Origin of the sequence: Pseudomonas sp. ICMP22404 (assembly GCF_006227205.1) — a bacterium.
Lineage (GTDB): Bacteria > Pseudomonadota > Gammaproteobacteria > Pseudomonadales > Pseudomonadaceae > Aquipseudomonas.
On record NZ_VCNG01000008.1, the window covers coordinates 1 to 228,233 of the forward strand.

At 60.7% G+C, this 228,233-nt stretch carries 199 protein-coding genes, 2 tRNA genes and 2 pseudogenes (1 of these 203 running past the window's edge); 99 read left to right on the forward strand and 104 right to left on the reverse strand.

The window, feature by feature from the left end:
* A partial coding sequence (locus FGE05_RS15150; RefSeq protein WP_139646137.1) for a retention module-containing protein occupies positions 1–2,160 on the reverse strand: 2,160 nt, incomplete at its 3' end.
* 358 nt (positions 2,161–2,518) lie between these two features.
* Here FGE05_RS15150 and FGE05_RS15155 point away from each other — a divergent pair.
* The 10 genes from FGE05_RS15155 to FGE05_RS15200 all read left to right on the forward strand — a co-directional run bounded on the left by FGE05_RS15155 (position 2,519) and on the right by FGE05_RS15200 (position 16,085).
* Positions 2,519–3,868, forward strand: coding sequence for a TolC family outer membrane protein (locus FGE05_RS15155; RefSeq protein ID WP_139646139.1), 1,350 nt, complete (start codon positions 2,519–2,521; stop codon positions 3,866–3,868).
* A 37-nt stretch (positions 3,869–3,905) separates the two neighbouring features.
* On the forward strand, positions 3,906–6,062 hold the full coding sequence (locus FGE05_RS15160) for a type I secretion system permease/ATPase (RefSeq protein ID WP_139646142.1): 2,157 nt from the start codon (positions 3,906–3,908) through the stop codon (positions 6,060–6,062).
* The gene (locus tag FGE05_RS15165; RefSeq protein WP_139646144.1) at positions 6,052–7,419 is read left to right on the forward strand and encodes an HlyD family type I secretion periplasmic adaptor subunit; all 1,368 of its coding nucleotides are present in this window, start codon (positions 6,052–6,054) and stop codon (positions 7,417–7,419) included. The genes FGE05_RS15160 and FGE05_RS15165 overlap by 11 nt, the downstream gene beginning before the upstream one ends.
* A gap of 354 nt (positions 7,420–7,773) precedes the next feature.
* Positions 7,774–8,679 (forward strand): TauD/TfdA family dioxygenase, encoded by a 906-nt coding sequence (locus tag FGE05_RS15170; RefSeq protein WP_139646145.1) that lies wholly within the window; start codon positions 7,774–7,776, stop codon positions 8,677–8,679.
* A gap of 36 nt (positions 8,680–8,715) precedes the next feature.
* Entirely contained in the window at positions 8,716–9,741 is a 1,026-nt protein-coding gene (locus tag FGE05_RS15175) for an ABC transporter substrate-binding protein (protein ID WP_139646147.1), read from the forward strand.
* Between the two features lie 5 nt (positions 9,742–9,746).
* Positions 9,747–10,607 (forward strand): ABC transporter ATP-binding protein, encoded by an 861-nt coding sequence (locus FGE05_RS15180; protein ID WP_139646149.1) that lies wholly within the window; start codon positions 9,747–9,749, stop codon positions 10,605–10,607.
* A gap of 12 nt (positions 10,608–10,619) precedes the next feature.
* Positions 10,620–11,486, forward strand: a complete 867-nt coding sequence (locus FGE05_RS15185; protein WP_139646151.1) for an ABC transporter permease — start codon at positions 10,620–10,622, stop codon at positions 11,484–11,486.
* Positions 11,487–11,716: 230 nt separating this feature from the next.
* Complete coding sequence (locus FGE05_RS15190; protein WP_139646153.1) at positions 11,717–12,205, forward strand: cell division protein; 489 nt, start codon at positions 11,717–11,719, stop codon at positions 12,203–12,205.
* A complete protein-coding gene (locus tag FGE05_RS15195; protein ID WP_139646155.1) occupies positions 12,198–13,640 on the forward strand; it encodes a TIGR01777 family oxidoreductase in 1,443 nt (480 codons plus the stop codon). The genes FGE05_RS15190 and FGE05_RS15195 overlap by 8 nt, the downstream gene beginning before the upstream one ends.
* Before the next feature lie 9 nt (positions 13,641–13,649).
* Positions 13,650–16,085, forward strand: a complete 2,436-nt coding sequence (locus FGE05_RS15200) for an alpha/beta fold hydrolase (RefSeq protein WP_139646157.1) — start codon at positions 13,650–13,652, stop codon at positions 16,083–16,085.
* Positions 16,086–16,102: 17 nt separating this feature from the next.
* Here FGE05_RS15200 and FGE05_RS15205 read toward each other — a convergent pair whose 3' ends face one another.
* The gene (locus FGE05_RS15205; protein ID WP_139646159.1) at positions 16,103–16,792 is read right to left on the reverse strand and encodes an NYN domain-containing protein; all 690 of its coding nucleotides are present in this window, start codon (positions 16,790–16,792) and stop codon (positions 16,103–16,105) included.
* Between the two features lie 478 nt (positions 16,793–17,270).
* Here FGE05_RS15205 and FGE05_RS15210 point away from each other — a divergent pair, with 478 nt between their 5' ends.
* From FGE05_RS15210 to FGE05_RS15225, 4 genes are read left to right on the forward strand one after another with little or no spacing between them, the layout of a single operon-like run.
* A complete protein-coding gene (locus FGE05_RS15210) occupies positions 17,271–18,050 on the forward strand; it encodes an efflux RND transporter periplasmic adaptor subunit (RefSeq protein ID WP_139646161.1) in 780 nt (259 codons plus the stop codon).
* Positions 18,047–19,366 (forward strand): efflux RND transporter periplasmic adaptor subunit, encoded by a 1,320-nt coding sequence (locus tag FGE05_RS15215; protein ID WP_139646163.1) that lies wholly within the window; start codon positions 18,047–18,049, stop codon positions 19,364–19,366. The genes FGE05_RS15210 and FGE05_RS15215 overlap by 4 nt, the downstream gene beginning before the upstream one ends.
* A 1-nt stretch (position 19,367) precedes the next feature.
* A complete protein-coding gene (locus tag FGE05_RS15220) occupies positions 19,368–21,464 on the forward strand; it encodes an efflux RND transporter periplasmic adaptor subunit (RefSeq protein WP_139646165.1) in 2,097 nt (698 codons plus the stop codon).
* Positions 21,465–21,473: 9 nt separating this feature from the next.
* Positions 21,474–21,965 carry a GNAT family N-acetyltransferase gene (locus FGE05_RS15225; RefSeq protein ID WP_139646167.1) on the forward strand — a complete coding sequence of 164 codons (492 nt, stop codon included), beginning with the start codon at positions 21,474–21,476 and terminating at the stop codon, positions 21,963–21,965.
* 152 nt (positions 21,966–22,117) lie between these two features.
* Here FGE05_RS15225 and FGE05_RS15230 read toward each other — a convergent pair whose 3' ends face one another.
* The 3 genes from FGE05_RS15230 to FGE05_RS15240 all read right to left on the reverse strand — a co-directional run bounded on the left by FGE05_RS15230 (position 22,118) and on the right by FGE05_RS15240 (position 23,932).
* Positions 22,118–22,705, reverse strand: a complete 588-nt coding sequence (locus FGE05_RS15230; protein WP_139646169.1) for a phage tail protein — start codon at positions 22,703–22,705, stop codon at positions 22,118–22,120.
* A gap of 281 nt (positions 22,706–22,986) precedes the next feature.
* Positions 22,987–23,298 (reverse strand): hypothetical protein, encoded by a 312-nt coding sequence (locus FGE05_RS15235; protein WP_139646170.1) that lies wholly within the window; start codon positions 23,296–23,298, stop codon positions 22,987–22,989.
* 46 nt (positions 23,299–23,344) lie between these two features.
* Positions 23,345–23,932 carry a phage tail protein gene (locus FGE05_RS15240; RefSeq protein WP_139646172.1) on the reverse strand — a complete coding sequence of 196 codons (588 nt, stop codon included), beginning with the start codon at positions 23,930–23,932 and terminating at the stop codon, positions 23,345–23,347.
* 288 nt (positions 23,933–24,220) lie between these two features.
* Between FGE05_RS15240 and FGE05_RS15245 the strand changes: the two genes are divergently transcribed.
* The 5 genes from FGE05_RS15245 to FGE05_RS15265 are packed head-to-tail and all read left to right on the forward strand — an operon-like array spanning position 24,221 to position 34,715.
* Entirely contained in the window at positions 24,221–25,057 is an 837-nt protein-coding gene (locus FGE05_RS15245; protein ID WP_047700034.1) for a sulfotransferase, read from the forward strand.
* A 52-nt stretch (positions 25,058–25,109) separates the two neighbouring features.
* Complete coding sequence (locus FGE05_RS15250; RefSeq protein WP_139646175.1) at positions 25,110–31,430, forward strand: Ig-like domain-containing protein; 6,321 nt, start codon at positions 25,110–25,112, stop codon at positions 31,428–31,430.
* Between the two features lie 46 nt (positions 31,431–31,476).
* The gene (locus FGE05_RS15255; RefSeq protein ID WP_139646177.1) at positions 31,477–32,988 is read left to right on the forward strand and encodes a TolC family protein; all 1,512 of its coding nucleotides are present in this window, start codon (positions 31,477–31,479) and stop codon (positions 32,986–32,988) included.
* A 12-nt stretch (positions 32,989–33,000) separates the two neighbouring features.
* Positions 33,001–33,786, forward strand: coding sequence for an aspartyl/asparaginyl beta-hydroxylase domain-containing protein (locus FGE05_RS15260; protein WP_139646179.1), 786 nt, complete (start codon positions 33,001–33,003; stop codon positions 33,784–33,786).
* The gene (locus tag FGE05_RS15265) at positions 33,774–34,715 is read left to right on the forward strand and encodes a sulfotransferase family protein (protein ID WP_139646181.1); all 942 of its coding nucleotides are present in this window, start codon (positions 33,774–33,776) and stop codon (positions 34,713–34,715) included. Before FGE05_RS15260 ends, FGE05_RS15265 begins: the two co-directional genes overlap by 13 nt.
* 37 nt (positions 34,716–34,752) lie before the next feature.
* On the opposite strand, the gene FGE05_RS15270 is transcribed toward FGE05_RS15265, so the two are convergent.
* Together FGE05_RS15270 and FGE05_RS15275 are read right to left on the reverse strand one after the other, a co-directional pair.
* Entirely contained in the window at positions 34,753–35,514 is a 762-nt protein-coding gene (locus FGE05_RS15270; protein WP_139646183.1) for a slipin family protein, read from the reverse strand.
* Between the two features lies 1 nt (position 35,515).
* A complete protein-coding gene (locus FGE05_RS15275) occupies positions 35,516–36,040 on the reverse strand; it encodes an NfeD family protein (RefSeq protein WP_139646185.1) in 525 nt (174 codons plus the stop codon).
* A gap of 155 nt (positions 36,041–36,195) precedes the next feature.
* Here FGE05_RS15275 and FGE05_RS15280 point away from each other — a divergent pair, with 155 nt between their 5' ends.
* The 4 genes from FGE05_RS15280 to FGE05_RS15295 all read left to right on the forward strand — a co-directional run bounded on the left by FGE05_RS15280 (position 36,196) and on the right by FGE05_RS15295 (position 39,175).
* Positions 36,196–36,441, forward strand: coding sequence for a DUF2789 domain-containing protein (locus FGE05_RS15280; protein WP_139646187.1), 246 nt, complete (start codon positions 36,196–36,198; stop codon positions 36,439–36,441).
* Between the two features lie 208 nt (positions 36,442–36,649).
* Positions 36,650–37,231: an alpha/beta hydrolase gene (locus tag FGE05_RS15285; protein ID WP_139646189.1), complete on the forward strand. Its 582-nt coding sequence runs from the start codon at positions 36,650–36,652 to the stop codon at positions 37,229–37,231.
* Between the two features lie 49 nt (positions 37,232–37,280).
* Entirely contained in the window at positions 37,281–38,213 is a 933-nt protein-coding gene (locus tag FGE05_RS15290) for a sigma 54-interacting transcriptional regulator (RefSeq protein WP_139646191.1), read from the forward strand.
* Between the two features lie 179 nt (positions 38,214–38,392).
* Entirely contained in the window at positions 38,393–39,175 is a 783-nt protein-coding gene (locus tag FGE05_RS15295) for a MetQ/NlpA family ABC transporter substrate-binding protein (RefSeq protein ID WP_055137035.1), read from the forward strand.
* Between the two features lie 294 nt (positions 39,176–39,469).
* Here the strand turns inward: FGE05_RS15295 and FGE05_RS15300 are convergent, their stop codons facing one another.
* Positions 39,470–40,630: an AAA family ATPase gene (locus FGE05_RS15300; RefSeq protein WP_139646193.1), complete on the reverse strand. Its 1,161-nt coding sequence runs from the start codon at positions 40,628–40,630 to the stop codon at positions 39,470–39,472.
* A 105-nt stretch (positions 40,631–40,735) separates the two neighbouring features.
* Here FGE05_RS15300 and FGE05_RS15305 point away from each other — a divergent pair, with 105 nt between their 5' ends.
* From FGE05_RS15305 to FGE05_RS15315, 3 genes are read left to right on the forward strand one after another with little or no spacing between them, the layout of a single operon-like run.
* Positions 40,736–41,839, forward strand: coding sequence for an efflux RND transporter periplasmic adaptor subunit (locus FGE05_RS15305; protein ID WP_139646195.1), 1,104 nt, complete (start codon positions 40,736–40,738; stop codon positions 41,837–41,839).
* Positions 41,836–42,900 carry an efflux RND transporter periplasmic adaptor subunit gene (locus tag FGE05_RS15310; RefSeq protein ID WP_139646197.1) on the forward strand — a complete coding sequence of 355 codons (1,065 nt, stop codon included), beginning with the start codon at positions 41,836–41,838 and terminating at the stop codon, positions 42,898–42,900. Before FGE05_RS15305 ends, FGE05_RS15310 begins: the two co-directional genes overlap by 4 nt.
* Positions 42,897–45,944 (forward strand): efflux RND transporter permease subunit, encoded by a 3,048-nt coding sequence (locus tag FGE05_RS15315; RefSeq protein ID WP_139646199.1) that lies wholly within the window; start codon positions 42,897–42,899, stop codon positions 45,942–45,944. The genes FGE05_RS15310 and FGE05_RS15315 overlap by 4 nt, the downstream gene beginning before the upstream one ends.
* A 107-nt stretch (positions 45,945–46,051) precedes the next feature.
* Here the strand turns inward: FGE05_RS15315 and FGE05_RS15320 are convergent, their stop codons facing one another.
* Positions 46,052–48,265, reverse strand: coding sequence for a heavy metal translocating P-type ATPase (locus FGE05_RS15320; protein WP_139646201.1), 2,214 nt, complete (start codon positions 48,263–48,265; stop codon positions 46,052–46,054).
* A gap of 86 nt (positions 48,266–48,351) precedes the next feature.
* Here FGE05_RS15320 and cadR point away from each other — a divergent pair, with 86 nt between their 5' ends.
* The gene (gene cadR / locus FGE05_RS15325; RefSeq protein ID WP_041021508.1) at positions 48,352–48,798 is read left to right on the forward strand and encodes a Cd(II)/Pb(II)-responsive transcriptional regulator; all 447 of its coding nucleotides are present in this window, start codon (positions 48,352–48,354) and stop codon (positions 48,796–48,798) included.
* Between the two features lie 131 nt (positions 48,799–48,929).
* On the opposite strand, the gene FGE05_RS15330 is transcribed toward cadR, so the two are convergent.
* The 3 genes from FGE05_RS15330 to FGE05_RS15340 all read right to left on the reverse strand — a co-directional run bounded on the left by FGE05_RS15330 (position 48,930) and on the right by FGE05_RS15340 (position 51,613).
* Entirely contained in the window at positions 48,930–49,901 is a 972-nt protein-coding gene (locus FGE05_RS15330) for a thymidylate synthase (RefSeq protein WP_139646203.1), read from the reverse strand.
* A gap of 51 nt (positions 49,902–49,952) precedes the next feature.
* Positions 49,953–50,762: a prolipoprotein diacylglyceryl transferase gene (gene lgt, locus FGE05_RS15335; RefSeq protein ID WP_041021510.1), complete on the reverse strand. Its 810-nt coding sequence runs from the start codon at positions 50,760–50,762 to the stop codon at positions 49,953–49,955.
* Positions 50,763–50,830: 68 nt separating this feature from the next.
* Complete coding sequence (locus FGE05_RS15340) at positions 50,831–51,613, reverse strand: sulfite exporter TauE/SafE family protein (RefSeq protein WP_139646205.1); 783 nt, start codon at positions 51,611–51,613, stop codon at positions 50,831–50,833.
* A 307-nt stretch (positions 51,614–51,920) separates the two neighbouring features.
* On the opposite strand from FGE05_RS15340, the gene FGE05_RS15345 reads away from it, so the two are divergent.
* Complete coding sequence (locus tag FGE05_RS15345; protein ID WP_139646207.1) at positions 51,921–52,667, forward strand: NRDE family protein; 747 nt, start codon at positions 51,921–51,923, stop codon at positions 52,665–52,667.
* A gap of 130 nt (positions 52,668–52,797) precedes the next feature.
* Here FGE05_RS15345 and ptsP read toward each other — a convergent pair whose 3' ends face one another.
* The gene (gene ptsP / locus FGE05_RS15350) at positions 52,798–55,077 is read right to left on the reverse strand and encodes a phosphoenolpyruvate--protein phosphotransferase (protein WP_139646209.1); all 2,280 of its coding nucleotides are present in this window, start codon (positions 55,075–55,077) and stop codon (positions 52,798–52,800) included.
* Between the two features lie 22 nt (positions 55,078–55,099).
* Positions 55,100–55,579, reverse strand: coding sequence for an RNA pyrophosphohydrolase (locus FGE05_RS15355; RefSeq protein ID WP_003186867.1), 480 nt, complete (start codon positions 55,577–55,579; stop codon positions 55,100–55,102).
* Between the two features lie 143 nt (positions 55,580–55,722).
* On the opposite strand from FGE05_RS15355, the gene FGE05_RS15360 reads away from it, so the two are divergent.
* On the forward strand, positions 55,723–56,379 hold the full coding sequence (locus FGE05_RS15360; protein ID WP_139646211.1) for an HAD family phosphatase: 657 nt from the start codon (positions 55,723–55,725) through the stop codon (positions 56,377–56,379).
* A gap of 94 nt (positions 56,380–56,473) precedes the next feature.
* On the opposite strand, the gene FGE05_RS15365 is transcribed toward FGE05_RS15360, so the two are convergent.
* A complete protein-coding gene (locus tag FGE05_RS15365) occupies positions 56,474–56,902 on the reverse strand; it encodes a DUF2269 domain-containing protein (protein ID WP_139646212.1) in 429 nt (142 codons plus the stop codon).
* A gap of 45 nt (positions 56,903–56,947) precedes the next feature.
* Positions 56,948–58,462, reverse strand: coding sequence for a threonine ammonia-lyase, biosynthetic (gene ilvA / locus FGE05_RS15370; protein WP_139646215.1), 1,515 nt, complete (start codon positions 58,460–58,462; stop codon positions 56,948–56,950).
* Positions 58,463–58,599: 137 nt separating this feature from the next.
* Here ilvA and rpiA point away from each other — a divergent pair, with 137 nt between their 5' ends.
* Positions 58,600–59,274 (forward strand): ribose-5-phosphate isomerase RpiA, encoded by a 675-nt coding sequence (gene rpiA / locus FGE05_RS15375; protein WP_053193096.1) that lies wholly within the window; start codon positions 58,600–58,602, stop codon positions 59,272–59,274.
* 150 nt (positions 59,275–59,424) lie between these two features.
* Here the strand turns inward: rpiA and FGE05_RS15380 are convergent, their stop codons facing one another.
* From FGE05_RS15380 to FGE05_RS15395, 4 genes are all read right to left on the reverse strand, one after another.
* Positions 59,425–60,336, reverse strand: coding sequence for an SdiA-regulated domain-containing protein (locus tag FGE05_RS15380; RefSeq protein ID WP_139646217.1), 912 nt, complete (start codon positions 60,334–60,336; stop codon positions 59,425–59,427).
* A gap of 116 nt (positions 60,337–60,452) precedes the next feature.
* Positions 60,453–61,385 (reverse strand): SdiA-regulated domain-containing protein, encoded by a 933-nt coding sequence (locus tag FGE05_RS15385; RefSeq protein ID WP_139646219.1) that lies wholly within the window; start codon positions 61,383–61,385, stop codon positions 60,453–60,455.
* A 231-nt stretch (positions 61,386–61,616) separates the two neighbouring features.
* Complete coding sequence (locus FGE05_RS15390) at positions 61,617–62,282, reverse strand: fumarylacetoacetate hydrolase family protein (protein ID WP_139646221.1); 666 nt, start codon at positions 62,280–62,282, stop codon at positions 61,617–61,619.
* Positions 62,283–62,322: 40 nt separating this feature from the next.
* Entirely contained in the window at positions 62,323–63,717 is a 1,395-nt protein-coding gene (locus FGE05_RS15395) for an FAD-binding oxidoreductase (protein ID WP_139646224.1), read from the reverse strand.
* A gap of 201 nt (positions 63,718–63,918) precedes the next feature.
* Here FGE05_RS15395 and serA point away from each other — a divergent pair, with 201 nt between their 5' ends.
* Positions 63,919–65,148, forward strand: coding sequence for a phosphoglycerate dehydrogenase (serA, locus tag FGE05_RS15405; RefSeq protein ID WP_139646226.1), 1,230 nt, complete (start codon positions 63,919–63,921; stop codon positions 65,146–65,148).
* 146 nt (positions 65,149–65,294) lie between these two features.
* On the opposite strand, the gene FGE05_RS15410 is transcribed toward serA, so the two are convergent.
* Complete coding sequence (locus tag FGE05_RS15410; RefSeq protein ID WP_139646228.1) at positions 65,295–65,717, reverse strand: DUF4399 domain-containing protein; 423 nt, start codon at positions 65,715–65,717, stop codon at positions 65,295–65,297.
* Between the two features lie 133 nt (positions 65,718–65,850).
* Here FGE05_RS15410 and FGE05_RS15415 point away from each other — a divergent pair, with 133 nt between their 5' ends.
* Positions 65,851–66,417 (forward strand): transporter substrate-binding domain-containing protein, encoded by a 567-nt coding sequence (locus FGE05_RS15415; protein ID WP_139646230.1) that lies wholly within the window; start codon positions 65,851–65,853, stop codon positions 66,415–66,417.
* A gap of 177 nt (positions 66,418–66,594) precedes the next feature.
* On the opposite strand, the gene FGE05_RS15420 is transcribed toward FGE05_RS15415, so the two are convergent.
* The 12 genes from FGE05_RS15420 to FGE05_RS15475 form a co-directional block, all read right to left on the reverse strand.
* Positions 66,595–67,221 carry a bifunctional 2-polyprenyl-6-hydroxyphenol methylase/3-demethylubiquinol 3-O-methyltransferase UbiG gene (locus tag FGE05_RS15420; protein WP_139646232.1) on the reverse strand — a complete coding sequence of 209 codons (627 nt, stop codon included), beginning with the start codon at positions 67,219–67,221 and terminating at the stop codon, positions 66,595–66,597.
* 56 nt (positions 67,222–67,277) lie between these two features.
* Positions 67,278–67,922, reverse strand: coding sequence for a methionine ABC transporter permease (locus FGE05_RS15425; RefSeq protein ID WP_041020983.1), 645 nt, complete (start codon positions 67,920–67,922; stop codon positions 67,278–67,280).
* On the reverse strand, positions 67,912–69,030 hold the full coding sequence (locus FGE05_RS15430; RefSeq protein WP_139646234.1) for a methionine ABC transporter ATP-binding protein: 1,119 nt from the start codon (positions 69,028–69,030) through the stop codon (positions 67,912–67,914). The genes FGE05_RS15425 and FGE05_RS15430 overlap by 11 nt, the downstream gene beginning before the upstream one ends.
* Before the next feature lie 2 nt (positions 69,031–69,032).
* Positions 69,033–69,842 carry a MetQ/NlpA family ABC transporter substrate-binding protein gene (locus tag FGE05_RS15435; RefSeq protein WP_139646236.1) on the reverse strand — a complete coding sequence of 270 codons (810 nt, stop codon included), beginning with the start codon at positions 69,840–69,842 and terminating at the stop codon, positions 69,033–69,035.
* A gap of 87 nt (positions 69,843–69,929) precedes the next feature.
* Positions 69,930–71,288: an LLM class flavin-dependent oxidoreductase gene (locus tag FGE05_RS15440; RefSeq protein ID WP_139646238.1), complete on the reverse strand. Its 1,359-nt coding sequence runs from the start codon at positions 71,286–71,288 to the stop codon at positions 69,930–69,932.
* The gene (locus tag FGE05_RS15445) at positions 71,288–72,481 is read right to left on the reverse strand and encodes an SfnB family sulfur acquisition oxidoreductase (protein WP_139646240.1); all 1,194 of its coding nucleotides are present in this window, start codon (positions 72,479–72,481) and stop codon (positions 71,288–71,290) included. The genes FGE05_RS15440 and FGE05_RS15445 overlap by 1 nt, the downstream gene beginning before the upstream one ends.
* A 23-nt stretch (positions 72,482–72,504) precedes the next feature.
* On the reverse strand, positions 72,505–73,746 hold the full coding sequence (locus FGE05_RS15450) for an SfnB family sulfur acquisition oxidoreductase (RefSeq protein ID WP_139646243.1): 1,242 nt from the start codon (positions 73,744–73,746) through the stop codon (positions 72,505–72,507).
* Positions 73,747–74,080: 334 nt separating this feature from the next.
* Positions 74,081–74,851 carry a hypothetical protein gene (locus FGE05_RS15455; RefSeq protein ID WP_139646244.1) on the reverse strand — a complete coding sequence of 257 codons (771 nt, stop codon included), beginning with the start codon at positions 74,849–74,851 and terminating at the stop codon, positions 74,081–74,083.
* A 465-nt stretch (positions 74,852–75,316) separates the two neighbouring features.
* Positions 75,317–76,078 carry an L-cystine ABC transporter ATP-binding protein TcyN gene (gene tcyN / locus FGE05_RS15460; RefSeq protein ID WP_139646246.1) on the reverse strand — a complete coding sequence of 254 codons (762 nt, stop codon included), beginning with the start codon at positions 76,076–76,078 and terminating at the stop codon, positions 75,317–75,319.
* A gap of 3 nt (positions 76,079–76,081) precedes the next feature.
* Entirely contained in the window at positions 76,082–76,747 is a 666-nt protein-coding gene (gene tcyL, locus FGE05_RS15465) for a cystine ABC transporter permease (protein ID WP_139646248.1), read from the reverse strand.
* The gene (tcyJ, locus tag FGE05_RS15470; RefSeq protein WP_139646249.1) at positions 76,747–77,547 is read right to left on the reverse strand and encodes a cystine ABC transporter substrate-binding protein; all 801 of its coding nucleotides are present in this window, start codon (positions 77,545–77,547) and stop codon (positions 76,747–76,749) included. The genes tcyL and tcyJ overlap by 1 nt, the downstream gene beginning before the upstream one ends.
* A 310-nt stretch (positions 77,548–77,857) precedes the next feature.
* The gene (locus FGE05_RS15475) at positions 77,858–78,850 is read right to left on the reverse strand and encodes a D-cysteine desulfhydrase (protein WP_139646251.1); all 993 of its coding nucleotides are present in this window, start codon (positions 78,848–78,850) and stop codon (positions 77,858–77,860) included.
* A 581-nt stretch (positions 78,851–79,431) separates the two neighbouring features.
* Between FGE05_RS15475 and betT the strand changes: the two genes are divergently transcribed.
* Positions 79,432–81,393: a choline transporter BetT gene (betT, locus tag FGE05_RS15480; protein ID WP_175384638.1), complete on the forward strand. Its 1,962-nt coding sequence runs from the start codon at positions 79,432–79,434 to the stop codon at positions 81,391–81,393.
* Between the two features lie 12 nt (positions 81,394–81,405).
* Here betT and FGE05_RS15485 read toward each other — a convergent pair whose 3' ends face one another.
* Entirely contained in the window at positions 81,406–82,146 is a 741-nt protein-coding gene (locus tag FGE05_RS15485) for an SDR family oxidoreductase (protein WP_139646255.1), read from the reverse strand.
* 117 nt (positions 82,147–82,263) lie between these two features.
* Here FGE05_RS15485 and FGE05_RS15490 point away from each other — a divergent pair, with 117 nt between their 5' ends.
* Positions 82,264–83,154, forward strand: a complete 891-nt coding sequence (locus FGE05_RS15490) for a LysR family transcriptional regulator (RefSeq protein WP_139646257.1) — start codon at positions 82,264–82,266, stop codon at positions 83,152–83,154.
* A gap of 237 nt (positions 83,155–83,391) precedes the next feature.
* Positions 83,392–84,429, forward strand: a complete 1,038-nt coding sequence (gene mgrA, locus FGE05_RS15495) for an L-glyceraldehyde 3-phosphate reductase (protein ID WP_139646259.1) — start codon at positions 83,392–83,394, stop codon at positions 84,427–84,429.
* A 33-nt stretch (positions 84,430–84,462) separates the two neighbouring features.
* On the opposite strand, the gene tauD is transcribed toward mgrA, so the two are convergent.
* The 7 genes from tauD to FGE05_RS15530 all read right to left on the reverse strand — a co-directional run bounded on the left by tauD (position 84,463) and on the right by FGE05_RS15530 (position 92,723).
* Positions 84,463–85,305, reverse strand: coding sequence for a taurine dioxygenase (gene tauD, locus FGE05_RS15500; protein ID WP_139646261.1), 843 nt, complete (start codon positions 85,303–85,305; stop codon positions 84,463–84,465).
* A 49-nt stretch (positions 85,306–85,354) separates the two neighbouring features.
* Positions 85,355–86,194 carry a taurine ABC transporter permease TauC gene (gene tauC / locus FGE05_RS15505; protein ID WP_139646263.1) on the reverse strand — a complete coding sequence of 280 codons (840 nt, stop codon included), beginning with the start codon at positions 86,192–86,194 and terminating at the stop codon, positions 85,355–85,357.
* The gene (gene tauB / locus FGE05_RS15510) at positions 86,191–86,985 is read right to left on the reverse strand and encodes a taurine ABC transporter ATP-binding subunit (protein ID WP_139646265.1); all 795 of its coding nucleotides are present in this window, start codon (positions 86,983–86,985) and stop codon (positions 86,191–86,193) included. Before tauB ends, tauC begins: the two co-directional genes overlap by 4 nt.
* A 26-nt stretch (positions 86,986–87,011) precedes the next feature.
* The gene (gene tauA, locus FGE05_RS15515; RefSeq protein ID WP_139646267.1) at positions 87,012–87,989 is read right to left on the reverse strand and encodes a taurine ABC transporter substrate-binding protein; all 978 of its coding nucleotides are present in this window, start codon (positions 87,987–87,989) and stop codon (positions 87,012–87,014) included.
* Positions 87,990–88,162: 173 nt separating this feature from the next.
* Positions 88,163–89,746 (reverse strand): glutamate--cysteine ligase, encoded by a 1,584-nt coding sequence (gene gshA / locus FGE05_RS15520; protein WP_139646270.1) that lies wholly within the window; start codon positions 89,744–89,746, stop codon positions 88,163–88,165.
* Positions 89,747–90,015: 269 nt separating this feature from the next.
* A complete protein-coding gene (locus FGE05_RS15525; protein ID WP_139646272.1) occupies positions 90,016–90,399 on the reverse strand; it encodes a PaaI family thioesterase in 384 nt (127 codons plus the stop codon).
* Positions 90,399–92,723 (reverse strand): Tex family protein, encoded by a 2,325-nt coding sequence (locus FGE05_RS15530; RefSeq protein ID WP_139646273.1) that lies wholly within the window; start codon positions 92,721–92,723, stop codon positions 90,399–90,401. Before FGE05_RS15530 ends, FGE05_RS15525 begins: the two co-directional genes overlap by 1 nt.
* A 357-nt stretch (positions 92,724–93,080) precedes the next feature.
* Here FGE05_RS15530 and ompR point away from each other — a divergent pair, with 357 nt between their 5' ends.
* Complete coding sequence (gene ompR, locus FGE05_RS15535; RefSeq protein WP_025211284.1) at positions 93,081–93,821, forward strand: two-component system response regulator OmpR; 741 nt, start codon at positions 93,081–93,083, stop codon at positions 93,819–93,821.
* A 111-nt stretch (positions 93,822–93,932) separates the two neighbouring features.
* Positions 93,933–95,246 carry an ATP-binding protein gene (locus tag FGE05_RS15540; protein ID WP_139646275.1) on the forward strand — a complete coding sequence of 438 codons (1,314 nt, stop codon included), beginning with the start codon at positions 93,933–93,935 and terminating at the stop codon, positions 95,244–95,246.
* A 135-nt stretch (positions 95,247–95,381) separates the two neighbouring features.
* On the opposite strand, the gene rimK is transcribed toward FGE05_RS15540, so the two are convergent.
* Positions 95,382–96,287: a 30S ribosomal protein S6--L-glutamate ligase gene (gene rimK / locus FGE05_RS15545; protein WP_139646277.1), complete on the reverse strand. Its 906-nt coding sequence runs from the start codon at positions 96,285–96,287 to the stop codon at positions 95,382–95,384.
* Positions 96,284–96,748: an ATP-dependent zinc protease gene (locus tag FGE05_RS15550; RefSeq protein WP_176563016.1), complete on the reverse strand. Its 465-nt coding sequence runs from the start codon at positions 96,746–96,748 to the stop codon at positions 96,284–96,286. The genes rimK and FGE05_RS15550 overlap by 4 nt, the downstream gene beginning before the upstream one ends.
* A gap of 259 nt (positions 96,749–97,007) precedes the next feature.
* Between FGE05_RS15550 and FGE05_RS15555 the strand changes: the two genes are divergently transcribed.
* From FGE05_RS15555 to FGE05_RS15565, 3 genes are all read left to right on the forward strand, one after another.
* Positions 97,008–97,412, forward strand: coding sequence for an RNA-binding S4 domain-containing protein (locus tag FGE05_RS15555; RefSeq protein WP_139646279.1), 405 nt, complete (start codon positions 97,008–97,010; stop codon positions 97,410–97,412).
* Positions 97,413–97,674: 262 nt separating this feature from the next.
* Entirely contained in the window at positions 97,675–98,577 is a 903-nt protein-coding gene (gene hslO, locus FGE05_RS15560; protein ID WP_139646281.1) for an Hsp33 family molecular chaperone HslO, read from the forward strand.
* Positions 98,578–98,755: 178 nt separating this feature from the next.
* Positions 98,756–100,300: a phosphoenolpyruvate carboxykinase gene (locus FGE05_RS15565; protein ID WP_139646283.1), complete on the forward strand. Its 1,545-nt coding sequence runs from the start codon at positions 98,756–98,758 to the stop codon at positions 100,298–100,300.
* Positions 100,301–100,476: 176 nt separating this feature from the next.
* On the opposite strand, the gene FGE05_RS15570 is transcribed toward FGE05_RS15565, so the two are convergent.
* Both FGE05_RS15570 and FGE05_RS15575 read right to left on the reverse strand, forming a co-directional pair.
* Positions 100,477–100,743 carry a hypothetical protein gene (locus FGE05_RS15570; protein WP_041024665.1) on the reverse strand — a complete coding sequence of 89 codons (267 nt, stop codon included), beginning with the start codon at positions 100,741–100,743 and terminating at the stop codon, positions 100,477–100,479.
* 460 nt (positions 100,744–101,203) lie between these two features.
* On the reverse strand, positions 101,204–102,268 hold the full coding sequence (locus FGE05_RS15575; protein WP_139646285.1) for a S8 family peptidase: 1,065 nt from the start codon (positions 102,266–102,268) through the stop codon (positions 101,204–101,206).
* A gap of 296 nt (positions 102,269–102,564) precedes the next feature.
* On the opposite strand from FGE05_RS15575, the gene FGE05_RS15580 reads away from it, so the two are divergent.
* Positions 102,565–103,782: a 3-hydroxyacyl-CoA dehydrogenase gene (locus tag FGE05_RS15580; protein WP_139646287.1), complete on the forward strand. Its 1,218-nt coding sequence runs from the start codon at positions 102,565–102,567 to the stop codon at positions 103,780–103,782.
* Positions 103,783–103,828: 46 nt separating this feature from the next.
* Positions 103,829–104,248 (forward strand): thioesterase family protein, encoded by a 420-nt coding sequence (locus FGE05_RS15585; RefSeq protein WP_139646289.1) that lies wholly within the window; start codon positions 103,829–103,831, stop codon positions 104,246–104,248.
* Between the two features lie 66 nt (positions 104,249–104,314).
* Here the strand turns inward: FGE05_RS15585 and FGE05_RS15590 are convergent, their stop codons facing one another.
* The 4 genes from FGE05_RS15590 to FGE05_RS15605 all read right to left on the reverse strand — a co-directional run bounded on the left by FGE05_RS15590 (position 104,315) and on the right by FGE05_RS15605 (position 109,169).
* Positions 104,315–104,791: a glycine zipper domain-containing protein gene (locus tag FGE05_RS15590; RefSeq protein ID WP_041024668.1), complete on the reverse strand. Its 477-nt coding sequence runs from the start codon at positions 104,789–104,791 to the stop codon at positions 104,315–104,317.
* A gap of 210 nt (positions 104,792–105,001) precedes the next feature.
* Positions 105,002–107,353, reverse strand: a complete 2,352-nt coding sequence (locus FGE05_RS15595; protein WP_139646291.1) for an FdhF/YdeP family oxidoreductase — start codon at positions 107,351–107,353, stop codon at positions 105,002–105,004.
* Positions 107,350–108,189: a formate dehydrogenase accessory sulfurtransferase FdhD gene (gene fdhD, locus FGE05_RS15600; protein ID WP_139646293.1), complete on the reverse strand. Its 840-nt coding sequence runs from the start codon at positions 108,187–108,189 to the stop codon at positions 107,350–107,352. The genes FGE05_RS15595 and fdhD overlap by 4 nt, the downstream gene beginning before the upstream one ends.
* 92 nt (positions 108,190–108,281) lie before the next feature.
* Positions 108,282–109,169, reverse strand: a complete 888-nt coding sequence (locus FGE05_RS15605) for a LysR family transcriptional regulator (protein WP_139646295.1) — start codon at positions 109,167–109,169, stop codon at positions 108,282–108,284.
* 136 nt (positions 109,170–109,305) lie between these two features.
* Between FGE05_RS15605 and lysM the strand changes: the two genes are divergently transcribed.
* A complete protein-coding gene (gene lysM, locus FGE05_RS15610; RefSeq protein WP_139646297.1) occupies positions 109,306–109,755 on the forward strand; it encodes a peptidoglycan-binding protein LysM in 450 nt (149 codons plus the stop codon).
* Positions 109,756–109,867: 112 nt separating this feature from the next.
* Here the strand turns inward: lysM and yrfG are convergent, their stop codons facing one another.
* Positions 109,868–110,530 carry a GMP/IMP nucleotidase gene (gene yrfG / locus FGE05_RS15615; RefSeq protein ID WP_139646299.1) on the reverse strand — a complete coding sequence of 221 codons (663 nt, stop codon included), beginning with the start codon at positions 110,528–110,530 and terminating at the stop codon, positions 109,868–109,870.
* A gap of 88 nt (positions 110,531–110,618) precedes the next feature.
* Between yrfG and nudE the strand changes: the two genes are divergently transcribed.
* Both nudE and cysQ read left to right on the forward strand, forming a co-directional pair.
* A complete protein-coding gene (gene nudE, locus FGE05_RS15620; RefSeq protein WP_139646301.1) occupies positions 110,619–111,185 on the forward strand; it encodes an ADP compounds hydrolase NudE in 567 nt (188 codons plus the stop codon).
* A complete protein-coding gene (gene cysQ / locus FGE05_RS15625) occupies positions 111,182–112,009 on the forward strand; it encodes a 3'(2'),5'-bisphosphate nucleotidase CysQ (protein WP_139646302.1) in 828 nt (275 codons plus the stop codon). Before nudE ends, cysQ begins: the two co-directional genes overlap by 4 nt.
* A 126-nt stretch (positions 112,010–112,135) precedes the next feature.
* Here the strand turns inward: cysQ and FGE05_RS15630 are convergent, their stop codons facing one another.
* From FGE05_RS15630 to rfbB, 7 genes are all read right to left on the reverse strand, one after another.
* A complete protein-coding gene (locus FGE05_RS15630; RefSeq protein WP_041024609.1) occupies positions 112,136–112,591 on the reverse strand; it encodes a YiiD C-terminal domain-containing protein in 456 nt (151 codons plus the stop codon).
* A 37-nt stretch (positions 112,592–112,628) separates the two neighbouring features.
* Positions 112,629–114,020 carry a sigma-54 dependent transcriptional regulator gene (locus FGE05_RS15635; protein WP_139646305.1) on the reverse strand — a complete coding sequence of 464 codons (1,392 nt, stop codon included), beginning with the start codon at positions 114,018–114,020 and terminating at the stop codon, positions 112,629–112,631.
* A complete protein-coding gene (locus FGE05_RS15640) occupies positions 114,017–115,825 on the reverse strand; it encodes an ATP-binding protein (RefSeq protein WP_139646307.1) in 1,809 nt (602 codons plus the stop codon). The genes FGE05_RS15635 and FGE05_RS15640 overlap by 4 nt, the downstream gene beginning before the upstream one ends.
* Before the next feature lie 195 nt (positions 115,826–116,020).
* Positions 116,021–116,902 (reverse strand): dTDP-4-dehydrorhamnose reductase, encoded by an 882-nt coding sequence (gene rfbD, locus FGE05_RS15645; protein WP_139646309.1) that lies wholly within the window; start codon positions 116,900–116,902, stop codon positions 116,021–116,023.
* Positions 116,899–117,444 (reverse strand): dTDP-4-dehydrorhamnose 3,5-epimerase, encoded by a 546-nt coding sequence (gene rfbC / locus FGE05_RS15650; RefSeq protein WP_139646312.1) that lies wholly within the window; start codon positions 117,442–117,444, stop codon positions 116,899–116,901. Before rfbC ends, rfbD begins: the two co-directional genes overlap by 4 nt.
* Positions 117,441–118,316 (reverse strand): glucose-1-phosphate thymidylyltransferase RfbA, encoded by an 876-nt coding sequence (gene rfbA, locus FGE05_RS15655; RefSeq protein WP_139646315.1) that lies wholly within the window; start codon positions 118,314–118,316, stop codon positions 117,441–117,443. The genes rfbC and rfbA overlap by 4 nt, the downstream gene beginning before the upstream one ends.
* Positions 118,313–119,395, reverse strand: coding sequence for a dTDP-glucose 4,6-dehydratase (gene rfbB, locus FGE05_RS15660; RefSeq protein ID WP_139646316.1), 1,083 nt, complete (start codon positions 119,393–119,395; stop codon positions 118,313–118,315). Before rfbB ends, rfbA begins: the two co-directional genes overlap by 4 nt.
* A gap of 257 nt (positions 119,396–119,652) precedes the next feature.
* Between rfbB and FGE05_RS15665 the strand changes: the two genes are divergently transcribed.
* The 10 genes from FGE05_RS15665 (at position 119,653) to FGE05_RS15710 (ending at position 130,186) form a co-directional block, all read left to right on the forward strand.
* On the forward strand, positions 119,653–122,565 hold the full coding sequence (locus FGE05_RS15665; protein ID WP_139646319.1) for an aminotransferase: 2,913 nt from the start codon (positions 119,653–119,655) through the stop codon (positions 122,563–122,565).
* Positions 122,566–122,828: 263 nt separating this feature from the next.
* A complete protein-coding gene (aguB, locus tag FGE05_RS15670; RefSeq protein ID WP_139646321.1) occupies positions 122,829–123,707 on the forward strand; it encodes an N-carbamoylputrescine amidase in 879 nt (292 codons plus the stop codon).
* A gap of 3 nt (positions 123,708–123,710) precedes the next feature.
* Positions 123,711–124,817, forward strand: coding sequence for an agmatine deiminase (aguA, locus tag FGE05_RS15675; protein ID WP_139646323.1), 1,107 nt, complete (start codon positions 123,711–123,713; stop codon positions 124,815–124,817).
* Positions 124,818–125,060: 243 nt separating this feature from the next.
* Positions 125,061–125,261 carry a hypothetical protein gene (locus FGE05_RS15680; protein ID WP_041021061.1) on the forward strand — a complete coding sequence of 67 codons (201 nt, stop codon included), beginning with the start codon at positions 125,061–125,063 and terminating at the stop codon, positions 125,259–125,261.
* 287 nt (positions 125,262–125,548) lie between these two features.
* Positions 125,549–126,223, forward strand: a complete 675-nt coding sequence (locus FGE05_RS15685; protein ID WP_139646326.1) for a DsbA family protein — start codon at positions 125,549–125,551, stop codon at positions 126,221–126,223.
* Between the two features lie 240 nt (positions 126,224–126,463).
* Entirely contained in the window at positions 126,464–127,750 is a 1,287-nt protein-coding gene (locus FGE05_RS15690) for an OprD family porin (RefSeq protein WP_139646328.1), read from the forward strand.
* A 232-nt stretch (positions 127,751–127,982) separates the two neighbouring features.
* A complete protein-coding gene (locus FGE05_RS15695; protein WP_139646329.1) occupies positions 127,983–128,729 on the forward strand; it encodes a 2OG-Fe dioxygenase family protein in 747 nt (248 codons plus the stop codon).
* Between the two features lie 13 nt (positions 128,730–128,742).
* Positions 128,743–129,180, forward strand: a complete 438-nt coding sequence (locus FGE05_RS15700) for a GNAT family N-acetyltransferase (protein ID WP_175362009.1) — start codon at positions 128,743–128,745, stop codon at positions 129,178–129,180.
* Entirely contained in the window at positions 129,177–129,890 is a 714-nt protein-coding gene (locus FGE05_RS15705; RefSeq protein ID WP_139646331.1) for an AzlC family ABC transporter permease, read from the forward strand. Before FGE05_RS15700 ends, FGE05_RS15705 begins: the two co-directional genes overlap by 4 nt.
* A complete protein-coding gene (locus FGE05_RS15710) occupies positions 129,869–130,186 on the forward strand; it encodes an AzlD domain-containing protein (RefSeq protein ID WP_139646333.1) in 318 nt (105 codons plus the stop codon). The genes FGE05_RS15705 and FGE05_RS15710 overlap by 22 nt, the downstream gene beginning before the upstream one ends.
* Here FGE05_RS15710 and FGE05_RS15715 read toward each other — a convergent pair.
* Positions 130,103–131,029 carry a LysR family transcriptional regulator gene (locus tag FGE05_RS15715; RefSeq protein WP_139646335.1) on the reverse strand — a complete coding sequence of 309 codons (927 nt, stop codon included), beginning with the start codon at positions 131,027–131,029 and terminating at the stop codon, positions 130,103–130,105. The genes FGE05_RS15710 and FGE05_RS15715 overlap by 84 nt on opposite strands.
* A gap of 378 nt (positions 131,030–131,407) precedes the next feature.
* Between FGE05_RS15715 and FGE05_RS15720 the strand changes: the two genes are divergently transcribed.
* Complete coding sequence (locus tag FGE05_RS15720; protein ID WP_139646337.1) at positions 131,408–131,818, forward strand: MbcA/ParS/Xre antitoxin family protein; 411 nt, start codon at positions 131,408–131,410, stop codon at positions 131,816–131,818.
* On the forward strand, positions 131,818–132,495 hold the full coding sequence (locus FGE05_RS15725; RefSeq protein ID WP_139646339.1) for an RES family NAD+ phosphorylase: 678 nt from the start codon (positions 131,818–131,820) through the stop codon (positions 132,493–132,495). The genes FGE05_RS15720 and FGE05_RS15725 overlap by 1 nt, the downstream gene beginning before the upstream one ends.
* Before the next feature lie 70 nt (positions 132,496–132,565).
* Here the strand turns inward: FGE05_RS15725 and FGE05_RS15730 are convergent, their stop codons facing one another.
* Positions 132,566–134,173 carry a methyl-accepting chemotaxis protein gene (locus tag FGE05_RS15730; RefSeq protein ID WP_139646341.1) on the reverse strand — a complete coding sequence of 536 codons (1,608 nt, stop codon included), beginning with the start codon at positions 134,171–134,173 and terminating at the stop codon, positions 132,566–132,568.
* 409 nt (positions 134,174–134,582) lie between these two features.
* Between FGE05_RS15730 and FGE05_RS15735 the strand changes: the two genes are divergently transcribed.
* The 4 genes from FGE05_RS15735 (at position 134,583) to FGE05_RS15750 (ending at position 138,079) form a co-directional block, all read left to right on the forward strand.
* Positions 134,583–135,518 (forward strand): alpha/beta fold hydrolase, encoded by a 936-nt coding sequence (locus FGE05_RS15735; RefSeq protein WP_139646343.1) that lies wholly within the window; start codon positions 134,583–134,585, stop codon positions 135,516–135,518.
* A gap of 571 nt (positions 135,519–136,089) precedes the next feature.
* Positions 136,090–136,461: a helix-turn-helix domain-containing protein gene (locus FGE05_RS15740; RefSeq protein ID WP_052026225.1), complete on the forward strand. Its 372-nt coding sequence runs from the start codon at positions 136,090–136,092 to the stop codon at positions 136,459–136,461.
* A complete protein-coding gene (locus FGE05_RS15745; protein ID WP_139646345.1) occupies positions 136,461–137,018 on the forward strand; it encodes an ImmA/IrrE family metallo-endopeptidase in 558 nt (185 codons plus the stop codon). Before FGE05_RS15740 ends, FGE05_RS15745 begins: the two co-directional genes overlap by 1 nt.
* 476 nt (positions 137,019–137,494) lie before the next feature.
* On the forward strand, positions 137,495–138,079 hold the full coding sequence (locus FGE05_RS15750; protein ID WP_139646347.1) for a hypothetical protein: 585 nt from the start codon (positions 137,495–137,497) through the stop codon (positions 138,077–138,079).
* Between the two features lie 100 nt (positions 138,080–138,179).
* On the opposite strand, the gene FGE05_RS15755 is transcribed toward FGE05_RS15750, so the two are convergent.
* From FGE05_RS15755 to vapB, 15 genes and pseudogenes are all read right to left on the reverse strand, one after another.
* The gene (locus FGE05_RS15755; RefSeq protein WP_139646349.1) at positions 138,180–138,758 is read right to left on the reverse strand and encodes an AAA family ATPase; all 579 of its coding nucleotides are present in this window, start codon (positions 138,756–138,758) and stop codon (positions 138,180–138,182) included.
* 11 nt (positions 138,759–138,769) lie between these two features.
* A complete protein-coding gene (locus FGE05_RS15760) occupies positions 138,770–139,423 on the reverse strand; it encodes a hypothetical protein (RefSeq protein ID WP_007952580.1) in 654 nt (217 codons plus the stop codon).
* A gap of 18 nt (positions 139,424–139,441) precedes the next feature.
* On the reverse strand, positions 139,442–140,824 hold the full coding sequence (locus tag FGE05_RS15765; protein WP_218938876.1) for an adenylosuccinate synthetase: 1,383 nt from the start codon (positions 140,822–140,824) through the stop codon (positions 139,442–139,444).
* A 258-nt stretch (positions 140,825–141,082) separates the two neighbouring features.
* Positions 141,083–142,390: an ImmA/IrrE family metallo-endopeptidase gene (locus FGE05_RS15770; RefSeq protein ID WP_139646352.1), complete on the reverse strand. Its 1,308-nt coding sequence runs from the start codon at positions 142,388–142,390 to the stop codon at positions 141,083–141,085.
* 453 nt (positions 142,391–142,843) lie between these two features.
* Positions 142,844–143,116 (reverse strand): hypothetical protein, encoded by a 273-nt coding sequence (locus FGE05_RS15775; protein WP_139646354.1) that lies wholly within the window; start codon positions 143,114–143,116, stop codon positions 142,844–142,846.
* Positions 143,113–144,093: pseudogene (locus FGE05_RS15780) on the reverse strand (integrase domain-containing protein). Before FGE05_RS15780 ends, FGE05_RS15775 begins: the two are co-directional and overlap by 4 nt.
* A gap of 909 nt (positions 144,094–145,002) precedes the next feature.
* Positions 145,003–146,325, reverse strand: coding sequence for an integrase arm-type DNA-binding domain-containing protein (locus tag FGE05_RS15790; RefSeq protein WP_139646358.1), 1,323 nt, complete (start codon positions 146,323–146,325; stop codon positions 145,003–145,005).
* 172 nt (positions 146,326–146,497) lie between these two features.
* Positions 146,498–146,573: transfer RNA gene (locus FGE05_RS15795), tRNA-Thr, on the reverse strand.
* Positions 146,574–146,989: 416 nt separating this feature from the next.
* On the reverse strand, positions 146,990–148,243 hold the full coding sequence (locus FGE05_RS15800; RefSeq protein ID WP_139646360.1) for a methyltransferase: 1,254 nt from the start codon (positions 148,241–148,243) through the stop codon (positions 146,990–146,992).
* Positions 148,224–148,913, reverse strand: a complete 690-nt coding sequence (locus FGE05_RS15805) for an ABC transporter permease (RefSeq protein WP_041023462.1) — start codon at positions 148,911–148,913, stop codon at positions 148,224–148,226. Before FGE05_RS15805 ends, FGE05_RS15800 begins: the two co-directional genes overlap by 20 nt.
* Positions 148,910–149,605, reverse strand: a complete 696-nt coding sequence (locus FGE05_RS15810) for an ABC transporter permease (RefSeq protein ID WP_139646362.1) — start codon at positions 149,603–149,605, stop codon at positions 148,910–148,912. The genes FGE05_RS15805 and FGE05_RS15810 overlap by 4 nt, the downstream gene beginning before the upstream one ends.
* Before the next feature lie 78 nt (positions 149,606–149,683).
* Positions 149,684–150,439 carry an ABC transporter substrate-binding protein gene (locus tag FGE05_RS15815; protein WP_139646364.1) on the reverse strand — a complete coding sequence of 252 codons (756 nt, stop codon included), beginning with the start codon at positions 150,437–150,439 and terminating at the stop codon, positions 149,684–149,686.
* A 13-nt stretch (positions 150,440–150,452) separates the two neighbouring features.
* Positions 150,453–151,226: an ABC transporter ATP-binding protein gene (locus tag FGE05_RS15820; RefSeq protein ID WP_024778039.1), complete on the reverse strand. Its 774-nt coding sequence runs from the start codon at positions 151,224–151,226 to the stop codon at positions 150,453–150,455.
* Positions 151,227–151,503: 277 nt separating this feature from the next.
* Positions 151,504–151,920 carry a tRNA(fMet)-specific endonuclease VapC gene (gene vapC / locus FGE05_RS15825; RefSeq protein WP_139646366.1) on the reverse strand — a complete coding sequence of 139 codons (417 nt, stop codon included), beginning with the start codon at positions 151,918–151,920 and terminating at the stop codon, positions 151,504–151,506.
* A complete protein-coding gene (vapB, locus tag FGE05_RS15830; RefSeq protein WP_139646368.1) occupies positions 151,921–152,151 on the reverse strand; it encodes a type II toxin-antitoxin system VapB family antitoxin in 231 nt (76 codons plus the stop codon).
* A gap of 174 nt (positions 152,152–152,325) precedes the next feature.
* Between vapB and FGE05_RS15835 the strand changes: the two genes are divergently transcribed.
* Positions 152,326–152,775 (forward strand): carboxypeptidase regulatory-like domain-containing protein, encoded by a 450-nt coding sequence (locus FGE05_RS15835; protein WP_139646370.1) that lies wholly within the window; start codon positions 152,326–152,328, stop codon positions 152,773–152,775.
* 9 nt (positions 152,776–152,784) lie between these two features.
* Here the strand turns inward: FGE05_RS15835 and FGE05_RS15840 are convergent, their stop codons facing one another.
* From FGE05_RS15840 to panM, 9 genes are all read right to left on the reverse strand, one after another.
* Complete coding sequence (locus FGE05_RS15840) at positions 152,785–153,231, reverse strand: hypothetical protein (protein WP_139646372.1); 447 nt, start codon at positions 153,229–153,231, stop codon at positions 152,785–152,787.
* Positions 153,232–153,372: 141 nt separating this feature from the next.
* Positions 153,373–154,431, reverse strand: a complete 1,059-nt coding sequence (locus tag FGE05_RS15845; RefSeq protein WP_139646374.1) for a YhcG family protein — start codon at positions 154,429–154,431, stop codon at positions 153,373–153,375.
* Positions 154,432–154,670: 239 nt separating this feature from the next.
* A complete protein-coding gene (locus FGE05_RS15850; RefSeq protein WP_055136767.1) occupies positions 154,671–155,078 on the reverse strand; it encodes a hypothetical protein in 408 nt (135 codons plus the stop codon).
* 65 nt (positions 155,079–155,143) lie between these two features.
* On the reverse strand, positions 155,144–155,473 hold the full coding sequence (locus FGE05_RS15855) for a DHCW motif cupin fold protein (RefSeq protein WP_055136766.1): 330 nt from the start codon (positions 155,471–155,473) through the stop codon (positions 155,144–155,146).
* Between the two features lie 123 nt (positions 155,474–155,596).
* Positions 155,597–155,672 (reverse strand) — tRNA-Phe (locus tag FGE05_RS15860).
* A 102-nt stretch (positions 155,673–155,774) separates the two neighbouring features.
* Positions 155,775–156,047: an oxidative damage protection protein gene (locus FGE05_RS15865; protein ID WP_024778047.1), complete on the reverse strand. Its 273-nt coding sequence runs from the start codon at positions 156,045–156,047 to the stop codon at positions 155,775–155,777.
* Complete coding sequence (gene mutY, locus FGE05_RS15870) at positions 156,044–157,111, reverse strand: A/G-specific adenine glycosylase (RefSeq protein WP_139646376.1); 1,068 nt, start codon at positions 157,109–157,111, stop codon at positions 156,044–156,046. Before mutY ends, FGE05_RS15865 begins: the two co-directional genes overlap by 4 nt.
* Positions 157,108–159,333: an AsmA family protein gene (locus FGE05_RS15875; protein ID WP_139646378.1), complete on the reverse strand. Its 2,226-nt coding sequence runs from the start codon at positions 159,331–159,333 to the stop codon at positions 157,108–157,110. The genes mutY and FGE05_RS15875 overlap by 4 nt, the downstream gene beginning before the upstream one ends.
* Before the next feature lie 92 nt (positions 159,334–159,425).
* Positions 159,426–159,824 (reverse strand): aspartate 1-decarboxylase autocleavage activator PanM, encoded by a 399-nt coding sequence (gene panM / locus FGE05_RS15880; RefSeq protein ID WP_139646380.1) that lies wholly within the window; start codon positions 159,822–159,824, stop codon positions 159,426–159,428.
* A 261-nt stretch (positions 159,825–160,085) separates the two neighbouring features.
* Between panM and FGE05_RS15885 the strand changes: the two genes are divergently transcribed.
* The 7 genes from FGE05_RS15885 to FGE05_RS15915 all read left to right on the forward strand — a co-directional run bounded on the left by FGE05_RS15885 (position 160,086) and on the right by FGE05_RS15915 (position 165,904).
* A complete protein-coding gene (locus FGE05_RS15885) occupies positions 160,086–161,747 on the forward strand; it encodes an OFA family MFS transporter (RefSeq protein WP_139646382.1) in 1,662 nt (553 codons plus the stop codon).
* Positions 161,748–162,048: 301 nt separating this feature from the next.
* Positions 162,049–162,642 carry an imidazoleglycerol-phosphate dehydratase HisB gene (gene hisB, locus FGE05_RS15890; protein WP_024778052.1) on the forward strand — a complete coding sequence of 198 codons (594 nt, stop codon included), beginning with the start codon at positions 162,049–162,051 and terminating at the stop codon, positions 162,640–162,642.
* Positions 162,642–163,280: an imidazole glycerol phosphate synthase subunit HisH gene (hisH, locus tag FGE05_RS15895; RefSeq protein ID WP_139646384.1), complete on the forward strand. Its 639-nt coding sequence runs from the start codon at positions 162,642–162,644 to the stop codon at positions 163,278–163,280. Before hisB ends, hisH begins: the two co-directional genes overlap by 1 nt.
* Positions 163,280–163,534 carry a DUF2164 domain-containing protein gene (locus FGE05_RS15900; protein WP_033034336.1) on the forward strand — a complete coding sequence of 85 codons (255 nt, stop codon included), beginning with the start codon at positions 163,280–163,282 and terminating at the stop codon, positions 163,532–163,534. The genes hisH and FGE05_RS15900 overlap by 1 nt, the downstream gene beginning before the upstream one ends.
* 42 nt (positions 163,535–163,576) lie before the next feature.
* Entirely contained in the window at positions 163,577–164,314 is a 738-nt protein-coding gene (gene hisA, locus FGE05_RS15905; RefSeq protein WP_139646386.1) for a 1-(5-phosphoribosyl)-5-[(5-phosphoribosylamino)methylideneamino]imidazole-4-carboxamide isomerase, read from the forward strand.
* Between the two features lie 9 nt (positions 164,315–164,323).
* Positions 164,324–165,094 (forward strand): imidazole glycerol phosphate synthase subunit HisF, encoded by a 771-nt coding sequence (gene hisF / locus FGE05_RS15910; protein WP_041024709.1) that lies wholly within the window; start codon positions 164,324–164,326, stop codon positions 165,092–165,094.
* 63 nt (positions 165,095–165,157) lie between these two features.
* Entirely contained in the window at positions 165,158–165,904 is a 747-nt protein-coding gene (locus tag FGE05_RS15915; protein ID WP_139646388.1) for an ABC transporter substrate-binding protein, read from the forward strand.
* Between the two features lie 130 nt (positions 165,905–166,034).
* On the opposite strand, the gene FGE05_RS15920 is transcribed toward FGE05_RS15915, so the two are convergent.
* The 4 genes from FGE05_RS15920 to gpmI form a co-directional block, all read right to left on the reverse strand.
* Complete coding sequence (locus FGE05_RS15920; RefSeq protein ID WP_139646390.1) at positions 166,035–166,817, reverse strand: divergent polysaccharide deacetylase family protein; 783 nt, start codon at positions 166,815–166,817, stop codon at positions 166,035–166,037.
* 1 nt (position 166,818) lies between these two features.
* The gene (locus FGE05_RS15925) at positions 166,819–168,135 is read right to left on the reverse strand and encodes a S41 family peptidase (RefSeq protein ID WP_139646393.1); all 1,317 of its coding nucleotides are present in this window, start codon (positions 168,133–168,135) and stop codon (positions 166,819–166,821) included.
* Positions 168,136–168,167: 32 nt separating this feature from the next.
* Positions 168,168–169,460 carry a murein hydrolase activator EnvC gene (locus FGE05_RS15930; protein WP_139646395.1) on the reverse strand — a complete coding sequence of 431 codons (1,293 nt, stop codon included), beginning with the start codon at positions 169,458–169,460 and terminating at the stop codon, positions 168,168–168,170.
* Positions 169,461–169,690: 230 nt separating this feature from the next.
* Positions 169,691–171,220, reverse strand: a complete 1,530-nt coding sequence (gpmI, locus tag FGE05_RS15935; protein WP_139646397.1) for a 2,3-bisphosphoglycerate-independent phosphoglycerate mutase — start codon at positions 171,218–171,220, stop codon at positions 169,691–169,693.
* A gap of 152 nt (positions 171,221–171,372) precedes the next feature.
* On the opposite strand from gpmI, the gene FGE05_RS15940 reads away from it, so the two are divergent.
* The 3 genes from FGE05_RS15940 to secB are packed head-to-tail and all read left to right on the forward strand — an operon-like array spanning position 171,373 to position 172,560.
* A complete protein-coding gene (locus FGE05_RS15940) occupies positions 171,373–171,786 on the forward strand; it encodes a rhodanese-like domain-containing protein (protein WP_041024715.1) in 414 nt (137 codons plus the stop codon).
* Position 171,787: 1 nt separating this feature from the next.
* Positions 171,788–172,042, forward strand: coding sequence for a glutaredoxin 3 (gene grxC / locus FGE05_RS15945; RefSeq protein WP_053148644.1), 255 nt, complete (start codon positions 171,788–171,790; stop codon positions 172,040–172,042).
* A 35-nt stretch (positions 172,043–172,077) separates the two neighbouring features.
* Positions 172,078–172,560 (forward strand): protein-export chaperone SecB, encoded by a 483-nt coding sequence (gene secB / locus FGE05_RS15950; protein ID WP_139646399.1) that lies wholly within the window; start codon positions 172,078–172,080, stop codon positions 172,558–172,560.
* 199 nt (positions 172,561–172,759) lie between these two features.
* On the opposite strand, the gene trmL is transcribed toward secB, so the two are convergent.
* Entirely contained in the window at positions 172,760–173,215 is a 456-nt protein-coding gene (trmL, locus tag FGE05_RS15955; protein ID WP_024778065.1) for a tRNA (uridine(34)/cytosine(34)/5-carboxymethylaminomethyluridine(34)-2'-O)-methyltransferase TrmL, read from the reverse strand.
* Between trmL and FGE05_RS15960 the strand changes: the two genes are divergently transcribed.
* Positions 173,214–173,651 (forward strand): hypothetical protein, encoded by a 438-nt coding sequence (locus FGE05_RS15960; RefSeq protein WP_139646401.1) that lies wholly within the window; start codon positions 173,214–173,216, stop codon positions 173,649–173,651. The genes trmL and FGE05_RS15960 overlap by 2 nt on opposite strands.
* A gap of 508 nt (positions 173,652–174,159) precedes the next feature.
* Here FGE05_RS15960 and ntrC read toward each other — a convergent pair.
* From ntrC to glnA, 6 genes are all read right to left on the reverse strand, one after another.
* The gene (gene ntrC, locus FGE05_RS15965) at positions 174,160–175,596 is read right to left on the reverse strand and encodes a nitrogen regulation protein NR(I) (RefSeq protein WP_139646403.1); all 1,437 of its coding nucleotides are present in this window, start codon (positions 175,594–175,596) and stop codon (positions 174,160–174,162) included.
* A complete protein-coding gene (gene glnL, locus FGE05_RS15970) occupies positions 175,593–176,678 on the reverse strand; it encodes a nitrogen regulation protein NR(II) (protein ID WP_047699809.1) in 1,086 nt (361 codons plus the stop codon). The genes ntrC and glnL overlap by 4 nt, the downstream gene beginning before the upstream one ends.
* A 252-nt stretch (positions 176,679–176,930) precedes the next feature.
* Positions 176,931–177,551, reverse strand: coding sequence for a DUF4124 domain-containing protein (locus FGE05_RS15975; RefSeq protein WP_139646405.1), 621 nt, complete (start codon positions 177,549–177,551; stop codon positions 176,931–176,933).
* Positions 177,548–178,063: a DUF4124 domain-containing protein gene (locus tag FGE05_RS15980; RefSeq protein WP_139646407.1), complete on the reverse strand. Its 516-nt coding sequence runs from the start codon at positions 178,061–178,063 to the stop codon at positions 177,548–177,550. The genes FGE05_RS15975 and FGE05_RS15980 overlap by 4 nt, the downstream gene beginning before the upstream one ends.
* A 197-nt stretch (positions 178,064–178,260) precedes the next feature.
* Complete coding sequence (locus FGE05_RS15985) at positions 178,261–178,815, reverse strand: chorismate mutase (RefSeq protein ID WP_139646409.1); 555 nt, start codon at positions 178,813–178,815, stop codon at positions 178,261–178,263.
* A gap of 118 nt (positions 178,816–178,933) precedes the next feature.
* On the reverse strand, positions 178,934–180,340 hold the full coding sequence (glnA, locus tag FGE05_RS15990; protein ID WP_139646411.1) for a type I glutamate--ammonia ligase: 1,407 nt from the start codon (positions 180,338–180,340) through the stop codon (positions 178,934–178,936).
* A 330-nt stretch (positions 180,341–180,670) separates the two neighbouring features.
* On the opposite strand from glnA, the gene thiI reads away from it, so the two are divergent.
* The gene (gene thiI, locus FGE05_RS16000) at positions 180,671–182,125 is read left to right on the forward strand and encodes a tRNA uracil 4-sulfurtransferase ThiI (RefSeq protein WP_041024723.1); all 1,455 of its coding nucleotides are present in this window, start codon (positions 180,671–180,673) and stop codon (positions 182,123–182,125) included.
* Positions 182,126–182,263: 138 nt separating this feature from the next.
* Positions 182,264–184,084: a translational GTPase TypA gene (gene typA, locus FGE05_RS16005; RefSeq protein WP_139646412.1), complete on the forward strand. Its 1,821-nt coding sequence runs from the start codon at positions 182,264–182,266 to the stop codon at positions 184,082–184,084.
* A gap of 169 nt (positions 184,085–184,253) precedes the next feature.
* Here the strand turns inward: typA and FGE05_RS16010 are convergent, their stop codons facing one another.
* Positions 184,254–184,691 carry a YkgJ family cysteine cluster protein gene (locus FGE05_RS16010; RefSeq protein WP_024778075.1) on the reverse strand — a complete coding sequence of 146 codons (438 nt, stop codon included), beginning with the start codon at positions 184,689–184,691 and terminating at the stop codon, positions 184,254–184,256.
* Between the two features lie 254 nt (positions 184,692–184,945).
* Between FGE05_RS16010 and FGE05_RS16015 the strand changes: the two genes are divergently transcribed.
* From FGE05_RS16015 to FGE05_RS16035, 5 genes are all read left to right on the forward strand, one after another.
* A complete protein-coding gene (locus FGE05_RS16015) occupies positions 184,946–187,396 on the forward strand; it encodes a glycogen/starch/alpha-glucan phosphorylase (RefSeq protein ID WP_139646414.1) in 2,451 nt (816 codons plus the stop codon).
* Between the two features lie 319 nt (positions 187,397–187,715).
* Entirely contained in the window at positions 187,716–191,339 is a 3,624-nt protein-coding gene (locus FGE05_RS16020; protein WP_139646416.1) for a DUF2339 domain-containing protein, read from the forward strand.
* The gene (locus FGE05_RS16025; RefSeq protein WP_139646418.1) at positions 191,336–192,706 is read left to right on the forward strand and encodes a DUF3999 domain-containing protein; all 1,371 of its coding nucleotides are present in this window, start codon (positions 191,336–191,338) and stop codon (positions 192,704–192,706) included. The genes FGE05_RS16020 and FGE05_RS16025 overlap by 4 nt, the downstream gene beginning before the upstream one ends.
* Before the next feature lie 213 nt (positions 192,707–192,919).
* Positions 192,920–193,930, forward strand: coding sequence for a class 1 fructose-bisphosphatase (locus tag FGE05_RS16030; protein WP_139646420.1), 1,011 nt, complete (start codon positions 192,920–192,922; stop codon positions 193,928–193,930).
* Positions 193,931–193,933: 3 nt separating this feature from the next.
* Positions 193,934–194,530, forward strand: coding sequence for a DUF924 family protein (locus FGE05_RS16035; protein ID WP_139646422.1), 597 nt, complete (start codon positions 193,934–193,936; stop codon positions 194,528–194,530).
* A 123-nt stretch (positions 194,531–194,653) separates the two neighbouring features.
* Here FGE05_RS16035 and FGE05_RS16040 read toward each other — a convergent pair whose 3' ends face one another.
* Entirely contained in the window at positions 194,654–196,546 is a 1,893-nt protein-coding gene (locus FGE05_RS16040) for a methyl-accepting chemotaxis protein (RefSeq protein WP_217510006.1), read from the reverse strand.
* 283 nt (positions 196,547–196,829) lie between these two features.
* Between FGE05_RS16040 and bamE the strand changes: the two genes are divergently transcribed.
* Both bamE and FGE05_RS16050 read left to right on the forward strand, forming a co-directional pair.
* On the forward strand, positions 196,830–197,084 hold the full coding sequence (gene bamE, locus FGE05_RS16045) for an outer membrane protein assembly factor BamE (RefSeq protein WP_024778082.1): 255 nt from the start codon (positions 196,830–196,832) through the stop codon (positions 197,082–197,084).
* Positions 197,085–197,115: 31 nt separating this feature from the next.
* Positions 197,116–197,685, forward strand: coding sequence for a lipocalin family protein (locus FGE05_RS16050; RefSeq protein WP_139646426.1), 570 nt, complete (start codon positions 197,116–197,118; stop codon positions 197,683–197,685).
* 121 nt (positions 197,686–197,806) lie between these two features.
* Here the strand turns inward: FGE05_RS16050 and FGE05_RS16055 are convergent, their stop codons facing one another.
* A complete protein-coding gene (locus FGE05_RS16055) occupies positions 197,807–199,171 on the reverse strand; it encodes a formimidoylglutamate deiminase (protein ID WP_139646428.1) in 1,365 nt (454 codons plus the stop codon).
* Positions 199,172–199,276: 105 nt separating this feature from the next.
* On the opposite strand from FGE05_RS16055, the gene hutC reads away from it, so the two are divergent.
* The 17 genes from hutC (at position 199,277) to mdoH (ending at position 221,090) form a co-directional block, all read left to right on the forward strand.
* Positions 199,277–200,026 carry a histidine utilization repressor gene (gene hutC, locus FGE05_RS16060; RefSeq protein ID WP_024778085.1) on the forward strand — a complete coding sequence of 250 codons (750 nt, stop codon included), beginning with the start codon at positions 199,277–199,279 and terminating at the stop codon, positions 200,024–200,026.
* Entirely contained in the window at positions 200,023–200,592 is a 570-nt protein-coding gene (locus FGE05_RS16065) for a HutD family protein (protein WP_139646430.1), read from the forward strand. The genes hutC and FGE05_RS16065 overlap by 4 nt, the downstream gene beginning before the upstream one ends.
* A gap of 474 nt (positions 200,593–201,066) precedes the next feature.
* Entirely contained in the window at positions 201,067–202,755 is a 1,689-nt protein-coding gene (gene hutU / locus FGE05_RS16070) for a urocanate hydratase (RefSeq protein WP_139646432.1), read from the forward strand.
* Between the two features lie 164 nt (positions 202,756–202,919).
* Complete coding sequence (locus tag FGE05_RS16075; protein ID WP_139646434.1) at positions 202,920–204,386, forward strand: cytosine permease; 1,467 nt, start codon at positions 202,920–202,922, stop codon at positions 204,384–204,386.
* Positions 204,387–204,455: 69 nt separating this feature from the next.
* Positions 204,456–205,424 carry an ABC transporter substrate-binding protein gene (locus FGE05_RS16080; protein ID WP_139646436.1) on the forward strand — a complete coding sequence of 323 codons (969 nt, stop codon included), beginning with the start codon at positions 204,456–204,458 and terminating at the stop codon, positions 205,422–205,424.
* A gap of 71 nt (positions 205,425–205,495) precedes the next feature.
* Positions 205,496–206,347: a proline/glycine betaine ABC transporter permease gene (locus tag FGE05_RS16085; protein ID WP_041024738.1), complete on the forward strand. Its 852-nt coding sequence runs from the start codon at positions 205,496–205,498 to the stop codon at positions 206,345–206,347.
* Complete coding sequence (locus FGE05_RS16090) at positions 206,344–207,174, forward strand: glycine betaine/L-proline ABC transporter ATP-binding protein (RefSeq protein ID WP_139646438.1); 831 nt, start codon at positions 206,344–206,346, stop codon at positions 207,172–207,174. Before FGE05_RS16085 ends, FGE05_RS16090 begins: the two co-directional genes overlap by 4 nt.
* Before the next feature lie 164 nt (positions 207,175–207,338).
* Entirely contained in the window at positions 207,339–208,862 is a 1,524-nt protein-coding gene (hutH, locus tag FGE05_RS16095) for a histidine ammonia-lyase (RefSeq protein ID WP_139646440.1), read from the forward strand.
* Between the two features lie 131 nt (positions 208,863–208,993).
* Positions 208,994–210,532: a histidine ammonia-lyase gene (hutH, locus tag FGE05_RS16100; protein WP_139646442.1), complete on the forward strand. Its 1,539-nt coding sequence runs from the start codon at positions 208,994–208,996 to the stop codon at positions 210,530–210,532.
* Between the two features lie 130 nt (positions 210,533–210,662).
* Entirely contained in the window at positions 210,663–211,865 is a 1,203-nt protein-coding gene (gene hutI / locus FGE05_RS16105) for an imidazolonepropionase (protein ID WP_139646444.1), read from the forward strand.
* Between the two features lie 11 nt (positions 211,866–211,876).
* Positions 211,877–212,680: an N-formylglutamate deformylase gene (gene hutG / locus FGE05_RS16110; RefSeq protein WP_139646446.1), complete on the forward strand. Its 804-nt coding sequence runs from the start codon at positions 211,877–211,879 to the stop codon at positions 212,678–212,680.
* 276 nt (positions 212,681–212,956) lie between these two features.
* The gene (locus FGE05_RS16115; RefSeq protein WP_139646448.1) at positions 212,957–213,904 is read left to right on the forward strand and encodes a choline ABC transporter substrate-binding protein; all 948 of its coding nucleotides are present in this window, start codon (positions 212,957–212,959) and stop codon (positions 213,902–213,904) included.
* 100 nt (positions 213,905–214,004) lie between these two features.
* Positions 214,005–214,919, forward strand: coding sequence for an alpha/beta hydrolase (locus FGE05_RS16120; RefSeq protein ID WP_139646452.1), 915 nt, complete (start codon positions 214,005–214,007; stop codon positions 214,917–214,919).
* 103 nt (positions 214,920–215,022) lie between these two features.
* Positions 215,023–215,994, forward strand: coding sequence for a prolyl aminopeptidase (gene pip / locus FGE05_RS16125; protein ID WP_139646454.1), 972 nt, complete (start codon positions 215,023–215,025; stop codon positions 215,992–215,994).
* On the forward strand, positions 215,991–216,428 hold the full coding sequence (gene dtd, locus FGE05_RS16130) for a D-aminoacyl-tRNA deacylase (RefSeq protein WP_139646457.1): 438 nt from the start codon (positions 215,991–215,993) through the stop codon (positions 216,426–216,428). The genes pip and dtd overlap by 4 nt, the downstream gene beginning before the upstream one ends.
* 350 nt (positions 216,429–216,778) lie before the next feature.
* Entirely contained in the window at positions 216,779–218,521 is a 1,743-nt protein-coding gene (locus FGE05_RS16135) for a glucan biosynthesis protein G (RefSeq protein ID WP_175384591.1), read from the forward strand.
* On the forward strand, positions 218,514–221,090 hold the full coding sequence (gene mdoH / locus FGE05_RS16140; RefSeq protein ID WP_139646461.1) for a glucans biosynthesis glucosyltransferase MdoH: 2,577 nt from the start codon (positions 218,514–218,516) through the stop codon (positions 221,088–221,090). Before FGE05_RS16135 ends, mdoH begins: the two co-directional genes overlap by 8 nt.
* 73 nt (positions 221,091–221,163) lie before the next feature.
* Here the strand turns inward: mdoH and FGE05_RS16145 are convergent, their stop codons facing one another.
* The 7 genes and pseudogenes from FGE05_RS16145 to tatB form a co-directional block, all read right to left on the reverse strand.
* Positions 221,164–221,526 carry a DUF6124 family protein gene (locus FGE05_RS16145; protein WP_139646463.1) on the reverse strand — a complete coding sequence of 121 codons (363 nt, stop codon included), beginning with the start codon at positions 221,524–221,526 and terminating at the stop codon, positions 221,164–221,166.
* Between the two features lie 718 nt (positions 221,527–222,244).
* Positions 222,245–223,108, reverse strand: a complete 864-nt coding sequence (locus FGE05_RS30435) for a methyl-accepting chemotaxis protein (protein ID WP_373682495.1) — start codon at positions 223,106–223,108, stop codon at positions 222,245–222,247.
* Positions 223,100–224,161: pseudogene (locus FGE05_RS30440) on the reverse strand (methyl-accepting chemotaxis protein); the annotation flags it as partial. The pseudogene FGE05_RS30440 and the gene FGE05_RS30435, both read right to left, overlap by 9 nt.
* A 301-nt stretch (positions 224,162–224,462) precedes the next feature.
* Positions 224,463–226,379 carry a methyl-accepting chemotaxis protein gene (locus FGE05_RS16155; RefSeq protein WP_139646467.1) on the reverse strand — a complete coding sequence of 639 codons (1,917 nt, stop codon included), beginning with the start codon at positions 226,377–226,379 and terminating at the stop codon, positions 224,463–224,465.
* Between the two features lie 100 nt (positions 226,380–226,479).
* Positions 226,480–227,187 carry a 16S rRNA (uracil(1498)-N(3))-methyltransferase gene (locus FGE05_RS16160; protein WP_139646469.1) on the reverse strand — a complete coding sequence of 236 codons (708 nt, stop codon included), beginning with the start codon at positions 227,185–227,187 and terminating at the stop codon, positions 226,480–226,482.
* Positions 227,184–227,978, reverse strand: a complete 795-nt coding sequence (gene tatC, locus FGE05_RS16165; protein WP_139646471.1) for a twin-arginine translocase subunit TatC — start codon at positions 227,976–227,978, stop codon at positions 227,184–227,186. The genes FGE05_RS16160 and tatC overlap by 4 nt, the downstream gene beginning before the upstream one ends.
* Positions 227,975–228,233: the 3' portion of a Sec-independent protein translocase protein TatB gene (gene tatB / locus FGE05_RS16170; protein ID WP_139646473.1), read on the reverse strand. Its footprint extends 158 nt past the window's final position; 259 of the gene's 417 nt are visible here — the last part of the coding sequence; its start codon lies beyond the right edge, outside the window — the gene reads right to left on this strand; the stop codon is at positions 227,975–227,977. The genes tatC and tatB overlap by 4 nt, the downstream gene beginning before the upstream one ends.

Genomic DNA, 228,233 nt, shown 5'->3' on the forward strand with positions numbered 1-228,233 from the left:
GATGTTAATCACCGAGCCATTGCTCAGCGTCACGGTCACTGGCGTTTGCGCCGCGTTGGTCAGCGTCGCGGTATAGGTGATCTGGCCGCCTTCGGTGATGGTTTCGCTGGCGCTCAGAGTCAGGCCAGTGTTATCCACCGAATCAGTGATCGTGGTAACCGCAGGCGTCGTGTCCGGAACCAGGTTTTCGAAGTTGCCGCCGGTGGCACCGGTGATGGTAGTGCTGACGGTACTGCCGTTGTTGTAGACGTCGTTGGCTAGTGTCTCGACATTGACGCTGCCGGTGGTTTCACCCGCTGCGATGGTGATGACCGAGCCGTTGCTCAAGGTGACGGTGACTGGCGTCTGCGCGGCATTGGTCAGCGTTGCGGTGTAAACAATCGAACCACCTTCGGTGATGCCTTCGCTGGCGCTCAGGGTCAAACCAGTGGTGTCCACCGAGTCAGTAATGGTGGTAACCGCAGGCGTGGTGCTCGGCACCAGATTCTCGAAGTTGCCACCAGTCGCACCGGTAATGGTGGTGCTGATGGTGCTGCCGTTGTTGTAGACGTCGTTAGCTAGTGTCTCGACATTGACGCTGCCTGTGGTTTCGCCCGCTGCGATGGTGATGACCGAGCCGTTGCTCAAGGTCACGGTCACTGGCGTCTGCGCGGCATTGGTCAGAGTCGCGGTGTAAACAATCGAACCGCCTTCAGTGATGTTCTCGCTGGCACTCAAGGTCAGGCCAGTGGTGTCCACCGAGTCGGTAATGGTAGTGACGGCTGGCGTGGTGCTTGGCACCAGGTTTTCGAAGTTGCCGCCGGTTGCGCCGGTGATGGTGGTGCTGACGGTGCCGCCATTGTTGTAGACGTCGTTGGCTGGCGTCTCGACATTGACGGTACCCGTAGTTTGACCGGCAGCGATGGTGATCACCGAGCCATTGCTCAAGGTTACAGTGACTGGGGTCTGGGCCGGATTGGTCAGCGTGGCGGTATAGGTGATCTGGCCGCCTTCGGTGATGTTGTTGGTGGCGCTCAGGGTCAGGCCTGTGGTGTCTACCGAATCAGTGATCGTGGTGACCGCAGGCGCGGTGCTCGGCACCAGGTTTTCGAAGTTGCCACCGGTCGCACCGGTGATGGTGGTGCTGACGGTACTGCCGTTGTTGTAGACGTCGTTGGTCGGAGTGTCGACGGCAACGGTGCCGGTGGTCTGGCCCGCAGCGATGGTAATGACCGAGCCATTGCTCAAGGTCACGGTCACTGGGGTCTGTGCCGGGTTGGTCAATGTCGCGGTGTAGGTGATCTGCCCCCCTTCGGTCACCGTCTCGCCTGCGGTCAGGGTGACATTGGTGGTGTCGATGGTGTCGGTGATCTGGGTCACGGCTGGCGTGGTGGGCAGGGTCACGGCGATACCGCTGCCACCGGTGGTGCCGGTCACGGTCACGCTGATCTGGCTTGGGTCGTTGTAGACGGTGTCGTTCGGTGCCAGTGGGACGTTGACGCTGCCGGTGGTTTGTCCGGCGGAAATCACGATCACCGAGCCATTGGACAGGGTTACCGTCAGGTCGGTCAGGGGCGCCTGAGTAACGGTCGCGGTATAGACCAGCACGCCACCGGCCTCGGTCAGGGTCGGGGTGGCGCTCAGCGTCAGCGTTGAATTGATCAGGGTGTTGGCAGTGGTATTGGCGTTGGCATTGGTGGCCAGGCCGGTGATGTTGTTATTCGCGGCGTTGGTCGCGCCCAGGCCTTCAGTTGGGAAACCGACAGTCGGGTCGACGCTGCCAGCCGTGGCATCCAGCACGACAACGCTGTGGCCGCCACCGGCGGAACCACCGGTACTCGTTTCGCCCGCTCCGGCGGCGGTGGCTTCGAGGGCTGTAGTCGGGTCGACACCGGCTGCGATGGCCTGCTGCAGTTCTTCCACCGACGGCGCGGCCTGGGCAGTGGCCTGTTCGAGATCAGTGGATGAGTCTGGAGTGTTGGCGCTCCATTGGGTGTCTCGGCCCAGATCGAGGGTGCGGCCATCGGCCAGGTCCAACGTGACGGAGCCGGCAGGACCGGTGTCCAACTGATCGCCTGTAAACAGACGATCACCTTCAATGAGCACGCGCCGGATACCCTCCGGGGACACGGCGAAAACCTGACCGACAATGCTTTTGACGACGGCAATAACGCTGCTCATTGATGACTCTCCGGATGCCACGTTCAGTAAACTTCCATGGGCCCGCAAGCTGTGGATAGCGGCGGTCTGGACGTTTTGGCTTTACTTGATAAGGTTATTTGACGCTTTGATATGTCAACAATTTGGCTTAAATTCTTGGGATTTTTGTTTTCGCCAAACTATTGACCTTCCTCTGGGCATCCTAAACAATTGTATCGGTCATGTCACATTGATATTTAAGTGGCGGCTTGTTCTTTCGCTGCAAGATTCAGTACCTGCTTCGAACTTTCCGACATACGGTAATTCCGGTTGCCATCATACGATGCAGCGCCTCGTTTCGCTGTGATCCAAGACAAGCGTTTCAGGAAGAAAAAACACCATGCGTTCGCATTTGTTAATGGCTTTACCCTTCGCTCTCGCTGCCAGTTTCGTGCAGGCACAAACCTTGCCGCAGGCTATGCAACAGGCCCTGGACGTACATCCTGAAATCCAGGCTGGAGTGAACAGCCGCCTGGCAGCGGACTATCAACTCAAGGCGGCCAAGGGCGGTTACCTGCCCCGGGTAGACGTGGCGGCGGGGTATGGTCGCGAAGGCACCGACAGTGTCACGACCCGGTCGGGCAGTAACAATCATTGGGAAACCCTGAATCGCGGCGAGTCGAGCCTGCGTGTGACACAAATGGTTTTTGACGGTTTTGCGACGTCCAGTGAAGTGGGGCGTCAACAAGCCACCGTTAATGCCCGCGCCTATTCGCTGCTCGATACCTCCGAGCGCACCGGCCTGACCGTGGCCCAGGTTTATCTGGATGTGCTGACCCGGCGCGAGTTCGTACGCCTGGCCGAGGAGAACCTCAAGAGCCACGAGCGCATCTTCGATCAGATCAAACTGCGTACCGAGCGCGGCGTGGGCAACCGTGCCGACCACGATCAGGCCGAAGCACGCGTGGCCCAGGCCCGCAACAACCTGATCACCGAGCAGACCAATCTGGCCGACGCCGAGACCAACTACCTCAGTGCCGTGGGCCAGTTGCCTGACCAACTGGAACGCCCCGCCGATTTTATGGCGCTGCTGCCGGCCAACCTGACGGAAGCTCGTGCCCAGATGCTGGAAAACAGCCCGGTACTGCGTTCGGCCGAGGCGGACATCGTCGCTACCGAGAAACAGTACGAAGCTGCCAAGTCGAGCTTCTACCCACGCTTCGACGCCGAACTGGGTCGCACCGCTGACAACGACCTGGACGGCCAGGACGGTCACAACAACGAATGGCAGGCCATGCTGCGCATGCGTTTCAACCTGTATGCCGGCGGCAGCAACAAGGCGGATCTGGAGTCCAAGTCCTACCTGTCCAACCAGGCCCTGGACATCCGTAACAACGCCTTGCGTCAACTGACCGAAGAACTGGGCCTGGCCTGGAACGCTCTCAACAATGCCAATGCCCAAGTACCGATTGCCCAGCAATACGTGGACCGCAGCGCCAGCGTGCGTAACGCCTACCAGAAGCAGTTCAGCCTCGGCGAGCGGACCCTGCTCGACTTGCTCGACAGCGAAAACGAGCTGTTCAGTGCCTCCCGGCGGTTGGCGGAAATCAAGAACGTGCAGTTGTTCACCCAGTATCGGATCAAGGCAACCATGGGCGAGCTGCTCAAAAGTCAGGGGGTAGTCGCGCCGTTGGCATCCGTTGTGCAGAATGACGTGAAACCCAAGGTCCAGTTGCCTGGGATGAATTGAATCATCCATCCAGTTTGATCAGTAAAGAGTGCAGAGCGTGGAATCAGAAGTCAGTCGAGTCGAACTAGTCCATGACCCGCGCACGCTGCATGACGACCCGTTGCTGGACGGGTTGCTGGCGCTCTGCATGCTGCATCAGAAACCGGCCAGCGCGGCGATGCTCACCACCGGGCTGCCGCTGCCCAAGCAACGGCTGAGCGTCGAATTATTGTCGCGCGCTGCCGCCCGGGCCGGCTTGCAAGGCCGGGTGCTGCAACGCCGGCTCGAGCAGATCCCGACCATTGCCATGCCGGCCTTGTTGCTGCTCAAGGACGGTCGCAGTGCGGTGTTGCTGGGCTGGGTCGGTGACGATCAGGCGCGGCTGCTGCTCAGCGAAAGCGACGGCGGAGAAGTGACGGTCAGTCGTGAACTGCTGGCCGACGACTACAGCGGCAAGGTCTTCTTCGCCCAGCCCCAGCACAAATTCGATGTGAACCACGGCACGCTCATTCCCCGGGCGCGCTCGTGGTTTCGCGATACCCTCAAGCGTTCCCGTTGGCTGTACGCCGATGCGATTGCCGCGAGCCTGCTGATCAACATCATCGCCATGGCTGCGCCGCTGTTCGTGATGAACGTCTACGACCGAGTCGTGCCAAACCAGGCCGAGTCGACCTTGTGGGTATTGGCCATCGGCATCACCGGTGCCTATCTGTTCGACCTGATCCTGAAAATGTTGCGCAGCCTGTGCCTGGACCTGGCGGGCAAGAAGACCGACCTGATCATTTCCGCCACGCTGTTCGAGCGTATCGTCGGCATGGCGATGAAGTACCGTCCGGCGCGGGTCGGCAGCTTTGCCCAGAACATCCATGAATTCCAGAGCCTGCGAGACTTCCTCGCCTCGCTGACCCTTACCAGCCTGATCGACCTGCCGTTTACCTTGTTGATCTTCATGGTCATCGCGATTATTGGCGGACACCTGGTGTGGATTCCGGTGCTGGCGTTCCCGATCGCCCTGCTGATCGGCTACGCATTGCAGAAGCCCCTGGTGGCGACCATGGAGCGAACCATGGCCTTGGGCGCCGAGCGCCAGTCCAGCCTGATCGAGACCCTGGCCGGCCTGGATGCGGTGAAGGTCAATAACGCCGAGAGCGAGCGTCAATACCAGTGGGAGCAGACTATCGGCACCCTCAGCCGTCTCGAGCTGCGGGTAAAAATGCTGTCCGGGCTGGCGATGAACATCACCTTGCTGATCCAGCAACTGGCGGGCGTGATCATGATCGTCTTCGGTGTCTACCTGATCATCGCCGGTAACTTGAGTATGGGTGGGCTGGTTGCCTGCTACATGCTCAGTGGCCGTGCCCTCAGCCCGCTGGCGTCGCTGTCGGGCCTGCTGACCCGTTACCAGCAGGCGCGGGTGACCATGACCTCCGTCGATCAGATGATGGAGCTGCCCCAGGAGCGCAATTTCGAAGAGCGTCCGTTGAGCCGCAAGGTCCTGCAGGGTGCCATCGAATGCCGGCAATTGAATTTCACCTACCCGAACCAACAGAACCCCGCGCTGAAGAACATCAACCTGGTCATCAAGCCTGGTGAGAAAATCGGCATCATCGGCCGTAGTGGTTCGGGCAAGAGCTCCCTGGCGAAGTTGTTGGTGGGCCTTTACCAGCCGGACGATGGTGCCTTGTTGGTGGATGGCGTGGACATTCGTCAGATCGATGTCAGCGAGTTGCGCTACAACGTCGGTTACGTCCCCCAGGACATCCAACTGCTGGCCGGCACCCTGCGGGACAACCTGACCTCAGGCGCCCGTTATGTCGAAGACGAGTTGGTGCTCCAGGCCGCCGAACTGGCGGGTGTGCATGAGTTCGCGCGCCTGCATCCCCAGGGCTATGAATTGCAAGTCGGCGAGCGCGGGCAAAACTTGTCCGGCGGTCAGCGCCAGAACGTTGCCCTGGCCCGTGCGCTGCTGCTCAACCCACCGATCCTGCTGCTGGACGAACCCACCAGCGCCATGGACAACACCGGTGAGGAACGCCTCAAGCAGCGCCTTGCCTCCGTGGTGGAAAACAAGACCGTGCTGCTGGTGACGCACCGGGCATCCTTGCTGTCGCTGGTGGATCGCCTGCTGGTGATCGACCGTGGACAGATCCTGGCCGACGGCCCGAAAGCTGCCGTGATGGAAGCGTTGAAGAAGGGGCAGATCAGTGTTGCTTAAGTCGGGTATCAAGGATTCCGTGGGCCGTTATTTCAAAGGCTCCGCTTCGCTTAGTGGGCAACCCCTGCCGGAGGTCAACAAGGCCCTGATCGAAGACGCACCACGAGTGGTGCGCCTGACGATCTGGGGCATCATCGCGTTCTTTGTGTTCCTGGTGCTGTGGGCCAACTTCGCTGTGGTCGACGAAGTGACCAAGGGCGACGGCAAGGCGATTCCGTCGTCCAAGATCCAGAAGATCCAGAATCTGGAGGGCGGCATCGTCGCCGAGTTGTTCATCAAGGAAGGGCAGATTGTCGAGGCCGGTGCGCCGTTGATTCGTCTGGACGACACACGGTTCGTCTCAAATGTGGGGGAAACCGAGGCGGATCGCCTGTCCATGCTGTTGCGGGTCGAACGATTGAGTGCCGAGGTCGACGACCGGCCGCTGAACTTCCCGGCCGACGTGCTCAAGGCTGTGCCGGGCCAGGCCGCCAGTGAAGAGTCGCTGTACATCAGCCGTCGCCAGCAATTGCACGATGAAATCGGTGGGTTGCAGGAGCAACTGGTGCAGCGCCAGCAGGAGTTGCGCGAGTTCATTTCGAAGCAGGCGCAGTACCGTTCCGGCCTGGCGTTGCAACGCCAGGAAATCAACATGTCTGAACCATTGGTGGCTCAGGGCGCGGTATCACCGGTGGAAGTGCTGCGGCTCAAGCGTGCTGAAGTCGAGACCCGCGGGCAACTGGATGCCACGACGCTGGCGATTCCTCGCGCCGAATCGGCGATCAAGGAAGTGCAACGCAAGATCGACGAGACCCGCGGCAAGTTCCGCAGCGAAGCGCTGACCCAGCTCAACGAGGCGCGTACCGACCTGAACAAGGCCCAGGCGACTGGCAAGGCCTTGGAAGACCGCGTAAGCCGCACGCTGGTAACGTCGCCCGTGCGGGGTATCGTCAACAAAATGCTGGTGAACACCATCGGTGGCGTGATCCAGCCTGGCAGTGACCTGGTGGAGATCGTGCCGCTGGACGATACCATCCTGGTGGAAGCGAAAATCCGTCCCCAGGACATCGCCTTCCTGCACCCTGGCCAGGACGCCACGGTGAAATTCACCGCGTATGACTACACCATCTACGGTGGGCTGAAGGCCAAGCTGGAACAGATCGGCGCCGACACCATCACCGACGAAGACAAGAAAACCACCTACTACATCATCAAGCTGCGCACCGAGCGCAGCCACCTGGGCACCGATGACAAACCGCTGCTGATCATCCCGGGCATGGTGGCCTCGGTGGACATCATCACCGGCAAGAAAACCGTGCTCAGCTACCTGCTCAAGCCCATCATCAAGGCCCGGGCCGAGGCGTTGCACGAGCGGTAGAGACGAGCAATCGAGGCCGCCCCGTCCCCTGTGGCGAGGGGATTTATCCCCGCTGGGCTGCGCAGCAGCCCTGAAGCCATGCACCCTGGCGTATCAGGCAGATTGAGTTGCTTGGTTTGGGGCCGCTTCGCAGCCCAGCGGGGATAAATCCCCTCGCCACAGGGACAGATGAAAACTCCAAGCCATATAGTTATTCACTAACGGTATTTAAATTTAGATTCTTATACCGATAAAGTCATACCCCTGCGTACCTGCCGACCAATCGGCGCGCCGCACGACACGAACCCATACGGCCATGCCGTGAGTTTTTGATCGAGGCGCGCCCATGAAGCGCGCTGTGCGTAGGAGTGATGTATGCCAGCCGTTTCTTATTCCCCGGATTTTCCAAGCGTCGAGAATATCGCGCCGCAAAGCTTCGAAATCCGCCCGTTCAACGGCGCCGTTGGCGCCGAGATCATTGGCCTGGACCTGTCCCGACCGCTCAATGACCAGGATTTCGCCCGTATCCATCGGGCGCACTTGGACCATCACGTCGTGGTGTTCCGTGATCAACGCATTACCCCTGAACAGCACATCGCCTTCAGCCGCCGTTTTGGCGTGCTGCAGATTCATGTGCTTAAGCAGTTCCTGTTGGCCGGGCATCCCGAAATTCTCATCGTTTCCAACATCATCGAGAACGGCCAGTCCATCGGTCTGGGCGACGCCGGGAAGTTCTGGCATTCCGACCTTTCCTATAAACAACTGCCCAGCCTGGGGTCGATGCTCCACGCGCAGGAGTTGCCGAGCGAAGGTGGCGATACGCTGTTCGCTGACATGCACAAGGCCTGGGATGGCTTGCCCGGGGCGTTGCGCAAAGCCGTGGAAGGCCGTTCGGCGGCGCACTCCTATACCGCGCGCTACAGCGAAAGCAAATTCGAAGGCAACTGGCGACCGAAGCTGACACCGGAGCAACTGGCCCAGGTCGCCGAGGTGGTTCACCCGATCGTGCGCACCCATCCGGAAACCGGGCGCAAGGCGTTGTTCGTCAGTGAAGGCTTCACCACCCGCATCGTCGGTTTGCCGGAGGACGAAAGCAAAGCGCTGCTGGCCGAGTTGTACGCACACAGCGTGTTGCCCCGGAATATCTATCGCCATCAATGGCAGCCCCACGACCTGGTGTTCTGGGACAACCGCTCGCTGATCCATCTGGCCGCCGGTTGCCCGAGTCATCTGCGTCGCAAGCTGTACCGCACCACCATCCAGGGCGACGCCCCTTTCTGATTGGCTGCCCACGCGCATAGCGCCCGGAGAATCAACATGTCCAAACGCATTGCTTTTGCGCCGCTGGCCGCTGCCGTCGGCCTGGGATTCAGCCTGTTGGCCGGTAGCCTGGTGGCACCCTCCAGCGCCCGCGCCGAGGGTGAGATTCGTATCGCGGAGCAGTTCGGCATCGTGTACCTGCTGCTGAACGTGGTCCGTGACCAGCAGTTGATCGAGAAACACGGCAAGCAGGAAGGCATCGACATCAAGGTCGACTGGACCCAGTTGTCTGGCGGCGCGGCGGTCAACGATGCGTTACTGTCGGGCTCCATCGACATTGCTGGCGCCGGGGTCGGCCCATTGCTGACCATCTGGGACCGCACCCGCGGCAAGCAGAACGTCAAGGCGGTGGCTTCTCTGGGTAACTTTCCTTATTACCTGTTGAGCAACAACCCCAAGGTCAAGACTATCGCCGACTTCACCGAGCAGGATCGTATCGCGGTGCCGGCGGTAGGTGTTTCGGTGCAGTCACGTTTCCTGCAGTACGCCGCCGCGAAGCAGTGGGGCGACAAGGAATTCAATCGCCTGGACAAGTACACCCTGGCCGTTCCACACCCGGACGCGACGGCGGCTTTGATCGCCGGTGGCACGGAGTTGACCGGACATTTCTCTAACCCGCCGTTCCAGGACCAGGCGCTGCAAACCCCGGGCGTTCATGTGGTGCTCAATTCCTATGATGTGTTGGGGCCGAACTCCCCCACAGTGTTGTTCGCCACCGAGAAATTTCGCGATGAGAACCCGAAAACCTACAAGGCGTTCGTCGAGGCGCTGACCGAAGCGGCCGAGTTTGCCCAGAAGGACAAAGGCGCGGCGGCGGATACCTACCTGCGGGTGACCCAGGCCAAGATCGATCGGGCGACGCTGCTGAAGATCATCGATAACCCGCAGATCGAATTCACGGTCACGCCGAAGAACACCTACCCGCTGGCCGAATTCCTGTACCGCGTTGGCGCGATCAAGAACAAGCCGGCCTCCTGGGAGGATTATTTCTTCCAGGATGCCAAGCCATTGCAGGGGAGTTGATCGCCATGACCGCGCTATTGCAAGGCCACGCGGCCAGCAACCCCGCTCGCATCGATACCCCGTTGTTGTCAGTGGATAACGTCAGCCTGGAGTACCGCACCTCCCAACGCGTGGTGCGGGCCACCCATCGAGTCAGCTTCGACGTCGATCCGGCGGACCGCTTCGTGCTGCTCGGCCCGTCGGGTTGTGGCAAGTCCACATTGCTCAAGGCCATCGGCGGTTTCATCGCATCGCAGGAAGGCGAGATCCGCCTGCAACGAGAAGCCGTCAACGCACCAGGGCCCGACCGGGTCGTGGTGTTCCAGGAATTCGATCAGTTGCCGCCCTGGAAAACCGTCAAGCAGAACGTAATGTTCGCACTCCTGGCCTCGCGCACCCTCAAGCGTGCCGAGGCCGAAGAGCGGGCGTTGCATTACCTGGACAAGGTCGGGTTGGGGGCCTTTGTCGATGCCTATCCGCACACGTTGTCGGGTGGCATGAAGGCCCGTGTCGCCATCGCCCGGGCACTCGCGATGCAACCGAAAATCCTCTTGATGGACGAGCCCTTCGCCGCCCTCGATGCCCTGACCCGACGCAAGATGCAGGAGGAACTGCTGCTGCTCTGGGAAGAGGTGCGCTTCACACTGCTGTTCGTCACTCACTCCATCGAAGAAGCGTTGGTGGTGGGCAATCGTATCCTGCTGCTCTCACCGCATCCGGGGCGGGTAAGGGCGGAGATCCACAGCCATCAATTCGACCTGCATAGCCTGGGTGGCGTGGCATTCCAGCAGACGGCCCGGCGGATTCATCGGTTGCTGTTCGAGCAAGGCCCAGGGCCCGACACCGAACGGGAACTGGATTTTGCCGACATTCGTATCGCGTATTGAGAGGGGCGACCCATGAGCCGTTTATCGCCTGTGCGCGAAGAATATGAAGTTGACCTGCAACCCCTGACCCAACTGCCGCTGGAACGGGAGTTACCCCTGGGCCAGCGTCTCTGGCAGCAGGGTTGGCTGCGCAAGAGCTTGATCCTCGTGCTGCTGGCGCTGTTATGGGAGGGGCTGGCCCGCTACCAGAACAATGACTTGTTGCTGCCGGGTTTCCTGCAAACCGCCAGTGCTTTGTACGAAGGGCTGCGCAGTGGCGAACTGTTGGGCAAGGTCTGGATTTCCCTGGCGGTGCTGCTCAAGGGATATCTGCTGGGCATCGCCCTGGCGTTTGGCCTGACGACCCTGGCGGTGTCGACGCGGTTGGGGCGGGACCTGCTCAGCACCCTCACGTCGATGTTCAATCCATTGCCAGCCATCGCCTTGCTGCCGCTGGCATTGTTGTGGTTCGGCCTGGGGCAGAACAGCCTGATCTTCGTGTTGGTGCATTCGGTGCTGTGGGCGTTGGCGCTGAATATGTACGCGGGCTTTCTCGGCGTGTCCGAAACCTTGCGCATGGCGGGGCGCAATTATGGGCTCAAGGGTCTGCGCTTCGTGCTGTTCATCCTGATCCCCGCAGCGCTGCCGTCGATCCTCGCGGGGTTGAAAATCGGCTGGGCCTTTGCCTGGCGTACGTTGATCGCCGCTGAACTGGTGTTCGGCGCCACCAGCGGTAAGGGCGGCCTGGGTTGGTACATCTTCCAGAACCGTAACGAGCTATACACCGACAAGGTCTTTGCCGGGTTGGCGGTGGTGATCCTGATCGGCTTGATGGTGGAGAACCTGGTGTTCGACAACCTGGAGCGGGTGACGGTGAAGCGTTGGGGGATGCAGCGTTGATGGAAGGGCTGTCATGATGTTCAGGTAAGCGGTTGTCTGGGCGGACGCCATCGCGAGCAGGCTTGCTCCCACACAGGGTCTGTGCTGGTTGTGACATTCGCGCTCGCGCCCATTTCCTGTGGGAGCGAGCCTGCTCGCGATGGCGGACTTCAACTCAGCCCAATTAGCCAGGTAAAGCCACTTTCTTTTCCTTTAGACTTGCGGCTCTCAAGCAAGTCTCAGGACACGGAATGCCAGCCCCTCCCAGCTCCCTTCGCAAAGCCCTGGTCGCTTGGCTATACGCCGCTGCCCTCATGCATCTGCTGGTCAGCCTCGTGCTGACCTGGGCAGGGCATGCGGGATTGCTCGACGGCTATCTGCAAACCATCGAACAGGCTTTCTGGTCCGGCGCCGCAGTGCCTTCGGCTGCCCGGGCGCAGCAGGTCTGGTGGCTGGCGCTGTTCGGCGCCACGTTGCAAAGTTATTCGCTGTACATGCTGGCCCTGGTCCATCTCGGTAATCGACTGAGAAGCGCGATGCCTTGGGGGTGGTTGATCGCCGGCATCCTGCTCTGGGCGCCCCAGGACATGCTGCTTTCGGCCCAGGCGCAGGTCTGGTCGCATTTGTGGTTCGACAGCCTTGCCCTGTTTGCATTGCTGCCTCCGCTGTTCTGGCTCTACCGTCACGATCGCCGCAGTCCCCTCGTCGACCACCTGCTAAGTGAGTCAAACCATGCCTGATTTTTCTCTCCTCGACTGGGCCATCGCGTTGTTGATCGCCCAGGCTGTCCTGGGCGCGCTGGATACCCTCTATCACCATGAACTGACCGTCGCGCTGCCCTATCGCCACAGCGCCCGGTTGGAGCTGTCGATCCACGCCCTGCGTTCGTGTTTCTACGGGATTCTGTTCCTGGGCATCGCCCACCTGACCTTCCAGGGGACGTGGGCGATTGTCATCGGGTTGCTGTTCGCCCTGGAGATCGGCCTGACGCTCTGGGATTTCGTGGTCGAAGACCGCAGCCGCAAGCTGCCGGCCATTGAGCGCATCATGCACACGGTGCTGGCGGTCAACGGCGGGGCGTTCTTCGCGCTGTACGGGGTGCAACTGGTGCAATGGGCGAGTTTGCCCACTGGCCTGGGCGCGCTCGATCTGGGCTGGCGCGGCTGGTTGCTGACGCTGTTTGCCGTCGGTGTCAGTGCCTCGGGTATCCGTGACGGGCTGGCGGTGCTGCGCATGCAACGCCGGGGAAAATCTGGCAATCCGTTCGCGGGCGGTGTCCATCGGCGCGTGTTGGTGACCGGTGGCACCGGGTTTATCGGGGAGGCACTGGTCAATCAGTTGCTCGATGCCGGACACACCGTCAGCGTGTTGGCCCGGGATCCGTTGAAAGCGGCCTATCTGTTCGACGGCCGTGCCCGTTGCCTGCGCTCGCTGAGCAAGCTGGGCCATGACGAAATCTTCGACGTGGTGATCAATCTGGCGGGGGCGCCGGTGGCCGGTCCACGCTGGAGTCCCCGGCGCCAGGAGCAGCTGATTGCCAGCCGGGTCCATACCACCGAAGCATTGATCAACTGGCTGAAGAACGCCCGGAACAAGCCGACGCTGTGGGTCCAGGCCTCGGCCATCGGCTTTTATGGCGTGCGTGATGCCAGTGAGAGCCTGGATGAGCGTGCCGCCAAGGGCGATGGTTTCATGGCCGAACTCTGTGCCCGCTGGGAAGCGTCGGCGTTGCCCGCCGTCGAATTGGGCCTGCGTCAGGTGGTGATGCGCCTGGGCGTGGTCTTTGGCCCGGGCGGGGCATTGCTGCCTTTGCTGATTCCGTTTCGCCTGGGGTTCGGCGGGCGGATGGGCGATGGTCGGCAGATCATGAGTTGGATACACCGTGACGATGTGATCCAGGTCATCGCCCGGGCCTTCGACGACGAGAGCCTGAACGGCACTTACAACCTGGTAGCGCCGGAGACGGTCAGCCAGGGGGCGTTTGCCGAGCGCGTCGGTAAAGTTCTCAGGCGCCCGGTATGGTTTCACATCCCTGCCGCACCGGTGCGTGCCCTGGCAGGGGAGATGGCCCAGTTGTTTTTCGACGGCCAACGCGTGGTGCCGAGCCGTCTTGCCGAGGCCGGGTACCGGTTCCGTTATCCGACCCTCGACGCTGCCCTGCGCGATCTGGCCTGAGGACCGCTCATGAGCAAGCCTTTGATGTACCTGCTGGCCGGCAACGGCAGCGCCGCCGATTGGTGGGACGATGCATTGCCGCACTTCGAGCGCTACGAAGTGGTGCCACTGGAGCTGCCCGGCTTTGGCAATCATCCTCAAGCGCCGTGCGAAGACCTGGCCGCCTACGCCCAGGCTTTGCTGCAGATGACGGTCAAGGGCAGCGCGATCACGGCGGTAGGGGTGAATGCGTTGTTGGTGCTGCATGCCTTGCAGCGTCAACCAGGGCACTTCTGTCGCAGTGTATTGTTGGCGCCGGTTGGAGCTTTTTTATGGCAGCGCCGTCTGCCGGCGTTGATGTCGCCTCTGCCACTGCGCAAAACCATTCATTGGTTACTGGCAAACCAGCCGACGCTGTTTGCCCGCAAGTTTTCCAACCAGACCTGGACGCCTGCGCAGTACCAGCGCATGGGGGCCGGGTACGCCCGCTGTCGTGCCTTTGTGCCGCACTGGGATCTGGTGCGCGCGGACACCGCGCTGCCACTGCTGGAGTGGATCACCGACCCGGTCGAACTGGTCTGGGGCGACCAGGACAATGTGCTGGGCATCGAGCAGGCCGCGGCGTGGTCAGCGATTCTCGCCCGCGCCGATCTGACCATCAGCCTGAAGCCCGGCTGGGGTCACTATCCCTGGATTGACGCGCCGAGGGAATTCGTCGCGTGGCTGGAGTCAGGCGAGCGAGGGTTCGTCGCCCATACCAAGGGTGGGCGCTTGCGCCTGGCGGCTCTGGCCGGGCAAGCGGTGCCTGCGGCGCTGTCGCTCAACGACTGCCACGATCCGCGCCTGCCGGCGTTCCTCGACAGCCAATCGGACGCTCTCTGGGCGGTGCGCTCCTCCAGTTATGGCGAAGACCAGGCCGATGCGGCGAACGCGGGCCTGAGTACCACCTTCTTGCGAGTATCGACACAGGACGTGCCGGGGCGCGTTGCCGAGTTGAGTGCGACGGGGGTCGAGGAAGTGGTGGTGCAGCGGTTCATCACGCCGCGGCTGTCCGGGATCGCCTTCGTCCGTCACTTGGCCGTCGAACTGGAGTGGGTCGAAGGTCATCTCGAGTCGTTGGCCGACGGCCAGGCGAGCCCCGAGCGCGCGATCATTTCGCGCCTGGGGGAGGCGTGGAACAGCGACACGTTCAAGCCTTCCCACGGCCTGACCGCCGATCAGCTATGGCGCTTCCTGCAAAGCGTGCTGCGGGTTTTCCACTACGTGCCCGGTGACGTTGAGTGGGCTTGGGACGGCAGCCAACTCTGGTTGCTGCAGTATCGGCCGATCAGCGACTACGGCTGGCGTCGACACCTGACTGCCGCCAACATCGCCGAGATCCTGCCGCCGCAACCCAGTGTTCTGGTGGAATACGCCCAGCGCCGTGCTGCGGCGAGCATTCCCGCGATCATGGCGCGCTGGGACTCGCGGATATTGCAGGACAACGAGCCCTTTACCGCGGTGTTTGGCGGTGCTTCATACATCAATAACGACCTGTTTCTCGCGCGCCTGGCGGACTGGGGCATCAGCGCCAGCAACTACGCGGGTGAGGTCGGCGGCGCTACGCCCCATCTGCCTTGGCGACCGCTACGCCTGATCCGTTCGCTGCCGTTGTTCCTGCGCATGCAGCGCATCGCTCGTGGGCATTTGCCAACGTTGGAAAGGGGGTTGCGGCGCTTCGATCGGGAGCTGCTCGAACTGACCGGACAGGGCGTCGACGGGCAGCGATTGGCGGACTGGTTCACCCGTTTCTATGTATTCGTGGTCCAGGGCAACCTGTGCATCGCCACTGCGTTGGCCAGCAGCGGTGGCGACTGGCTGGGACGACCCCCAACCGCCTATGACAACCTGGAGTGCGCCCCGCATCGACTGCCTTGGGAAACCGACCCGGCTACGCCGCGTCCGGCACCGACCGAGTTGCCGTTGCAGGCGTTCCCCCAATGGCCCTTGGCGGTTCGCCTGGCCCATTCGGGCGGTTTGCCAGGGCTGCGCGGCTACTACCTGCAAGTGCGCGAGTGGTACCGCGATAACCTGATGCGGATTTTCTTTCGCCTGCATCACGCCATGCCGGCGTCCGAAAGGGCGCATTGGTTCGCACCGCATCCGGACATCCGCAGCCGCGAGGGTAGCTTCTGGCAGGATGGTCGCGAGGGCACCGAGCAAGCGAGTGGGTTCCTGATCTACCCGGGACAGGTGCAAGGCATCCTGGGCGACGACATTCTGCTTGAAGAGACCTTGGACCCAGGTCGCCATGCACACTATCAGAACGCCCGGGCGGTGATTGCGCGCATGGGCGGACGCTTGTCCCACGGATCGACCTTGTTGCGCGAACTGCGCAAACCCTCGGCGGTGCTGCCGCAGGTGAATGCGGCCTGGCTGGGGCGCGAGGTGCTGTATCGGGATGGGGAGTTGACGTTAGTGGAGTAGAAGGGGGCGGGGTGTGACTACCAGTAATCCGGTTTGATGGCGGGGGCCTTGCGGGTGGGCACCCGGTTGGGGAATTGGTGGGCTTGGAGCTCGTCACAAGTGACAACGCGGCGCATCCAGTGAGCGTGCTCTTTTAGGGAGCCGGGAGCAAGGCGCTTGGAGCCGGTTCGGTAGGGGAGCACTACGCCGATCCTGAGGTGAGGAAAGTCTTCTCGAACGGCTCTCAAAGCTGGAGCCATATCGGTGTCGCCGGAAACGAGCACAAGCTGCTCGATACGTCTTCCCCATGGCAACGCCTCTTGTTTGGAGGCTAAGCGATACATGCTGACTGCAATGTGGACGTCCGTTTCCTTTTCTTCAAGTTTCCAGATGGCAACCGTATCCTGGCGTGAGGCACTGATCTTTTTACTGATAAAACGAGGGGCATTGGCGCGTTCGAGCTGATGGCGTCCATAGTGAACAGTAACTTGGCTGGCCTTCAAGGCTCGCACATAAGAGTCCTGAGCTTCTTTGGAAACTATTCCGCGCGTTGCCAGTTCCGGTTTGACGGAGGACGTGAAGTAATCAACGGAAGCCAGTGAGCTCTGAGGATTCTCGACCCGGGCTATGTGTGTCAAAAGCTGCGTCAGGTTCAACCATTTATAAGGCGTGCCGGCGAGCAATCCATAAAAAACGTTATAGCCATCAACGAAAAAAGCGGTACGCACAAACTCAATCCCCAGAGACGAAAAAACCGGCCGAAGCCGGTGTTTTCACCCCAACTGCCAGAGAACCTAATCTCTGCGTACGAGGTTGAGCAGTGGGCAAATCGTAATCCTGGGATGATCCTGCGTCAACCGTGGATGGATAAGCTCCGGCACCGGCACGATTGAGTGTTGCTCGTCTTTATTGTGTGGAGGCAAGGTGTTTCTGGGCCGATTGGTCAAAAGTGTATTTCAGTGGTTTTCCATAAGTATGACGCCGCTTGGAGGTCTGGATAATCCATCACCTATTGCTGATGAGAGTGAGTGGATCTGCCTAAGCTCTTGTGGGATTTGATACCGACCAACGTAAGCAAAAAACCAAGTGCCTTTTGACCTTCTCCCAACCTTTTTGAAACAAGAGATTTCCCAAACCTGACCGCATCTCCCTTGACGCTCCTCACCGCTGTCGTAGACTCCGACCATCCGTCAGGGAGTAGCGGTCATGCAGCGTTTTCGTAGTTGGGTTATGGGATTGGCCTTTGTAACGTGCGCAGCCCAGGCGCAGACGCCTGTGGCAGACGATCCGTTGCTCGAGAGCAATGTGACGGCCGGGGCGGCAGGGGGTAACGAGGCGCGAGGAATACTTAGGGCGCGGGATCAGGCGGTGTTGGCCAGTGAGTTGGCCGGACGTATCGTCGAATTGCCGTTCAGTGAGGGCGAGTCGTTCAAGAAGGGCGATACCCTCGCACGTTTCGATTGTTCGGCTTATCAGGCCCAGCTCAACGCAGCCCAGGCAGCGAGTCGGGGCGCCAATGAGGAGTTGGCGCATAACCGGCAACTGGAAGCATTGAAATCCGTCGGGCGCTTCGAAGTCTCACGGGCCGAGGCTCGGCTCAGCGAAACCCAGGCGCAATCCCAGGTGTATCAGGTCCAGGTCAAGCGCTGCAGTGTGATCGCACCGTTCGATGGGCAAGTGGTGGCGCGCAAGGTCCAGCGTTATGAAAGCGTGGCGGCCGGTGCGCCGTTGCTGGACGTGGTCGACAACCGCACCCTGGAGATCCATCTGCTGGTGCCGTCGCGCTGGATGAGCAGGCTCAAGCCCGGACAGTCCTTTACGTTCACCCCCGATGAAACCGGCCGGCCGCTGCAAGCGACGGTCAAGCGCCTCGGCGCGCGTATTGATGAAGGCAGCCAGACCTTGCTGCTGGTCGCGAGCCTGCCCGACGCCAGTGGCTTGCTGTCCGGCATGAGCGGTACGGCCCGTTTCGCGGAGTCCAAGTGAACGCGCCGGTCATGGGCAGCGTCGAGCAGGTATTTGCGCGCTTTCTCGATCTGGAGCGTCAGACGCGGGCCGCGCGTAACCCGGCGCAACTGAGCTACAGCCTGGTCAATGATGGTCAGGCCCTGTTCGGGTTTCGCCACGCCGCGCTGCTGATCGCCGGCAAGGTGCAGGCGGTGACTGGCGTCAGTGCCGTGGAGCCGAATGCGCCTTTCGTGGCGTTTGTCGAGCAGGCGGTGGCGCAATTGTTCAAGCAAGGCGTGCTGAACCAGGCCCGGGTGATTGCCGCCGATGGGGTGAGCGAAGCCGTGCAGGCGGACTGGCGAAGCCTGTCGGCCGCGCAGGTATTCTGGCTGCCGTTGATCGATCACAAGGGGCTGGTCTTCGGTGGCCTGTGGCTGGCCCGCGACCAGCCCTGGACGCCGGCCGAGCAAGTGCTGCTGTCGCAACTGGGCGACACCTACAGCCATGCGTGGCTGGCGTTGCAACCACGCAAACCATGGCGCCTGCGCTGGACGCGCAAGCGCCAGGTCGCACTGGTGGCGGTGCTGTTGCTGGGCTTGCTGGTGCCGGTGCGCCAGTCGGTGCTGGCCCCGGCCGAAGTGGTGCCGCTGGGTGGCCAGGTGGTGGCGGCGCCGCTGGACGGCGTGATCGCCGAATTCATGGTCAAGCCCAATCAGGCCGTCAAGAACGGTGACCTGTTGCTGCGCTTCGAAAGCACCAGCCTCAAGGCCCAGGCTGACGTGGCCGAGCGCGCGTTGGATGTGGCCGAGGCGGAGCTCAAGGCCAACTCCCAGCGCTCGTTTGCCGACGCCGAGTCGAGTTCCAAGATCGACCTCCTGGCCGCTCGCGTCGAACAGAAACGTGCCGAGCGCAACTATGCCCTCGAGTTGCTCAAGCGCAGTGAAGTCCGTGCCGAACGGGATGGCATCGCGGTGTTTGCCGATGTCGAGCGCTGGCTCGGCAAGCCGGTGCAGACCGGCGAGCGATTGATGGAAATTGCCGACCCCAGCCAGGCTGAGCTGCGCATCGAACTGGCGGTCGGCGATGCGATAACCCTGGCCCCCGGTGCGCAAGTCGCATTGTTTCTCGACAGCGATCCGTTGCAGCGGCATGTGGCCTGGCTCGAGCGTTCGGCCTATGAGGCGCAACCCACCGCCGCCGGGCAGCTTGCTTATCGATTGGATGCGCGCTTCGACGCCGCGGCACCGCGCATCGGTTTGCGCGGCACGGCGAAAATATTCGGAGATCGTGCGCCGCTGGCGCTGTACCTGTTGCGTCGGCCACTGGCAGGTCTGCGCCAGAGCGTAGGTCTGTAGCATGGTGCTGCCGAGTCTGCGGCCGGACCTGCAGCTGTCCCCAGCGGCGCCGGACCCTGATGGTTCGCCTCAGTGGACCCTGGCCGATCCGGTGCGCGGGCGTTACTTCAAGCTTGGCGCGGCGGCGATGCGCATGCTGCGACATTGGTCCCTGGGCGACCCGGAACGGGTGCTGCAAGCCGCGAACCGTGAACCGGGCCTGCCCCTCAATGGCGAGTCCCTGGAGCAGTTGCTGGGCTTTCTGCGTGGCCACGATCTGATCAGCGCAATGGACCCGCAACAGCGCGACAGCTATCAATTCAAGACGGCCGCCCGGCGCCAGAGCCTGTGGCAGATCCTGTTGCATCAATACTTGTTTTTCCGGATCCCGCTGTGGCGTCCGGACGCCTTTCTCAACCGCGCCTGGCCCTGGCTGGCACGGTTCGGGCCCAAGATCCTGCGCTATGGACTGCCGCTGACCCTGGGTTCGGGGATTTTCCTGGTGTCACGGGATTGGCAGCGGTTCCTGGCGACTTTTCCACACCTGTTCAGCCTGGGCGGTGCGCTTGCGTTCGGGGTGGCGTTGTTTTTCGCCAAGCTGTGCCATGAGTTCGGCCATGCCTTCATGGCCAAGCGCGCCGGTTGCCGGGTGCAAAGCATGGGCGTGGCGTTCATGGTGCTGTTGCCGATGTTTTATACCGATGTCAGCGACGCCTGGCGGATCAATGATCGGCGGGCCCGGTTGCTGATTGGCGCCGGCGGCGTGCTGGCGGAACTGCTATTGGCGTGCATCGCCCTGCTGGCCTGGTCGTTGTTGTCCGATGGGCCCGCCCGCACCGCCGCATTCATGCTGGCCAGCGCCACCTGGATCACCACGCTGATCATCAACCTGAATCCCTTCATGCGCTTTGACGGGTATTTCCTGCTCAGCGATTTCTGGGCAGTGGATAACCTTCAAGGCCGTGCGTTTGCCCTGTGTCGCTGGCGTTTGCGCGAAGCTTTGTTCGGCTATGGCGTGGCAGCGCCGGAGCCCTGGTCGCCGAAAATGCGTCGCCGCTTGCTCATATGGGGATATGGCTCGTGGTTGTGGCGCGCGGCATTGTTCTTTGGCATCGCCCTGGCGGTCTATCACCTGTTCTTCAAGGTGCTGGGCATTTTCCTGATGATGGTGGAATTGGTCTGGTTCATTTTCATGCCTATCGTGAATGAGTGGCGACAATGGTGGCAGCGTCGCGAGCAGGCCCATGGGCCGCGGGTGCTGCTGACTGGATTGGTCTTGCTGGCGCTGATCCTGGCCTTGCTCTTGCCCTGGCGCAGCGCCGTGGAAGTGCCGGCGATGCTTGAGGCCGGACGTGCCAGTGCCTTGTACGCGCCGGTGGCGGCACGGGTCAGACAGGTGAATGTGCACGATGGGCAGGTGGTGGCCCAGGGCGACGTGTTGATTGAATTGGAGTCGCCGGACATGGCGTCACGCCTGAGCATCGTGCGCCGGGAAATCGAGATCCAGCAATTGCAGATGCGCCGCCGGGCCGGCCGTAGCGAAACCGCCGCCGACGCGGGCATCGTCGAGCAGCAACTGGCCGAAGCCGTCGCCGAGTACCGCGGCCTGGTCGCCCAACGTGAGCGCCTGTTGCTGCGTGCGCCCCATGCCGGCCAGGTGCGTGATCTGCTGCCGCAATTGGCGGTGGGCCGCTGGTTGTCACCCACGCAACCGCTGGTGCGGGTGGTGCAGGCCGATTCCCGCTTGCGCGGCTACCTTACCGAGGCCGAGCTTTGGCGGGTCGGGCCCGGTGCCACGGGGCGATTCATCGCCGATGATCCGATGCACCCTTCGATTGCCGTGCAACTGAATGAAGTCGACACCAATGGCGCCGCCTGGGTTGAGCAGCAGGCGTTGACGTCCGATCACCATGGGCCGATTGCCGTGCGCCGCGATTCGCAACAGCGGGCCGAGCCCGTGCAGGCGCAATATGGCGTGCGCCTGAGCGCCATCGATGACGAAGCTGCGCCGCCGCAACCGCTGCGGGGCGTCGTGGTGTTGCAAGGGCAGGGCGAATCGATATTGGGAGCGGCCTGGCGTCGGTTGGCGGCGTTGGGTGTGAGGGAAAGCGGGTTCTAAGGAGAGCACATGGAGTCAGTAGCGGCAGAGGGACTGGTGGTGCGGCCGTCGCGGGTCAGTGACGGTCCATTCTTGCAGAGTCTTTATCAGGCGGCGCGACCGGATCTGCAATGGATCGATGGCGAGCACGAGCAGGTGCAGCAGGTGATCGCCCAGCAGTTTCAGGTGCAGGAGCAGGGGCTGGGGGACAACTTCCCCAATGCCATGCATTACGTCGTGGAAAAACTGGGTACCGCCATCGGCGCCTTGAGCACCGATTTCGGTCCCAATGAAATTCGCGTGCTGTACCTGGCCTTCATTCCCCAGGCCCGTGGACAGGGTTATGGCCGGACGGTGTTGCAAGGCGTGCAGAAAGCCGCGCAGCAGATCCGCTGCCCGGTGGCGACCGTGGTCTGGACCAGCAACCCTCACGCACGTCGGCATTACCTGGCACTGGGCTTCGAAGTCCAGGAGCGCAACCCGGCGGCGGAGCGGTTGGTCTGGTATCCGAAAGGGAACTGACAGCTCAATATTCCTTAGTGTGTGGGAGGCGTTTGTGTGGGAGCAAAGCTTGCTCGCGATAGCGGCAGACCAGTCAATATTGTTGCTGCCTGACTTGTCGCAGTCGCGAGCAAGCTTTGCTCCCACAGGGCCGCCGCCCTGCGATTGAAAAATCAGTTACGGGATGGGAACAGACCGTTCAGGGCAATGCTGAAGTTGATGACCAGGAACGGGTTCATGATTGCCATCGGCAGGCCGTTGCCCGTAGGGGCTACCGTGCCGCTGACCGTGGTGGTCACGCCTTTCAGCGGTACTGGCGACGCACCTAGCTGGTCGGAATAGATATTCGCCGCACCCGGTCCGGTGCCTGAAGTGCCGATGAAGGAGTTGGTGGCCGTTGGCGCGTTCAGTGGATTGCTGGCCGGGTTCGCCAATTGCAGGGTGGTTGCGGCCGTAATACCCGTAAGGGTGTGGGTGTGATTGGGCAGGTTGTTCAATGTCGCCGTAACGTTTTCGGTACCTGAAGTCTCGCCGATGACACGCGGGGTCAGGCCCAGGCCGTTGCCCTGGCCCAAGGTCTGTCGGCCTTGCAGGTTGGGGAGCATGAAGTTGGTCTGGCCATTGCCTCCGTAGTAGGTGCCGATCAGTGAAAACAGCGCCTGGTATTGCGAAATGCCAAGTGTCTGCCCGCTGCACAGCGCCCAGCCGCTGGGTGCGAAATTAAAGGCAAACGACTGGATAGTGCCCATGAATACTTCCATAGATTCCTCGTCCTTCAGGTTATCGTTCTGGTATCGCCAGGGGGAAAATTGCGTTCAGTTCGACTCCGTCCCTGGTCTGGTTACGCACGGCTGAGCTTAGACGCGGTTGCCGTGCTCTGCCGGGTGGGATTCGTGGATCGGCCACTAGGCCTGTGGGCACCACAAATCCCTTTTGGGAGCGAGCCTGCTCGCGAAAGCGGTGGGTCAGTCGCATTCTTGTCGAATGTGCCGCCACCATCGCGAGCGGGCTCGCTCCCACAGGGTCACTCGGATGGCTCACGCTAGTTGAATGCGATGTAGAAATACCCCACCGTCGGATCCCGTCCCATGGGGGGTATCCGCGACACGAATACGTCTTCGAGTCTGCCCAGCTCGGGCACTTCCAATGAGCACAAGCCGTCCACGAAATCAGTGGCCTGCAAACTATTGAATTCGACGCTGAAGGGCATGCGCTCTGCGTTGGGCATTTTCGCCCGAGGCGCTTGTTCGAGGGTTTCGATCCGCACGGGTAAGCAACTGCCGTCGGGCAGGATCAGGCTGCTGGTCAGGCCCAGCAGTGGTTGGAAATGGTGGCTATGAACTTCTTGCAACATGTCGATACTCCAACGGACCGGAGGACCGTAGTCCTCCGGTGGATCATCAGTTACGGGATGGGAAGTAGCCTTGCAGGGCAATGCTGAAGTTGATCGCCAGGAATGGGTTCATGATTGCCATCGGCAGTCCATTGCCGGTAGGGGCGACCGTACCGCTGACCGTCGTGGTCACACCCTGCAGCGGTACCGGCGAAGCACCTAACTGGTCGGAATAGATATTCGCCGCACCCGGCCCTGTGCCCGAGGTGCCGATGAAGGAGTTGGTGGCCGTTGGCGTATTCACCGGGTTGCTGGCCGGGTTCGCCAGTTGCAGGGTGGTTGCGGCGGTTATACCGGTCAGGGCGTGTGTGTGGTTGGGCAGGTTGTTCAGCGTCGCCGTGACGTTTTCGGTGCCGGAGACGGTGCCGATCACCCGAGGGGTCAGCCCCAGGCCGTTGCCCTGGCCCATGGGCATCCGCCCCTGCAAATTGGGGAGCAGAAAAGTGGTCTGGCCGTCGCCGCCGTACGTCACGCCGATCAGGGCAAACAAGGTCTGGTATTGGGCAAGACTGAGCGTTTGCCCGTTGCACAAGGCCCAGTCCCTGGGGGCAAAGTTGAAAGCGAACGGCTGGATAGTACCGATGAATACTTCCATAGAATCCTCATCCTTCAGGTTGTTGGTCTGTGGTATCTGGCGGATACAACGGGAAAGCTGTGATCACCTGGCCTGGTCACGCACGGCTGAGCGTAGACGGGGTTATTTCGTTCTGCCCAAGGACTGAAAATGGCTGACGCTTGGCTTAATCGATTCAGGTTGAGGGAGGACCTATACCGTCCATCTTTTTTACAGGCTCAGATGTATTTGATATCAAAGTAGTACTAGTCGAGGTTTGTTTCCTCGTCTACTCTTCGGACACAAACGGACTACAAACGGTGATAGGGATTGTCAAAGTTTCACTTTATTTCCGGTCTGCCGCGCTCAGGTTCGACCCTGCTTTCTGCAATTCTTTTGCAGAACCCGCGCTTTCACGCCGGCATGACCAGCCCCGTCGGTACGCTGTTCAGCAGCGTGTTGCAGCAATGCAGTGCCGGCAGCGAATTCGGTTCGGTGATCGACACCGACTTGCGCCGTCGCCTGCTGCGCGGGTTGTTCGACTCCTACTATGCCGACAAGGCCGACAAGCCCGTCATCTTCGACACCAACCGCCAGTGGTGCGCACGTTTGCCCGCGCTGCAGGATCTGTTCCCCCAAGCCAAGACCATCGCCTGCGTGCGCAACGTCGCCTGGGTGCTCGACAGTCTTGAGCGGCTCTACCGCGCCAACCCGTTCGAGAACACCAAGCTGTTCAACGATGATGACGAGCGCAACACCGTCTACAGCCGCTGCGAAACCCTGGCCCAGCGCAACCGTCTCGTGGGGTATGCGTGGACAGCGCTCAAGGAAGCCTATTACGGCGAAAACGCCGAGTCATTGCTGATCGTCGACTATGACCTGTTGAGCCAGGCACCCGAGCGGGTGATGCGGCTGATCTACGAGTTCATCGACGAGCCCTGGTTCGAACACGACTTCAATCATTTGACCTACGACGCACCGGCCTTCGATCTGGCCCTGGGCGTTGCCGGCCTGCACAAGGTCAAACCCAGGGTCGCGCCGCAAGCGCGACGGACCCTGCTGCCGCCGGATCTGTTCGAAAAGTATGCCGAGTTGTCGTTCTGGCGCGATGGGTCTGCCAGCGCCGCCAATGTCATTCGTATGAAAACCGACGCCGCGCTCAGTTGAGCGCGGTTTATTTCATTTGCGTGTTCAAGCAGTTCGAGTCCGGGTGAACGTCATGTGGTGGAGCAAAGGTAAATCGCGGGTAATCGAGGGTGCACAGGCCCTGGCATCGCCAATGATCATGTCTCTGGAGCCGCGGATGCTGTTCGACGGCGCTGTCGCCGCGACCGTGGCCGATGCCGCGCAGCCGGACGCCCATCCGACCGCCGACGCGGCCAAGACGCCCACGGCCGATCAGGCCACCGATACCCACGCGGCCCAGGGCCAGACCGATGCCACCGAGGCCGCCGTTCCGGGCAAGTCGGTGGTATTCGTCGATTCCCGGGTCAAGGATGCCGCCAGCCTGCTCGAAGGTGTGGCGCCCGGTACCCAGGTCGTGCAACTGGACGCCACCAAGGACGGCCTGCAACAGATCGCCGATTACCTGGATACCCACCAGGGAGTCAGCTCGGTGCAGATCATCGCCCACGGCAACGCCGGTGATCTGTGGTTGGGCAACGCCTATCTGTCGGCGGAAAACGTCCAGGCCCGCAGCGAGGTGCTGGCGCAGATCGGCAAGGACATGAACGCGGGTGGCGACATCCTGATCTACGGCTGCTACACCGCCCAAGGTGATCGTGGCCTGGAACTGGTCGATTCGCTGGCGCAGTTGACCGGCCGCGATGTGGCCGCGTCCAACGACCGTACCGGCCTGGGGGGCGACTGGGACCTGGAAATCGCCACCGGCAACATCGAAAGCGCCAATGTGCTGTCTGCCAGTGCAATGAGCGACTATCAATGGGGTCTCGCCACCTGGACAGCCACCAATAACGCCAACACCGGCGTCGGCTCATTGCGTGCGGCCCTGGCCTCTGCGCAGAACGGCGACATCGTGACCTTCAGCAGCGGCATGACCGTCGCGCTGACCCAGGTGCTGGTGGTCAACAAGAACGTGACCATCGATGGCGACCTCAATAACGACAACGTCGCCGATGTCACCCTCGATGGGCAATTCCGCACCCAGGTCCTCAACGTGACGTCCGGTACGACGGCGACCCTCGATGGCTTGGTGATCACCCGTGGCATGGTGGCGGGTGACGGCGGCAATGGTGGCGTCGATGCTGCGGTCGCCAAGGCCGGTGGTATCTACAACGCCGGCACCTTGACCCTGAAGAACGTCACGATCACCGCGAACGCCGCATCGGGCGGTGGTGGCGGTGGTGGCGTGACGCCGCAGTATGCCGGCGGCGGTGGTGGTGGCGGCGGCGCGGTCGGCAGCGGTACGGGCGGCCGGGGCGGCGACACGATCAATGCCACGGGCTCCGTCGGTTCGACGGGCCAGGGCGGTGCCGGCGGTGGTTTCTTCAACATGGGCGGGCGGGGTGGTAACTCCACCGGCGGCGCCGGCGGTGCCGCTTACCCGGGCTATAGCACTGGATCGGCCGGCGGCACGGCGGCCAGCGCCGGCTTGTCCATCGGCGGTGGTGGTGGCGGTGACGGCTACAACGCGGTCGGCGGTGCCGGTGGCGGCGCGGTCGGCGGCATCTACAACGACACTGGCGCGACTCTGCGCATCATCGGCAATTCGGTGATTTCCAACAACATCGGCGCCGGTGGCGGCGGTGGCGGCGGCGGTGCTGGCGGTGGCTACACCCACACCGGCGGTGCGGGCGGCGTCGGCGTTGGCGCCATCTGGAACAAGGGGACGATCCTGATCACCGCCGCCAACTTCGCGGCCCTGTCAGGTAACGTCGGCGGCAGCGGTACCGGGGGCGGCAGTGCGGGCACCTCGGGCACGTCGCCGGCCTCTGTCGCCAACGTCTACGGTGACGGCGGGACCATCAACACCAACTATGTGCCGGACTTGACCCCGCCTACCGCGACTGTCGTGGTGGCCAATACCAGTCTGAACTCCGGCGGCACATCCCTGGTGACTGTCACCTTCTCCGAAGCCGTGACGGGGTTTACCTCAGCCGACCTGACGGTGCAGAACGGCACCGTGGGTGCCTTCAGCAGCGCTGATGGCGGTATCACTTGGACCGGCACGCTGACGGCGGCCAGCAACATCGCCGACACCACCAACGTCATCACCCTGGACAACACCGGCGTTGTCGACCTGGCGGGCAACGCTGGCGTGGGCTCCACCGATTCGAACAACTACGTGGTCAACGACACCGTGGCGCCGACGGCGACCATTTTGGTGGCCGATACCGCACTCAAAAGCGGTGAAACCTCGGCCGTCACCATCACGTTCTCCGAAGCGGTGACCGGCTTCACCACCGCCGACCTGACGGTGGCCAACGGTACCCTCACCGGGTTGAGCAGCAGCGACGGCGGCATCACCTGGACCGCTACCCTGACCCCGGATGCCGATGTGACCGACACCACCAACCTGGTGGTTCTGGACAAGACTGGCGTCGCAGACCTGTCCGGCAACGCCGGGGTGGGCACCACCAACTCGAACAACTACGCCATCGATACCCTGCGCCCGACCGCTACCATCGTGGTAGCCGACACCGCGCTGAGCGTTGGCGAAACTTCCCTGGTGACCATCACCTTCAACGAGGCGGTGACCGGCTTCACCACCGCCGACCTGACGGTGGCCAACGGTACCGTCACCGGGCTGAGCAGCAGCGATGGCGGCATCACCTGGACCGGGACGCTCACCCCGACCGCGAGCATCAGTGACACCTCGAACCTGATCACACTGGCCAACAGCGGCGTTGCCGATCTGTCTGGCAACGCCGGCACGGGTACCACCGACTCGAATAACTATGCCATCGACACGCTGCGCCCCACCGCGACGATCGTAGTGGCCGACACCGCGCTGAGCGCGGGTGAAACCTCACTGGTGACCATCACGTTCAGCGAGGCCGTCAGCGGGTTCACCCTGGCCGACCTGACGGTCGCCAACGGCTCCTTGAGCGGGTTGAGCAGTGCGGATGGCGGTATCACCTGGACCGCGACGCTTACCCCAAGCGCCAGTGTCACTGACGCCACCAATCTGATCGTCCTGGCCAATACCGGGGTGAGCGATGCGGCGGGCAACGCCGGCAGCGGCACCACCAGCTCCAACAACTACGCCATCGACACGCAGCGCCCCACCGCCAGCATCGTCGTTGCCGACCCCACGTTGAGTGTTGGCGAAACCTCGTTGGTGACCATTACATTCAACGAGGCGGTCACCGGTTTCACCACCGCCGACCTGACGGTGGCCAACGGTACCGTCACCGGGTTGAGCAGCGGCGACGGCGGCATTACCTGGACCGGAACATTCACTCCGAGTGCCAGCACCACCGACGCGACCAATCTCATTACCCTGGACAACACCGGGGTAAGCGATGCGGCGGGTAACGCCGGCAGTGGCACCACCGACTCCAACAACTACGCCATCGACAATGTACGTCCTACCGCCACCGTGGTGATTGCCGATACGGCACTTGCCGCTGGCGAAACCTCACTGGTGACCATCACCTTCAGTGAGGCGGTGACCGGTTTCACCCTGGCCGACCTGACCGCTGCCAATGGTAGCCTGAGCGGGCTGAGCACCAGCGACAACATTACCTACACCGCCACCTTCACTCCGAGCGTCGGCATCAGCGACACCAGCAATCTGATCACCCTCGACAACACCGGTGTCGTGGACGGTGTGGGCAATGCCGGCACCGGCACCACCGATTCCAACAACTACATTGTCGATACTCAACGTCCGACCGCCACCATCGTCGTGGCCGATAACGCGTTGAGCGTCGGCGAAACCTCGCTGGTGACCATTACGTTCAGCGAGGCGGTCAGCGGCTTCGACAACTCGGACCTGAGCATAGCCAACGGCACGCTGAGCGCCGTCAGCAGTAGCGACGGCGGCATCACCTGGACCGCTACCCTCACGCCGAACCTCGGGATCGTCGACACCACGAACGTCATCACGCTGACCAATACCGGTTTCAGTGATGCGGCGGGCAACACGGGTACCGGCACGACCAGTTCGAACAACTACCAGGTCGACACCAACGTGCCGACAGCCACCATCGTGGTCGCCGATTCGTCGTTGAGTATCGGTGAAACTTCGACGGTGACCATCACCTTCAACGAAGCGGTGAACGGGTTCGACAACAGTGACCTGACCGTCAGCAACGGCACCCTGACCAGCGTCAGCAGCAGCGATGGTGGCGTGACCTGGACGGCCACCTTTACCCCGAGCGTCGGTATTTCCGATACCAGCAACGTGATCACCCTGGACAACACCGGCGTGCGCAACGGTGCGAGCAACGCCGGGGTCGGCACCACCGACTCCAACAATTATGCCGTCGATACCGTGCGCCCCACCGCGACCGTCGTCGTGGCCGATACCGCCATCGGTGCTGGCCAGACCTCGCTGGTGACCATCACCTTCAGCGAGGCGGTGACCGCTTTCACCACGGCCGACCTGACGGTCGCCAACGGTACGGTCACCGGGTTGAGCAGCAGTGACGGAGGTATCACCTGGACCGCGACGTTTACGCCGAGTGCCGGCATCAACGACACCAGCAACGTCATCACCCTCACCAACGGCGGTATCGCCGACCTGGCGGGCAACATCGGCACCGGCACCACCGATTCCAACAACTATGCCATCGACACCCAGCGTCCGACCGCCACCATTGTGCTGAACGATTCAACGCTGCGGCCGGGCGAGACCGCCCAGGTGACCATTACCTTCTCCGAGGCCGTGACCGGCTTCACCAACGCTGACCTGAGTGTTGCCAATGGCAGCCTGAGCGCGGTCAGCAGCAGCGATGGTGGCCTGACCTGGACCGCCACGTTCACGCCGACCGTAGGTGTGAGCGATGCCACCAACCTCATCGTCCTGGACAACACCGGCGTAAGCGATGCGGCCGGCAACGCCGGGACAGGGACCACCAACTCGGCCAATTATGCGGTCGAGACACAGGTGCCGACCGCCACTGTCGTGGTAGCGGACAGCTCACTCACGGTGGGGGAAACCTCGCAGGTGACCATTACCTTCTCGGAAGCGGTCAGCGGCTTCGACAATTCGGACCTGAGCGTGAATAACGGCACGTTGAGCAATGTGTCGTCCTCCGACGGTGGCGTGACCTGGACGGCAACATTCACCCCGAGCACCGGCATTTCCGACACCAGCAACCTGATCAGCCTGGACACCAGCGGCGTGGTCAACGTTTCCGGCAACAGCGGCGTCGGCGTGGTGAACTCCAACAACTATGCCGTCGACACGGTGCGCCCGGGCGCCACCATCGTGGTGGGCGATACCAGCCTGGGCATCGGCCAGACCACCACCGTGACCATCAGCTTCACCGAGGCGGTGACCGGTTTCGACCTGTCGGACCTCAGTGTCGCCAACGGTGTGCTGTCCAACCTGGCCAGCAGTGACGGCGGCCTGACCTGGACGGCGACGCTGACGCCTTCGGCGGGTGTCAACGACGCCACCAACCTGATTCTGCTCGACGCCAGCACCGTGCAGGACATGGCCGGCAACGCCGGCGCGGGTATCGCGATCTCCAGCAACTACGTACTCGATGCTACCCGGCCGACCGCGACTATCGTGGTCGCCGATTCAAACCTGACTGTGGGTGAGACGACCCAGGTGACCATCACCTTCAGCGAAGCCGTGGCCGGTTTCGATCTGTCGGACCTGAGCGTCACCAACGGTGAACTGACCAATCTGACCAGCAGCGATGGTGGCAAGACCTGGACAGCGACCTTCACTCCCACGGTGAATCTCACCGACCCGAGCAACTTCATCGCCCTGGACACCAGTAACGTCAGCGACGTGGCGGGCAACGCCGGGGCAAGCGTGGCGGTGTCCAACAACTATGCAATCGACACGGTGGTGCCCAACGACGTGAAGCCACCGCCGGAGTTCCTGACGTCGGATCCCGTCACGGTCATTCCGCCATCCGATGTGCCGTTGCAACCGATCGTCTTCACGCCACCGACGGGCGACCTGGGTTCGCCATTGGGCTTCCCACCGCTGTTCGAACAGCGTGATGTGGGCGGCGGTCTGCGGCCTATAGGCGATATTTTCATCAACCGTGGCGAGCTGGCGCCAAGCTATATCGCCCAGGTATTCAGTACTGATGCCGCCGGCGATGGCTCGGGTCAAGGGTTCCTCGGTTTTGGGGGCGGCGATGGCGGGGTGTTCGGCAGCAGCACCATTTCGACCTTGTTCAACCATGATTCCGGCACCGATAACGAGTCGATGAATGCCTTCGGCAACGCGTCGATGCAGGGGGGGGATGTTTCCCAAGGTATGCGCGGGATGTTCGGCGCACCGACCTTGGGCCAGCAATTGCAACACATCAAGGACACTGAGCAACGTCAAGTCGACAGTCTGGCCATGGCGCTACAACAGGTAGGCGTCAGCCAGGCACAGGCCTGAAGCATTCAATAAGAAAATTGTGCGGCAACCAGGGGCATTCCAGGGAATGAATAGAAGTCAGAAGTTATTCGGTATGAGTCTGCTGGCCGTGATGGTCAGTGGGTGTGCAGTCACCAGTGAGCCGATCGATCGCAGCGTCAGCGAACAGCGCGCCCAAACCGATCTGCAGAACATGTACAAGGGCCAGGAGCCCCTCAGCGGCCCGTTGACGCTGCACCAGGCCATGGCCCGGGCAGTGAAATACAACCTGGAAGGGCGCCTGAAAATCATGGAAGAGGCCCTGGCCAAGCGGCAGTTGGACCTGGCCAGTTTCGACATGCTGCCACGCATGGCGTTGGATGCCGGTTACGTGGGCCGCAACAACGTCAACGCCTCCAGCAGCCAGAGCGTGGAGACCGGCACCCAGTCCCTCGAACCGTCGACGTCCCAGGACCGTGATCGTGAAGTGGCCGACCTCACCATGGTCTGGAACGTGCTCGATTTCGGCGTGAGCTACATCAGCGCCAAGCAGGCCGGTGACCAGCGGTTGATCGTCCAGGAACGCCGGCGCAAGGTGATCAACACCATCGTCCAGGATGTGCGTTCGGCCTACTGGCGAGCCATGGCTGCCGAACGCCTGCTCAAGCAGATCGACAGCCTGATGGCCCGGGTCGAGGCGGCGCGCAACAACAGCCAGAGCATGAGCGAACAGCGCATCGGTGACCCGGTGCAGGCTCTGGGTTACCAGCGCTCGTTGATCCAGGCCACCCGCCAGCTCGAAGAGCAGCGGCGCGCGTTGTCCCTGGCCAAGACCGAACTGGCCACCCTGATCAACCTGCCCTTGGGCACTGAGTTGACCCTTGCGACCCCGGATGAGTACGAGATCCCGGAACTCAAGGTCGACATGGCCCGTCTCGAGCACGAAGCCCTGGCCAGCCGTCCGGAACTGCGCGAGCAGGATTACCAGACACGCATCACGGCCGCCGAAACCCGCAAGGCCATGCTGCGCCTGCTGCCAGGGCTGGAGTTTTCCGCCGGCGGGCACTACGACAGCAACTCGTTCCTGGTGGAGCAGGGCTGGGCGGACTATGGCGTGAAAGTCACCTGGAATCTGTTCAACGTGATCTCCGCTCCGGCGGCCATCGACGTGGCCAAGGCCGGTGAAGAAGTGGCGGCGGCGCGGCGTCAGGCAATGTCGATTGCCGTGCTGGCGCAGTTGTACGTCGCCAACGCCAACTACCGCGATGCGCTGCGCCAGTTCAAGACCAACCAGCAACTGTCGGACATCGATGGGCAAATCGTCGGCCAGTTGCGCAGCCGTCATCAGGCCGCCGGCATCGGTGAGCTGGACCTGATCCAGGGCGAGCTCAATACCTTGCAGGCTGACCTGCGACGGGATCTGTCCTATGCCGACCTGCGCAATGCCTATGGTCAGATCTTCGCCAGCGCCGGTCTCGACCCGATGCCTGATGAAGTGCAATCGACCCAGGTGCAGTCGATCGCCACGGCACTGGCCAGCCGCGAAGCGGCCTGGGCCCAGGGCGACATCACGGTGCCGAAGGCGGCGGTGAAGCCATAACCGGGCGTGGGCATGACGCGTCCGGCGTTTTCCCGGCTACCGGTGACGGTGGATCTGCCCCTGCTGTTGCAAGCACTGGCGGCCATTGAGGACGATCGCTGGCAGGGGCATTTCAACAGCGCCTATTACCACGGCGACTGGAGCGGCGTGGCGCTGATTTCGGCGGCCGACGCGCTGACCGAATTGTCGCCCGGCCAAGGGCAGCCGTTGCGCCGGCCGCCCTGGTCAAACGATGATCGCTGGCACCAGGCGTTGCGCGACTGGTCCGTGGAGATCGTTTCGGCCCGGCTGCTGCGGCTCGGCCCCGGCGGCCGGATCCACGAACACCGTGACTATGACCTGGGCGGACCGGACGCCGACCTGCGCCTGCACGTGCCACTGCTCAGCCCGCCCGAAGTGGATTTCTGGCTGGAGGGGCAGCGCATCCCGATGAAGGCGGGTGAGTGCTGGTTTCTCGACTTGTCACGGCCCCATCGTGTCGACAATCGGGACCGGTTGCCACGGGTTCATCTGGTGCTCGACTGTCGCCCCGGCCCCTGGCTGGAGCAACAGATTGTCGATGGGCTGCCCACCACCCCAGCTGTCCGCGACGAACTCGGCGACTTCCTGCGCTTTCAAGAGCAGGTGGCAAGCGATCCGCAACTCGCCCGGACCCTGCAGAGCCTGGCAGACCCGGACGCCTTCATCGAATGCGCCCTGACGCTGGCTGCCCGGCAAGGGCTGCAGGTGCGCCGGGAGGAATTGCGGGCGGCCATGCGCAACGGTCGTCGGCAGTGGAGCGACCAATGGAAGGCCTGAACCTGCAAGGCTGGCTGCCGATCCGCGTGTGGCAAGAGGCGGGGCAATGGCGGGTCGATTGGTGCTGGTTCGGCGAGAAGCCCTTGTCGCAACCCTTCTTCGGTGATGCCGTGGAAGACGCTTTGCGCCTGCCCTTCAATCAGGCGTTCCGGCGCCAGACTCCCTTGGACGCGCTCGCCCAGTGGCAGTGCCAGAGCCCTGGCCTTGCGCCCAGTGCATTCATCTTCCATGCCTCGCGCTGTGGCTCGACACTGATCAGCCAGATGCTGGCGCAACTGGACGACCACATCGTCGTATCCGAACCGCCGCCACTGGATCGGCTACTGCGCAGTGATCTTCCCGCCGCCGAACGCTGTGCGGCGCTCAAAGGGTTGCTGTCGGCCTATGGGCAGCCTCGTCGAGGCGTGGAGCGGCGATTGGTGATCAAGCTCGATGCCTGGAACATCGGTGAGCTGTCACGGCTGCGTGAGTGTTTTCCCGATACGCCTTGGCTGTTCGTGTACCGCGACCCGCTGGAAATTGCCGTGTCTCATCTGCGCCGCCCCGGCATGCACATGGTGCCGGGGATGATTGGTCCGAGCATCCTGGACGACGGGCTGCCTTTCGGCGGCCCGGAAGACTTCATTGCGCGTAGGATCGGGCGATTGCTGCAGGCCGGGTTGGAGCAATGCCAGGCATCCGCCGCACAGACGGTTGACTATCGCGAGCTGCCCGACGCCATGGCAGGCAGGCTGGCGGTCTTTTTCCAGCTTGATGAGGTGCAGCGCAGGCAGGCGTTCGCCAGCGTGAAGCGGCACGCCAAGCAGCCGGCGCAGGGTTTTACCGGCGACAGCGAGGAGAAGCGCCGGGAGGCGTCGCCCTTGTTGCGCGAGCGGGTACAGGCGTGGGCGCAAGGGCCGTATGAAGCCCTGAAGTCCCTGCCAAGGTAATCAGTTCTATGGCCTGTTTAGGCTCGGCGGCGCTCCATCAGGGCTTGTTCGGTGACAACTCCGCCATCCCCTTGAGCAAGTCGATCGGCAGGGGGAAGACAATGGTGGAGGACTTGTCCCCGGCAATCGACCCCAACGTCTGCATGTAGCGCAGTTGCATGGCGCCTGGCTGGCGCCCGAGCATCTCGGCGGCTTGCATGAGTTTTTCCGACGCCTGCAGCTCGCCTTCGGCGTGGATCACCTTGGCCCGCCGCTCCCGTTCGGCCTCGGCTTGCCGGGCGATGGCGCGAATCATCGATTCGTTGAGGTCCACATGCTTGATCTCGACGTTCGCCACTTTGATGCCCCAGACGTCGGTCTGGGCGTCCAGCACCTGCTGGATATCGCCATTCAATTGCTCGCGCTCGGCCAGCAGTTGGTCCAGGTCATGTTTACCAAGCACGGCGCGCAAGGTGGTCTGGGCCAGTTGGCTGGTCGCCATGAGGAAATTCTCGACCTGGATGATTGCCTTCTGCGGGTCGAGGACGCGGAAATACAGCACCGCATTGACCTTCACCGAGACGTTGTCGCGGGTGATCACGTCCTGCGGCGGTACATCGAGCACTATGGTGCGCAGGTCGACGCGGATCATTTGCTGCACCACCGGAATCAGCAGGATCAGCCCGGGTCCCTTGACCTGCCAGAACCGGCCGAGCTGGAACACCACCGCACGCTCGTACTCGCGCAGGATCCGGAAGGTCGACGCGGCCAGTGCGATCAACAGCAACAGCAGCATCATAAAACCGATTTGCATACCCATCTCATGCTCCTTGTGAGTCAGCGGGGACCACTTCCAGCATCAGGCCCTTGCGTGCGACGACGCGCACCGCTTGTCCAGCGCGTAGCGACGTCGCGCACGCCACTTGCCAGCGTTCGCCTTCCAACTGCACCCAGCCATGGTGATGATTGCCGACCTGCAGGGTGGTAATCACGGTGACGCTTCCCAATAACGCGGCATCGCCGCTGACGGGGTGGCGCGGCCGGGTTTTCAACGCGCGGAACAACAGAAAAATCAGCAGCAAGGCACTGACCAGGCCCAGCCCGACCATCAAGGGAACAGGCACATCGGCATTGGTCAGGATAATCGCGCCGACGACACACAAAGTGATGCCGCCCAGCCCGGCCACACCATAGTTGGGCAAGGCCACCTCGGCGATCAGTAATGCCACCCCCAGGGCAATCAGCCAGAAACCCAGGGAGTTGGCGACCATCAACGCAGGGCCATCGGCTGCCAGCGTCGGCCCGCTCACGGCCAACAGCGCAAGCATCAAGCAGCGAATATTCACCGGATCCTCCGCAACGCCCGTGCGTGACGTTTATCCACAGTCGTTACTTACAGTCTAGTCGAACCGTGGGTTGATCGAATTTTGAGCAGTCTGGCGATGCTCCAGAGGCTAGACTGCTGGGAGAGAAGCCGCATCCAGCCATGTCAGGAGTTCCCATGGAAACCCCAATCCACAGCCTCCCCGCCCTGTTCAAGCAACTGGGGCTGCCCGACGACGCCATCAGCATCGATCAGTTCATTGCCAGCCATTCACCCCTCAAGCCCGAACTGCACCTGGCTGACGCGTTCTTCTGGAGCAAGAGTCAGCAGCAATTGTTACGCGACGAAATCCTCGAGGATGCCGATTGGGCGGTGGTGGTGGATCAGTTGGACGTGTTGTTGAGGAAAGGGCGCAGTGACTGATGCAAATGCAGAACCTGTGGGAGCAAGCCTGCTCGCGATAGCGGTCTCACATTCAACGCAGAGCTGACGGATATATCACTATCGCGAGCAGGCTCGCTCCCACAAAGTTGATATTCATTTTTATTATTAACAAATAGCTTCTTATTCCTTAAACAATATATCTCTCCTCCCTATACTCGTCCCTGAACAGACACGCAGGAGAGCACCCATGCGCAACGAATCGACTCGCTACCTGATTGTGCCGGGCTGGCAAGGATCGCCGGAAAATCATTGGCAGACCTATTGGCAGAACAGTCTGCCCAACAGCGCCCGGGTCGAGCAGGACGACTGGCTGACGCCCCGGCGTGAAGACTGGGTGGCTGCGCTGGCCGAAGCCATTGCCGCCGACAACACCCCGGTGATTCTCATTGCCCACAGCCTGGGCTGCATCACGGTTGCCCATTGGGCCGCCACCGCGCCGCTGCAACTGTTGCGGCAGGTTCGCGGGGCGTTGCTGGTCGCGCCGGCGGATGTCGAGCGGCCGGCCTGTGTGCCTGCGCTGCGCAATTTCGCACCGATTCCCACCGATCCGTTGCCCTTTCCCAGCCACGTGGTCAGTTCCGACAACGACGCCGCAGTGAGTGCGCCGCGGGCGCTGGAGTTGGCGCGTAGTTGGGGGGCCGAAGCCGGGATTCTGGCCGGGGCGGGGCACATTAACGTGCAGTCCGGCCATCAGCGCTGGGAGCAGGGTTTCGCCTATCTCTATCGTCTGCAAAACCGCATGGAGCATCACGCCCTGCGTCGCGCCTGAATTTTTTGACGCCCTTCCGTTACCCGGCGGTGTGGGGCGGGAGTCTGCCATGAGTTTGCATGAAACCTTCGGTCAGCCGTTGCTGACCTTTCCCGATGCGGAAAAAAGCCCCCTGAGCATCCGCGCCAAGGCACTGGTGTTCGTTGATCCACGTTCGCGCCAGTTGCGCCAGGCTCTGGAGCAACTGGCGCCACGCGCAATCCCGGTGTTGATTCGCGGCGAAACCGGCACGGGCAAGGAATTGCTCGCCCGGCACATCCACCGTGAAAGCGATCGTGGCGGGTTGTTCGTCTCGGTCAATTGCGGCGCCATCAGTCCGACTTACGCCGACGCCGAATTGTTCGGCTATGCGGCCGGCAGCTACAGCGGTTCGGCCAGCAGTCGCGCCGGCTGGTTCGGTTCGGCCAACGGCGGCACGCTGTACCTGGATGAAATCGGTGATCTGCCGCTGCCGATCCAGGTCAAACTGCTGGCGGCCCTGGAAAACCACGAGGTCACCCGCGTTGGCGCTCATCAGCCCAGCCCCGTGGACGTGCGGCTGGTGGCGGCCACCAGCATCGACCTGGCGCAAGCGGTAGCCGCCGGCAAATTTCACCAACGGCTTTACCACTACCTCAGCGAAGGCCGTCTCGAACTACCGGCCCTGCGCGAGCGGGTGGGCGATATCCTGCCCCTGGCCGAATACTTCCTGGGCATCTACACCCAGCGCCTCGGCCTGACCATGCCGCTGATCAGCGAGGCGGCCCAGCAGGCGCTTGAGCGGCATAGTTGGCCGGGCAATACCCGCGAACTGGAGAACGTCATTCATTTCGCGTTGCTGGTGAGCACGGAAGAGGAAATCTTGCCGGAGCATTTGAACCTGCCATCCCTGCCCTCGGTACTCGACGCCATCGAGCAGGCAGCAAAGACCCTAGCAAGCGCAACGGCTGCCGAGCGTGTGGCATTCAAGGCGCTGCTTACCCGTCTGGAGCCGCTCCTCTAAAGCCTTGCCGAGAGCATGCTTTATATATGAGTAAAATGAATATGAACTTGAATAAAAGATATTGTTAAGGAATAAAAAATATCGGTATCGTCCGCTTCACGCGAGCGATAGCACTTCGCTTGCACCTCACCCTTTGGCCGTCGTCCATGACGACCGTGATTTTTCGATAAGGACACTGCATGAAAAAGGTTCTGTTGTTCACCGCATTGGCGGCAGCGTTGGCTTCGGGTCTGGCCCAGGCCGCGGAGAAACTGGTGGTAGCGGCGACTCCGGTTCCCCACGCTGAAATCCTCGAGCTGATCAAGCCGGCCCTGGCAAAAGAAGGTGTGGACCTGCAGATCAAGGTCTTCACCGATTACGTGCAGCCCAACGTACAGGTGGATCAGAAGCGTCTGGACGCCAACTACTTCCAGACCCTGCCGTACCTCAAGAACTTCAACGAGGGCAAAGGCACGAATCTGGTTACTGTGATCGGTGTGCACGTCGAGCCGTTTGGTGGCTACTCGAAGAAAGTCAAAAGCCTGGCCGAGCTGAAAGATGGCGCGACCATCGCCATCCCCAACGAAGGCAGCAACAGCGGTCGCGCCCTGATCCTGTTGCAGAAGGCTGGCCTGATCGAACTCAAGGATCCGAAAAACGCCGTGGCGACGCCGAAAGACATCGCCAAGAACCCGCATAACTTCAAGTTCAAGGAACTGGAATCGGCCATGCTGCCGCGGGTGCTGGATCAGGTCGACCTGGACATGATCAACACCAACTACGCTTTGGAAGCGGGTCTCAACCCGGCCAAGGATGCGCTGGTGATCGAGGGTTCGGATTCGCCTTACGTCAACTTCCTGGTGGCCCGTCCGGACAACAAGGACAGCCCGGCCATCCAGAAACTGGCCAAGGCCCTGACCAGTCCTGAAGTGAAGGCATTCATCGAGAAGAAATACAGCGGCGCGGTATTGCCGGCGTTCTGATCGACCCCGCCCTATAAAAAACTGATGTGGCGAGGGAGCAAGCTCCCTCGCCACAAATGGATTGCGGATCTATGCCGCCCTGTTCTTCAGTGCCCGGCGCAGGGCCACGAGCAGTTTGACCATGTCTTGCGGGTCGAGTTGTTGCGGGGCTTTCACGTCGGCCATGTCAATCCTCCTTGTGCGTATCGCCAGCAAGCCTGGCCTTGAGCTGCGGTTCCTTGGCGGCTGTCATCAGACCCGTCCTGCAGCGCTAGGAAAATAGACCGCCTGCAAGGCTTCTGCAAATACCACGGATCAATCCGGCCAGTTCCACGCCGGCGCATCCAGCATTCTCTGGCCGACAATCCCTGTCTGGCCCAGGTCCTTTTCCAGCACGATGCAATTGCAGTCGCCATCCTTTTGCAAGGCCGTGATCAAGCGTCGGGCGTGGGAAACCACCCAGACCTGACAATGCTCCGAAGCCCGGATGATCAAGCGTGCCAGGGCCGGCAACAAGTCCGGGTGCAGGCTGGTCTCCGGTTCGTTGAGCACCATCAACGAAGGAGGTCGCGGGGTGAGCAGTGCGGCGATCAGCAGCAGGTAGCGCAGAGTCCCGTCTGACAATTCGGCGGCGGACAACGGGCGCAGCAAGCCATGCTGGTGAAGCTCGATGCCGAAACGCCCGCCTGGCAGTTTATCGATGTGCAGCCGGGCGCCGGGGAACGCATCGCTGATGGATGCGTGCAGGGCTTGATCGTCTCCGATTTCAAGAATGGTTTGCAGGGCGGCCGCCAGGTCACGTCCGTCGTGGTGCAGCACTGGTGTGCGGGTACCCAGTTGCGGTTGGCGCGCCGGGGCATCGGCGTCGCTGCGAAAATGGTCGTAGAAGCGCCAGCGCCGAATGAACTCGCGCATCTGCAACACCTCCGGCGAGGTGCGCAGGCTGCCGACCTGGTCGAACAGGCTGTCGAAGGTGGGCGTGTGCTGGGCCAGGACGTCCCACGCGCGGCCATCACGGGCACGGATCATGGGGCCGTTGCGATCCACCAATAGGCTGGCCGGACGGAATGTGGGACCGGCCCAGATGCATTCGCGCTTGATTTGAGGGTCCAGGGAAAACGCGGACGAACTCGGTTCCGGCAGGCCGAGGGAAATCGAATAGCTGAAGTCTTCCGCGGCGAATCCCAGGCGCAGGCGTTTGGTATTTATCCGGACCGTAGCGCCGATGGGCACCTCGCCGCTGCGCATGCGCCGGCTGATCACTTCCGGTCCGGCCCAGAACGTCGAGTCCAATCCACCTTCACGGGCCAGGGCATTGACCACTCCACCCTGTGCCGTCTCCGCCAACAGGCGCAGGGCGCGGTACAGGTTGGATTTGCCACTGCCATTGGGGCCGGTGATCAGGTTCAGCCGCCCCAGGGGGACCACCAATGTGTTGATGGATCGGTAGTTGGCCACCGCGAGGGTTTTGAGCATGAGCGATTTCCTGCTGCCTGGTTAGCGTCTGTGCATCCGTGGAACCCTGTTCTAAGCTCACAGTCGTATCGTCACTGGCACATTCGTGCAATGCAAGGAGTCTGCATGGCTGGTCCCCGAAACAAACTGGTTGTTTGCTTGGGTTTGTGTGCGTTGTTGGCGGGATGCGGTGACGAAAAAGTCGGTGAAAAAGCCCTGCCGCGGGTTTTCGTACAGCAAGCCGTGCCTACCGAGTACGCAGCCTCGGTGACCTTGACCGGGGATGTTCAGGCTCGGGTGCAGACCGATCTGTCGTTTCGTGTGGGTGGCAAGATCATCGAGCGCAAGGTCGATGTCGGTGACCGTGTCTCGGCCCGGCAAGTGCTGGCCCGGCTCGACCCTCGGGACTTGCAGACCAACGCTGATTCCGCCGAGGCCCAGGTGGCCGCCGAACAGGCGCGGGTCAAGCAAAGCGCGGCTGCCTTCCTGCGTCAGCAGAAACTCTTGCCCAAGGGCTACACCAGCCAGAGCGAATACGACGCGGCCCAGGCGCAATTGCGCAGCAGCCAGAGCGCACTGGCGGCCGCCCAGGCCCAGTTGGCCAACGCGCGGGAACAACTGAGCTACACCGCGCTGATCGCCGAGGCGCCAGGCATCATCACGGCGCGCCAGGCCGAGGTCGGCCAAGTGGTGCAGGCCACGGAGCCGATCTTCAGCCTGGCCCGGGACGGCGAGCGCGACGCGGTGTTCAATATCTACGAATCGCTGCTGAGCGAACCACCCTCGGATCCGGCCATTGTCATCAGCCTGCTGGATAACCCGACCATCCAGACCACCGGCAAGGTGCGCGAGATCACTCCGGCGGTGTCCGCCGAGACCGGCACCGTACAGGTCAAGGTGACCCTCGACGATTTGCCCGAAGGCATGCGCCTGGGTTCGGTGGTCAGCGCCACCGCCAAGTCCGCAGGCAAGACCGCTGTGGAGTTGCCCTGGTCGGCACTGACCAAGGACCTCAGCGAGCCCGCCGTGTGGCTGGTAGATGGCGAAGGCCGCGCGCAATTGCGTACCGTCACCGTAGGCCGGTACCTGACTGGGAAAGTCATCATCAGCGACGGGCTCAAGGGCGGCGAGACTGTCGTTACGGCCGGTGGGCAATTGCTGCATCCTGGCGTGCGCGTCGAGATCGCTGAAAACACCCGTGACAAACCGCCGGCAGGAGCTCAGCCATGAAGCGCTTGTGGATGGTCCTGGCGAGCCTGGTCCTGGCTGCCTGCTCGAAGGAAGACGCGCCGCCCGAGCCGGTACGTCCGGTGTTGTCCATTGAGGTCCGCGCGCTTGACCAGCAGGCCCTCGGACGCTTCGCCGGGAATATCCAGGCGCGTTACGAGAGCAATGTGGGTTTCCGGGTACCGGGGCGAATTGCCCGCCGTAATGTCGATGTCGGCGCCGAAGTGAAAAAAGGCGACCTGCTGGCGACCCTTGATCCCACCGATCAACAGAACCGGTTGCGTGCCGCCGAGGGCGACCTTGCGCGGATCGAGGCGCAGTACATCAATGCCCAGGCCAATGCCCGTCGCCAGCAACAGTTATTCGATCGGGGTGTCGGTGCCCAGGCGCAACTGGACGTCGCCCAGACCGACCTGAAAACCACCGGCGCTTCCCTCGAACAGGCCCGGGCGGCGGTGGAGCAGGCCCGTGACCAGCTCAACTACAGCGAGCTGCGCACCGACCATGACGCCGTTGTCACGGCTTGGACAGCAGAGGCCGGGCAGGTGGTTACCGCCGGCCAACAAGTGGTGACCCTGGCCCGCCCGGACATCAAGGAGGCGGTGATCGACCTGCCGGCCGGGCTGGTCGAACGTCTGCCCGAGGGCGTGGTGTTCGAAGTCGCAGCGCAACTGGACCCGAGCATCCGCACCACCGCCACCGTGCGCGAGATCGAGCCCCAGGCCCAGAGTGCCACGCGCACCCGCCGCGCGCGCCTGACCTTGACCGACACCCCGTCCGGCCTGCGCCTGGGCACGGCCATCAGCGTGACGCTGAGCTCGGCCATCGATCCTCGCATCGAGTTGCCGCTCAGTGCGTTGCAGGAGGTCGATGGCAAGGCGCGGATCTGGCTCGTCGACCCGCAGACCCAGACCGTCTCCCCTCGTGAAGTGAAAATACTCGAACGTTCGGCCGACTCGGTGCTGGTGGCCAACGGTATCAAGTCCGGCGATCGCGTGGTCAGCGCCGGCGTCAACAGCCTCCAGCCAGGGCAGAAAGTGAAACTCGACGAGGACGCGCGATGAAAGGGCCTTTCAACCTGTCCGAATGGGCTCTGCGGCATCAGTCGTTTGTCTGGTACCTGATGTTCGTTGCGTTGCTGATGGGGGTATTTTCCTACGTGAACCTGGGTCGCGAAGAAGACCCGTCGTTCACCATCAAGACCATGATCATCCAGACCCGGTGGCCGGGCGCGACCCAGGAGGAGACCCTCAAGCAGGTCACCGACCGTATCGAGAAAAAACTCGAAGAGCTCGATTCCCTCGACTACGTCAAAAGCTACACCCGGCCGGGCGAGTCGACGGTATTCGTGTATCTGCGCGACACCACCAGCGCCAAGGACATCCCCGAGATCTGGTACCAGGTGCGCAAGAAGATCAACGATATTCGTGGCGACTTCCCCGAGGGCTTGCAGGGGCCGGGTTTCAACGACGAGTTCGGCGACGTGTACGGTTCGGTGTATGCCTTTACCGGCGACGGCCTGTCGATGCGCCAGTTGCGTGACTACGTGGAACAGGTACGGGCCGAGATCCGCGACGTGCCCGGCCTGGGCAAGGTGGAAATGCTCGGCGAGCAGAATGAAGTGCTGTACCTGAATTTCTCCACGCGCAAACTCGCTGCATTGGGCATCGACCAGCGCCAGGTGGTGCAGAGTCTGCAATCCCAGAACGCGGTGACGCCTGCCGGGGTGATCGATGCCGGCCCGGAGCGGATTTCCGTGCGCACATCCGGGCAGTTCCAGTCGGAGAAGGATCTGGCCAACGTCAACCTGCGACTCAATGACCGGTTCTATCGACTGGCCGACATTGCCGAGATCAGCCGTGGCTACGTCGATCCGGCTACGCCGCTGTTCCGTTTCAACGGTACGCCGGCCATCGGCCTGGCCATCGCCATGAAAAAGGGCGGCAACATCCAGGAATTCGGCAAGGCGCTGCATGCCCGCATGACCGAACTGACCGCCGACCTGCCGGTGGGCATCGGCGTGCATACGGTGTCGGACCAGGCCGAAGTGGTGCAGGAGGCGGTCGGCGGCTTTACCAGCGCCTTGTTCGAGGCGGTGGTGATCGTGCTGGTGGTCAGCTTCATCAGTCTGGGCATACGCGCCGGGCTGGTGGTGGCCTGCTCGATTCCCCTGGTGCTGGCGATGGTTTTTGTGTTCATGGAATACAGCGGCATCACCATGCAGCGGATCTCCCTCGGCGCCTTGATCATCGCCCTCGGCCTGCTGGTGGATGACGCGATGATCACCGTGGAAATGATGGTTACGCGCCTGGAAAAAGGTGAAACCAAGGAGCAGGCCGCGACCTTCGCCTACACCTCGACCGCGTTCCCGATGCTCACCGGCACCCTCGTCACCGTTGCCGGTTTCGTGCCTATCGGCCTGAACGCCAGTTCCGCCGGCGAGTACACCTTTACCCTGTTCGCGGTGATCGCCGTGGCGATGCTGGTGTCCTGGATCGTCGCGGTGCTGTTCGCCCCGGTGATCGGCGTGCACATCCTCAGCACCAACGTGAAACCCCACGATGCCGAGCCGGGGCGCATCGGCCGGGCGTTCAATGGCGGCCTGCTGTGGGCGATGCGCAATCGCTGGTGGGCCATCGGCATCACCGTGCTGCTGTTCGTGCTGGCGGTGTTCTGCATGCGCTTCGTGCAGAACCAGTTTTTCCCGTCTTCGGACCGGCCGGAGATCCTGGTGGACCTCAACCTGCCACAGAACGCTTCGATGGACGAGACGCGCAAGGCCGTCGACCGTCTGGAGGCGACCCTCAAGGGCGATCCGGACATCGAGCGTTGGAGCACCTACATCGGCGAAGGTGCGATTCGTTTCTACCTGCCGCTGGACCAGCAACTGCAGAACCCCTACTACGCGCAACTGGTGATCGTCAGCAAGGGACTGGAGTCGCGCACGGCTCTCACCGAGCGCCTGCAAAAACGCCTGCGCGAGGACTTCGTCGGCATTGGCAGCTACGTGCAGGCCCTGGAAATGGGGCCGCCGGTAGGACGACCGATCCAGTACCGGGTCAGCGGCAAGGACATCGACCAGGTGCGCAAGCATGCCATCGAACTGGCCACCGAGCTGGACAAGAACGAGCACATTGGCGAAATCATTTACGACTGGAACGAGCCGGGCAAGGTCCTGCGCATCGACATCGCCCAGGACAAGGCGCGGCAACTGGGCTTGTCTTCGGACGATATAGCGCGACTGATGAACAGCATCGTCAGCGGATCGCCGGTCACCCAGGTCGACGATGACATCTACCTGATCAACGTAGTCGGGCGTGCCGTAGACAGTGAACGAGGTTCGCCGGAAACCTTGCAGAACCTGCAGATCGTCACGCCGGGCGGCACGTCGATTCCGTTGCTGGCGTTCGCCACGGTGCGCTATGAACTGGAGCAGCCACTGGTGTGGCGTCGCGACCGCAAGCCCACGATCACCATCAAGGCTGCGGTGCGCGATGCAATCCAGCCCACCGACCTGGTGAAACAGTTGCAGCCGGACATCGACAAGTTCGCCGCCGGCTTGCCCGTGGGCTACAAGGTCGCCACCGGGGGGACGGTGGAGGAGAGCGGCAAGGCCCAGGGGCCGATTGCCAGTGTCGTGCCGCTGATGCTGTTCCTGATGGCGACGTTCCTGATGATCCAGCTGCACAGCGTGCAGAAACTGTTCCTGGTGGCCAGCGTCGCGCCCCTCGGATTGATTGGCGTGGTTCTGGCGCTGGTCCCGACCGGCACGCCCATGGGCTTTGTGGCGATCCTGGGAATCCTTGCGCTGATTGGCATCATTATCCGCAACTCGGTGATTCTGGTTACCCAGATCGATGAGTACGAGCGTGACGGATATGAGCCCTGGGATGCGGTGGTGGAAGCCACCCAACACCGGCGGCGACCGATCCTGCTCACGGCAGCTGCGGCGAGCCTGGGGATGATCCCGATTGCTCGGGAAGTGTTCTGGGGGCCGATGGCCTACGCGATGATCGGCGGGATCATCATCGCCACGCTGCTGACTTTGCTGTTCCTGCCGGCGTTGTATGTGGCTTGGTACAAGATTCGCGAGCCGCGCAAGTCATAGGGCTGCTGTGCAGCCCATCGCGAGCAGGCTCGCTCCCACAGTGACTTGTGATCCACTGTGGGAGCGAGCCTGCTCGCGATGGGGCCTGTCCGATCACCCGGAATTTTTCATTTGCGCAACAACCGCAACCCATTGAACACCACCAGCAAACTCACCCCCATGTCGGCAAACACCGCCATCCACATGGTGGCGAACCCGGCAAAGGTGACGCCGAGGAAGATCGCCTTGATCACCAGCGCCAGGGCGATGTTCTGTTTCAGGATGCTTGAGGTTTGCCGCGAGAGGCGGATGAAGGCCGGGATCTTGCGCAGGTCATCGTCCATCAAGGCGACATCGGCGGTCTCGATGGCCGTATCGGTGCCGGCCGCCGCCATGGCGAAGCCGATTTCCGCTCGGGCCAGGGCGGGGGCGTCGTTGATGCCGTCGCCCACCATGCCGACCCGGTGACCCTGGGCGTACAGGTTTTCGATGGCCTGCAGCTTGTCCCCCGGCAGCAGGTCGCCTCGCGCCTGATCCATGCCGACCTGGCCGGCAATCGCTTCGGCGGTGTGGGCGTTGTCGCCGGTGAGCATCAGGGTCTTGATGCCCAGTTCATGCAACTGCCGGATGGCTTCACGGCTGGAGTCCTTCACGGTGTCGGCCACGGCGAACAGCGCCAGGGGGCCCGAGCCGTCGAGCAGCAGCACCACGGACTTGCCTTGTTTTTCCAGGGCGAAGAGTTTCTCCTCCAGTTCCGGGGAACACAGACCCAGGTCTTCCACCAGGCGATGATTACCCAAGTGGTAGGTCTGGCCATTGATATCGCCGCGAACCCCACGACCCGGGAGGGCTTCGAAGTTATCCACAGGCTGCGGCGTCGATTGCTTATCCACAGCGGCGATGGCTCGGGACACCGGGTGGTCGGAACGGGCGGCGAGGCTGGCGGCCAGGGCCGGGGCGGTGGTTTCCACGGTCGGGCCCAGCGCCATGTAGTCGGTCTGTATCGGTTTGCCGTGGGTGATCGTGCCGGTCTTGTCCAGGGCCAGGTAGTCGAGCTTGTAGCCGCCCTCCAGGTACACGCCGCCCTTGACCAGGATGCCTTTGCGCGCGGCCGCGGCAAGACCGCTGACGATGGTCACCGGGGTGGAGATCACCAGCGCACAGGGGCAGGCCACCACCAACAGCACCAGGGCCCGATAGATCCAGTCGAACCACGCCGCACCCATCAACAGTGGCGGGATGACGGTTACCGCCAGCGCCAGGGCAAACACTGCCGGGGTATAGATTTTCGAGAATCGATCGACGAAGCGTTGGGTCGGCGCGCGGGAGCCCTGGGCCTGCTCCACGGCGTGGATGATCCGTGCCAGGGTGGAGTGGTCGGCCGCCGCGGTCACGCGGTATTCCAGCTCGCCGGCCTGGTTGATGGTGCCGGCGAACACTTTATCGCCCACGGTTTTTTCCACCGGCAGGCTTTCACCGGTGATCGGCGCCTGGTCGATGGTCGAACGACCGGCCACCACTTCACCGTCCAGCCCGACGCGCTCGCCGGGGCGAATCCGTACCCGGGCGCCGAGGACGATGGCCTTGACCTCTTGCACCTGCCACGTGCCATCGGCCTGTTGTACCGTGGCCTGTTCCGGGGCCATCTGCATCAAGCCGCTGATGGCATTGCGCGCCCGGTCGAGGGACTTGGCTTCGATCAGCTCCGCCACGGTGAACAGGAACATCACCATCGCCGCTTCCGGCCATTGGCCGATCAGCACTGCGCCGGTCACGGCGATGCTCATCAATGCATTGATGTTCAGGTTGAGGTTCTTCAGGGCGATCCAGCCCTTCTTGTAGGTGCCCAGGCCGCCACTGAGGATCGACACCAGTGCTACCACGGCGACCACCCAACCTGGCGCGGCATTGGTGAAGTGGATCAGCTCGGCTCCCAGGGCCGTGACGCCGGACAGCGCCAGTGGCCACCAGGGTTTGGTCGGGGCCGGCAAATTGCTGGTCTGTTGCTCCTGGCCCGGTTTCAGCGGTTCGGCCTGCATGCCGAGGGACTGGATTGCACTGATGATCGGCCCATCGTCGGGCAGGTCATGTGTCACACCCAATACGCGATTGATCAGGTTGAATTCCAGCTGCTGCACGCCTTCGAGTTTGCCGAGCTTGTTCTGGATCAGTGTCTGTTCGGTGGGGCAGTCCATCGCTTCAATGCGAAAACTGCTCAGCCGGGCACCGTCCGTCGGCGCTTTACCGAGGTTGACCACGGACGGCGCTGCTTTCGAAGCGCAGCAGGAATGCCCGTGGTCATGGCCGTGAACGGGCTTGTGGATGTGAAGGGAATCGCTCATTGGGTGACGTCCATGAAAAGTGCTTGTTGCACAGTAAAGACCCTGTAGCCACTATAGGGTCAAGCACCTGTTCAGGAGGCAATGCCATGAAAATCGGCGAGCTGGCGAAAATCACTGACTGCCAAGTCGAAACCATCCGTTATTACGAGCGCGAAGGTCTGCTGCCGGAGCCGGCCCGCAGCGACGGCAATTACCGCGTCTACACCCAGGCCCACGCCGAGCGGCTGACGTTTATCCGCAACTGCCGCACCTTGGACATGACCCTGGAAGAAATCCGCAGCTTGCTGGCCCTGCGCGACAGTCCCCAAGACCAGTGCGAGAGCGTCAACGCGCTGGTCGACGAACATATTCTTCACGTCAAGGCTCGCATCGATGGCCTGCTGGCCTTGCAGGCACAACTGATCGACCTGCGCCGTCGTTGCGGCGAAGGGCCGGATCCGGACCAATGCGGGATCTTGCAGCGCCTGGAAGTGAGCGGAGCGGTGGCGCCGGAGGTGGAACATTCACATGTGGGGCGCAGTCACGGGCATTGAGTGCCTAGCCCCGAAATGGCGAACCCTGTGGGAGCGAGCCTGCTCGCGATTGCGGTGGGTCAGCCAACACTTCTGTGTCTGATATACCGCAATCGCGAGCAGGCTCGCTCCCACAGGGATAGTGGTGTGCTTTAGACCGCCATCGGCGCGGTCATCGGCGCATGGTGCTGGTAGCCTTCAAGGGAGAAGTCGCTCGGCTCCACCTGTTCCAGCCACTCGGGCTGGTACACGCCCGTCTTGGCGAACTCCGGTACCCGCTCGGAAATCACCAGCCTTGGCATCGGGAACGGCTCGCGGGTGAGTTGTTCCTTGAGCATGTCCAAGTGGTTTTCGTAGACGTGGGCGTCACCGATGAAATAGGTGAACCAGCGCGGCGTGTAGCCGGTCAGGCGGCCGATCAGGCTCAGCAGGGCGGCGCCTTCGGTGAGGTTGAACGGCGTGCCCAGCCCCAGGTCGTTGGAGCGGATGTAGAGGGTCAGGGAAATTTCCTTCGTCTCGACATTCGGGTGGAACTGATACAGCAGATGGCACGGCGGCAGGGCCATTTCATCGAGCTGGGCGCAGTTCCAGCCGTGGAACAGGATGCGGCGGCTGCCCGGGTCCTTGATGATGGTGTCGACACACTGGCGAACCTGGTCGATAGCCTTGTACAGCACCACGTAGGCCTGGCCGTTTTCCTCGCCTTCGGCAATCTGCCGGTAACCCTGGGCCAGGGTCTGCTCGATGGCCGCCGGATTGCTCACGGGGATCTGCTTGTAGGCCGGCCATTTGCGCCACTGCACGCCGTAGATCTCGCCCAGGTCGTCTTCGCCCTGGCGGAACGGGTTGGCCAGCCACTGGGCGTTTTCGTTGGCGTTCTGGTCCCAGACCTTGCAGCCCAGGGCACGGAATTCGGCAGCGTTGTTGACTCCACGGAGAAAACCGCACATCTCGCCGATAGCCGATTTGAATGCCATCTTGCGGGTGGTGATGGCGGGGAAACCGTCCTTCAAGTCATAGCGCAGCATCGCACCAGGAAAGCTGATGGTGTTCACGCCCGTGCGGTTGGCCTGCTTGGTGCCGTTCTTGATGACATGGGCCACCAGATCGAGATATTGCTTCATGGATTACCTGTGTCCTTGAACCCGAGGCCAGCGCCTCGGGGTCCGAATTTTTTAAGCCTTGGCCGCCGCAGCCGGCGCACGATGATAAGCCAGCCAGATCAGTACCAGGCCACCGACGATCATCGGCAGGCACAGTACCTGGCCCATGGTCAGCCAGTTCCACGCCAGATAGCCAAGCTGGGCGTCCGGTACGCGGACGAACTCGACGATGAAGCGGAAGATCCCGTAGAACAGCGCGAACATGCCTGACACCGCCATGGTCGGCCGTGGCTTGCGCGAGAACAGCCAGAGAATCAGGAACAGGGCTACGCCTTCAAGGGCGAACTGGTACAGCTGCGACGGATGGCGCGGCAACTGCGCGGGGTCGCTGAACGGCGGGAAGATCATTGCCCACGGCACGTCGGTCGGCTTGCCCCACAATTCGGCGTTGATGAAGTTGCCGATGCGTCCGGCGCCCAGGCCGATCGGCACCATTGGCGCGACGAAGTCCATCAGTTCGAAGAACGACTTGTTGTTGCGCTTGCCGAACCACACCGCCGCCAGCATCACACCGATGAAGCCACCGTGGAACGACATGCCGCCCTTCCAGACCTCGAAGATCAGCGTTGGGTTCGCCAGGTAGGCGCTCAGATCATAGAACAGCACATAGCCCAGGCGTCCGCCGACGATCACTCCCATGGAGAGCCAGAACACCAGGTCGGAGAGCTTTTCCTTGTTCCAGGTCGGGTCGAAACGGTTGAGCCGTCGCGACGCCAGCAGCCAGGCACCGCCGATGCCGACCAGGTACATCAGGCCGTACCAGTGGATTTTCAGCGGGCCGATGGCCAGGGCCACCGGATCGATCTGCGGGTAAGGCAGCATTGATATTCCTCGTAAACGTCAAAAATATGCGGGTGACCCTGTCACCCCGGGATTAAGCCAGGATTGCGTCAGAGCAGGAAACTCAGGCCCACGCAGAACAGCAAAGCCGCGAACAGCCGCTTGAGCAAGCGCGGCGACAGGCGATGGGCCAGTCGCGCGCCGAAGCGGGCGAAGACCATGCTCGTCAGGGCAATGCCCAGCAGCGCCGGCAAATACACAAAACCGAGACTATGGGCCGGCAACAGTGGATCGTGCCAGCCCAGAATCATGAAACTTAACGCACTGACCAGGGCGATCGGCAAGCCGCAGGCCGAGGAGGTGGCCACCGCCTGCTGCATGGGCACGCTGCGCCAGGTCAGGAACGGCACGGTCAGCGAGCCGCCACCGATGCCGAAAATCGCCGAGGCCCAGCCGACGGCCGTGCCGGCCAGGGTCAATCCGGCCTTGCCAGGTACCGTGCGGCTGGCCTTGGGTTTGAAATCCAGGGCCAGTTGCGCGGCGACGATCATGGCGAACACGCCGATGATCTTTTGCAGGTGCGGGCCGGAAATCGCTTCGGCGGTGACAGCACCGAAACCGGCCCCGATCAGGATCCCGACGGTCATCCAGGCGAAGATCGGCCAGCGTACCGCGCCTTTGCGCTGGTGTTCGCGCACGGCATTGACCGAGGTGAAGATGATCGAGGCCAGGGACGTACCGACGGCCAGGTGGGTCAATACCTGCGGGTCGAAACCCTGCAAGGTGAAGCTGAACACCAGCACCGGGACGATGATCATCCCGCCACCCACGCCGAACAACCCGGCCAGCACCCCGGCGCAGGCACCGAGCAGCAGATAGATCACGAATTCCACCAGCGTCCCCCACCCATCCCCGAAACAAGAGCGGCATGGTAACGGATCCATGCCCTTGGGCTCTACTGAAGGCGATGGATGCGCGGGCGATGTGTCGGTTAGAGTGGAAGTTGATCCGACACAAACCCTGTGGCGAGGGATTTATCTGTGGCGAGGGGATTTATGCCCGCTGGGGCGCGAAGCGGCCCTAAAATCGGACACCCCGGTGTGCCAGATAAATTGCTTTGGGGCTGCTGTGCAGCCCAGCGGGGATAAATCCCCTCGCCACAGGGATTGTGTTCGGCATTGTTGAGTGGGGGACTACCTGATGTGCCTGATCGTATTTGCCTGGCGACCTGGTCACGCCCAACCGCTGATCGTGGCGGCCAATCGTGACGAGTTCTACGCACGCCCGACCCTGCCCCTGGCCCAGTGGCCCGATGCTTCCCATGTCTACGCCGGTCGCGACCTGGAAGCCGGCGGCACCTGGCTCGGTATCGGCGCCGACGGTCGCTTTGCGGCCCTGACGAATATCCGTGACCCAGGCCAATTGCCGGCGTTCAAGTCTCGGGGCGAACTGGTGGCCCGGTTTCTGACCGGAACTCTGCCGATCACCGACTACTTGAGTGAAATCGTGCCTCGTGCCGGCGAGTATGGCGGGTTCAACCTGTTGCTCGGTGACGGCAGCGAACTGTGGCACTACAACGCCCGCGATGTCCGGCCGCAGCGACTGGCCGAAGGTGTCTACGGGTTGTCGAACGCCGGCTTGAACACGCCTTGGCCCAAGCTGCTCAAGGCCCGGACGGCACTGGTCGAGGTGCTTGCCGATCCGCAGCCCCAGGATTTGCTGGCGCTACTGAACGACCCGCAACCGGCACCCGTGGCGGAACTGCCGGATACCGGCGTGGGGTTGGCGACCGAGATGCTGCTGTCGAGTGTGTTCATCGCCAGCCCGGCGTATGGGACGCGGGCCAGTACGGCGTTGATTGTCCAGGCCGATGGGACGCAACACATGGTCGAGCGCAGCTTCGGGCCCCATGGGGGGCACTTGGGGGAGGTCGAGGTCAGGGTTTAGTGTTGTGGTGACTGCGCTGGCCTCATCGCGAGCAGGCTCGCTCCCACACTGAGTCTCCAGCGAACACCGAGTTTGTGTCCGACCGAGAACCACTGTGGGAGCGAGCCTGCTCGCGATGGGGGGCCAACGGTTAGAGTGTCTTGTTCGAAGCCGGATTGATCATCCGCGCCAGCCCAAGGTTCTTCAGCGCCAGTTGCAACGAGCTATGGATGACCTGCGGATTATCGATGGTCATCACCTCCGCCAGCAGTTCCTGGGCCTTGCTGAGGTTGATCTGGCGCAGCATCCATTTCACTTTCGGCAGGTTGGTGGCGTTCATCGACAAGCTGTCGAAGCCCATCGCCATCAACAGGACCGCCGCTGCCGGATCGCCGGCCATTTCACCGCAGATACTCACCGGCTTGCCTTCGGCATGGGCGTCGCGCACCACGGTCTGCAAGGCTTGCAGCACGGCAGGGTGCAGGTAGTCGTACAGGTCGGCCACCCGTGGGTTGTTGCGGTCCACGGCCAGCAGGTACTGCGTCAGGTCGTTGGAGCCGACCGAGAGGAAGTCCACCTGCCGCGCCAGTTCCTTGGTCTGGTACACCGCTGCCGGGATCTCGATCATGACGCCAACCGGCGGCATCGGCACGTCGGTGCCTTCGTCGCGCACTTCGCCCCAGGCCCGGTGGATCAGGTGCAGGGCTTCTTCCAGCTCATGGGTGCCGGAGATCATCGGCAACAGGATGCGCAGGTTGTTCAGCCCTTCGCTGGCCTTGAGCATGGCTCGGGCCTGGACCAGGAAGATTTCCGGATGGTCGAGCGTCACGCGAATCCCGCGCCAGCCGAGGAAGGGGTTTTCTTCCTTGATCGGGAAATAGGACAAGGCCTTGTCGCCGCCGATGTCCAGGCTGCGCATGGTCACCGGTTGCGGATGGAACGCGGCCAGTTGCTCGCGGTAGATCGCCAGTTGTTCCTTTTCGCTGGGGAAGCGCTGGTTGATCATGAACGGCACTTCGGTGCGGTACAGGCCCACACCCTCGGCGCCGCGCTTCTGCGCCCGGGCCACGTCGGCCAGCAGGCCGGTGTTGACCCACAGCGGCATGCGATGGCCGTCGGGCGTCACGCAGGGCAGATCCCTCAGCGCATCCAGGCCCAGGGACAGTTGTTTCTCTTCCTCCACCACATCGGCGAACTGCTTGCGCAACACGTCGCTGGGGTTGGTATAGACCTCGCCATGGTAGCCGTCGACGATCATCTGGATGCCGTCGACCTTGGAGTACGGCAGGTCCACCAGGCCCATCACCGTGGGAATGCCCATGGCCCGGGCGAGGATCGCGACGTGGGAGTTGCCCGAACCCAGTACCGAGACCAGCCCCGCCAGCTTGCCCTCGGGCACCTCGCCGAGCATGGCCGGGGTCAGCTCCTCGCTGACCAGGATGGTGTTGTCGGGGTAGACCAGGGTCTGCTGGCGCTCCTGCTGCAAGTAGGCCAGCAGGCGACGGCCAAGGTCCTTGACGTCCGAGGCACGCTCGCGCAGGTAAGCGTCATCCATCAGTTCGAAACGGTTGACGTGGTCGGTCACCACCTGGCGCAACGCGCCCTGGGCCCATTGGCCAGTTTTGATGACCGTGGTCACTTCGCTGCCCAGGGAGGCGTCGTCGAGCATCATCAGGTAGACGTCGAACAGCGCGCGTTCTTCGGGGCGCAGCTGCGTCGCCAGTTTGGCCGACAGGGCCCGCATGTCGGCGCGCACCCCTTCGATGGCGGTCTTGAACAGCTTCAGCTCGGCATCGATGTCGCTGATGGCCTTGTCCGGCACCACATCCAGGTCGGCGGGCGGCAACATGACCACCGCCGTGCCCACGGCCGCGCCCGGAGAACCCGGCACGCCGACGAACTTGGCTTCCTGGATGCCCTTGCCCTGGCGGCCCAGGCCGCTGATCGAGCCGGTGGCCTCGGCGTGGGCGATCACCCCGGCCAGTTGCGCGCTCATGGTCACGAGGAAGGCTTCTTCACCCTCGTCGAACTGGCGACGCTCCTTTTGCTGTATGACCAACACGCCGACGACGCGGCGGTGGTGGATGATCGGTGCGCCGAGGAACGAGGCATAGCGCTCCTCGCCGGTTTCGGCGAAGTAGCGGTAGCGCGGGTGGTCCGCGGCGTTTTCGAGGTTCAGGGGCTCTTCGCGCGTGCCGACCAGGCCGACCAGACCTTCATTGGGTGCCATGCTGACCTTGCCGATCGAGCGCTTGTTCAAGCCCTCGGTGGCCATCAGCACGAAACGGTTGGTCTCGGGGTCCAGCAGGTAGACCGAGCAGACCTGGCTGCCCATGGCCTCTTTGACGCGCAACACAATAATCCCCAACGCCGCCTTGAGATCCTTGGCGGCGTTAACTTCCTGGACGATCTTGCGCAGCGTATTGAGCATGGCTCGGGGTCGAACTCCGTCGTCAGTCGCGCGTCAGCAGGCGCGGGGCAAGCTCTTTGAGAGCGCGTCGATACACCTCGCGCTTGAATGTCACCACCTGGCCCAGCGGATACCAATAGCTGACCCAGCGCCAGCCATCGAACTCCGGTTTACCGGTCAAATCCATCCGCACCCGCTGCTCGTTGGAGATCAGGCGCAGGAGAAACCATTTCTGCTTCTGGCCGATGCACAGCGGCTGGCTGTGCGTCCTGACCAGGCGTTGCGGCAAACGATAGCGCAACCAGCCTCGGGTGCAGGCGAGTATTTCAACATCTTCGCGCTCCAGCCCCACTTCTTCGTTCAACTCGCGGTACAAAGCCTCTTCCGGCGTCTCCTGGGGGTTGATCCCGCCTTGAGGAAACTGCCAGGCGTCTTGATTGATACGGCGAGCCCATAGCACCTGACCGGCATCATTCGTAAGAATGATCCCCACATTGGGTCGGAAACCATCGGGATCGATCACGGCAACAACCTCGCAAGCGCATGTCGCCGCATTGTTCCACAAAGGTTGTGAAAGCAGCAACGAGCCCGCCCAGGTTATGTGCACTCTTGTGAAAAGTCCGTATTCTGAGCACCTTTCTTCAGAAATTTCAGCGAGTAACTGCAATGCGGCTGGCCTTATTCGACCTGGACAACACACTGTTGGGTGGCGACAGCGATCACGCCTGGGGCGATTACCTGTGTGAGCGTGGCTTCCTGGACGCCGTCACGTACAAGGCGCGCAACGACGAGTTCTACCAGGATTACCTGGCCGGCAAGCTCGACAATGCCGAATACCTGAACTTTTGCCTGGAAATCCTCGGTCGTACCGAAATGGAAGTGCTGGCCCAATGGCATCTGGACTACATGCGCGATTGCATCGAGCCCATTGTGTTGCCCCAGGCCATCGAACTGTTGAAAAAGCACCGTGACGCCGGCGACAAACTGGTGATCATTACCGCCACCAACCGCTTCGTCACCGCCCCGATTGCCGAGCGCCTGGGGGTCGAAACCCTGATCGCCACCGAGTGCGAGGTGATCGATGGGCGCTACAGTGGGCGCAGCACCGACATTCCCTGCTTCCGCGAAGGCAAGGTGGCTCGCCTGAATCGCTGGCTGGAAGAAACCGGGTATTCCCTCGACGGCAGCTATTTCTACAGCGATTCGATGAACGACTTGCCGTTGCTGGAGGTGGTTTCGCGCCCGGTCGCCGTGGATCCGGACCCGAACCTGCGGGCTGAAGCCGAGAAACGCGGTTGGCCGGTGATCAGCCTGCGCGACTGACATCGCCATCGCGAGCAGGCTCGCTCCCACATTGGAATGCGTTTCCCCTGTGGGAGCGAGCCTGCTCGCGATGAAGCCGACTCGGTTCCGAGCCCTAAACCGGCTTGGCCCCCATCAACCCGGCAATGGCAATCAGGCAGACAAAACTGAACAGCGCCAAGGCCAAGGTAAAGGTGCCGTTGCCCGCCGTCGGCAGCTTGCGCCGCTTGTTCAGTCGCACCAACAGCCAGAACCCGGTCAGCGCCGCCAGGGTGTAGAGGATGCTGGAAGCCAGCAGCCAGGTCTGTCCCAATGGCCAGCCGACCTGGTGAACCATCCACCAGCCCGTGAAAGGCAGGCTCGCCAGGGAAAGCCCCATCACCAGCCAGACGAACACCCGCGGGCGTTGCAATACGCGGGCAGATGCCGTGGCGTCACCGTTGCGGCGTGTTCGCCAAACCCAGATGGCCAGCCCCACGGCGCCCACCAGCAGCAGGGCCGTGGCCAGGACGTGAGCGATCTTCAGCGCAGTCAACGTTTCCATTGTTCGATTTCCTTGAGCCGTGCCCAACAGCCTAGCTTGGCTTTGTTAACCCAGGAACAACTGGTATGCCGGGTTATCGCTTTCATCCCAATACGGGTAGCCGATCTCCTCCAGGGCTGCCGGCACCAGGTGGCGCTCGTCGTGGGGCACCTGCAAGCCGGCGACCACACGGCCGTCCGCCGCGCCATGGTTGCGATAGTGGAACATCGAAATATTCCAGCGTCCGCCCAGCTTGTTGAGAAAGTTGAACAGCGCGCCCGGACGCTCAGGGAATTCGAAGCGAAGCACCACCTCGTCGATGACGTGGGCCGCATGCCCGCCGACCATGTGGCGGATATGCAGCTTGGCCAGTTCGTTGTCAGTCAGGTCCAGTACCGGAAAACCTTGCTCGGTCAGGCTGGCGATCAGCGTGCTGCGTGGGTCGTTCTCCGGGTGCGTCTGCACGCCCACGAAGATGTGCGCCTCGCTGCCGGTGTTGTAGCGGTAGTTGAATTCGGTGATCTGACGCTTGCCCACGGCTTCGCAGAAGGCCTTGAAGCTGCCTGGTTGCTCGGGAATGGTCACCGCGATGATTGCTTCGCGGCCTTCGCCCAGTTCGGCGCGCTCGGCCACGTGGCGCAGGCGGTCGAAGTTGACGTTGGCACCGGAGTCGATGGCGACCAGGGTCTGGCCGCTGATGCCGCGTGACTCGACGTATTTCTTGATCCCGGCTACGCCCAGCGCGCCTGCAGGTTCGGTGATCGAGCGGGTATCGTCGTAGATATCCTTGATTGCCGCGCAGATCTCGTCGGTGCTGACGGTGATGACTTCATCCACGTGATGCTTGCAGATATCAAAGGTGTGCTGGCCGATCTGCGCCACGGCGACGCCGTCGGCAAACAGGCCGACGGTCGGCAACACCACCCGCTCGCCAGCGGCCATGGCGGCCTGCAGGCAGTTGGAGTCGTCGGGTTCGACACCGATGACCTTGATTTCGGGGCGCAGGTATTTCACGTAGGCCGCGATCCCGGCAATCAGCCCGCCACCGCCCACCGGAACGAAAATCGCGTCCAGGCGCCCCGGATGTTGACGCAGGATTTCCATCGCCACCGTGCCCTGCCCGGCAATGGTGTGGGGATCGTCGTAGGGATGGATATAGACGTAACCCTTTTCGTCGACCAGTTTCAGCGAGTAGGCCAGGGCCTCGGGGAACGAGTCGCCGTGCAACACCACTTTGCCGCCACGGGAGCGCACGCCTTCAACCTTGATTTCCGGGGTGGTCTTGGGCATCACGATGGTGGCTTTCACACCCAGGACCTTGGCGGCCAGGGCCAGGCCCTGGGCATGGTTGCCCGCCGACGCCGTGACCACGCCGCGTGAACGCTCTTCATCGCTGAGCTGGGTCAGCTTGTTGTAGGCCCCGCGAATCTTGAACGAGAACACCGGCTGCAAGTCTTCGCGCTTGAGCCAGATGCTGTTGCCCAGTCGCTCGGAAAGCTGGCGAGCGTTCTGCAGCGGGGTTTCTACGGCGACGTCGTAGACGCGCGAGGTGAGGATCTTTTTGACGTACTGTTCAAGCATCGGAAAGCATCACTGGGCGGGTTGGGCAGGGTCAAGGAGTCTAACCCGGCTTTTGGCCGGGCGACCACACGAATCCCGAGGTTTTGTTGGGTTATACTCGCGTCCCTCTTTACTCCCTGCCCGTTTTCGGAGCCCGCATGACCCAGGATCAACTCAAACAGGCCGTGGCCCAGGCCGCCGTCGACCTCATCCTCCCGAAACTGGATGACAAGAGCATCGTCGGGGTCGGCACCGGCTCCACGGCCAACTGCTTCATCGACGCGCTGGCGCAGCACAAGGGCGCCTTCGACGGGGCGGTTGCCAGCTCCGAAGCCACTGCTGCGCGGCTCAAGGGCCATGGGATCCCGGTGTATGAGCTCAACACCGTGAGCGACCTGGAGTTCTACATCGACGGCGCCGACGAAAGCGACGCGCACCTGAACCTGATCAAGGGCGGCGGCGCGGCCCTGACCCGCGAGAAGATCGTCGCGGCGGTGGCCAAGACCTTCATCTGCATCGCCGACGCCAGCAAACTGGTGCCGGTGCTTGGTGCGTTCCCGCTCCCGGTCGAGGTTATTCCGATGGCTCGCAGCCACGTGGCCCGCCAGTTGGTGAAGCTGGGCGGCGATCCGGTGTATCGCGAGGGTGTGCTGACCGATAACGGCAACATCATCCTGGATGTGCATAACCTGCAGATCACCAATCCGGCGGAGCTGGAAAGCCAGATCAACGCCATCGTTGGCGTGGTCACCAATGGTTTGTTCGCTGCCCGTCCGGCGGATGTGCTGCTGCTGGGCACGGCGGAAGGGGTGAAGACCCTGCGGGCCGAGTAAACAGGGAAAAAGCCCGGTCTTCTGATCGAAGCCGGGCCCCTGTGGGAGCGAGCCTGCTCGCGATAGCGGTTTCACATTCAACGCTGATGTGACGGGTGAATCGCTATCGCGAGCAGGCTCGCTCCCACATGGATTCATGGCAGGCCTGGTTCAAGGCTGCGCTTTCTTGAACACGTAGAACAGGTTCGGCTCGCTCACCAGGTACAGAGTGCCGTCATCGTCCATGGCGATGCCTTCGGCCTGGGGGACATTTTTTTGCAATCCCTGACGGCCTTTGCTCAAGGACAGTGTGCTCAGGGGCTTCCCGTCGATACCCAGCTCGATGATCAGTCGCGACTCATCGGACAGCGCCAGTAAATGGCCGCTGCGCTCATCGTATTGCAGGCTCGACAGGTCCCGCACGAACAGTCCGGCATCGCGCTTGGGGTTGTTGATGACGTGGACTGTGTAAGACTTTTCCGAATTGTGATGGGGAAAGCCCTGCACTTCATAAATCAGCATCGGATCGCGTTCCTTTGCTACGAACAGCCGCTTGCCTACTGAGTCGTAGGCCAGCCCTTCGAACCCTTTGTTCTTGCTCATGTGCACGCCGAGGGTCATTTGTTCGGCGTCGGCCGCGTCGAGGAACCGGGTGTCTTCGTCCAGGTGAATCTTGATCAGCCGCTGCTGGCGCTCGTCGCTGATGACGTAGATGTCCTCGCTGATGAACTCCACCGCTTCCGGATCACCGAAACCGATCAAGGCCACGCGGCGCAGGATCTTGCCGTCCAGTGACACTTCGATCAGTTCGGCATTCTTGTTGGTGACGGTGAACAGGCTCTTGCGTACTGGATCGAACGTCAGCGCCGACACGTCGTCGAGACCTTCGATTACCAGGGCCTCCATCGTGACCCGGTACTGGTCCAGGGCGATGGCCTGCTCGTTGGTGGGTTGCCAGAGGGTATTGAGGTTGAACCAGGCCCGTTCGAACAGGCGCAGGTACTGACCCGCCGCGATCAGCACGATCAGAGCGATTGCCAGTAGCATCAGGATCAAGGGTTTGGGGCGGGCAAGTCGACGCATGGGTGGGCTCGGGTAAGAACAGGTGGTTGGAAATACCACGACTGCCTGAACTGAAGCTTAATGGCCGTGTGCCACACCCTACAGCGAAGGAGGAACTGCCTTACAGAGTTGCTCTGTCAGCGTTGTTTCTCGAAACGATAGAACAGGTTCGGCTCGCTGACCATGTACACGTTGCCAGCTTCATCCATGGTGACGCCTTCGGCGCGCGGGATGGTGTTCTTCAGCCCGTTGAAGTCGCCCAGTAAGGTCATGAAACTGACTTGCTGGCCTTTTTCATCAAGCTCCAGCAAAAGATGAGAATCGGCCGAAAGTACCAGCATGTGACCGGTTCGGGGGTCGATCGCCAGGGCCGAGAGGTTGCGCAGGTCCAGTTCATCGCTGGTATGGATCTGTTTGTCACCCTTGAGCACCGGGGTGCCGTCGCTTTTCCAGGTGAACAATGCTGGCGGCCGTTCCTCGCCCAGTACCAGTTGCTGGTTGCGTGGGTCCCAGACAACCGCTTCGAACCCCTTGTTCTGGTTCTTTGAAGGGCCAAGGTCGTAGTGAGGGAAATCGCTCTCTTTCAATTCTCGGGTATCGGCATCGACGTGGACAATCGACAGTGTGTGGCTTCGCTCATCGGTGATGGCCAGGAGACCGTTCTCCATGAAGGAGACGCCTTCAGGGTTACTCCAGCCCACCAAAGGTATCTTGCGAAGCACATCACCCTGTAACGTCAGCTCCACCAGGAGCGGATTCTTTCCCATGACGGCAAACAAGGTCTTGGTCTGTGGGTTGTAGGTCACATCGGACGCTTCATCCTTCTCCATGCCAGGGAGCGGCTTGGCGTCGATCACAGCGGTGTAATCGGGTAGCCAGACGCTTTCCTGACGTTGAGCCGGGCTTTGAAAATGCTCCTTGACCCAAAGCAGACCCCGGTCGTCCCAATGCATCGCAAACGCCAATCCATAAGCGGCAGCCAGCGCCAACAGCGACCAGACATACCAGGGCAGGGCAAAGCGGGAGCGGCGGACGGAGGCGGCGTGGGGCAATGCTGGGGTCTTGGCCATCGATGATTGCGTTCCAGGAATTCGGGCAGGGGAATGGCTGGTTCAGATGCCACATTCGCCGGGATTATCCGGATGGCATGTGAAAAAAACGGTAAATCGTGGGGTGGATGCCTTCAAACCCTTGTGGGAGCGAGCCTGCTCGCGATCGCGGTGTGTCAGGCAACATCAATGTTGCAGGCAGACCGCGATCGCGAGCAGGCTCGCTCCCACAGAAAGGAGATGACGCAGCTGTCAGCAAACGGTGCTTTCGAAACGGCTCGCGCCCGGCAGCTCCAGCACCAGCTCATCCCCCACATTCAGCGGCCCGACGCCCGCCGGGGTGCCGGTGAGGATCACGTCGCCGGCCTGTAGCGAGAAGCAGCCGGCCATGTATTGGATCATCGGCACAATGGGGTTGAGCATCAGGCTGCTGTTGCCGTCCTGGCGCACTTCACCGTTGATGGTCAGGCGAACGGGGATATCGGCCAGATCGGTAAAGGTGGCGTTCGATACGAAGGGCGCAATCACGGCCGCGCCGTCGAATGACTTGGCAATTTCCCATGGCAGGCCCTTGGCCTTGAGCTCGGCCTGCTTGTCCCGAAGGGTCAGGTCCAGGGCCGGGGCGAAGCCGGAAATGGCATCGAGCACTTCTTCGACGCTTGGCCGGGTCGACAGCGGCTTGCCGATCAGTACGGCGATTTCCGCTTCGTAATGCACCGAGCCCCGCTCCACGGGAATACTGAAACTGCCTTCCAGCGGTACCACGCAACTGCCGGGCTTGATGAACAGCAAGGGTTCGGTGGGCACCGGGTTATCCAGTTCCTTTGCATGTTCGGCGTAGTTACGCCCAATGCACACCACTTTTCCGACCGGGAAGTGGATGCGGGTACCGTCGACATACTGGTGCTGATAGCTCATTACCGACTCCTGTTTTCTGAAACTCATCGGGTGTTTTGCATCACACCGCGAAAATTTTGCCTGGGTTCATGATGCCGTTCGGGTCGAATGTGGCCTTGATGGCTTTCATGTATTCGATTTCCACCGGTGAGCGACTATAGGTCAAGTAGTCGCGCTTGGTCATGCCCACGCCGTGTTCCGCCGAAATCGAGCCGTTGTACTTCTCGACGATTTCGAAAACCCATTTGTTCACGGTCGCACATTTAGCGAAGAACTCATCCTTGCCCAGGTTGTCCGGCTTGAGGATATTCAGGTGCAAGTTGCCGTCGCCGATGTGGCCGTACCAGACCACTTCGAAGTCCGGGTAGTGTTTGCCGACGATCGCGTCGATTTCCTTGAGAAACTCCGGGACTTTCGAGACGGTTACCGAGATGTCGTTCTTGTACGGCGTCCAGTGGGAGATGGTTTCGGAGATGTACTCACGCAGTTTCCACAGATTCTGCAGCTGGGTTTCGCTCTGGCTCATCACGCCATCCAATACCCAGCCTTGCTCCACGCAATGCTCGAAGGTTTCCAGGGCCTGATTGGCGACTGCTTCGGTGGTGGCTTCGAATTCCAGCAGGGCGTAGAACGGGCAGTCGGTTTCGAAGGGCGCGGGTACGTCGCCACGGCCCATGATCTTGGCCAAGGCCTTGTCGGAGAAAAACTCGAAGGCCGTCAGGTCGAGTTTTCCCTGGAAGGCGTGGAGCACTGGCATGATCGAATCGAAGTCCGGCGTGCCGAGCACCATCGCCGTGAGATTTTTCGGCGCCCGATCCAGGCGCATGGTGGCCTCGACCACGAAACCGAGGGTGCCTTCGGCGCCGATGAACAGTTGCCGCAGGTCATAGCCGGTGGCGTTCTTGATCAGGTCCTTGTTCAGTTCCAGCAGGTCGCCCTTACCGGTGACGACTTTCATCCCGGCTACCCAGTTACGGGTCATGCCATAGCGAATCACCTTGATCCCGCCGGCATTGGTGCCGATATTGCCGCCAATCTGGCTGGAACCGGCCGAAGCGAAGTCCACCGGGTAGTACAGCCCATGCTCTGCGGCCTTGTTCTGTAGCTGCTCGGTGATCACGCCCGGCTGGCAGACGGCGGTGCGGTCGGTGAGGTTCACCTCGAGAATCCGGTTCATGTAGTCGAATGACACGACCACTTCGCCGTTGGCCGCCACGGCTGCGGCGGAAAGCCCGGTGCGCCCGCCCGATGGCACCAGGGCAACCCTGCGTTCATTGGCCCAGCGCACGATGGCCTGGACCTGTTCGATGGTCTTTGGGAAGACGATGGCGCTCGGCGCCGGGGCGAAGTGTCGCGTCCAATCCCTGCCATAGGCTTGCAGGGAGTCGGCATCGGTCAGGACCTTGCCAGGCTCGACGAGGGTCTTGAGCTCTTCTATCAGGGCAGAATGGGTCATCGACAAAACTCTCGAACAATTCATGGTCACCCTGAGAACGCTTCATGTCGCAGAATGAGTGTTTGCAGGTCGCATATGCTAGCATACCGCCCCCGTAGAACAGTGCCGAAGGTCGTTCTGCGGCGACGGCCATCACGCCGGTCGGGCCAGCATGCGCGGTCCGATTCCCTGCCATTTTTTCCGGGACACAGGTTTACGCAGATGAGCAAGACTTCTCTCGATAAGAGCAAGATCAGGTTCCTTCTCCTCGAAGGCGTCCACCAATCGGCTGTCGACGTCCTCAAGTCGGCGGGCTATACCAGTATCGAGTACATCACCAGTTCTCTGCCGGAAGCCCAGCTCAAGGAAAAGATCGCCGATGCTCATTTCATCGGCATTCGCTCCCGCACTCAATTGACCGAAGAGATCTTTGACCACGCCAAGAAACTGGTGGCGGTCGGCTGTTTCTGCATCGGCACCAACCAGGTTGACCTCGACGCGGCTCGCGAGCGCGGTATCGCGGTGTTCAACGCACCGTACTCCAACACCCGTTCCGTTGCCGAACTGGTGCTGGCCGAAGCCATCCTGCTGTTGCGCGGCATCCCCGAGAAAAACGCTTCCTGCCACCGTGGCGGCTGGATCAAGAGCGCGGCCAACTCCTTCGAAATCCGTGGCAAGAAGCTGGGTATCGTCGGTTATGGCTCGATCGGCACCCAGTTGTCGGTCCTGGCCGAAGGCTTGGGGATGCAGGTGTTCTTCTACGACACCGTGACCAAGCTGCCACTGGGCAACGCCACCCAGGTCAACGATCTGCATGAGTTGCTGGGCATGTCCGACATCGTGACCCTGCACGTGCCGGAAACCGCAGCGACCCAGTGGATGATCGGCGAGAAAGAAATCCGCGCCATCAAGAAGGGCGGGATCCTGATCAACGCCGCCCGCGGTACGGTGGTCAAGCTCGACGCCCTGGCCGACGCGATCAAGGACAAGCACCTGATCGGCGCTGCCATCGACGTGTTCCCGGTGGAGCCGCGCTCCAACGACGATATCTTCGAAAGCCCGCTGCGTGGCCTGGACAACGTGATCCTGACCCCGCACATCGGCGGTTCCACGGCTGAAGCCCAGGCCAACATCGGTCTGGAAGTGGCGGAAAAACTGGTCAAGTACAGCGACAACGGTACTTCGGTATCGTCCGTGAACTTCCCGGAAGTGGCCTTGCCGGCGCACCCTGGCAAACACCGCCTGCTGCACATCCACGAAAACATCCCGGGTGTGATGAGCGAGATCAACAAGGTCTTCGCGGAAAACGGCATCAACATTTCCGGTCAGTTCCTGCAGACCAACGAGAAAGTCGGCTACGTCGTGATCGACGTCGACGCCGAATACTCGGACCTGGCGCAAGAGAAGCTGCAGCACATCAAGGGCACCATCCGGTCCCGCGTGTTGTTCTAAAGAGCAGTGGCGAGCTGTTAGCTTCAAGTGGCATGTAATGAAAAAACGGGAGTCCATAAGGACTCCCGTTTTTTATGGCTGACATAAACCTGTGGGAGCGAGCCTGCTCGCTCCCACAGAGGTTATTTACTGTCAGCCAATCACGTTTATTTCACGTTTACGGTGATCTTTTCGGAGACAATCGGCGGATCGAACGGTACATGGCTGAAGTCGCCCAGCTCCAGCTGCAAGGTGTGCTTGCCGGGCGCCAGCTTGATGGTGGCTTCGGTCTGCGCCTTGCCGAAGTGCATGTGGTTGGCATCGACCGGTATCGCCGTACCGGCGGCAGGCAGTTTGTCGACGTCGATCAGCAGGTGGTGATGTCCGGTGTTTTTTGTCGTATTACCCACCGGCGCCAGCGCAATGCCCTCGACGCCGAACCTGACCTTGAATTCCTGGGAGACGGTGGCGCCATCGGCTGGGGACACGATAAATACTTTTGCGCCTTCAGGCGCAGGCGTTGCTGCCGCCAGCATCGACGTTCCCAGCAACAGGCCTGCTAAAAATACACGTGACATAAAGCTTTTCATTTTTTTCTCCAGTTTTTCCGCGAAATCCTATTGGTCGTGACAACTTCATGACCAATCGTTGTCGAAGCCTGCAACAACCATAGCAAAGCGAGCCTGAAACGAGCGTCGCTTGTACAAATACCAAGGAGTGACCATGCGTTTCCTGCCTGGCCTGATCTGCCTGCTACCCCTCTTGAGCCCTTTGGCCCATGCCGAACTGATCGACGACATCAACGACCGTGGCGAACTGCGCATCGCCCTCGAAGCCAATGCCGCCCCCTTCAACTTCAAGGAAGACGGCAAGCTCACCGGTTTCGAAGTGGAACTGGGCCAGATGCTGGCCAATGAACTCGATGTACGCGCCGACTTTGTGGTCACCGATGCCGCGGATCTGCTGAGCGGCGTGGAAAGCGGCAAGTACGACGTCGCCATCAACCACATAGCAATGACCCCGGAACTGGCGGAACGTTTCGACACCAGTGCCGCTTACAGCCACCCGGATGCGCAATTGTTGGCGAAGAAGGAGGACACACCGCGCCCGCTCATGATGGCGCAGTCTTTCCAACCGGAAGAAAAGAGCGGTCCGGCACCGAGCCTGGTGATTCCGTTCCAGAAGGGCAACCCGGCGTTCAAGGCCAGCGTGGACAACGCCCTGGCGCGTATCAAGGATGATGGGAGGCTGGAGCAGTTGTCGCAGAAGTGGTTGGGTAAGCAGCAGTGACAGGTTATTAAAGAGTCAGGCGCGGTCTTTGTGGCGAGGGGATTTATCCCCGCTGGGGTGCGAAGCGCCCCCCATACTACCGAAACCGATCAACCTGACAGTTCGAGGCATTAGCTTTTAGGGCTGCTTCGCACCCCAGCGGGGATAAATCCCCTCGCCACAGGGGGGCTGTGGGCCTTAAGACTTGCGCCAGACACTCGCCAGCCATGGCTGCTGCTCCCGGGGCAGTCCCGTCGGCCGATAGTAGTGTTCCAGCTCCACAAAACCGGCTGCGATGAGCTGCGTGCGCCAGGCCTCGAGGTCGTGGTAGGCGCCGAAGCGCTGGCCGCTCCAGCCTTCCTGGTTCTCGCCCCGGGGATTGGAGCTGAACAGCACGCCACCAGGCTTGAGGGTGGCATGCAGTTGCTTGAGCACCCGCGGCAATTCCTGGGTCGGGATATGAAACAGCACGGCGTTGGCGAAGATCCCGTCGAAACGCTCGCTTGGCAGGTCCAGTCGCAGGAAATCCTGTTGCCAGACTTCGCAGCCGCTGTCCTGGCGAGCCATCCGGGCGAATTCCTGTGAGCCATCGAGCCCCACCGCAATGTGCCCCATGCGGGTGAAGGTCTGCAGATCCCTTCCCGGGCCGCAACCGAAATCGAGAATGTGAAGCGGTGCCGGGCCGTGGATATGCCGCAACAGCGCATCGATGTTCTGGCTGACGTCGTGATCACGAGTGCCGTCGCGAAAGCTCTCGGCGACCGAGTCGTAATGGCCCAGGGTCGTGGTGGTGATGGCGTTGAGGTCGTCGGAGGAGTGTTTCATGGCGAGGCTTGAGTGGGGAGCGAAGGCCGACTATACCCCATCGTCACAGCATCCACTCAACGCCTGTTCAGCCCTCGCGCCAACCGATCACCGCCCAATTGAATCAGCGCCACCAGTGCTACCAGCAGCACGATCACGGTGAGCATGATCTGGCTGTCGAAGCGCTGGTAACCATAACGATAGGCAATGTCCCCCAGGCCGCCGGCGCCGATGGCTCCGGCCATGGCTGAGGAATTGATCATGGTCACCAACGTGATGGTAAAACCACCCACGATACCCGGCAGCGCTTCTGGCAACAGCACGTGCCAGACGATATGCCAGCGTCGGCAACCCATGGCCTGGGCGGCTTCGATCAAGCCGTGGTCGACTTCTCGCAGGCTGACTTCGGCGATGCGGGCGAAGAACGGTGTGGCGGCGATGGTCAACGGCACCACGGCTGCCCACACGCCGTAGGTGGTACCGACGATCAGTCGCGTGAACGGGATCAGCGCCACCATGAGGATCAGGAACGGTATCGAACGGAACAGATTCACGAACGCGCCAAGGGCGCGGTTCAGCGTGGGCGCTTCGTAGATCCCGCCCTTGCCGCTGGTGACCAGAATCACCGCCAGCGCGATGCCGGTTGGTAACGCGATCAGCGACGACACGCCCACCATCAGCAGTGTGTCGATGAAACCCTGCAGCAACCGATCAAACCACATAGCCCAGTACCTCCACCTGTTGCGCCCAATTGCCGGCGCGCTGTCGCAGTTCCTCGACGCCCCAGGACGAGCCGCTGACCGCCAGCAACAATTGTCCCAGTCCATGACCCTGAATCCGTTCGATGCCTCCATGCAGCAGTCGTACCCGTCCGCCCAAGGCACTGAATAACGCCGCGAGATCCGGCTCCTCCCGCCCCGTACCAGTGAATTGCAAGCGCAGCACCGCGGCTGCATCCGCCGATGGTGGCTGTGTCTGCAAACGGCTTTGCAATTCCTCCGGCAAGGCCTGTTGCAACGGCGCCAACAATGTCCGGCTGACCTCATGCCGCGGATTGCCGAACACCTCCCAGACCGGCCCCTGTTCAACGATCCGCCCTTGTTCGAGCACCACCACGCGGTCGCAGACTTCACGGATCACCGCCATTTCATGGGTGATCAACACGATGGTCAGGCCCAGCCGCTGATTGATCTGGCGCAGCAGGCCGAGAATCGATTGGGTGGTCTCCGGGTCCAGGGCCGAGGTGGCCTCGTCGCACAGCAAGATCTGTGGGTCGTGCACCAGCGCCCGGGCGATCCCGACGCGTTGCTTCTGGCCACCCGAGAGCTGCGCCGGATAAGCCTTGTGCTTGTCTTGCAGGCCGACCAGTTCCAGCAGTTCGCGGACTTTGCGCTGGCGCTGTGCCTTGGGTACGCCGGCGACCTTCAGCGGTAATTCGACGTTTTGCCATACGGTCTTGGCCGACATCAGGTTGAAATGCTGGAAGATCATGCCGATGCGTCGGCGCAATTCCACCAGGCGATCTTCATCGAATCCGCCGATGTCGACCTGATCGATCAGCACCCGTCCGCTGCTGGGTTGTTCCAGGCGGTTGATGGTACGGATCAATGATGACTTGCCGGCGCCGCTGCGGCCGATGATGCCGAACACTTCGCCATGCTGGATCGCCAGGTCGATGCCCTGCAGAGCCGCTACCCGGGCGCCGTTGTAGGTCTTGCCCACGCCGATGAAACGTACGTGGGCGCGGTTGAACTCTGGATGCAGCTCGGTGTGCGTGGCGCTGAGGGGCAAGGTGGCTTCTGGTCTGGGAAGGGCATTGGCGACGCTCATGGTCAGCCCTCCCAACCGGCCTGATAGAGCTTGCCATGGGCCTTGTCCAGGGCTGCCCGCACCGCAGGAGAGTGTTGATAGATGTCGACGAACTTGATCAGCCGCGGGTCATTCTTGCTCTTGGGCTGGATCACGAACTGGATGACGTATTCCTTGTGATCGAGGCCGTCGAACAGCAACGCGGAGGTGGCGTCGAAGGTGTTCGCCAGGCGAATGTAGGCGGGGTATCCCTGCACCAGGTCGGCGTCTTCATAGGCGCGCACCAGTTGCACGGCTTCGACCTGCAGGATCCGGAGCTTCTTCGGGTTGGCGACGATGTCATCCTCGGTGGCCTTGTAGCCCACTCCCGGCTTGAGCGTGATCAACCCGGCCTTGGCCAGCAGTTGCAAGCCGCGCCCGCTGTTGATCGGATCATTGGCAATGGCGACGCTAGCACCCTCGGGCAGTTCGTCGAAGCTTTTGTATTTCTTCGAGTAGAGGCCGACGTTGTTGATGATTCCCGGTGCGAACGGCACCAGGTCGAACCCGGCGGCGGCCTTGGCATTTTCCAGGAACGGGATGTGCTGGAAATAGTTCACGTCGATATCGCCGGAGGCGAGGCTGACGTTCGGTGCGATCCAGTCGCTGAACTCCACCAACTCGACCTTCAGGCCTTGTTTGGACGCTTCGTCCACGGCGGCCTCCAGGGGGATGGCGAATGCGGCGGTGGTACCGATTTTCAGCGGCGCGTCGGCGGCAAACAGTGTCGAGCTGAACAGACTGAGAAGCAGGGCCAGTGTTTTGACTGGCAGGGTCAGGCGTTGCTTTGTCATGTAGGTATTCCAGTCATTGATGAATAGTCGCAGGTCCTTGTGGCGAGGGAGCCGTTCCCTCACCAAGGTTTGCCTTGGTCTGGCAGGTCAGTGTCGGTAGTGCGAGCCGGTGTGTCGTTCGGGCAAATGGGCTCCTGCATGGAACAGCTTTTCCCGCAGGGTGCCGCTGTCGTATTCCGTCTTGTACGACCCGCGTCGCTGCAGTTCGGGGATCACCAGGTCGATGAAGTCCACATAGCTTTGCGGCGTGACGATGCGGGTCAGGTTGAAACCGTCGAGACCGGTTTCGGCCATCCACGATTCCAGCTCGTCGGCCACCTGCTCGGCCGAGCCGACCAGCGTGATGTAGCGGCCGCCCAGGGCGTGTTGTTCCAGTAGCCTGCGCCGGGTCCAGTCGTTGTTCTGCAGAATCCGGGTGGCGGACTGGATGGCATTGTTCTTCACGTACTGGATCGGCTCGTCCAGTGTGTACTCGGAAAAATCGATGCCCGTCGACGCGGAGAAATGTGCGACCCCGGCCTCGGCGCTGGCGTAGCTCAGGTACTCGGCGTGCTTGGTCCAGGCGGCTGCCTCGGTCTCGCCGACAATCACGTTCAAGCCCATGAACACCTTGATGTCCTCGGGCTTGCGTCCGTCCTGGACGGCGCTGGCGCGCACCTTGTCCACCTGATGCCTGGTCGCCGCTTTGTTCTGCCCGCTGATGAACACGCACTCGGCGTGGCTCCCGGCGAACTGCAATCCGCGCTCCGAGCTGCCGGCCTGGAACAGCACCGGTGTACGCTGGGGTGAAGGTTCGCAGAGGTGGTAACCCTCGACCTGATAGAACTCGCCCCGGTGGCGGACCTTGTGGACTTTTTCCGGTCGGGCGTAGATCCGCTGTTCGCGGTCGTTGAGTACCGCGTCATCTTCCCAACTGCCTTCCCACAGCTTGTAGAGCACTTGCAGGTATTCGTCGGCCTGGTCGTAGCGGCGGTCATGTTCGACCTGCGCAGTCAGGCCCATGGCCTTGGCGGCGCTTTCCAGGTAGCCGGTAACGATGTTCCAGCCGACCCGGCCACGGCTCAGATGGTCGAGGGTGCTCATGCGGCGGGCGAACAGGTAGGGCGGCTCGTAGGTCAGGTTGGCGGTGAGGCCGAAGCCCAGGTTTTTCGTAACGGCGGCCATCGCGCTGACCAACAGCAACGGATCGTTGACCGGTAGCTGAATCGACTCCTTCAGCGTGACGTCCACCGATTGTTGATACACGTCGTAGACCCCGACGATATCGGCGATGAACAACCCGTCGAACAGCCCGCGTTCCAGCAGTTGCGCCAGTCCGGTCCAGTATTCGAGGGTGTTGTACTGGGTAGAGGTGTCCTGGGGATGCGTCCACAGTCCGTGATTGATGTGCCCGATGCAGTTCATGTTGAACGCATTGAGCAGGATTTTTTTCTTGCCGGGTGCCATCAGATGGTCCCCCGCAGCGGCGGCTTCTCGTCGTTGAGATAGAAGTTGCCCACCGCGTGGTATTTCCAGCGCACCGGGTCATGCAGCGTATGCACCCGTGCGTTGCGCCAATGGCGGTCCAGGCCATGCTCCGCCAGGGTCGCCTGACTACCGGCCAGCTCGAACAGCGTGCTGCCGGTGGCCAGGGAAATTTCGGTGCTGATGGCGCGGGCTTCGGCCACGGCAATCGACGCGGCTGCGACCGTTTCGGCGTTGGTGTCGGCCTGGGCCCGGTCGAGAAATTCCCCGGCCCTTTCCAGTAGCGCTTCGGCGGCATGCAGGCGGCTGCTCAGTTGGCCAAAACTCTTGAGCGTGTGGGGGTCTTCGGTGGCGACGTCATGGGTGGCGTCGATCCATGGCCGGGTTTTGCTCCGGACAAACTGCAGGGCATCTTCATAGGCTGCGCGGGCAATACCGGTGTCGATGGCGGCATGAAGAATCTGCGCCAGTGGCCCCACCGGCGTCGGCCGCTCGAAGGCGCTCTGCAGGGGCAGGACGTCTTCGGCCGAGACATACACGTTTTCGAACACCACCGAACCGCTGCCGGTGGTGCGCTGTCCGAAGCCGCTCCAATCGTCGATCACCGTCAGACCTTCGCTGTTGCGCGGGACGAAGGCCAGTTGCTGGACACCGTTTTCATCCACCACTGACGTGGGGATGCGCTGGGCATAGAGCGCACCGGTGGCGTAGAACTTGCGACCGTTGATGCGATAGCCGTCGCCGTCGCGGCGCAGTTGGGTGGTGCGGTGATGGGCGGTCTTGGTGCCCAGTTCCGCCAAGGCATTGCCAAACCGCTGGCCGGCCAGGACCTCGCCATACAGGCGTTGCTTCTGTGCATCGCTGCCATTGACCCGCAGCACCTCCAGGGCATGGAAATGATTTTGCGGAATCTGCCCGAGAGAGCCGTCGGCCTCGGCAATCAATGCAATGACTTTGGCCAGCGTGACGTTGGAAACGCCCGCGCCGCCATAGGCCTTGGGCACGCTGATGCCCCACAGGCCGGAGCGGGAAAAGGCTTCTAGCTCCGGGTGCGGCAGGCGACGTTCGAGGTCGCGCAGGGCGCTGTCGCGTTTGAAGTCATCGGCCAGGTCGCTGGCGACAATCAGGGCTTGTTCGTCGCTGGTGATCACCGCGACGTGTTGGGAAAGCGTCATGTGCTGCTCCAGAAGTCGGGTGGTCAGATCCAGGAATGCCGGGCCGGCAAAGTGCCGTTCAAGTAATAGGCGCCCACTGCGTGATACTTCCAGCGCACCGGGTCGTGCAGGGTATGGACGCGTGCATTGCGCCAATGACGGTCGAGGTTGAATTCGGCGAGGGTCGCGCGGCTGCCGGCCAGCTCGAACAGTTTTTCGCTGGCTTGCAGGGCAATTTCGGTGCTCAGCACCTTGGCCTCGGCCACGGCGATCGAAGCCCGGGCGGCGGATTGCGCGGTAATTGGCGCGGCATTGACCTGGTCCAGCACTTGGCCGGCCTTGCGCAACAGTGCTTCGGTGGCGTGCAGGTCGATTTTCAGTCTGCCGATATCGGCGATGACGTACGGGTCATCGCTGGCCCGCTCGACCTTGGCATCGATCCAGGGCCGGGAACGTTCGCGGACGAATGCAATGGCGTCGTCGATAGCGCCACGGGCAATGCCTGCGTCAATGGCGGCCTGGATCAATTGCGAGATAGCGCCTTGCACGTTTGGCGTCTCGTTGATGCGCCAGTTGTCCAGCACCAGTTCGGCGTCGACCCGCACGTTGTTCAGCAGCACGGTGCCACTGGCCGTGGTGCGCTGACCAAAACCCGACCAGTCGTCGACGATGCGCAGGCCCGGTGTGCCGCGTCGCACGAAGGCCAGCACCTGCCGGCCCTCGTCGTCCAGCGCCTTGACCGCAACCCAGTGGGCGAACAGTGCGCCGGTGGAATAGAACTTCTGGCCGTTGATGAGAAAGCCATGGCTGTCGGCGCTGATTCGTGCCTTGAGCTCCAGGGTGTTGCGAGTCCCGCGTTCCGGCCCCGCGTTGCCAATGCGCCAACCTTCGAGCACGCTGTTCAGAAGGATTTCTTTCTGCCGTTCGGTGCCCATGCCAAGAATCAGTTGGAGCACGCCAAACTGGTTCTGCGGAATCTGTCCGAGGGCCGGGTCGGCGGCGGAAATGATCGAGAAGACCTCGGCAAGGGTCACGAACGAGACTTGCGGCCCACCATATTCCCGTGGGACTGCGATACTGCCGAGCCCGCTGCGGGTGAACTGCTCGATTTCCGACCAGGGCAGCTTGCGCTGTTGATCCCGTCGTGCGGCCTGCTGGCGGGCAACCTGTGCCAACTCTCGTGCGGCCTGGATCGCCTCGGCATCGTTGCGCAGCACCTGGGCGGGCAACAACGGGGGGGCGACGTCCTGATCGCTCTGGAGCTTCGCTTGCGCCAGACCAGACATCACAGCCGCTCCATGGCTGTTGGCAGTGCCTGGGCGTTCTGCGCCCGGGTGATTGTGTTGCGTACCATACCCACCTCACATCTCAAGAAAATCAGGAATGTCCGGTGGTCCGGTTTATATACCCTAAACGGATGTAAATTATTTTTGAACTAACGTTTAGGAATATAGATAGAGATCTTTCGCCGGGTGATTTTGTGGCGAGGGGATTTAGCGAAACGTCGCACCGCCCCGCTGGGTTGCGAAGCAACCCTTAAAGTCTTGCGGCGGCTTCGCAGCCCAGCGGGGAAAAATTCCCCTCGCCACAGAAAAATGTCCTCACCCGGAACCTGTTGTATCAAGGCCTTTTACGCCGCGGTTCGGCGGCCTGGAGGGGCTCTTTCGGTTGGGTTTTCAAATAGGACCTGGCACAACCGATCGTCAGTGTTCGGGGCGGCGCCCAGTGGGAGTTGTTGCCCACTCGATCGAGGATGCAGTAGGTCACTTCCAGGCGCAGGTCTTCTCCCGCCTCCAGGATGATCTCCGGTGGCACCCAGACATTGACCGGTTGGCCCACTTCGCTGGATTTGATCCGAGGCAGGTCCATACGCACATCGCCCCAGCGCAAGGTGATCGCATCGTCGACGGCCATGTTCAGGTAGGGCTCGATGGTCAGCGGGACGCCGCGTTTGATCTGGCTCGGGTTCACCCCCTGGCGACGAATGGGCTCCGGAATACGCACCGGTGCCAGCCCCTGGTTTTCATCGCCACTCAGGGCTGACGGCTGGCCGCCGGGGCAATCGAGCTTGACCTGTACCCGATGCGTTGCCGACAGCGCCGGCCCGCGCCCGACCCGCATCACACGATAATGGATGCGCGAAGTCCCGTTGACGATGAAACTCTCCGGTACTCGCAACGTGACACTGGCTTGCGTGTCCGCCTCAGTCAGCAGACGTGAGCCGACGTAGCAGTTGTCCCAGAACAGTTCGATCAGATCGCCCGCGTCCATGCCGGGATAAGGGGCGACGAGCACTTCCAGGCGGGCGGCACCAGTGATGTTGATACCGCTACGGCAGGCATTGGCCAGGGCAGGGGCGGCAAGTTCCGGGATAGTTGACGTACATGTCATGGTGTTCTCCTTGATGCTGACAAACGAAGTCCGTTTCGGAAAGAGCAAAGGCGTTGATATACGCGACTATTTTATTGCGCAGTCTTGAATGCTGTTTCTGTGGTTCTCCGCTGCGTACAACTAAAATAATGTGCGTCGCCTGCTGGTCAACTAGATACGGGGTCGATAGTTTCAGTGTCAATAGAGGCGCTTGCTTAACAATGGACTGTTAAGTTCTTCAGAAATGTCCTACGTGTTGATGTTAAAAATACACAGCGCAAATCGCCTTTTACCTCGATTTGAGAGCCGAGCGGAAGGTTTGTAGGGCATGAACTGGCAGAGAGCTTAGCGCGAAGGGAAGTGTTGCGAGAGGTAGGTATATACCGCACGTCAGATAATTGAAGATGCTTAACGGGTTTCAAGCGGTGAGGTTGTCTTCAAGTCGACAGCTCCTTCCATCCCTGGAAGTAAGCTTGCGTCGATAAGTTACTGTGCGCCGGGACTGGCTGAGAGAAACTTGCTGAGGAACTGCCGGGTGCGTTCTTCCTTGGGCGTTGCGAACATGGCCTTGGCTTCACCTTGTTCGACGATCACGCCCTTGTCGAAAAACACCACGCGGTTCGCCACGTCACGAGCAAAGCTCATTTCGTGGGTCACGATGACCATGGTGCGTTTCTCTTCGGCCAGGCCGCGAATGGTCGCCAGGACTTCTCCGACCAGTTCAGGGTCCAGCGCCGAGGTCGGTTCGTCGAACAGGATCACTTGCGGCTCCATCGCCAACGCCCGGGCAATCGCCACCCGTTGTTGCTGACCGCCGGACAGGCGACGTGGATAGGCGTCCTCCTTGCCGGCCAGGCCCACCTTGGCCAACAGTTTGCGGCCCAGGGTTTCAGCGTCGGCACGTGGGGTCTTCTTCACCACCAGCGGGCCCTCGATGACATTTTCCAGAGCCGTGCGATGGGGAAACAGATTGAAGTTCTGGAACACAAAGCCCACCTGCTGGCGCAGACGACGCACCAGGCCTTGTTGCTGGTTCAACGGGCGGCTGCCATCGATTTCGATGTCACCGACCTTGATCCGGCCGCTGCTGGGTTCTTCGAGGAAGTTCAGGCAGCGCAGGAAGGTGGTCTTGCCCGAGCCGCTGGGGCCGATGATTGCGACGACCTCGCCTTCCTCGACCTGCAGATCGATACCGTTGAGCACCGTCTGACCCTTGAATTGTTTGGTCAGCTTTTCAACCATGATCATGCTTCAAGACTCCTGCTCATGCCGGTTGACCCGCGCTTCCAGACGGTTTTGCACATGTGCCAGGGCGCTGACAAGAATCCAGTAGATCAACGCGGCGGACAGGTACATGGCGAAAATTTCGAAGGTCCGCGCGGAAACCAACTGCGCCTGGCGGAGCAGTTCAGGCACCTGGATGGTGGCTGCCAGCGAGGTGTCCTTGACCAGTGAAGTGAAGCTGTTGCCCAAGGGCGGCAGGGCCGTGCGCATGGCTTGCGGCAGGATAGCCCGACGCAAAGTCTGCACGCGGGTCATGCCGATGCTGGCAGCCGCCTCCCACTGGCCGCGCTCGATGGAACTGATGGCGGCCCGCAGGGTTTCACAGATGTAGGCGGCCATGTTCAACGAGAGGCCGATCAGCGCTGCGGGTATCGGGTCCAGTTCGATGCCCACTTGTGGCAGGCCGTAATACATCATGAACAATTGGACCAGCAACGGCGTGCCGCGGAAGAACGAGACGTAGACCCGGGCGAACCAGTTCACCAGTTTGAAGCGCGACAAGCGCATCAAGGCCAGGCCAAACCCGAGCAGGAAGCCGAAGAACATTCCGCCCAGGCTCAGGATGACCGTGAAGTACACGCCCTGCAGCAAAAAGGGCGTGGAACTGAGGACGAGTTGGAGCTTTGCTTCCATTATTGAGTGACGTCAGCGTTGAAGTATTTCTCGGACAGCTTCTTCAAGGTGCCGTCGGCGCGCAGCTTATCGATGGCCTTGTTCACCGCCGCCAGCAGCTCGGGTTCGCCTTTACGCAGGGTTACACCGGCTTCCTGACGGGAAAAGGCATCGCCAGCAACGGCCGTGTCCGGGGCTTTTTTCGCCAGTTCGAAGGCGGCCAGGCGGTCCACCAGAATGGCGTCGATACGGCCGATACGCAGGTCCTGGTACTTGGTCGGATCATCCTCGTAGGTACGGATGTCCGCCTGGGGCACGTTGTCCTTGAGCCACTGTTCGTAGTTGGTGCCCAGGCCTACACCGACTTTCTTGCCAGCCAGGTCGGCGGCCGCCTTGATGTTGAGTTTTTCTTCGTTCTTCTTCAGTACCAGCGCCTGGATGCCAGAGACGGTGTAGGGCTCGGAGAAGTCGTACTTCTTCTTGCGCTCTTCGGAAATGGTGACCTGGTTGATCACCGCGTCCAGACGCTGGGATTCCAGCGCAGCCAGGATGCCATCCCATTTAGTGGCTTGCAGCTTCACCTTCACGCCCAGTTCCTTGGCCAGGGCCTCGGAAAACTCCACTTCGAAACCGGCCAGTTTGCCGTCGGCATCGACGAAGCTGAACGGTGGATAGGTGCCTTCCAGGCCGACGTTGATCACGCCCGCATCCTTGATTTTTTGCAGCTGCTCACCCGCAACTGCTTGCCCCAGCAGGCCGGCGCTCAATGCCAGGCCCAGCGAACCGATCAACAGGTTGCGACGTAATGCGGAAAAATTCATGACAAGCCCCTGTGTTTTCTTATGAAGACGTAAATTGGATTAGAAGGTGTAGCCGTGATCTGGAAGACTGCCACATCCTGCCTTAAAGCGGCATGTGCGTCGCGTGGCAAATAGGCCAGCGGGCACGACTATAGGATGGCTTTAATAGATTGGAAAATAATATTAAATCATCCAAATATTCCCAAATGGAATTGTTCCTGTGGGAGCGAGCCTGCTCGCGATGGTGGTGTGTCAGTCAGCGGCTATTTGACTGATCCACAGTCATCGCGAGCAGGCTCGCTCTCACAAGAAGGTGCTGCTCTCACTTCTTTCAGAACGCGGCGTTGTAGGCAAACAGCGCCGGTGCCCCGCCGGTGTGCAGGAAGATGATCGGACCCTCGTCGAAACGGTCGCGGCCAATGCCGTCGAGCAGGCCGGCCATGGCCTTGCCGGTGTAGACCGGATCCAGCAGCAGGCCTTCGAGGCTTGCCAGCAGCTTGACCGCTGCCAGCGTACCGGCGTTCGGCTCACCGTAGCGAGGAGCGAAATATTCGTCCCACAGGTTCACCTTGAAGGCCTCTGGAAGCGCTACCTCAAGCAACTGGGCGACACGCTCGGCAAGCCCTTGGACCTTAGGGAACTGGTCTTCCTCGCTGCGCGATACCGTGACGCCAATCACTGGAAGTTGCGGCAGGGTTTCACTCAAGGCCAGGGCCAGGCCGCTGTGGGTACCGGCGCTGCCCGAGGCCAGCACCACGGCGGCGAAGTCCAGGCCGGTGTCCTTGATCTGCTCGGCCAACTCCAGGCCGGCGCGCACGTACCCCAAAGCGCCCAGGGCGTTTGAGCCACCAATCGGCACCAGATATGGCTTCTTGCCGTTGTTGCGCAGCCGGGCAGCCAGGGCTTGCAGTTGCTCGTCGGCGTTATCCAGGTTTTCCACCAGTTCGACCTTGGCATCGAACAGCTCCAACAGCAATCGGTTGCCATTGCCCAGGTAATTGGCATCTTCGGTGCCGATGGGGTTTTCCAGCAGCGCCACGCAACCCAGGCCCAGCCTGGCGGCCAGTGCGGCAGTCTGGCGCACATGGTTGGACTGGATCGCGCCGGCGGTAATCAGGGTGTCGGCTCCCTGGGCCAAGGCGTCGGCGGCGAGGTATTCGAGCTTGCGCAGCTTGTTGCCACCCAGGGCCAGGGGCGTCAGGTCGTCGCGCTTGATGTAAAGATCGCGGCCGAGCCAGGTGGAGAGGCGTTCGAGTTTTTCCAGCGGTGTCGGATGGCCGAGCAATTCGAGACGGTTAAAGCGGGACAGCTGTTGTTTGATCATGAGTCCGTACTGGTTGTAGGCAATGTCTGGACTATAGGCACGCCGATATTCTCGGGCAACCGTCAATCGTATCTGGGGGCTCTCTGGTCTTGTTCGCAATATGAACTGTTGGCTGTGGGAGCAAAGCTTGCTCGCGATAGCGATAGACCGGTCAACATCTTTGCTGACTGGCTTACCGCAATCGCGAGCAAGCTTTGCTCCCACAGGTTTGTGACTCAACTGACTGACACTAGAGCCAGTCTTGCTCCCACAGGTTTGTGACTCAACTGACTGACACTAGGGCCAGTCTTGCTCCCACAGGAAGCGTAGGTGGTTACCGCGAATGAAACAAAAGCGCGCTGAACAACGTCATACCTTTCCTTGGGCTAGTGTGAAGCACGTACCGCCGAGCCCGACGATTAGTCCTTAGCTGCCTATTCATGTTTAAATTGAACGTTCATTCAAGTTAAACCATTGGTTTGCTGCCCGCTCACAACAGGAGGCTTGCCTTTGCCGAGTCCGTTATCGACTGTCACGGTTTCCCACATCGGGGTGCTTCGCTCATGAGTGCCTCGTCCCTTCCATCCAGCGGCCTGGTCCGCATGAACCCGCCGGTATTCTACTTCGCGGCGACTTTTATCCTGTTGTTCGGCCTGGTGGTGATTGCCCTGCCCGAACAAGCCGGCGCCTGGTTGCTGGCGGCGCAGAACTGGGCGGCCAACACAGTCGGCTGGTATTACCTGCTGGCGATGGCCCTGTATCTGGTCTTCGTGGTGGTCACCGCCTTGTCCGGCTACGGCAAGATCAAGCTCGGTGCCGACCACGACGAGCCCGAATTCAGTTACCTGTCCTGGGCCGGTATGTTGTTCGCCGCCGGGATCAGCATCACGCTGTTCTTCTTTTGCGTCTCCGAGCCGCTGACCCATCTGGCGCAGCCGCCCCAAGGCGAGGCCGGCACTGCCGATGCGGCGCGCCAAGCCATGCAGATACTGTTTCTGCATTGGGGCCTGCACGGCTGGGGCGTGTTTGCGTTCGTCGGCATGGCCCTGGCGTACTTTGCCTATCGGCACAACCTGCCGCTGGCGCTGCGTTCGGCGTTGTGTCCGCTGATCGGCAAACGCATCAATGGTCCCATCGGCTATGCCGTCGATGGCTTCGGCATCATCGCGACCGTGTTCGGCCTCGGCGCCGACATGGGGTTTGGGGTCCTGCACCTCAATTCCGGTCTCGATTACCTGCTGGGCATCCCGCATACCCAGTGGATTCAGGTCGGCCTGATCGTGCTGATGATGGGGGCGGCGATCATCGTGGCGGTGGCCGGCGTCGATAAGGGCGTGCGGGTCATGTCCGACATCAACATGCTGCTGGCCTGTGCGCTGCTGCTGTTCGTGCTGTTTGCCGGGCCGACCCAGCATTTGCTCAACACCCTGATCCAGAATGTGGGCGATTACCTCGGCGCCTTGCCGATGAAGAGTTTCGATCTCTATGCCTACAACAAACCCAGCGACTGGCTGGGGGGCTGGACGGTGTTCTATTGGGCCTGGTGGATCGCCTGGTCGCCATTCGTGGGGCTGTTCATCGCGCGGATTTCCCGTGGTCGTACCATCCGTGAATTCGTGTTTGGCGTGTTGCTGATCCCCTTGGGTTTCACTCTCGCGTGGATGTCGATCTTCGGCAACAGTGCCATCGACCAGGTACTCAACCACGGCATGAGCGCCCTGGGCATGTCAGCCCTGGACAATCCGTCGATGAGTCTTTACCTGCTGCTGGAAACCTACCCGTGGAGCAAGACGGTCATCGCGGTCACGGTGTTCATCAGCTTCGTGTTCTTTGTCACCTCGGCCGACTCCGGCACCGTGGTGCTGTCAACGCTCTCGGCCAAGGGCGGCAATGCTGATGAAGACGGGCCGAAATGGCTGCGGGTGTTCTGGGGGGCGATGACCGCCCTGGTGACCAGTGCGCTGCTGTTCTCCGGCAGCATCGATGCGCTGAAATCGGCGGTGGTGCTGACTTCACTGCCGTTCTCGCTGATCCTGTTGTTGATGATGTGGGGCCTGCATAAAGCGTTTCACCTTGAGTCTCAGAAGCAGATCGCGCAATTGCATTCCCTGGCGCCGGTGTCGGGTTCACGTCGAGGTAAGGGCGGCTGGCGCCAGCGCTTGAGCCAGGCGGTGCATTTCCCGTCCCGGGACGAGGTCTATCGCTTCCTCGACACCACGGTGCGTCCGGCCATCGAGGAGGTGAAAGCGGTGTTCGCCGAGAAAGGTCTGGCGGTGATGACTCAGCCCGACCCGGCCAACGACAGCGTCAGCCTGGAAATCGGCCATGGCGAGCAGCACCCGTTCATCTACCAGGTGCAGATGCGCGGCTACTTCACGCCATCCTTCGCCCGGGGCGGCATGGGCTCCAAGCAGATCAACAACCGTCGTTACTACCGCGCCGAGGTGCATTTGAGCGAAGGCAGTCAGGACTACGACCTGATGGGCTATACCAAGGAACAGATCATCAACGACGTCCTCGACCAGTACGAGCGGCACATGCAGTTCCTGCACTTGGTGCGCTGATCGGCTGCTATCTCAGACAAGCCCGCCGTTGGCCCGCAGGACCTGACCATTCACCCACCCGGCGGCCGGGCTCACCAGGAAGGAAACGATGCTGGCAATGTCTTCCGGCTGGCCGAGGCGCTCCAGGGGCGGCATCTTGGCGTGCTGCTGGATCTGTTCTTCGCTCTTGCCGTGCATGAACAGTTCGGTCGCCACCGGGCCGGGAGCGATGGCATTGACCGTGATCTGGCGGCCGCGCAGCTCCTTGGCGAATACCTGGGTCAGCGATTCCACCGCCGCCTTGCTGGCGATGTACACCGAATAACCGGGCAGGTTCAGGCCAACGGTGCTACTGGAGAAGTTCACGATGCGGCCGCCATCATTCAGGCGGGTCGCGGCTTCGCGCAAGGTATTGAACGTGCCACGGGTGTTGATCGCGAAGGTCTGGTCGAACAATTCGTCACTGTGTTGCGCCAGGGGCATCACCTGCAGGATCCCTGCGTTATTGATCAGCACATCGACCTTGCCCAACTGCGCCTCTGTCTCATCGAACATCTGACGAACGTCGGCGGCAGAAGACACGTCGGCCTTGATCGCTATAGCCCGGTGGCCAGCCTGGCGCAACTGCACCACCAGCTTCGAGGCTTCGGTAGCACTGCTGGCGTAGTTGATGGCGACAGCGAAGCCGTCGTGGGCCAATTGCTTGGCGATTTCAGCACCGATGCCGCGAGAGGCTCCGGTGACAATGGCTACTTTGGCGGTTTGAGTCGACATGGCTGTTTCCTTCGTTGGGTGGAGTGAATCCAGATTCACATGTTTACTTACCCCGATAAATACATGAGAGTTGCCTTGACTATTCAATAATCACCAACAATAAGGGCGAGGAAATCCATGGATCAGGTCAAGGCGATGAAGGTGTTCGTGCGCATCTACGAGCGCAGCAGTTTTACCCTGGCCGCCGATGACCTGAACCTGCCCCGTGCCACGCTGACTCATACCCTCAATCAGTTCGAAACCTGGCTGGGGGTGCGCCTGCTGGAGCGCAGCACCCGCAAGGTGCGGCCGACACTGGACGGCGAGGCGTATTACCCACGCTGCGTTCAACTGCTGGCGGAACTCGAAGAAGCCGAACTGGCGTTTCGTAGCGTGGCACCCAAGGGGCGGCTGCGGGTGGACTTGCACGGGACCCTGGCCCGGCATTTCGTGATCCCGGCGCTACCACAATTCATGGCCCGCTACCCCGATATCGAGTTGTCCATCAGCGAGGCCGATCGTTTCGTCGACCTGATCAGCGAAGGGATCGATTGCGTGCTGCGGGCCGGCACGCTGGGGGATTCATCATTGATTGGTCGGCGTGTCGCCACCCTGCGCCAGATCACCTGCGCCAGCCCAGCCTATTTGCGCCAGTACGGCGAACCGAAGAACCTCGACGACCTGAGCCGGCACCGGGCGGTGAACTACGTTTCACGCACCACCGCCAAACAGTATCCGTTCCAGTTCATGGTCGAGGGCGAACTCAAGGAAGTGGCTATCGAGGGGGCGCTCTCGGTGTTCGGTGCCGAAATATACGCCGCCTCGGCCATCGCCGGCCTGGGCCTGATCCAATGCCCGCACTATCGGATGGAAACGCAGATCCAACAGGGCCTGGTCCAGGAAATCCTCACGGCCACCCCACCGCCGCCCATGCCGATATCGGTGCTCTACCCGCACAACCGTCACCTTTCGCCGCGGGTGCGGGTGTTTGTGGATTGGGTGGCGGAGGTGTTTGCCGAGGCACGTTAGCGCTTATTTCGAGCTTGTGATCGCTGCGCCGTCTGTGGGAGCGAGCCTGCTCGCGATGAGGCCTTTTCTGCCGACGTATCATTGCCTGTTCCGCCGCTATCGCGAGCAGGCTCGCTCCCACATTTGATCTCGCTGCAATGCTCTTTCCGGGCGACTACGCGAACTTTCGAGCTGAACGATGCGTCTGTGAAATGTTAGCTTCTGCCATCCACATCGTCCCCGAACAGAGAGCCTTCGATGACCTACATCGCTGCTGAAAATCGCTACGAGTCCATTCCCTATCGCCGCGTTGGTCGCAGCGGGTTGGTGTTGCCGGCGTTGTCGCTGGGGTTGTGGCACAACTTCGGCGACAGCACGCCGATCGACACCCAGCGTGCCTTGTTGCGCACGGCGTTTGACCTGGGCATCAACCACTTCGATCTGGCGAACAACTACGGCCCGCCCTACGGCAGCGCCGAGATCAATTTTGGTCGGTTGTTGCGTGAAGATTTCAAGCACTACCGCGACGAGTTGATCATCTCCAGCAAGGCCGGTTGGGACATGTGGCCCGGACCGTATGGCCAGGGCGGCGGGTCGCGCAAGTACGTGCTGGCCAGCCTCGATCAGAGCCTGCAACGCCTGGGGCTCGACTATGTGGATATCTTTTATTCCCACCGCTTCGATCCGGACACCCCACTGGAAGAAACCGCCAGTGCCCTGGCGACGGCGGTGCAACAAGGCAAGGCGTTGTACGTCGGTATTTCTTCCTATTCCGGGGTAAAAACCCGGGAAATGGCGACGTTGCTCAAGGAGTGGAAAATCCCGTTACTGATCCACCAGCCGGCCTACAACCTGCTCAACCGCTGGGTGGAAAAAGACCTGTTGGACGCCACCGACGAATTGGGTACCGGCGTGATCGCCTTTACCCCGTTGGCCCAGGGCCTGCTCACGGACAAGTACCTCAAGGGCATTCCGTCCGATGCACGGGTCAATCGTCCGGGTGGCGGTTCGTTGCAGGCTTCGCACCTGTCGGAGGAAAACATCGCCCATGTGCGTGCCCTCAACGAGATTGCCCAGCGACGCGGCCAAAGCCTGGCACAAATGGCCCTGGCCTGGACCCTGCGCGATCCTCGGGTCACGTCTGCCCTGATCGGCGCCAGCCGCCCGGAGCAGATCGTCGAGAACGTCGGAGCGCTGAAGAACCTGGAATTCAGTGCCGAGGAACTGGCGGAGATCGATCGATTTGCCCAGGAGGGCGGTATCAATCTCTGGGAGAAGCCTTCGTCGGCGGAGTAATCCCCTCGCCACAAAGGTGACCCAATCTTCTGTTCACTTGAAAAACGGCACATCCCCCAGCACTGTCGCCCGGTGCATCACGCGTCGGGCAGGCCGGTAGTCGTCCACGGCGAAATGCTGGGTCACGCGGTTGTCCCAGAACGCCACGTCATTGACCTGCCAGCGCCAGCGAAGGGTGAACTCCGGGCGGGTGGCATGGGCGAACAGCAGTTTCAGGATGGCTTCGCTTTCGGTTTCGGACAGTTCATTGATGCGGGTGGTAAAGCCTTCGTTGACGAACAGCGACCGGCGACCGCTCACCGGATGGGTGCGAACCACCGGATGGGACAGCGGTGGATTTTTCCGCCGAGTTTCCTCCCAACGAGCCTGGTCCGCGGCGGTATGACCAAAGCGCTCCAGGGGAAAGGAGCGAGTGAAATCGTGGGTGGCCGTCAGGCCTTGAAGCAGGCTTTTCAAAGGCGCCGACAAGGCTTCGTAAGCGGCAATGCCGCTGGCCCATAACGTATCGCCACCGAACGCCGGCAGCAGCTTGGCGCTGAGCACCGCACCCATGGCCGGGGTTGGCAGGAAGGTCACGTCGGTGTGCCAGATGGCGTTGTCGCGAACATCGGTGACGGCTGTGTCGAGCACCAGCACTTCGGGCTGCCCAGGCACATTGGGGTAGATGGGGTGAATATGCAGGTCGCCAAAACAGGCGGCGAAACGTGCCTGCTGGACCGGGTCGATAGGCTGGTCCCGAAAGAACAGCACCTGGTGTTCGAGCAATGCCTGCTCAATGAAATCCCGCTGCTCCATCCCCAGCGGCTGACTGATATCGATCCCGCTGATCTGCGCGCCAAGGGCGATACTCAACGGGGTGACGGTTGGGTGGTTCATCGTTGTTTTCCTGGATTGGGCGCCGAATGGTCGGCGTGGTCATTCGGTCTCAATGGGCCTGGCCATGCCACGGCACCAGTTTGCGTTGCACAGCACGCAAGCTCATTTCCATGGCGAAGGCGATGAGTGCAATGACCAGGATCCCCAGCACCACCACATCGGTGACCAGAAACTGCGCCGCTGACTGCACCATGAACCCCAGGCCGCTGGTGGCGGCGATCAGTTCGGCGGCCACCAGTGTCGACCAGCCCACACCCAGGCCGATGCGAATGCCGGTGAGGATATCGGGCAGGGCGCTGGGCAGGATCACGTGGCGAATCAACTGTGCCGGCGTCGCTCCCAGGGATTGCGCGGCCCGTACCTTGGCCGGGTCGACCGTGCGCACACCGGTGGCGGTGGCGATGGCAATCGGGGCGAAAATCGCCAGGTAGATCAGCAGCACTTTCGACAATTCGCCGATGCCGCACCAGATCACGATCAGCGGCAGGTAGGCCAGCGGCGGAATCGGCCGATAGAACTCGATCAACGGATCGAACACGCCCCGGGCGATACGGCTGGAACCGATGGCAATGCCCACCGGCACCGCCGTCAGCACGGCCAGCAACAGGCCCAGGCCGATCCGTCCGAGGCTCGCGCCCAGGTGCTGCCAGAGCGTGGCGTCCATGTAGCCACTGGTCGCCAGCAGCCAGCCTTTTTGCAGCACGGCGGAAGGAGAGGGCAGGAATAATGGTTCGACCAGCCCGCTTGCCGTCACCGCCCACCACAGGGCCAGCAGCGTGATCAGGGTCAGGCCGCTGATCCATCGCGTACTCAAGGGATGCCGGGGGCGATGGGCTGGGTCCTTGACTGTGGGTTCGCCGACCACTGCCGGGATTTCATAGCTGCTCATCTTGGCTCCTCGCGCCGGGTGGCGCTGCGTTGGGCGAACACTTTGGCAAGCACATGTTCACGGATGTCGATGAAGCGAGGGTCGGACTTGATCGACCGCGCGGACTCCCCCGCCCGGTAGCGCTGGCTGAAGTCCAGGCGCAGCCGTTCGACAATCCGCCCCGGGTTGGGCGCCAGCAGGATCAGTTCGGTGGCGAGGAACACGGCCTCTTCGATGTCATGGGTAATCAGGAACACCGGTTTGGCAGTGCGTTGCCAGACCTGCAGCAACAGCTCCTGCATCTGTTCACGGGTGAAGGCATCCAGGGCGCCGAAGGGTTCGTCCATCAGCAGCACGCGTGGGTCGGCCGCCAGCGCCCGGGCCAGGCCGACGCGTTGCTTCTGGCCACCGGAGAGCTGCCAGACGCGGCGTTGCTCGAAACCGGCCAGGCCCACCAAGGCGAGCATTTCCCGGGCGCGGGCTTCGCGCGGTTCCCTGGCGACCCCGGCCAGCTCCAGGCCGAAGCCGACATTTGCCAGCACATCCTGCCAAGGCAGCAGCGCGTCGTCCTGGAACACCACGCCACGTTCGGCGCCGGGCCCCAGGACCGGCGCGCCGTCCAGAGTGATCTGTCCGGCGCTGGGCTGGACGAATCCGGCGATCAGGTTCAGCAGCGAGGTCTTGCCGCTGCCGGACGGCCCCAGGGCAATCAGCAGTTGCTGCGGCCCCAGGGTCATAGAAATGTCCGTCAACACGGCTTCCGACGCCCCGGGGTACTGTGCGCCGATGCGCTCCAGCTGTAGCAAGGCCATTGCAGTGACTCCCTTTTTCCTGGCGATCAGTGAGTGATGTATTTGGCGCTCACGTAAGGGGCGTAGTCGGGCAGAACCGCTTCCACCTTGCCCTGCTCCTTGAGAAACGCGGCGGTGTTGGTGATGGCCTGGGTGGTCGGCGCGCCGAGGCTCACGACCTGGTCCGCCGCCAGTGGATACACGTTGCCTTGCAGCAACAGCGGGATGTCGCTGGCCTTGGCGCCGGAGAGTTTCACCAGCTTGTCGATGTTGGCCGTGTTCGCCAGCCAGGCTTGCGGATCCTTGCGGTATTGGGCGTAGGCGTCCAAGGTGACTTTGGCGAAGGCGGTGACGATTTCAGGGTGTTTCTGGGCGAAGTCCTTGCGCACGATCCAGGCATCGAAAGTTGGCGCGCCGAATTTGGCCACCTCCGCCGAGGTGATCAGCACCTTGCCGTTCTCCTTGGCCACGCCCAGGGCCGGGTCCCAGACATAGGTGGCATCGATGTCGCCACGCTTCCAGGCGGCGATGATGGCCGGTGGCGCGAGGTTGAGTACGGTGACCTTCGACGGGTCGATGTCCCAGTGCTTCAATGCGGCGAGCAGGCTGTAGTGGCCGGTGGAAACGAACGGTACGGCGATCTTCTTGCCGATCAGGTCCTGCGGGGTCTTGATCCCGGAACCGTCGCGAACTACCAGGGCCTCGGCGGCGCCGATCTGGGTGGCGATGAGGAAGGTTTCCACCGGGACCTTGCGAGTGATGGCGGCGGTCAGCGGGCTGGAACCGAGGTAGCCGATCTGCACGTCGCCCGAGGCGATGGCGGTGATGACGTCGGCGCCATTATCGAATTTGCGCCAGTCGATGCTGGCCTGGGTGGCTTTTTCATAGGCGCCGTCGGCCTGGGCGACTTTGGCCGGGTCGACGGTGGTCTGGTAGGCGACGGTCAGGTCGGCGGCTTGGGCAAACAGACTCGAAGCGGCCAGGGAAGCGGCTGCGAGAAGGCGAAGGGGAAAACTCAAAGTCATGGGAAAAGCTCCTCGACAGGCCGCCGGATGTTCGGCGTTGGAGGAGACTAAATGATCTAAGAATTCAAAAATAAATAACTTTTTCGCATGAGCTTATCAGCGAAAAAGTCTATCGCGAAGGGACGGTTGTGCGGCTTGTGGGGGCGAAGGAGCAAGCTCCCTCGCCCCAGGGCTCAGTTACTGATCGCCAGGATGCTCGCCTGATACGACCCCACGAACACATCGAAATCTCCCACTTCGTTCTGTTCCAGCTCGGCTTGCTGGGCCAGGGACTCGCGAGCGGCTGTTTCGAACGCGGCCTGCTCCTGGGCAGGCAACGGTTCGGCACGGAAGAACTCGGCGTGGGCTTTGCTCTGGCGCAGGGAGAACTGGGCGAAGCTTTCCTGATGTTCCGCCATGGCCGCCAATACCTGCGCGGATGGGGTCAGGGACGGATCCCGCACCTTCGCCAGTTGTGCGTCCAGGGCCTGGCGGTGGGCATCGCTACCCTGGCTCTGGTCGAGCAACGCCGCCAGCGGTGCGATCTGTTCCAGCAGCTCGATGGCCCACGCCTGCATGTCCACCGATTGGCCCTGGCGTTGCAACTGCAGGCCCGGCTTGCGGCCTTCCTTGACCACGGTCAGGAAGTTGTTCGTGGCATTGCTGCATTCGCCGCTTTCGAACAACGGGCTTTCGCTGAGACCGCAATACAACAGGAACGCATCGAGGAAATGCGATTCAGTGATGTCGATGCCCAATGGCAGGAACGGGTTGATGTCCAGGCAGCGTACTTCCACGTACTGAATGCCCCGGGCCATCAAGGCCTGGATCGGACGTTCGCCGGTATAGGTCACGCGTTTGGGGCGGATGTTGGAGTAGTACTCGTTTTCGATCTGCAGGATGTTGGTGTTGAGCTGTACCCACTCACCGTTCCGATGGGTGCCAACTTCGACATACGGCGCATAAGGCGTCGCCACCGCTTTACGCAGGCTGTCGGTGTAGCTGGCCAGGTCGTTGTAGCACGGCGTCAGGCCGGCCTGGGCGTTGCTCTGGTAGCCCAGGTCGCTCATGCGCAGGCTGGTGGCATAGGGCAGGTACAGGGTGTCCGGGTCCAGTTGTTCCAACTGGTGTGGGCGACCACGCAGGAAACCGGCGTCCAGGGCCGGCGAGGCACCGAACAGGTACATCAGCAGCCAGCTGTAGCGACGGAAATTACGGATCAGCGCGATGTAGGCCTGCGACTGGAAATCACGGTCGGTGGTGTCGGCCGCCTCGGCCTGCCGAAGCAGCGGCCAGAGTTTTTCCGGCAGGGAGAAGTTGTAGTGGATCCCGGCGATGCATTGCATGGTCTTGCCGTAGCGCAGGGCCAGGCCCTGGCGATAGACGTACTTGAGTCGACCGATGTTCGAGGTGCCGTAATACGCGATCGGGATCTCTTCTTCCGCCGGCAGCGGACACGGCATCGACGGACTCCACAGGTATTCATCGCCGAGTTTGCTGTAGACAAACCGGTGGATCCTGTCGAGGCTGCTCAGGGTATCGGCCGGGTCCGCCAGGGCGGGGGTGATGAATTCCAGCAGCGACTCGGAGTAGTCGGTGGTGATCTGCTCGTTGGTCAGCGCCGAGCCCAGGGCTTCGGGATGCGGGGTCAACGCCAGGCGCCCACTGTCCGTGACACGCAGGCATTCACGTTCGATACCGTGCAGGCACTGCTCGAGCAGGGAGAGGTTGGCGCGCTCGCCGAGCAGGGCCAGGCGGCGGTTTAAGAGGTCGCTCAAGTTGAATTCCTTCACGCGTCAGTCGCCCCAATATGGGGGTGGGCAAGGCGCTCTACAAGGGTGAAGTTGAAACTGGCGTTATCGCCTGGTTTTGTACGGCCAAGAACGGATCACCGCAGTCTCCTGTGGGAGCGAGCCTGCTCGCGATTGCGGTGAATCAGCTGCGTTGATGCGACTGACACACCGTTATCGCGAGCAGGCTCGCTCCCACAGGGAGTTGCGACGCTGTTTCTGTTGCGCCGAAATTAACTCAAATCGATGACAGGGAGCTATAGGACAGCGAAGGTGCCTTGTGCTTTTGCGACCAGCTTGTCGCCTTGGGTCACCTCGGCCTCGACCACCAGTGTGCGCCGCCCCGGGTGGATGACCCGGGCCGTGCACAGCACCTCGCCGTCGGACACGGCGCGGATGTAGTTGATCTTGCACTCGATGGTTGCGCTCTGCTGATCAAAGCCATGGACACTGGAACAAGCCAGGCCCATGGCGATGTCCACCAGGCTGAACAGTGCGCCGCCGTGCAGCTTGCCGCCGCGATTGCGCAACGGCGGCTCCAGGGCCAGGGCAACTTGCGCCACCCCGTCCCCCAGGCTGTGCAGGCGACAGCCGAGCAGCTTGAAGAAGGCGCTTTCCACCAACCCGGCCGGCGTGTCCATCAGCGTTTCTTCAACTGCTTGGCGTTGGCGAACAGCGAGGCCATGGCATTGTTGGCCGGAGCCGCCGTGGCGGTCTCCTTGCGCGGCGCGGTGTTCTGCGACTGACGCGGCGCGGAGCCTGGACGAGGGCCGCGGGCTCCGTCGACTTTCTCGCCGGGCGTGTCGCTCATGCGCATCGACAGGCCGACGCGCTTGCGCGGAATGTCGACCTCCATGACCTTCACTTTCACCACATCACCGGCCTTCACGGCTTCGCGCGGGTCCTTGATGAATTTCTCCGACAAGGCCGAAATGTGCACCAGACCGTCCTGATGCACGCCGATGTCGACGAACGCCCCGAAATTGGTGACGTTGGTCACCACGCCCTCGAGAATCATGCCGGGTTGCAGGTCCTTGAGGTCTTCGACGCCTTCCTGGAATTCCGCGGTCTTGAACTCGGGACGCGGGTCACGGCCCGGTTTCTCCAGCTCCTGCAGGATGTCGGTGACGGTGGGCAGGCCGAAGGTTTCGTCGGTGAATTTCTTCGGATCCAGGCGTTTGAGGAACGAAGCGTCGCCGATCAGTGAGCGGATGTCGCGATCGGTCTGGGCGGCGATGCGTTGCACCAGCGGGTAGGCTTCAGGGTGGACGGCCGACGAATCCAGCGGGTTGTCGCCGTTCATGACGCGCAGGAAGCCGGCGGCCTGTTCGAAGGTTTTTTCCCCCAGGCGCGGGACTTTCTTCAACGCGGCGCGGGTCTTGAAGGCGCCGTGCTCATCGCGGTGGGTGACGATGTTCTGCGCCAGCGTAGCGTTGAGGCCCGAGATCCGCGCCAGCAGCGCCACCGAAGCGGTATTCACGTCCACGCCCACGGCGTTTACGCAGTCTTCCACCACGGCGTCCAGGCCGCGGGCCAGCTTCAACTGGGACACGTCGTGCTGGTACTGGCCGACACCGATGGATTTCGGGTCGATCTTCACCAGCTCCGCCAGCGGATCCTGCAGGCGGCGGGCAATCGATACCGCGCCACGGATCGACACGTCCAGGTCCGGGAACTCCCTGGACGCCAGTTCCGACGCCGAATAAACAGAAGCGCCAGCCTCGGACACCATGACTTTGGTCATCTTCATGGCCGGGTATTTCTTGATCAGCTCGGCGGCCAGCTTGTCCGTTTCACGGCTGGCGGTGCCGTTGCCGATGGCGATCAGGTCCACCGAGTGCTTGGCGCACAAGGCCGCGAGCACCGCGAGGGTCTGGTCCCATTTGTTGTGCGGGACGTGAGGATAGACCGTCGTGTGGTCCAACAGCTTGCCGGTGGAATCCACCACCGCCACCTTGCAGCCGGTACGCAGGCCCGGGTCCAGGCCCAAGGTGGCGCGTGGGCCGGCCGGTGCCGCCAGCAGCAGGTCGTGCAGGTTGTGGGCGAAGACGTTGATTGCCTCGGTTTCGGCGTTGTCCCGCAATTCGCCCAACAGGTCGGTTTCCAGGTGGGTGTAGAGCTTGACCTTCCAGGTCCAGCGCACCACCTCTGCCAACCATTTGTCGGCGGCGCGGTTCTGGTTCTGGATGCCGAACTGCTGGCCGATCATGCCTTCACAGGGGTGCATGGTGCCGGGCAATTCATCGCCGACTTTCAGCGCGGAGCTGAGGATGCCTTCGTTGCGGCCACGGAAAATCGCCAGGGCGCGGTGGGACGGCACGCTCTTGAGCGGCTCGTCATGTTCGAAGTAGTCACGGAACTTCGCCCCTTCCTCTTCCTTGCCGGCAATCACGCGGGCACTGAGGATGGCTTCCTGTTTCAGGAAGTTGCGCAGCTTTTCCAGCAGATTGGCGTCTTCGGCGAAGCGCTCCATGAGGATGTACTTGGCGCCTTCCAGCGCCGCTTTCACGTCCGCCACGCCCTTTTTGGCATCGACGAAACGCGCGGCTTCGGCTTCGGGCGCCAGGGTCGGGTCGTTGAACAGCCCGTCGGCCAGTTCGCCAAGACCGGCTTCCAGAGCGATCTGACCCTTGGTGCGGCGCTTCTGTTTGTAGGGCAGGTACAAGTCTTCGAGGCGGGTCTTGGTGTCCGCCAGCTTGATGTCGCGCTCGAGCGCCGGAGTCAACTTGCCCTGCTCCTGGATGCTGGCCAGGATGCTTATACGCCGTTCGTCGAGTTCACGCAGGTAGCGCAGGCGCTCCTCCAGATGACGCAATTGGGTGTCATCGAGGCTGCCGGTCACTTCTTTCCGGTAACGGGCGATAAAAGGCACCGTGGAGCCTTCATCGAGTAGCGCGACGGCCGCTTCGACCTGTTGTGGGCGTACGCCGAGTTCTTCGGCGATGCGGCTGTTGATGCTGTCCATAAAACCACCTGACAAATTATGAAATCAGGCCCGCCGGCGCAGGAACAGGGCTCGGCGAGACTGGTTGAGCGACCTGGCGTGGGCCGCTGCCTGGGTCAAAAGAGGCTGCCTGTTGACCCGCGAAATTCAAAAAGTGCTGCCTGGCCAGAGGGGAAAAGTCCCGTCGAGGTAACGATTCGACATCCCCAGGCACAAAAGGCCGCGCATTATAACCAGCGTTCCGCCCTTCGGGGGTGTCATGACCTGTAGGTCCGATACCCGTATTTGTGGAGATGGAGGAAAAATCTGCTAACAATGCACACGGTGCGTATAACGGCAGCTAGGCCATAATGCGCGCCGAGATCAAAGGAGCTTCCTATGAGCAGCACTGCACAAACTGCTGAAGGCGAAAAAATTCTTATCGTTGACGATGACCCAGGGCTGAGCAGCCTGCTGGAGCGTTTTTTCGTCAGCAAGGGCTACCGGGCCCGCACCGTACCCAATACCGAACAGATGGATCGGCTGCTGGCCCGTGAAGTCTTCAACCTGGTGGTTCTCGACCTGATGCTGCCTGGCGAAGACGGCTTGACGGCCTGCCGCCGCCTGCGCGGCGCCAACAACCAGATCCCGATCATCATGCTCACTGCCAAGGGCGACGAGCTGAGCCGTATCAAGGGCCTGGAACTGGGCGCTGACGATTACCTGGCCAAGCCGTTCAACCCCGACGAGCTCATGGCCCGGGTCAAGGCGGTCCTGCGTCGTCAGTCGGCCCCGGTGCCGGGTGCCCCGGGCAGCGAAGACGAAAGCGTGACCTTCGGCGACTACGAGCTGTCCCTGGCCACCCGTGAGCTCAAGCGTGGCGATGAAATTCACATGCTGACCACCGGCGAGTTCGCCGTGCTCAAGGCCCTGGTGATGAACGCCCGTCAACCGCTGACCCGAGACAAACTGATGAACCTGGCCCGTGGTCGCGAGTGGGATGCGCTGGAGCGTTCCATCGACGTACAGATTTCGCGCCTGCGCCGGATGATCGAGCCCGATCCTTCCAAGCCGCGCTATATCCAGACTGTCTGGGGCGTGGGCTATGTGTTCGTGCCGGACGGCGCCGCCAGCAAGTGATCGGCGATTTGTAGGAGCGAGTGGCCTGGCGGGTTGAAATCTTCCTCCAGGCGACTCGCGTCCGTCAGTATGCGAGCATCGCTCGCTCCTGCAAGTGTGTAGCGGTTATCCATGAAAACCCCCGTTTGGTTCCCCCAGAGTTTCTTCTCCCGCACCCTCTGGCTGGTGCTGATCGTCGTGCTCTTTTCCAAGGCGCTGACGTTGGTCTACCTGCTGATGAATGAAGACGTCCTGGTGGACCGCCAGTACAGTCACGGCGTTGCCTTGACCCTGCGGGCCTATTGGGCGGCCGATGAAACCAATCGTGCGAAGATCGCCGAGGCGGCGACGCTGATCCGGGTGGTCGGTGCCGGTGTGCCCGAAGGCGAACAGCACTGGCCCTACAGCGAGATCTATCAGCGGCAGATGCAGGCCGAACTGGGCGCCGATACCGAGGTGCGCCTGCGTATGCATTCGCCCCCGGCGTTGTGGGTGCGTGCCCCAAGCCTGGGGGACGGCTGGCTGAAGGTGCCGTTGTACCCGCACCCCCTGCGTGGCCAGAAAATCTGGAACGTACTTGGCTGGTTCCTGGCTATCGGTCTGCTATCGACTGCGTCGGCGTGGATCTTCGTCAGCCAGCTCAACCAACCGTTGAAACGCCTGGTCTACGCGGCACGACAGTTGGGCCAGGGGCGCAGCGTGCGACTGCCCATCAGTGACACGCCCAGTGAAATGACCGAGGTGTACCGGGCCTTCAACCAGATGGCCGAAGACGTCGAGCAGGCCGGCCGCGAGCGTGAACTGATGCTCGCCGGTGTCTCCCACGACCTGCGCACACCGTTGACCCGGTTGCGGCTGTCCCTGGAACTGATGGGGGAGCGCACCGACCTGACCCGTGAAATGGTCCGTGACATCGAAGACATGGATGCGATTCTCGACCAGTTCCTGGCATTCATTCGCGATGGACGGGATGAGTCGGTGGAGGAAGTGGACCTCAGCGAGTTGGTGCGGGAAGTGGTCGCCCCCTATAACCAGGGAGACGAAAAAGTGCACCTGCAGCTGGAGCCGATCCAGCCGTTCCCGTTGCGCCGGGTGTCGATGAAGCGGTTGCTGAACAACCTGATCGGCAATGCCCTGAACCATGCCGGCGCCGGCGTCGAGGTCGCGGCCTACGTCTCTGGCGACACCAACGCGCCTTATGTGGTGCTGAGCGTCATGGACCGTGGCGCCGGCATCGATCCGTCGGAGCTGGAAGCCATTTTCAATCCCTTCACCCGCGGCGACCGTGCCCGAGGCGGAAAGGGCACGGGGTTGGGCCTGGCGATCGTCAAGCGCATTGCCTCGATGCACGGGGGCAACGTCGAACTGCGCAACCGTGTCGGTGGCGGGCTCGAAGCGCGGGTGCGGTTGCCATTGGGGTTGATGTTGCCCAGGGATGCGGTATAGCAAACTTGCGCAAGCGAGCCCTGTGGGAGTGAGCTTGCTCGCGATGAAGGCGCCGCGGTTTACCTGAAAACCGCGTTATCGTTTATCGCGAGCAAGCTCAGCTCCCACAAAGGCTCGCTCCTACAAGGGGCTGCGTTAACCCTTGCCCTTGGTCCGAGTCATGTTCGGCCCGCCATTCTTTTCCAGGTGCTCGATGATGATCCCCGCCACGTTCTTGCTCGTGGTGGTCTCGATGCCTTCCAGGCCAGGCGAGGAATTGACCTCCATCACCAAAGGGCCGTGATTGGAGCGCAGGATGTCGACGCCCGCCACGGCCAGGCCCATGACTTTTGCGGCGCGCAGGGCGGTCATGCGTTCTTCGGGGGTGATCTTGATCAGGCTGGCGCTGCCACCGCGATGCAGGTTGGAGCGAAACTCACCAGGCCGGGCCTGACGCTTCATCGACGCGATGACCTTGTCGCCGACCACGAAGCAGCGGATGTCCGCGCCGCCAGCTTCCTTGATGTATTCCTGGACCATGATGTTCTGCTTGAGGCCCATGAATGCCTCGATCACCGATTCTGCCGCCGTCGCGGTTTCGCACAGGACCACGCCGATCCCCTGGGTGCCTTCCAGCACCTTGATGACCAGCGGTGCGCCATTGACCATTGCGATCAGGTCGGGAATATCGTCGGGTGAATGGGCAAAACCGGTGACCGGCAGGCCGATGCCGCGCCGCGACAGCAGCTGCAGCGAACGCAGCTTGTCCCGGGCGCGGGCAATCGCCACGGATTCGTTGAGGGGAAACACCCCCATCATTTCGAACTGGCGCAGCACGGCGCAGCCATAGAAGGTCACGGATGCCCCGATGCGCGGGATCACCGCATCGAACCCTTCCAGCGGCTGGCCCCGGTAGTGGATCTGCGGCTTGTGGCTGGCGATGTTCATATAGGCGCGCAGGGTGTCGATCACCACCATTTCATGGCCACGCTCAGTCCCGGCTTCAACCAGGCGACGAGTGGAATACAGACGCGGATTACGCGACAGCACAGCGATCTTCATGCAACACCTGTGGCAGAGGTAGTGGACACCGGGAATGCCGGCTTGTCCTGAACGTATTTGATGCCTGGATTGACCACCAACTGGCCGTCGATCAAGGCTTTGGAGCCCAACAACAGGCGATAGCGCATGGACTTGCGGCAAGCCAGGGTGAACTCGACCCGCCAGATCCGATCCCCGAGCGCCAGCGTGGTGCTGATCACGTAGCGGACCTGGGCATGGCCGTTGGAGCTTTTGATCGTCTTGCGCGCCACCAGCGGGGCTTCGCAGCGGCGATGACGAAGTTGTACCACCGTGCCCAGGTGCGCGGTGAAGCGTACCCACTTCTCACCGTCACGCTCGAATGGTTCGATGTCGGTGGCGTGCAGGCTGGAGGTACTGGCACCGGTGTCTATTTTTGCCCGTAGGCCCGCGACTCCCAGATCCGGGAGCGCCACCCACTCGCGCAGACCGACAACGGTCAAATGGTCAAAAGTCTTCAATAAAAACAACCTGTGATCGGTACTTCGGATCAGGGAGCCTGCGAGTCGCGGTATTTGCACAGAATAATCACAAAATGGCGACAGTTATCCAGTGGCCTGTGCGGCGAATTCGTGCACTCGACTTCAGGCCAGGATTTGCCGGTGAGGCCGGTTCGGTGGGCATTCTATCTGTCGGCGTGGATTCGTGCGCCCGACAAAAACGGTAGTACAGTTCTGGTTATTGGCAGAAAGAGGAATTGCAGTGGCACAAAAACAGGAAGAGGACGACAAGGTCCGTCTCGATAAATGGTTGTGGGCGGCGCGATTCTATAAAACACGCGCGCTCGCCAAGGCCGCCATCGAAAGTGGCAAGGTCCACCATCGGGGCGAACGTTGCAAGCCGGGCAAAGAGCCACGTGTCGGGGACGAGTATGTCATTCGCGCCGGGTTCGACGAGAAGACTGTAGTGGTCGAGGCGTTGTCGATCGTGCGGCGTGGGGCGCCTGAAGCGCAAACCCTGTATCGCGAAACCGAAGCCAGTATCGCCAGGCGCGAAGCCGCCGCTGCCCAGCGCAAGGCCGGCGCCCTGGGCGTCAGTACCGACGGCAAGCCGAGCAAGAAACAGCGTCGGGACCTGTTCAAGTTTCGCGGCAGCAACAGCGAATAAAAATGCTTCCAGAACAATGCGCATTGTCTGGGGGATCTATCTGTGGCGAGGGGATTTATCCCCGCTAGGGCGCGCAGTGGCCCTGTTTTTTGGGGGGGCGCTACGCAGCCCAGCGGGGATAAATCCCCTCGCCACAGATAGATGTTGGATGCAACGAACGGTGTGGCTGTTCCCAGTCCCATTCCCTCCCTTGCTTGGAACCACCCTCGAATGCCCATAAAATGTCCGGCATCCTTTGTCATCACCTCAGATACCCATTCCTATGACTGATTTACCGGATAACGACTGCACTCAACGTTTCATCTTTGATGACATCGACGCCCGTGGCGAGCTGGTGGCGTTGGAGCGTAGCTATGCCGAAGTCCTTGCCAAGCACCCCTATCCGGAGCCGGTGGCGCAACTGCTCGGTGAGTTGATGGCGGCGGCGTCGCTGTTGATCGGCACGTTGAAATTCGATGGCTTGCTGATTCTCCAGGCCCGCTCCGAAGGCCCGGTGCCGATGCTGATGATCGAATGCTCCAGCGAGCGCGAAATTCGAGGCCTGGCCCGCTATCACGCCGATCAGATCGCCCCTGGCGCGACCCTGACCGACCTGATGCCCGACGGTGTGCTGGCCCTGACGGTCGACCCGACCCATGGCAAGCGCTACCAGGGCATTGTCGATCTCGACGGCGCGTCCCTGGCTGAATGCTTCACCAATTACTTCGTCATGTCCCAGCAGACCAATACCAGGTTCTGGCTCTATGCCGACGGGCGGCGCGCCCGTGGCCTGCTGCTGCAACAATTGCCCGTCGACCGCATCCGCGACTCGGAAGAGCGCGAGGCCAGCTGGCAGCACGTCACGGCTCTGGCCAGCACCTTGAGCGCCGACGAATTGCTGAGCCTGGACAACGAAACGGTCTTGCATCGTCTCTATCATGAAGAAGCCGTGCGCCTGTTCGACGAGTTGCCGCTGCGCTTCCAATGCAGTTGCTCTCGTGAACGATCCGGCAATGCGCTGGTCAGTCTGGGTCTGGAAGATGCGCAACAACTGGTCATCGAGCATGGCGGCGCCATTGAAATCGATTGTCAGTTCTGCAACGAGCGCTACCTGTTCGATGGGGCAGACGTTGCACAATTGTTCGCCGGAGCGGGTGTCGATGCACCGTCAGATACTCGTCACTGAATCGGTTCAGTGCAGGTAAATCTCCTGACAAACGCCGGATTTACGCCGTACTGACGGGAGGGCCCTACTCTTTTTGGGCTTTTCTGGCATAATCCGGCCCACTTTTTTCGGGTAGTAGTGCGCGACTTCCTACTACAAAACGTTTGGAGCACTCGGCCAAGGGCCGATGGGGAACCACATGACGCAAGCCAATAACGCCGTGTACACCGATCTGAGTGTTGATGATCTGGTCAAAGAAGCCCTGAATCGCGGTGAAGGCGAGCTTGCCGATACTGGCGCGCTGGTTGTTCGTACCGGTCATCGTACCGGTCGCTCGCCAGCCGACCGTTTCATCGTAGAAGAACCGAGCACCCAGAACGCCATCGCCTGGGGCCCGATCAACCGCAAGTTCCCGGCCGACAAGTTCGATGCCCTGTGGAACCGTGTTGAAGCCTACCTGGGCGAGCGTGAGCGTTTCGTGTCCCACGTGCATGTAGGTTCCGATCCTGCGCACTACCTCCCGGTCAAGATGACCACCGAGACTGCCTGGCACAACCTGTTCGGTCGTTGCCTGTTCATCAACCCCGAGCAGTACAACGCCGGCGGCAAGGATGAATGGCAGATCCTCAACGCGCCGAACTTCGTTTGCGAGCCTGCGCGTGACGGCACCAACTCCGACGGTACCGTGATCATCAACTTCGCGGCCAAGAAAGTTCTCATCGCTGGCATGCGCTACGCCGGTGAAATGAAGAAGGCCCTGTTCTCCGTACAGAACTTCTTGCTGCCGGCTGTTGACGTACTGCCTATGCACTGCGCCGCGAACATGGGCGAAGAGGGTGATGTGACCCTGTTCTTCGGTCTGTCGGGCACCGGCAAGACCACCCTGTCCGCCGACGAAAGCCGCTACCTGATCGGCGACGACGAGCACGGCTGGGGCGTGGGTGTGGTCTTCAACATCGAAGGCGGTTGCTATGCCAAGTGCATCGACCTGTCCGAGAAGAACGAGCCGGTGATCTGGAAAGCCATTCAGCACGGCGCCGTACTGGAAAACGTCGTCCTGGACCCGGTCACGAAGAAAGCCGACTACGCCGACGACAGCCTGACCCAGAACAGCCGCGCCGCCTACCCGCGCGAACTGATTGAAAAGCGCGCACCGAAAAACCTCGGTGGCGAGCCTAACGCCGTGATCTTCCTGACCTGCGACCTGACCGGCGTACTGCCACCGGTGTCGATCCTCAGCGAAGAACAAGCTGCTTACCACTTCCTGTCGGGTTACACCGCATTGGTAGGCTCGACCGAAATGGGTTCGGGCAGCGGCATCAAGTCGACCTTCTCCACCTGCTTCGGCGCTCCGTTCTTCCCGCGCCCGGCCGGTGAGTACGCGGAATTGCTGATCAAGCGTATCCGTGGCTTCGGCTCCAAGGTCTACCTGGTCAACACCGGCTGGACCGGCGGTGGCTACGGTGTCGGCAAGCGCTTCAACATCCCGACCACCCGTGCGGTGATCGCTGCGATCCAGAGCGGTGCGCTGATTGGTGCTGAAACCGAACACCTGGACATCATCAATCTGGACGTGCCGTTGGCCGTTCCAGGCGTCGAGACCGGCCTGTTGAATCCACGCAACACCTGGGCCGACAAGGCTGCCTATGATGAAGCCGCCAAGGCTTTGGCTGGCCTGTTCACCGAAAACTTCAAGAAGTTCGAAGTGAGCGACGCGATCAAGGCTGCTGGTCCGCAGTTGTAAGGTTTGGTCCGCGAATAGAAAGCCGCCCTTCGGGGCGGTTTTTTTTGGGCGGTTATTCGTGTCCATCCCTCGCGCACGTCCGCTTTGGCTGAGGGCTGGAATTTTTCCGCCTGATTGAGAAGGAACAGCCAGAATATTGCTACTTGGCCGTCTAACGACCCTACAAGCTCTGATGACTAGCGCAATCGCTGCCGTACAACCTCCAGCAGTTCGCTGCCGTCCTGAACCAATAGATAAAGCGCATGGACAATGCTGGGAATGTCCTTTACATCGGCATGCTCGAAACAAAGGCAATGCAGGGTTTCGAGCAGGTTGCTGGAGGCTTGGATTCGTTGGGCGGCGGCGTCGCAGAGGTGCTGGAGATCGGCCTCGGTGTCGATGACCAGCACAGGTGTGCTGTTGAGCCGCTGGTATTGCTCGACAGGCGGGTTGGGTATTTGCATTTGAGCCTCTTCGGTACGGCTTTTGAATCGCGCCGTGGACTATAGAGAGCTCTATTCGAGGACCGCAATATGGCCGGGAGGGACAGGTTGCGTAGGACGTTTACCAGCGTCTGACGCTCGGATGAGCGTCTTATTCCTGATGCTTGCTGGCTTCCCGGTTTTCCGCGTCATTCTCCGTGAGGTCCTACACATGCGCTGTAGGCACTGCTCAAGAGGCGGTAGGCTGCTTCTGATAAGGCCGTCATTGATCACAGCCTTATCAGGTATTCACTGAGCGAAACGTGTCGCTGTGCTGGGTCAGCCCATCAATGAAGAAGTCGCAGGCGTTAGGGGTGGGGTTTTACAGGCGGCAAGCAATGGCGGTATTTCGGGGACTCTCATGCATCCGCCCAGCAGCAGGGTTGCGGTGATGAGGAGGAGGGTCAGTTTGTGCGACATGGTTTTTTCCCTTTGAAGTTTATCAATCAACCATTGATTCAGGTACGCGTAGAGAAGCCGCTTCAAGGTCCATCAACCCTCGACCATAGGCCTCGCTGTTGGCGTAGATACCCGTGCGATTGCTCGTCGCCAGCAGGTGCTCGCGTACCTGCTGCGGATTGAGTTGTGGATAACGGCTTTGCAGCGCAGCCAATGCGCCCGTGACTAACGCTGCAGCCGGGGATGTACCGGCGGTGTGTACGTAACGTCCATCCTTGGCGACGGTGAGCAGGCCTGCCTGAGCACCTGCGTCCCCACCGGGAACGGCGATGCACCAGGCTGCCGCGACCCCGCAATAATTGGATTTGCCATTGATGGCGCTGCCGTCGCTCTTCAGTGCGACGACCGCGATCCAACCCTTTTCCAACTCAGGTAATGCCGCTGGCAAGCCTGGTTCGGCCAAGGGTTCGCGCTTGAGTTCATTACCGGTCGGAAAGACAAACACGGCGCCTTCCGATACCAGCTTTCGAGCAACGCCCAATGAGTCAGGCATTACCTGTTTGTAACGTGATTCGGTGATTTCGGTGGCGGGGATGGCGTTGGCCCACGAGTTGTTGAACAGGCGGGCGCCCTTGTCGAAGCCACTTTGCCAGGATCGGGCAATTTCGCTGTCGAAGAAAAACGGCTCGTTGTCGTCGCCAAAGCGGAAGGGGATCAGCCGGGCGTTGAAGGCGATCCCGTGCATACCCTGATTGTCCTTGTTGGCGGCGAGGATGCCCGCCATCTGGGTACCGTGGCCAACGCGATCAACCGTACCAGGACGGTCTTCGACATAGTCGTATCCGGGGTCATTCAACCTGCCCTCGAACTCTTGCAAATGGGCGTTGAGTCCCGAGTCGATCAGCGCCACGGTCACGTCCTGGCCGGTGCCGCCACGTGCATACAGAGCCGAAGCCTTTACGACGGACAGGCCTTGTTGCGCAAGATACTCGGGGGTTTCGAACACGGCCGGTTCCACACCGGATTGTTCAGGAATGGTCAGACAGCCGACCAGCAATGACGCTGACATGATCGCCAGGACGCGTAGCGCGGAAAACGGGTGTGGCATGGTTCGGTCCTTGAACGGAGCGCTTGAGCAGCGGGCCTCCTGGCCCGATGTCGCGGGTGAATTGACGGTGCACCTTAACCTGCGAGCGGTGCCGGAACGAGGCATCAAAGTGCCCGGATTTGTATCACCTCATGGCAAAGGAAAGGGCAGCCGTGGCTGTATCAAGGGCAACATCCGCAAGAGACACCTGTGATCTGCATCCATCCGCTGAATGCCGCTTATCACACGAATAAATTTCAAAAACGGCCAGTGGCTGACTAAGGTGAAGGCTGTCTATCGCCGACGAGAGAACAGACATGAGCCAGACGATTGAGCACGCCGCCGTGATCGGTGCAGGCACCATGGGACGGGGCATCGTGATGTGCCTGGCCAATGCCGGAGTGATGGTGCGGTGGGTCGACAACAACCCGCAGATGCTGGAACAGGCGCTGGCGGCCGTGGCCGAGACCTATGCCCATGGCGTGCGCCAGGGCCGTATCGACCAGGGTGAAGCCGATGCGCGGATTGCCAGGGTGACCAGGGCAGGCGACTACGCGGCGATCCGGGACGTGGACCTGGTGATCGAGGCGGTGTACGAGAACCTTGAACTCAAGCAGCAGATCTTCAGGGAGCTGGATGGCCTGCTCAAACCCGAGGCCATTCTGGCGAGCAACACGTCGGCCCTGGACATCGATGCCATTGCCGCCGCCACGCGCCGGCCAAGCCAGGTCCTGGGCCTGCATTTCTTCAGTCCGGCGCACATCATGAAACTGCTGGAAATCGTTCGCGGCGCGCAGACCTCCAGGGCGGTGCTGGACGCAGCCCTGACACTGGGCAGGCGCATGGGCAAGGTCAGTGTGGTGTCGGGCAATTGCCATGGATTCATCGGCAACCGGATGCTTCACCCCTATGTGCTGGAGGCCCGCAAGATGTTGCTGGAGGGCGCGTTTCCCCATCAGATCGATGCGGCGTTGCAGGGTTTCGGCTTCGCCATGGGGCCATTCCGTATGTACGACGTGGTCGGGATCGACCTGGAGTGGCGTGCACGGGAACTGGCGGGCAAAGGCCAGGATGCCCCCGAAGTGCAGGTGGACAACCGCTTGTGCGAGCTCGGGCGGTTCGGCCAGAAAAGCGGCAACGGGTATTATCATTACGAACCCGGCAGCCGACAGGCCGAGCATGACGTAGAGGTCGATGCGTTGGTGCTGAAAGTCAGTGAGGAACTGGGTTTTCAGCGTCGGGAGATCGACAGCGGGGAAATTCTCGAGCGTTGCCTGCTGGCATTGGTCAACGAGGGTGCGAAGATCCTGCAGGAAGGCATTGCCGGGTCGGCCCACGACATCGACCTGGTGTACCTCAACGGCTATGGTTTTCCGGCGGACAAAGGTGGTCCGATGGCCTGGGCCGACCAGCAAGGACTTGAAGATATCCACGCGCGACTGCTGGCGCTCGAAACGAAGCAGGGAGACCAGTGGCGACCTGCGCGTCTGATCGGGGAGCTGGCGGCCCAAGGCAAGGGATTCGCGCAGCTGTAGCCGCGTCCTGCGAAGTTCACTGGCCCCCCACCCTCAAGGACAATCGATGCCCCTACGTACCGAATACCCATACCTGCAAGCCATCACCACGCGTTGGCATGACAACGACCTGTACGGTCACGTCAACAATGTCACCTACTACAGCTTCTTCGATACGGCGGTGAACACCTACCTGATCGAGGTCGGCGGCCTGGATATCCAGGGTGGGGAGGTCGTGGCGTTTGTGGTGAGTTCGGCCTGTGACTACTTTGCGTCCATCGCATTCCCCGAGCGCATTGAAGTGGGCCTGCGGGTCGGAAAGTTAGGCAGCAGTTCGGTGCAATATGAACTGGCTGTGTTCAAGGCGGGCGAGGAAGAGGCCTGCGCAGCGGGACGCTTTGTCCACGTGTTCGTGGATCGGGCGTCGAATCGGCCGGTGGCGATTCCGGATCGGTTGCGTGCGGCCCTGGAGCGGTTGGCGGTTTGAAACGAAAAATCGCAGCCTCCGGCGAGCGGTAGGCTGCGATTTTCAACGGCTGGTATCAGTCAGCTATCAGTCGCGGTAGTAGCGGTGATGCTTGCGATGCCCGTAGGCATGGCCGCGACCCGGATGGCCGTCACGGTAGTAGCGGCGGTCTCCACGGCGACCTTCATAGCGACGATCATCATCATCGTCCTTGCCCATGTAGTTCCCCAGTGCGCCGCCGGCGCCACCGCCTGCTGCTGCACCGATCAGGCTGCCGGTGCTGCCACCCACGCTACGTCCGACCACGTTACCGCCGGCTGCACCCAGCGCGCCGCCGATCGCTGCTTCGCCACGGCTGTGCTTGTCTGCGCCGACGGCACTACCGCCCGCGCCGCCCAGGGCCGCACCGATGGTCGAACCGGTATTGCCGCCCAGGGACTGGCCGACGACCGAACCCAAAACCCCGCCCAATGCGCCGCCGACGCCTGCTTCGGCGGTGCCGCCGGCAGACGCGACGCCACTGATCAGGCCAAGGGACAACAAGAGAATGGAGGAGAACTTCATAGAGGAGCCTCAAAGGGATGACGGCGCGATCCTGAGGCTGGCTTCGCTTGGTGACAATCGAAATCCGACGAGTAACACGACTTGTGCACAATTCTCTAAGTTATTGTTTTTCCGTCGGAACTTAATGTATTTGCACCGGTCTGTAACTACTTCAGACAGGCCGTTTTCTATGGAAAACGGCCTTTTTTGTGGGCGGATGAAAAGAAGGGGTCAGGCCGACTTGGCCAGGATCAATCCATTCTCGCTTGCCGCTTCCAGGCGGATCGCCACGAACTTCGAGGTTGGCGTGTCGCTGTCGTCGCCAGTGCTTTCCAGCGGTACCAATGGATTCACCTCAGGGTAGTAGGCGGCCGCTTGCCCGGCAGGGATGTCGAATGCCAGCAAGGTAAAACCCTTGACCCGCCGCTCACGACCGTCATCCCAGAGCGAGACGATATCGGCCTTCTGTCCTGGCTTGAAGCCCAGGCGAATGATGTCGGCTTCATTGACGAACAGCACGTCACGCTGGCCTTTCACGCCACGATAACGGTCATTGAGGCCGTAGATGGTGGTGTTGTACTGGTCGTGGGAGCGCATGGACTGCAGGATCAGGTCCGGCACCTGACCGGTTGCACGGGTGCGCTCATGCACCAGATCCGCCGGCAATCGGTTGGGCTTGAAGTTGGCGCGGCCCGACGGGGTATTCCAGCGACGTGCGCTGGCGCTGTTGCCCAGGTAGAAGCCGCCGGGGTTGTGCAGCTTCTCGTTGAAATCCCGGAAGCCTGGAATGGTGTCGGCGATCAGGTCGCGGATGCGGCTGTAGTCGGCCACCAGCCAGCTCCAGTCCACCGGGTGGCCACCACCCAGGGTGGCGGCGGCCATGCCGGCAATGATCCAGGGCTCGGAACGCATCTGGTTCGACAGGGGTTCCAATTGCCCGTTGGAGGCGTGGACCATGCTGAAAGAGTCTTCCACGGTAACCGCTTGCGAGCCGGCGGCTTGCCGGTCGATGTCGGTGCGACCCAGGCACGGCAGGATCAAGGCTTCCTTCCCGTGGGCCAGGTGGCTGCGGTTGAGCTTGGTGCTGATCTGTACGGTCAGGTCGCAGTTGCTCAAGGCCTGGAAAGTCCGGTGACTGTCCGGGGTGGCCTGGGCGAAGTTGCCGCCCAGACCGATGAACACTTTCGCCCGGCCGTCGGCCATGGCGTGGATTGCCTCGACCACGTTGTGACCATCCTCCCGTGGCACCTTGAACTGGAAGCGTCGCTCCAAGGCGTCGAGGAACGCTGCCGGTGGGCGCTCATTGATACCCATGGTCCGGTCGCCCTGCACGTTGCTGTGGCCCCGAACCGGGCACAGGCCAGCGCCCGGCCGGCCGATGTTGCCGCGCAGCATCATCAGGTTGGCAATTTCCTGGATGGTTGCCACCGAGTGGCGATGTTGGGTGATGCCCATCGCCCAGCACATGATCACGTTCTTGCTGTTGGCGTACATGCGCGCCGCCTGCTCGATCTCCACCAGGGCCAGGCCCGACTGTTCGACGATCTGCTCCCACGAGGTATCGTCGACCACCGCCAGATAGTCCAGTACGTTGATGCTGTGCTCGTTGAGGAATGCGTGGTCGAACACGGCGGGAGCGCCGGTGTTTTGCGCTTCGCGTTCCCATTGCAGCAGGAATTTCGCCATGCCGCGCAAGATGGCCATGTCGCCGCCCAGGGCTGGTCGGAAAAACGCGGTGTTGGTGGGCTTGTTGCCGTTGGTGAGCATCTCGAACGGGTTCTGCGGATGCTGGAAACGCTCCAGGCCACGCTCCTTGAGTGGGTTGATGCACACCACCTGGGCACCGCGCTTCACTGCTTCGCGCAGCGGTTCGAGCATCCTGGGGTGGTTGGTCCCCGGGTTCTGACCCCAGACGAAAATCGCATCGGAGTGCTCGAAGTCGTCGAAGGTCACCGTGCCTTTGCCCACGCCGACGCTCTGGGACAGCGCCACACCGCTGGCTTCGTGGCACATGTTCGAGCAGTCAGGGAAGTTGTTGGTGCCGAAAGCGCGCACGAACAATTGGTACAGGTACGCCGCTTCATTGCTGGCCCGGCCGGAGGTGTAGAACTCGGCCTGGTTCGGGCTGGACAGCCCCTGCAAGTGCTTGGCGATGAGGGCAAACGCCGCTTCCCAGCTGATGGGCTTGTAGCGATCGGTTTCGGCGTCGTAGCTCATCGGCTCCGTCAGGCGGCCCTGGTATTCGAGCCAGTAGTCGCTCTGCTCCAGCAGTGAAGTAACGCTGTGCCGGGCGAAAAATGCCTCATCGACACGGCGTTTGGTGGCTTCCCAGTTCACGGCCTTGGCGCCGTTCTCGCAGAACTTGACCATGCCGCTTTCCGGCGAGTCGCCCCAGGCACAGCCCGGGCAGTCGAAGCCGCCGTTCTGGTTGGTCTTGAGCATCATGCGGATGTTTTTCAGCGCGTTATCGCTGGTCAGCCAGGCCTGGGTAACGCTGATCAGCGCGCCCCAACCACCGGCCGGGCCTTTGTAGGGCTTATAGCGCGGTACGGGTTTCTGGTCGGCTTGTTGATGCTTGCTCACGCGTGTTTCTCCATCGCAGGGCTGTAGACCCGCGGCGCACTTTTTTGCGGCAGGTGGATGAGATTGAGGTTGTGTTTACGGGCCCACTGCACGGCAAGCCCGGTGGGCGACGACAGGCTTACCAGCGTCTGGATGCCGGCCCGCAACACCTTCTGGATCAGTTCGAGGCTGCAGCGACTGGTGACGATCGCCACGCCATCGACCACCGGAATCTGTTGCCGGACCAAGGCGCCGATCAGTTTGTCGAGAGCGTTGTGGCGGCCGATGTCTTCGCGGCCCAGTAGCAATTCGCCTTGGCCATTCATGAACAGCGCGGCATGGACGGCGCCGCAGTGCTGGCCCAGGGGCTGGAATTGGCCAATGCGCTGGCGCAGGCCATCGAGCCATTGCGCGGGTGGCAGCGGTGCGCCGGGCAATACTTTCAGGTCCGGCAACGCTTGCTCCACGGCTTCCACGCCGCAGAGGCCGCAACCACTGGTACCGGCCAGTTGCCGACGTTGTTGCTTGAGGTTCCAGAAGGCGCGGTTGGCGATGGTGACCTGGGCATATTGTGCCGAGCCGGTGCCGCTCAGTTGCAGGTCATAGATGTCCGACGGGTTCTCGATGATGCCGCTGCCCAGGCTGAAACCGATGATGAAATCCTCAAGATCGGTTGGGGTGACCAGCATGACGGCCTGACTGATGCCGTTATAGGCGATCGCCAGCGCCACTTCCTCGGCCAGCGCTGTGCTGTCCGTTTGGGAGTGATCCAGACTGCAGTAGTGATAGCTCTGGCTGGCGCTGGGCGCGGGCGTTTGCGCGGCGGGCACCGGACAGGCCGGAGGCTTGGCTTTCATGGCATCACCGACGATTCGAATAGTGATAAGACTAAATGCGGCAATCTGCCACGTCTAATCGCTATTACCGATCTATCGATAGATGACGTCGATCAAGATGTAACTGTTGATTTCTGATAGAGCGCGAAGCAGGCTTCCGCCAGCGCCGAGCGCGGGGCGCCGCGGCGCATGATGAGCCCCAGCGGAACCAGGGTTTGCGCATCGACGATGGGTTGCATGCGCAGGTCTTCGGTCAGCACGTCCAGGCCGCTGTTCAGCGGCATCACCGCGCAACACAGCCCTCCGTGTACGGCTTGCAGGAGCTGGTGCACCGCGTCGGTTTGCAACACCGGACGGGGTGCGAGGCCGCGGATGTGGAAGTTGTGATCGATGGACTGGCGAAAATGCATGCCGCTGGTGAGCATGCCCAAGGGCAACTCGATCAGTGCTTGCCAGGTGAGTGGTTGTTCACCGAAAAAGAAATAGCGCTGGTCGTAGAGCAGGCCCATGCGGGTAGGACTGAACGACAGGGATTCGAAGCGTTCATTGTCCAGGCGTTCGAGATAGGAAACGCCCAGGTCGATGCGGTTGTTTGCCAGTTGTTCGAGGATCTGTTCGGAGCTCAGGGACGATAGTTCGAAATGCAGATCCGGGTGCTCGGCGTGCAGGCGTTGCATCATCGACAATGGGTCGAAGTCGGACAGCGGTACCACGCCCAGGCGCAAGGTGCCGACCAGATTGCCACGGCAGGCTGCCGCTTCGGCCTGCAAGCCGTCATAAGCCGCCAGAACCGTGCGCGCCCAGGCCAGCACCCGTTCCCCTGGCGCGGTGAAGCCCTCGAAGCGTTGGCCGCGATTGACCAGCGGCAGGTCAAGTTCCTCTTCGAGGCTGCGCAGGCGCATCGACAAGGTGGGTTGGGTGATGTGACAGCGTGCGGCGGCTTGGCCGAAGTGGCGGGTTTCGTCCAGCGCGATGAGAAATTTCAGCTGCTTGATGTCCATCTTCGCTCCAGGGCGCGGGGAGATTCGAATTCTAGCGCTTGCGCGTGGCATGGTCATTGGTCGGCCGGAAACGAGGTTCGTCTCGTTCGGGTCTAGGCTGTTACGTCTGGACATTCAAACCCAGGGAGAGAATACGATGAGCCTTTTCAGTTTTTTCAAAGATGCCGGTGAAAAAATTCTCGATGCGTTGACGCCCGACAAGGCCCAGGCCAATGGTGAGGCGCTGACCCGGCACGTGCAGGACGCGCTGACAGGCATTGATACTTCGAAGATCCAGGTGAAGGTCGAGGGCGAAAAAGTCGTAGCCACGGGTGAAGCCGCGAGTCAGGAAGAGAAGGAAAAGATCCTGTTGGCGTTGGGTAATGTGGCCGGTATCAGCGGTGTCGATGACCAGATCACGGTAACCGGTCCGGTCGCGAAGGAGGCCAGATTCGTGATGGTCGAAAAAGGCGACACCTTGAGTGCGATTGCCAAGCGTGTCTATGGCGATGCGAACAAGTACATGAAAATCTTCGAGGCCAACAAACCGATGCTCAAGAACCCGGACAGGATCTATCCGGGGCAGTCGTTGCGCATTCCTGAGTAGATCCAGGACCGTATAGCCCCCTATCGCGAGCAGGCTCGCTCTCACCACGGGGATCGCTGGAAACCGAGGATCCATTGTGGGAGCGAGCCTGCTCGCGATGGCGGCAGCGGATTCAAAGCCCGGCAGTGAGATCCCGATAGTCCCTCAGCGCCTCGAACTCCCCCGTATCCTTCGGTCCCTTGCGGCTGTCCGGTTCGCTGACAGCCAGCAGGTGTGCCACACCGAAATCCCGGGCACTGCGCAATACCGGCAAGGTGTCGTCGATGAACAGGCTGCGAGCCGGATCGAAGTCCAGGTCGGCTTTCAGTGCGTCCCAGAATTGCGGGTTTTCCTTGGGGAAGCCGTAGTCGTGGGAGCTGATCAAGCGCTCGAAATAAGGGGCAAGCTCGATGCGTTCCAGCTTCAGTGACAACGAGTCGCGGTGGGCATTGGTGATCATTACCACGCGCTTGCCAGCTCGCTGGATCGCCGCCAGGAAGGTATCGGCATCCGGGCGCAAGGCGATCAGGTGCGCGGTTTCCAGTTTCAGTTCGCGCACCGGTAGCTTCAGCTCTGTGCTCCAGAAATCCAGGCAGTACCATTGCAACTGGCCGGCGTTGCGTTCGAACAGCGGTTGCAGTTCCATCTCGGCCATGGCCCGGCTCACGCCATGCAGTTCGGCGTAGCGCTGGGGCAGGTGTTCCATCCAGAAATGGTTGTCGTAATGCAGGTCCAGCAAGGTGCCGTCCATGTCCAGCAGCACCGTGTCGATCTCGTGCCAGGGCAGCAAGGCCATAAAACTTCTCCAGCGGTAATCGGATATCCGCCATAAACAATCAGAATAGGCCGGGTATAGTAGCCTGCTATCGCCCAGGGAGCCGTTTATGCGCCAGAAACCCACCATACTTGATCGACGGATCGTCGCCACCAGCCGCCTGTTTTGCGTGGAGGAGTTGAAGCTGCGTTTTTCCAATGGCGTGGAGCGCACCTACGAGCGTCTGGCGGGCAAGGGCCCGGGTTATGGCGCGGTGATGATCGTGGCGATGCTCGATGCCGATCACGCGGTGTTGGTGGAAGAGTATTGCGGCGGTACCGACGCTTACGAGCTGTCGCTGCCCAAGGGCCTGGTCGAGCCGGGCGAGGACGTGCTGGCGGCGGCCGAGCGGGAGCTCAAGGAAGAGGCCGGTTTTGGCGCGCGTCAATTGGAGCTCCTGACCGAGCTGTCGTTGTCTCCCGGCTACATGAGCCAGAAAATCCAGGTGGTGCTGGCGACGGATCTGTACGAGGAACGACTGGAAGGTGACGAGCCTGAGCCGATGCGCGTGGACAAGGTCAACCTGCGCGAACTGTCATCCCTGGCGCAAAACCCCCAATTTACCGAGGGCCGGGCCTTGGCGGCGTTGTACCTGGCCCGTGACCTGCTGACCCTGCGCGGAGCGTTCCTGGCATGAATTACCCCCATCCCCTGATGGCCCCGGTGGTCGAACTGGCGCTCAAGGCTGGCGAGGCAATCCTGCCTTTCTGGCGAGCCAACGTGCAAGTTGTCCACAAGGCTGACGAGTCGCCTGTCACCGCCGCGGACATGGCCGCTCACGATGTCATCGTGGCCGGGCTGGCGGCCCTGGCCCCGGAGATCCCGATCCTTTCCGAAGAGGACGCCAATATCCCCCAGGCTGTGCGCGCCGGTTGGCAACGCTGGTGGTTGGTGGATCCGCTGGATGGGACCAAGGAGTTCATTTCCGGTAGCGAGGAGTTCACCGTCAACATTGCGTTGATCGAACGGGGACATGTGGTGTTTGGCGTGGTATCGATGCCCACCAACGATCGCTTCTACGTCGGCGGCGCGGGTTTGGGTGCCTGGCGTGGCGACAAGGGTGTCGAGCCTGTGCCGGTCGAGGTGCGTAACGTGCCGGGGCCGGGCGAAGCGTTCACCGTGGTCGCCAGTCGCCGTCATACCAGCCCGGAACAGGAGCGTCTCCTGAGCGGTTTGAGCCAGAGCCTGGGGGAGTTGCAGCTCACCAGCATTGGCAGTTCATTGAAGTTCTGCCTGTTGGCCGAAGGCTCGGCGGATTGCTATCCGCGGCTGGCGCCGACGTCCCAGTGGGACACCGCCGCGGCCCAGGGTGTGTTGGAAGGCGCGGGCGGCGAGGTGTTGGACTTGAGGGGCGAGCGGTTCTGTTATCCGCCGCGGGAATCGCTGCTGAATGCGTCGTTCCTGGCGTTGCCGGCGAAGGCCGCGTGGCGTGAACAATTGCTGGCGCTCGCCCGTTCCTGAGTCTGTGGGAGCAAAGCTTGCTCGCGAAACGAACGCCCCGATGTCCGAAAGACCGCATCGTTCCTATCGCGGGCAAGCCTTGCTCCCACAGAGATCCCCTCGCCACAGAGGTTTGTGACAGCCCGGTCAGCGGTGCAACACGTACTGCCCCTCAAAGCGCACCGCCGCCTCTTCGCTGCCCTCATTTACCACCCGCGTTTGCAGGGTCAACCGCGCCCGTCCATAGCGCTGATAGGTGGCCAGGAAGCGTTTCCAGACCTTCTCCTCAGGCGCGTCGCAGAGCACCGCCGCGTCGCGGGTGACCGGCAACGGATAGCTGATCTGCCCTTCCTGGATCACGATATGCCCGTCCTCGATGCCTTCGTCGCGCAGGGCCAGGTGCAGCCAGCCCCAGCCGCCGAGCACGGCGCCGCAATACAGGCTGCCGCCGAACATGGTGCTCTTGTGGTTGACGTTGGCCTCCAGCGGCAGGAACAGGCGCAGTTGTCGGGCCTGCCAATCGAGCACCTTGAGACCCATGTCACGGGTCAACGGGATGTCGTGGTGCAGAATCGATTCCAGGTAACGGCTGTCGCGGTTCATTGCGGGGCCTCTTGCTTGAAGGGAGGACAACGATAACTCAATCGGACTCATCGGCTGCGCCAGGGCTGCTGTCGCCGAAGGTCAGCCCATGCTTGCGCAGCTTGTCGTGCAGGGTCTTGCGCGGAATGCCCAGGGCTTCGGCGAGGCTGCGTACCGAGCTGTGGGGACGGGCCAGCTCGGCGGCGATCAGGGTCCTCTCGAAGTTCTCGACCTGTTCGCTCAAGCCGCCGCTGATCACTTCCACTGGTGTGCCGGCCGCACCATCCGGCGCGCCGTTGTCCAGGGCCAGTTCAAGACCCAGGGCAAAGCGTTCGGCGGCGTTCTGCAATTCCCGGACGTTGCCCGGCCAGTTGTGGCGCAACAGCAGCGCCCGTTGCGCCGGCTGCAGTTCATGGGGTGGCAGGCCATGGCGCGCACTGGCTTCGTCGGCGAAGTGCTGGAACAGCATCAACGCATCCTCACCCCGTTCGCGCAACGGCGGTATGCGCAACGGTGCCACGTTCAGGCGGTAATACAAGTCGGCGCGAAAGCGCCCCTGGTCGGCCGCCTGGCGCAGGTCTTCCTTGGTCGCGGCGATGACACGGATGTCCAGCGGAATCTGTTGATTGCCCCCCAGGCGCTCCACCACGCGTTCTTGCAGCAACCGCAGCAGTTTGACCTGGACGTCCAGACTCATGCTTTCGATTTCATCGAGGAACAGCGTGCCACCATTGGCGAACTCGAACTTGCCGATGCGACGTTTCTGCGCGCCGGTGAAGGCTCCAGGCTCGTGGCCGAACAGTTCGCTTTCCACCACCGATTCGGCCAGGGCCCCGGCGTTGATCGCCACGAACGGGCCGTTGCGCCGGCTCGAAAGGTCATGCAGCGCACGGGCCACCACTTCCTTGCCGGCGCCGGTTTCACCGAGGATCAGCACGTCGGCGCGGGTCGCCGCCAATGCGCCGATCTGCTCGCGCAGTCGCAGCATCGGCGTTGACTGGCCGACCAGGCGGGCGCTGAGCTCATGACGGTCACTGAGGGCCAGGCGCAGGCTGCGGTTGTCCAGCACCAGGCGGCGCAGGGCCAGGGCCCGGCGCACGCTATCGAGCAGATGATCGCTGGCGAAAGGTTTTTCCAGGAAATCATAGGCGCCGGCGCGCATGGCCTGGACTGCCAGCGGCACATCGCCGTGACCGGTGATCAGCAGCACGGGCAGTTCCGGGTCCTGGGCGTGGAGTTGATTGAGCAGTTCGAGACCGTCGATGCCCGGCATACGAATGTCGCTGACCACCACACCCGGCCAGTCACGGGGCAGTTGTCCGGCAAGGCCCTTGGCCTCGGCCAGGGACAGGATGTTCAGGCCGGCCAGGTCGAGGGTCTGGCTCAGGGCCTGACGCAGGTGGGGATCGTCGTCGATCAGCACCACCTCAATCCGGTTATCGATGGTCATACGCTACGGTCCTCGGATGGTTGCAAGCTTACCCCAGGCGCGCCGGCGCGCAGTTTGAGGGTGATCAGGGCGCCGCCCTCCTTGTGATTGGCGAACGACAGTTCGCCACCGAAGGCGCGCATCAGGGTGTCGCAGATCGCCAGGCCCAGCCCCAGGCCCTGGGTCCGGGTCTTGGTGGTATAGAAAGGCTCCCCGGCACGGCCCAAAGCTTCCATGCAAAAACCCGGGCCGTTATCGCGAATGTACAGGTTGACGCCGTTTTCTGTGGCTTGGGCACTGAGCCAGAGTCTACGCGGAGGCCCTTTTTCGGTCAGGGCGTCGAGGGCATTGGCCAGCAGGTTGCCGAGCACCTGGCGCAAGCGGGTTTCTCCGGCCTCGACCCACAGCGTGGCAGCCGGCAGATCGCGGATCAACTCCACCTCCATGCTGCGCCGGCGCTTGGCAAGCAGTGCCAGGGCATCGTCCAGGGCCGGTTGCAGGGCAACGCTTTCCGGCGCGTGGCGGTCGCGGCGGGCGAAGGCCCGCAGGTGAGCGATGATCGACGCCATGCGTCCGGTCAGTTCATTGATCAGCTTGAGGTTGCCCCTGGCGTCCTCGGTGCGCTGATGGTCGAGCAGTATCTCGGCGTTTTCCGCGTAGCTGCGAATCGCTGCCAGCGGCTGGTTGAGCTCGTGGCTGATACTGGCCGACATGGTGCCCAATGCCGACAGCTTGCCGGCCTGCACCAGGTCATCCTGGGCGCGAACAAGTTCCTGTTGCGCCTGCTCGCGCTCCAGGACTTCCTGTTTCAGCCGCCGGTTCAGGCCTTCCAGATCGCTGGTACGCTCGGCCACCCGACCTTCCAGCTCGTGACGCGCCTTGCCTTCGAAGGCGATCCGGTCCAGGTAATGCCGCCGGCGTTGCATCATCAAGCCGAGCAACAGCATCAAGACCAGCAACGCCGCACCGCCGGTGGCGACGACGGTGCGCACAGGGCGGTCGATCAGGGTACGTGGAGCGAGGATGCTCACGCTCCATCCCGTTTCTTCGATGGTCTGGGTCTGGGTGAGCCAGGCCTGTGGATCCAGGTTCAGCGGTTTCGGGTCACGGGTCGGGTAGGGTTGCACGGCGCTGATTGCGTTGTGTTCCTCGTCGCTTAACGGGCGGGTCGAGCGGAATCGCCATTCCTGCCGTGACGTCAGGATGACCACCCCGTTGTGATCGGTCACCAGCAACTGTTCCGGGGTTTTGCCCCACAGGCTTTCGGTGTGGTCCAGGTCGACCTTGACCACCAGCACACCGATGACGCGGTCGCGCTCGCGCACGGCGGCGGCGAAGAAATAGCCGCGCTTGGCCGACGTGGTGCCCAGGCCGAAGAAGCGCCCCAGGCGTCCGGCCATGGCTTCGATGTAATACGGCCGGAAGGCGAAATTGCGCCCGACGAAACTGTCGTGTTTGTCCCAGTTCGAGGCCGCCAGCGTCTTGCCGGTGGCGTCCATCAGGTACATCACCTCGGCGCCGGTCTGGGTGCTGATTTTTTTCAGGAGCTGGTTGGCATTGCTTTGGGTGAACTCATCGTCCGGGGCCAACAACGTCGCACGCAGGGCCGGCAGGTCACCGAGAATCTGCGGCAAGACTTCATAGCGGTGCAGCGTGCCCAGCAGGTTGGCGACGTAAAGGTCCAGGGTCTGGCGATTCTGCCCGGCCAGCTCGCTGCGGTAATAGCGCTCGGCCAGATGCTCCAGCGGCCATAGCAATGGGGCCAGGCACAGGGCGAGCAAGGCCAGGCTGCGCCAACGGGGTCTGCGGGGAAGGGTGGAGTTCATGAGCGTGCGCCTGTAGGAACGAGCGCATTATGCCTAGTGTCCTGTCTCGGAAATACGTTCTTTTTTGGCGAGTGGCTTGGGTGTTCGGCCAAGGCGCCGCGACGAGTCATAGCAGGGCTATGGCGAGGAGTGGCAACGCCGGCCGGGCACCCAAGACGCCGCCAAAAATGAACAGCTTATTTCCGAGACCGGACACTAGTGTCGCTCGGCAAGACACTGCTGCAACGCGCTTCGCCAGTCGGGTTGGCTCACTCCCCATTCCCGCAACAGGCGTGTGCAATCCAGACGCGAGTTCAGTGGGCGTGGGGCGGGCGTCGGGTACGCGCTGGACGGGATGGCCTCGAGCACCGAACAAGGCTTGTGCTGCTCGACCAACCGTTCGCCGATGGCCTGGGCAAAGCCGAACCAGGACGTCTCGCCCTGGGCCGTCAGGTGATAGGTGCCCCAGGTGCCGCACCGGCCGGCCTGCCAATGCTCGATGAGCTTGGCGGTACTGTCGGCGATGGTTCCAGCCCACGTCGGTGCACCGATCTGGTCGGCTACTACTCGCAGGTGTGGTTTTTCCTGGAGCAGGCGCTGCATGGTCAGGAGGAAGTTGCGACCTTCCATGGAGTACACCCAACTGGTGCGCAATATCAGGTGCTGCCCGTCGGCTTGGCGAATGGCATCCTCGCCGGCCAGTTTGCTGCGCCCATAGACGCTCAGCGGGTTGGGTGTGTCGTCCTCTGTATAGGGCGCCGGTTTGCGGCCGTCGAAGACATAATCGGTGGAATAGTGGATCAGCGGGGCGCCCAGGTCGTTTGCTGCGAGGGCCAGGATCCCCGGTGCAGTGGCGTTGATGGCAAAGGCCAGTTCCGGCTCGCTCTCGGCCTGGTCGACGGCCGTGTGGGCAGCGGCGTTGATGATCAGGTTGGGGCGCAGGGCACCGATGCGGGAGCGCAGTTGATCGGGGCGTGCCAGGTCGAGCTGATCGCTTCCGCGCACAATCAGCTCGCCGGTGTCGGCCAGACGCGACTGGAGTGCCCGGGACACCTGGCCGTTCTTGCCGATAATCAGGATTCGCAAGGACCTACTCATGGGAACAGGTCGGCTTCATGCAGGAACTTGCCGTTCTGGTCCTTGGGCGACAGGGTGGGTGGATCCGCCAGTTCCCAGTCGATGGCCAGATCTGGATCGTCCCACCGGATGCAGCGTTCGGCCGAAGGCGCATAGTAGTCTGTGGTTTTATAGAGAAAATCCGCTGACTCGCTCAGGACCACAAAACCATGGGCGAAGCCTGGCGGAACCCACAACTGCCGCTGATTCTGTGCCGACAGGTGCACGCTTTCCCACTGGCCGAACGTGGGCGAGCTGCGGCGAATGTCCACCGCCACGTCCAACACCTCGCCAGCGATGACACGCACGAGTTTTCCCTGGGCCTGTTCGATCTGATAATGCAGGCCGCGCAGCACGCCTTTGGTCGAGCGCGAATGGTTGTCCTGGACGAACTGCGGGTCACAGCCAGTGGCCTCGGCGAACGCCCGGGCATTGAAGCTTTCGTAGAAAAAGCCACGGTCGTCACCGAAGACTTTCGGCTCGATGATCAGGACCTCCGGCAACCGGGTGGCAATAACGTTCAACGGGGTTCTCCAGCGATTTTGAACAAGTACTGGCCGTAACCGGTCTTGCCGAAGTACTCGGCACGCTCAAGTATGTGCTCGCGGCTGACCCAGCCCTGTTGGTAGGCAATTTCTTCCAGACAAGCTACTTTCAGGCCTTGGCGATGTTCGATGGTCTGCACGTATTGCGAGGCTTCCAGCAGGCTGTCGTGGGTGCCGGTGTCCAGCCAGGCGAAACCGCGACCGAATCGCTCGACATGCAGGTCGCCGCGTTGCAGATAGGCGTTGTTGACGTCGGTGATTTCCAATTCGCCGCGTTTGGAGGGCTTTATCGCCTTGGCGATCTGGATCACGTCGTTATCGTAGAAATACAAGCCAGTGACCGCATAACTGGATTTTGGCTCGGCGGGTTTTTCTTCAATGGAAAGGGCGTGGCCTTCAGCGTCGAAGTCGATCACGCCAAAACGCTCCGGATCCTTGACCCAGTAGCCGAATACGGTCGCACCCTGCTGTCGATTGACAGCGGTCTGCAATTGTTCACCGAAGTACTGCCCATGGAAAATGTTGTCTCCCAGGATCAGGCACACCGGATCGCTGCCAATGAACTGTTCGCCGATCAGGAATGCCTGCGCCAGGCCATCGGGTGAGGGCTGTTCGGCGTAACTGATCTGCACGCCGAATTGGCTGCCGTCGCCCAGCAGATTGCGATATTGCGGCAGATCTTGTGGGGTGGAGATCACCAGGATGTCCTTGATACCCGCAAGCATCAGTACCGAGATCGGGTAGTAGATCATCGGTTTGTCGTAAACCGGCAGCAGTTGCTTGGAAACCCCGAGGGTAATCGGGTGCAGTCGTGTGCCGGAGCCACCGGCGAGAACAATACCCTTCATCATGCGATCGATTCCTTTTCGTCGAGCGAGCCGAGGCGCTCGCCCTGGTAGCTGCCGTCCTGGACACGTCGGCACCATTGGAGGTTCTCAAGGTACCACTGCACGGTTTTGCGCAGGCCCGTGTCGAAGGTTTCCCTGGGCGTCCAGCCCAGTTCCCGTTCGATCTTGCCGGCATCGATGGCATAGCGCAGGTCGTGGCCGGGACGGTCCCTGACGAAGGTGATCAGGTCGACATAGCGCCCGATCCCTGCGGGCTTGTCGGGCGCCAGCTCTTCGAGCAGCGCGCAGATGTTGCGCACGACGTCGATGTTCTTTTGTTCGTTGTGGCCGCCAATATTGTAGGTTTCGCCGACCACGCCTTCGGTGACGACTTTCAGCAGTGCCCGGGCATGGTCTTCGACATACAGCCAATCCCGCACCTGTTGTCCGTCGCCGTACACCGGCAATGGTTTACCGGCCAAAGCGTTGAGGATCACCAGCGGAATCAGCTTCTCAGGGAAGTGGAACGGCCCATAGTTGTTTGAGCAATTGGTCAGCAGCACGGGTAAGCCGTAGGTGCGCTGCCAGGCACGGACCAGATGGTCGGACGCCGCCTTGCTGGCGGAATAAGGGGAGCTGGGTGCATACGGGGTGGTTTCGGTGAACAGGTCATCTACGCCGTGCAGGTCACCGTACACCTCGTCGGTGGAGATATGGTGGAAACGAAATGCCTGTTTCTGCGGTTCAGGCAGGGTCTGCCAATAGGCACGGGTAGCTTCCAGGAGGCTGTAGGTGCCCACGATATTGGTCTGGATGAAGTCCGCCGGGCCATCAATGGAACGGTCCACATGAGACTCTGCAGCCAGATGCATGATTGCATCGGGCTTGAACCGCGCCAGCACTGCACTGACTGTGGCTTGATCGACAATATCGGCCTGTACGAACTCATAACGACTGCTGCGATCGACGCTGTTCAGCGATTCGAGATTGCCAGCGTACGTCAGCTTATCGAGGTTCAGGATCTGGTGTTCGGTATCAAGGATCAAATGCCGTACGAGGGCCGAGCCGATGAAGCCGGCACCGCCAGTGATGAGAATGCGCATCCGGTTAAGCCTTTTTTCCATGAGACGACAAAATATGGAGCATAGCTTGTCGACATGCGGATGACGGCGCAAGTGGGATATCTCAAGCGGTGTCCCCGAATCTGGAGGTCAAGCCAGGATTGAGGTAACTGGCCAAAAAGTATCCGTCAGTCTGCAGGAAAGGTGCGTACGCCTCTCTTCCAACAAAGAGGGGTTGCTTATTCTTCAACTCAATGGCGTGATAGGTGTTCAATAAAAACCACATCAGGGGTCGTTGTATGCCGCTCGCTACGTTGGTTCACCGTGCCAGTTTGCCAAGCCCACAGATCAGCGCCGAGCAGGCGTTGGTGCTGCTGCGCTTGAACTACGGACTCAGCGGCGACCTGCGACCCCTCGGCAGCCAGCAGGACCTCAACTACCGCGTCGACAGCGAGCGCGGGCGATTTGTGTTGAAAATTTGCCATGGCGACTACGCCGTCCAGGAGCTCCAGGCCCAACATGCGGCTCTCAGGCAATTGGCCAATCACGGCACGGTAAAAGTGCCACGGGTGATTGTGGCCAATAACGGCCAGGATCTGTTAACGCTCGACGTCGACGGACAGGCGGTCCATGTCCGGCTGCTGGAGTACATCGACGGGCAGCCCCTGACCCAACTCAAGCATCTGGGGCAGGAGCTGGTGAGCGGCCTGGGGCGCTTGTGTGCGGAAATCGATCTGGCCTTGGCCACGTTCGATCATCCGGGCCTGGAGCGCACCCTGCAATGGGACGCCCGCCATGCCAATGCGCTGATCGGCCATCTGCTGCCGGTCATCCAGGACGATCAACGGCGTGGTCTGATCGCCGAGGTTGCGCAACAGGCCGAACGACGCCTGCATCCGCTCAAGGCCCACCTGCCGGTGCAAGCGATCCACATGGACCTGACCGATGACAATGTCGTCTGGCAGCGCGATGCCCAGCGCCAGTGGCAATTGCAAGGCGTCATCGATTTCGGCGACCTGATCCGCACCTGGCGCATCACCGAGTTGGCGGTGACGTGTGCGGCGTTGCTTCACCACGCCAATGGCGATCCGTTCTTCATCCTGCCAGCGATCCAGGCTTATCACGGGACGAACCCGTTGCAGCGTGAAGAGCTGCTGGCGCTCTGGCCGCTGATTGTGGCGCGTGCCGCCGTGCTGGTGCTCAGTGGCGAACAACAGGTTTCCATCGATCCGGACAACGCGTACAGCCGTGCCAACCTGGAGCATGAATGGGAAATATTCCGGGTTGCCCACTCGGTGCCGTTCGAACTGATGGAAGCGGCAATCCTGAGCGCCGTTGGCCAGAATCTGCCACCGATTGTCAGTGAAGGCTTTGTACCGCTGTTGCCGACCCTGGTGGGCCGTGAGTTCGCGCTGATCGACCTGGGCGTGCTGAGCCCGCATTTCGAGGCCGGTAACTGGGAGCAGCCGGGTATCGATCAGCGTCTGTTGAGCGAAGCTGCCACCGTTCACGGATTGGCCGCCAGCCGTTACGGCCAGTATCGGTTGTCGCGCACCCGGCCGGACAGCGCGGTGGAGCCTGATACCTGCGCGCTGCATGTGGAACTGCATGTACCTCGCGACACGCCGCTCGAGTCGCCGTTCGCCGGGGTGTTGCACAAGACGGCTGATGGCATGCTGCAACTGGACAGTTCTCAGTTGAGCATACGGCTTTGGGGTGTGGCATCGCCGCTGCATTCCGGGGCCGCACTGGTCAAGGGACAGGTCTTGGGCGAAGTGGTTGGTCCGTTGCGGGTGCAGTTATGCCGAGGCGCGCACTTGAACCCGCCGCTGTTCTGCACGCCGTCCGCAGCCCCGGCCTGGCAGGCGTTGTGCCCTTCACCGGCGGTATTGCTCGGGCTGGCTTGCGACGCAGAGGAGGAAGTCGACGCCAAGGCGTTGTTGGCCCGTCGCGATGCCAGCTTCGCCCGTACCCAGAAACACTACTACGTCGACCCGCCGCGCATCGAGCGTGGCTGGCGCAACCACCTGATCGACATGCAAGGGCGCTCCTACCTCGACATGCTCAATAACGTCGCGGTATTGGGGCACGGCCACCCACGCATGGCGGCCGTGGCTGCCCGGCAGTGGTCGCTGCTCAATACCAACTCCCGTTTTCACTACGCGGCGATTGCCGAGTTTTCCGAACGGTTATTGTCACTGGCGCCGTCAAACATGGATCGGGTGTTCCTGGTCAACAGCGGCACCGAGGCCAACGACCTGGCGATCCGCCTGGCCTGGGCCTACAGCGGCGGGCGGGACATGCTCAGTGTGCTAGAGGCCTACCATGGCTGGTCGGTGGCGGCGGACGCGGTCTCGACGTCCATCGCCGACAACCCCAAGGCCCTGAGCAGCCGTCCGGACTGGGTGCACCCGGTGACCGCTCCCAACACTTATCGCGGTGAATTCCGTGGTCCCGACAGTGCGCCGGACTACGTGCGCAGTGTCGAACACAACCTGGCAAAAATTGCCGAGCAAAAACGCCAACTCGCCGGTTTCATCTGCGAGCCGGTGTACGGCAACGCTGGCGGTATTGCGTTGCCACCTGGCTATTTGAAGCAGGTCTATGGGCTGGTGCGCGAACGGGGCGGCGTGTGCATCGCTGACGAGGTGCAGGTCGGCTACGGGCGCATGGGCGAGTTTTTCTGGGGCTTCGAAGAGCAAGGCGTGGTGCCGGATATCATTACCATGGCTAAGGGCATGGGGAATGGGCAGCCGCTGGGGGCTGTCATCACCCGCCGGGAAATCGCCGAGGCGTTGGAAGCCGAAGGTTATTTCTTCTCGTCGTCCGGTGGCAGCCCGGTCAGCTGTCAGATCGGCATTGCCGTGCTGGATGTCATGAAGGAAGAAGGGCTGTGGGAAAATGCCCGAGTGGTGGGCGGTCACTTCAAGGCACGGCTGCAAGCCCTGATGGACCGATACCCATTGGTCGGCGCGGTGCATGGGTCCGGGTTCTATCTGGGCCTGGAACTGATCCGCAACCGCGAAACCCTGGAGCCTGCGACCGAAGAGACCGCGACGCTGTGCAATCGCCTTCGGGAGCTGGGTATCTTCATGCAACCCACCGGTGATTACCTGAACATCCTCAAGATCAAGCCACCGATGGTCACGACCCGTCAGAGTGTGGATTTCTTCGTCGATATGTTGGAGAAGGTCCTGGACGAAGGACTCTGAACCGAGGCTGATGCTCCAAAGCAGGAGCCTGCTCGCGATGCCGGATGGAAAGTCGCATCGCAAGCAGGCTAGTTCCTCCAGACTGATCGCGAGTATTTTCCGATTTTTATCGGCGATAATCGCGATTTTTTTTCGTCTATATGTTTTTCAAGCTTTTAAGTTCGATTTTTATCGGCTATAAAGTCTTCGTGCCGAAGCCATGGTCGCTTCTTGCTCGCCGTTATCCTCTTTGTCATCCGCTGCACATCGCCCGGAGATGATTCATGAGCCGTATCGTTACCGTTGCCGCCACTCAGATGGCCTGTTCCTGGGACCTTGAAGCCAACATCGAGACCGCTGAAAATCGGGTTCGCGAGGCCGCAGCCAAAGGCGCCCAGATCATCCTGATCCAGGAATTGTTCGAGACTCCGTACTTCTGCCAGAAGACGAACCCGGATTACCTGCTGCTGGCGACCTCGGTTGAAGAGAACGTAGCCATCAAGCATTTCCAGAAGCTGGCGAAAGAGCTGCAGGTTGTGCTGCCGATCAGCTTCTTCGAACTGGCCGGACGTGCGCGTTTCAATAGCATTGCAATCATCGACGCCGATGGGCGGAACCTGGGTGTGTACCGCAAGAGTCACATTCCGGACGGTCCCGGCTACCATGAGAAGTATTACTTCAACCCGGGGGATACCGGCTTCAAGGTCTGGAATACCCGTTATGCGAAAATAGGCGTGGGCATTTGCTGGGACCAATGGTTTCCCGAATGTGCCCGCAGCATGGCGCTGCTGGGTGCGGAAATACTGTTCTATCCGACGGCCATCGGCAGCGAGCCGCACGACAAGACCATTTCGTCCCGTGATCACTGGCAGCGTGTGCAACAAGGCCATGCCGGCGCCAACCTGATGCCGCTGGTGGCCAGCAACCGCATCGGCAATGAAGAACAGGACGGTTACGACATCACCTTCTACGGCTCGTCGTTCATTGCCAATCAGTTCGGCGAAAAAGTCCAGGAACTGAACGAAACCGAAGAAGGTGTATTGGTGCACAGCTTCGATCTCGACGAGTTGGAGCGTATTCGCAGTGCCTGGGGCACTTTCCGGGATCGTCGTCCGAACCTGTACGGACCGATCAAAACCCTCGATGGCTCACTGGAGTCCTGATTCATGACAACGTTGCACAGCACTCCCCGCGCGGATGGTTTCTACATGCCTGCCGAGTGGGCAACCCAGACCCAGGCCTGGATGATCTGGCCGGAGCGCCCGGACAACTGGCGCCTGGGCGGCAAGCCCGCGCAGGCTGCCCACGTAGCGGTCGCCAAGGCCATTGCCCGTTTCGAACCGGTGACCGTGGCGGTGTCTGCGGCTCAATACGAAAACGCCCGGGCGCGCCTCGATGTACCGAATATCCGCCTGGTGGAAATGTCCAGCGACGACGCCTGGGTCCGGGATACCGGCCCGACGTTCGTCATCAATGACAACGGCGAAGTACGCGGTGTCGACTGGGATTTCAACGCCTGGGGCGGTTTTGACGGCGGCCTGTATTCACCGTGGAATCGGGATTCGCAAGTCGCCAGCAAGATCCTTGAAATCGAGCGCAGCCCGCGTTACCGCACTGAAGGTTTCGTGCTCGAGGGTGGTTCCATCCACGTCGATGGCGAAGGCACCGTGATCACTACCGAGGAATGCCTGCTCAATCGCAACCGTAACCCGCACTTGAGTCGCGAAGAAATCGAGGCCGTGCTCAGCGCCCAATTGGCGGTGGACAAAGTCATCTGGTTGCCGGATGGCCTGTTCAATGACGAAACCGACGGCCATGTGGACAACTTCTGCTGCTACGTGCGTCCTGGCGAAGTGTTGCTCGCCTGGACCGACGATCCACAGGATCCGAATTACGCACGCTGTCACGCCGCGATGGATGTGTTGCAAAACAGCACCGACGCCCAGGGCCGCTCTTTCATGGTGCACAAAATGCCGATTCCGGGGCCGTTGTATGCCACCGAAGCAGAATGCGCCGGTGTGGATGCGGTGGAAGGTTCCCAGGAGCGCAATCCGAGCGTGCGACTGGCCGGATCCTACGTCAACTTCCTGATCGTCAATGGCGGCATCATCGCGCCAAGCTTCGACGATCCGCTGGATGCTACAGCCAGGGAGATTCTGCAGAACCTGTTTCCACAGCACGAAGTGGTTATGGTTCCGGGTCGTGAACTGTTACTGGGGGGTGGGAATATCCATTGCCTTACTCAACAGCAACCGGCGCCGTACACAAAATGAGTGGCGATGTAACAGCAAGGTGACGTTGGTTACAGCGGCCTTGCATGACGGTTTTTGGATCCAACCAAGCAAGCCCGCAGCCCGATTGGGGTGCGGGCTTTTTTGCGTCTGTTTATTAGCGGTGCCGGATACATTGGCATAGCTCTTGTATCTGCATCCCGGCAGTCCGGAGTGCGGAGCTGCGTTGTTTTGTAATAAACCTTGGATAAATTGGCCGCTCATCAACCAGGAGAGGGCGCTGGAATGAATATGATAAGCGAGCGCACATGCCATCCCTTGGCCGTTAATGGTGAGTCGCTTCAAGCCTTGGCGCAGTGGTTGAAATCCAATGGAACGCGTCAGATCAGAGAACCTGATCCGCGTCGGCTGATCATGGAGCGCTACCCCGCTGGGTTGTTCAGCGAGGCGGAGTTGGAAGCGTTGTGGGATGTCATGCAAGGATAAGAATTCGACGGATTGATAGAAAGCGCTGGCCGGGATGGCAGCGCTTTTTTTATGTGCACGAACCAGAGACTGAAACAGCCCCTGTGGGAGCGAGCCTGCTCGCGATGGCGGTGTACCGGCTGGCATCGGGGTAACTGATCCATCGCTATCGCGAGCAGGCTCACTCCCACAGGGGACACGGGATTTGACCGATTCACGAAACAGACTGAAAGCCATTTCGACATTTTTCCGCGAGGTCCTCGAGGGTACGCTGCCGTTATTCAGTCCTGACGGCGAGCGGAGTTTCCATGACCACCCTTCATTACATCTACGACCCGCTCTGCGGCTGGTGCTACGGCGCCAAGCCGCTGGTGCAGGCCGCCCGTGCGGTGCTGCCGGTGATCGCCCATGGCGGCGGCATGATGACCGGTGCCAATCGTCAACCTGTCTCTCCTCAATTGCGCAATTACGTGATGCCCCATGACCGGCGGATCGCCGAATACACCGGCCAGCCGTTTGGTGAGGCCTATTTCGAGGGATTGCTGCGGGACGAACGTGCGGTGTTCGACTCGGCGCCACCCATCGCAGCGATTCTCGCTGCCGAGCAACTGGGTGGACGGGGGTTGGACCTGTTGGAGCGCTTGCAAACCGCACATTACGTTGAAGGCCGCAGAATTGCCGATGAAACGGTGCTGCTGGAACTGGCCCAGGCTATCGGACTTGAATCCAAGGCATTCCAGTCGGTTTTCACCGTGGTTGATGTGGAGGCTCATATCAAGGCCAGCCGTGCCTTGCTGGCCCAGGTCGGTGGCCAGGGCTTCCCGACCTTGGTCTTGCAACAGGATGGACAGTTCACGCGTGTGGAAATTGGTCCTTGGCTTGGCAAACCCGAGGCATTCGCCGAGTGGTTGAATCTGTCCTTGCCGACGCAGGCCTCTTCTCCGACCCCGGTCTGCAGCCTGGATGGATGTTCGGGGTCTTAGACGTTTTTCGCCTGATTACAGACGATTAACGAAATTGACACATTCTTGAAGGCACGGCTAGGATTCGTCCCACGCCTGTGGCTAACAGCCATGACTCTTAAATAATAAAAAGGCCCGACACGATCTTTCGTGGGCGGGCCTTTTCATTATTTCAGGGGCAAGAGTCCGAAAAAGAGTGCAAAAAGCGCCATTTCGGCTGCCGGTCGCAGTGCGTATCAACCCATTACAAGGAAAACAATTATGTTGAACACGCGCATCGGTTTGATCGCACTGGGGATTTTGAGCACGACACACGCCATGGCCAGCGACCAGTCTGAGTCCAAGGGATTTGTTGAGGACAGCAGCCTGAAAGTGCTGTTGCGCAACGCGTATATCAACCGTGACTACAAAGACGGCAACAAGGACAAGGCCGAATGGGGCCAGGCGGCCATCGGTACGTTCTCGTCCGGCTTCACCCAAGGTACTGTCGGTGTGGGGGTGGACGCCTTTGGCCTGTACGCATTGCGTCTAGATGGTGGCAAAGGCCGCAGCGGTGCGGGCGGCATCGACTTCTTCAAGCAAGGCGACAGTGGTAATGCGGCGGATGACCTGTCCAAGTTCGGTGCAGCAGTGAAGTTCCGCGTCTCCAACACAGTGTTGGCCTACGGTGACCAGATGCCGGCCTTGCCAGTGTTGAGTTACGACAACTCGCGGCTGCTGCCGGAAAGCTATACCGGCACGCTGATCACATCCAAAGAGATCAAGGGCCTGGAACTGAATGCCGGCCGTTTCACCGCTGAATCGCGCAAGAGCGCCGAAGGCCGTGACAGCGGTGGGTTGAAGTCGATCAACGTATTGGGCGGCAGCTATCAGTTCACCGAGCAGTTCAAGGCTTCGCTCTACGCCTCGGATGTCGAAGATGTGCTGAAGAAGCAATACGTCAACGCCAACTATGTATTCCCACTGGCCAAGGATCAGTCCCTGACACTGGACTTCAACGGCTACCGCACGAAGCTGGACAACGACTACGTTCGTGAAAACAACGTCACTGGCGACGACAACAAGATCTGGAGTCTGGCCGCCACCTTCGCCACCGGGCCGCACAGCTTCACGCTCGCTCATCAGCGCAGCACCGGCGACAGCAACCTGGGCTATGCCTACGGTGGCTATCAGCGTGAACAGAATCGGGTGGGGGACGGTGGCAACACGATCTACCTGGCCAACTCCTACTGGTCCGACTTCAATGCTGAAGACGAACGCAGCTGGCAACTGGGCTACGGCCTGGATTTCACCACCTTCGGCGTCCCAGGCCTGACCTATAACGTCGCTTACGTGCGTGGCGATAACATCACCACCTCCACCAGCGAAGGTGGCACCGAGCGCGAGATCTTCAACCAGCTCAAATATGTGGTCCAGAACGGCCCGGCCAAGGATCTTAGCGTGAGGTTGCGCAGTTCTGTCCTGCGTGTTTCGCAGAAGTCCAGCGAGTACAACGTCAGCGGCAACGAGCTGCGAGTGTTTGTGGATTACCCGATCAACGTTTTCTGATGCCTGATCGCGTTACCTGAACCAGAAAAAACCTCGAATCAGATTCGAGGTTTTTTTGGCTTCCGGTGCCAGAATATTGCTGTAATCGACTGTTTTCCCGATAAAAAGTCGTACTAATGGCTCTTCACCCTTCGTTTCAAGTATGTCTTGAAATGACTCAAATTCTTTTTCATGGACGGAAATTTTGCACCTACTAGATTAGGCCGCTCAATGCAGTGGAGACCTAATAAAAATGATCGTTCTGAACAGGGAAGTGGGCGAAGCGCTACGACGTGACAAATACGTTAACGTCCGCGGTGGAGACTTCAATCTCTACGGTCATTTCGGCGACTTTGTCCGGCTGACCAAGAGCTGGGACAACATGGAGCCCGACAGCTACTACGGCCAGGCCGAGTCAGGCATGCGTTTTCGCCGTTACAGCGACTTCGAATACAACCCCCAGACCCGTGAGCTCAAGCAGCTCGAACATCGGGCCTATATCCAGTCCAAGGCCAACAACAGCTACGTCGGGGGACTGGAGCGGCACTTCCAGGATTTCTCCAACGAAGTGATCAACTCCCCGGTGATGCGCAGCCTGATCGACACGGACTTCGAGGTATACAAGAACGTCCTGCCGCAGGAACTGCATGATGAAATCTGGCAGTGCCAGATCCATCAGATCCGCATCGAGATCAAGCCGGGTAAACAACTGGAAATCACCCCCGAAGGCATTCACTGCGACGGATATCCGTTCAGCGGTGTGCATTTCTGGGGCCGTCACAATGTGGCGGGCGCGGAGAGCCGGTTGTATACCGCCCAGGAAGAACAATTGGCGGCGGTTACCTACGAGGACATCCTCGATACGACGTTCTTCCTCGATCGCGACATGCGTCACTACGTGACCCCGGCTCGCAATGTCCACAGCCATGAAATGGCGTTCAGGCAGATCCTGGCGATTTCCTTCTCGCGGCCCGGGACCGCTTTTGACATTGTTCGCTGAACAGCTGGTACCCATGGACGACCCGGAGCAGCAGGTGCTGTTGCGCCGGGCGATGGTCAGGGATGCCGAGCGAATGGAGCAGTTCTTTCGCGCTTTCGACGAAGTGTCGTTCTGCGAATGGCAGGATGCCCGGTTCTTGCGGGGGGTGTTGTTGCAGGAAACCACCACGGCGTACCTGGCCATCGATGCCACTGGCAGCGTGGTGGGCGCCGTGATTGGCGGTATGCTCGGTACCCGTGGCACCATCAATCACCTGGCGGTCAGCCCAAGGCATCGTACCCGGGGCCTGGGTCAGCGCCTGGTGGAAGCGGCATCCGCCGACATGAAGCGGGTGGGCGTGCTGCGCATGTTCCTGTTCGTCGACGATGCTAACCTGGCCGGCAAGCGTTTCTGGGCGGCCCAGGGGTTCTGCGAACCACGGGGTGAAATCACTTTCGAGAGGGATCTATGAGCAAGACTTCCAGCCAGCCGCTGGTGGTCGAACCACAAACCTCGCGTACCTTCGCCGAAGCCAGTCCGGTGGTCGCGGGTTATTTTACGGTTTCGTTTGTGTTCGGTCTGATGGCGGTCAACGCCGGGTTACCCTTGTGGTTGCCGGTAGCGATGTGCCTGTTCGTCTACGCGGGCGCCTCGCAGTTCGCGGCGTTGGCGTTGATCTCCAGCGGGGCGTCGCTGACCACCATCGTGCTCACTACATTCCTGATCAATGCGCGACACATGTTGATGTCGGTGTACATGGCCAAGGCCCTGCGTGCGCTGGGGCTCAGTCGTTTCGAGCGCTGGTGCTACGCGTCAGGGCTGACGGACGAGTCGTTCGCCTTCCACAGCGTCAAGTTGGGTAGTGGCGCGCCGGTGAGTGTGCGCTATCTGATCGGCTTCAACCTGTTCTGTCATACGTCCTGGGTGCTCGGCGGCTTATTGGGTGCCGTGTGTGCGCAGTACGCTGCGCACCTGATCAAGTATCAGCTCGACTATGCCTTGACCGCGATGATGCTCTACGTGCTGGTTTCGCTGTGCAATACCCGTAACAAGCTGATCGCGGCCCTGGCGGCCGTCGTCTGCATGGGTGGGCTGAGCCTCCTGGGCAGTTCGCCATTCAATGTCTTCATTGCCACGTTCGTTGGCTGCGGGGTGGGCGTATGCCTGACCAAACGTTCCTGATCCTGGTCGTGGGCCTGATGATGGTCGTGACCTTCCTGCCGCGGGCCTTGCCGTTGCAGGTCAACACGGAACACTGGCCGCCCTTCATTGCCCGTGCCCTGGAATACCTGCCGGTGGCGATCGTCGCTGCGATCAGCCTCACCCCGTTATTGATCAAGGATCAGCAGATACAACTCGACCGCCCGGAGCTCTACGCCGCGATTCCGACGCTGTTATGTGCGTATTTCAGCCGTAACCTGTTTCTCAGTGTGGCGGTGGGCACGGCGGCGTATATCGCGCTCGGTTCGTTCCTGTAGCGCGAGGTCCACTACATCGTGCAGCGCCTGGCCGGACAGTTCAGGATTGTTCACTGCCAGGCGTACCTCGAGAGAGTCCTCGAAGTCGGGGAAGATCGTCAGGCCGTTGCGCAGTGCCGCATCCCGGGATACCAGCCCCAGGCCATCGAGTTGGGTGATCAACGACAACGTCAGCGTTTCGCTGCAGGAATACACCATTCGCTGACTTGAGCCATATTCGCTCAGCCCTGCGTCGAGAAAACGGAGGAAGCTGTGGGAATATGGACACTCTTCTGCGGGACGTACCTGAAACCTGTCTCCGAGCAAACCGAGGGAGTCGCCTTCGTTGCCACAATGGGCACCCACCACCCGAACCTGTACATCAGGCATCGTGATGCTGGAAAAGCCGCTCTGCTGCGCCCCGATCAGGATGGCCAGGTCAAAATCTTCATTCTTGAGTTTGCTCAGGTTCTCCATCGATTCGGCGTAACTGAATTCCAGCTGATACTGGGGGAAGACGGCTATCAACCGATCGATCATCCGCCGGTTGAACTCCGCCGGCAGGGTGGTATTGAGCGCCATTTTCAAGGTGCGCTGCCGCGGCTTCTTGAGCGCCGTGACTTTCTCTTCGAGCTGGCGTGTGGCCACCAGCACCTGATCCATGAAAGGGGTCAGTTCCGAGCCTTGGCTCGTCAACGTCAGGCCCTTGTTCGAACGCCTGAACAGCCGGAAACCAAATTGTTCCTCGACCTTGTTCAACTGCGCCGCCAATGCCTGCACCGTGAGGCACGAATGTTCCGCGGCCGCCGACAACGAGCCGGTCTGCACGATGCGCATGAGGTTGCGTAGGGTTCTGCTATCCATGAGGTAATGCCCTCTGCTTAAGTGGGCTCGCTATTGTTGTGCACTTGGCCCGGGTCAGGCGGTGCATGCGGCTATCATCGTGCAGCTTGCCACGGTTGTCGCGGTTTTGTGGTGAAAAGCTCCGGTAGGCGCTGTTTGGAGCTTATGTGGGATTTTGGTTTTTTGCTGGTTTGGCGCGTGTTGGCTTGTGTAATTCTTCTTGTCAGGGCTGAGGCGAGGCAATCAGGCGACAAAACCCGTGGGAGCCTTGATTTCAACTGACGGGTATTAGTAGGACCTGAATACAACTTTGGCTTGTTCGTTTGCGAATTAAATATTAATTTATATCCGTATGTGTACTATTCTCTAAGCGTCACCCGTAAAAGGAGCCCAAATCCCATGGCTACTTCCTCCATCACCCTCAACGCACAGCAACAACTGGATTCCCCGGACGCGGGTCGAATTGCGTTGAAGTTTTTCTTCAACCTCATGGAGTTGTGGGGCTGCAGCGTCGAGCAACAGCGCACGTTGCTGGGCAAGGTGGGGAACACGACCTTCTACAAGTACAAACAATTACCCACCAACGTCAGGTTGCCCCGTGACACCTTGGAGCGTATTTCCTATCTCATGGGTATCCACAAGGCGCTGAGCATCATCTTCAGCAACAGCCGGGACCGGGCCTATCAATGGGTCAGCAGCCCCAACGCCGCTGCGCCGTTCAATGGCCAGTCGGCGCTTTCCTACATGCTGGCCGGGCGAGTGGTGGATATCGCCGATGTGCGGCGCTACCTGGACGGAGTGCGCGGTTGATGACGCCACCTCTGACAGAGCCGCAATGGAAGGGTGCCTATCGGATCGTCAACAGCAGCTTCCCGCCGATCACGCTGTTCGAAGACGTGCTCGATCCCGAGGATTTGCCCACGGCCTATGCCTTGGAAGCGCTGACCAACGATCGGTTGATGGAAGAGGCCGGCGTGCTGTCGCGGGTACGTCCTGAAGACCGGGTTTCCGGGCCTGGTTCCTCGCCGGTGATGGCGGCGTTCACCCATATCGGCAAGAGCAGTCGCTTCAGCGACGGCACCTTTGGTGTCTACTATGCCGCCAGCAGCCAGGAAGCCGCCATTGCCGAGACTTGCTATCACCAGGCGCGCTTTCTCGGGGCAACCAATGAGCCGGATCTGGAGTTGACCATGCGCACCTACGTCAACCAAGTCATCAAGCCCTTGCACGACATCCGCCACGACTATCCCCACCTCCACGACCCGGACCCCACCGCCTACGGCCCGTCCCAGGTATTCGCCCGGCAACTGCGTGAAACATTATCCTGGGGCCTGCTCTACAACAGCGTCCGCCTGCCCGGCCACGAATGCGTCGCCGCATTTCGCCCACCGGCGGTTTCGATTCCAGTGCAGGGCAAGCATATCCGGTATGTCTGGAGTGCCCAGAAGCGGGAGATTTCGTTTGTGTTTGAGGTGAGTCAGGTCTGATTCGAAAACAAAAGCTCTAGCAGAATCGGCTTCGTGGCGAGGGGGCAAGCTCCCTCGCCACAAATAGAACTTAGATCTTGAACTGCTGCACCGAAGACTGCATCGACCCCGCGGCAGTGTTCAGTTGAGTGGCGGTTTGCTGCAGATGGTGAATAGAGAGTGTGTTTTCCCGTGACTGGGCGGCAATCGACTCCACCCGCTGAGCCATCTCATCACTGGCCTTCGATTGCTCGGCAATCGTCTGGGAAATTTCCTCGACCACTTCGGCGGCATGACGGGCGCCAGTGCGGATTTCGCTGATGGACACCCCGGCCTGTTGGGCCAGGTTCACCCCCTCGTCCACGCGACTGACGCATGCCTGCATGTTGGACACAGCATCCCGGGCACTGGTCTGGATACGCTCGATCATCGCAGTGATTTCCTGGGTGGACTGGGTGGTGCGCGCCGCCAGGTTGCGCACTTCATCGGCGACCACGGCAAAACCCCGACCAGCCTCCCCGGCGCGGGCAGCCTCGATGGCGGCGTTGAGCGCCAACAGGTTGGTTTGCTCCGCGATACTCTTGATCACCTGGATGATGGAATGAATGTCTTCGGACGAAGCATCCAGGGCCGTAATCTTGCTGGAGGACTGATTGACCACCTCGGCGATGCGGCTCATGCCTTCCACCACCCCGAGAATCACTTGCCCGCCGCTGCTCGCCAGTTGTTCGGACTGCGCCGAAATCGTCCGGGCGCTGTCGGCATGCTGATGGATCTGGCTGATGTTCGCCATCATCTGCTCCATGCTCGCCGCCATGCTGGTCGCGCTCTGGGCCTGTTGATCGGCGCTGGAGACAATTTGCCTGGCAGTGTCGCCCAAGGTACGGGAGGTACCATGCAACTCGTCGCTCTGACTGCGGATCGTGGCGATCATTTGCCGCAGGTTGGCTTGCATCTGTTCAATGACGCTCTGCAATTGGCCCAGCTCATCCTTGCCGTGCGCCCCCATGGACCGCTGCAAATCGCCTTGGGAAATCGCCTGGGTATTGAGGATGATTTTATTCAACGGTGTGAGCACAGCGTTGACCAAGCTCCAGGACGACAGTATCAGTGCCACACAGGTCGCCAATAACGTCCCGATCAGCCAGCGCCCCGAAGACTGGATGCTCTCATCCTGATGCTCGCGAGAAGCCTGGGCCTGATTCTCGATCAGCTCGCTCACGGCTTCATTACGCTCTTCCAATGCCGAAAACGCTGCGTTGAATTCCGTCCGCAGCGCTTGTGTATCCTTGGCGCCACCCAGCACTTTGCCGATCACCTGCTTGGCTTTATCAATGTAGGTATCGGCCTGTGGTTTCAATTCGACGATGGCCTTGGCGACTTCCGCCGGCAACTTCGCCTCGGCGTTCTCGGCAATCACCTTGCGCATCCGCTGCGAATGCTCGTCAAACGCTTCCTGCACTTCCTTGGCTTCCTGAACATTACCGGGCGTTGCCAACAGCGCAGCCAAGACATCGGCACGAATGGCATCGTGCATCATGTCCGCCTCCATGTGTTTGCGCATGGCTGAAATACTGGTTTCGTTCTCCGCCAGGGATGCGGTCATGGAGGTATGCCCCCACAACCCGATACCGCCGAGTAGAAGAGCAAAGAAAAGACTGACCAACCCCGAAGCTATGATCTTGGTGCGGATCTTCATTGTCGATTGCTCCTGGAGCGGCGATTTCTGGGCAAGTGTAGTCGAGCGCCTGTGAGGGCTTGGGGCAGTGATGCGTCTATTGAGGGTATCGGCAAGGGAGAAATTAAATGAATGCCGCATAGCGCCTTGCGGCGAGGGGGTGGGCATTCACTGCCCTGAATTCCGATGTGCGGATCGCTTACCTCTATTTGAATAGTCTTGAGAGCGCTAAAGGGAGTAGCCATGCCCCCGCCGTTTATCGGAACTGTCATTCCTGACAGTGCCAGCGGACCGAGGAATCCTCCACGCTGACGCTGAAAGACATTCGGTTTTTTCAGGCCCGTTACTAATGCTTGATCCGCCTGTTTAGTCTCGGGAATCAAGGTTCGGAGTGATGCTCCGGGTCGTCCGGCTCAAGTAAGGTGTCAGAATGAATCGGCTTATTCATCCAGGCGTAATGTCCGCCTCGTCAGATGGAGCAAATATTGTCGTTGACGGTGCGACATTCAGAAGTGAATACGCGAACGTAAACGGCATTCGCATGCACTATCTGGTGAGCGGTAATGGTGAGCAGCCGGTCTTGTTGATTCACGGGTTTCCAGGAAGCTGGAGAAATTGGAAATCCCTGATGGGAAGACTCCTGCGCGCGGGCTATACCCCTATCGTTCCAGATTATCGTGGCGCTGGAGAAACGGATATCTCGAAGGATGGATACGATAAAAAGAACATGGCACGCGACCTCCATGAATTGGTCGCCGTTCTGAAACTGGGGCGACTGGATATTGTCGGTCACGACATGGGGCTGATTGTCGCCTACGCCTATGGCGCACTCTATCCGCAGGAAACCAAGCACATCATTTTGATGGATGGATTCGTCCCGGGACTCCCAGGCTGGGAAATCCCTTATAACGGCAATCCGGCGAATGGCACTGCCAGCAAATGGCATTTTCGTTTCTTCGGCGAAACAGCGTTGAAAATGATTCGAGGGCAGGAAAAAACTTATCTGGACATGTTTTTTGATGAGTTCGTATATCCAGGCAACCCTAAAGTTGATGATGAGGTGCGCAACGCATTGGTAATGGATTATTCCCGGCCTGGACGAATGGAAGCGGCATTCAAACTCTATTCAGCTTGGGTGGAAAGCGATGCAAATGACAATCAGGCGTTTGCTCAGAACAAATTGGCCGTACCAGTACTCACCATCGGCGGAGATCACTCAAGAGGCAAGACGTTGGCCGAGCAGGTAAACCATATCAGTTACCGACCGCATTCACTGATTTTACAGAACACGGGTCATTGGGTACTGGAAGAAAAAGCGCAGGCTACCGCCCAGGCAATTCTGGATTTTCTGCAAGATCGTCAATGACGAGTATCGATGACGCCACAGTGCAGTGACGTGGGCGAAAGGAAAGGGAAGCTCAGAACGTAGGCTGACGCTTGTTACGTCATTTATTTACGTAAGGGAAAAACAAAGCCCCCGCATTTCTGCGAGGGCTTTGTCTTGTATGGTGCGGCACCAGGAGTCGAAAAACAAAAATAAATTCAATAATAACAATAAGTTATGATGATTTAGAGTTCTCGTCTATCCCTATTTCTATCCTTAAGCGTTTGGTTTTCACCTTACGTTTCCGTCTAAGCCCTCAGCGGAAGCTGCGTGACCAGTGATCGTTTGAGAGAGATATCGCCCCAGAGCGAATACTGAACTATTAAATCCTACTGCCCCCCATTCCTAAGGATCGTTCAGGAAAACCACCGCTGGGGCCTTCTTCTGCGAACAGTGGCGTGCCAAGCACCGAAGAAACCTAGGCTGGCAGAAAATCTTCCTTGTAGGTTGTTTTTACGTTCTTGAGGGTGTAGATTCCCTACAAGTATCAAAGCAATGCTCTGTAGTCCTTCCCGCCGGGGAGGTCATGGAGACTAACAATGGAGGGGAAAACATGAACCTGACGCCTTTCGGCCAAAAAGTGCGTGAATTACGCATTCAGGCCAGAGTAAGGCTGAATGCAATGGCAGAGGCTATAGGCTACTCAGAAGCCTACCTTTCCGCCGTGGAGACCGGTAGGAAGCCAGTGAATGATGAACTACTAGAAAAAACTATTGAATATTTTTCGGCTACTAACAGTAACTTTAATAAAGATGATCTTGTAAGAGCGGCTGACGAAAGTAAATCGGCAATAAATGTGGAAAAGCTTGAGGATTTAGAAAAGGGAGTTCTGGGAGCTTTTGCCAGGAAGCTGCCTGGCGTTACAGACCAAGTACGATTAGAAATTTTGGATCGTTTGAATAAGGTACTAGAGGATGTGAGTTGATGGAGAAATCGAAGCCGCGGGGGGTTAGGGTCGCCCCTTTAAGTAGCCGTAAAATTAGGGAGGTGGCTGAGGAATTTAGAGTTATATTCTCTTTGCCACCCGGTAACGTAGATATTATTGAACTCTATGAGTTTGGTTTGCAGTCGAAAGGATGGGATTACGATATTCAGGAGGACAACTTATTCCCTTCAGATGTCCTTGCCCTCGCTTTTCCCGATAGGCATCTGATTCGAGTGAAACAGTCAGTATGGTCTGGTGCGGTACGGGGGGATCGAATGTCTCGATTCACGTTGGCTCACGAACTAGGTCATCTGATTCTGCATAATTCTGACAGGCTTGGTTTCGCGAGACATCATCCCTCTTCTCCGCGAAGTCACAATTTTTACGAAGACTCTGAGTGGCAGGCAGATAGATTTGCTGCGGAGCTTCTTATTCCTGCAAGTGAGCTTTCGGGTATGAGACTAAATGCCTCTCAAATTGCAGTTAAATATGGAGTATCAAAAAAATCCGCAGGGATTCGAATTTACTCTTTAAGGAAAGAAGGCTACCTAGAATGAAAAAGGACCACAGAAGTTGGCGCTTCGAGTGGCCCTTATCAAATAAAAGCGATGGAATGGCTACCATCGCTCTGTTCCGCTGATTTCAAGTTCGCGTGCGAAATTTAGCAGCCTACCAGCGCCAGCGCAAGGAAACCTTGTGCCCGCTGGTCGGTAAGAGCAGTTCTCCGGCCTAACACAGCAAGGAGATCTGACCAAAATGGTGTCAGTCCGTAAGTATCGCCGCTCGCCGGCACAACGCGTCAAAACTGTTTACGTCCATCGCTATCCTCGCTTTCGCTTTGGGAGGTGGGAGGACGTCACTGATCACTATCGTAGCCCCCCAGGGCAACTCTCGTTCGACTTCTAGCAAGGTGGATTTTGGGGAGACGTTACGTCTCCCTGGCTACCTTTTCCCAAATAATGTCCAAGCTGCTATTTCTATGGTGGCGAGGGCTTCGTGTATCACTAAGATAATAATTAATTCAAAGGATAATATGTATAAAGTTAATCTTTCAACCTTTACGAAGGTATCAGTGGCAGTATCAACCGTTGTTGGAGGAGTATTTGCGGTTTTAGCTGTAGTTCTTCCATCAGCGCCGAGTGAGCCAAGAAATCCTGGTGTCTATGGCATTTGGTCTAGCAGGTATTCCTATCCTTCCTCCAACGGTACGGTGGAGATTAATGGTACGACAGAGTACTTGAAGAATGGAAGCTATAACTTCACCGGCCAAATGAAACTTGAGGGGTTGGTGGATAAGCAAGAATTTCGCATCCTCTACGATGTGGATGGCGCCGGCGAGTGGTCTGCGGACTCGAAGAGTATCATTATTAAACTGATGGATATAAAGTCTCATCCGAAGTTTATTGAGATTGACTCTAAAAGAATTGACCCGAAAATGATCGTTGCTATCACAGGTAAAGACTTTCCTGCTCTCAGCGACGCTATACCTAAAGGAACCTCGGATGAGTTTGCTATCGTCCAACTTGAAAAGGATTCGATGGTACTTCAGGCGGATGATCCAAAAGGGCATTTGCTTGCAATTCAAATGAACAGAGAAACTCATCGTTTTCAACGATAGTGCTCTACTTCTTGTATGCTATATTAGCCCATACCAATTTTAGGTATGGGCTTCGTTCTGATGTGTGCGCTTGACTTCCGTAAAGTGAGTATTTGAAAGTTTAGTTTATTGTATTTATTTTGAGTTTTTTGCAGATATGGTTGGCTGCTTCTAACGGAGATAGCTTTGATGTGTCTATAACTATATTGGCTAAAGTAATTAGACTGCGTGAACACTGCTCGTTTGGATGTGAAGTTACTTCGTTGTAAGGGATGTTTCTAACACTGCAATCTTCTGATTTTTTTCGTGCGTTGTAGCGAGATTCGAGAATCTCTTCCGTAGAGGTTAGATGAACATGTAGAACGCTATCCCCGAACGCGTCGCGAAAATGCTCGACTTGTTCAGGTTTTCGGACGGCGTCAATGATCCATCGCGAATAGCTAGGATTTGAACTTATTAGCGGCAATGCGACGTTGTCTACAATCCATCGAAAGTTGCTTTCCCTGTCCAGAGAGTCACCAAGCTCTTGAAGGTTGTGTCTTGTTGGGTCGATTTTTCGTGTTGTTGCCAGGTCTTTAAGGTAAGTGCTCGATTGAATTGTGTGAAAATCAAAGTCCGAAATCAATTTTTCGCGCAACGATGTCTTTCCGACAGCGATTGGACCGCTTAAAAGAATTATTAGTTTCTTTGTGGTCGTCATGGTCACCAACCTTACAATGCAATATTTCCAAGAATGTTCTTGCCTTGAATTGACCTGACTTCGACTACAAAGTCAGCAATGTTAGGGATATGATAATCCACAACAACTTCGACTACTTTTTTTGCTGGCGCTTCAGATCTTTTTTTTGTTGGATAGTTCGCAATTCGTTTGAACGTATCCATTCCACGCGCATGCCACATTGGGAACGTGTTACCTGAGTTCATATGGCATAACCAAACTGCGTTCTCGTACTGAGCCATCAAGGCAGCAGTATCAATAGTCAGCACGTCGTGGGTTAGCTTTCCATAGCCACGAGCATTCAACAGTTTAAAAAGCCGCGTTTCCTCAGCCCACATGAAAACCTTCGAGTTCAAAAATTTGTACCATTCAGCTGGAGTCGTTCCATCGGTCAATGCCCGTGCCAAGCGGGATGGCTCCATGGGTTTTTGATCTCGTAATACGATAAAATCTGCGGGAGCTCCGACTTTAACTTTCTCCGCGCGATGTCCCTCTTCGAGCGTTAGCCGGCTCGCTCCCTGTATGGAATAGCGATCTAAAGCCGCGGCGGTGCTCAAAAGACCGTGCTTTTTGATCGATGGCCAAGAACCTTCTTCCGCCATGTGGAAGAGTCGAGGGTAGTTATTAATAAGTGCGGCGACATCCATATTAAATCTCCGAATCGATTACCACATTCTGCGGTCGATGATATTTCTTTCGTTGAATGCAGTTGAAATCATAGACACAGGAATGCCGCTGACTTTCTCAATTTCTTCAATAAAACGTAGGGTTTGGTCCGTCAGTTGCTCGTACCGATACGCGCGGCGATTAGACACACCTAAATAGTCCGCAAAAGTCAAAGCTATGTCTGTAGGTCCATTCAGTAGTAGCGACTTCCGTAGCTGCGCCCAATCAAACTCAGCCACCTTACGAGGACGATGAGAAACCGATCCGACTTCGGCTCCAGTTAGCTCTTCAAGCTTTATTCCTGATCGTTGCGCGATATCTGCGAAATCGATGAACTGGCTCATAAAGCCAGAGGTTTGTCCTGTAACCGAGTCGCCCACCCTTATTGGATAGGTTCGACACACCATAACGATTCGTCTTACATGACGAGGCGAAAGACCCGCTTCAGCCAAACAAGCAGCTGCAGTGGTAGCACGTGATGTTACATGGGGGTAATGTCCATGATGTAGGCTCAACGATGTTCCTTGAGTCCCCTCCAGCATGACTCTTTTTCCGCCGGATAAGCATCCTGCAAAAAACTCAACCGTGTCTCTAAGGTAATGTTTTAGCGCCGGGATATCTTTCGCCATTTTAACGCTACTACCAGGTGTTCGTCCCAGGATTTTTCTAGCCGTTGCACGGCCGATCCCCTGTGCCGTCGATCCAATAGCGTTTTTGAGGATTTTTTCTTCCCACCTAATATCATGGGCGTTAATGATCATGGCCTGAGGATCAATCAACAGTTTGTCGTAACTGATGGAGAGCTCACTGATCTCCCTAAGAAGTACATCAAGTCCGATTACGGCACCTGCGCCGATGACAAGTGTTGCATCTTTGTTGCCGAGGGCGCCGGATGGGAGCTGACGAAACGTATAAGGCTCCTCATCGAAGCGGTACACCTTGTGTCCCGCGTTAGGCCCACCTACGCGCACCAAAACGTCATATTCAGGTGCCATAAAATGAGCAATATTTCCTTTTCCCTCGCTTCCATATTGTCCCCCGACAAGCACATCAATAACGGGAGAGGTCAGTAGAGGGCGAGTCTCTATACGTGCGATCACGCGTGCATAGACGTCGTCGGCGTTGCACCGATCCGAGTCTATTAACACGTCTGCGACCCTGGCTAGATCTGCCGCATGTTTTTCAGTGGGGATATTGGCAACTTGTGCGTAAGTCAATCCCTCCTCGTTGGCAGGGCGAGAAGAGAATCGACCTGCCAACGTATTGGGGGTGGCGTCTAGATGAACATGCGTGACAATCCATCCGCTGTGCCTCAAATACTCGATTTGTGCAGCAGTGCGAACGGAGTCAACTACGATCAGGCCTAATTCCTTCTCATTCATTAGCCGTTCGTTCAATGCATCAGAAATCCAGCTGCCTTTGCTGTCTCGATCAAGTCGTACTCCCGCACTATGACAGGCTCGCCTTGTATGTTTAGTCTTCGGTAGAAATTGGTAAATCAAGTCTTTCGTCTTGATCAAAGTCGCGTTCGCGCGAGTTGTAAGTAGGTTGGCAAGTGTTGACTTACCTGCGCAAACTCGACCCGATAACACAATCGCTCTATGCTTCATCCGTCATCCCTGTCGGCCGTCTTGTTAAGGTTATACCGGCAGCCGGTAAATTGTCGTAGGAACGCCCTTATCAACAAGCTCTTCAGTGATGAGTTCTCTGACTATTTCCCAGTTAGCTCCCCCGTGGCCTGTCCCAACTCTTGGCATATGCACTGTGGCGCCCATTTCAAGGGCTTTTACGCGCACTTCAGACAAACACTTTGCAAAAGCTTCATAGCCGAGTCGCTGACCTTTCGATGCACCGTAGCCTCGCTGTGCGACCATATGGGCGACGCTGATACCTTCTCCCATTCTGGCAACGAAGACTTGTCCAAGCTTAGGCGTTTTATCTAGTGCGCAAGTCTCACTACGAAATTGTTCCCATACGTGAGGGAATTTCTTGCGGACCTGAGAAGCGAAACCATTTCCTCCCCAGGTAGAGCTAGTGTCTGGAATCACGTGAGCTACCAATTTTGGGCCACTACCCCGCGGGACGAGGGCGTCCCCGTCTACCTCAGTAACCACAAGAGCTTCGTAGTCTGTCGGTTGTGATGGAGTCAAAAAGCCGACGACACGTGGTACTACTTGTCCTGGGTAGGGAGCTAGCCCAACACATTCAACTCGATAGTTTGAGCCCAAAACTTCTTCTTGACCTACAGAGGTAAAACCAATTGCACTCGCTTCGGCCACTGGGCCGTCGTGTGAAAAGGATTGTCCCACTGGCAGGGGGCAGTCCCATCCTGTCGCAGGGATGATGTAGTCGATGCGATAAGTTTCATGATCGTGCATGGACGCACAGAAAGCGGCACACGGGGTGCGCGCAAGTTTTATTAAGCGAATAAGACAGGCTTCAACTGATACGTCAAAAGACTTCCTGACATCCATCACCTTCTGGATGGATAACTCTTCGCCTGCTAATTCCGTAAAACTTCCTAGCGGCATCAAGAGCTCAGCAGCACCGATGTTGCATAGAACTTCGAGCTGCCAGTTGTCTTTCTGAGTAGCAGTATCTCCATTACGGTGACGAACCTCGTGATCCCAATCATCAAAAAGCGTGTGAGCGATTTCGTGAGCGATCGAAAATCGAAGTCTGCCTCGTGGTCTCATGGGGTTGTACTCGAGATGCCTTCCACCGTCCTCTGAAGCTAATAGACGGGCATCAGGTATGTCGCCTCGCGCCTCGGTTCGGATACCTAGCCATTTCGCCAGAGCTAACGGATCAAAAGGGGGGCCGCCCCACCCATCATCCATAGCGCGGAGCACCAAGTTCCTGGCTTTTGTTTCCATAGCCTCAACTGGGCTAACACCCTCGGCAAAAGACAGCACCGATGCGTTGGTCCACTTAAATTTTCTGGTCATAGGAAATCGTTTCCGAAGAGAAATTGCCGGTCGTGCTGATTTCCCATTGTCCCTTGCCCTCCTGGCCAGGTGAAGTGCTCAACGTGCATTTCGCAGGTGCCATTGCAGCAACCCAAGGTACCGGTTAACTCAAGCAAACCCGCTAAGCTCAACGTCTCTAAGGCTGGTCGCCTCTCACTATGGAGGTTACACCTTGTGATTCGCCAGACGAGCGGTAACTCAACAGTAGCGAATTTTGTGTGAGCGTACCATCACCATTTCGTGGACGAAGAAATCCTGCTCGTATGGTTCGATGGACGTTATTGAGTGCATTTGGCGTAACCATCATCGATGGCTTACTGTGCAGCATATTGACCGGGACTCTTCGGGCATCTGCGCGCTCAAGAATGGATAGCCAATGACTTGAGGGGAAGCTGAGTAACGCGGCAAAACCAGCCGCGCCTCAATCTTGCTCTAAGGTAACGACCACGACTTTCCGAGCCGGCAGATCAGCCGCTTGATCGTTAGCTTGTAGTAATACCGCGTGGCTTCACTCCTGTCCCCTACGTGGTTTTCCAGAAACCATGCGAGATGCTTTTGCTGCCAGGCCCATGGATTGTCGCGTTGCCAGCGATCAGCGATTGCTGTTTGGATAGCCTTCGCCTGACGCAGGTGGCGTTGGCGTGTGGTATGAGATCCAGTTAGGACGCTCGCCAGGAACAGCTCTATATCGAATGCCTTACTCATGCTCGACCCCCGATGTAAGCCGAAACTACGTCGGTACGACGGTGCCCCAGCTCATAGCTGATTTGCACCCGGGCCTTCTGATCGAGGTGTCGGTCGAGCTGGTAGTAACGGCCACCGTTGATGGGCGCAGGATGCTAGATGATTTGCTCATAGCGTTCGCACGCATAGGCTGCCCGCAACTCGTGGAAGCCTTCGAGGTTGTGCTTATGGAGGATGTCCCGTGCGGGTCGGACGATTCCCTGCAAGAAATCGAGGTAGCGTTCGTTCGGTGCAAGCAGGTTGCGACTACCTTCGGGCGAGACCTGTTCGGCAAACCTCAATGCGTCACGAATATGATCATCTACCGTAATCCAACGAGGTGCTGACGCGCCTGAACGACCACCTTTGGTACCGTCCTGGATGTTGATCTTGCCGAATTGCTCGGCTTCACGTTTTAGACGGGGAAGGTCGGCCAAAATCGTCTCGCGTAAGTGCATACCGGTGGCTCGGGCCAACAATGCGATAGCGGCTGCGCGCGACTGCTGATGTCCATAGAGCGCCTCTAAGACCCGCTTCACATGTTCGCGGTCTTGGCCTTGCGGCGGCACGATCCGGATACTGGTGCGCCGCACTCCCAGCGCCTTGCTCGGGCTCGGCACTTTCATATATTGATCACCGCGAAGCGCAGCCATGGTTCGGTTCACGCTGGACAGCCGGTTTTGCGCGGTGGCGATGGCGAGTTCACCTTGGTCAACTTGTTGGCGCAGATGTCCTGCGTAGTCCATCAAGGTCTGCCGATCAATCTGCCGCGCATCATTAAACCCCGGCCCATCCTCCGACCGACACCAGCGCACAAAAGCCTGCCAACGATCACTGTGCGCCTTGACCGTCCCGTAATGCCCGCCGCCAAACAGATCTTTCAGCGCTTGCGGCCCGGCATAACTCAGCTGCCGACCATAGCCAAAATTTCGCCCATCCCGTCTACCTACCGATGCCATGATCACACTCCTGTTGAAACCAAACCGTTGAAACTTTCCCCACGTCATCCCGCCACGAATGTTGAGTGTTATCAGGGATCGAGGCCCCTGCGACCTGTGAGGGTTGTCCACTAACGCGGGACTGACGGCTCCTTACGACCGGGAGCTTGGGCATCTCATGATCTGGCCTCCTGAGCACTTCCGAGGAAGTGGGCGGGTGGAGGCAGCGCTGGCTGACGAGAGCAGCGCCGCGAGATCCTGAGTCGGGTAAAGGCAGTGAAGAGATGACCGGGGCATGCCTGACTGTCAGTCAGGTGCAGTCCATTCCTTGGGCTGCGGCACCATCATCTGCGTCGCTGTTGTTGGTGACTTCGGTGTTTGTCACGCCGATTGTCACGAGGGGAAATGCCGCAATGCCTTGTACGAGGTGGGCTGCAGCAGTGGTAGGAGCGCCCGTCTCTTTCCGGGAGAAAGAGACGGGCGCAGGTTGGCGCAATGAAATGGCCAAGCGGATAGGTTGCTGCAGGGCAGCTATGAAAGGGGATAAGTTGCCGCAGTGGGCACACTGATAAAAGTAGGCATCCATCACATCGCTGTGACCGTGCGAGCCGCCGGACGCTAATCGCACTTTGGGAGAACCACCACCGTGTGGCGTAGCCTTAAAGGTTCTGGCTATCTGGGTTGTTGTCGACGACAGCGCTTTGCCCGATCTTTTCTACGCCTGTGGATAATTTGGGTCAAGACTCCAATTTTCGGGAGTTCTGCGGCTGTGGATGAAATTATCCACCGGTGGAAATCAGTGGTTTTCCACAGACAGTTGTGTGGACTTTAGATTTTTAAGTGAGGTCCATCCAAACAGGGCGGCTTTGCAGCCCTGTTTGGATGGACCCGCGTGGACAAGTGGATCGCTGAGATATGAAGACCGAGCGCTTACTCGGTCGCGCCACGTTTTGCTTTTAGGCGAGTGACGTTCGCTCCTGTCTGGTTCGCGAATTCGTGTGGAGTGACATGCTCCTGCCCATTGGCCTCCAGGTACCGGCTCCACCAGTTCATGATCAGCCTGCGCTCCTCAATAAACTCGGCCTTGTGGATGTAAGCGGCACGGACGTTGTTGCGCTCCTTGTGGCTCATCTGCCGTTCAATGGCTGTCTCCGACCACAATCCTGACTCGATCAGTGCGCTGCAGGCCATCGAACGAAAGCCATGCCCGCAGATATCGGTTTTGGTGTCGTATCCCATCGTCCGAAGCGCGTTGTTCACGGTATTTTCGGACATGGGCTTCCAGGGTTTGGTATCCCCTGTGAAGACCAATGCGAATTTACCTGTGAGTGCATGGATTTTTTCGAGTAGCGCTACTGCTTGCGGCGATAAGGGTACTAAATGGATATCCCCTGCCATCTTCGTACCCCGTGTGGAAAAGGGTACTCCCTCCAACGCGGGTCGAGTGTCCGGTATCTCCCAGGTGCCGCGCTTGAGGTCGAACTCGCTCCAGCGGGCGAAGCGCAGCTCACTGGAGCGTACAAACACATGCAGCGACAGCATCACCGTCAGACGGGTAAGTGCCCGGCCTTTATAGGTGTCGATCCGCTCCTGCAGTTCCGGCAGTCGCGATAAGGGTAGAGCGGGGCGATGTACCACCCGCGGGGCTTTGATCGAGCCTTCGAGATCGTAAGCAGGGTTTATGGTGATAAGCCGGAGGCGCTTTGCCTCGCGCATGATGCTCTGCAGGTAGTTTTGTACCCTTAAAGCAACGTCGATCGTTCCGCGCTTCTTGATCGCTTCCAAGGGCTGCATAAGGTCATGGGTGTCGAGATCAACAATGGCGCGTGCGCCAATCAGCGGGAATACGTGGGTTTTGAGGCGGCTCATCACAGTCTTGGAGTGGCCTGGTGCCCACTTGGCCGACATTTCCGCGTGCCAGTCCAGCGCAACGCTTTCAAAGGTTCTGCCTTTGATCACGGCTTCCACCTTGGCTTGATGCTTGGTCTCTATGGGATCAATGCCATCCGCCAGCATTCGCTTGACCTCCAAGCGCTTGCGGCGCGCATCGGCGAGGCCGATGACGGGGTAGTTGCCGAACGAGGTCAGTCCTTCCCGTCCGTCAGGTTTGACGTAACGGAGCCGCCAGCCTTTGCGGCCATTGGGTTGGACTAGGAGGTAGAGGCCATCGCCGTCGAAAAGCTTGTAGGCGCGGTCTGCAGGTTTTGCCAAGCGGCAAGCTGCATCGGAGAGCGGAGCAGTGGTGCGCGACATAAGGGTACTCCCTTTTATCGAAGTGACCTGTATCCCAAACTCTACCCTTAAAACGGTTGGAATCCACCAGTTTCTGACGGAAACCGTTGGAACCCCAAAACGAAAAAACCCGCCAGAAGGCGGGTTTTTCGGAGGTTCCAGAGATTTTGAAAGCCTTCTCTGGAACCTTGTATGGTGCCGGCACCAGGAATCGAACCCGGGACCTACTGATTACAAGTCAGTTGCTCTACCATCTGAGCTATACCGGCGTGTGGGCGATGATTATAGCGATTGAGTGATTTCTGTAAACCCCTGAATTTTGACTATTTTTGCCAGGACCGTAGGTCGGGTGCGAACCGGAAGCTTTCGGGGTTTGTACAGGGCCTGGCAGGTGCGGTTGTTCGGGATGTCCTGTTGCTGGCTTCGACCTGTTTGGTGCCGGTAGGGATGTAATTGCAGGCGCATTTCCTACCCTGATTTCGACCGTTATGCCCATTTGCTTGAGCGCTTATGCACAACGGACCCGACTGGACGGGTGGGGTCTTGCGATTTTGTGACAGCCTTCTCATTCGCATGCAAATGACTGTTTTAATGGTTTTTTATTCTGATGAACAAAAAATGACCAGTCATGATTTGCTCAACAAAACGCGGATTTATTGGATCCCGGCATATTCCATCAACAGAGTTATCCACAGGCTGTTTCACCTTGGCAACGCTCTGCCAGCAGCATCAGATTTCGCGGCGTAATGGGTGTTTCGCAGAAAGTGCCAAGGCGAACGTCGTAGCCTTTTTCAGTCAGGAAAAGTGCTCGATCCAATGCCAGCCAAAGCTCCAGCGGCCGTCGGAACAGGCCGCGCACCAGTTCCAGGTTACGCACCTCGATCAAGCGTTGATGACCCGCTGCTTCCAAGGCGGCCCAATCCGGCGTGCCGGTGATAGAGAGGTTTTTCAGGGCTGCCAGATCGATGCAGTACTGGGCGAAGGATTTATCCAGCCACGCGGTGGGTAACGAGGGGGTGGGGAGGTAGTCGTTGTGGCCTCGGATCTGTCGTTGCAGCAGGTCGAAACCCAGGCGCCGGGCCATGGACTGATCTCGTTGTCTGCGCACCCGGGCCCCGGCGGTAACGGTTTCGGTCAGTGGCAGGCCGAGATCATCGACGGACAACTGCAGGGCGGAGCCTCGGGCGGCGCTGGACAGTGGCTGATAATGGTCAGCGTTGATGCGGTTATAGCAGCAGGGTGCAATAGCTAACTGGGCGCAACCGGCGGCGCTGGCCAGTTGCATCAGCCGGACGTGCAGGTCGCCACAGGCGTGCAGGGCTACTGGCGTGTGCTCGGTCTGGATCGCTTGGGCCGCCTCCGGTGCCAATACGTCTTGTTGCAGATGCGTGGCGGCCAGGTGGTGACGCTGGCTCAGTTGCTGGCCGTTGACGACCAATGCGGGATCGTATTCCAGGCAGGTCAGCTGTTGATCGCCGTGCAGCAAGCGTCTGCCGAGGTGGCCTTTGCCGGCGCACCAGTCGAGCCAATGGGTCGGTTCGGTGGAGAATTGCAGGCGGCTGGCGAAGGCTTCGATCTGCTGCCACTTGCGACCGGGCACGTCGACCTTGAGGCGCTGGGTCGGTGTTTCGAGCTGTTTGCCGGGTAATGCTGCGACGGTGCTCAATGCGTGGGAAAGCGTCGCTAGCTCCGGAAACGGCGCTGGCGCCTGTTCAGTCAGCCAGGGCTGGTGATGGTCGTTCTCTGCGTCTTCCAGCGAGCGCCTGCGTAGCCACTGGGCGAGTTCCGGATGGGACGCTTCCCAAGGCAGTTGCAAGTGGGTAAACGGGCGTGGTTTCCACAGCCTCTGGTGTGCCGTGAGAAATCCATCCAGCTCGATGAAACGGGCGAGCAGCGCTGCGCCCGTCAACACGTCGGTTTCAGCGCCCCTGGCAGGCATCGACGCGTAACCAACGTTCCAACTGCTTGAAGCCTTGCACCAGCAGGAACGCTATCACCAGGTAGAACAAACCAGCCGCGAAAAAGATCTCCACGGGCAGGTAGGTTCGGGCAATGATGGTGCGGGCCATACCGGTGAGTTCCAGCAGGGTCACGGTGCTCGCCAGGGCGCTGGCCTTGAGCATCAGGATCACTTCGTTGCTATAGGCCGGCAGCCCGATGCGCGCGGCGCGCGGCAGCATGATGTAGAACAGCGCCTTGGGCCGCGACATGCCCAGGGCTCGCGCGGCTTCGATCTCGCCTTTGGGGATGGCCTGGATCGCGCCGCGCAGAATCTCGGCGATGTAGGCGGCGGTGTGCAGGGTCATGGTGGCGGTGGCGCACCAGAACGGATCCCGCAGGTACGGCCACAATGCGCTGCTGCGTACGGCATCGAATTGCGCCAGGCCGTAATAGACCAGAAACAGTTGGACCAGCAGCGGCGTGCCGCGGAAAAAGAAAATGTAGGCGTAGGGCAGTGCCCGCACGTACCACAGGCGCGAGGAACGGGCGATGCCCAGCGGAATCGCCAGCAGCAGGCCGGCGATCACGGCTATGGCGACCAGCTCCAGGGTCAGGGTCGCGCCCTGGGCCAGTTTCGGCAACCACTTGATGATGACTTCCCAGTTCATTGGGTGCTCCTGGCAAAGCCGCGGGCGGCGCGTCGTTCCAGCAGGTGCATGCCGATCATGGCGAGGACTGTCAGGCCCAGGTACATGAACGCGGCCACCATGTAGAAGGTGAAGGGTTGCTTGGACACGGTCACGCCGATCTGTGCGTGGCGCATGATTTCTTCCAGGCCGATCACCGAGACCAGTGCGGTGTCCTTCATCAGGATCATGAAAAGATTGCCCAGGCCCGGCAGGGCAATGCGCCACATCTGCGGCATGATCAATTTGGTGAAGATCCGCCATTTCGACAGGCCCAAGGCCACGCCGGCTTCGCGGTGACCTTTGGGGATCGCCAGGATTGCGCCACGAAACACTTCCGTGGCGTAGGCGCCAAAGCACAGGCCCAAGGCGATGACACCGGCGGAGAAAGGATTGAGGGCCAGGTCCGGGTTGCCGAAGTACTTGCCCAAGGCTCCCATCAGATTGATGGTGCCGAAGTAGATCAGCAGCACCCAGAGCAATTCCGGGACGCCGCGGACCAGGGTCGAATAGGTGCCGCCAAGCCATTGCAGCGGCTTGTGGGCAGAGGTCTTGGCCAAGGCGCCGAGCAGGCCGAGCACCAGTCCCAGGCACAGGGCCGAGAGCGCCAGTTTGACGGTCATCAGTGCGCCGGCGGCAAGCGCCGGGCCGAATCCGTAGAGGTCGATCATCATGGGTATGTGTTCATATCGCGGCAGGCTTTGCTAAGGGTCGGCGCTGCAATGCAGCAGCGCCGACCAGGCGCATTCGCATCAGTAGATGCTGAACGGGAAGTACTTGTCGTTGATCTTTTTATAGGTGCCGTCGGCAACAATTTCCTTCAGCGCGGCGTTCAGGTTGTTGCGCAGGCCGTCGTCACCCTTGCGCACGGCGATGCCGATCTTGTCGCTTTCCACCACCGGGTCGCCCTTGAATTCATAGGCTCGGCCGGCATCGGTTTTCAGCCAGTCGTAGTTCACGTATTTGTCCGCCAGGATCGCGTCGACGCGACCGGAAGTCAGGTCCAGGTAGGCATTTTCCTGGGTGTCGTAGAGCTTGGCAGTGATATCGCTGCCCAGTTCGTCTTCCAGCCAGGTGCCGGCGAGGGTCGCGCGTTGAGCACCGATGACCTTGCCTTTGAGCGAAGCCTTATCGGTCTTGAACTCGACATTCTTCGGTGCGATGAATTGCAGTTTGTTGGAGTAGTACGGGTCGGTGAAGTCCACGGCCTGCTTACGCTCTTCGGTGATCGATAGAGAGGAAATCAGGAAGTCGAACTTCTTGGCGTTCAGGGCCGGGATGATCCCGTCCCAATCGGAGGTGACCACTTCGCATTCGACTTTCATCTTGGCGCACAGGGCATCGCCGATGTCTTTGTCGAAGCCCACCACTTGGCCGCTGGCGTCTTTGTTGTTGAACGGCGGGTACGCCGCTTCGATGCCCATCTTCAGTTTCTCGGCTGCCATGGCGTTGGCCGAGAACACCAGGCTGGCAGCTGCGGCCAAAAGGAATTTCTTGTAAGTCTGCATATGCACTGCTCCGTTAGCGGTTGCTGGACATGAATTGTTTGCAGCGCGCCGAAAGCGGGTTTTCGAAGACCTGCTGTGGCGATCCTTGTTCTTCGACCAGGCCCTGATGGAGGAATACCACTTCACTGGAAACCTGACGGGCGAACCCCATTTCGTGGGTCACCAGCAGCATGGTGCGACCTTCTTCGGCCAGGGCGCGGATCACATTAAGTACTTCCTGGACCATTTCCGGGTCAAGGGCGGAGGTGGGCTCGTCGAACAGGATCACCTTGGGCTGCATCGCCAGGGTGCGGGCGATGGCAGCGCGTTGCTGTTGGCCGCCAGACAGCTCGGCAGGATAGGCGTGGCGCTTGTCGGCGATGCCGACCTTGGCCAGCAAGGCTTCGGCTACTTCAACCGCTTCGGCCTTACTCTGGCCGAGCACCCGGCGTGGGGCTTCGGTGATGTTGTCGAGCACGCTCATGTGGGGCCAGAGGTTAAAGTTTTGAAACACAAAACCAATCTCACTGCGCATGCGATTGATCTGTTTGCCGTCGGCTGCCACCAGCTCACCGTTTTTCGCGGCCTTGAGCTTGAGCGCTTCACCGGCCACCAGGATCTCGCCCTGATTGGGATTCTCCAGCAGGTTGATGCAGCGCAGGAACGTGGACTTGCCGGAGCCGGAGGAGCCCAGGATCGAGATCACATCGCCGTCGCGGGCGGTCAGCGAGACGCCTTTGAGCACCTCCAACTGTCCGTAGCGTTTGTGCAGGTTGCGGATTTCAAGCGCGGGCGTGGCCTGGGCCATGTGCGGTCCTCATGATATGTGCTCCCTTGCTGTTGGCAGCCTTCCTTGGCGAGGCGGCCAAGCTAGCATGCGTCCGAATGGCCGCCAACAGCGCTACGGGTGGTAAACCGGTGATGTGCGGCAGCTTGTCGCATCGGCACAGCAGACTGTCGCGCCATCAACAACCGAACGGCTGTTTGAACCGTGTTTGCCGGTGAAAAATCCCGGGGAGTCGCGTAAAAAAAGGCGCGATGGTGCCAGCTTTGGACGGGGGTTGGAAGGGTTAACCGGATGAGCGTTACTCAGGCCCTTTCACAACGGTCCAATCTTCGGTGCGCAGTCCCGGAACTCTTTCAAACTCCTTCAGATTGTTGGTTATCACGATCAGCCCGAGAGAACGGGCATGGCCGGCAATCATTTGGTCGTAAGGGCCGATTGGCTTGCCTGCCTTCGCCAGTTCGGCTCGAATCATTCCGGTATGTGCGGCAGCTTCATAACCAAATGGTAGAACCTCAAGGCGAGCACAGAAGCCTTCGATGACGGCGAGATTTCTTTCTGGGGCGCAAGACTTTTCTGCGCCGTAGATCAGCTCCATCAGCGTAACGGCACTAATGCAAAGCTGGCCGTGATGCAGATTGAAAGCTTCTCTGACCATCTGGGGTTTGTTCTTGATGGTGAAAATACAGATGTTGGTATCCAGCATGAATTTGATCATTTAGAAGGATTCACGCTCCTGATCGGCGGGCTGATCGCGGTCTGTCATAAAGTCAGCTGTCACGGTATCTCCATCGAACCAGCTGTCCCATGCTTCTCCGGCCGGGGTAATGATTCGGGCTCTGCCGACGGCGATTACATCTACGCGCTTCACGTCGCTTGGCATCGCCACTGCTTTGGGAAGCCGGACCGCTTGGCTGCGGTTGCTCATGAAAAGGGTGGTTTGTTCCATCAGGAGTCCTCCACGAATCCAAAAATCCAAGCGTAGGCTACCACTGGGATATGGCGATGGGATATACGATTCTGACGCCTGCCGGTGGCGCGGATGCTTCCAATCGATCTAAACCTACGACTGCAACCCGAATCAAAAGGGAACCTGTATGGGCGAACCGTGGGAGTTATCGCCATGAAGCTTTTTCGTTGCTTTTTGTTGCCCTTCACGAGCGTAGGGGTATTACTTTTTTCCATCATGCTCAACGCCACCAACCTCGCTCCAATAGACAGCGCCGGCGTGCAGGTTCAGCCGCTGCAGCAAAACGGCATCACCTACCTGTCCGGTGGTATCGGCGAAGACGAAGCCCGGGCCATCGGGCAGGCGCACGGGTACAACCTGCACATGACTTTTGCGGTCGGGCCTGAAAACAAATACATCCCGGATGTGCACGTCACGATTCACAACGCGTCGGGGCAAACACTGCTGACGCTGGATGACGCGGGACCGCTGGTTTATGTGCAACTGCCGCCGGGCAAATACACCGTGATGGCGACACGCAATGGTGAAGAGCACCGCGACACCGCCGACATCGGCAGCGGGGCCGCACGCAATCTGGTGTTCCATTGGAACGGTGACGAATAGCCCGTCGACTTACTCGCCGGCGGGTTCTTCCATCGATTGGCGATAACGGTCCAGCGCTTCGCCGAAGTCCTCGATGAATTCAGGGGTGCTGAGCCAGCGCTGTGCCGTTTCGCGGTCCATGTCGTCGACCCACATGCGGTAGTCCACCAGCATGTCGGCGGCCAGGTTGGTTGCCGCCATGCTTTCGTTCTCGGCGTTCTTCAGGTCCAGCAGGCCCGGACGTTCGCTGATCATCACGCTCAGGGAAGAAAGCAGCGTGTCGAGCAATTCGCTTCGGCTGACGGCTTCGGCTTCACGCAGTTTGGCGAACAGCTCCAGCACATAGACGGGCGGCTGCGCGGTGGCGTGGGCCGGGTCGCCATACATTGGAATGGATTTACGCCCGGTCATGCGGATCTGCTTGGCTTTGTCTTTGGCACGCTTGGCGCGTTTCTGCTGCTTATTCAGTGAGGCCATTGGGCTTCGGTTTCCAATTCGTCAGGTGGCAGCCCCCGGCTCAAGCCATTTCGGCACGGTCGGTAGTCTGTGAGGCGGGTAGTTTACCGCTTCGGACTCGGATAATGCCCTTGGAACGCATCGCGAATCAGCGCCAGGGTGTCAGTGGCCTTCAGCCGGCATGCCCGATGGTCGCTCTTCAAGTCGGGCACGCTCACGATCCAACTCATTGCGCAGTTCTTCTTCTGTCGGGAGTACAAGTTGGTATTGGCTGGCGAAGAGCTGTTCGTTGCCTTGCAGCACTGAGTAGCGCACCACCGACTCGTCCTTCTGCGTACAGAGAATGATGCCGACGGTGGGTTTGTCATCCGGGCCGCGTCTCAGGTCGTCGTAGAGGCGGACGTACATGTCCATCTGGCCGATGTCCTGGTGGCTGAGTTCGCCGCGCTTGAGGTCGACAATCACAAAGCATTTGAGCAGATAGTTGTAGAACACGAGGTCGACGTAGAAGTCCTTGCCCTCGGTGCTGATGCGCTGCTGACGGGCAACGAAGGCGAAGCCCTTACCCAGTTCGAGGAGGAATCCCTGCAACTGGTCGATCAGGGCTTGTTCCAGATCGGTTTCCAGCAGGAGACCGGCATTGGGCAGTCCGAGAAACTCCAGGACGACCGGATCCCGAACGATATCCCTGGGGCCGAGATCCAGTGCTTTCAGGTTGGCCGAGGCCTCCTGCTTCACCTTGGGCCGGTCGCGGCTTGCCAGCAGGCGCTCGTAGTAGAAGGTTCCGATTTGCCGTTCCAGGGCGCGGGTGGACCAGTTCTGCGTGGCGGTTTCGTTCATGTACCAATGCCGGGCGTTATCGTTTTCCACCCGGAGAAGCGTGCGGTAGTGGGTCCAGCTCAATTCGTGACGCAGTGCGTCACACTTTGGAAATGCCTGATAAAAAAGCCGCATATAACGCAGATTCGAGGCATCGAACCCTTTTCCAAACTTCGCCGTAAGTGTTTTTGCCAGAATTGGCAGCAGTTGTTTCCCATAAGCCGCCCGCTCAGCTCCTCGCTGCTCGAATTCAACGATATGCCGGCCGATCTGCCAGCAGGTCTGTACTTGAAGGGTATCAACGGCGCGCAGCACTTTACGACGTGCCTGCTGGATCAGTTCACCGAGTTCGTTGATCAGTGGCGCAAGCTTTGGATCGTCTTGGGATAAAAGTGGACTCATCGAATATCAGCCGAAGTGGTGGGCGGTCCAGAAAAGGATGCTCCAATCGGTATTTCGATGATGCCGGACGAGGCTGATTGACCTGGATGAAAAGCGACAGATACATGCAGGATCGGTTTGAGGCAGCGTTATGTCTGTTGCGTCAGAACCTGTAGGCGCTGTCCAAAGAAAGTGTCGGTGTGCGGAAAGTTCTGACGCAGGCTACCCAGTTTGACCGGGCAGCCTCGTAGTCACCGAAGTTAATCAGACGCTTGCGTCAGTTGCCGGGATGCTGCGACGTAATCGGCCTGGAACTGGGGACTTTCGACCCAGTCCAGTGCAGTTTGCTCGTCAACTCCTGTGGTCAGGCGACGGTATTCGATCAAGGCGGTAAAGATGAAGTCCGTGGCTTCTTCCTCACCTTCCTGTTCCAGCACCAGCGCCAGCAGTGGATGCCCGAGGAAGGCCGCGCACATGGCCTGCTGACTGACTTTTTCAGCCATGCGCATCTGGTTGAACAGATCGGACAGATCCACCGTTTCCAGATCGATGCGCTCATCGTTCGGGTCCAGGAAGTCGTTCGGCGCAGCGGCACGTTGAACGCGGTTCTGCTTGGCTTTCGCTTTGGCGCGCTGGTTACGTTTCTGCTGTTTGTTCGCCGATGCCATGGGCCGGATTCCTGACGTGAATTAAGGCTGTATATCCTACAGCCTCAAGGCCAATGCTTCGAACCTCAATCCACCACGAACAAGGTGGCACCCTGGGAGGTCGAAGAACGATGGGGCTCGGCCTGGTCGGCCACCTGGTAGCTCATGCCAGCCTTGAGCACGAAGTGCCGTCCATCCTCCAGCTCGGTGTTCAGCTCACCTTTCAGGCAAAACAGGATGTGCCCTTTGGTGCACCAGTGGTCAGCGAGGTATCCCGCCGTGTATTCCACCATCCGCACCCGGATGTTCCCGAACTGCCGGGTCCGCCAATATGCCGTTCCGGTGACGCCTTTGTGTTCGGTCGGTTCGATGGTTGACCAGTCGGTGGTGCCGAAGGGGATGCCGGTGATGTCCATAACGACTCGTTTGTTAGGGAAGGGAGAGCAACGAGGGGCGAATGTAACTGAGTCGGCGAGACGGTGGAATAAACCCAGGCAATAAAAACCCCGATCAATTGCTTGATCGGGGTTTTCGGTATTTGGTGCCCAGAGACGGAATCGAACCGCCGACACGGGGATTTTCAATCCCCTGCTCTACCGACTGAGCTATCTGGGCAACGGGGCGCATTAAACGGGTTTTTCAGGGGGGCGTCAAGCAAGTTTTCAAAAAATATTTAATTATTACCGTCGCTTACGATTCGCCCCCGGTCCGGACAGCTTATTCGGACGGCGGCACGTAGCCTTCGGCCTTGGCGTATTCTTCGCCGGAAAAGAACTTCGCCATCTCGCCCTGGAGGTATTTGCGGTCGTCGGCGTTCATCATGTTCAGGCGTTTTTCGTTGATCAGCAGGGTCTGGTGTTTCTGCCAGTCGCCCCAGGCCTTGGCCGAGACGTTGTCGTAGATATCCTGGCCGATGGAACCCGGAAAGGGGGCTCGTTCCAGGGCGGGCAGTTCTTCTTTGTACTTACGGCACATGATGGTGCGGGTCATGACGGCTCTCCTGCGTTCAATACGGCGGCCGCGCGCTCGAGCAAGGTTTTGACCGGGGCGGCGAGGCCCAGGCGCGGCGGGGTGGCGAGGTTATACCAGAGCCAGTCGGCCTCGGCCACGTGATGGCCGCTTTCCCGAACCTGGACCAGCCAGGGTTCGATTGCCAACTGGAAGTGACTGAAGGTGTGTACCAGGCCAGGCATTTCCTGGTGCTTGCCCAGTTCCAGGGAGTGTTGCAGGGCCAGGTGTTGCAGGTCGTCGAGGTCGTCGAGTTCCGGAAGGCTCCACAATCCACCCCACAGGCCGGTGGAAGGGCGACGGTAAAGCAGGATGGCGCCTTCACGGTTGGCCAGCATTGGCATCAGCGTGCGTTTTTTCGGGACTTCCTTGCGCGGCTTGGGGATCGGGTAGCGGGTTTCCAGGCCCAGCATGTGGGCTTCGCAACCTGACTTCAGGGGGCAGAGCAGGCAACTGGGTTTGCTGCGAGTGCAGAGCGTGGCGCCCAGGTCCATCATCGCCTGGGTGTAGGCGTTGACCCGATCCTGGGGGGTGAAGCGCTCGGCGGTGGCCCACAACTGCTTGGCGACCTTGGGTTCGCCCGGGTAGCCTTCCTGGGCCGTGAAGCGCGCCAGTACCCGCTTGACGTTGCCATCGAGGATTGGCGCCCGCAGGCCCATGCTGATGCTGGCGATAGCGCCGGCGGTAGACAGGCCGATCCCCGGCAGTTCGGTGAGCTTTTCCACGTCCCGGGGGAATTCGCCGCCGTACTGGTCGACGACGATCTTCGCGGTTTTCTGCAAGTTGCGCGCACGGGTGTAATAGCCCAGGCCGGTCCACAGGTGCAGCACTTCGTCTTCCGGCGCGGCGGCCAGGGCTTCGACGGTGGGCAGCGAGGCCATGAACCGGTCGAAGTAATTGAGCACGGTGCTGACCTGGGTCTGCTGCAACATGATCTCGGAGACCCACACCCGGTACGGGGTGATGCCTTGTTGCCAAGGCAAGTCATGGCGCCCGTGGCGGTCGAACCAGTCCAGGACGGCGGTGGAAAACTGCTCGGCTCTCATCGTTTGAACAGCCCCTTGAGCGCGTCTTTCAACTCGGGGCTGACCTTGTCGCCCAGCTTCTCGTCGATCTTGTCGCCGAGACGGTCGCCGGCCAGTTTCGCCGCGACCTTGCCTAGTCCGTCGTTGTCCAGGCGGCAGGCCTTGGCGCCGAGCTCCAGCGGACCACGGCAGCGCAGCGGCCATTCGACATCGACGTAGCGTTCGTTGACCTGGCAGGCCGGGTCAGGCATGTCGCTCTTGTCGCCTTCGACGATGACGCCGACACGGTAATCCATGCCGAGCACGCGCAGATCGATATCACCGTTGCCGTTGACGGTCATGCCGGGGATGCGGACTTTCAGGTCCGGGTTGCTGGCCACGCCATTGCGGAAGGTCAAGTTGCCGTCGAGTTGCTGGAACGGTGTGTCCTTGCCCCGAGGTTCGCCGCTCAGGCTCTTGCGGTTCAGCAGGGCAATGCCCTTGCACAGTTGCTGTTCGAGGTTGGCGTTGAGCAGCACACCGTCGTTGATGACGAACCCGGCGTTGCCGTTGAGGCTGTCGATCAGGGCTTTCTGGCTGTTGCCGCTGGCGGTCACGACGCTGTTGAGTGTCACCAGGCCTTTGACCGGCGGATTCTTGCCTTGGCTCTCGATGATTTTCTCGGCCGGCACCCGGTTGATCCGGGTTTGCAGGCTCAACTGTGGCGTGGGCTGGCGTACATCCAGCGTGCCCTTGGCCTCGAAGTTGCCGTTGAACAGGTCACCCCGCAGGTTTTCCAGGGTCAACAGGCCGCCCTGGCCGGTGGCCTTGAGGGCCGCGTCCTGGATCGGCAGTTTGTCGAGGGTCAGCTGGCCGAAAGTCAGGTCGGCATCGAGGTCCAGTTTGCTCAGGCGTTCCACCGGAAAGAGTCGGTCGTTGCTCCAGGCGCCCTGAGTCGGAGCGTTCGGCAGCGGCGTGGTGCCGGCGCCGGCCATGGCACTGGCCTCGGTGTTGCTGACCTCCTCCTCGCGAGCGGCCTTGGCGCTGTTGGCCTCGGTGGATTTTGGCGGCAGGTAGCGGTCAACGTTGAACGTGTCGGCCTTGAGCTGCGCGCGCAAGGACTGCTTGGCGAAGTCTTCCACGGCGATACGGCCGCTGAAGCTGCTGTCGTCGACTTTCAGATTGATGTTGTTGAATTCGACGCTGGTGGGCGTACCGGCGATGCGGCTGACCAGTTCGACCTTGGTCAGGCTGCCTTCGCCCATGGCGGGTAGTTTCTGGCCGATGCTGTCGACAAAATTCGCCAGGTCGAACTGAGCGATCGATACACCGCCGTTCAACTGCGGGGTCTTGTCGAGGTCGTTGACCTTCAGTTCGCCCAGGGCGCGCAGCTGGTTCAAGGACAGCTTGATGCCGGTCCATTCGGCAACGTTCGCGGCCCTGTCCAGGAACAGCTGACCCTGGGCGTTGAAATTCAGGATCTTGCCCTGTAGCGGATCGCCAGTGACTTCGCCGGACAGTTTCAGGTCTTCGAACTTGTAGCGCTGCAAGGCGCGTTCGAAGCGCAGTTCGCCGGTGACTTCGGTCCGCACGCGCACGGCTGGCTGGCTGCTGGACAGGAAGGCGGTCAGCTTGACCGGAATGTTGGTGGAGTCGTGGACCGGGCCGGTGCTCAGTTGGATACTTTCGGCGCTGAACTGCTTGCCGGTCTGCTCGTCGGTGTACTCGACCCGGGCGTTGTTCACGGTCAGGCTGTCGATGTCCAAACGGGTCGGCTGGGCTGGTTTTTCCGCCGGGGCACTGGCGGGCGGAGCCGGTTGCTCGGCCGGTGCCGGGGTGCCCGCGGTCGTTGTGGAAACGGGCGCCTTGCCAATGTCTTCCCAGTTGCCGTGGCCGTTCTTGTCACGGTTGAGGCGCAGGTTCAGGCCTTCGACCCGCACGTCGCTCATCTGTACTTCCCGGCGTAGCAGCGGCATGACCCGCACCGAAAGACCGAGCATCTGCAGGTCGGCGAAAGGTTGTGTCGGGTTGGCCAGCGTCGCGACGCTGGCCTCGTGCAATTCCAGACCCAGCCATGGAAACAGACTCCAGCCGATGTCGCCATTGAGGGTCAGCTCAATGTGGGCCTTGTCGCGGGCTATCTGGCGGATCTCTTCCTTATAGTCGTTGGGATCGAAGAGGTGGGTCAGGGCAAAGCCCAAGGCCACAATGATCAGCAACAGCCCGAGAAGTACCAGACCCAGGATTTTGCCGAACGCTTTCATGGGCGAGTCCTTGTAGGTTGAGTTCAGAATTTAGCCTGCGAGTATAACGCTGTGGATTGCTGGTGCGTTGGGGCGATCATTTCCCCTGATGCTCAACTTTCGTCCAGCGCCAGCTTCAATTTGGCTGCCAGGGCCTGGGCCATCAAGTGCCCGGCCGGGGCCAGCAACCGCAGCTCGGCGCCCTCTTGCCGGGCCATCCGCTGCGCTTCGCTGACCAGTCGCTCAGCTACGCCACGGCGACGGGTTACTCTTCGCACGCATATCTGGGACAAGTGCCAGGCGTTCTGGTGCCGTTGCAGGCGTGCGGCACCGAGCAGTCGATCGTTGAAGCGAGCCGCGATCAATGAGCCATCTTGCAGGTAATCCTGGATCAGGTGCGTGGCATCGTTGAACGGCTCGAGCAGCCAGGGCGGGGCGTCCAGGTAGATTTTGTGCAGGTCCTGCCGATCCTGGCCGGTGGCTTCAATCAGGTGCTCGACAACAATGGGCATGGAAATTCCTGAAAAATAAATGACTTTCGCCCTACAGAAAGCAAACAAGGACGCGATAAGACAAATGACATGAAAAAGGTGATATCACTTTGGTTTTTCTGTCGCGAGCAAATGGTAACCTTTACCCGTTCGCCCGTCCTTCTGCGACTTGATGTCACACCAACAGGGAGCTTCACCGCACAATACAGTCATGCCTGCGTGCAAATAAGGCTGAGGGTGATGCGTGGCTGGCGAACCATTCTAACAACTGGGGGATACACAATGAGCACGAGCATTACGGCGGACGGCACTGCCGACCAGCCCGCGTTCCTCTCCAAGGAACGTATCATCGCCAAGTCCGGCTTCAATCGGTGGCTGGTTCCACCGGCCGCGCTGGCCATTCACCTCTGCATCGGCATGGCCTACGGTTTCTCGGTGTTCTGGTTGCCACTGTCCAAGGCCTTGGGCATCACCAAGCCGGTAGCCTGCGCACCGGACATGAGCTTCATCTCGCAAGTCTTTTCGTCTCAATGCGACTGGCCGATCTCGATGCTCGGCTGGATCTACACCCTGTTCTTCATCTTCCTGGGTTGCTCGGCAGCCATCTGGGGTGGCTGGCTGGAACACGCTGGCCCACGCAAGGCCGGTGTCGTGTCGGCCTTGTGCTGGTGCGGTGGCCTGCTGATTTCCGCGCTGGGTATCTATACCCACCAGATCTGGCTGATGTGGGTCGGCTCCGGTGTCATCGGCGGTATCGGCCTGGGCCTGGGTTACATCTCCCCGGTGTCCACCCTGATCAAATGGTTCCCGGACAAGCGCGGCATGGCGACGGGCATGGCGATCATGGGCTTTGGTGGCGGTGCGATGGTTGGTGCCCCGCTGGCAGCAGCGCTGATGAACCATTTCGCCTCGCCAACCAGCGTGGGCGTATGGCAGAGCTTCCTGGTCATGGCTGCGATCTATTTCGTGTTCATGATCGGTGGTGCCTTGTCGTACCGCGTGCCACCGACCGGCTGGAAGCCCGAGGGCTGGACGCCGGCTCCGAAGAAAGCCGCGAACGCGATGATCACCCATCGCCACGTTCACGTGAACGTCGCCTGGAAAACCCCGCAGTTCCGCCTGGTGTGGCTGGTGTTGTGCCTGAACGTATCCGCCGGTATCGGCATCCTGGGCATGGCGTCGCCGCTGCTGCAGGAAGTGTTCGGCGGTAAATTGCTCGGCAACGATCTGCCTTTCGGTCAACTGGATGCCACGCAGCTGGCCCAGATCGCCGCCATCGCCGCCGGCTTCACCGGTCTGCTGAGCCTGTTCAACATCGGTGGGCGGTTCTTCTGGGCATCCTTCTCGGATTACCTGGGCCGTAAAAACACCTACTTCGTGTTCTTCGCCCTGGGTGTTGCCCTGTACTCGCTGATCCCGAACCTCGGTCACCTGGGCAGTGTCGCCCTGTTCGTGGCGGCGTTCTGCATCATCCTGTCGATGTACGGCGGCGGTTTCGCCACGGTGCCGGCCTACCTGGCCGACCTGTTCGGTACGCAAATGGTTGGCGCGATCCACGGTCGCCTGTTGACCGCCTGGGCTGCGGCCGGCGTGCTGGGTCCGGTTCTGGTGAACTACCTGCGTGAATATCAGCTGAGCATCGGCGTTGAACGCGCCGCCGCTTATGACATTACCCTGTACATCCTCTCCGGCCTGCTGGTGCTGGGCTTCCTGTGCAACCTGATGGTTCGCCCGGTCGCCGACAAGTACTTCATGACCGACGCAGAACTGGCTGCCGAACAGGCGCTGGGCCATGACAAGGGTGCCGACAGCACCACTTCTCTGGAGTGGAAAGCCGCACCGGGCACCAAGCTCATGGCGGTCGCCGCCTGGCTGGTGGTGGGTATTCCGTTGGCGTGGGGTGTGTGGGTGACCCTGCAGAAGACGGCGGTGTTGTTCCACTAAGCAACACCGAGGTGATCCCGGAGCCATCGGTTTCGGGTGAGCCCTGTGGGAGCGAGCCCGCTCGCGATGGGGTGTGTCAGTCGAGTCATTGTTGACTGATCCGCCGCTATCGCGAGCAGGCTCGCTCCCACATTTGTTTCTGGCTGATGGCAAAAAACTGCATCCCTCACTTGTATGGACATGTCTATCGCCGGCGGCGCAGGATTCAGCCCGTCAGTGATATCGTCTCTCGTGTTTCTGTTTGTCGCTCGCGCCCCTATAATGGCTGCCTTTTTCGCCCAATGATTTTGCGGAGCTGGTGATGGCCGAACGTAAGGCGTCTGTCGAGCGCGACACTCTGGAAACCCAGATCAAAGCCTCGATCAACCTGGATGGCACCGGAAAGGCCCGGTTTGATATCGGCGTGCCTTTCCTTGAGCACATGCTGGACCAGATCGCCCGTCACGGGCTGATCGACCTGGACATCGTCAGCAAGGGCGATCTGCATATCGACGACCACCACACGGTGGAAGACGTCGGTATCACCCTGGGGCAGGCCTTCACCCAGGCCATCGGCGACAAGAAGGGCATCCGTCGCTACGGCCACGCCTATGTGCCGCTCGATGAAGCGCTGTCGCGGGTGGTCATCGACTTCTCCGGTCGTCCGGGCTTGCAGATGCATGTGCCATACACCCGCGCTACCGTCGGCGGCTTCGACGTCGACCTGTTCCAGGAGTTCTTCCAGGGCTTCGTCAACCACGCCAACGTGACCCTGCACATCGACAACTTGCGCGGGCATAACACCCACCACCAGATCGAAACCGTGTTCAAGGCTTTCGGCCGCGCCTTGCGCATGGCCGTTGAGCTCGATGACCGCATGGCCGGGCAGATGCCTTCCACCAAGGGCGTCCTGTAATGCAGACGGTTGCGGTTATCGACTACGGTATGGGCAACCTGCACTCGGTGGCCAAGGCCCTCGAGCACGTGGGCGCCGGCAAGGTCCTGATCACCAGCGATGCCGACGTGATTCGCGAAGCCGACCGGGTGGTATTCCCCGGCGTCGGAGCTATTCGCGATTGCATGGCCGAGATCCGTCGCCTGGGCTTCGACTCGCTGGTCCACGAAGTCAGCCAGGACCGTCCGTTCCTTGGCATCTGCGTGGGCATGCAGGCATTGCTCGAGCGCAGCGAAGAGAACAGCGGTGTCGATTGCATCGGCATGTTCCCGGGCCAGGTTAAGTTCTTCGGCAAGGACCTGCATGAAGATGCCGAACACCTGAAAGTCCCCCACATGGGCTGGAACGAAGTGAAACAGGCGGTGGATCATCCGCTGTGGCACAACATTCCGGACCTGGCGCGCTTCTACTTCGTGCACAGCTACTACATCGCGGCCGGCAATGCGCGGCAGGTGGTGGGCAGCGGTCACTATGGCGTCGATTTCGCCGCAGCCCTGGCCGATGGGGCGCGATTCGCCGTGCAGTTCCACCCGGAGAAGAGCCATACCCATGGCCTGCAACTGCTGCAGAATTTCGCGGCGTGGGACGGTCGCTGGTAATGGCACGCAAGAAACCGCCAATCCTGACCCTCACCCCCGAGCAGGAAAGTGAGGCGAATCGCAAGATCCAGCGGTTCATGGAGGATCGTTTCGAACTGGACCTGGGTTCGTTCGAGGCGGCGGAAATTCTTGACCTGTTTACCCGCGAAATTGCTCCGCACTATTACAACAGGGCGATTTTCGACGTGCAGGCGCACCTTAAGGAAAGGTTCGAAAGCATCGAAAGCGACCTGTGGGCGCTCGAGAAAAACTGATTCCCGAGCCAAGCTGAACATTCGTATTTGAAGGTTTGCCAGATGCTGATTATCCCCGCTATCGATCTCAAGGACGGCGCTTGCGTACGTCTGCGTCAGGGCCGGATGGAAGACTCCACGGTATTTTCCGATGATCCGGTGAGCATGGCCGCCAAGTGGGTGGAAGGTGGCTGCCGTCGCCTGCATCTGGTCGACCTGAATGGCGCCTTCGAAGGGCAGCCGGTGAACGGTGAAGTAGTTACCGCCATCGCCAGGCGCTACCCGAACCTGCCGATCCAGATCGGCGGGGGTATTCGTTCGCTGGAAACCATCGAGCACTACGTCAAGGCCGGCGTCAGCTATGTGATCATCGGCACCAAGGCTGTCAAGGAACCTGAGTTCGTTGCCGAAGCCTGCCGCGCCTTCCCGGGCAAGGTCATCGTTGGCCTGGACGCCAAGGACGGTTTCGTCGCCACTGACGGCTGGGCCGAAGTCAGCACCATGCAGGTGATCGACCTGGCCAAGCGCTTCGAGGCTGACGGCGTCTCTGCCATCGTCTACACCGACATCGCCAAAGACGGCATGATGCAGGGCTGCAACGTCCCGTTCACCGCCGCCCTGGCCGCCGCCACGAAGATCCCGGTCATCGCTTCCGGTGGTATCCACAACCTGGGCGACATCAAGACGCTGCTCGACGCCAAGGCGCCCGGCATCATCGGTGCGATCACCGGTCGCGCGATTTATGAAGGCACCCTGGACGTCGCCGAGGCCCAGGCCTTCTGCGATTCCTACACAGGCTGAGGACTCATCATGGCGCTGGCCAAACGCATCATCCCTTGCCTGGACGTGGATAACGGCCGGGTGGTCAAGGGCGTCAAGTTCGAGAACATCCGTGACGCCGGCGACCCGGTGGAAATCGCCCGTCGCTACGACGAACAGGGCGCGGACGAGATTACCTTCCTGGACATCACGGCCAGCGTCGATGGCCGCGATACCACGTTGCATACCGTCGAGCGCATGGCCAGCCAGGTCTTCATCCCGCTGACCGTGGGCGGTGGCGTGCGCACCGTACAAGACATCCGCAACCTGCTCAACGCCGGTGCGGACAAGGTGTCCATCAACACTGCGGCCGTCTTCAATCCTGAATTCGTCGGCGAGGCCGCCGAGCGTTTCGGCTCGCAGTGCATTGTCGTGGCGATCGATGCGAAGAAGGTTTCCGGTCCGGGCGAGCCTCCGCGCTGGGAAATCTTTACTCACGGCGGCCGCAAGCCAACCGGCCTCGACGCCGTTGAGTGGGCGAAGAAGATGGAAGGCCTGGGCGCCGGTGAAATCCTGCTGACCAGCATGGACCAGGACGGCATGAAGAACGGCTTCGACCTGGGCGTCACCCGCGCCATCAGCGATGCCCTGGGGATCCCGGTGATTGCCTCCGGCGGGGTCGGCAACCTGCAACATCTGGCCGACGGCATTCTCGAAGGCCACGCCAGCGCGGTGCTGGCGGCGAGCATCTTCCACTTTGGCGAATACACCGTGCCGGAGGCCAAGGCCTACATGGCGCAGCGCGGTATCTGCATTCGCTGATCGCTGGACACCATGGCGGGCCCAAGGCACTCTTGGGCACACCATGGATTGCGGTAGCCCGACATGTTCAAACGCCTCGTTCTTGCCTTTGCCAGCGCCACGTTGCTGCTCGCAGGGACCGCCCGCGCTGCCGATACATCGCTGGTGCTGCTCACGGAAAACTTTCCGCCGTACAACATGGCCAAGAACGGCAAGAACTTCGCCCAGGACGAGAACATCCATGGTATTGCCGTGGACATCGTCCGCGAGATCTTCAAGCGCGCCGATATCAGCTACAGCCTGACGCTGCGCTTTCCCTGGGAGCGCATCTACAAACTCGCCCTGGAAAATCCCGGCTACGGTGTATTTGTCATGGCGCGGTTGCCGGAGCGGGAAGCGCTTTTCAAATGGGTCGGCCCCATCGGTCCGGACGACTGGATCATGCTTGCCAGGGCGGACAGCAAGATTGCCCTGGACTCATTGGAGCAGGCGCGCTCATACAGAATCGGCGCCTACAAAGGTGACGCCATTGCCGAAACACTGGACAAGCAAGGGTTGAAGCCAATAGTCGTGCTGCGCGACCAGGACAACGCCAGGAAACTGGTCAACGGTCAGATCGACCTGTGGGCCACTGGCGATCCGGCCGGTCGCTACCTGGCCCGTCAGGAAGGCGTGGACGATCTCAAGACCGTGCTGCGATTCAACAGTGCCGAGTTGTACCTGGCGCTGAACAAGGACGTGCCCGATGACGTGGTCGCACGGCTTCAAAAAGCCCTGGATGAGCTGCGCAAGGAAGGGATGGTGGACGCGATCATGGCGCGGTATCTCTGAGCCGTGCGCTAGCCGGTCTGGCCCCATCGCGAGCAGGCTCGCTCCCACAGGGGTCTATGGCGGATACAGCATTTGCGACCAACCACAATTTCCTGTGGGAGCGAGCCTGCTCGCGATGGCCGCGACGCGGTTATCGATAAACCCCGTTCTTCCCATGCCCCGTCATCGCTCGATTGCTGCGCAGGCTGATCATCGACTTGATGTCCACCCATTCGATGCCCTGCGCCTTGAGGCGGGGCAGTTCGCGTTCGAGCACCGCCAGGGTTTGCGGGTAGGGATGGCCGATCATCACGGCCGAGCCCTGGCGGCGAGCCAGGTCGATGGCGGTCTGGAGCTGGTGGGCGATGGCGGCTTCGGTACGCTCGTCGTCAAGGAATACATCCCGCGACACACTGGCGAGGCCGATCTTCTGGGCTTCGGCGGCTGCGACAGTCTGGGCGCTGGTGCGGCTGTCCACGAAGAACTTGTGTCGCTGTTGCAAGTCCGCCATCAGCCACGCCATGGCCTGGGGCTGGGCGGTCATGCGGCTGCCCATGTGGTTGTTGATCCCGCTGGTATAGGGCACGGCAGCGAACGCGGCGTCGAGGCGCTTGCCGAGTTCTTCAATCGGTAGCTCGGGATGCCAGGCGAACGGCCCGGTCGCCGGATCCATGGGCATGTGCAGCATGACGATCTTGCCGGCGCGGTGAGCCTCGCGGGCAAATTCGGCGGCGTGGGGCGTATCGGGCATGATCGCGGTGGCGACCGGGCCGGGGAGGGCCAATACCCGGCGATCCCGGGGCAGGCTTTGCCCCAGGTCGTCGATGATCAGGCTCAGATAAGCCTTGTGCGGTGAAGCCGCGGGGGTGTCGGGCGCCGCAAAGGCGGCGCTTGCCAGGCAGCACAACAGCCCGAGGATGAAACGCAGGCCCATCTCAGCGGCCGGAGGTGATGTTCAGTCCTTTGAGCAGACTCAGGGCCTGGGCCAGTTGGTAGTCGTCATCCTGCGGCATCGGCTTGGCCTTGGCGCCGGAACCGCTCGGTTTGTCGGCGCCGCCATTGCCGTTGCCCAAGTGACCTTGCAGGTCGGCTTCCTTGAAGTACTCGCTGTCCTGCTCGTTGGTGATCTTGGCCTTGCGTACCTCGATGTCCGGGACGATACCCTGGGCCTGGATGGAGCGGCCGTTTGGCGTGAAGTACAGCGCAGTCGTGATCTTGAGCGCCCGGTCGTTGTTCAGCGGCAGGACGGTCTGCACCGAGCCTTTGCCGAAACTGGTGGTGCCCATGACCACGCCGCGCTTCTGGTCCTGCAGGGCGCCGGCGACGATTTCCGAGGCCGAGGCGCTGCCACCGTTGATCAATACCACCAGTGGCACGGCGTCGCTCAGATCGTTGCCGGTGGCCGAGAAGCGCAGCTCGGAGTTGGCGATACGGCCTTTGGTGTAGACGATCAGGCCTTTGGTGATGAAGTGATCCACCACTTCCACCGCCGATTGCAGCACGCCGCCAGGGTTGTTGCGCAGGTCCAGGACCAGGCCATTGAGTTTCTTGCCATTGTCCTTGCGCAACTTGGCCAGGGCTTTGGCGACTTCTTCGCCGGTCTTGACCTGGAACTGGGTGATGCGGATGTAGCCGTAGCCCGATTCCAGCAGCTGGCTCTTCACGCTCTTGACCTGGATTACCGCCCGGGTAAGGGTCACGTCGAATGGCGTACCGCCATCGCGTACCAGGGTCAGGGTGATCTTCTGGCCGATCTTGCCGCGCATCTTGTCCACGGCTTCGGTCATGCTCTGGCCGCGGGTCGGCTGGCCGTTGATCTTGACGATGAAGTCGCCGGCCTGGATCCCGGCCTTGGAGGCTGGTGTGTCGTCGATCGGCGACACCACCTTGATAAAGCCGTCTTCGCTGCCGACTTCGATGCCCAGGCCGCCGAACTCGCCGCTGGTGCTTTCCTGCAATTCGGCAAAGTCTTCCGGCCCCAGGTAGGCAGAGTGCGGGTCAAGGTTGCTGAGCATGCCCTTGATGGCGTTCTCCAGCAGCATCTTGTCATCCACCGGTTCGACGTAGGCGGCCTTGATCCGGTCCATGACTTCGGCGAAGGTGCGCAGTTCGTCCAGGGGCAACGGTGCCTTGGTGGTGGCGGCCGTGGCGGCAGGCGCCGATGGGGCCGGTCCGGCGGCAAAAGCCAGGGGTGCACCGATCACGAGGGCGATCGTCAGGGCCAGCGAGGTGAGGCGGGACAAATGCAGCATGTCGAACGAACTCCTTAATTGGATGGGCGCGCTTATCCTTGCGCACGACACCATTGGGCCGGGTCACTGGGGCGACCCTGCTGACGAATTGCGAAATACAGCGCAGGCGTATCCTGCCCGCCACTGTTGCCGACCGTGGAGATGGACTCACCGGCCTTGACCACATCCCCCGCCGACTTGAGCAGCGTCTGGTTGTGGCCATACAGACTCAGGTAACCGTTGCCGTGATCGAGGATCACCAGCAGGCCGGCGCCGCGCAGCCAGTCGGCGAACACTACCCGCCCGCCATGAACGGCATGCACCTGGCTGCCGGCGGATGCGCTGATCATCACGCCGTCCCACTTGGTGCGGGTGTCGTCGCCGCGGGTTTCACCAAAGCGCGCAAGCAATCGACCATTGACTGGCCATGGAAGTTTGCCCCGGGCGGAAGCAAAGGCGCCGCCGAAGGTTTCGCCATCGCTGGAAACCAAGGCGCCAGGGCTGGGCTTCGTCGTTTTGCGGGGCGCATCGTCCGAGTCCGCATCGGCCTGGGCTTCACGCAAGCGCTTTTTTTCGGCTTCCTGCTGGGCGATCAGCGCTTTCTGCCGCGCTTCCTCTGCCTCTCGCGCCTGGCGGGCCAGGGTTTCCTCGATGGTCTTCAGCACGTTTGCCAGTTCGGCCTGGTCCTGCTCGCGAGCCTTGAGCTTGCTGTCCCGCGCTTTCATGTCGTCATTGAGCTTGGCCAGGGCCACCGCGCGTTCCTTGCGAACCTTCTCGAGTTCTTCGCGCTGAGTGTCCAGGCTGCTTTTCTGCACCAGCAACTGGGCCTGTTGCAATTCGATGTCTTTCTCGACGTTGGCCAGTTGGCGCAGGGTTTCGTTGAATTTCTTGAGTTGCTCCAGGCGTGCCTGGCTCAGGTAGTCGTAATAGGTGAGGGTGCGGGCGAACTTCTCGGGGTTCTGCTGGTTGAGCAACAGCTTGAGGTACTCCTGACGGCCGCTCTGATAGGCCGCGCGGGCCTGGATGGCGATCAGGTGTTGCTGTTCAGTGCGCGCGCTCTGGAGTTTTTTTTTCTCTCCATCGAGCCGCTGCAGCTCGGATTCGCTTTTCTTCAGCTCTTTTTGCAGGGCATCGACCTGTTTCTCCAGGTTGCCCATCTCGGTCTCGGTGCCGCGCAGGTCTTTCTGTACGCCGGCTTTCTCTTCCTGCAGCTTGCCCAGCAGCTTCTTCAGCTCGGCAATGTCCTGGCGCGTGGCTTCCAACTGCTGTTGGGTTTGCGCGCGCTCGTCAGCGAAGGCCGGTTGGAGCAGGCAGGTCAGAGCGAGGGCTATCAGGACGCGAAGCATAGAGGCGGGCGATACCAGGGAAAGGGACGGCCTAGTATGCCCGCCCCACGCCGCAAAAAAAACGCCCATTTGGGGCTGTGTGATAACTGGGCTGGTGTCAGGCGCCAAATCACCGCCAAACCTCTGTGGGAGCAAAGCTTGCTCGCGATGATGTCAGCACATTCGACAAAAGTGCTGGCCGTTCGATCGCTATCGCGAGCAGGCTCTGCTCCCACAGGGGGGGATGCTGATCAGACCAGAATCGAAGTCCCGGTCATTTCCGCCGGCTTTTCCATGCCCAGCAGCATCAGCATGGTCGGCGCCACGTCGGCCAGCACGCCGCCGTCGCGGACCTTGAAGTCGCGCTTGCCGACATAAATGAACGGCACCGGCTCGGTGGTGTGGGCAGTGTGGGCCTGGCCGGTGGATTCGTCGGACATCTGCTCGACGTTGCCGTGGTCGGCCGTGATCAGTGCTTCGCCGCCGACCTTTTCCAGCGCTTCGACGATGCGGCCAACGCAGGTGTCCAGGCATTCCACGGCTTTGACCGCCGCCTCGAACACACCGCTGTGACCGACCATGTCGCCGTTGGCGTAGTTGACCACGATGACGTCGTAGCGCTGGTTTTCAATGGCGTCGACGATCCGATCGGTGACTTCCGGAGCGCTCATCTCAGGTTGCAGGTCGTAGGTGGCGACTTTCGGCGAGGGGATCAGAATGCGTTCTTCGCCTGGAAACGGTTCTTCGCGGCCGCCCGAGAAAAAGAATGTCACGTGGGCGTATTTTTCAGTTTCGGCGATGCGCAACTGGGTCTTGCCATTCTTGGCCAGATAATCGCCCAGGACGTTTTCCAGGCTGCCGGCGGCGAAGGCCGACGGTGCGGGAATGCTGGCGGCGTACTGGGTCAGCATCACGAAACCGGCCAGTTTGGGCTGGCGAGCGCGTTCGAATTCCTTGAAATCGTCTTCGACGAAGACCCGGGTCAACTCGCGGGCGCGGTCGGCACGGAAGTTCATGAACACCACGGCGTCGCCATCCTCGACCTTGACCGGTGTACCGATGGTGGTGGCCTTGACGAATTCGTCGCTTTCGCCACGCTCGTAGGCAGCTTCCAGGCCTTCCTGGGCGGTGGCGGCGCTGAATTCGGCATTGCCATCGACGATCAGGTTGTAGGCTTGGGCGACACGGTCCCAACGGTTGTCGCGGTCCATGGCGTAGTAACGGCCGACAATGCTGGCGATGCGGCCCTTGCCGAGCGCCTGGAAGGTCGTGTCCAGCAGCTCGATCGAAGATGCGGCGCTTTTCGGCGGCGTGTCACGGCCGTCGAGGAAGGCGTGCAGGTAGATGTTCTCGGCACCGCGCTTGAAGGCCAGTTCGGCCATGGCGATCAGGTGGTCCTGGTGGCTGTGCACGCCGCCATCGGACAGCAGGCCCATGAAATGCACGGCCTTGCCGGCCGCCACGGCTTTGTCCACGGCAGCGCAGATGGTCGGGTTCTCGAAGAACTCGCCGTCGCGGATCGCTTTGGTGACGCGAGTGAAGTCCTGGTAAACCACACGGCCGGCGCCGAGGTTCATGTGACCGACTTCGGAGTTGCCCATCTGCCCGTCCGGCAGGCCGACATCCATGCCGCTGCCGGAGATCAGGCCGTTCGGTACGGTGGCCCACAGGCGGTCCAATACAGGCTTGTTGGCCGAATACACAGCGTTGGATTCGTGGCTGTCACTGTGACCGAAGCCGTCGAGAATCATCAGGACCAAAGGTTTAGGCGTGGTAGTCATGGAATCCACTCGTGGCTGGTTAAAAGAAGACGATGGAAAAGGGACGGGCAGTTTAAAGGTAAGTTCCGGTGCCGTCACCGCCGGGCGGGGTTTGGCCGACCCTGAGTGCTGTGTATACTGGCCGACATTTTAACGCCCTGGAACCTCCTTCGATGGTTGCTCACCTGATTGAATTTGCCACTAACCACTACATTCTCGTCGGTATCTTCGTCGTACTGCTGGCATTGCTGGTCGCCCATACGATGCAGGGCGGCGGCCGCAGCCTGAGCACCGCCGAACTGACCGCGCTGGTCAACAAGGATGCCGGCGTGGTGGTGGACATTCGCCCGGGCAAGGAATTCGCCGCCGGTCACATTGTCGGCGCGCTGAACATTCCCCAGGACAAACTGGCCGCACGTATCGGCGAGCTGGAAAAGCACAAGGCCAAGACCATCATCCTGGTCGATGCCATGGGCCAGACGGCCGGTACCCACGCCCGCGAACTGATGAAATCCGGTTTCACCGCCGCCAAGCTGTCCGGTGGCGTGGCAACCTGGAAAGCCGACAACCTGCCCCTGGTGAAGTGAGATGACCCACGTCGTTGTCTATTCCAGCGATTACTGCCCCTATTGTTCCAGAGCCAAGTTCCTGCTCCAGAACAAGGGCGTGGCTTTCGAAGAGATCAAGGTCGACGGCAAGCCGCAGCTGCGCGCCGAGATGACCCAGAAGGCCGGGCGTACGTCCGTGCCGCAGATCTGGATCGGCAGCACCCACGTGGGCGGTTGCGACGACCTGTTTGCCCTGGAACGCGCCGGCAAGCTCGACGCGATGCTCAAGGCCTGAATCCCCTAAAGAACCTGAAGTGAGAAGGATCTGCGATGACTGACCAACAGAACACAGCTGCCAGCGAAGAAGAAGCCGCACCGCAATTCTCCTTGCAGCGCATTTATGTGCGTGACCTGTCCTTCGAAGCCCCGAAAAGCCCGGCGATCTTTCGCCAGCAGTGGGAGCCGAGCGTAGGCCTGGACCTGAACACCCGTCAGAAAGCCCTGGAAGAAGACTTCCACGAAGTGGTGCTGACCCTGTCGGTCACCGTGAAGAACGGTGAGGAAGTCGCATTCATCGCTGAAGTCCAGCAGGCCGGTATCTTCCTGATCAAGAACCTGGATGCCGCTTCGATGAGCCACACCCTGGGCGCGTTCTGCCCGAACATCCTGTTCCCGTATGCCCGTGAAGCGCTGGACAGCCTGGTGACCCGTGGTTCGTTCCCGGCCCTGATGCTGGCCCCGGTGAACTTCGACGCCCTGTACGCCCAAGAACTGCAGCGCATGCAGGAAGAAGGCAGCGCGACGGTTCAATAAACGTCCGACAGCCGGCTACAAAACCTGTGGGAGCGAGCCCTGTGGGAGCAGAGCCTGTAGGAGTCGAGCTTGCTCGCGATGGAGTCGACACGGTTCAACTTTAAACCGCGTCATCGTTCATCGCGAGCAAGCTCGGCTCCCACAAGTTTGGCTCTCACAGGGCTCGCTCCCACAGGTGTTTCTGACTGACAGGAAGGGTTCAGGCGAAACCGTTCTGCCGCCACGCCTCGTAAACAGCCACCGCCACTGTGTTGGACAGGTTCAGGCTGCGGCAGCCTTCGCGCATCGGCAGGCGCAAGCGCTGCTCTGCTGGTAGCGCGTCCAGTACGTCGGCCGGCAGGCCCCGGCTTTCAGGCCCGAACAGGAACGCATCGCCAGCGACGAAACTGGCGTCATGAAAGGGCCGCGAACCTTTGGTGGTGAAGGCGAACAGGCGCGGATGCCCGAGGCTTTCCAGACAACTGGCGAGGTCTGCATGACGCTGCAAGGTGGCATACTCGTGGTAGTCGAGCCCGGCGCGGCGCAAACGCTTGTCGTCCATTTCGAAGCCCAGCGGTTCGATCAAATGCAGGTGGCAGCCGCTGTTGGCGCAGAGCCTGATGACATTGCCGGTGTTCGGCGGAATTTCCGGTTGAAAAAGGATGACGTGAAACATGCACGGCTCCGATAACAAAGATGACGCGCATTCTACGCTGCAAACCGATGAGCGTTCGAAGCTATTCCCGCGGGTCATGGGCTCCCTGGCAATCTTTGGGTTGATGATTGGCTTGATGATCGGTCGCCTGACCAATCCCGAACCGAGTGTGTTGGAGCGGATCGAGGTGGGCGATGGGGTGCTGGTGGCCTGGTTCAATGACGAACCCAAGCTGCACGGGGAAATCGTCGATGGCTCCGTGGCGCTGTTGTTCGAAGCCGAAGGCCCGGCGCAGAAGGGACAATTGAAGCTCAACGGCAAGGACGTGAACTGGCGGGTGCGCTTGAGTGACAAGGGGTTGCTGCTGACGTTGGTGGCGGCGCGTCCATTGCGGGCTGAGTGGACCGGCGGCGAGGTGGACGACCGCTGGCGGCTGGAGGTCCGTCTCCAGGAGTAATAAAAGAGGGGAATCCCCGGCCTGCCTGTACCAAGGTCCCCAAAACGGGAGGGCGATCGAGAGGATCCAGCCCTGGGTGTAAAGAAGGGAAACCTTGACCTGCCTGTATCAAGGCCCCCAAAACGGTGGGCTCGGATGAGCCCGGATAAAATGGGGAATCCCCGGCCTGCCTGTACCAAGGTCCCCGAAACTGGGTAGTGATTGGGTTATTGCAGGGGGCGTGCCAGTTTTAAATGGCTTGTCACAAAAAACTTTTTGATGTTGCGCAAAGCCCCGTATTCCGGGGCTTTGGCTTTTTTATGAGGCGGTTTTCATGAAGTAGCGCGGTTGCCTTGGGCTCGAATGAAACGCGCATTTGCGGTTCGTGGTGCATTGGTGTGGTGCACGGGACTTTCAAAAGCATCGCGAGCAGGCTCGCTCCCACATGAATGCGCGGACACCGATGACCGAGGTGGGAGCGAGCCTGCTCGCGATTGGCCTTCAGATTCAGCGAAAAGCCAACGGCTGCTCAGCCCTCATCGCTTTCATCGTCATCCCCGCCATCGACCTTCATCCCCAATTCCTTGATCTTGCGGGTCAAGGTATTGCGCCCCCAGCCCAGCAACACGGCGGCGTCGCGGCGGCGGCCGGCGGTATGCTTGAGGGCGGTTTCGATCATGATGCGTTCGAAACTCGGTACGGCGCTGTCCAGCAGGCTCGACTGGCCACGGGCCAAGGCCTGGTCGGCCCACTGGCGCAGGGCCTGTTCCCAGTTGGTCACCGGGGCCGAATCCTGTGGCAGGCTCAACAGTTCCGGCGGCAGGTCACCGATATGCACCTCACGTCCCGAGGCCATGACCGTGATCCAGCGGCAGGTATTCTCCAACTGGCGCACGTTGCCGGGCCACGGCAGGTTCTTCAGGTATTCCTCGGTCTCGCTCTTGAGCAGCTTGGGCTCCACCGCCAGTTCCTGGGCGGCGCGGCTGAGGAAATGCCTGGCCAGGGTCGGGATGTCTTCGCGACGATCCGCCAGGCGCGGGATATGAATGCGGATCACGTTCAGGCGATGGAACAGGTCTTCACGGAATTTGCCGGCGTGAACCAGGGTTTCCAGGTTCTGGTGGGTCGCGGCGATGATGCGGACATCGACCTTGACCGGCGTATGACCGCCCACCCGATAGAACTCGCCGTCCGCCAACACGCGCAACAGACGGGTCTGGGTGTCGGCCGGCATGTCGCCGATCTCGTCGAGGAACAAGGTGCCGCCGTCGGCCTGTTCGAAGCGCCCGCGTCGCAGGTTGGCCGCGCCGGTGAATGCGCCTTTCTCGTGGCCGAACAGTTCGGATTCCATCAGGTCCTTGGGAATCGCGGCCATGTTCAGGGCGATGAACGGCGACGCTGCCCGTGGGCTGTGGCGGTGCAGGGCATGGGCTACCAGTTCTTTACCGGTACCGGATTCGCCATTGATCAGCACGGTAATGTTGGAGTGGCTCAGGCGTCCGATAGCGCGAAACACTTCCTGCATCGCCGGCGCTTCGCCGATGATTTCCGGGGTGCGGGTCAGGGCCGGCACTTCTTCCAGGCCCTGTTGTTCCTGGGCGTGCTGGTTGGCGCGCTTGACCAGGGACACCGCTTCATCGACGTCGAACGGCTTGGGCAGGTATTCGAAGGCTCCGCCCTGGTAGGACGCTACGGCGCTGTCCAGGTCGGAGTGGGCGGTCATGATGATCACCGGCAGCCGGGGGTGCTCCTCGCGAATCCGCGCCAGCAGGTCCAGGCCGCTGGCCCCGGGCATGCGGATGTCGGAGATGATGACGTCCGGTTGCTGACGGGCCAGGCGGCTCATCACGCCATCGGCGCTGTCGAAGCTCTGGGTGGTCATGCCTTCCTGTTGCAAGGCTTTTTCCAGGACCCAGCGGATAGAACGGTCGTCATCGACGATCCACACGGTTTCACTACGGCTCATGTCGATGTGGCTCCTTGTTCCAGTGGCAGGAAGATCGAAAAGGTGGTGTGGCCGGGATGGCTCTCACACTCGATCAGGCCCTGATGCTGACTGATGATGTTCTGGGTAATGGCCAGGCCCAGTCCGGTACCGTCCGGACGGCCACTGACCATGGGAAAGAAGATGGTTTCCTGCAGCTCCGTGGGGATGCCCGGGCCGTTGTCGATGATTTCGATCTTGGTCACCAGGCGATGGCGCACGTGGCCGATGGTGAACTGGCGCAAGGCGCGGGTGCGCAGGCTGATGCGGCCCAGGCGCAGCTCGTTCTGACTGCTGATGGCCTGCATCGCGTTGCGCACGATGTTCAATACGGCCTGGATCATCTGTTCACGATCGATCAAGACATCGGGAATGCTCGGGTCATAGTCGCGCACCAAGGTGATGCAGCCCTGGCTCTCGGCTTCCACGAGGCTGCCAACGCGCTCCAGTACTTCGTGGACATTGCACAAGGCCAGGGACGGCAGCTTGTTGGAGCCGAGCATGCGGTCCACGAGATTTCGCAGGCGGTCGGCTTCCTCGATGATGACGTTGGTGTAGTCCTTGAGGCTTTCTTCAGGCAGCTCCCGGGCCAGCAATTGCGCAGCGCCACGGATGCCTCCGAGGGGGTTCTTGATCTCGTGGGCCAGGCCCCGCACCAGCATCTTGCTGGTTTCCTGCTTGGACAACTGCGCCTCTTCCTTGGTGATGCGCAGCAAGCGATCACGAGGGTGGACTTCCAGCAGCAACAGGGTGGCGCCGTTACTCAGGATCGGGGTCACCGCGTAGTCGACCGTCAGCGTCTGGCCGGTCAGGGCGGTGAGCATCGCTTCGCGCTTGGTGAACGGGTGAGCCTGCTCCACGGCCTGGCGCAAGGAGTTGAGTGCCTCGGCGGATTCGGTGAACAACTCGCTGATGAACTGTCCATGGCTGCGCTGGCCGCTGACGGCCAGGAGCATCTCCGCCGCCGGGTTCATGTACTCGAGGCGCAGTTCGGCGTCGAGCAGAATGGTCGCGGTGGTGAGGTTGTCGAGTAACAAGCGGTGTAGTGCGTCGCTAATGGTCATCGGGACCTCTTTTGATGCGTGGCAATTCGGGGCCGGTCCTAAATTGCGCGCGCAATGAATGCGCTGATAGAAGGAAAATGCAAAAACCAAACCAAGGCTCCGAAAAGAAGCGTTTAGAGCCTGAAAAGAGGTTTTTTCGCCCGATTGCGTGGCGTTCTGCCAGTTTTTCCGGGTACTTTCGAACCAAAATGGGCTGGCAGCTGAGTAGCGGCGCAACGTTATGCACCAATATAGTGCATCGTCATGGCGGCGTTAGAAGAATGGCAGGATGCTGCTTTCTTCTTCGGGTTTGTCGGCGAGGGGGCATTCGGGGCGCTGGCCATAGTCGGCGGTTGCGCAGGGTTTGATACGGCGCTTCTGCGCCAGCGACGTGCGTTGCATGTGGAAGGGCTGGTTGGCGGTGCGCTCGACGATGCGGTCTTGCTCATCGAGGATTTCCACCGCCAGGTGATGGGTGCCTCGATCGATGTTGCTCAAGGCAAACACCGGGCTTGGTCCTGGTTCGCCGGTGGGCTGACCGTCCAGCAGCAGACGGTAGCGATGGCCCTTTTTCAGCCTCGGCTCACTGGTAGCGGTGACGATCAATTCCCCCGCTGTGCTGCGTATCGTGGCATCCGGTTCCGGGATCAGCAGCCGCAGCATCTCGTAATGAAACAGGGGCGTGGGCTGCTCTGCGGAGGCCGGTGCCGAGGTGGTGGTAGCGGGCGCCGTGGTCATCCGGTTGCCCGGTGGCAGTTGGACTTTCTTCGCATTGCCGGGGCGCGGTTGATCGGTGAAGACACGATTGCCCTGGGCGTCGACGTAGGTATAGACCTGCGCTACCCCCGGCAAGGCGACCAGCGACAGGCACAGCACAAGCACCCAACGGATCATGGCTGGTGCACCCGCTGCACGGTAAAGGTGACGGTATCGCTCTGTTGCACAAGGTGATCCCCATCGATGACCTGGACCGCCAGACGATGCTCGCCCCGGTCGATGTTCACCAGTTGCAGGCGCGGCACGTTGGAGGGCTGGCCGTAGGGCTGGTCGTCCAGCAGCAGCCGGAACTGATGAGGGCTTTGCAGGCGCGGTTGCGTCCGGACGCCAACGGTGAAAGTGCCGTTGTTGGCGCGCAGGGCTTGCTCGGTGGGGATGTCCGTCAGTTCGAGCAGGTCGTAGGCCTTGCGCGGCGCTTCACTGTTGGCAGGCGTTGTCGGCATGTCCGGGCTGCTTGAGGATTGATGTTCGATGCTGTTGAGCGGCGGCAACTCCACCGTCTGGGCCGGTACGCCTTGGGGCGGCTGGTTGCTGTAGGCGGTGTTGCCATCGGCGTCGGTGTATTTGTAGATCTGGGCTGCCGCGGGCAATGCCAGTAGCAACAAAACGCCAGGAAAGACACGACCCATAAAAATCGACCGGAAACTGAAAGTGTTGGATGCAGCATAGGACAAGGCGGCGGTTGGCCCAACCCAAAGAGTTCAACCACTGAAGTCCCCTTGTGGGAGTGAGCCTGCTCGCGATGGCGATGTGTCAGGCAGCAGCAATGTTGCTGATCGATCGCCATCGCGAGCAGGCTCGCTCCCACAGGGGAGTGTGTGTTGCCTCAGCTTTTGGCCAGGCACAGCTCTGCGGTCGCCCGGATCAGGGCAAGACGGTGCACTGGGTGCTGTTTGTCGTTGTGGGTGGCCCGGGCCAGCCATTGCGGGCACTGCGGATCGGTACGGTAGGGAGCGAAATCGGCCAGTTGTTGCAGCAGGCGTTTTTGCAGTCGATCGAGTTGCGGGCGGATTTGCCCCACCAGGTCCGGACGCGGGAGGTCCGGGGCCTTGCCGGCCAGGGCCCAGTCGGACAGGTCGATGTACTGCACCAGTTTGTTGGCTTCTATCTGGGCGCTGAAAAACGCTTCCACGGTTTCACCGGACAGCTTGTAGACCGGCGCCTGGGCGACGGCGGCGGCAATGACTTCTCGCTCGCGCTGACGGTCTTCTACCGGTTTATGGCTGTCCCATTTGCTCAGCGCCACTTGATCGGCAAGGGCGATGCGTTCGCCAATGGCGTTAAGCAATGGAGTAAGGGCGTCCGGAGCAGGTGTGGCTTCGGCGGTGGTCGTCAGTAGCGCGGCAGCGAGGGCAAGGCCAAGTGTGAGGCGCAAGTTCATGGGCAGTCTCTTCTTGTCTGGGAGGCGGCGGTCATCATGCACGTAATCTGCACCCATAAAAAAGGCCTCCCGAAGGAGGCCTCTCTTGTTTCACGCCGCGTGTGCGAGCGCTACCGGATCAGCAGCTATAGTACAGCTCGTATTCCAGTGGGTGTACGAAGGTGCGAACCTTGATTTCTTCTTCGCTTTTCAGTGCGATGTAAGCGTCGACGAAGTCATCGCTGAATACGCCGCCCTTGGTCAGGAACGCACGGCCCTTGTCCAGCTCTTCCAGGGCTTCTTTCAGGCTGCCGCAAACCTGTGGGATTTCCTTGGCCTCTTCAGGCGGCAGGTCATACAGGTTTTTGTCGGCGGCATCGCCAGGGTGGATCTTGTTCTGGATACCGTCCAGACCGGCCATCATCAGTGCGGCGAAGGCCAGGTACGGGTTGGCAGCCGGATCCGGGAAGCGGGCTTCGATACGGCGAGCTTTAGGGCTGTTCACGTAAGGAATACGGATCGAGGCGGAACGGTTGCGAGCCGAGTAGGCCAGCATCACCGGTGCTTCGAAGCCGGGTACCAGACGCTTGTAGGAGTTGGTCGACGGGTTGGTGAAACCGTTCAGGGCCTTACCGTGCTTGATGATACCGCCGATGAAGTACAGGGCGGTGTCCGACAGACCGGCATAGCCTTCGCCTGCGAAAGTGTTCTTGCCGTCCTTGGAGATCGACATGTGAACGTGCATGCCCGAACCGTTGTCGCCGTACAGTGGCTTCGGCATGAAGGTCGCGGTGCGGCCATAGGCATCGGCAACGTTGTGCACGACATACTTCAGGGTCTGGACTTCGTCAGCCTTGGCGACCAGCGTGTTGAACTTCACGCCGATTTCGTTCTGGCCGGCAGTCGCCACTTCGTGGTGGTGAACTTCGACGGTCTGGCCCATTTCTTCCAGTGCGTTGCACATGGAGGTACGGATTTCGTGGTCGAAGTCGAACGGTGGTACTGGGAAGTAGCCGCCTTTCACGCCTGGACGGTGGCCCTTGTTACCGCCTTCGATGTCCTGGTCGGACATCCACGAACCTTGTTCGGAGAAGATCTTGAACATGGAGCCGGAGATGTCGGACTTGAACTTGACCGAGTCGAAGATGAAGAACTCAGGCTCAGGACCGAAGAAAGCGGTGTCGCCGATACCGGTGGACTTCAGGTATTCCTCGGCACGGTGGGCAATGGCGCGTGGATCGCGGTCATAGCCTTGCATGGTCGAAGGTTCGATGATGTCGCAGACCAGGATCAGGGTCGGCTCTTCGGTGAACGGATCCAGGACAGCCGTTTCGTCGTCTGGCATCAGGATCATGTCGGACGCTTCGATGCCTTTCCAGCCGGAAATGGAGGAGCCGTCGAACATCTTGCCGATTTCGAAGAAATCGTCATCCAGGGCATCACGGGCCGGCATGGTTACGTGATGTTGAGTGCCTTTGGTGTCAGTGAAGCGCAGATCAATCCACTTGACGTCATGATCTTTGATGAGTTGAACCGACTTCGACATATGTCCTCCGGGTGGCTTCGGGCGGGGTAATGGTTTGCCCGTAGATATGAGTGATGCCGGCGCGAATACTCTGCCAAGGCAACCTGCCTCACAAGGGAGCAAATTGCATGCCAGTGCCCCAGCTTGGGTTTTTTGCACCAAATCCACGCCTTTAGAGGGCTTGAACCAGGGATTGTCAGACAATTACGCACTGTAATGTAGCGCAAAGGATAGTCGGCGACCCGTTTTGGTGCGCTCAAAACCATCTACACATTAATTGGTCAAACCTTGAGCAATTTCCGCTATAATCCGCGCCCCCCTTTTTCGGCTGGCCGTTCGCGCGCTGTTTTCATGAAACTAATCGTAAAAGTCTTCCCCGAAATCACCATCAAGAGCCGCCCGGTCCGGACCCGTTTCATCCGGCAGTTGGCCAAGAACATCCGTGCCGTGCTCCGTGATCTGGATCCGGTCGTGGTGGTGAATGGCGTGTGGGACAATCTCGAACTGGAAACCCGCGTCAGCGAACCCAGGATCCTGAAGGAAATGACCGAGCGGCTGACCTGCATGCCAGGCATCGCGCATTTCCTGCAGGTGGATGAATATCCGCTGGGGGATTTCGACGACATCGTTGCCAAATGCAAGCTGCATTATGGCGATGCGTTGGCGGGCAAGATTTTCTCGGTACGTTGCAAGCGCGCGGGCAAGCATCCGTTCAGCTCGATGGACGTGGACCGCTACGTCGGCAGCCAACTGCGCCAGCAGTGTGGCGCCGCCGGTATTTCGTTGAAAAACCCGCAGGTTGAAGTCCGTATCGAAATACGCGACCAACGGTTGTTCGTCATCCACAGCCAGCACAACGGCATCGGCGGGTATCCGCTGGGTGCCCTGGAGCAGACGCTGGTGCTGATGTCTGGCGGCTTCGACTCCACGGTCGCGGCTTACCAGATCATGCGGCGCGGCCTGATGAGCCATTTCTGCTTCTTCAACCTCGGCGGGCGTGCCCATGAGCTGGGCGTGATGGAAGTGGCGCACTTCATCTGGAAGAAGTACGGCAGTTCCCAGCGCGTGTTATTTGTGAGTGTGCCGTTCGAAGAAGTTCTGGGAGAAATCCTCGGCAAAGTCGACGACAGTCATATGGGCGTCATTTTGAAGCGTATGATGTTGCGTGCCGCGTCCAGCATCGCTGATCGCCTGCACATCGACGCGCTGGTTACCGGGGAGGCGATATCCCAGGTATCGAGCCAGACGCTGCCGAACCTGTCGGTGATCGACTGCGTCACCGAAAAGCTCGTGCTGCGCCCGCTGATCGCCAGTCACAAGCAGGACATCATCGACACGGCCAACGCGATTGGCACCGCCGAATTTGCCCGGCACATGCCGGAGTACTGCGGGGTCATCTCGGTCAACCCGAAGACGGCCGCCAAGCGCGGGCGCGTGGAGCACGAAGAGAAAGAATTCGACATGGCGGTGCTCGAGCGTGCGCTCGAAAACGCCAGGCTGGTGCCGATCGATCGGGTGATCGACGAATTGGGCCAGGACATCAAGATTGAAGAAGTCGGCGAAGCGCTGGCCGGTCAGATCATCATCGACATCCGTCATCCGGACGACGCTGAAGACGACCCGTTGAGCGTCGCCGGTATCGAGGTACAAACGATGCCGTTCTATGCAGTGAACGCGCGTTTCAAGGAACTGGACCCTACTCGCCAGTACCTGCTGTATTGCGACAAAGGCGTGATGAGTCGCCTGCATGCCCACCATTTGCTCAGTGAGGGGCATGCCAATGTGCGCGTTTATCGACCGAGCTAAGTGCCCGGGGCTGTTTGCCTGTGGCCTGCGTCACCGGCCCCCCGACGCCGCCGACAAGCTGTAGCGGCTTTGTCGGACTCAACGTAAATCGCTGCCACGACCTGTCAGCACACCGAATCCTCTGATCGAGATACACAAGTGATCGAAAATCTACGCAACATCGCCATCATTGCCCACGTTGACCATGGTAAGACCACCCTGGTAGACAAACTCTTGCGTCAATCCGGCACCCTGGAACGCAACGAGCTCAACGACGAGCGCGTGATGGACTCCAACGACCAGGAAAAAGAGCGTGGTATTACCATCCTGGCGAAAAACACCGCCATCAACTGGAACGGCTACCACATCAACATCGTGGACACCCCGGGCCACGCCGACTTCGGTGGTGAAGTAGAGCGCGTGATGTCGATGGTCGACTCCGTGCTGCTGCTGGTCGACGCCCAGGACGGCCCTATGCCGCAAACCCGTTTCGTGACCAAGAAAGCGTTCGAAGCCGGCCTCAAGCCGATCGTCGTGATCAACAAGGTCGACCGTCCGGGCGCGCGTCCTGACTGGGTTCTGGACCAGATCTTCGACCTGTTCGACAACCTGGGTGCCACCGACGAACAACTGGACTTCCAGGTCGTCTACGCCTCGGCCCTGAACGGCATTGCCGGTCTGGACCACACCGACATGGCTGAAGACATGACCCCGCTGTACCAGTCGATCGTCGACAACGTACCTGCGCCGGCCGTTGACCGTGATGGTCCGTTCCAGATGCAGATCTCGGCCCTGGACTACAACAGCTTCCTGGGTGTGATCGGTGTTGGCCGTATCGCCCGTGGTCGCGTCAAGCCGAACACCCCGGTCGTCGCCATCGACGTCGACGGCAAGAAGCGCAACGGCCGTATCCTGAAGCTGATGGGTCACCACGGTCTGCACCGTGTGGACGTCGAAGAAGCGGCTGCCGGCGACATCGTCTGCATCAGCGGCTTCGAAGAGCTGTTCATCTCCGACACCCTGTGCGACCCGACCGTTGTCGAGGCGATGAAGCCGCTGACCGTCGACGAGCCGACCGTTTCCATGACCTTCCAGGTCAACGACTCGCCATTCTGCGGTAAGGAAGGCAAGTTCGTGACGTCCCGTAACATCAAGGAGCGTTTGGACAAAGAGCTGCTGTACAACGTTGCACTGCGCGTTGAAGAAGGCGACTCTGCCGACAAGTTCAAGGTTTCCGGCCGTGGTGAGCTGCACCTCTCGGTACTGATCGAAACCATGCGTCGCGAAGGCTTCGAAATGGCCGTAGGCCGTCCTGAAGTGATCATCCGCGTCGTCGACGGCAACAAGCAGGAACCGTTCGAGAACGTCACCATCGACATCCCTGAGGAATCCCAGGGCAAGGTCATGGAAGAAATGGGCCTGCGTAAAGGCGACCTGACCAACATGTCCCCGGATGGCAAAGGGCGTGTACGCCTGGAGTACAACATTCCGGCTCGTGGCCTGATCGGTTTCCGTAACCAGTTCCTGACCCTGACCAACGGTGCTGGCATCCTGACCTCGATCTTCGATCGCTACGACACCATGAAGTCCGGCCACATGTCCGGCCGTCAGAACGGCGTCCTGGTATCGGTAGAAACCGGCAAGGCGCTGACCTACTCCCTGGAAACCCTCCAGGCGCGTGGCAAGCTGTTCGTCGAGCACGGCCAGGAAATCTACAACGGCCAGATCGTAGGTCTGAACAGCCGTGACAACGACCTGGGCGTCAACCCTACCAAGGGCAAGAAGCTCGACAACATGCGTGCTTCGGGTAAAGACGAAACCATCGCCCTGGTTCCACCTGTTCGCTTCACCCTGGAACAGGCACTGGAATTCATCCAGGATGACGAGCTGTGTGAAGTGACGCCTAAGTCGATTCGCCTGCGCAAGAAGATCCTGGACGAAGGCGAGCGTACCCGCGCTGCCAAGAAAGCCAAGGCTTGATCGTTTAGCTTCGGCTGAATGAAAAACGCCCCCGGTCGTGAGACCGGGGGCGTTTTTTTATGCCTGGAGTTTTATGCTGGCTATTTGGGCCTCATCGCGAGCAGGCTCGCTCCCACAGGTTCAGCGCCGTCCATGTGGGAGCGAACCTGCTCGCGATAGCGTCAGCCGATCAAAACCGATCCAGCGTCCGCGGATTGCGCTCGCGCTCCACTTCCTTGGGCTTGTACGCACAATACCCCGGCCGTGGGCCGACCCGCGGATGATTGCGGCAGGTGTCCGGGCGTTTCTCGTAAATGGTGCACAGGCGGCTCTTGCGGTCCAGATAAAGGCAATCGTTGTTGCTCATGCGCTGGAGCGTGAAGATCTCCGACTTCTGGTTGTAACGCTCGACGATCCCTTCCTTTTGCAGGCGCTTGGCAATGTTTTTCGGTGGGTCGCCCAGTTCGAATTCGTCGACGATGCCGATCCGGATCAGGTCCTTGATCTTGACCTCGACCGGCAGCGTGCAGCAGCTCGACACGCAGGAACCGCACATCGGGGCGGAATACTTGGCCCAGGTATCGAGTCGGTCGATCTCCGCGGCGGCGATCAGGTTGGGCTTCATCATCTAGGTGTACCAGCATGCATCAGGGCGCGCGATCATACCGGTACTGGTGAAATTTTGAACGACCATCCGCCGGTTTTTTTTCGTTCTGGCAAAACCCCGCGTTCGGCGGCACGGCCCCTGCATTCATTCGTCCATCGGCAATTCCCTGGCGGCAATTCTCCGGCACTTGGAGAAAAACCACCGAACCAAGAGCCTTTGCCGTCTGTCAGACCGTCTAGGCTCAGACAATTCCATGCTCGTTCGAGGTCTTATTCATGACTCAAGAACCACTTGTTCGCGAAGCCGAAGTAGCCGCATTTCGCGACGCTGTGTTGACCAAACTCACTTATGCCGTCGGCAAGGACCCGGATCATGCGTTTGATCACGATTGGTTCGAAGCCATTGCCCTTGCCGCCCGCGACCACATGGTCGAGCACTGGATGGACCACACGCGGCAGATCTATCGCAAGGGCCAGAAGCGGGTCTATTACCTTTCCCTGGAATTTCTCATCGGACGCCTGCTCTACGACAGCCTGAGCAACCTCGGCCTGCTGGATACTGCCCGCGAGGCCCTCACCGAGCTGGGCGTGGACCTGGAGCGCATTCGTACACTGGAGCCCGATGCGGCGCTGGGCAACGGTGGCCTCGGCCGGTTGGCGGCGTGCTTCATGGAGAGCATGTCGACCCTCGGCATCGCCGGCCATGGCTATGGCATTCGTTACGAGCACGGCCTGTTTCGCCAGGCGATCGTCGATGGCTGGCAACAGGAGCAGACCGAGCACTGGCTGGATTTCGGCAACCCCTGGGAGTTCGAACGGCCGGAAGTGGTTTACCCGATCGGATTCGGCGGTAGCGTCGAGACCGTCACCGACGAGACCGGCAAGACCCGGCAGGTCTGGTCTCCGGGTGAAACCGTACGGGCCATTGCCTATGACACCCCGGTGGTGGGCTGGCGGGGGGCGAGCGTGAACACCCTGCGCCTGTGGCGCGCCCGGGCCGTTGAAGACCTGCACCTGGAGCGCTTCAATGCCGGCGACCACCTCGGTGCCGTGGCTGAGGTTGCCCGGGCCGAAAGTATTTCCCGTGTGCTCTATCCGGCCGATAGTACCGAGGCCGGCCAGGAGCTGCGCCTGCGCCAAGAGTATTTCTTCGTGGCCGCCTCGTTGCAGGACCTGCTGCGCCGTCATCGCAACATGCACACCTCGGTACTGACCCTGGGCGATCACGCGGCGATCCAGCTCAACGACACCCACCCGTCCATCGCCGTGGCCGAGCTGATGCGCCAGTTGGTGGACGTCTACGACGTGGCTTGGGACGCGGCCTGGCAGATCACCCAGGACACGCTGTCGTACACCAACCACACGTTGCTGCCCGAAGCCCTGGAAACCTGGCCGGTGGGGTTGATGGAGCGCATGCTGCCCCGGCATATGCAGATCATCTACCTGATCAACGCCCAGCACATCGATTCGCTGCGGGCCAAGGGGGTGCATGATTTCGACGTGCTGCGCTCGGTGTCGCTGATCGAAGAAGACAACGGCCGCCGGGTGCGCATGGGCAACCTGGCGTTTCTCGGTTCCCACAGCGTCAACGGAGTGTCCGGGTTGCACACGCAACTGATGCGCAGCACGGTGTTCTCCGAGCTGCACAAGCTCTACCCGGAACGGATCAACAACAAGACCAACGGCGTCACCTTCCGCCGCTGGCTATTCCAGGCCAACGCCGAACTGACCTCGATGATGGTCGATGCCCTGGGCCCGAGCGTGCTCGACAACCCTGAAGAGCGCCTGATCGAGCTGGAGCCGTTCGCCGACAAGCAGGCCTTCCGCAAGCAGTTCGCCGAACAGCGCCTGCACAGCAAGAAAGCCCTGGCCTACCTGATCCACGAGCGTTTGGGCATTGCCGTGAACCCGGCGGCGATGTTCGACGTGCAGGTCAAGCGGATCCACGAGTACAAGCGCCAATTGCTTAACCTGATGCACACCGTGGCGCTGTACCAGGCGATTCGCGCCGAGCCGGAAGTGGACTGGGTGCCGCGAGTGAAAATCTTCGCCGGCAAGGCGGCCGCCAGCTACCACCAGGCCAAGCTGATCATCAAGTTGACCAACGACATCGCCCGGGTGGTGAACAACGACCCGACCGTGCGTGGCCTGCTCAAAGTGGTGTTCCTGCCCAACTACAACGTCAGCCTGGCCGAGAGCATCATCCCGGCGGCGGATCTGTCGGAACAGATCTCCACGGCCGGTTTCGAGGCGTCGGGCACCAGTAACATGAAGTTCGGCCTCAATGGCGCGCTGACCATCGGCACCATGGATGGCGCCAACGTGGAAATGCATGAGCGGGTAGGGGGTGAGCACATGTTCATCTTCGGCCTGACGTCCGAGCAGGTGGAGGCGCGCAAGCGCAACGGTGAATTCAGCGCCGCGCCGGACATTGCCGCGTCCCATCGCCTCAGCGATGTGTTGCAGGCGATTCGCGGCGGAGTCTTCTCGCCGGACGATCCGATGCGCTACACCGGCCTGGTGGATTCGCTGGTGGACTATGACCGCTTCCTGGTCTGCGCCGATTTCGATGCCTACTGGGCCGCCCAGGCCAGGGTCGAGGAGCGCTGGCACGATTCCAAGCAGTGGTGGCGTTCGGCGGTGCTCAATACCGCGCGCATGGGCTGGTTCTCCTCCGACCGGACCATCCGCGAGTACGCCACCGACATCTGGAAAGCCCTCGACTAGCATTTGCTGTAAGAAATGTGAGCGAAGCCCAACGGCAAGTGGGCTTCGTCGATATACTGAGCGCCAGTTTCGCCGGGCGGTGTGGCCGGATTCAGGACTGGACGCCCTCATGACCCATGTGGGAGCGAGCCCTGTGGGACCGAGCTTGCTCGCGATGGAGTCGACACGGTTCAACTGCAAACCGCGTCATCGTTCATCGCGAGCAAGCTCGGCTCCCACAGGGTTCGTTCCCACAGGTTGCGTGTGGTTTCCACTAGACTGAGCCAGACACCGCATCACCCCGGTCATGCCCGCAATGGGCCGCTCAGGGATATCAACCATGCAATGGATTTTGACGCTGTTGGGCCTGGCAATCGGCTGGGTGGTGGATGAGTCGTTCGCCGATGCGTTGATAGGCGCATTGACGGGGCTCGGCATCGCCCTGGTCTTGCGGCTGCGCCGCCTCGGGGTCGAGGCTGGCAAACAACAAAGTCTGCTGGAAGCGACCCAGCAAAACCTGCTGACGTTGGAGGCGCGTCTCGCCGTGCTTGAGCGCGGCACGGTGTCTGCGCCGAGCACACCCGCACCCGCACCCGAGATCGTCGTGGCCTCGGCTCCGCAGCCTGAAGCCCGGAGCGAGGCAGAGCCGGAGCCGGAGCTGGTCTGGGAACTACCGCCCGACCTGGCGCCGGCCCCCGCGATGGTCACGCAAGCCAGTCAACCGCTGCCCGACGATATCTGGACCCCCACGCCTGTCACCTCACGGCGCGAGGCCCGCGCAGCGGAGCCCCTGGAACCGATTGTCACGCCGCCTGTTCCTCGTGACCCCGGTTTCATCGAGCGTGCCGTGGCCGGTGCGCGCAACTGGCTGTTCGGTGGCAATACCGTATTGCGAGTCGGCGTGCTGCTGTTATTCCTCGGCCTGGCGTTTCTATTGCGTTATGCCACTGAAGGCATGGTGGTGCCGATCGAACTGCGCTATGCCGGTGTCGCGGCCAGTGCGTTGGGCCTGCTGGGTCTGGGCTGGTGGCTGCGTCAGCGCAACAGCAGTTATGCGCTGATGCTCCAGGGTACCGGCATCGCTGTGTTGTACCTCACGGTGTTCGCGGCCATGCGCCTGCATCCACTGCTCGATTCCAAGGCCGCGTTGGGGCTGCTGGTGGCGGTCACGGTGTTCTCGGCGATCCTGGCAGTGACCCAGAACGCCCTGGGGCTGGCCGCTGCCGCCGCGCTGGGCGGCTTTGCCGCGCCGATCCTGACCTCCACCGGCAGCGGTAACCATGTCGCGCTGTTCAGCTACTTCATCCTGCTCAATGCCGGCATCCTCGCGATTGCCTGGTTCAAGGCCTGGCGACTGCTCAACCTGATCGGTTTTGTCGGGACCTTCGGCATCGGTATCGCCTGGGGTCTGCGTTCGTATACGCCGGCACTGTTCTTCAGCACCGAACCGTTCCTGATCATTTTCTTCCTTATGTACCTGGCGATTGGCCTGCTGTTCACCCGGCGCAAACTGCTGGAGATGAGCGACGGTCCCGAGGATGACAGCCGTGAAGCGCTGCTGCGCTGGTCGGCGCGCAAAGGCGATTATGTAGACGGCACGATGCTGTTCGGTCCGCCGTTGGTGGGCTTTGGCTTGCAGCTCACGCTGGTGATGTTCCTGGATCTGGCCGCAGCGTTCAGCGCCTTGGTCCTGGGCATGATTTACATGGGCCTGGCCCGGGTGTTGATGAAGGGACGCGCCCTGTTGCTGGCCGAAACCTGCCTGGCGCTGGGGGTGATTTTTACCAGCCTGGCGATTCCCCTGGGCCTCGATGCCCGTTGGACCACGGCAGCGTGGGCGGTGGAAGGCGCGGGGATTTTCTGGTTGGGCCTGCGTCAGCAGCGACCACTGGCGCGTGCGTTTGCCTTGTTGCTGCAGGTGGGCGCGGTGCGGGCTTTCTTCGGTGAGTTGCAAATCGGTCAAAGCAGCCTGCTCCAGGGCGCTCCATTGGGGGCGCTGATGCTTGGCGGGGCCTTGCTGTTCAGCTTCTATCAATTGCGCAAGGCGTCGCCCGACCACACCGCGAGCTGGGAGCGCCAAGTGCTGCCAGTGCTGGCCACGTTGGGCCTGGGCTCGCTCTATCTGCTGGCGCCTCTGTTCTTTTTCACCCACGGTACCGCCATCGCCTGGGCGCTGGCCGGTCTGGCGACGCTGTTTGTCGGCCTGCGCCTGCAAGCGCGTAGCTTCCTGTTCATGGCGTTTGGCGTACAGCTGCTGGGGGGCGCACTGTTCCTGATGCGTTTGCGCGGTGCCGAAGGGGATTCGGCAGCAGTGTTCGCCGCCGGCTGGAGCGGCTTGCTCAGCGCCTCGTTGATCGGCCTGGCCTTGATTGGCGGCATGTTGCTGGCCGCCCGCGACGAAATGGTGCGCAACGACATTCGGTTGCTGCGTGGCTTGTCGGTGGTGTTGCTGGCGGGGCTGGCTTTGATCAACCTCGCTGTGCTGTTCGTCCTGCCCTGGCAAACGGCGAGCGGCGTGTGGGCCGCCAGTGGCCTGTTGATCATCTGGTTGAGCCTGTACCTGAAACAACGCGTGAGCTTCGTGTTCGGCCTGCTCCTGCAAGTGTTGGGCGGTGCGGCGTTCCTGGTGGCGGGGCCGGCCTTGCTCGGACCGCTCGACAGCGAGGGGCTGCGGCCCCTGGCCCACAGTGGCTTCTGGACGCCGATGGTGCTGGGACTGGCGGCGCTGGTGGGGGCTTGGCGACTGCAACGGGGCCATCCGGCCGCGGTGTTCGATGTCTTGAGTTTGCAGCGGTTGTCCGAGCTGCTGCTGATCTGGGGCGCCGGTTGGTGGGCGCTGACGTGGGTCAGCGAAGTGCTGCGCTTTGCTCCGGTCCATCTGCAAGGCAGCTTGCTGCTGATTGTCGCGGCGCTCAGTGTTGCGGTATGGGCGATTCTGGCGCTGCGCTTGCAGTGGCCGGCGCTGGGGTTGCTGTGCACCTTGCTGATTCCTGCGGCGGGCTGTGTGCTGGTTGCGAGCTGGCACAGCCGCTATCACCCGGCGGCGGATTTCGGCTGGTTGGCCTGGCTCGTCCTGTTCGGTGTGCATTTCCTCTCGCTCAAGCGCCTGGCCTCGATGCTCCCGGACTCGGTTCGCAGCACCGCCCATGTGCTCGGTTGCTGGTTGCTGATCGGCGTGTTGGCGCTGGAGCTGCGTTATGGCCTGTTGCTGTTGTCCGAGCAATACAACGCCTGGCGTTGGCTGGGTTGGGCGATCCTGCCGAGCCTGTACCTGGTGCTGATGGCCGCGCCGCGAGCCTGGCCATGGCCGATATCGGCTCAGTCGCGGGAGTATCGCGTCTACGCGGCGGCGCCTATGGCCCTGTTGATGCTGGGGTGGTTCTGGCTGGCCAACACCTTCAGCGATGGCATCGCCGAGCCGTTGCCGTATGTGCCGCTGCTCAACCCATTGGAGCTGGGCCTGTTGTTTGCCCTGTTCGGTGTCTACGTATGGGCTCGTAGCGCGCTGGCGCAGTTGGCGATCCGTTGGGCCCATGCCGAACACGTCGCCCAGTTGATCGCCGGGGTCTCGCTGTTCGCGTTCTTCACCGCCCTGGTGATGCGCAGCGCCCACCATTGGCTGGGTGTGCCGTTCGAACTGGATGCATTGCTCGAGTCCATGTTCGTGCAGGCGGGGTTGTCCCTGGTCTGGACCCTGATCGCCCTGGGCCTGATGATCGGCGGGCACCTGCGGCATCGCCGCGAGGTATGGCTGATCGGTGCGGGGTTGATTGCCGTGGTGGTGGCCAAGCTGTTCTTTGTCGAATTGAGTAACCGTGGTGGTCTGGCGCGGATCGTGTCGTTTATCGGCGTGGGTGTATTGCTGTTGGTGGTGGGCTATTTCGCACCGCTGCCGCCCAAGCGGCCGGAAACGGTTCCAGAGGCCGAGCCGCCGATGCCTGTCAGTGAGGGAGTGTCATCTTGAGTCGCAAGTTGAGTCGGATCGGCCTGGGAGTGGTCGGGTTGTGGGTGGCATTGTCGGCTACGGCCCAGGAAAAACCGGCGGACTTCGCCCACCAGGTGCCGTTGACCTTGAGTGGCGAAGGGCCGTGGTATCGCCTGCCGTTGCCGCTGGAGGTCCAACTGCAGGCGCGGCAGACCGACCTGAGCGACTTGCGGGTCTTCAACGCGGCCGGACAGGCCCAGGCGTATGCGCTGGTTCGCGAGACCGCGCAAAGCCGGGAAAATCGCACCCTCACCGATGTGAAATGGTTCCCGTTGTACAACGCGGCCGATGACAACGAGCGCGCGCCCAGTGTGCGGGTGCAGTCGAACGCCAACGGCACGCTGGTGGAAGTCCAGCCGGCCAGTCGGCTCGAGGCCGGTGAGGAGGAGTTGCGCGGTTGGTTGCTGGATGCCAGCGCGATCAAGGCGCCCTTGCAGCAGCTGATCCTCGACTGGACCAGCGAGCGCGACGGTTTCCAGCGGTTCACCATCGAAGCCAGCGACGACCTGCAGAACTGGCAGGCGTGGGGCGAAGGCCAGGTGGCGCGCCTGACCTTCGCCGATGAGCGGGTCGAGCAGCATGAAGTGAACCTGCCAGGACAGTCGGCGCGTTATCTGCGGCTGTTGTGGGATTTGCCGTCTTCCGCGCCGGTGCTGACTTCAGCACAGTTGCAGAGCGCCAGCCGCGAAAGCCTGCCGTTGCCACTGGCCTGGTCGCAGCCGTTGGCCGGCAGCAGCACGAAGGCCGGTGAATACACCTGGCAGTTGCCCATGGGTCTGAATATCGAAGAGGTGCAGGTCGAGCTGAGCCAGGCCAACAGCCTGGCACCGGTGACCCTGGACGGGCGTCGTGAGAGCAGTCATCCGTGGCAGCCGATGGGCAGTGGCTTGCTGTACCGGCTGACCCAGAATGGCCAGGACGTGGTGCAGAACCAATTGCAGTTGTCCGGCCAGACCGTCCAGCAATTGAAGCTGACGGTGGACGAGCGCGGCGGCGGCCTCGGGACCGAAGCGCCGGCCCTGCGCTTTGCCGTGCGCCCGACCCAGGTGGTGTTTCTCGCCCGTGGCGAAGGGCCCTATAGCCTGGCGCTGGGCAGCGCGACGGTGAAGGCGGCCAGCCTGCCCCTGACGACACTGGTGCCCGATTACCGTCCTTCGCGCCTGGCGACCCTGGGGGCGGCGACGGTGAATGGGCCCACGACCTCTACACCGGCGGCCGAAACGGCGCCGGCCGTCGTCGGGACCAACTGGAAGAAAATCGGCCTGTGGGCGGTGCTGGTGCTCAGCGTGCTGTTCCTCGGCTCGATGGCCTTCAGCCTGCTGCGCAAGCCGCCGGTCAAATCCTGAAAGCGGGTGCTTCGCACCCATCGCGAGCAGGCTCGCTCCCACACTTGATCGGATTCTGTCAGGGGAAACACAATCCAATGTGGGAGCGAGCCCGCTCGCGATGACGCCCCTCTGTGAACTCAATCCTCCATTCCCCGTCTCATAGGAGGAATTAAGTCCCGACACGCGCTAAACTGCGCTGGTTTTTCCGCCCCCTATTCTTCGGAGCCGTCCATGTCTCGCGTTACCTTGAGTCGCTATTTGATTGAGCAGACCCGCAGCAACAATACCCCTGCCGATCTGCGCTTTTTGATCGAAGTGGTGGCGCGTGCCTGCAAGGAAATCAGCCACGCCGTATCCAAAGGCGCGCTGGGTGGTGTCCTGGGCAGCATGGGCACCGAAAACGTGCAAGGCGAAGTGCAGAAGAAACTCGACGTGATTTCCAACGAGATCCTGCTCGAAGCCAACGAATGGGGCGGTCACCTGGCCGGCATGGCGTCCGAGGAAATGGACAATGCCTACCAGATCCCGGGCAAATACCCCAAGGGTGCCTACCTGCTGGTATTCGACCCACTGGACGGTTCGTCGAACATCGACATCAACGCCCCGGTCGGTACCATTTTCTCGGTATTGCGTTGCCCGAACGAATACCTGAGCCAGAACGAAGCCTTGAACGAAAAGGCCTTCCTGCAGCCAGGCACCCAGCAAGTGGCTGCCGGCTATGCCATCTACGGTCCTCAGACCATGCTGGTGCTGACCCTGGGCGACGGTGTGAAGGGTTTCACCCTGGATCGTGAAATGGGCAGCTTCGTACTGACCCACGAGAACATCACCATTCCTGAAAGCACCCAGGAATTCGCCATCAACATGTCCAACCAGCGCCACTGGGAAGCCCCGGTACAGCGCTACGTCGGCGAGTTGCTGGCCGGTGAAGAAGGCCCGTTGAAAAAGAACTACAACATGCGCTGGGTGGCCGCGATGGTTGCCGACGTACACCGCATCCTGAACCGTGGTGGCCTGTTCATGTACCCACGTGACAGTCGCGAGCCGACCAAGCCGGGCAAACTGCGCCTGATGTACGAAGCCAACCCGATGTCGTTCCTGGTGGAACAGGCCGGCGGCGCTTCCACCGATGGTCACCAGCGCATCCTCGATATCCAGCCTGAAGGCCTGCACCAGCGCGTGGCGGTGTTCCTCGGTTCGAAGGAAGAAGTGGCCCGCGCCACGGCCTACCACAAGGAATAAATCATGGCCGAGCCTTGGCAGCCGTTACTCGACTGGTGGTTTGGTTCAGCCGATACACCGAACGAAATAGCGGCCGACAAGAACAGCCTGTGGTTTGGCAAACACCATGATCGCCAGGCGCGCGAGCGTTTTGGCGATCTGGTCGATCAGGCACTGGCCGGCGGATTGACCGACTGGGCGCAACGCCCGGAAGGTTGGCTGGCCCTGGTGGTGCTGCTCGATCAGTTCCCGCGGATGATTTTTCGCGACACACCCAAGGCCTTCTCCGGCGATCTTCGCGCCCAGGCATTGGTAGCCCAGGGGCTGGCAGCGGGTTTCGACCGGCAACTCAAGCCCATTCAGCGTGTATTCATCTATCTGGTGCTCGAGCACTGCGAAAACCTCGCCGTGCAGAATGAGGCTGTGTCGCGGTTTATCGACCTGGTTCGAGAGCTGCCGGAAGCGGATCGAGCGGTGTTCGAAAGCAATCTGGACTATGCCGAACGGCATCAGAAAATCATTGCCCGGTTTGGACGGTTTCCCCATCGCAACGCAGTGTTGGGGCGGGCGTCTACGGCTGAGGAAGTGGAGTTTTTGAAGGGGCCGGGGTCTAAATTCTGATTTCGCGGTGAGGCGGGTGCCGTCTTCGCGGGCAAGCCCGCTCCCACAGTTGACCGAGTTCCGTCGGAAGAAACTCAATCGACTGTGGGAGCGAGCCTGCTCGCGATAGGGCCCGCAAGAGCACTAGATCCGGAAGCTGCCCACCAACTGCTTCAAGCGCGCCGCCTGCTGCTCAAGGTCGGTACAAGCCCGCAATGTGGCTTGCAGGTTTTCCACGCCTTCCTGGTTCAGCGTGTTGATCTCGGAGATGTCGACGTTGATCGACTCCACCACGGCGGTCTGCTCTTCGGTGGCGGTGGCCACGGACTGGTTCATGCCGTCGATCTCTCCGATGCGTTGGGTCACGCTGCCCAGGCGCTCGCCGGCCTGGTTGGCGATGCCGACACTGCTTTCGCTCTGGCGCTGGCTGTCGGTCATGATCAGCACCGCTTCCCGTGCGCCGACTTGCAACTCTTCGATCATCTTCTGTACTTGCTGCGCCGAATCCTGGGTGCGGTGGGCCAGGTTGCGCACTTCATCGGCCACCACGGCGAAACCGCGCCCGGCTTCACCCGCGCGGGCCGCTTCGATGGCAGCGTTCAGGGCGAGCAGGTTGGTTTGCTGGGAAATGCTGGTGATGACCTCGAGGATCTGGCCGATGTTCACCGTGTTGCTGTTCAGGGTTTCGATGTTGCCGCAGGAGTCGCTGATCTTGGCCGACAGCTGCTGCATGGCGGTGATGGTCTTATCCACCACCTGTTGACCTTCTTCGGCCAGGTTGCGGGCGTCGCTGGAGTGTTGCGAGGCAAGGGCGGCGTTCTGGGCGATTTCCTGGGCGGCGGCGCCGAGCTGGTTGATGGCCGCCGCCACGCTGCTGGTGCGTGAGGCTTGCTGGTCGGAATTGAACATCGATGAGTTGGAGGCGCTGACCACACGCAGCGCTACTTCGTTGACCTGGCCGGTGGCCGAGGCCACTTCACGGATCGAAGTGTGGATGCGTTCGACGAAACGGTTGAAGGAGGTACCCAGGGCACCGAACTCGTCCTGGCCGTGAATGGTCAGGCGTCGGGTCAGGTCACCTTCACCTTCGGCAATGTCATGCATCGCACGGCCCATGGTCAGCAGCGGTTGCATCAGCACGCGGATCAACATGCCCAGCAGGGTGATGATGAACACCACGGCAATGATCATGGCGACCAGCGCCGAGGTACGGAACTCGCTGAGCATGGCCAGCGCGGTGTCCTTGTCGAGTACCAGTGCCACGTACCAGTCGGCGCCCGGCACGCCGTTGACCCGGGTGAACGAGATGAATTGGGTCTTGCCGTCGAGTTCGACTTCTTTCATGCCCGGGCTGACCTGCGGCGCCCCGTTGGGGTAGGCCTCGGCCAGGGTCTTGAGGATGCGTTTGCTGTCGGGATGGATCAGGATCTTGCCATCGGCGCTGACGATGAAAGCATGGCCGTGGCCGCCGAAGTTCAACGAGTTGATGATAGTGCTGATGCTCGACAGGTCGATGTCCGCACCCGCCACGCCGATCATCTGGTTCTGTCGCTGTACCGGGGTCGCGACGGTGATGACCAGTTTGCCCGACGAGGCGGCAATGTAGGGTTCGGTAACGATGGTTTGCTGTGCGCTGTTGGCGGCCTTGTACCAGCCACGGGCGCGAGGATCGTAGTCGGCGGCGCGATTGCCGGCCGGCACGGAGAACATTACACCGTCGACGCCACCGAAGTAGCTGAGCTGGAAGTTGCCAGTATAGGCGGGCAGGTCGATGGCTCGCTTGAGGCTGGCAGCGCTGTTGCCGTCCACGGCGATCTGCTGGGCCAGCGATTGGAGTAATTGGATACGACCGTCGACCCACGTCTGGATATTACGGCTGGTCAGGTTGCCGAGTTCCTGCATGGAAGTTTCGGTGCTGTTGCGCAGGCTTTGACGCTGACGATAGTCGTTGAACAGGATGAAACAGGCGAACGCAACGGCTACCACAAGGGCTGCGGCCAGCAGGATTTTGTGGCTGAATTTCATGTTTCTGGTCATTAAGAACGCTACCGCATAGGAGCTGGTCAGGAAGGGGCGTCAATTTGCCATAAGGCAGGGTTTCGCGCTGTTCTTTTATCGGCCTGAGAGCGCCGGGATTCAGGCGTCAACGAGGTAAAACCGACGAAATGCACGACGGCATCACAAACTTGTTGATTTACCGACGAACTACCTGCTTTTACTCCAATAAATACCGGGTTGCGCGGGGAACCAGATAGGGGTTTTCTCTTCTAAGCTTCAGGTTGGCACCCTGCCACCTCCCTTCCGCTCCAGGAGTTTCACGATGTCCCTGCGATCTATCGCGTTGTTGTCTTTGTGCGTCTTGTTGACCGCATGCAGCAAGGTCAACCAGGAAAACTATTCGAAGCTGTCAGCCGGCATGTCCAAGGCCGAAGTCGAGACGTTACTGGGGAAACCGACCGACTGTTCGGGCGCGCTCGGCATGTCCAGTTGCACCTGGGGCGATCAGAAAAGCTTTATCAGCGTGCAGTATGCCGGTGAGAAGGTGTTGATGTTTTCCGGCCAAGGCCTGAAGTAAACCGGGGCCACGTGCCCGCGGGAGAAAAATAATGATGCGGTTATTGTTAGTGCTTTTGGCTGGCCTGGTATTGGCCGGCTGTGCCACTTCTGGCGAAGACCCGTTGGCGCCCAAGACCGTCAACAGCGTCAATCTCAAGCGTTACCAAGGGACCTGGTACGAGTTGGCTCGCCTGCCAATGTATTTCCAGCGCAACTGCGCACAATCGGAAGCCCATTACACCCTCAAGCCTGACGGCAACATGGGGGTGTTCAATCGCTGCCTGACCTCTGACTGGAAGTGGGAAGAAGCCAAGGGCACCGCTACGCCACAGGTGCCGGGCAAGACCGACAAGCTCTGGGTCGAGTTCGACACCTGGGTTTCGCGGATCCTGCCGGGTGTATCGAAGGGACAATATTGGGTGTTGTACGTCAGCGATGACTACAAGACCGCCATTGTCGGCGACCCTAGCCGGCGCTACATGTGGTTGTTGTCCCGTACGCCGACGGTCAACAGTGTGGTGCGCGAAGAACTGCTGAGCAAGGCACGCCAGCAGGGCTATGACACGACACGACTGATCTGGCGCGCCTCGGATCGGCAGATGGCCAAGACGTCGGACTGACGGCCAGGAAATAACCCTGTGGGAGCGAGCCAGCTCGCGATGACGGGCCTTCAGTCAACATCTCTGTTGAATGTGGAGGCCTCATCGCGAGCAGGCTCGCTCCCACAAGGGGGATTTGCGGTCAGCCTAGAAGCTCACGCAATACCTGGGTAAATGCCCGGGCGCTGTCCTCTTCCGCGGCGTGATGCCCGTTACGCACCACCCACTTGCCGCCCACCATGACATCCCGCACCTGGCGATCACCGCCGGCAAACAGCCAGCGATTGAGGATGCCGTCGCCCTGGGCCGTGGCCAGGTAAGGGTCGTTGCCATCGAGTACCAGCCAGTCGGCACGCTTGCCAATTTCTAGGGCACCGATGGGTTGCCCCAATGCCTGGGCGCCACCGTCCAGTGCCGCATCGAACAACGTGCGGCCGACCATCGGCTGATCGGCCCGATACAGACGGTTACGTCGTTGATCCCGCAGGCGCTGGCCGTATTCCAGCCAGCGCAACTCTTCCACCACGCTCAATGACACGTGGCTGTCGGAGCCGATACCCAGGCGTCCGCCCTGGGCGAGGTAGTCCACCGCCGGGAAAATACCGTCGCCCAGGTTGGCTTCGGTGGTCAGGCACAGGCCGGCAATTGCCCGGCTTTTGGCCATGAGGCTGACTTCATGGGCATTGGCGTGGGTGGCGTGGACCAGGCACCAGCGCTGGTCCACTTCGGTGTTTTCGTACAACCATTGCAGCGGCCGGGCACCGCTCCAACTCAGGCAGTCGTCGACTTCCTTCTGCTGCTCGGCAATGTGGATATGCACCGGGCAGTGAGCGTCGCTGGCGGCCAGTACTTCCTGGATCTGTCCGGGTGTGACGGCGCGCAGGGAGTGGAAACACAGCCCCAGGGTCTGCAGCGGTTGCCCGGCCAGGATCGGTTGCAAGCGAGATTGGAGCTTCAAGTAGTTCTCGGTGCTGTTGATGAACCGACGCTGCCCGTCATTGGGCGCCTGGCCACCAAAGCCCGAATGGCTGTAGAGCACCGGTAGCAGCGTCAGCCCGATACCGGCGGTGTTGGCGGCGTGACTGATGCGCAAGGCCAGCTCCGCCGGGTCGGCGTAGGGCGTGCCGTCGGTGTCGTGGTGTACGTAATGGAATTCGGCGACCGAGGTGTAACCGGCCTTGAGCATTTCGATGTACAGCTGTCGGGCAATGATGCCGAGTTGGTCGGGGCTGATTTTTCCGACCAGGCGGTACATCAGGTCGCGCCAGGTCCAGAAACTGTCGTTGGGATTGCCCGCCACTTCCGCCAGGCCGGCCATGGCCCGCTGGAACGCGTGGGAGTGCAGGTTCGGCATACCCGGCAACAGCGGACCGTCCAGCCGTTCGGCGCCGTCTGCGTGGGAGCCGGCCTGGATATGGGTCAGGACGCCTTGGGCGTCGACTTCAAGACGTACATCATTGGCCCATCCACTAGGCAACAGCGCGCGTTCGGCAAAGAAGGCGGACATGGTTCAACCTCATTGTGCGTAATTTGTATATACATATACAGACGTTTGCCTGCCCGGTAAACTCCGGCAAGCTAGCAATCTTTATAAGCAGAACAGGGAACCGCCGTGCCGACTCCGCCTGCCAAACCGCCGCTGGCCTCAAACCTGGGTGACAGTCCGGCACCCTTGTATGCCCGCGTCAAACAGATGATCACCCAGCAGATCGACAGTGGAAACTGGCCGCCGCATTACCGTGTGCCGTCGGAAAGCGAACTGGTCAATCAGTTGGGCTTCAGCCGCATGACCATCAACCGTGCCCTGCGGGAAATGACCGCCGATGGCCTGTTGGTGCGTATGCAGGGCGTCGGCACGTTCGTCGCCGAACCCAAGAGCCAGTCCGCGCTGTTCGAAGTGCACAACATCGCCGACGAGATCGCCTCCCGTGGTCACCGCCACACCTGCAAGGTCATCACCCTTGAAGAAGAGGCTGCCGGTTCCGAGCGGGCCCTGGCCTTGGACATGCGTGAAGGCCAGAAGGTGTTCCACTCGCTGATCGTGCATTTCGAAAACGACATTCCGGTGCAGATCGAAGACCGCTTCGTCAACGCGTTGGTGGCGCCCGACTACCTCAAGCAGGACTTCACCCTGCAGACACCCTACGCCTATCTGAACCAGGTCGCGCCGCTGACCGAAGGCGAGCATGTTGTGGAAGCGATCCTCGCCGAGCCGAATGAATGCAAGTTACTGCAGATCGAAAAGGGCGAACCGTGCCTGCTGATCCGCCGTCGTACCTGGTCCGGGCGTCAGCCTGTTACCGCCGCGCGGCTGATTCATCCGGGTTCCCGTCATAGTCTGGAAGGGCGATTTCATAAGTGAGTGACTTGAAAGTTCTACGCGCGGTGGATTACCCGCGTATGCCATGGAAAAATGGCGGTGGCAGCACCGAGGAAATCACCCGTGACGCTGGTACCGGCCTGGAAGGTTTCGGCTGGCGTCTGTCGATTGCCGATATCGGTGAGTCGGGCGGTTTTTCCACCTTTGCCGGTTACGAGCGCGTCATCAGCGTCTTGCAAGGCGATGGCATGAGCCTGACCGTCGATGGTCAGGTCACGCGGCCGTTGCATCCCCTGGACCCTTTCGCGTTCAGTGGTGAGAGCCACGTTCATTGCACGTTGTTGGGCGGACCGATTCGTGACTTCAACCTGATCTATTCGCCCCTGCGTTACCGGGCACGGTTACAGTGGCTGGCGGACGAGCAGCGGTTCTTCAGTGAGGCGGGGACGGTGCTGGTGTTCAGTGCCGACCCGGCGCTGCACGTCAAGATCGGCGAGTCCACCGCGGAACTGGCCCTATACGATTGTTTGCAATTGAGCGGTAACACCGGGCTGCTGGAAGTTTCCACGGACGGCCAGTGCTGCGTGATCGAACTGACTGCCCGCTAGTCTCAGTGGTGCCTCCTTGTGGCGAGGGGATTTATCCCCGCTGGGTCGCGGAGCGACCCCAAATCAGTTGGCTCCGAAGCTGTTGAGTTGGCACCAAGAGGGGCCGCTTCGCAGCCCAGCGGGGATAAATCCCCTCGCCACAAAAGCACGCCTTACTGTTTCTTCAGCCGCACCAATTTGTTACCGAATGCCCCAGCGTGGCGCAACGCCACGCTTGTGTCCTCCTGATGTCTACCCCAGAAAATCCTCCTCCGAAAAATTAATCCGCTTCTGCAGCCCTTCAATTCCGCGCTTTCCAGCCATTTCAAAAAAGATTCCTGAATGCACCTTCAGCAAGTTGGCCGCTTGATTGCATATGCTTGTACATACAAGTAAAGACGTATGCGTATGAGTCATCGATATTCAACGCAACGTTCGTTAAATCGCTGCCCACTGCCCGGGCTGGTCTGGATTGATCGCTGAGGAGTTTTTGCTGTGACCGACGCTACCCGCAAACCCGAAAAATACCGTGACGTTGAAATTCGCGCCCCTCGCGGTAATACGCTGACCGCCAAGAGCTGGCTGACTGAAGCGCCGCTGCGCATGCTGATGAACAACCTCGATCCGCAAGTGGCCGAGAACCCCAAGGAGCTGGTGGTCTACGGTGGCATCGGCCGCGCGGCGCGCAACTGGGAGTGCTACGACAAGATCGTCGAAAGCCTCACCAACCTGAACGACAACGAAACCCTGCTGGTGCAATCCGGCAAGCCGGTGGGCGTGTTCAAGACCCACACGAATGCCCCGCGCGTGCTGATCGCCAACTCCAACCTGGTACCGCACTGGGCCAGTTGGGAACACTTCAACGAGCTCGACGCCAAGGGCCTGGCCATGTACGGCCAGATGACCGCCGGCAGCTGGATCTACATCGGCAGCCAGGGCATTGTGCAGGGTACCTATGAAACCTTCGTCGAAGCCGGTCGCCAGCATTACGACTCCAACCTCAAGGGCCGTTGGGTCCTGACCGCCGGCCTGGGCGGCATGGGCGGCGCACAACCGTTGGCTGCGACACTGGCCGGCGCTTGCTCGCTGAACATTGAATGCCAGCAGGTCAGTATCGATTTCCGTCTCAAGACCCGTTACGTCGACGAGCAGGCCACCGACCTGGATGATGCCCTGGCCCGTATCGAGAAATACACCGCCGAAGGCAAGGCAATCTCCATCGCACTGTGCGGGAACGCCGCTGAAATCCTGCCGGAAATGGTCCGTCGCGGTGTGCGTCCGGACATGGTCACCGACCAGACCAGCGCCCACGACCCACTCAACGGTTACCTGCCGGCTGGCTGGACCTGGGACGAGTACCGTGCCCGCGCCAAGACCGAACCCGCCGCCGTGGTGAAAGCCGCCAAGCAATCGATGGCGGTGCACGTGAAAGCCATGCTGGCCTTCCAGAAAATGGGCGTGCCGACCTTCGACTACGGCAACAACATCCGTCAGATGGCCCAGGAAGAAGGCGTCGAGAATGCCTTCGACTTCCCAGGCTTCGTGCCGGCGTATATCCGTCCGCTGTTTTGCCGCGGCATCGGTCCGTTCCGCTGGGCCGCGCTGTCGGGTGACCCGCAGGACATCTACAAGACCGACGCCAAGGTCAAGGAACTGATCCCCGACGACGCCCACCTGCACAACTGGTTGGACATGGCCCGCGAGCGCATCAGCTTCCAGGGTCTGCCGGCACGTATCTGCTGGGTCGGCCTGGGCCAACGCGCCAAGCTGGGCCTGGCGTTCAACGAAATGGTGCGCAGCGGTGAGCTGTCGGCACCGATCGTGATTGGCCGCGATCACCTGGACTCCGGTTCCGTGTCCAGCCCCAACCGTGAAACCGAATCCATGCAGGACGGCTCCGACGCGGTCTCCGACTGGCCGTTGCTCAACGCCTTGCTCAACACCGCCAGCGGCGCGACCTGGGTATCGCTGCACCACGGTGGCGGCGTCGGCATGGGCTTCTCCCAGCACTCGGGCATGGTGATCGTCTGCGATGGTACCGATGAGGCGGCCGAGCGTATCGCTCGCGTACTGCACAACGACCCGGCTACCGGTGTGATGCGTCATGCCGATGCCGGTTACCAGATTGCGATCGACTGCGCCAAGGAACAGGGCCTGAACTTGCCGATGATTACCGGCAAGTAACGCAGGACCCCTTGTGGGAGCGAGCCTGCTCGCGATGAGGGAGTGTCAGTTAACAACACTGCAACTGACCCACCGCTATCGTCGGATCGCCGCCCGGAGCAGGCTCGCTCCCACAGAAAAGCAACACCAGAGTCACCACCAGAACAATCCACAGAGGTTGAACCATGGCCGTCAGTAGCACACGTGCAAGCAGCAAGCCGTTGATCGAGAAGCGTTCGATCGACTACATCCCGGAAGCGGAGAGACACGGTCGATTGTTGAGCCAGTTCACCCTCTGGATGGGGGCCAACCTGCAAATCACTGCCATTGTCACCGGTGCGTTGGCGGTGGTGCTGGGCGGTGATGTGTTCTGGTCGTTGATCGGTTTGCTGATCGGCCAACTGCTCGGCGGTGGCGTCATGGCGTTGCATGCCGCGCAAGGACCCAAGCTTGGCCTGCCGCAGATGATTTCCAGCCGGGTGCAGTTCGGTGTATATGGCGCGGCCATCCCGATTGTCCTGGTGTGCCTGATGTACCTGGGTTTCACCGCCACGGGAACTGTGCTTTCCGGCCAGGCGCTGGGCCAGTTGTTTGGCGTCAGTGACAGTGTCGGGATCCTCATTTTCGCCAGTGTCATCGTGCTGGTCACGGTGCTCGGTTATCGGGTGATCCACTTCATTGGCCGTGTCGCCAGCATTATTGGTGTGATCGCTTTTGTTTACCTGTTCGCTCGCCTGATCAGCCAGACAGACGTTGGCGCACTCCTGCAAATCCGCCATTTCAGCTGGAGCAGCTTCCTGCTCGCGGTGTCGCTCGCGGCATCCTGGCAGATCGCCTTCGGCCCCTACGTGGCTGACTATTCGCGTTACCTGCCGAGCAAGACGTCCTCGGTGAAAACCTTTTTCGCCGCGGGCGCCGGTTCGGTCATCGGCGCCCAGGTGGCGATGATCCTCGGCGTATTCGCCGCCGCCTCGGCCAACGGACAGTTCGCGGGTCACGAAGTGGCCTACATCGTTGGCCTGGGAGGGACCGGCGCCACCGCTGCGCTGCTGTACTTCAGCATCGCGTTCGGCAAGGTCACCATTTCCACGCTGAACTCCTACGGCAGCTTCATGTGCATTGCGACCATCATCAGCGGTTTCCGTGGCCAGCTGAACGTAACGCGCTTGCAGCGGCTGGTGTTCGTGCTGGTGATCGTCGGCGCCGCGACCCTGATCGCGTTGCTCGGCCAGCACTCGTTCCTCGGTGCCTTCAAGTCTTTCATCCTGTTCTTGCTGGCGTTCTTTACGCCCTGGAGCGCGATCAACCTGGTGGACTACTACTGCATCACTCGCGAGCGCTATGACGTGCCGGCACTGGCCGACTCGAACGGTCGCTATGGTCGTTGGAATGCTCTCGGTATCAGCGTTTATGCGTTGGGTGTACTGGTTCAATTGCCGTTCATTTCCACCAAGTTCTACACCGGGCCGCTGGTGGCAGCGATGGGGGATGTGGATATCTCGTGGATCATCGGCCTGGTGGTGCCGGCGGCGTTGTATTACGTCGCGGCGAAGAAATGGCACAGCGCTGTACCCGATCAATTGATCCTGCCAGTCGAGCAGGACGCGGTTGACGCACAACCGAGCAGGGCGGGCCGCATCCAAGCGGTCTGATAGGACGTTGACAGGGCTGGATGCCTCTTGACTGCCGTAAGCCAATTCACTGATTAGGAGCGTCACACAATGAAATCGAACAAGACCCTGCTGACCACGTTGCTTTCCATGGGCCTGCTGGCCAGCGCCGGCGCCACCCAGGCGGCGGGTTGGTGCGAGTCGGGCAAACCGGTGAAATTCGCCGGCCTGAACTGGGAAAGCGCCATGCTGCTGACCGACGTCCTGCAAGTGGTGTTGGAAAAAGGCTACGACTGCAAGACCGACAGCCTGCCGGGCAACTCCATCACCATGGAAAACGCCCTGAGCAGCAACGACATCCAAGTGTTTGCCGAAGAATGGGTCGGCCGCAGCGAAGTCTGGAACAAGGCCGAGAAGGCCGGCAAAGTGGTCGGCGTCGGTGCGCCGGTGGTGGGTGCCATCGAAGGCTGGTACGTGCCGCGCTACGTGGTTGAAGGCGACGCCAAGCGCAAGCTGGAAGCCAAGGCCCCGGGCCTGAAGAACATCGCCGACCTGGGTCAGTACGCCGCCGTGTTCAAGGACCCGGAAGAACCGTCCAAGGGCCGTTTCTACAACTGCCCGGCCGGTTGGACCTGTGAGCTGGACAACAGCGAAATGCTGAAAAGCTATGGCCTTGAAAATACCTACACCAACTTCCGTCCAGGTACCGGCCCGGCGTTGGATGCGGCCGTGTTGTCGAGCTACAAGCGCGGCGAGCCGATCCTGTTCTACTACTGGTCGCCAACCCCGTTGATGGGCCAGGTGGACCTGGTAAAACTGGAAGAAAAACCGGGTGTGGATAAAAGCGTGAGCATCAAGGTCGGCCTGTCCAAGACCTTCCACGATGAGGCCCCGGAACTGGTGGCTGTGCTGGAAAAGGTCAACCTGCCCATCGATATCCTGAACCAGAACCTCGGACGCATGGCCAAAGAGCGGATCGAGTCGCCGAAACTGGCGAAGATCTTCCTGAAGGAACATCCTGAAGTCTGGCACGCCTGGGTGAGCGCAGACGCTGCCAAGAAAATCGACGCGGCTCTGTAGGTCGAATACCTCCCGGCCACCCCTTGGGCTGGCCGGGACATTCACCGCATCCCCCTGATCGAGAGTCTCTTATGTTTCCCGAAAGCTTTACCTTTTCCATCGCCGACTGGGTCAACGGCTGGGTCGACGCCCTGGTGACGAATTATGGCGATGTGTTCCGGCACATCTCCGATACCCTGCTGTGGGCCATCGTCAATCTCGAAGGCCTGCTGCGCATGGCGCCCTGGTGGTTGATGCTGGCCATCGTCGGTGGCATTGCCTGGCACGCCACCCGCAAGGTCGTGGCCACGGCGGTGATCGTCGGCCTGCTGTTTCTGGTGGGCGCGGTGGGCCTGTGGGACAAACTGATGCAGACCCTCGCGCTGATGCTGGTGGCGACGTTGATTTCGGTATTGATCGGCATCCCGCTGGGCATTCTTTCGGCACGCAGCAATCGCCTGCGTTCGGTGCTGATGCCGTTGCTGGACATCATGCAGACCATGCCGAGCTTCGTTTACCTGATTCCTGTGTTGATGCTGTTCGGCCTGGGCAAGGTCCCGGCGATCTTCGCCACCGTGATCTATGCCGCGCCGCCCCTGATTCGTCTCACCGACCTGGGCATCCGCCAGGTAGACGGCGAAGTGATGGAGGCCATCAACGCTTTCGGTGCCAACCGCTGGCAACAACTGTTCGGCGTGCAACTGCCCCTGGCCCTGCCGAGCATCATGGCCGGGATCAACCAGACCACCATGATGGCCCTGTCGATGGTGGTCATCGCCTCGATGATCGGCGCCCGTGGCCTGGGTGAGGACGTGCTGGTGGGCATCCAGACCCTCAACGTCGGACGCGGCCTGGAAGCCGGGCTGGCGATTGTGATTCTCGCCGTGGTCATCGACCGCATTACCCAGGCCTATGGTCGTCCTCGGCATGAGGTGAGCAAATGAACAACGCAACCATCAGCAAAATCGAAGTCAAGAACGTCTTCAAGATTTTCGGCAACCGGTCCAAGGACGCCTTGGACCTGATCCGCCAGAACAAGACCAAGGACCAGGTGCTGGCCGAAACCGGCTGCGTGGTCGGTGTGAACGACCTGTCGCTGAGCATCGGTACCGGTGAGATCTTCGTGATCATGGGCCTGTCCGGCTCCGGCAAATCCACCCTGGTGCGGCACTTCAATCGCCTGATCGATCCCACCAGCGGCGCGATCCTGGTGGACGGCGAAGACATCCTGCAACTGGACATGGACGCCCTGCGTGAATTCCGTCGGCACAAGATCAGCATGGTGTTCCAGAGCTTCGGCCTGCTGCCCCACAAGAGTGTGCTGGACAACGTCGCCTACGGGTTGAAGGTCCGCGGCGAGAGCAAACAGGTGTGTGCCGAGCGCGCGCTGCACTGGATCAACACCGTGGGCCTGAAGGGCTACGAAAACAAATACCCGCACCAGCTCTCCGGCGGCATGCGCCAGCGCGTAGGCCTGGCACGTGCCTTGGCGGCGGATACCGACATCATCCTCATGGACGAAGCCTTCAGTGCCCTCGACCCGCTGATCCGCGCCGAAATGCAGGATCAGTTGCTGGAACTGCAAAAGACCCTGCACAAGACCATCGTCTTCATTACTCACGACCTCGACGAGGCCGTGCGCATCGGCAACCGTATCGCGATTCTCAAGGACGGCAAGCTGATCCAGGTCGGCACACCCCGGGAGATCCTGCATTCGCCGGCCGATGAGTACGTCGATCGGTTCGTGCAGCGGCGGGCGGCGGTGGTGTAGGGCGGGCCGGTCACAAAGTCTGTGGGAGCAAAGCTTGCTCGCGATACAGGCACCTCGGTTCCAGAGAGAGCGCATTGGATTCATCGCGGGCAAGCCTTGCTCCCACGGATAATCCCGCTGCGACTCAAGGGTGTTGGCAACTTAATATGTGTATGAGGCTTTAGATGTCCCAGGCTGAAAAAATCATCATCGCCGACGCCCCCCTGCGTTGGCAGGACGTGGTCGCCGTCGCTCGCTTCGGTGCCGAGCTTGAGCTGTCGGCCCAGGCCTGGGCGCGGATCGACAATGCCCAGGCCATCGTGCAGCGCATCGTCGAAAGCGGCGAGCGCGCCTATGGCGTCAACACCGGCCTGGGGGCCTTGTGCAATGTGTCGCTCAAGGATGAACAGCTCAGCCAACTGTCGCGCAACACCCTGCTCAGCCATGCCTGTGGCGTGGGCGCGCCGCTGGCGGACGAACAGACCCGGGCGATTCTCTGCGCTGCCATCCTCAACTACAGCCAGGGCAAGTCCGGCATTCATCGTCGGGTGGTCGAAGCCTTGCTGGCGCTGCTCAATCGTGGCATCACCCCACAAGTGCCGTCCCAGGGATCGGTGGGTTACCTGACCCACATGGCTCACATCAGCATTGCGCTGCTGGGCGTCGGCCAGGTCAGCTATCGCGGCCAGATCGTCGCGGCGCAACAGGCCCTGGCCGCAGAAGGCTTGCAACCGGTTCAACTGGGGGCAAAGGACGGCCTGTGCCTGGTCAACGGTACGCCGTGCATGACCGGCCTCAGTTGCCTGGCCCTGGCCGATGCGACGCGGCTGGTGCAATGGGCCGATGTGATCGGCGCCATGAGTTTTGAGGCGCAGCGTGGACAGATTGCCGCGTTCGACGCCGAGATCATCGCCCTCAAGCCGCACCCCGGCATGCAGCAGGTCGGTACCAATCTGCGGGCCTTGCTCGATGGCAGCGAAGTCATCGCCGCGAGCCTGGGCATTCGCACCCAGGATGCCTTGAGCATCCGCTCGATTCCCCAGGTGCACGGCGCTGTTCGCGATCAACTGGCCCATGCGCGGCAGCAAATCGAAACCGAACTCAACGCTGCCACCGATAACCCGCTGTTGCTGGGCACGCCGGATAACTTCCGGGTCATGTCCCAGGCCAACCCCCACGGTCAGTCGGTGGCCCTGGCGGCGGATCTGCTGGCGATTGCCATGGCGGAAATCGGCTCCATCGCCGAGCGCCGTCTCGACCGGTTGATCAACCCGCATGTCAGCGGACTGCCGGCCTTTCTGGTGGCCAATCCCGGCGTGAACTCGGGGATGATGATCGTGCAGTATGTCGCCGCCTCCTTGTGCGCGGAGAATCGCCAGTTGGCGCAACCGGCGGTGCTCGATAATTACGTGACCTCGGGCTTGCAGGAAGATCACTTGAGCCTGGGCACCAACGCGGCCCTGAAGCTGCACAGGGCGTTGGAAAACTGTACGCAGATTCTCGCCATCGAATACCTGCTGGCGGCCCAGGCCTTTGAATTCCTCAAGGCACAGCGCTTCGGCGCCGGCACCGGTATCGCCTGGCAATTGCTGCGTGAGCGCGTTGCTGCCTATGACCAGGACCGCTGGCTGGCGCCGGACATTGCCAGCGCCGCCGGGCTGCTTAAAGACCCGAACCTGCTGCACAGCGTGTTACCGAATTTGAATTGATCGAAAAAAAGCGCCAGCGTGCCAAAGCACCCCTTGCCCAAAAAGCATCGCTCAAAAGGCGAGGGTGACGGATAACGGAACATTCCGGAGCGACTGGCGAGTTAAAAAAAAACTCTCAAAAGGAGCAATAAATGACTGCCTTAAACCTGATTCCCGGTCAATTGAGCCTGGCTCAATTGCGTGACATCTATCAGCAACCGGTGACCCTGAGCCTCGATGCCAGCGCTTCGGCACAAATCGAAGCCAGCGTGGCGTGCGTGGAGCAGATCCTCGCCGAGAACCGTACCGCCTACGGCATCAACACCGGTTTCGGTCTGCTGGCCTCGACCCGTATCGCCAGCGAAGACCTGGAAAACCTGCAGCGCTCCCTGGTGCTGTCCCATGCCGCTGGCGTGGGCGAGCCGATCAGCGATGCGCTGGTGCGCTTGATCATGGTGCTCAAGGTCAACAGCCTGAGTCGGGGTTTTTCCGGTATTCGCCGACAAGTGATCGATGCGCTGATCGCGCTGGTCAATGCCGAGGTCTATCCGCACATCCCGCTCAAGGGCTCGGTCGGTGCTTCCGGCGACCTGGCACCGTTGGCCCACATGTCCCTGGTGTTGCTGGGTGAAGGCAAGGCGCGCTACAAAGGTGAATGGCTGCCGGCCGTCGACGCGCTGAAAATCGCCGGTCTCGCACCGCTGACCCTGGCCGCCAAAGAAGGCCTGGCGCTGCTCAACGGCACCCAGGTGTCCACCGCATTTGCCCTGCGTGGCCTGTTCGAGGGTGAAGACCTGTTTGCCGGTGCCCTGGCCCTGGGCAGCCTCACGGTGGAAGCCGTGCTTGGCTCCCGCTCGCCATTCGACCCGCGTATCCACGCCGCCCGTGGCCAGAAGGGCCAGATCGATGCCGCCGCCGCGTACCGCGATCTGCTGGGCGAGCGCAGCGAAGTGTCCGCTTCGCACCAGAACTGCGACAAGGTCCAGGATCCGTACTCCCTGCGTTGCCAGCCGCAAGTGATGGGCGCCTGCCTGACCCAGTTCCGCCAGGCGGCCGAAGTGCTGGTGATCGAGGCCAACGCCGTCTCGGATAACCCGTTGGTGTTCGCCGCCGAAGGCGATGTGATTTCCGGCGGCAACTTCCACGCCGAACCCGTGGCGATGGCCGCTGACAACATGGCCCTGGCGATTGCCGAAATCGGCTCCCTGAGCGAGCGTCGCATTTCCCTGATGATGGACAAGCACATGTCGCAGTTGCCACCGTTCCTGGTGGGTAATGGCGGGGTCAATTCCGGCTTCATGATCGCCCAGGTCACCGCGGCTGCTCTGGCGAGTGAGAACAAGGCGTTGTCCCATCCTCACTCGGTGGACAGCCTGCCGACCTCCGCCAACCAGGAAGACCACGTGTCCATGGCCCCGGCCGCCGGCAAGCGCCTGTGGGAAATGGCCGAGAACACCCGTGGCATCCTGGCGGTGGAATGGCTGGCGGCTTGCCAGGGCCTGGACCTGCGAGGTGGCTTGAAGACCTCCGCCAAACTGGAGCAGGCCCGCAGCATTCTGCGTGCCGAAGTGCCGTTTTATGAGAAGGACCGGTTCTTTGCGCCAGACATCAATGCCGCCAGTGAGCTGTTGGCGAGCCGTTGCCTGAACGAGCTGGTCATGGCGAACCTGTTGCCGAGTTTCCAAGGCTGACTCGATCGTTCCCACGCTCTGCGTGGGAATGCTTCATGGGACGCTCTGCGTCCCGCTCGACAAGGGACGCGGAGCGTCCCGGACTGCATTCCCACGCAAAGCGTGGGAACGATCCTGACGGAGGACGTCAATGAAAACCCTCTGGCAAAACTGCCACGCCGCCACCATGGCCCAGGGCGTCTACTCGATCATCGAAGATGCCGCCATCGTCACCCACGGTGAACACATCCACTGGATCGGCCCGCGCGCGGAACTGCCGGCTGGTGACTATCCGGCGGTCAACGACCTCAAGGGCGCGTGGGTCACCCCGGGCCTGATCGACTGCCACACCCACACGGTGTTCGGCGGTAACCGTAGCGGTGAATTCGAACAACGCCTGCAGGGCGTCAGCTATGCCGATATCGCAGCGGCCGGTGGCGGCATCGCCAGCACGGTGCGCGCCACCCGAGCTGCCAGTGAGGACGAACTGTTCGCCAGCTCCGCCAAGCGTCTGAAAAGCCTGATGCGTGACGGCGTCACCACGGTGGAAATCAAGTCCGGTTATGGCCTGGACCTGGCCAACGAACGCAAGATGTTGCGGGTCGCCCGCCGTCTCGCTGCCGAACTGCCGGTCAGTGTGCGTAGCACCTGCCTGGCTGCCCACGCGTTGCCGCCGGAATACGCCGACCGCGCCGACGACTACATCGAACACATCTGTGCCGAAATGCTCCCGGCCCTGGCGGCCGAAGGGCTGGTGGACGCGGTGGATGCCTTCTGCGAGTACCTGGCGTTTTCCCCGGCGCAGGTCGAGCGGGTGTTCGTCACCGCGCAACAACTGGGCTTGCCGGTGAAGCTGCACGCCGAGCAATTGTCATCGTTGCACGGTTCGAGCCTGGCGGCCCGTTACCAGGCGTTGTCGGCGGATCACCTGGAGTTCATGACCGAGGACGATGCCATCGCCATGGCTGAGTCCGGCACCGTGGCCGTGCTGCTGCCGGGTGCGTTTTACTTTCTTCGGGAAACCCAACTGCCGCCGATGGACGCCCTGCGCAAGCACGGCGTGAAGATCGCCGTGGCCAGCGACCTCAACCCCGGCACCTCGCCGGCGCTGTCGGTGCGCCTGATGTTGAACATGGCATGCACCTGCTTCCGGATGACTCCGGAAGAAGCCTTGGCTGGTGCAACGATCCATGCCGCCCAGGCCTTGGGCATGGCCCGTACCCATGGTTCGCTGGAGGTCGGCAAGGTGGCGGATTTTGTCGCCTGGCACATCGACCGTCCGGCCGACCTTTCGTACTGGCTGGGTGGTGAACTGGAAAAACGCGTCGTGCGCCACGGCGTTGAAATCGCTTGAGGAGAATGCTTGTGGAGAAGGTCTTGAATTTCACCCAGGGACGCGTGCCGTTGTTGATCAGCATGCCTCACGCGGGCCTGCGCCTGACCCCGGCAGTGAAGACCGGGTTGATCGATGAAGCCCAGAGCCTGCCGGACACCGACTGGCACATTCCCAAGCTCTACGATTTTGCCGCTGAGCTGGGCGCCAGTACCCTGTCCGCCGAATACTCACGGTTCGTCGTCGACCTGAACCGACCCTCCGACGACACACCGATGTACGTCGGCGCCACCACTGGCCTGTACCCGGCGACGCTGTTCGATGGCGTGCCGCTGTTTCGCGAAGGGCTGGTACCCTCGGCGGAGGAACGGGCCATGTACCTGCAGCAGATCTGGATGCCGTATCACCAGGCCCTGCAACAGGAGCTGGCGCGGCTCAAGGCCGAGTTCGGCTACGCCTTGCTGTTCGACGCCCATTCGATCCGTTCGGTGATCCCGCACCTGTTCGACGGCAAGCTGCCGGACTTCAACCTCGGCACCTTCAACGGCGCCAGCTGCGACCCGGTGCTGGCGAGCCAGCTCGAAGCCATCTGTGCCCGTCACGACGCATTCACCCATGTGCTCAACGGGCGTTTCAAGGGCGGACACATCACCCGGCACTACGGCAACCCGGCCGAAAATATCCATGCGGTGCAACTGGAGCTGTGCCAGAGCACCTACATGGAAGAGTTCGAGCCGTTCAACTATCGGGAAGACCGGGCCGCCCCGACCCGGGTTGTCCTCCGGGAGCTGCTTGAGGGCCTGCTGGCCTGGGGGCAGCAAACCTACAAGAAGTAAGGATCGCGCAGTACCCCTGTGGCGAGAGAGCTTGTTCCCGCTGTGTCGGTCCGACGCAGCGGGCGAGGCCGCCCCGGCAATCTTGTGAGCACCGAGCACTCAAGCGGGAGCAAACTCTCTCTCGTCACAACAGCCCTCATTCCTCTCTGCCTGTCGCCACCGTGCAAAACCGGGTCGCCTCAGGTCACCTTTACCGCCTCGGCGCTGCGTACTGTTTCGGCACGGTGCACAAAGACACCGGTCCACAATAATCCGCTGCCGCACGAGACCCTCCCGATGAAAAGACTGTTCATACGCTGTCTGTCGATCTTCTGCGCTACCGCCATGTTGGGCTCCGGGGCGATGGCCGCCGAGACGGCGTCCTGCCAGACCGTGCGCATGGGCGTGGTCAATTGGACCGATGTGATCGCCACCAGCGGCGTGGCCGAGGTACTGCTCACTGGCCTGGGTTATGAAAGCAAGCAGACTAGCGCAGTGCAGCAGATCATCTTCGCCGGTATTCGCGACAAGCGCCTCGACATCTTCCTGGGCTATTGGAAGCCGGCCATGGACAAGAACATAGCCCCGTTCCTGGCCGCCAACCAGGTGAGGGTACTGGACAAACCGAGCCTGGCCGATGCGCAGGCTACCCTGGCGGTACCCGACTACGTGGCAGCGGCGGGGCTCAAGACCTTCTCCGACATCGCCCGGTTCAAGGAGCAACTGGGTGGCAAGATCTACGGCATCGAGCCAGGCAGCGGGGCCAACACCACCATCAAGACCATGATCGAGACCAACCATTTCGGCCTCAAGGACTTCAAGCTGATCGAGTCGGGTGAGGCGGGCATGCTGGCCGCGGTGCAGCGGGCGGTGAATCGCAAGGAATTCGTGGTCTTCGTGGGCTGGACCCCTCACCCGATGAACATCAACATGAAGATCGCCTACCTGACCGGCAGCGAAGACGTCTACGGGCCGAACGAAGGCGCCGCGACCGTTTCCACCGTGACCGCGCCGGACTATGCCCAGCGCTGTCCGAACGTTAACCGCTTGCTGGAAAATCTGACCTTCACAGCCGCCCAGGAAAGCCAGCTGATGGTGCCGATCATGGAGCGCAAGACACCCCAGGACGTCGCCCGGCAATGGTTGCGTGAGCATCCCGAGGACCTCCAGCGCTGGCTGGCCGGTGTCACCAGCTTCGACGGCAAGGACGGCGTGGCGACGGTGCAGGCCAGCCTGAAAAATTGATCATCACATGATTGTGGCGCGGGGATTTGGCGACGTTTCGTTAAGTCCCTCGCTATAGTTCAGCGCTTGATCCTGGATATTTACCGGACTGTATCTCTCCATGGTTTCTTATCCACTTTCCCCAGCAATGTCCGCCTTCGTCGACAAGACGTTGGGTTTCAACAGCCCGGACACGAGCCTCACGGGCGTGCGCCAGGCCTACAACCAGATGTGCCGCGGATTTAACCCGCCGCGCCCGGCGACGCTGACAATCGATGACTTGGAGTTGGCCGGCGTGGCCGTGCGGGCCTATCACCCACGGCGTGCAGCGCCACTGGCAGGCTGGCCGTGCCTTCTTTATCTTCACGGTGGCGGATGGGTGGTGGGAGACCTGGATTCCCATGATTTCATCTGCATGGAGCTGGCTGCCGCGCTAGGGGCGCTGGTCATTGCGGTGGATTATCGGCTGGCGCCGGAGCATCCGTTCCCGGCCGCCTTCGAAGATTGTCTCGCGGTATGGCGCCACCTGATGGCGGCGCCCTTTGCCGTCGACCCCAGGCGTCGATGGGTGATGGGTGATAGCGCCGGGGGCAACCTTGCCGCGGCGCTGTGCCTGGCCTTGCGCGATACCGCTCAACCGATGCCTGGAGGTCAGGTGTTGATTTACCCCGCCCTTGGCGGCCCCGCAGATCTGCCCTCGCGACAAGAATGTGCCAACGCGCCGCTCCTGAGCAGTCGCGACCTGGACGACTATCACCAGCTTTACCTGGGTACCACCGCGCCATCGCCGTACGCCATGCCGTTGCTCGCCGATGACCTGGGTCGCCTGCCGAAGGCACTCATCATCGTGGCCCAATGGGATCCGCTGCGCGATGACGGGGTCCTTTACAGCGAACGGCTAGACGCCGCCGGAGGGCGGTCCGTGCTGTATGTCGGGGAAGGACTTGTGCACGGCTGTCTGCGTGGCCGGCACCAGGTGCCGGAGGTCGATCAGATGTATCGCATGCTGTTGGCGTACTTGGCCGACACGCTTTGACTGCGCGGGGGCATGCTCATTAAGGCGATTCGGGTTTATGATGCCTGACGGCAGATTAAATAGAGTCCCTACAGGGATGACTCGACCCCTTACGGAGCGCCCAATGCAGACTTTGTACCCGCAGATCAAACCCCATGCCCGGCACGATCTGGCTGTCGATGACACCCACACGCTCTATGTCGATGAAAGTGGCTCTCCGGAAGGCCTGCCGGTGGTGTTCATTCACGGTGGTCCGGGCGCGGGTTGCGACGCGCAGAGCCGTCGCTACTTCGATCCGAACCTGTACCGCATTGTTACTTTCGATCAGCGCGGCTGTGGTCGTTCCACGCCCCACGCCAGCCTGGAAAACAATACCACCTGGGATCTGGTTGAAGACCTGGAGCGCATCCGCAAGCACTTGGGCATCGAGAAATGGGTACTGTTCGGCGGCTCCTGGGGTTCTACCCTGGCCCTGGCCTACGCCCAGACCCATCCGGAGCGGGTCCACGGCCTGATCCTGCGTGGGATCTTTCTCTGCCGCCCCCAGGAAATCGAGTGGTTCTATCAGGCTGGCGCCAGTCGCCTGTTCCCCGATTACTGGCAGGATTACATTGCACCCATTCCCCTGGATGAGCGCGACGACCTGCTCAGCGCCTTCCACAAGCGCCTGACCGGCAATGACCAGATCGCCCAGATGCACGCAGCCAAGGCCTGGTCCATCTGGGAGGGTCGTACAGCGACCTTGCGTCCGAACCCGCTGGTGGTCGACCGCTTCTCCGAGCCGCAGCGTGCGCTGTCGATTGCCCGCATCGAATGCCATTACTTCACCAACAACGCCTTCCTCGAACCCAACCAGCTGATTCGCGACATGGGCAAGATCGCCCATTTGCCGGGCGTCATCGTGCATGGTCGCTATGACGTGATCTGCCCGCTGGACAATGCCTGGGAGCTGCATCAGAACTGGCCCAACAGCGAACTGCAGGTGATCCGCGATGCCGGTCATGCGGCGTCGGAGCCGGGTATTACCGACGCACTGGTGCGCGCCGCCGGCCAAATGGCCCGGCGCTTGCTCGACCTGCCGCCCGAAGAAGCATGAAGGGGCTGTTGCAACGGGTCCGTGGTGCCCGGGTGGAGGTCGCGGGCGATATCGTGGGGGCTGTGGACCAGGGTTTGCTGGTCCTGGTGGCGGTCGAACCCGAGGATACCCGGGCCAGTGCCGACAAGCTCTTGCACAAGCTGCTTAACTACAGGGTGTTCAGTGACGCCGACGGCAAGATGAACTTGTCCCTGGCGGATGTCGGGGGTGGTCTGTTGCTGGTGTCACAGTTCACCCTGGCGGCGGACACCAAGAGCGGTTTGCGCCCGAGTTTTTCGACGGCCGCGCCTCCGGCACTGGGAGAGGAGCTGTTCACCTACCTGGTCAATCAGGCGAAAGAGGTGCATGGCACTGTGGCATCAGGTAGATTCGGCGCCGACATGCAAGTGCATCTGGTCAATGATGGCCCGGTAACCTTCTTGTTACAGGTCTGAAAGCGTTTGAAACACCTTTTCGGTTCTGTTTCGAGGTTAAACAGGGAGTTTTCTCGATAAATACTTTGTTGCCCCTGATGCGTTGTCACGCGGCCTGCTAGATAATCGCGCGCTACGGGGGATCGGCGTTCGCTGGTCCATTTGACTTAGGTAGAGAGTTGTCCTGAGCCGTTTGGGGAATCATTTTGCCCCATCGGAGTCGGAACAATGCTCGCCAACTTGGCAAGGGTGCTCCGCAAGGTCGGTTTTTCAATGCCGTTACCAAGCGGATACTTTATCTGGCCGTTGGTTTTTTGATCTGTTTTCGGCGAGGGTTGCTCGTGATTGTTAGTCCCTGTAATGCACCAAAAATGTCTGCCAAACGGTTTAAAAGCGCTCTGGTAGCGGGCTCGGCGCTGTTGTGCCTGCTCGGTGCGGGCCAACTGTGGGCATTCAGCCTGGATGATGTATCGGCGAAGGCTAAAGAACTGGCCGGGCAAAAATTCGAAGCCCCGCGCAGCAATCTGCCGAACGAATTTCGCGAGATGAAATTCGGCGACTATCAAAAAATCCGTTTCCGCACCGAAAAAGCCGAATGGGCCGACCAGAAGACGCCGTTCAGGCTGTCGTTCTATCACCAGGGCATGCACTTCGATACGCCGGTGAAAATCAACGAAATCACCGCGACCAACGTCGAAGAAATCAAATACGACCCGACGCGCTTCGATTTCGGCGACGTCCAGTTCGATCCGAAGTCCACCGAGCAATTGGGCTACGCGGGTTTCCGGGTGTTGTACCCGATCAACAAGGCCGACAAGCAGGACGAAATCATGACCATGCTGGGCGCGAGCTATTTCCGCGTCATCGGCAAGGGCCAGACTTACGGCTTGTCCGCCCGCGGCATGGCGATCGATACCGCATTGCCGTCCGGTGAAGAGTTCCCGCGTTTTCGCGAGTTCTGGATCCAGCGTCCGAAACCCACCGACAAGCACCTGGTGATCTTCGCTCTGCTGGATTCGCCTCGGGCCACCGGCGCCTACCGCCTGACCCTGCGTCCGGGTACCGACACTGTCGTCGACGTGAAAGCGCGCATGTTCCTGCGTGACCGCGTCAACAAGCTGGGTGTCGCCCCGCTGACCAGCATGTACCTGTTCGGCGCCAACCAGCCGTCCAAAGTGCTGAACTACCGCCGCGAGCTGCACGATTCCAGTGGCCTGTCGATTCATGCCGGCAACGGCGAGTGGATCTGGCGTCCGCTGAACAACCCGAAACACCTGGCCGTGAGCAACTTCTCGGTGGAAAACCCACGCGGTTTCGGCCTGCTGCAACGTGGTCGTGACTTCAGTCATTACGAAGACCTGGACGACCGCTACGACAAGCGTCCAAGCGCCTGGATCGAACCGAAAGGCGACTGGGGCAAGGGTTCTGTCGATCTGGTGGAAATCCCGACCGCTGACGAAACCAACGACAACATCGTTGCCTTCTGGAGCCCGGAAAAACTGCCTGAGCCAGGCCAGCCACTGGACTTCGCCTATCGCCTGCACTGGACGCTGGACGAAGCCAGCCTGCACTCGCCGGACAGCGCCTGGGTCAAGCAGACCCTGCGCTCCACGGGCGATGTGAAGCAATCCAACCTGATTCGCCAGCCGGACGGCAGCGTCGCCTATCTGGTGGATTTCGAAGGTCCATCCCTGCAGGCTCTGCCGGAAGACGCCGAAGTGCGTAGCCAGGTGAGCGTCGGCGATAACGCCGAGGTCGTCGAGAACAGTGTGCGCTACAACCCTGAAACCAAGGGCTGGCGCCTGACCTTGCGCTTGAAGATCAAGGATGCGAAGCAGGCGACCGAAATGCGCGCGGCGCTGGTCCGTCCGTTGACGCCTGTCGAAGCACCAGCCGCGTCGCATTCCGTGACCGCTACCCTGGCCAAGGCAGACAAGATCGCCAAGCAACAAGGCGAGAAAGAAGCAGAAAAAACCAAAGAACAAGCCAAAGAAGAAGCCAAGGCTGTCAAGGCGTCCGACGCCGCCGAGGCGACCCCAACCCCGCAGGAACCGGAACCGACTGAACAAGTCCTGACCGAGACCTGGAGCTATCAGTTGCCAGCCGATGAGTAATACGCCAGTACCGCCAGAGACGCTCAGCGAATATCTGGCCCATTTGCCAATGACCGACCAGCAGCGCGCCGAGTTGGCGGGCTGCAAGTCCTTCAGCGAGTTGCATGAACGTCTTTCGTCTTCGACCTTTGACGTTGACGATTCCGCCGAGGCGGCGCAAGCCTCGGTGGGGCGTCGCCTGGTCCTGAGCACTGCCGAAGAGCTCGAGGATGCGGAGATGCTGGGGCTCGACTCCAGCGGTCGCGTGCGTCTCAAGGCCACGCCGCCGATTCGTCGGACCAAAGTCGTGCCGGAACCATGGCGCACCAACATCCTGGTGCGCGGCTGGCGACGGATGACCGGTCGCACCAACCCGCCGAAGCCGCCCAAGGATGAGCGGGTGCTGCCCCATGCCCGTTGGCGCACCGTGGGTTCGATCCGCCGTTATATCCTGCTGATCCTCATGCTTGGCCAGACCATCGTTGCCGGCTGGTACATGAAAGGCATCATGCCGTACCAGGGCTGGTCGTTCGTGGACCTGGAGGAAGTCCTGCACCAACCGTTGCTGCAGACAGCCACGCAAGTGCTGCCGTATGCCCTGCAAACCAGCATCCTGATCCTGTTCGGGATCCTGTTCTGCTGGGTATCGGCCGGTTTCTGGACTGCGCTGATGGGCTTTCTGGAACTGCTCACCGGTCACGACAAGTACCGCATTTCCGGTGCCAGCGCCGGCAACGAGCCGATTCCCAAGGACGCCCGCACCGCCCTGGTGATGCCGATCTGCAACGAAGACGTACCCCGTGTGTTTGCCGGCTTGCGCGCGACCTTCGAGTCGGTGAAGGCCACCGGCGACCTGGATCGTTTTGACTTCTTCGTGCTCAGCGACAGTAACGAGACCGATATCTGCGTCGCCGAACAGCAGGCCTGGCTGGACGTCTGCCGCGAAGCCGGCGGCCTGGGCAAGATCTTCTATCGTCGTCGCCGTCGTCGCGTGAAGCGCAAGAGCGGCAACCTTGACGACTTCTGCCGTCGTTGGGGCAGCGACTACAAGTACATGGTCGTGCTCGACGCCGACAGCGTCATGAGCGGCGAGTGTCTGACCAGCCTGGTGCGCCTGATGGAAGCCACGCCGGACGCGGGCATCATCCAGACCGCGCCAAAGGCCTCGGGAATGGACACGCTGTATGCGCGCATGCAGCAGTTCGCCACCCGGGTGTACGGTCCGCTGTTCACCGCCGGTCTGCACTTCTGGCAGTTGGGCGAATCCCACTACTGGGGCCACAACGCGATCATTCGCATGAAGCCGTTCATCGAGCACTGCGCCCTGGCGCCGTTGCCGGGCAAAGGTGCGTTCGCCGGTGCGATCCTGTCCCACGACTTCGTCGAAGCGGCGCTGATGCGCCGTGCCGGCTGGGGTGTGTGGATCGCCTATGACCTGCCTGGCAGCTACGAAGAGTTGCCGCCGAACCTGTTGGACGAGCTCAAGCGTGACCGTCGCTGGTGCCACGGCAACCTGATGAACTTCCGACTGTTCCTGGTCAAGGGCATGCACCCGGTGCACCGTGCGGTGTTCCTGACCGGGGTGATGTCCTACCTGTCGGCGCCGTTGTGGTTCTTCTTCCTGGTGCTGTCCACTGCGCTGTTGGCGGTGAACACGCTGATGGAGCCGCAGTACTTCCTCGAGCCGCGCCAGCTGTATCCGCTCTGGCCGCAATGGCATCCAGAGAAGGCCATCGCCCTGTTCTCCACCACGATCGTGCTGCTGTTCCTGCCCAAGCTGTTGAGCATTGTCCTGATCTGGGCCAAAGGCGCGAAGGAGTTCGGTGGCAAGTTCAAGGTGACGCTGTCGATGCTGCTGGAGATGTTGTTCTCCATGTTGCTGGCGCCGGTGCGGATGATTTTCCACACCCGTTTCGTGCTCGCCGCGTTCCTGGGCTGGGCCGCCACCTGGAACTCGCCGCAACGTGATGACGACTCGACGCCCTGGAGCGAAGCGGTCAAGCGCCACGGCCCGCAGACCCTGCTGGGCTTCTTCTGGGCACTGCTGGTGATCTGGTTGAACCCGAGCTTCCTGTGGTGGCTGGTGCCGATCGTCGGTTCGCTGATGCTGTCGATCCCGGTGTCGGTGATCTCCAGTCGTGTAGGCCTGGGCTTGAAGTCCCGTGATGAAAGCCTGTTCCTGATCCCTGAGGAATACGCGCCACCACAGGAGCTGGTGTCGACCGACCAGTACACCCACGAGAACCGTTGGCATGCATTGAACGACGGCTTCATTCGCGCGGTGGTCGATCCTCAGCAAAACGCCCTGGCGTGTGCGTTGGCGACGTCCCGGCACGGCCAGGCCGAGCCGATCGAATGGCTGCGGGTCGAACGTGTTCGTCACGCCTTGAAGGTCGGCCCGAGCGGGCTCAACAACGGCGAGCGACTGGCGCTGCTGAGCGATCCGGTGGCCCTGTCCCGGCTGCATGAGCAGATCTGGAGCGAAGGCCATCCCGAATGGCTGGCGGCATGGCGCGCATCGGTCAAGGCCGATCCCCATGCACCGCTGCTACCGCTTCAGCCAGTGAGTGCACAGACTCAAGTGGCCTGATGCGCAAAAAGCCCCGCTTCCGAAAAGGAAGCGGGGCTTTTTGTTGGGTGTCTTGTGAACATCACCCCTGTGGCTATGCCCTGGGGTCGACCCGATCCAGCGCCCGATTCGCCAGCAAACCACTCAACTCGATCAACTGCTGAAGACCCAAGGCAAAATGCCTCCGCGAGCCATCCAGCTCGAACGCCAGGTCGCTGGCCATAACATTGGCAGAAGCCAGGGTCTCGCTGAGGTTGGCCAGCAGACACTCGGTGTCGATATCGTCCACAACGGTGAAGAGCTGACCAGGGGGCGGCGCGTTGTCGGGTTCCGCCTGTTTCGGTTTCAGGTAGAAATCCAATGCCCGCTCGGTGGCTTCCTGGAGTTTTTCGGGGTCGAGGCCGGTGTAGGAAGAGGCTGGGTCCGTTTCCGGAGGATTGGGTGTGATCTTGAACATGGTGATGCTCCTAGGGTAATGGAGCCGCCAGAATTCGCTGCTAAACAAAAAAGGTGGCGACTGTACGCGGGTTAGCAGACCGGCCCCTAGAACCCGGCAGACCCTGAGGTCTCCCACGCACAACCGCCATGACATAGACGTGTAGACACTGAAGTCTGAACACGAATGTGGAGAACTGTACGTCTAGGATTATCCGAGCTGCTAAACCCGATCGCTGAACCGACAGCGACCCGCAAACAATAGGATCCAGACCCCAAGCGCACAAGCCGGCGGATTCTGGCGCAGTTGTAGGCAACGGCGCAAGACGATGTAGCCCAGCTCAACTCTCCCACAACAGCATCCAACCCTGTGGGAGCGAGCCTGCTCGCGATGAACGATAACGCGGTCTAACAGAAGAACTGCGGCGCTTTCATCGCGAGCAGGCTCGCTCCCACAGGGGACGGTGTTGTCTGTTGGATCGTGATTGACTGATGACTATCTGTGGGAGCAAGGCTTGCCCGCGATGAACGATAACGCGGTCTGACAGAAGAACCGCGGCGCTTTCATCGCGAGCAGGCTCGCTCCCACAGGCGACGGTGTTGTCTGTTGGATTGTGGTTGCCTGATGACTATCTGTGGGAGCAAGGCTTGCCCGCGATGAACGATAACGCGATCTTGCAGAAGGACCGCGCCGACTTCATCGCGAGCAAGCTCTGCTCCCACCGGGGAGGGGGTATTGTCTAGACCTTGAACCGCCCCACCAACGTCTGCAAATGAACGCCGAGGCGTGCCAGTTCGGCGCTGGAGGCGGCGGTTTCTTCGCTGGCGGCGGAGGTTTGTTCAGAGACGTCGCGCACGTTCAGCACGCTGCGGTTGATCTCTTCTGCCGTGGCGCTCTGCTGTTCGGCCGCAGCGGCGATTTGTTGATTCATCGACTGGATGGCCGAGACCGTACGGGTGATGTTTTCCAGGGAACTGCCGGCTCGGCGGGTGAGTTCGACGCTGCTGTCGGTCAGGCCGCGGCTGTTGTCCATGATGGTCGCAACTTTTTCGGTTCCGCTTTGCAGCCCAAGGATGAGTTCTTCGATCTCTTCGGTGGATTTCTGGGTGCGTTGGGCCAGGCTGCGGACTTCGTCGGCGACCACGGCGAACCCACGCCCGGCCTCACCGGCGCGGGCGGCCTCGATGGCGGCGTTGAGGGCCAGCAGGTTGGTTTGTTGGGCCACGGATTTGATCACGTCCAGCACGCTGCCGATCTTGTCGCTCTCGTGCTTGAGATGACCCATCGCTTCGGTGGAGTTGCCGACCTCGTTAGCCAGGCGCTCGATCTGCGCGATGGCTTCGCCAACCACCCGCTCACCCTCACGGGCTTGTTGGTCGGCGGCGACGGCGGCCTCGGAGGCCTCCTCGGCGTTGCGCGCCACATCCTGCACCGTGGCGGTCATTTCGTGCATGGCGGTAGCCACCTGATCGGTCTCGACCTTCTGGTTGTTGACCCCGGCGCTGGTTTGTTCTGTCACGGCCGAAAGTTGTTCGGCGGCGCTGGCGATCTGGGCCACGCCGTCTCTGATCCCGCCGATCAATTCCCGCAGACTGACGACCATCCGCTGCAAGCTGCCTTGCAGCTGACCCATCTCGTCGCGACGGCTGACCTCAAGGTTTTGACTCAGGTCGCCCGAGGCGACACGTTCGACGGCGATCAGCGTCTGTTGCAGCGGAGTGACTATCTGCCGGGTGATGAGCCATGCGGCAAGCACGCCGAACGCCAGTGCCAGGAGGGCGACGATGATCAGGGTATCCTTCGCCTGTGTCGTCTCCTGCTCGCGTTTTTCAACTTGCGAAACAGTCAGTTCATTATTCAGTTCGTTCAGACGGGCTTCTTGATCCACCATTTTCTTGAGCGCGGCGGTGCTGGCAACTTGTGAGTCACGGAAAAGGCTGACGGCAAGGCGATAACCCTTGAGCGATTCGGTGGCTTGTTGCAAGTTGGCAATATGCTGTTCCGGGAGCTTGCTCGGCAGGCTTTCGAGGTTTTTCAGGGCGTTGTCGATGGCATCCAATGCCGGTTGTTCGGCTTCGGCCTTGCCACTGTAGGTGTAGCCGCGAACCTGGAAGCGTGCCTGCTGAATCAGTTTGCTCAGCTCGATCACGCTGTTGAATTGCGCGACGCTGTCGCCTTGCAGCAGGGACTTCTCAACGTCCGCAACCTTGGCCACGGCGTTGTCGGCGGTGGCACCGAGCTTGGACCGGGCCGACTCTCGGTTATCTGTCGCTTGGGTCAAGTCGTTAAAGGCGCGTTTGTACTCATCGAGAATCGCCAGCTGTTGGTTGAACATCTGCTGGTCAACGGCTCGTACAAATTGTTTGAGAGCGGCTTGCAAGCCCTCCTGGAGCTTGCCCAGAAGATCGTTGACGGCGGCGGCGCCTTGTTCGCCGCGACGCATTTCGTATTCGAGGCGAGCGATTCGAAGGTCCTTGGCCGTCTCGTTGAGATGGGCGATGGCGGCCTGCTTGTCCGCACGACTGATTACACTGGTCAGGCTGTTCCAGCCCGCATAAGTGCTCAGGACCGTCATGAGCAAGACCAGGCCAAAACCGAACCCCAGCTTGCGATTGACACTTACGTTTCCCAGCTTTTCGGTTAGCCAACTGAACATGCTGATACTCCCACGGACCTTTTTGTAGGTCTTATGAGGAGAGTATCGACCATGCCATGCAGATCTGTAGGAAATAGGTAAGGGATTGGATGGGAGGGGGCGTGCTCTTGTTCGGTTAAGAATCAGTCGCAAATCCGTCCACCGTGGGGGGGCAGCTTGCTCAGGCTCAACTCCCGACAACAGCACCCAATCCTGTGGGAGCGAGCCTGCTCGCGATCAACGATAACGCGATCTTGCAGAGGGACCGCGTCGCCTTCATCGCGAGCAAGCTCAGCTCCCACAGTGGAAGGATTGTGTATCTCTAGACCTTGAACCGCCCCACCAGCGTCTGCAAATGAACGCCCAGTCGCGCCAGTTCGGCACTGGAACTGGCGGTCTGTTCGCTGGCGGCGGAGGTCTGTTCGGAGACGTCGCGCACGTTCAGTACACTGCGGTTGATCTCCTCGGCCGTGGCGCTCTGTTGTTCGGCCGCGGCGGCGATCTGCTGGTTCATCGATTGGATCGCCGAGACCGTGCGGGTGATGTTTTCCAGCGAACCGCCGGCCCGTCGGGTCAGCTCGACGCTGCTGTCGGTCAGGCTACGGCTGTTGTCCATGATGGTCGCGACCTGTTCGGTGCCGTTTTGCAGACCGACGATCAGCTCCTCGATTTCTTCGGTGGACTTCTGGGTGCGTTGGGCCAGGCTGCGGACTTCGTCGGCGACCACGGCGAACCCACGCCCGGCTTCACCGGCGCGGGCAGCCTCGATGGCGGCGTTGAGGGCCAGCAGGTTGGTCTGCTGGGCGACAGACTTGATCACGTCCAGAACGCTGCCGATCTTGTCGCTCTCGCGCTTCAAGTCCCCCATGGCGGCGGTGGAGTTACCCACTTCCCGTGCCAGGCGCTCGATCTGAGCGATGGCTTCACCGACCACTTTGTCCCCTTCGCGGGCTTGTTGATCCGCGGCGACGGCGGCTTCGGAGGCTTCCTCGGCGTTGCGCGCCACTTCCTGCACCGTGGCGGTCATTTCATGCATGGCAGTAGCCACCTGATCGGTCTCGACCTTCTGGCTGTTGACCCCGGCGCTGGTCTGTTCGGTCACGGCGGAAAGCTGTTCGGCGGCGCTGGCGATCTGGGTGACCCCCTCGCTGATGCCACCGATCAATTGCCGCAGGCTCACGGTCATGCTTTGCATGGCGCGTTGCAGCTGGCCCATTTCGTCACGACGCTCGGAGGTCAGGTTGTGGCTCAGGTCGCCTGCGGCCACCCGTTGGGCGACCTGGAGGGTCTGGCCCAGCGGAACGACGATCTGCCGGGTGATGAGCAAGGCGGCGATGACGCCGAACAACAGGGCCAGTGCGGCAGCGGCGATCAGGACGGTCTTGGCCTGGGCAACGTCGTGGTCACGCACGGCTGTCTGGGACACGGTCAGTTTCTGGCTGGAGTCGATCAGCACTTGGCCTTGCTCGGTCATGCGCTGAAGGGCGGCACCGTTCTCGATCTGCGAATCCCGGAACTGCGCAACCGCCGCGCGATACAGATTGAACGAATCGTTGGCCTGTTGCAGGTTGGCAGCATGTTCCTGGGGCAATTGGTCCGGCAGGCGTGCGAGCAGCTTGAGCACGGTGTCGATGGCCTCAAGGGCCGGTTGCTGGGCTTCGCTCTTGCCGCTGTAGGTGTAGCCGCGCACTTGGTAACGCGCTTGCTGGACCGCTTTGCTCAGGGTCACCACGCTGTTGAATTGGGTGACGTCGCCGCCTTGCAGCAGTGATTTTTCCACCTCGGCGACGCGGGCCACGGCGTTGTCGGCACTGGCGCCGAGTTTACTGCGGGCATCTTCGCGGTTGACGGTGGCGCGGGTCATTTCGGCGAAAGCGCTTTTGTACTCGGCCACGGCGGCCAATTGCTTATCGATCATGGCCACATCGGCCGGTTGTTCGATCAACTGGCGAGCGGTCTTCAGCCCGGCGTCAAGCTTGACCAGCAGGTCGTTGACGAGCTGTGGCCCTTTCTCGCCCCGGGTGGCGTTGTAGTCGATGCTGGCCAGGTTCAAGTCTTTGCTCAAGTCGTTCAGGCTGGCAATGAATCCCAGCTTGTCGCCCCGGCTGATGACATTGCCCAAGCCGGACCAACCGGTGAAGGCGATCATCAAGGTGAGAAACAGCACCAGGCCGAAGCCGAAGCCGAGTTTGCGATTGACGCTTACGTTTCCCAGACTCTGGGCAAGCCACCGGAACATGCTGATACTCCCTTGAGGGACCAAATTGGTTTTATGGGGACGTATATCGGCGGCTTGGGCGAAATCTGTAGGGATTTGTCGAGATTTTGCGGCGAGGGGATCAGAACAGTCGGGCGAGCAATGCCGTCACCGCGGTCTCGACCCGCAGGATTCGTTCGCCAAGTTGCACCGGCTGCAGGCCGGCCTTGCCCAGCAGGTCGATCTCGTAAGGAATCCAACCGCCTTCGGGGCCAATCGCCAGCGTGACCGGTTCCGTCAGTGCCCGGGGGCAGGGCGGGTGGTCACCAGGATGGCCCACCAGGCCCAGGGTGCCATTGACGATGGCCGGCAGGCGATCTTCAACGAAGGGCTTGAAGCGCTTTTCGATGATGATCTCCGGTAGCACACTGTCCCGGGCCTGCTCCAGGCCAAGGATCAATTGTTCGCGGATGGCCTCGGGCTCGAGGAACGGCGTCTGCCAGAAGCTCTTCTCGACGCGATAGCTGTTGATCAGCACCACGCGCGGCACGCCCATGGTGGCAATGGTCTGGAACACCCGCCGGAGCATCTTCGGACGCGGCAGGGCCAGCACCAGTGTCAATGGCAGCTTCGCCGGCGGTGGCTGGTCGAGGGTCACTTGCAGTTCGGCTTCGCGGGCTTCCAGGCGCAGCACCTGGGCGGAGCCCATCGACCCGCCGATGCGTCCGACCCGCAGGCTGTCGCCGACAGCGCTGCGGTGGACTTCCTGCATGTGGGTCAGGCGGCGATCGCTCAGGACGACCCGGTCAGGACCAACGAAATCGGCCTCTTCGAGCAGCAGCAGGTTCACGGTTGGGTCGCAGGCGGCTGGTCGTTATGATCGTCGGCCGTTTCAGCTTCCGGCTCTTCGCTACGTTTACGCACCAGACCGCCGAACAGCACGCCGATCTCGAACAGCAACCACATCGGTACTGCCAGCAAGGTCTGGGAGAAAATGTCCGGCGGGGTCAGGATCATGCCGACCACGAAGCAGCCGATGATCACGTACGGACGGATCTTCTTCAGGTACGTAACGTCGACCACGCCGATCCACACCAGCAACACCACCGCAACGGGAATTTCGAACGCCACGCCGAAGGCGAAGAACAGCGTCATGACGAAATCCAGGTAACTGGTGATGTCGGTCATCATCTCCACGCCGGCCGGAGTGGCGGCGGCGAAGAACTTGAAGATCAGCGGGAACACCAGGAAATAGGCGAACGCCATGCCGGTGTAGAACAGCAGGATACTGGACACCAACAGCGGCACGGCGATGCGTTTTTCATGCTTGTACAGGCCGGGGGCGATGAAGCCCCAGATCTGGTGCAGGATCACCGGGATCGCCAGGAACAGCGAGACCATCATCGTCAGCTTCAACGGTGTCAGGAACGGCGACGACACGTCGGTGGCGATCATGGTCGCGCCTGCCGGCAAATACTGGCGCAGGGGCGTGGAGACGAAGGTATAGATCTGCTGGGTGAAGGCGAACAGCCCGGCGAAGATGATGAAAATCGCCGCCACGCAGCGCAGCAGGCGGGTGCGCAACTCGGTGAGGTGCGATACCAGCGGCATCGGCTGATCGTTCTCTGGGATATTGCTCATGATGCTCGCGGCGGCTGTGTGGGGTCGTTGGGGGCCGGTGTCGGCGCCGTTGGGGCTGTCTCTACGGGCTTGACTGGCTCAGCCGGCACCGCTGCGGGTTCATCCACCGGCACCTGGGGCGCCGTTGCCTGTTCGGCCGTGGGTTGGACCGGTGTCGGCTCCTGTTGGGTCGGCGTGAGGATCTTGCGCGCCTCCTGCTCCAGGGACAGGATGTGTTCGTTGTGAAGTTGCCGACGGATCTCGTCGGCACCGATT

What these genes read in the sequence shown, in the direction of transcription:
- FGE05_RS16115 (WP_139646448.1), top strand. Translation starts at nt 212,957, where the DNA reads ATGAAAAGACTGTTCATACGCTGTCTGTCGATCTTCTGCGCTACCGCC.
- FGE05_RS15640 (WP_139646307.1), bottom strand. Translation starts at nt 115,825, where the DNA reads ATGAACTCCACCCTTCCCCGCAGACCCCGTTGGCGCAGCCTGGCCTTG.
- FGE05_RS15920 (WP_139646390.1), bottom strand. Translation starts at nt 166,817, where the DNA reads ATGGGCCTGCGTTTCATCCTCGGGCTGTTGTGCTGCCTGGCAAGCGCC.
- FGE05_RS15885 (WP_139646382.1), top strand. Translation starts at nt 160,086, where the DNA reads ATGAGCACGAGCATTACGGCGGACGGCACTGCCGACCAGCCCGCGTTC.
- FGE05_RS15790 (WP_139646358.1), bottom strand. Translation starts at nt 146,325, where the DNA reads ATGTCGCGCACCACTGCTCCGCTCTCCGATGCAGCTTGCCGCTTGGCA.
- FGE05_RS16030 (WP_139646420.1), top strand. Translation starts at nt 192,920, where the DNA reads ATGTCTCGCGTTACCTTGAGTCGCTATTTGATTGAGCAGACCCGCAGC.
- FGE05_RS15195 (WP_139646155.1), top strand. Translation starts at nt 12,198, where the DNA reads ATGCCTGATTTTTCTCTCCTCGACTGGGCCATCGCGTTGTTGATCGCC.
- FGE05_RS15930 (WP_139646395.1), bottom strand. Translation starts at nt 169,460, where the DNA reads ATGCTTCGCGTCCTGATAGCCCTCGCTCTGACCTGCCTGCTCCAACCG.
- FGE05_RS15835 (WP_139646370.1), top strand. Translation starts at nt 152,326, where the DNA reads ATGAAGCTTTTTCGTTGCTTTTTGTTGCCCTTCACGAGCGTAGGGGTA.
- FGE05_RS15155 (WP_139646139.1), top strand. Translation starts at nt 2,519, where the DNA reads ATGCGTTCGCATTTGTTAATGGCTTTACCCTTCGCTCTCGCTGCCAGT.
- FGE05_RS15585 (WP_139646289.1), top strand. Translation starts at nt 103,829, where the DNA reads ATGCCCCTACGTACCGAATACCCATACCTGCAAGCCATCACCACGCGT.
- FGE05_RS15475 (WP_139646251.1), bottom strand. Translation starts at nt 78,850, where the DNA reads ATGATCAAACAACAGCTGTCCCGCTTTAACCGTCTCGAATTGCTCGGC.
- FGE05_RS15815 (WP_139646364.1), bottom strand. Translation starts at nt 150,439, where the DNA reads ATGCAGACTTACAAGAAATTCCTTTTGGCCGCAGCTGCCAGCCTGGTG.
- lysM (WP_139646297.1), top strand. Translation starts at nt 109,306, where the DNA reads ATGAGCCTTTTCAGTTTTTTCAAAGATGCCGGTGAAAAAATTCTCGAT.
- cadR (WP_041021508.1), top strand. Translation starts at nt 48,352, where the DNA reads ATGAAAATCGGCGAGCTGGCGAAAATCACTGACTGCCAAGTCGAAACC.
- FGE05_RS15725 (WP_139646339.1), top strand. Translation starts at nt 131,818, where the DNA reads ATGACGCCACCTCTGACAGAGCCGCAATGGAAGGGTGCCTATCGGATC.
- FGE05_RS15175 (WP_139646147.1), top strand. Translation starts at nt 8,716, where the DNA reads ATGTCCAAACGCATTGCTTTTGCGCCGCTGGCCGCTGCCGTCGGCCTG.
- ptsP (WP_139646209.1), bottom strand. Translation starts at nt 55,077, where the DNA reads ATGCTCAATACGCTGCGCAAGATCGTCCAGGAAGTTAACGCCGCCAAG.
- FGE05_RS16135 (WP_175384591.1), top strand. Translation starts at nt 216,779, where the DNA reads ATGTCTGCCAAACGGTTTAAAAGCGCTCTGGTAGCGGGCTCGGCGCTG.
- glnA (WP_139646411.1), bottom strand. Translation starts at nt 180,340, where the DNA reads ATGTCGAAGTCGGTTCAACTCATCAAAGATCATGACGTCAAGTGGATT.
- FGE05_RS15565 (WP_139646283.1), top strand. Translation starts at nt 98,756, where the DNA reads ATGACGCAAGCCAATAACGCCGTGTACACCGATCTGAGTGTTGATGAT.
- FGE05_RS15530 (WP_139646273.1), bottom strand. Translation starts at nt 92,723, where the DNA reads ATGGACAGCATCAACAGCCGCATCGCCGAAGAACTCGGCGTACGCCCA.
- FGE05_RS16155 (WP_139646467.1), bottom strand. Translation starts at nt 226,379, where the DNA reads ATGTTCCGGTGGCTTGCCCAGAGTCTGGGAAACGTAAGCGTCAATCGC.
- FGE05_RS15320 (WP_139646201.1), bottom strand. Translation starts at nt 48,265, where the DNA reads ATGAGCGATTCCCTTCACATCCACAAGCCCGTTCACGGCCATGACCAC.
- FGE05_RS15915 (WP_139646388.1), top strand. Translation starts at nt 165,158, where the DNA reads ATGTTCAAACGCCTCGTTCTTGCCTTTGCCAGCGCCACGTTGCTGCTC.
- tauC (WP_139646263.1), bottom strand. Translation starts at nt 86,194, where the DNA reads ATGAGCAGCTATGAAATCCCGGCAGTGGTCGGCGAACCCACAGTCAAG.
- FGE05_RS15490 (WP_139646257.1), top strand. Translation starts at nt 82,264, where the DNA reads ATGGATCAGGTCAAGGCGATGAAGGTGTTCGTGCGCATCTACGAGCGC.
- FGE05_RS15820 (WP_024778039.1), bottom strand. Translation starts at nt 151,226, where the DNA reads ATGGCCCAGGCCACGCCCGCGCTTGAAATCCGCAACCTGCACAAACGC.
- FGE05_RS15455 (WP_139646244.1), bottom strand. Translation starts at nt 74,851, where the DNA reads ATGACATGTACGTCAACTATCCCGGAACTTGCCGCCCCTGCCCTGGCC.
- FGE05_RS15810 (WP_139646362.1), bottom strand. Translation starts at nt 149,605, where the DNA reads ATGATGATCGACCTCTACGGATTCGGCCCGGCGCTTGCCGCCGGCGCA.
- mgrA (WP_139646259.1), top strand. Translation starts at nt 83,392, where the DNA reads ATGACCTACATCGCTGCTGAAAATCGCTACGAGTCCATTCCCTATCGC.
- FGE05_RS15395 (WP_139646224.1), bottom strand. Translation starts at nt 63,717, where the DNA reads ATGACCCATTCTGCCCTGATAGAAGAGCTCAAGACCCTCGTCGAGCCT.
- bamE (WP_024778082.1), top strand. Translation starts at nt 196,830, where the DNA reads ATGTCCCTGCGATCTATCGCGTTGTTGTCTTTGTGCGTCTTGTTGACC.
- rimK (WP_139646277.1), bottom strand. Translation starts at nt 96,287, where the DNA reads ATGAAGATCGCTGTGCTGTCGCGTAATCCGCGTCTGTATTCCACTCGT.
- FGE05_RS15755 (WP_139646349.1), bottom strand. Translation starts at nt 138,758, where the DNA reads ATGACGACCACAAAGAAACTAATAATTCTTTTAAGCGGTCCAATCGCT.
- FGE05_RS15900 (WP_033034336.1), top strand. Translation starts at nt 163,280, where the DNA reads ATGGCACGCAAGAAACCGCCAATCCTGACCCTCACCCCCGAGCAGGAA.
- tauD (WP_139646261.1), bottom strand. Translation starts at nt 85,305, where the DNA reads ATGAACCACCCAACCGTCACCCCGTTGAGTATCGCCCTTGGCGCGCAG.
- FGE05_RS15800 (WP_139646360.1), bottom strand. Translation starts at nt 148,243, where the DNA reads ATGCCTGCCAGGGGCGCTGAAACCGACGTGTTGACGGGCGCAGCGCTG.
- FGE05_RS15845 (WP_139646374.1), bottom strand. Translation starts at nt 154,431, where the DNA reads ATGAGTCCACTTTTATCCCAAGACGATCCAAAGCTTGCGCCACTGATC.
- grxC (WP_053148644.1), top strand. Translation starts at nt 171,788, where the DNA reads ATGACCCACGTCGTTGTCTATTCCAGCGATTACTGCCCCTATTGTTCC.
- FGE05_RS15975 (WP_139646405.1), bottom strand. Translation starts at nt 177,551, where the DNA reads ATGATCCGTTGGGTGCTTGTGCTGTGCCTGTCGCTGGTCGCCTTGCCG.
- hisB (WP_024778052.1), top strand. Translation starts at nt 162,049, where the DNA reads ATGGCCGAACGTAAGGCGTCTGTCGAGCGCGACACTCTGGAAACCCAG.
- serA (WP_139646226.1), top strand. Translation starts at nt 63,919, where the DNA reads ATGAGCAAGACTTCTCTCGATAAGAGCAAGATCAGGTTCCTTCTCCTC.
- FGE05_RS15765 (WP_218938876.1), bottom strand. Translation starts at nt 140,824, where the DNA reads ATGAATGAGAAGGAATTAGGCCTGATCGTAGTTGACTCCGTTCGCACT.
- hisF (WP_041024709.1), top strand. Translation starts at nt 164,324, where the DNA reads ATGGCGCTGGCCAAACGCATCATCCCTTGCCTGGACGTGGATAACGGC.
- FGE05_RS15840 (WP_139646372.1), bottom strand. Translation starts at nt 153,231, where the DNA reads ATGGCCTCACTGAATAAGCAGCAGAAACGCGCCAAGCGTGCCAAAGAC.
- FGE05_RS15300 (WP_139646193.1), bottom strand. Translation starts at nt 40,630, where the DNA reads ATGCTCAAAACCCTCGCGGTGGCCAACTACCGATCCATCAACACATTG.
- hslO (WP_139646281.1), top strand. Translation starts at nt 97,675, where the DNA reads ATGACTGATTTACCGGATAACGACTGCACTCAACGTTTCATCTTTGAT.
- FGE05_RS15280 (WP_139646187.1), top strand. Translation starts at nt 36,196, where the DNA reads ATGGAAACCCCAATCCACAGCCTCCCCGCCCTGTTCAAGCAACTGGGG.
- FGE05_RS16035 (WP_139646422.1), top strand. Translation starts at nt 193,934, where the DNA reads ATGGCCGAGCCTTGGCAGCCGTTACTCGACTGGTGGTTTGGTTCAGCC.
- FGE05_RS15580 (WP_139646287.1), top strand. Translation starts at nt 102,565, where the DNA reads ATGAGCCAGACGATTGAGCACGCCGCCGTGATCGGTGCAGGCACCATG.
- FGE05_RS15635 (WP_139646305.1), bottom strand. Translation starts at nt 114,020, where the DNA reads ATGACCATCGATAACCGGATTGAGGTGGTGCTGATCGACGACGATCCC.
- lgt (WP_041021510.1), bottom strand. Translation starts at nt 50,762, where the DNA reads ATGCTGCCTTACCCGCAGATCGATCCGGTGGCCCTGGCCATCGGCCCG.
- FGE05_RS15230 (WP_139646169.1), bottom strand. Translation starts at nt 22,705, where the DNA reads ATGGAAGTATTCATGGGCACTATCCAGTCGTTTGCCTTTAATTTCGCA.
- FGE05_RS15695 (WP_139646329.1), top strand. Translation starts at nt 127,983, where the DNA reads ATGATCGTTCTGAACAGGGAAGTGGGCGAAGCGCTACGACGTGACAAA.
- FGE05_RS15685 (WP_139646326.1), top strand. Translation starts at nt 125,549, where the DNA reads ATGACCACCCTTCATTACATCTACGACCCGCTCTGCGGCTGGTGCTAC.
- FGE05_RS16040 (WP_217510006.1), bottom strand. Translation starts at nt 196,546, where the DNA reads ATGACCAGAAACATGAAATTCAGCCACAAAATCCTGCTGGCCGCAGCC.
- FGE05_RS15210 (WP_139646161.1), top strand. Translation starts at nt 17,271, where the DNA reads ATGCAGCGTTTTCGTAGTTGGGTTATGGGATTGGCCTTTGTAACGTGC.
- FGE05_RS15330 (WP_139646203.1), bottom strand. Translation starts at nt 49,901, where the DNA reads ATGAAGCAATATCTCGATCTGGTGGCCCATGTCATCAAGAACGGCACC.
- trmL (WP_024778065.1), bottom strand. Translation starts at nt 173,215, where the DNA reads ATGTTTCACGTCATCCTTTTTCAACCGGAAATTCCGCCGAACACCGGC.
- hutI (WP_139646444.1), top strand. Translation starts at nt 210,663, where the DNA reads ATGAAAACCCTCTGGCAAAACTGCCACGCCGCCACCATGGCCCAGGGC.
- FGE05_RS15485 (WP_139646255.1), bottom strand. Translation starts at nt 82,146, where the DNA reads ATGTCGACTCAAACCGCCAAAGTAGCCATTGTCACCGGAGCCTCTCGC.
- FGE05_RS16015 (WP_139646414.1), top strand. Translation starts at nt 184,946, where the DNA reads ATGACTCAAGAACCACTTGTTCGCGAAGCCGAAGTAGCCGCATTTCGC.
- FGE05_RS15270 (WP_139646183.1), bottom strand. Translation starts at nt 35,514, where the DNA reads ATGGGTATGCAAATCGGTTTTATGATGCTGCTGTTGCTGTTGATCGCA.
- FGE05_RS30435 (WP_373682495.1), bottom strand. Translation starts at nt 223,108, where the DNA reads ATGGTCGTCAGTCTGCGGGAATTGATCGGCGGGATCAGAGACGGCGTG.
- mutY (WP_139646376.1), bottom strand. Translation starts at nt 157,111, where the DNA reads ATGAGAGCCGAGCAGTTTTCCACCGCCGTCCTGGACTGGTTCGACCGC.
- tauB (WP_139646265.1), bottom strand. Translation starts at nt 86,985, where the DNA reads ATGGCCTTGCTACAGCTGGAGCGCATCGGCGCACAGTACCCCGGGGCG.
- FGE05_RS16145 (WP_139646463.1), bottom strand. Translation starts at nt 221,526, where the DNA reads ATGTTCAAGATCACACCCAATCCTCCGGAAACGGACCCAGCCTCTTCC.
- FGE05_RS15630 (WP_041024609.1), bottom strand. Translation starts at nt 112,591, where the DNA reads ATGAACCGCGACAGCCGTTACCTGGAATCGATTCTGCACCACGACATC.
- FGE05_RS15290 (WP_139646191.1), top strand. Translation starts at nt 37,281, where the DNA reads ATGAGTTTGCATGAAACCTTCGGTCAGCCGTTGCTGACCTTTCCCGAT.
- glnL (WP_047699809.1), bottom strand. Translation starts at nt 176,678, where the DNA reads ATGACCATTAGCGACGCACTACACCGCTTGTTACTCGACAACCTCACC.
- FGE05_RS15260 (WP_139646179.1), top strand. Translation starts at nt 33,001, where the DNA reads ATGACGCGTCCGGCGTTTTCCCGGCTACCGGTGACGGTGGATCTGCCC.
- FGE05_RS15345 (WP_139646207.1), top strand. Translation starts at nt 51,921, where the DNA reads ATGTGCCTGATCGTATTTGCCTGGCGACCTGGTCACGCCCAACCGCTG.
- FGE05_RS15540 (WP_139646275.1), top strand. Translation starts at nt 93,933, where the DNA reads ATGAAAACCCCCGTTTGGTTCCCCCAGAGTTTCTTCTCCCGCACCCTC.
- FGE05_RS16010 (WP_024778075.1), bottom strand. Translation starts at nt 184,691, where the DNA reads ATGATGAAGCCCAACCTGATCGCCGCCGCGGAGATCGACCGACTCGAT.
- FGE05_RS16020 (WP_139646416.1), top strand. Translation starts at nt 187,716, where the DNA reads ATGCAATGGATTTTGACGCTGTTGGGCCTGGCAATCGGCTGGGTGGTG.
- FGE05_RS15430 (WP_139646234.1), bottom strand. Translation starts at nt 69,030, where the DNA reads ATGAGCGTCGCCAATGCCCTTCCCAGACCAGAAGCCACCTTGCCCCTC.
- hisH (WP_139646384.1), top strand. Translation starts at nt 162,642, where the DNA reads ATGCAGACGGTTGCGGTTATCGACTACGGTATGGGCAACCTGCACTCG.
- FGE05_RS15730 (WP_139646341.1), bottom strand. Translation starts at nt 134,173, where the DNA reads ATGAAGATCCGCACCAAGATCATAGCTTCGGGGTTGGTCAGTCTTTTC.
- FGE05_RS15700 (WP_175362009.1), top strand. Translation starts at nt 128,743, where the DNA reads ATGGACGACCCGGAGCAGCAGGTGCTGTTGCGCCGGGCGATGGTCAGG.
- FGE05_RS15385 (WP_139646219.1), bottom strand. Translation starts at nt 61,385, where the DNA reads ATGGCCAAGACCCCAGCATTGCCCCACGCCGCCTCCGTCCGCCGCTCC.
- ilvA (WP_139646215.1), bottom strand. Translation starts at nt 58,462, where the DNA reads ATGCTTGAACAGTACGTCAAAAAGATCCTCACCTCGCGCGTCTACGAC.
- FGE05_RS15435 (WP_139646236.1), bottom strand. Translation starts at nt 69,842, where the DNA reads ATGACAAAGCAACGCCTGACCCTGCCAGTCAAAACACTGGCCCTGCTT.
- FGE05_RS16090 (WP_139646438.1), top strand. Translation starts at nt 206,344, where the DNA reads ATGAACAACGCAACCATCAGCAAAATCGAAGTCAAGAACGTCTTCAAG.
- FGE05_RS15315 (WP_139646199.1), top strand. Translation starts at nt 42,897, where the DNA reads ATGAAAGGGCCTTTCAACCTGTCCGAATGGGCTCTGCGGCATCAGTCG.
- aguA (WP_139646323.1), top strand. Translation starts at nt 123,711, where the DNA reads ATGACAACGTTGCACAGCACTCCCCGCGCGGATGGTTTCTACATGCCT.
- FGE05_RS15450 (WP_139646243.1), bottom strand. Translation starts at nt 73,746, where the DNA reads ATGTCTGGTCTGGCGCAAGCGAAGCTCCAGAGCGATCAGGACGTCGCC.
- FGE05_RS15770 (WP_139646352.1), bottom strand. Translation starts at nt 142,390, where the DNA reads ATGACCAGAAAATTTAAGTGGACCAACGCATCGGTGCTGTCTTTTGCC.
- FGE05_RS15775 (WP_139646354.1), bottom strand. Translation starts at nt 143,116, where the DNA reads ATGAGTAAGGCATTCGATATAGAGCTGTTCCTGGCGAGCGTCCTAACT.
- FGE05_RS15805 (WP_041023462.1), bottom strand. Translation starts at nt 148,913, where the DNA reads ATGAACTGGGAAGTCATCATCAAGTGGTTGCCGAAACTGGCCCAGGGC.
- FGE05_RS15720 (WP_139646337.1), top strand. Translation starts at nt 131,408, where the DNA reads ATGGCTACTTCCTCCATCACCCTCAACGCACAGCAACAACTGGATTCC.
- nudE (WP_139646301.1), top strand. Translation starts at nt 110,619, where the DNA reads ATGCGCCAGAAACCCACCATACTTGATCGACGGATCGTCGCCACCAGC.
- FGE05_RS15415 (WP_139646230.1), top strand. Translation starts at nt 65,851, where the DNA reads ATGCGTTTCCTGCCTGGCCTGATCTGCCTGCTACCCCTCTTGAGCCCT.
- FGE05_RS15745 (WP_139646345.1), top strand. Translation starts at nt 136,461, where the DNA reads ATGGAGAAATCGAAGCCGCGGGGGGTTAGGGTCGCCCCTTTAAGTAGC.
- FGE05_RS15605 (WP_139646295.1), bottom strand. Translation starts at nt 109,169, where the DNA reads ATGGACATCAAGCAGCTGAAATTTCTCATCGCGCTGGACGAAACCCGC.
- FGE05_RS15185 (WP_139646151.1), top strand. Translation starts at nt 10,620, where the DNA reads ATGAGCCGTTTATCGCCTGTGCGCGAAGAATATGAAGTTGACCTGCAA.
- FGE05_RS15440 (WP_139646238.1), bottom strand. Translation starts at nt 71,288, where the DNA reads ATGGCACCCGGCAAGAAAAAAATCCTGCTCAATGCGTTCAACATGAAC.
- FGE05_RS15235 (WP_139646170.1), bottom strand. Translation starts at nt 23,298, where the DNA reads ATGTTGCAAGAAGTTCATAGCCACCATTTCCAACCACTGCTGGGCCTG.
- rfbA (WP_139646315.1), bottom strand. Translation starts at nt 118,316, where the DNA reads ATGATGAAGGGTATTGTTCTCGCCGGTGGCTCCGGCACACGACTGCAC.
- FGE05_RS15200 (WP_139646157.1), top strand. Translation starts at nt 13,650, where the DNA reads ATGAGCAAGCCTTTGATGTACCTGCTGGCCGGCAACGGCAGCGCCGCC.
- ntrC (WP_139646403.1), bottom strand. Translation starts at nt 175,596, where the DNA reads ATGAGCCGTAGTGAAACCGTGTGGATCGTCGATGACGACCGTTCTATC.
- FGE05_RS16050 (WP_139646426.1), top strand. Translation starts at nt 197,116, where the DNA reads ATGATGCGGTTATTGTTAGTGCTTTTGGCTGGCCTGGTATTGGCCGGC.
- FGE05_RS15925 (WP_139646393.1), bottom strand. Translation starts at nt 168,135, where the DNA reads ATGCTGCATTTGTCCCGCCTCACCTCGCTGGCCCTGACGATCGCCCTC.
- FGE05_RS15760 (WP_007952580.1), bottom strand. Translation starts at nt 139,423, where the DNA reads ATGGATGTCGCCGCACTTATTAATAACTACCCTCGACTCTTCCACATG.
- FGE05_RS15295 (WP_055137035.1), top strand. Translation starts at nt 38,393, where the DNA reads ATGAAAAAGGTTCTGTTGTTCACCGCATTGGCGGCAGCGTTGGCTTCG.
- FGE05_RS15180 (WP_139646149.1), top strand. Translation starts at nt 9,747, where the DNA reads ATGACCGCGCTATTGCAAGGCCACGCGGCCAGCAACCCCGCTCGCATC.
- rfbD (WP_139646309.1), bottom strand. Translation starts at nt 116,902, where the DNA reads ATGAGTAGGTCCTTGCGAATCCTGATTATCGGCAAGAACGGCCAGGTG.
- betT (WP_175384638.1), top strand. Translation starts at nt 79,432, where the DNA reads ATGAACCCGCCGGTATTCTACTTCGCGGCGACTTTTATCCTGTTGTTC.
- FGE05_RS15410 (WP_139646228.1), bottom strand. Translation starts at nt 65,717, where the DNA reads ATGAAAAGCTTTATGTCACGTGTATTTTTAGCAGGCCTGTTGCTGGGA.
- tcyN (WP_139646246.1), bottom strand. Translation starts at nt 76,078, where the DNA reads ATGATCATGGTTGAAAAGCTGACCAAACAATTCAAGGGTCAGACGGTG.
- FGE05_RS15575 (WP_139646285.1), bottom strand. Translation starts at nt 102,268, where the DNA reads ATGCCACACCCGTTTTCCGCGCTACGCGTCCTGGCGATCATGTCAGCG.
- FGE05_RS15875 (WP_139646378.1), bottom strand. Translation starts at nt 159,333, where the DNA reads ATGAAAGCGTTCGGCAAAATCCTGGGTCTGGTACTTCTCGGGCTGTTG.
- FGE05_RS15265 (WP_139646181.1), top strand. Translation starts at nt 33,774, where the DNA reads ATGGAAGGCCTGAACCTGCAAGGCTGGCTGCCGATCCGCGTGTGGCAA.
- FGE05_RS15170 (WP_139646145.1), top strand. Translation starts at nt 7,774, where the DNA reads ATGCCAGCCGTTTCTTATTCCCCGGATTTTCCAAGCGTCGAGAATATC.
- vapB (WP_139646368.1), bottom strand. Translation starts at nt 152,151, where the DNA reads ATGGAACAAACCACCCTTTTCATGAGCAACCGCAGCCAAGCGGTCCGG.
- hutH (WP_139646442.1), top strand. Translation starts at nt 208,994, where the DNA reads ATGACTGCCTTAAACCTGATTCCCGGTCAATTGAGCCTGGCTCAATTG.
- FGE05_RS15420 (WP_139646232.1), bottom strand. Translation starts at nt 67,221, where the DNA reads ATGAAACACTCCTCCGACGACCTCAACGCCATCACCACCACGACCCTG.
- FGE05_RS15365 (WP_139646212.1), bottom strand. Translation starts at nt 56,902, where the DNA reads ATGGAAACGTTGACTGCGCTGAAGATCGCTCACGTCCTGGCCACGGCC.
- mdoH (WP_139646461.1), top strand. Translation starts at nt 218,514, where the DNA reads ATGAGTAATACGCCAGTACCGCCAGAGACGCTCAGCGAATATCTGGCC.
- dtd (WP_139646457.1), top strand. Translation starts at nt 215,991, where the DNA reads ATGAAGGGGCTGTTGCAACGGGTCCGTGGTGCCCGGGTGGAGGTCGCG.
- panM (WP_139646380.1), bottom strand. Translation starts at nt 159,824, where the DNA reads ATGCCCATTGTTGTCGAGCACCTGATTGAAGCCACCGGCCAGGATCGG.
- FGE05_RS16055 (WP_139646428.1), bottom strand. Translation starts at nt 199,171, where the DNA reads ATGTCCGCCTTCTTTGCCGAACGCGCGCTGTTGCCTAGTGGATGGGCC.
- FGE05_RS15360 (WP_139646211.1), top strand. Translation starts at nt 55,723, where the DNA reads ATGCGGCTGGCCTTATTCGACCTGGACAACACACTGTTGGGTGGCGAC.
- FGE05_RS15735 (WP_139646343.1), top strand. Translation starts at nt 134,583, where the DNA reads ATGAATCGGCTTATTCATCCAGGCGTAATGTCCGCCTCGTCAGATGGA.
- tatC (WP_139646471.1), bottom strand. Translation starts at nt 227,978, where the DNA reads ATGAGCAATATCCCAGAGAACGATCAGCCGATGCCGCTGGTATCGCAC.
- secB (WP_139646399.1), top strand. Translation starts at nt 172,078, where the DNA reads ATGACTGACCAACAGAACACAGCTGCCAGCGAAGAAGAAGCCGCACCG.
- FGE05_RS16085 (WP_041024738.1), top strand. Translation starts at nt 205,496, where the DNA reads ATGTTTCCCGAAAGCTTTACCTTTTCCATCGCCGACTGGGTCAACGGC.
- fdhD (WP_139646293.1), bottom strand. Translation starts at nt 108,189, where the DNA reads ATGAAAGCCAAGCCTCCGGCCTGTCCGGTGCCCGCCGCGCAAACGCCC.
- FGE05_RS16080 (WP_139646436.1), top strand. Translation starts at nt 204,456, where the DNA reads ATGAAATCGAACAAGACCCTGCTGACCACGTTGCTTTCCATGGGCCTG.
- aguB (WP_139646321.1), top strand. Translation starts at nt 122,829, where the DNA reads ATGAGCCGTATCGTTACCGTTGCCGCCACTCAGATGGCCTGTTCCTGG.
- rfbB (WP_139646316.1), bottom strand. Translation starts at nt 119,395, where the DNA reads ATGCGCATTCTCATCACTGGCGGTGCCGGCTTCATCGGCTCGGCCCTC.
- FGE05_RS15250 (WP_139646175.1), top strand. Translation starts at nt 25,110, where the DNA reads ATGTGGTGGAGCAAAGGTAAATCGCGGGTAATCGAGGGTGCACAGGCC.
- FGE05_RS15390 (WP_139646221.1), bottom strand. Translation starts at nt 62,282, where the DNA reads ATGAGCTATCAGCACCAGTATGTCGACGGTACCCGCATCCACTTCCCG.
- yrfG (WP_139646299.1), bottom strand. Translation starts at nt 110,530, where the DNA reads ATGGCCTTGCTGCCCTGGCACGAGATCGACACGGTGCTGCTGGACATG.
- FGE05_RS15220 (WP_139646165.1), top strand. Translation starts at nt 19,368, where the DNA reads ATGGTGCTGCCGAGTCTGCGGCCGGACCTGCAGCTGTCCCCAGCGGCG.
- FGE05_RS15740 (WP_052026225.1), top strand. Translation starts at nt 136,090, where the DNA reads ATGAACCTGACGCCTTTCGGCCAAAAAGTGCGTGAATTACGCATTCAG.
- FGE05_RS15855 (WP_055136766.1), bottom strand. Translation starts at nt 155,473, where the DNA reads ATGGACATCACCGGCATCCCCTTCGGCACCACCGACTGGTCAACCATC.
- FGE05_RS15225 (WP_139646167.1), top strand. Translation starts at nt 21,474, where the DNA reads ATGGAGTCAGTAGCGGCAGAGGGACTGGTGGTGCGGCCGTCGCGGGTC.
- gpmI (WP_139646397.1), bottom strand. Translation starts at nt 171,220, where the DNA reads ATGACTACCACGCCTAAACCTTTGGTCCTGATGATTCTCGACGGCTTC.
- FGE05_RS15750 (WP_139646347.1), top strand. Translation starts at nt 137,495, where the DNA reads ATGTATAAAGTTAATCTTTCAACCTTTACGAAGGTATCAGTGGCAGTA.
- FGE05_RS15690 (WP_139646328.1), top strand. Translation starts at nt 126,464, where the DNA reads ATGTTGAACACGCGCATCGGTTTGATCGCACTGGGGATTTTGAGCACG.
- FGE05_RS15665 (WP_139646319.1), top strand. Translation starts at nt 119,653, where the DNA reads ATGCCGCTCGCTACGTTGGTTCACCGTGCCAGTTTGCCAAGCCCACAG.
- FGE05_RS15590 (WP_041024668.1), bottom strand. Translation starts at nt 104,791, where the DNA reads ATGAAGTTCTCCTCCATTCTCTTGTTGTCCCTTGGCCTGATCAGTGGC.
- pip (WP_139646454.1), top strand. Translation starts at nt 215,023, where the DNA reads ATGCAGACTTTGTACCCGCAGATCAAACCCCATGCCCGGCACGATCTG.
- tauA (WP_139646267.1), bottom strand. Translation starts at nt 87,989, where the DNA reads ATGACTTTGAGTTTTCCCCTTCGCCTTCTCGCAGCCGCTTCCCTGGCC.
- FGE05_RS16120 (WP_139646452.1), top strand. Translation starts at nt 214,005, where the DNA reads ATGGTTTCTTATCCACTTTCCCCAGCAATGTCCGCCTTCGTCGACAAG.
- hisA (WP_139646386.1), top strand. Translation starts at nt 163,577, where the DNA reads ATGCTGATTATCCCCGCTATCGATCTCAAGGACGGCGCTTGCGTACGT.
- FGE05_RS15310 (WP_139646197.1), top strand. Translation starts at nt 41,836, where the DNA reads ATGAAGCGCTTGTGGATGGTCCTGGCGAGCCTGGTCCTGGCTGCCTGC.
- FGE05_RS15425 (WP_041020983.1), bottom strand. Translation starts at nt 67,922, where the DNA reads ATGTGGTTTGATCGGTTGCTGCAGGGTTTCATCGACACACTGCTGATG.
- FGE05_RS16075 (WP_139646434.1), top strand. Translation starts at nt 202,920, where the DNA reads ATGGCCGTCAGTAGCACACGTGCAAGCAGCAAGCCGTTGATCGAGAAG.
- vapC (WP_139646366.1), bottom strand. Translation starts at nt 151,920, where the DNA reads ATGATCAAATTCATGCTGGATACCAACATCTGTATTTTCACCATCAAG.
- FGE05_RS15705 (WP_139646331.1), top strand. Translation starts at nt 129,177, where the DNA reads ATGAGCAAGACTTCCAGCCAGCCGCTGGTGGTCGAACCACAAACCTCG.
- FGE05_RS15255 (WP_139646177.1), top strand. Translation starts at nt 31,477, where the DNA reads ATGAATAGAAGTCAGAAGTTATTCGGTATGAGTCTGCTGGCCGTGATG.
- FGE05_RS15985 (WP_139646409.1), bottom strand. Translation starts at nt 178,815, where the DNA reads ATGAACTTGCGCCTCACACTTGGCCTTGCCCTCGCTGCCGCGCTACTG.
- FGE05_RS15285 (WP_139646189.1), top strand. Translation starts at nt 36,650, where the DNA reads ATGCGCAACGAATCGACTCGCTACCTGATTGTGCCGGGCTGGCAAGGA.
- FGE05_RS15710 (WP_139646333.1), top strand. Translation starts at nt 129,869, where the DNA reads ATGCCTGACCAAACGTTCCTGATCCTGGTCGTGGGCCTGATGATGGTC.
- FGE05_RS15680 (WP_041021061.1), top strand. Translation starts at nt 125,061, where the DNA reads ATGAATATGATAAGCGAGCGCACATGCCATCCCTTGGCCGTTAATGGT.
- rpiA (WP_053193096.1), top strand. Translation starts at nt 58,600, where the DNA reads ATGACCCAGGATCAACTCAAACAGGCCGTGGCCCAGGCCGCCGTCGAC.
- FGE05_RS15850 (WP_055136767.1), bottom strand. Translation starts at nt 155,078, where the DNA reads ATGGCATCGGCGAACAAACAGCAGAAACGTAACCAGCGCGCCAAAGCG.
- FGE05_RS15190 (WP_139646153.1), top strand. Translation starts at nt 11,717, where the DNA reads ATGCCAGCCCCTCCCAGCTCCCTTCGCAAAGCCCTGGTCGCTTGGCTA.
- FGE05_RS15380 (WP_139646217.1), bottom strand. Translation starts at nt 60,336, where the DNA reads ATGCGTCGACTTGCCCGCCCCAAACCCTTGATCCTGATGCTACTGGCA.
- FGE05_RS15570 (WP_041024665.1), bottom strand. Translation starts at nt 100,743, where the DNA reads ATGCAAATACCCAACCCGCCTGTCGAGCAATACCAGCGGCTCAACAGC.
- cysQ (WP_139646302.1), top strand. Translation starts at nt 111,182, where the DNA reads ATGAATTACCCCCATCCCCTGATGGCCCCGGTGGTCGAACTGGCGCTC.
- thiI (WP_041024723.1), top strand. Translation starts at nt 180,671, where the DNA reads ATGAAACTAATCGTAAAAGTCTTCCCCGAAATCACCATCAAGAGCCGC.
- FGE05_RS15960 (WP_139646401.1), top strand. Translation starts at nt 173,214, where the DNA reads ATGCACGGCTCCGATAACAAAGATGACGCGCATTCTACGCTGCAAACC.
- ompR (WP_025211284.1), top strand. Translation starts at nt 93,081, where the DNA reads ATGAGCAGCACTGCACAAACTGCTGAAGGCGAAAAAATTCTTATCGTT.
- tcyL (WP_139646248.1), bottom strand. Translation starts at nt 76,747, where the DNA reads ATGGAAGCAAAGCTCCAACTCGTCCTCAGTTCCACGCCCTTTTTGCTG.
- hutH (WP_139646440.1), top strand. Translation starts at nt 207,339, where the DNA reads ATGTCCCAGGCTGAAAAAATCATCATCGCCGACGCCCCCCTGCGTTGG.
- FGE05_RS15305 (WP_139646195.1), top strand. Translation starts at nt 40,736, where the DNA reads ATGGCTGGTCCCCGAAACAAACTGGTTGTTTGCTTGGGTTTGTGTGCG.
- FGE05_RS15715 (WP_139646335.1), bottom strand. Translation starts at nt 131,029, where the DNA reads ATGGATAGCAGAACCCTACGCAACCTCATGCGCATCGTGCAGACCGGC.
- tcyJ (WP_139646249.1), bottom strand. Translation starts at nt 77,547, where the DNA reads ATGAATTTTTCCGCATTACGTCGCAACCTGTTGATCGGTTCGCTGGGC.
- FGE05_RS15445 (WP_139646240.1), bottom strand. Translation starts at nt 72,481, where the DNA reads ATGACGCTTTCCCAACACGTCGCGGTGATCACCAGCGACGAACAAGCC.
- FGE05_RS15865 (WP_024778047.1), bottom strand. Translation starts at nt 156,047, where the DNA reads ATGACCCGCACCATCATGTGCCGTAAGTACAAAGAAGAACTGCCCGCC.
- FGE05_RS15240 (WP_139646172.1), bottom strand. Translation starts at nt 23,932, where the DNA reads ATGGAAGTATTCATCGGTACTATCCAGCCGTTCGCTTTCAACTTTGCC.
- FGE05_RS15525 (WP_139646272.1), bottom strand. Translation starts at nt 90,399, where the DNA reads ATGGACACGCCGGCCGGGTTGGTGGAAAGCGCCTTCTTCAAGCTGCTC.
- FGE05_RS15940 (WP_041024715.1), top strand. Translation starts at nt 171,373, where the DNA reads ATGGTTGCTCACCTGATTGAATTTGCCACTAACCACTACATTCTCGTC.
- FGE05_RS15980 (WP_139646407.1), bottom strand. Translation starts at nt 178,063, where the DNA reads ATGGGTCGTGTCTTTCCTGGCGTTTTGTTGCTACTGGCATTGCCCGCG.